Source organism: Georgenia muralis (assembly GCF_003814705.1).
Classification (GTDB): Bacteria; Actinomycetota; Actinomycetes; order Actinomycetales; family Actinomycetaceae; genus Georgenia; species Georgenia muralis.
Genome location: NZ_RKRA01000001.1, coordinates 1,541,216 through 1,767,955, shown reverse-complemented (window position 1 = coordinate 1,767,955; position 226,740 = coordinate 1,541,216). Strand labels below are relative to the sequence as shown.

Below are 226,740 nucleotides of genomic sequence, written 5' to 3'. Positions count from 1 at the left end.
CGGTGGGATTTGAACCCACGGAGGCTGTTAACCTCACACGCTTTCGAGGCGTGCTCCTTAGGCCGCTCGGACACGCTACCTCGCCGGGCGATGCTACCGGCAGTGACGGCGAGCGGCCAAAACGGCGCCGGTGGTCACCGGCCGAGCACGTGGGTCGTCACCGGGGCGAGGCCGTCGAGCCGGGCGAGGGAGAAGGCCGCCACGTCCGCGTCCGGCGACCGGCCCTCCGCGAGGTCGGCGAGGACCAGGCCCATGAGGGCGGAGAACTTGAAGCCCTCGCCGCTGTCGCCGCAGGCCACCACCACGCCCCCGGGGAGGGTATCGACGACGAACCGGCCGTCCGGGGAGGTCGTCCAGGAGCAGGCCTGCGCGTCGCGCGCGACCGGCGTCAGGACCGGCAGGTCGCGACGCACCCGCTCGAGGATCTCGGCGGTGAGGGCCGCGTCGGGGGTGCGGTCGTCGTCGCCGGGCCCGAGGTCGCGGACGGCGCGGTCGAGCCCGATCTTGTAGCCGCGTCCGGGCGTGGGCATCGCGTACAGCGCCGGCTCGCCCTCCCGCGGGCCCTCGAAGAGGCAGGGCAGGTGGTCGGTGTCGTCACCGGGGCCGCCGACGTGGACGACCTGCTCGAGGGAGGGACGCAGCGCAACCTCCACGCCGAGCGTGGCCAGCAGCGCGGCCGCGCCGGGGCCCGGGGCCAGGACGACGACGTCGCCCGCGAACCGCCGCCCGTCCGCGCACACGACCACCGGCCCGGTCGTCGTGGTGAGGACCTCGACGACGTCGGCGCCGATCTCGACCCGGCCGCCGGCCGCGCGGAGCAGCCGCTCCTGCGTCGCCATCGACCCTGCCGCGAGCACCGGGCCGGCGTCGGCCTGCCAGACGGCGGCGCGGCCGTCGGGCCGCAGCCCCGGGAAGAACCGGCCGACGTCGCCGGGCTCGACCACCTCGTGCGGGACGTCCTCGGCGGCGAGCGCGTCCACGACGGCGTCGAGGGTGGCGTCGTCGCGCCAGAGCAGGCCCCGGCGCAGGACGATCTCGGACCCGCCGGCGCGGGCCAGCCGCTCCATCGCCTCGACCGAGCGGCGCGCCAGGCGGACGCGGGGGCGGTCCGGGTGGGTCAGGCGCCACAGCCTCGTGGGCCCGGAGGAGGAGGACAGCGGGCCGGCCACCCCGTGGCGGTCGAGGAGGAGGACCTCGTGGCCGCGGCCGGCGAGCTCGGCCGCCGCCGGCAGGCCCCAGGCACCTGCCCCCACCACCACGCACCGCATGGGCCGAAGGGTACCGACCGGACAATCCCGGGCACACCGCCCGGGATGCGGGTGAGGCGGGGTGAACCGGGACCTCGTTCCCCCCTGAGCAGGACCTGTGGGCCCTTGACACGGGGGGCCGGTCCGGTTCGATGGTGCTGGCGGGGGGCCCGCTCGACCCGAGGAGGGGTCAGGATGACCCACGACCGTCGCCCGCCCCTTACCGACGGGCTCGGGCCCAGCCGGCGCACCGTCCTGCGAGCCGGCGGCGCCGGGTTCGGGCTGTTCCTGCTCGGCTCCGTCGCCGGCCGGCCCGTGGCGTGGGAGGTGCCCGCGAGCGCGGCGATCCCCGGCGGGACGCTCGACCCGACGTCGATCCCGAAGTACGTCACCCCGCTCCTCGTGCCGCCCGCGATGCCGCGCGCGGGCCGGGTCACGCTCCGGGGCGGACCGAACGCCGACTACTACGAGATCTCCATGCGTCAGCTCGCGCAGCAGATGCTCCCCGCAGGCCTGCCGCCCACGACCGTGTGGGGCTACGGGGCGGTCGCCGCCACCGCCCCGCACGGCCTGCTGCTCCACAACGCCCCATCCCTGACGATCGAGGCACGCGCCGGGCGGCCGGTCCGGGTGAAGTGGGTCAACGACCTCGTGGACGAGCACGGCCACCACCTGCCCCACCTGCTGCCGGTGGACCCCACCCTGCACTGGGCCAACCCGCCCGGGGGGGACATGGGCCGCGACACACGCCCGACGACGTTCGACGCGCACCCGGAGCCCTACACCGGCCCGGTGCCGATGGTCACCCACGTGCACGGCGCCGTCGGTGTCGGCGACGAGAGCGACGGGTACGCCGAGGCCTGGTACCTGCCCGATGCCGACGACGTCCCGGCCGGGTACGCCGAGACCGGCACCTGGTACGACTTCTTCGCGGGCAAGGCCGAGAGCGGCTTGGGCGTGACATGGGGCCGGGGGTACGCGACGTTCCAGTACCCGAACCTCGACCGGGCGTCGACGAACTGGTACCACGACCACACGCTGGGGATGACCCGGCTCAACGTCTACGCCGGCCCGGCCGGCTTCTACATCATCCGCGGCGGCCCGCACGGCGACGACGCCGTCGTCGACACCCGCACCGGGCGCCGGGCCGTCCTTCCGGGCCCCGCCCCCCGCGAGAACGACGCCTTCCCGCCCAACAAGACCTACTACGAGATCCCGCTCGCCATCCAGGACCGCTCGTTCAACGCCGACGGCTCGCTCTTCTACCCCGACACCCGCGAGTTCTTCGACGGCCTGGTCGCGCCGTACGTCCCCGACGGGGAGTTCTCCCCGATGTGGAACCCGGAGTTCTTCGGCAACACCCTCATCGTCAACGGCAGCACGTGGCCCTATCTCGAGGTCGAGCGGCGCCGGTATCGCCTGCGGTTCCTCAACGGCTGCCAGTCCCGGTTCCTCATCCTCGACTTCGGGGGGATCCCGGGCGCCGAGGCGTGGGTCGTCGGCAACGAGGGCGGCTTCCTCGACGCGCCGGTCGACCTCACGGCCGCCGCGGACAACCGGTTACTCCTGGGCCTGGCGGAGCGGGCCGACGTCATCCTCGACCTCACCGGGGTGCTCGAGGGCGAGTACGTGCTGCGCAACGTCGGCCCGGACGAGCCGTTCGGCGGCGGCACCCCCCACGAGGCGGAGCACGACGGCGACTTCGAGCGTGCGGACCCGGACACCACCGGCCAGGTGATGCAGCTGCGCGTCGTGACGGCCCGCGGGCCGGACCCGACGACGCCGCCGCGGTACCTGGGCCTGCCGGCCGCCGTGCCGCTGCCGGACGCCGACCGCACGCGCGGCCTCGCGCTCATCGAGGAGATGGGCGAGGGCACGGACGCCGCCGGGGAGATGGTCGAGGGCCCGGTCGAGGCGCTGCTGGGCACGGTCGGGCCCTCCGATGCCGAGGGCCCCCCGGTTGCGGCCGGGGTGTGGGTCGCCCGGAAGTGGGTGGAGCGCGTCAGCGAGAACCCCGCCGTCGGGGCGGTCGAGGTGTGGGAGTTCTACAACACCACGGGGGACTCCCATCCCATGCACGTCCACGAGGTCGCCTTCGCGGTCGTCGACCGTGAGGGCCTGGTCCCTGGACGAGGAGGGCGAGGTCGTCAGCCCGGTCGAGCTCGACGGCAACGTCACCGGACCCGAGCCGTGGGAGACCGGCGTGAAGGACACGGTCATCGCCTACCCGGGCCAGGTCACCCGGGTGAAGATGCGCTTCGACCGGCCGGGCCAGTACGTCTGGCACTGCCACATCGTCGAGCACGAGGACAACGAGATGATGCGTCCGTTCCGCGTCGGTCCGGAGCAGCCCGGCCAGCCGCTGCCGCCCCCGCACGGGGCGCACTGACGACGGCCGAGGTCACTGCGTGAGGTCGAGCTCGCCCCAGCGGTGGGCGAGGGCCCGGACGTCGTCGTCGGTCAGGACGATGCGTCCGCCCTCGTCCACCGCCGGGCCCGGGGCCCCGTCCTCGTCCCGGTCGGCGCCGGCGTCACCGCCGCTGTCGCCGTCCGCCTCGAGGACGTAGAGCCGCTCACGCACCTCGGACTCGGCCGCGAGGTAGATCTCGTGACCGTCGTCGCGCAGGCGCACGAACGCCCACCACCCGTCCGGCCCGCGGCGGTGGCGCGGCCGCGCATCGGACCACGGCACCTCCCACCACGGACCGTCGGTGACGCACACCCGGATCCGCCGGTGCCCGCCGGAGGGGGTGAGGGTCTCCAGGACGTCGTCGTCGAGCTCCCACGCGCCGGCGGCGCCGGTGAGGTAGGACAGGACGACGTCGCGGCCGCGGGCGTACAGCCGGTCGTCCACCTGACCGCTGTCCGTGCTCATGACGACACGCTAGGCCCGCGCCTCCCCCGCCCGCTTGCGGACGCGCGGGGACGCCGGCCGCCGGCGGACGCGCGGGGACCGCGCCCGCGTGCCTACCCTGCTCGCGTGACCGGTGACCTCGAGCGCACCCTCGCCCTCCTGGCGGGACGGCGGCTGGCCGTCCTCACCGGCGCCGGGGTCTCGACCGACTCCGGCATCCCGGACTACCGCGGCCCGGGCTCCCCGCCGCGCACCCCCATGACCTTCCAGCAGTTCGCCGGCGACGAGGCGTTCCGCCGCCACTACTGGGCCCGCAACCACGTGGGCTGGCGGCACCTGCGCCGGGCCGAGCCCAACGACGGCCACCTGGCGCTCGCCCGGCTGGAGGCGCGCGGCGTCGTCGTGGGGGTCGTCACGCAGAACGTCGACCTCCTCCACCGGGCCGCGGGGTCGCGCCGCGTGATCGACCTGCACGGCCACTACGAGGAGGTGGTCTGCCTCGGCTGCGGTGCCGTCGTCACCCGCGCCGCGGTGCACGAGCGGCTCACCGCCCTCAACCCGACCTTCGACCGCCGTGTCGAGGACGTCGAGATCGCGCCCGACGCCGACGCCGTCATCTCCTCCACCGCCGACTTCGTGGTGGCCCCGTGCGAGCGCTGCGGCGGCATCCTCAAGCCGAACATCGTCTACTTCGGGGAGAACGTGCCCCGCGACCGGGTGGCGGACGCCTTCGCGCTCGTCGACGAGGCCGACGCGCTGGTCGTGGCGGGCTCGTCCCTGACCGTCATGAGCGGCCTGCGCTTCGTCCGGCACGCCGCGCGGCACGGCCGGCCGGTCGTCATCGTCAACCGCGGCGCCACCCGCGGCGACCCGCTCGCCACGGTCAAGCTCGACGCCGGCACGTCCGAGACCCTCACCGCCCTCGCCGACCGGCTGCCCTGACCGGACCGCCGGCCGCGCCGCGGCAGTCAGAACGTGTCGAAACCGGCGAGGCCCTCCGGCTCCTCCTCGTGCACGTCCACCCCGGTGACCTCGGCGTAGCGCGGGCCGCGCCCGCACCACCGGACCATCGCCGCGACGGCGTCCGGTTCCCCCTCGAACACCGCCTCGACCGTGCCGTCCGGGCGGTTCGCGGCCCAGCCCCGCACGCCGGCGCGCTGCGCGGCGTCGGCGCACGAGAACCGGAAGCCCACCCCCTGGACGAGGCCGCGGATCACCACGCGCCGGCGGATCACGGCTCCGCCCGGCGGGTGCGGAAGAAGGTGGTGAGCAGGCCGGCGGACTCCTCCGCCCGCACCCCGCCGACCACCTCGACGCGGTGGTTGAGGCGGGCGTCGCGCACGACGTCGCGCACCGACCCCGCGGCGCCGGCCTTGGGGTCCCAGGCCCCCAGGACGAGCCGGTCGACCCGGGCCAGGACGAGGGCGCCGGCGCACATCGTGCACGGCTCGAGGGTGACGACGAGGGTGCACCCCGTCAGCCGCCAGGTGCCCAGCGTCCGGGCCGCCTCGCGCAGGGCGAGGACCTCGGCGTGCGCGGTGGGGTCGCCGTCGGCCTCGCGACGGTTGCGCCCGCGCCCCAGGACGCGCCCGTCGGGGCCCAGGACGACGGCACCCACCGGCACGTCGTCGCTGGTGAGGGCCTCCCGGGCGAGGCCGAGCGCCTCCTCCATCGCGGCGGTCACCCCGGTGGCCACCGGGACGGCGTGCGGTCTCATGTGACCATCATGGCGCGGACGGTAGTTTGAGCCCATGCGCCTGCACGTCGCGGACCACCCGCTGATCGCCCACAAGCTCACCGTCCTGCGCGACCAGCGCACCGAGTCCCCGACGTTCCGCCTCCTCGTCGACGAGCTCGTCACCCTCCTGGCCTACGAGGCCACCCGGGACGTGCGGGTGGACAAGGTCCAGATCACCACCCCCGTCGCGTCCGCCGTCGGGACCCACCTCGCCGCGCCCCGCCCGATCGTCGTGCCGATCCTGCGCGCGGGCCTGGGCATGCTCGAGGGCATGACCCGGCTGCTGCCGACGGCGGAGGTCGGTTTCCTGGGCATGCAGCGCGACGAGACCACGTACGAGGCGATCACCTACGCCAACCGCCTGCCCGACGACCTCTCGGGCCGGCAGTGCTTCGTGCTCGACCCCATGCTCGCCACCGGCCACACCCTCGTGGCGGCGATCAACTACCTCCTCGAGCGGGGCGCCCGCGACGTCACGGCCATCTGCCTGCTCGCCGCCCCCGAGGGCCTGCGCGAGCTCGACGAGGCCGTGGGCACCCGTGGGGACGTCACCATCGTCACGGCCGCGGTGGACGAGCGGCTCAACGAGCGCAGGTACATCGTCCCCGGCCTCGGTGACGCCGGTGACCGCCTCTACGGCGTCGTCGGCTGACGATGACGGCGGAACCCGGTCCCGACCCCGTCCTGGGTGAGCCCTGGCTCGCCCGCACCCTGGCGCTGCGCACCTCCGACGGCGGCGAGGACCCCGCCGCCCCGGACGTGGCCACGCTCGTCCACCGCGACGACGCCGGCGCGCAGGACCGGGCGGTGCTCTACCTCCACGGGTTCACCGACTACTTCTTCCAGGCCCACCACGCCGAGGCGTGGACGGCGGCGGGGTACGACTTCTACGCCCTGGACCTGCGGCGCTCCGGCCGGTCCGCGGGCACCCACCCCCGCCCCGCCGACGTGCGGGACCTGCGGGTCCACCACGAGGAGATCGACCTCGCCCTCGCCGCGATCCGCGCGTCGGGCGCCCGCCACGTCGTGCTCCTGGGCCACTCCACCGGCGGGCTCCTGTCGGTGCTGTGGGCCCACGACCACCCCGGCGGCGTCGACGCCCTCGTGCTCAACTCGCCCTGGCTCGACCTCAACGCCGGGTGGGTCACCCGCGGCCCGGTCACCGCCGTGCTCGACCGGGTCGGCGCACGCCTGCCCGGTCTGCGGGTCGGGGCCCTCGGCCAGGCCTACGGACGCCACCTGCACGCCGGCACCGGCGGCGAGTGGGACTTCGACCTCGCCCTCAAGCCCCACGAGGGGTTCCCGGTGCGGGCCGGCTTCATCCGGTCGGTGCGCCGCGCCCACGCCGAGGTCGCGGCCGGGCTCGACGTCGACGTCCCGGTCCTGCTCGCGTGCTCCACGCGCAGCGGGGACCGCAAGGCGCCGGGGCCGGCGGACCTGTCCTCCTCCGACGTCGTGCTGAACGTGCGCCAGATGATCGCCCGGGCGCCGATGATCGGGCCGGACGTGACGATCCTGCAGGTCCCCGGCGGACTGCACGACCTCGCGCTCTCCCCCGCGCCGGCCCGGGAGTACTTCACCCGGGCGGCGATCGAGTGGGTGGACGCCCGGCTCGAGGACCTCTCGCCGCGCGGCTGACCCGCCCGGCCGGCCCAGGACAGACGCGCGACCGCGCCACCGACGCCGTGCCCGACCGCGCCACCGACGCCGTGCCCGACCGCGCCACCGACGCCGCGCACGACCGATGCCCCCGGGTGACGCAGGGGGGGGAATTGCCACCCGGGGGCAGTCTGTCGGGGCACGAGGCCCACGGGGAGGGAACCCCGATGGGCACAGGCAACCACAGCCCCGTTCACACCGGTGCCGTACCCGGTTACTCCATTCCACCCACGGCGCTACTCAGCCTGGCTAGTCTCCGGACATGGTGTGGCCCGTCAGCGGTCGTCGGGACGAGGTGAGCGCCCTCGAGCGGCAGCTGCGCGCCGGCGGTTCGGCCGTCGTGCACGGACTCTCCGGCGCGGGGCGCACCGGGATCGCCCGGGAGATCAGGCGCCGGTGGGAGGCCGCCGGCGGCCTGGTCCACTGGTGCCCGGCGACCCCGGGGTCGGCCACCCTCCCGCTCGGGCTCCTCGTCCAGCTCGGGCTCCCCGGGGCCGGCACGGCCGACCTCGCCGCGGCCCGCTCGTTGCTGCGGTCCGAGGCGCGCCAGCGTCCGGTGCTCCTGGTCGTCGACGACGCCCACCTGCTCGACGAGGGCTCGCTGCTCGTGGTGCGCCAGCTCGCGTCCGTGCCGGGCGTCTCGAGCCTGCTCACCGTGCGCGCCGACGCCCCGGTCCCCGCCGCACTGACGCTGCTGTGGAAGGACGACGGCGCGCTGCGCCTGGAGCTCGGTCCGCTGGACCGGGCGGCGAGCACCGACGTCCTCGCGGCCGCCCTGGGAGGACCGCTCGACCCGGAGTCCGCGGGGCGGCTCTGCGACCTCGCCGACGGCAGGCCGCTGCTGCTGCGCGAGCTCGTGGAGGCCGCCCGGTCCCAGGACCTGCTCGACCTGGTGGACGGCCGCTGGCACCTGCGCGCGGTCCCGGCCGTCACGCCGCGCCTGGCCGAGCTCGCGGGCCAGGACCTGGTGCAGGTGGGCGAGGTGCCCCGCCGGGCGGTCGAGGCCCTGGCGCTGACCGGGGGGCTGCCCCTCGAGGTCCTCGCCCACCTCACCGACCTCGAGACCCTCCAGGCCCTGGAGGAGGCCGGGGCGGTCCGCGTCGAGGCCGACCACGGACGCCGGGTCACGCTCGTGCACCCGCTGGCTGCGGCCATGGTCCGCTCGGTCGCCTCCCAGACCCGGCTCGTGCGTCTGGCCCGCGAGCTGCTGGACCTCGACGGGACCGCGCAGATCACCGATCCCGTCGCCGTCGCCGAGCTGTGGCAGCGCTCGGGGCGCGAGGGGCCTCCTGCGGTGTTCCTCACGGCCGCCCGCGAGGTGCTCGCCGCGGGTGACCTCGCGCGGGCGGCGGCGCTCGCGGAGGAGGCGGTCCGGCGGGGCGGCAGCACACCCGCGCTGCTCCTGCGGGGCGACACCCTCCTGCGGCTGGGGCACGGCGCGGAGGCCGAGGCGGCGCTCGCGGCCGCGTGCGCGGGGGCCGCCGACGACGACGAGCTCACGGAGGCGACCCTGCTGCGATTCACGAACGACATGTTCGTGCGCGGCGAGCCCCACCTGGCGATGTCGGCGGTGGAGAGCGCCCGCGCGGTGGTCACCGATGCGGACGCCCAGGACCGGCTCGACGCGGCCATGGCGCTCGCCGCCATCTTCCGCGGCGACATGACGGCTGCCCTGGCGGCCTGCGAGCAGGTGCTCGCCCGACCGGACCCGCGGCCGGTGACGCTCCTCGACGTCCTCATCGCGTCGGTCATCGCCCGCACGCTCCTGGGCGACCTCACGACCGCCACCGCCGAGTCCGGGCGGGCCGTGGCCCTCGCCGAGGAGCTGCACCGCGAGCGGCCCCAGGCGCGGGACCAGGCGGGCCTCAACCACGTCATGGTGCTCATGGAGGCGGCCCGCCTGGACGAGGCCGCCGCCGTGGCGCGACGGGGCTTCGCCACCGCCACGGCCGGGGGGGTGCCGGCATCCATCGGCACCTGGACGAACGGCCTCGCCTGGGCCCTGTGCGAGCAGGGCCACCTCACCGAGTCCGAGGCGCTGGCCCAGGAGGCGGCCCGCCGGCTGGAGGCCCTGGACCCGCTCGGGGTCCGGGGCGTCGCCCTGGCCGTCGCCGCCCGCAGCGCGGCGCAGCTCGGCGCCCCCGACCGGGCTCAGGGGTATCTCGACCAGCTCGGAGCCGTGCCGCCCACCGACCTGCGCACCCGCACCCTCGTCCACCACGCGGAGATCTGGGTCGCAGCCGCCCGGGGCGAGGTGACCAGGGCGACCGAGCTCGCCCTGGGCCACGCGGCCGAGGCGGCCGACTCCCACCTCGTCTGGGCGGGTGCACAGCTCCACGTCGCCGTACGGATCGGCGACGCCCGGACCGTCCTCGCCCCGCTCGAACGCCTCGCCCAGGGCCGGGACGCCCCGCTGCTGCGGCTGCGGGTGCGCCACGCGCGAGCGCTCGCCGCGGAGGACCGGGCGGCCCTCGAGGGTGTCGCCGCCGAACTCGCCCGGGCGGGCCTGCCGCTCTGGGCCGCGGAGGCGCTGGCGCAGGCTGCGGAGCTCGCCCGGCGAGCCGGCAACCCACGCGACGCCGGCCGGGCCAACGCCCTCGCGGCGGCCCACCTCGAGCGCACCGGCTACGCCGCGACGCCGGCCCTGGTCCGCACCCGCGACCCCCTGACGAGCCGCGAGCGGGAGGTCGCGCTCATGGCGAGGGCGGGGGCGTCGTCACGGGACATCGCCGAACGGCTCGTGCTGTCGGTGCGCACCGTGGACAACTACCTGGCGTCGGTCTACCGCAAGACCGGCGCCCACGGGCGTCAGGACCTCGCGGCGGTCCTCATGGACGCCCGGGCGGCAGAGGGTCGCTGACAGTGCGCCGCTCCGCCGCGGCCGACGGCCCCGCGGTCGCCCAGGTGCTGCGCAACGTCGACCCCCGCATGAGGAGCGTCGCGACGAACGCCAGCAGGCTCACGAGCCCGGCGACGGCGAAGACCGAGCCGATGGCGTCGCCGTATGCCCCGCGGACGAGGTCCGCCATCGCGGCGGGCAGCGCCCCGAGGTCCAGCGAGGCGGTCGCGGCGTCGGTGCCGGCGGCGTCGACCCCTGCGTCGGCCGCGCCGTCGAGGGTCAGCGCCGTCACCCGCTGGGCGTAGACGGCGCCGAGCACCTGGATGCCGACCGCGCCGCCGAGCGTGCGGAAGAAGGTCACGACCGCCGTCGCCGCCCCGACGTCGCCCAGTTCGACGGTGTTCTGCACGGCCAGGACGAGGTTCTGCATGGAGGCGCCGAGGCCGACGCCCGCGACGAGGAGGTAGAGGGCGACCAGGGGGACCGGGGTGGTCGAGCCGACGGTGGCCATGAGGCCGATGCCGACGGTGAGCAGCCCGACTCCCCCGACCACCGCGGGCCTCCAGCGCCCGGTGCGGGTGACGAGGTTGCCGGCGACCGTGGAGGAGACCAGCAGCCCGAGCATGAGCGGCAGGCCCAGCCAGCCGGCGACCGTCGGGGAGTACCCGCGGCCGATCTGGAAGTACTGGCCGAGGAAGACGTTGGAGCCGAACATCACCGTGCCGACCGCGAGGCTCGCGACCACCGCGAGCGCCGTCGTGCGGGCGGTGAGGATCGACAGCGGCACCACCGGCTCGGGGGCGCGGCGCTCGACCAGGACGAAGGCGACGGCGGTCAGGAGGGCCGCCCCGAGGAGGGCGCCGGTCTGCCAGGAGATCCAGTCGAACTCGTGGTCGGCGAAGGAGACCCAGAGCAGCACCAGGGTGGCGGAGAGGGAGATCAGCGCCGCCCCCAGCCAGTCCACGCGGGCACCGGGGCGCCCGCCGCCGGGCACGTGGAGGGACCGGGTGAGGACGGCCAGGGCGATGAGGACGAAGGGCACCGCCACCCAGAAGGTCCACCGCCAGCCCAGCCAGGGGGTGTCGACGATGATGCCGCCGACGAGCGGGCCGGAGACGGTCGCCGCGGCGATCACCGCGCCCAGGTAGCCGTTGTACCGGCCGCGCTGCCGCGGCGGGATGAGGGAGGCGATGATGATCTGGGTGAGGACCATGTTGGCCCCCATCCCCACGCCCTGGACGACCCGGACGGCGATGAGCATGCCCGCCGAGGTCGACAGGCCCGCGAGCACCGAGCCGGCGAGGAAGACCACCATCGAGGCGAGGAGCAGCCTCTTCTTGTCGTAGAGGTCCGCGAGCTTGCCCGCGATCGGGGTCACGGCCGTCGAGGCGAGGATCGTCGAGGTGACGATCCAGGTGTACTGCTGCTGGGTGCCGCCGATCTCCCCGACGATGACCGGCAGCGCGTTGCCGACGATGGTCGCGGACATGTTGCCCACGAACATCGCCAGGAGCAGCCCGGTGAGGACCTTGAGGATGTCGCGGTGGGCCTCGTGCGCGGCGAGAGCCTCGGCGGGCGCCATCCCGGCGTAGGCCCGCCGCTCGGTCAGCGCCCGGCTCACGCGCCCACCCCCGCGGTCGGTGCGTCGACCTCGGCCTGGACGCGGGCGTCCGGGCCCGTCACCGGCGCCCGGGCCGCACTTCCGTCTGCCTGCCCGTCGGCGAGACGGGCGTAGACCTCGCCCGAGACGGCCACGAGGTCCGCGAGGTCGCCCGCGAGGCGCTCGATCCGCTCGACCGGCCAGGTGCTCAGCGCCTCGCCGACCGCCCGGACGTGCAGGGCACGCAGCTCGGCAACCCGGGCCCGCCCGGCGTCGGTGAGGGAGACGAGCGACGCACGGCCGTCCTCGGGGTCGGGGCGGCGGGCGATGAGACCCGCCTTCTCCAGCACGGCCGCCTGCCGGCTCGCCACGGAGGGGTCGACCATCTGGACCTCGGCGAGGCTGGCGACCCGGCACTCGGAGGCGCGGTGGAGGGCGAAGAGGAGCTGGACCTGGGTGGCGTGCAGCCCGAAGAGCTGGGCGACCAGCACCGAGCTCGTGCGGCTGCGCCGGCCGAGCGCAGCGATCTGGTCGAGGACGCGGGCGGAGGCCTCAGGGCGACGAGATTCGGACACCCTTCTGACGTTACAGGTACATGCAGCATGCATCTAGTCGTGCGAGGGTGGCGCTCGTCGCACCCGGGGGTGCCACGGTGACGGCGCCCACACCACCCAGTGATCCCTCCGTAGCCGCGCGAGCGATCCCTTCGTCGCCGAGCGATCCCTTCGTCGCCCAACGATCCCGGTACACCACGCTCACTTGGCGACGAAGGGATCTCTCGAGATCGGGTGGTGCATGCATGAATCGGTGTCCTGCAGCCACCGACGAATCACTCGCGGTGTCCCGGGGGCGTCACCACCGGCGCCGGTCCGGGGGCCGGGCGGACCTGGGGCCCGGCCCACCCACGGCGTGCCGCCTACAGTGAGGCCATGCGCCTGTCCCCCCTCGTCGACCCGGGGCCGCCGCTGACCCGCGAGCAGGTCCAGCGCTACTCGCGCCACCTCCTGCTCGGCGCGATCGGCGACGACGGGCAGCGCCGCCTCCTGGCCGCCCGGGTGCTCGTCATGGGTGCCGGGGGCCTCGGCTCGCCGGCCCTGCTGTACCTCGCGGCGGCGGGGGTGGGGCACCTCGGGGTGGTCGACGACGACGTCGTCGACGTCTCGAACCTCCAGCGCCAGGTCCTCCACGCCGCCGCCGACGTCGGCCGGGCGAAGGTGGACTCAGCGGCCGAGCACCTGCGCGAGCTCAACCCCGACGTCACGGTCGAGCGGCACCACGTGCGTCTCGACGCGACCAACGCACGCGAGATCATCGCCGGCTACGACCTCGTGCTCGACGGGACGGACAACTTCCCCACGCGCTACCTCGTCAACGACGTGTGCGCTGAGCTCGGCGTGCCGCTGGTGTGGGGGTCGATCCTGCGCTTCGACGCCCAGGTCTCCGTCTTCTGGTCCCGGCCGCGCGCCGCGGCGGCTGCGTCGGCCCGCACCGCCTCCGGCCCCGCCACCGGCGAGACGCCCGCCGGTCCCACGCTGCGCGACCTCTTCCCCGCTCCGCCCCCGCCGGGGTCGACACCCTCGTGCGGGGAGGCGGGGGTGCTCGGCGCCATGTGCGGCCAGGTGGGCTCGGTCATGGCGGCCGAGGCCGTCAAGCTCGTCACCGGCAGCGGTGAGACCCTGCTCGGCCGGGTCCTCGTCCTCGACGTCCTCACCGCACGGTGGGCCGAGCTCCCGCTGCGCCCGCGGCCCTCCGGGACCGCGCCGCGCACCCGCGCCGAGATCGGGTACGACCCCAACGGCAGCCCCGAGGGCAGCACCGGGGCCGCCTGGTGCGCCCTGCCCGCCGGCGCTGCCCGGCCGGCCACCGACGACGCCGCCGACCGCCCGGAGATCACCGCCACCGCCCTCGCCCGTCGCCTCGCCGCCCGCGAGCGGGGGGACGACGACTTCGTCCTCCTCGACGTCCGCGAGGCCGCGGAGCGGACCGTCGTCGCGATCCCCGGCGCCGTGGGCATCCCGCTCGGCGAGGTGCTGGCCGACCCCGAGGGTGCGCTGCACCGCCTCGACCTCGCCCACCCGGGCGGGGTCTCGCGCGAGCTCCTCGTGCACTGCCGCAGCGGGGTGCGCTCCGCCCAGGCCGCCCGGGCGCTGACCGACGCCGGCGCGCGGGCCCTCAACGTCCGGGGCGGGGTCCTGGCCTGGGTCGCGGACGTCGACCCCACCCTGCCCACCTACTGACCGGAGGACCGAGCGATGATCAGCGTGGAGCAGCACCTCGACCGGGTGCTCGCCGCCGTCGGCCCGGCGGCACCGCGGCGCACCCCGCTCGCCGGGGCGCACGGGTGCGTCCTGGCCGAGGACGTGCGCGCCGTCGTCCCGGTGCCACCGTTCGACAACTCCGCCATGGACGGCTTCGCGGTCCGGGCCGCCGACGTCCGTGCCGCCACCACCGGCACCCCGGTCCGCCTGGCGGTCGTCGCCGACCTCCCAGCCGGGTCCGGCGAGCGCCCCGAGGTCCGGCCGGGCACCGCCGTGCGGATCATGACCGGCGCACCGGTGCCCCCCGGCGCGGATGCCGTCGTGCCGGTCGAGGACACCGACGTTCCCCCAGGTCCCCACCCCCTCCCGGCGACCGTGGAGGTCCGCCGGGCGGTCCCCCCGGGGACGCACGTCCGCCGGGCCGGCGACGACGTCGCCCGCGGCGCGGTCGTCCTGCGCGCCGGCACGCCGCTGCGAGCCCGGGACCTGTCCACCGCCGCCTCGGCCGGTCACGGCGAGCTCCTCGTCCACCCGCCCGTGCGGGTCGGCGTGCTCTCCACGGGGTCGGAGCTGGTGGCCCCCGGCACGCCGCTCGCCCACGGTCAGATCCCCGACTCGAACGCCGTCCTCGTCGCGGGCATGGTGCACGAGTCCGGCGGCGTCCCGGTGCTCCTCGGCTCGGTCGACGACGACCCCGACGCCCTGCGCGGCCTCCTCGCCGCCCGGCTCGGCGAGGTCGACGCGGTCGTCACCACCGGTGGCGTCAGCGCCGGCGCCTACGACGTCGTCAAGGAGGTCCTGGCTCCCCTCGGCGACGTCGCCTTCGACAAGGTCGCGATGCAGCCGGGCAAGCCCCAGGGCTTCGGCACCCTGCGCGACGGCGGGCGCCCGGTGCCGTTGTTCGCGCTGCCCGGGAACCCCGTGAGCGTGTTCGTCAGCTTCCAGGTGTTCGTCCACCCGGCCCTGACACGCATGCGCGCGCTCGTGGCCGGCGGCGCGCGCCCCACGGTCGCCGCCGTCGCCGCGCAGGGGTGGCGGTGCCCGGCCGGGCGCCGCCAGTACATCCCCGTCGTCGTGGAGACGTCGGACGCGCCCGACGGGTCGTCCGGGACCGTGCGCGTCCGGCCCGCCGCCGCGGGCGGCTCCGGCTCGCACCTCGTGGCCAGCCTGGCGCTCGCGGACGCCCTCGCGGTCGTCGGCGACGACGTCGAGGAGGTCCACGAGGGGGACGCGGTCCGCGTCATGATGGTGCCGTGACCACCACCCCGCCCAAGCTCACCCACCTCGACGACGCCGGCCACGCCCGGATGGTCGACGTCACCGGCAAGCAGCCCACCGTGCGCGAGGCGGTGGCCGTCGGCGAGGTGCGCTGCTCCCCCACGGTCATGGCCGCCCTACGTGAGGGCACCGTGCCCAAGGGCGACGTCCTGGCCGTCGCCCGCATCGCGGGCATCGCGGCCGCCAAGCGCACGCCCGAGCTCCTGCCTCTCGCGCACACCATCGGCGTGCACGGCGCGAGCGTCGACCTCGAGCTCGCTCCCGACCGGGTCCGCATCACCGCCACGGTCCGCACTGCCGACCGGACCGGCGTCGAGATGGAGGCGATGACCGCCGTCTCCGTCGCGGCGCTGGCGGTGGTGGACATGGTCAAGGGCGTGGACCGCTCCGCGGAGATCACCGGGATCAAGGTGGTCGCGAAGTCCGGCGGCAGGTCCGGGGACTGGCGCCGGCCCGAGGCCTGAGGATGACCCGCGACGCCCGGACCAGCCCCGCCGGCGACGACGCTGCCGGTCACCACACCGCCGGGACCACCGAGCCGTTCGACGCGGTGGTGCTCGCGGGCGGTACCGGGCGCCGGCTCGGCGGGGCCTCCAAGCCCGGGGTGGAGCTCGCCGGGCGCCGCCTCCTCGACCACGTCCTGGACGCCGTCGCGGGCGCCCGCCGCGTGGTCGTCGTGGCGCCCGACGACGTCGCCGTCCCGCCGGGGGTCGTGCGCACCCTCGAGGACCCGCCGCTCGGCGGCCCCGCGGCCGGCCTCGCCGCAGGCCTCGCGGCCCTGACGGACGGCGCCGCGCCCTGGACGGCGGTGCTCGCGTGCGACGCGCCCCGGGCGGGCACGGCGCTCGGGCGGCTCCGCGCCGCGGCCGCCGCCGTCCCGACGGACGCGCCCGGACGGCCCGGTCCCGACGGCGCGTGCCTGGTCGACGCGGCAGGATCGGTCCAGTGGCTCACCGGCATGTACCGCACGGCGTCGCTCCGGGCGGCGGTGGCCGGACCGGCCGGCGCGCGGGGCCGCTCCGTGCGCAGCCTCCTCGGCGACCTCGACATCGTCCTGGTCGGCGCCGTGGGTGAGGAGGCCGCCGACGTCGACACGTGGGCCGACCTCGACCGGCTCGAGGGGCGGACCGGGACCGGCCGCGCCGAGCCACCACCCGGCACGCGGACCTGACTCAGCCCTGGGGCGGGCGGGGGTGGTCGCCGCCCCCGAGCTGGTCCACGACGTGGTGGACCAGCGGGGCGAGCACCGCGACCACGTCGCGCACCCCCCCGGGGGAGCCCGGGGCGTTGACCACGAGGGCCTCCCCCGCGGCCCCCTCGGCGATGCCGGCGATCCCTCGGGTGAGCACGGCGGCCGGGACGGTCTGCGCACCACGGGCACGGATGGCCTCGGCGATGCCCGGCAGCTCGCGCACGAGCACCTGGCGGGTCCCCTCCGGGGTGCGGTCCCGGGGCGCCACCCCGGTGCCCCCGGTGGTGAGCACCACGCGCGCGCCCGCCGCCAGGGCCGCGGTGAGCGCGGCGGCGACGCTCTCGGCGCCGTCGGGGACCACCGTGACCTCGGCCAGCACGCCCGTCTCGGCCAGCAGCCGCGCGGCCAGCGGTCCGGAGGTGTCCTCGGCCTCGCCTCGTGCGCACCGGTCCGAGACGGTGACGACCGCACCGCGCACGGTCGACGGCGGCGGGCCGGCGGCCGCTGCCGCCCCGGCCGCTGCCACCCCGGCGGTCCGGCCTGCCGGCCGAGAGCCCGGCCGCTCGCCGTCGTGATGGTCCACCGGGACACCGTAGCGGGACGTGGGGCCGGGTGAGCGTCTCCGCCGACGTCGCTCCGACCTCGTCCCGGACCGCCCGAGGCGCTGTAAGAATTCCGGGAAAAATGGCCTGGTTGAATGATTTAGAAAAGGCGCCCGTCACATAAAACAGGACACGCCCTCGCCGGTTTCACAACCGGTCGGGTCCGTGCATAATCACTGCCAGGCGTCTGCAAAACCGCACGTCGGCGCCCCGTCCGACCAGGCCGCGGAGGATCCGGAGGTGCCCCGTGCGAGGGTTCCGTCATTCCGCGCAGCGTGTCGGCGCACAGCCAGGACGCCTATGGCTCTCCGCCCTCCGCGCCGCTAGCGTGTGGCGGGAACCGCATGAGCCGACCATCCGGAGGTCTCTGTGACGGCACCCAGCTCACCCGATCCCGCCCGCACGGCGGGCGCCAGGCCGGCGGGTGACCCAGGCCGGGCCAACCTCATGCTGTTCATGGCGACGCTGGGCTTCATGCTCAACTTCTGGGCCTGGGCGCTCATCGGCCCGCTCGGCTCCACCTACGGCGACGAGCTGCAGCTGAGCGCCGTGCAGGTCTCCGCCGCCGTCGCCGTCCCCGTCATCGTGGGCTCCCTCGGGCGGATCCCGGTCGGCGCCCTCACCGACCGGTTCGGCGCCCGGACGATGTTCCCCGTGGTCACCCTGCTGACCGTGCTGCCCACGCTCTTCACCGGCCTGGTGGCGCGCAGCTTCGTCACGCTCCTCATCGGCGGGTTCTTCCTGGGTCTGGGCGGCACCACGTTCGCCATCGGCATCCCGTTCGTCAACCGCTGGTTCCCGCCGGAGCGGCGCGGGATGGCGCTGGGCATCTTCGGCATGGGCACCGTCGGCACCGCCGTCGCCTCGTTCACCACCGTGGGCATCGCCGACGCGTTCGGTCTCCCGGCGCCGTTCATCCTCGTGTCGGTCCTGCTCGTCGCCTACGCCGTGGCGGCGCGCGCCCTCATCCGGGACGCACCGGGGCTGAGCCGGCCGGCCGGCTCGCTCGTCGCCCGCACGTGGGCGACGCTGAGGCTGCCCTCCACGCTCGAGCTCTCGCTGATCTACGCGATGGGCTTCGGCGGATTCGTCGCCTTCAGCGTCTACCTGCCCACCTACCTCGTCAACGCCTACGGCCTCGAGCGGGCCGACGCCGCGCTGCGCACCGCCGGGTTCGTGGTCCTCGCCGTCCTCGCGAGGCCCGTCGGCGGCTGGCTCTCGGACAGGTTCCACCCCATCCCGGTGCTGGTGGTCAACTTCGTCATCACCGGTGTGATGGCCCTCGTGGCGGCCGCCGAGCTCGCCCTCATGCCGCTCGGCAGCATCGCGTTCCTCACCATGGGCATCATGCTCGGCTCGGCCGCGGGCGCCTGTTTCGCGCTCGTGGCCAGGGTCGCTCCCCCGGAGAAGGTCGGGTCGGTCACCGGTGTCGTGGGGGCCGCCGGCGGCCTGGGCGGGTTCTTCCCGCCGCTGGTCATGGGCGCCTTCTACAGCACCACCGGCGACTACACCGGCGGCCTGCTCCTGCTCGCGGCGACGGCGTTCGGCGTCGCCGCCTTCACCTGGTGGCCGGTGCGCCGCAACGCGCACGGCTGACGACGACGAGACCCACCGACAGACACACCGACGAGACCCACCGCGAGACCGACACCGGCGCGACCCCCACCGCAGCCCTGGAAGGACGCCAGACATGACGGCAACGACGCCCCGAGGACCCGCCACCGACCGGGAGACCAACCCGCTGCTCAGGCTCGGCACGTTCCTGCGGCGGGGGGAGGCCTCGGAGGACCTGCGCCAGCTCTTCCTCACCGGCGGGCGCGAGGGCGACGCGTTCTACCGCGACCGGTGGTCCCACGACAAGGTGGTCCGCTCCACGCACGGGGTCAACTGCACCGGGTCGTGCTCGTGGAAGGTGTACGTCAAGGACGGGATCATCACCTGGGAGTCCCAGCAGACCGACTACCCCACGGTCGGGCCGAACTCACCCGAGTACGAGCCCCGCGGCTGCCCGCGCGGCGCCGCCTTCTCCTGGTACACCTACTCCCCCACCCGGATCCGCTACCCGTACGTCCGCTCGACGCTGCTGACGATGTACCGCGAGGCCCGGGCCCGCCTGGGCGACCCGGTGCTCGCGTGGGGCGACATCGTCGAGGACCCGGAGCGGTCCCGGCAGTACAAGGCGGCCCGCGGCAAGGGCGGACTCGTGCGGGCGACGTGGCAGGAGGTCGAGGAGCTCGTCGCCGCCGCCCACGTCTACACCACCAAGGCCTACGGCCCGGACCGGATGGCCGGCTTCACCGTCATCCCCGCGATGTCGATGGTCTCCTACGGCGCCGGGTCCCGGTTCTACTCCCTCATGGGCGGCTCGATGCTGTCCTTCTACGACTGGTACGCCGACCTGCCCGTGGCGTCCCCCCAGGTCTTCGGTGACCAGACGGACGTGCCGGAGTCCGCGGACTGGTTCAACGCCGGCTACCTCATCATGTGGGGCTCGAACCTCCCGGTCACCCGCACCCCCGACGCCCACTTCATGGTCGAGGCCCGCTACCGCGGTCAGAAGGTGGTCGCGGTCTCCCCCGACTACGCCGACAACACCAAGTTCGCCGACGAGTGGCTCGCCGTGCACCCGGGCACCGACGGCGCCCTGGCCATGGCGATGGGCCACGTCATCCTCAGCGAGTTCCACGTCCGCGACCGCACCCCGCGCTTCGTGGAGTACATGAAGCGCTACACCGACTCCCCCTTCCTCGTCAGCCTCGACGAACGCGACGGCGCCTACGTGCCGGGCAAGTTCCTCACCGCCGCCGACCTCGCCGGCGACGCCGAGCACGGCCACCTCGCCGACGGCGCCCACCCGGACTTCCGCACCGTCCTCCTCGACGCCGCCGGCACCCCCGTCGTCCCCAACGGCACGCTCGGGGACCGCTTCGGCCCCGAGGGAGCCGGTCGGTGGAACCTCGACCTCGGGGAGACCGACCCGCTGCTGTCGCTGGCCGACATCGCCGGCTCCGAGCCGGTCGCCGTCGACCTGCCCCGCTTCGACCTCACCCCCGAGCCCGGCTCGGAGACCGGCGCCCACCTCGGCGGGGCGGGCGTCCTGCGCCGCGGCGTCCCCGCCCGGCGGGTCGGCGGGCGGCTCGTCACCACCGTCTACGACCTGCTCCTGGCCCAGTACGGCGTCGCCCGGCCGGGTCTGCCGGGGCAGTGGCCCACCGGCTACGACGACGCCTCCACCCCGGGCACCCCGGCCTGGCAGGAGGAGATCACCGGCGTCCCGGCGGTGGCCGCGACCCGCATCGGGCGGGAGTTCGCCGACAACGCCGTGCGCTCCCAGGGCCGGTCCATGATCGTCATGGGCGCCGGGACCAACCACTGGTTCCACTCCGACACGATCTACCGCACCTTCCTCGCCCTGGTGACGATGACCGGCTGCCAGGGCGTCAACGGCGGTGGCTGGGCGCACTACGTCGGCCAGGAGAAGGTCCGGCCGATCACGGGCTGGTCGCAGTACGCGTTCTCGCTGGACTGGCAGCGCCCGGCCCGGCAGATGATCGCGACGGCGTTCTGGTACCTGGCCACCGACCAGTGGCGATACGACGGCCTGCCCGCCGACTCCCTCGCCTCGCCGCTCGCGACGGGCGCGTTCGCCGGCCGGACGACGGCGGACACGCTCGTCGAGGCCAGCAGGCGCGGCTGGATGCCCTCCTACCCGACGTTCGACCGCAACCCGCTCGATCTCACGGACGAGGCCGCCGCGGCCGGCAAGGAGGTCCCCGCCCACATCGTCGACGAGCTCGCGGCCGGCCGGCTGCACTACGCCGTCGAGGACCCCGACGCCCCGGAGAACTTCCCCCGCGTCCTGACCGTGTGGCGCTCGAACCTCCTCGGCTCCTCGTCCAAGGGCAACGAGTACTTCCTCAAGCACCTCCTCGGCACGGAGGCCTCCGTCCGCGCCGCCGAGTCCACCCCCGACCGGCGCCCGCGTGACATGGTCTGGCGCGAGGACGCCCCCGAGGGCAAGGTCGACCTGCTCACCACCATCGACTTCCGCAACACCTCGACGACGCTGTTCTCCGACGTCGTGCTGCCGGCGGCGACCTGGTACGAGAAGTACGACCTCAACTCCACCGACATGCACCCCTTCGTGCACGCGTTCACCCCGGCGATCAACCCGCCCTGGCAGACCCGCACGGACTACGCCATCTTCCAGTCGCTCGCGCGGCGGGTGGGCGAGCTCAGCCACGGCCACCTCGGCGTGCGCAGGGACGTGATCGCCGCGCCGCTGGCCCACGACACCCCCGACGAGCTCGCCACCCCGCACGGCGCGGTCGCCGCGATGGACCAGCTCCCGCCCACGCCCGGGGTGACGATGCCCAAGCTCGTCGTCGTCGAGCGCGACTACCCCAACATCCTGGAGAAGTTCAACGCCCTGGGGCCGCTCACCGACACGATCGGCATGGCCACCAAGGGCGTCTCGTTCGACCCCACCGAGGAGGTGCAGGCCCTCGGGGACAAGAACGGGCGCGCGACGTCGGGCGTCGCCGCCGGGCGGCCCCTGCTCGACAAGGACACCAAGGCCTGCGAGATGATCCTCGCCTTCTCCGGCACCACCAACGGGCGCCTGGCCACCCAGGGGTTCGAGTTCATGGAGAAACGCACCGGCACCCGGCTCGCGGACCTCTCCAGCGACCACGCGGGCACCCGGATCACCTTCGCCGACGTCCAGTCCCGGCCCCAGTCGGTCGTGACCTCGCCGGAGTGGTCCGGCTCCGAGCACGGCGGACGGCGGTACTCCGCGTTCGTCGTCAACGTCGAACGGCTCAAGCCCTGGCACACCCTGACCGGACGGCAGCACTACTACCTCGACCACGACTGGATGAGCGAGATCGGGGAGAACCTGCCGGTGTTCCGGCCGCCGCTGGACATGCACCGGCTCTTCGGTGACGCCGTCCCGGGCGCGATGACCACCGGGGGCGCCGACGCGACCGACGGCTCGGCCGGTCTCGCCGAGGTCGCGGTGCGCTACCTGACCCCGCACTCGAAGTGGTCGATCCACTCCGAGTACCAGGACAACCTCTTCATGCTCTCCCTCTCCCGGGGCGGGCCGAACATCTGGATGTCCCCGCAGGACGCCGCCAAGGTCGGCGTCAAGGACAACGAGTGGATCGAGGCGTACAACCGCAACGGCGTCGTGGTCGCCCGCGCGGTGGTCTCCCACCGCATGCCCGAGGGCACGGTGTACATGCACCACGCCACCGACCGGACCATCGACGTGCCCCGCACGGAGACCTCCGGGCGGCGCGGCGGCATCCACAACTCCCTCACGAGGGTCCTGCTCAAGCCCAGCCACCTCATCGGGGGCTACGCCCAGCTGTCCTACGCGTTCAACTACACCGGCCCGACGGGCAACCAGCGCGACGAGGTGACGGTCATCCGCCGTCGCAGCCAGGAGGTCGAGTACTGATGAAGGTCATGGCGCAGGTGTCGATGGTGATGAACCTCGACAAGTGCATCGGGTGCCACACGTGCTCGGTGACGTGCAAGCAGGCCTGGACCAACCGCACCGGCACCGAGTACGTGTGGTTCAACAACGTCGAGACCCGGCCCGGCCTGGGCTACCCCCGCACCTACCAGGACCAGGAGCGCTGGGGGGGCGGCTGGGTCCGGACGAAGCGGGGCAAGCTCAAGCTGCGCGCCGGCGGGCGGCTGAAGAAGCTCGCGACGATCTTCTCCAACCCCAAGATGCCCACGATCTACGACTACTACGAGCCGTGGACGTACGACTACGACATGCTCCTGTCCGCCCCGGCGAACCAGCGCACCACCCCGGTGGCCCGGCCCAAGTCGCTCCTCACCGGCGAGGACACGGCCATCACCTGGTCGGCCAACTGGGACGACGACCTCGGCGGCTCGCAGGAGATCGCCGTGATGGACCCGATCCTCAAGAAGATGAACGAGCAGGTCCACATGGAGTTCGAGAAGACCTTCATGTTCTACCTGCCGCGGATCTGCGAGCACTGCCTCAACCCGTCCTGCGTGGCGTCGTGCCCCTCGGGGGCAATGTACAAGCGGGCCGAGGACGGCATCGTCCTGGTCGACCAGGACCAGTGCCGCGGGTGGCGCATGTGCGTGACCGGCTGCCCGTACAAGAAGGTCTACTTCAACCACAAGACCGGCAAGGCCGAGAAGTGCACGATGTGCTACCCACGCATCGAGGTGGGCCTGCCGACGGTGTGCTCGGAGACCTGCGTGGGGCGGCTGCGCTACATCGGCCTGGTCCTCTACGACGCGGACCGGGTGGGCGAGGCGGCCGCCGTCGAGGACGAGCACGACCTCCTGGCCGCGCAGCGCTCGGTCTTCCTCGACCCGTTCGACCCCGCGGTCATCGACGCGGCCGAGCGCGAGGGGATCCCCCGCGACTGGGTGGACGCCGCCCAGGCCAGCCCGATCTGGAAGCTCATCTCCGAGTACGAGGTGGCCCTGCCCCTGCACCCGGAGTACCGGACCCTGCCGATGGTCTGGTACATCCCGCCGCTCAGCCCGGTCGTCGACGTCGTCACCGGCTCGGGCAACGACGGCGAGGACGCGCGGACCCTGCTCACCGCCATCTCGACCATGCGCATCCCCATGGAGTACCTCGCCGAGCTGTTCACCGCCGGGGACACCGCACCGGTGGAGCGGGTGCTGCGGCGCCTGGCGGCGATGCGCTCCTACATGCGCGACATCAACATGGGCGACCCGGGCGACGAGGAGATCGCCGCGGCCGTCGGCATGACCGGCGCCCAGGTCGAGGAGATGTACCGGCTCCTCGCGATCGCCAAGTACGAGGACCGCTACGTCATCCCCACCACGCACGCGGAGATCGCCCGCGGGCTGGAGGAGATGGCCTGCTCGCTGGACTTCGACGGCGGGCCGGGCATGGGCGGCCAGGGGCCGTTCGGCACCTCCTCGGGTCACCCGACACCAGTGAGCGTGGAGACCTTCCACGCCCTCAAGGAGCGGCAGACCGCGGACTCCCCGAACGTGCCCACCGGCGGCTCGAGGGTCAACCTCCTCAACTGGGACGGCCGCGGCGGCACCGACGGGCTCTTCCCGCCGGACGTCCAGACCGGCCGGGACCCGCGCAGCCTCGAGGTCACCGACCCGGAGGCCGCGCCCGGCTCCGGGCCCGACGCCCCGCACGCCGGCGGCGACCCGCTCCACGAGGCGGGTGGCACCCGCGCCACCGACGCCCGGCCCGAGGAGCCCGAGGTGGGCCCCGACCAGCCGGAGGACCGGCGATGAGCGGCCCCGCGCGCGTCCCGGCGCTCCCGCGGCTGCCGACAGTGGCGGTCAGTCCCGAGCAGCGGGCGGTGACGTTCATGGCCGCGTCGGTCCTGCTGGACTATCCCGGCGCGGACCAGCCGAGCCGTGTCGCGGCGGTCCGCGACGGCGTCGCCGACCTGCCGCCGCAGGTGCGCGAGCGCCTCCTGACCGTCGCCGAGCACCTCCTGGGCAGCGAGGGCGACGCCGCGGCCCGGCACTACGTGGCCACGTTCGACCTCAGGCGGAAGTGCTCGATGTACCTGTCCTACTTCCACACCGGCGACACCCGCCGCCGCGGCAGCGCGCTCGTGCGCTTCGTCGAGGCCTACCGGGCCGGCGGCTGGGAGGTCGACCGCGACGAGCTGCCCGACTTCCTCCCGATCACGCTGGAGTTCGCCGCCGTGGGCGACGCCGAGATCGGCACGTCGCTGCTCGCCGCGCACCGCGAGGGGCTGGAGGTGCTGCGCTCGGCCCTGACGTCGCTGGCGAGCCCGTACGCCGCCGCCGTCGAGGCGGTGTGCATGGTGCTGCCCCGGCCGACGCCCGACGTGGAGGACCGCTTCCTCCAGCTCATCACCGCCGGGCCGCCGACCGAGATGGTCGGGCTCAGCGCGCTCGGACCGTTGGAGCCGTTCGCCCCGGGCGGGGCGAGTCACGAAGGGGTGAGGGCATGAGTGCCACCGAGATCCTCCTGTGGGTGGTCTTCCCGTACGTCTCCATGGCGGTCTTCGTCGTGGGCATGATCTGGCGGTACCGCTACGACAAGTACGGCTGGACCACGCGCTCCTCCGAGCTCTACGAGCACACGATCCTGCGGCTGGGCTCACCGCTGTTCCACTTCGGGATCATCTTCGTCGGGCTCGGGCACTTCATGGGCCTCCTCATCCCCAAGGACGTCACCGAGGCCGTCGGCTTCAACGAGACGTGGTACCACTGGATCGCCACCTACATGGGGTCCGTGGCCGCGGTGATGACCATCGTCGGACTGGCGATCCTCATCTACCGCCGCCGCCGCACCGGCCCGGTGTTCCTCGCGACGACGCGGGTGGACAAGACCATGTACGTCCTCCTGGCCCTGCCGATCCTTCTCGGCACCTGGGCGACCGTGCAGCTGCAGCTCCTCGGCGACGGGTACGGCTACGACTACCGGGAGACCATCTCCCCCTGGCTGCGCTCGCTGCTGTACTTCCAGCCGCAGCCCGAGCTCATGGCGGACGTGCCGCTGCCGTTCAAGATGCACATCACGGCCGCGTTCCTGCTGTTCCTCGTGTGGCCGTTCACCCGGCTGGTGCATGCCTTCTCGGCGCCGGTGCAGTACTCGACGCGGCCGTACATCGTCTACCGCTCCCGCGAGGCCGGGAACACCACCCGGGACCCGCGCCGTGGCTGGGAGCCCTCGACCCGTCCCGGCGGCCGGAACCGCCCGACGAGCACGCGGAACTAGCGCCCACACCCCCGCCGGCGCGGAGCCGAGTCCGCACACCCCCGCACCAGCACCCGCGCACACCTCCGCGCCGGCGGCAAGGAACCGCCAGTGGTACCGCATCTGCGGCAGTACTCTCCTCTTTGTGCCGCACTACCGGATCTCTGACGCTGCCCGGCTGCTCGGGGTCAGCGACGACACCGTCCGCCGCTGGGTCGACGACGGTCGGCTGACGGCGCGTGCGGACACCGCGGGCCGGAAGACCGTCGACGGTGCCGAGCTCGCGCGGCATGCCCAGCAGCTGGCCGCCCAGCCCGCCGGGGACGCGGGGGTGAGCCGCTCGGCGCGCAACAGCTTCACCGGCCTCGTCACGCGCGTCGTCGCCGACACGGTGATGGCCCAGGTGGAGTTGCAGTGCGGGCCGTTCCGGGTGGTCTCGCTCATGAGCGCGGAGGCCGCCGCCGAGCTCGGCCTCGAGCCCGGCTCCACCGCGACGGCCGTGGTCAAGGCCACCAACGTCATCGTCGAGACCGTGCCGGGGCACGCGTGAGGAAGCACCGCCGGGCGCCCCGCGTGAGGCTGCACCACCGCGCCGGTGCCCTGCTCGTCGCGGTGCTGGCCGCGCTGGCGGGCTGCACGGGCGGCGGGAGCGACGGCGCCGGCGCGGGCGGGCCATCCGCCGGCACTGCGCGCAGCAGCGGTGAGGCGGGCGGAGAGCTCGTCGTCCTCGCGGCCGCCTCACTGAGCGAGGTCGTGGAGGAGCTGGCCGCGGCCGTCGAGGCGGCCCACCCGTCGGTCGAGGTCACGCTCTCCTTCGGCGGGTCGGCCGACCTCGTGGCCCAGGTTCTCGCCGGCGCCCCGGCCGACGTGCTCATGACCGCCGACGAGACGACGATGACCCGGGCCGAGGACGACGGCGCCGTCACCGCCCCCGTGGTGGTGGCCGAGAACTCCCCCGTGCTCGTGGTGCCGACCGGCAACCCGGCGGGGGTCACCGGCCTCGACGACCTCGACGGTGCCGCGCTCGTCGTCTGCGCACCCCTGGTGCCGTGCGGGACCGCCGCGGCCGAGCTGGCCCGGCGCAACGGCGTCACCCTGGCTCCGGTGAGCGAGGAGTCCGCCGTCACCGACGTCCTCGGCAAGGTCACCTCCGGGCAGGCGGATGCCGGGGTCGTCTACGCCACGGACGCCCGCCGGGCCGGCGGGGCCGTCGACGTGGTCGACGTCCCCGGCTCGACGGACGTGCTCAACCGCTACCCGGCCGCGGCGGTGATCGGCGGCGACGCCGAGCTCGCCGCGCTGTGGCTCGACGCCGTCACCGGGGAGCCCGGCCGGACCGTCCTGGCCGACGCCGGCTTCACGCTGCCGTGAGAGGCTCCGTCCCTCGCGGCGCCGGCGGCCGGCGGCCCGGCGCACGGACCGCCGGGCTGCCACCGTGGGTGTTCGTGCCCGCCGCGGTCGCTGCGACGCTCGTCGCCCTGCCGGTCCTCGGCATGCTCGCCCGGGTGCCGTGGGACCGTCTGCCCGGGCTGCTGACCACCGACTCCGCGCTGGCCGCCCTCGGCCTCAGCCTGCGCACCTCCGTGGCCGCCACCGCGATCGTGGTCGTCCTGGGCGCCCCGCTCGCGCTCGTCCTGGCCCGCACCCGGCTGCCGGGCCTGCGGGTGGTGCGCACCCTGGTCCTTCTCCCCCTCGTCCTGCCGCCGGTCGTCTCGGGCCTCGCCCTCCTGGCGACCCTGGGCCGGCGGGGACTGCTCGGCGCCCGGCTCGAGGCGCTCGGCGTCGACATCGCCTTCTCGACCGCCGCCGTCGTCCTCGCCCAGGCGTTCGTCTCGCTGCCCTTCCTCGTCCTGTCCCTCGAGGGGGCCGTGCGCACCGCCGGCGGGCGATACGAGCAGGTGGCGGCCACCTTGGGCGCCCGGCCGACCACCGTCCTGCGGCGGGTGAGCCTGCCGCTGCTGCTGCCCGCCCTCGGCTCGGGCACGGCACTGGCGTTCGCCCGCTCCCTCGGCGAGTTCGGCGCGACCCTCACGTTCGCCGGCTCCCTCGAGGGCGTCACCCGGACCCTGCCGCTGGAGATCTACCTCCAGCGCGAGACCGACCCCGAGGCGGCCCTGGCGCTGTCGGTCCTGCTCGTCGCGGTCGCCGTCGTGGTCGTCCTGGCGACCCACCGGACGCGGCGGTGAACGGCGCACGGGCCGGCGCGTCCGCGGGGGACGTCCGCACGGCGGCCGGGGGCGAACCCGCGGCCGTGGCGGTGCACGCGGAGGTGGCCGCCCGGGGTTTGCGGCTCGACGTCGAGGCCCGGCCGGGCCGCGTGCTCGGTGTGCTCGGCCCGAACGGCGCGGGCAAGTCCACCCTCCTGGCGCTCGTCGCCGGGCTGGCGGCGCCGTCCTCCGGCACCGTCCACGTCGCGGGACGCCTCGTCGCGGGCCCGCGCACCTGGGTCCCGCCCCACGACCGCCGCGTCACTCTGCTCGCCCAGGACCCCCTGCTCTTCCCCCACCTCACGGCTCTGGACAACGTCGCCTTCGGTCCCCGCGCGGCGGGCACCGGGCGCCGGGACGCCGACCGCCTGGCCCTCGAGCTGCTCGGCCAGGTGGGGTGCGCGGACCTGGCCGAGCGGCGACCGGCGGCCCTGTCCGGCGGCCAGTCGCAGCGGGTGGCCCTGGCGCGGGCACTGGCACCCGACCCCGAGGTGGTTCTCCTGGACGAGCCGCTCTCCGCGCTCGACGTCGGCTCCGCAGCCGAGATGCGCCACCTGCTGCGCGGCGTGCTGCGTGGCTCCGGCCGGACGGCGGTCCTGGTCACCCACGACCTGCTCGACGTCCTCGCGGTCGCCGACGACGTCGTCGTGCTCGACGGCGGGACGGTCGTGGAGGCCGGGCCGGTCGGGGAGGTCCTCACCCGTCCGCGGTCCCGCTTCGCCGCCGAGCTCGCCGGCGTCAACCTCGTCCTGGGTCACCTCGCCGCCGACGAGGACGCCGTCATCGCCCCGGCCGTGAACCGCGGTGCCGAGGCGGACAAGACGAGCCCGCCACCGCTCGTGGTCCACGGGCTCGTCGACGCCGGGTGCGTCCCGGGGGAGGCGGTCGCCGCGACGTTCGGGCCGCGCGCCGTCTCGGTGCACCGGACGCCGCCCGGGGGCAGCCCGCGCAACGCCGTGCCCGTGCGGGTGGGCGCGCTCGAGCGCCAGGGCGACCTCGTCCGCGTCCGGGGCACCGCCGCCACCGGGCACGCCCTCGCGGCGGACATCACGCCCGCCTCCGTGACCGCGCTCGACCTCGCCCCGGGCACCGAGGTCCTCTTCAGCGTCAAGACGGCCGAGGTGACCATCTTCCAGGCGTGAGCGGCCCTAGACCTCGTCCTTGAGGGTGCGGCGCGTCTCGTCCCACAGCTCCGGGCTGTCCTCGTGCCCGTGGACGGAGATGGCGTGCTCGACGGCGGCCCGCACCACCTCCTCCTCCTCACCCGAGATGGTGAGGGTGCACCCCATGACGCTCGGGGTGTCCCGGCAGTCGGCGACCTTCCTGACCATGTCGGCCTCCTCCGCGGGGCCGGAACGTCGCCCGGCCGCCCGCTACCGTCGATGGTCCACCCCCTTCGTCCACCGGTCAACGGTGATTTCCCACCATCCGGGACGGATCACGCCGGGCGTCCCGACCGGCGGTCGGCGCTGGACCGGACCGGGCGCCCGCCCGCTACGGTCACGCCCATCCACCGGCCGGCAGGGCCGGTGCCGGACCCGACGGGAAGGAGCACTGCGATGACCGGGACGACCGTCCGCCCGCCCCTCCCGACGACGCCGCCGCCGGCCGGGACCCGAATGCACGGCCGCGCGTCCGGGGGACGGGTCATCCGGTGACCCCTCCCGCGTCGGACCGCCCCGGGGCGGTCCCAGGCCGGGCGCGCGGCGACGACGCATCCCCCCCCCCCCCCCCCCCCCCCCCCCCCGCCACAGGAGAAGACCATGACCACCACCGTCAGCACCGCCAGCGAGAGCCCCACCGCCGTCAGCCCCGTCCGCGCCTACGACCCCACGCCGCGGCTCGCCGACTTCAGCGCCGCCGGGCGCTGGAAGGGCCGGCTCTCCACCACCGTCGAGGCCCGCCGCTTCGGCTTCACCGTCGCCGAGCCGACCTCGCTCGGCGGCACCGACGAGGCCGCCAACCCCATCGAGTACCTGCTGGGCTCGCTCGCCGGGTGCGTCTCCGTCGTCGTCGAGACCGTCGCCGGTGAGCTCGACGTCCCCGTGGCGGCGTTCGAGAGCCATGCGACCGGAACCCTCGACATCCGCGGGTTCCTCGGCACCGCCGACGTCTCGCCGCACTTCCAGCAGCTCACCCTGACGCTCACGCTCACCACCTCGGTGCCGGAGGCCGAGCTGGCCGAGCTCAAGGACCAGGTGCGGCGCCGCTGCCCCCTGCTGAACCTCCTCACCGACGCCGGCGTCGACCTGCGTGAGGTGTGGGTGGTCCGCCGCCCCTGACCGGCGGACAGCGAGGAGGGGCCGGGCGGGTGCGCACCCCGCCCGGCCCTTCGTGCGGCAGGGGGCGCCGTGGTCAGGGCAGGACGAACCCGAGCAGCAGGCCGGCCGCGACCAGGACGGCGCCTGCCGCGGCCAGTGCCCGGGCGCCGCGGTAGGGCGCCGTGAGCGACCACCGTTGCGGGTCGCCCGAGTGATACCAGAGAGACACGACCTCACCCTTGGCCGGGACCGGGCGCGGAGGCTCGGCCTCGTGCAGGCGCGTCCGGCTGTGCCAGCGCAGGCGGTGGGACCCGTCCTCCAGGACGACGTGGACCGCCTCCGTCCGGCGCCACCGGACGTACAGCCCGCGCACCACGAGGGCCGCCAGGATGAGCGCCAGCCCGGCGTTGCCGGCGGCAGCAGCGATCGACTCCGTCACTGCAACGCCGTCCGGCCCGGTCACCGGCTGAGCGTAACCCGGCGCGACCGTCGCCCGGGGACCGGCGTCAGCGCCCGACCACCGCGCTGCGCCGCTCGAGGAGCACCGTGTCCCGCCACCGCCCGGCGAGCTCCCCGTGGCTCATCCGCCGTCGGGCGGGCGGACCGGCCCTTCCTCGTGCGCACCTCCGTGGACGGCCGGGTCGAGCTCCTCACCTCGGCGAGCGTCGCCGCGCTCGACGTGGCGCCGGGGGGCTGTCAGGTCGACGTCACGCTCACCCGCGCCGTCGGTGACCGACGCGCCTGCGGGTGGACGCGGTGGCGGGCGCGACGGGCTTCCGACCGGACCTGGACATGCTGCGCGAGCTGCGGCTCGACCTCGACCCCGGGCTGGAGGCGCCCAGCGCCCTGGCGCCCGCTGATCGACCCGGAGCACCACTCGTGCGGCACCGTCCCGGCCCACGGCGCGACCACGCTCGCCCACCCCGAGCCGGGCTTCTTCGTCGTAGGGATGAAGTCCTACGGACGGGCCCCGACCTTCCTGCTCGCGACCGGGTACGAGCAGGTCCGCTCGGTCGCTGCGCACCTGGCCGGGGACGTCGAGGCGGCCGGTCGGCTCGAGCTCGAGCTGCCCGAGACGGGCGTGTGCTCGACGAGCCGGGCGGTCATCAGCGTCCCGACCGGCCTGCGCCACGGCCGCTCGGCGTCGGTCGGCGCCTCGGATCCACGTCCCTGAGGAGCGACCGGGTAGGCGTCCACGCGTCCTACGCGGTCACGTGCCGGAGCAGGGCGTCGAGCGGCTCGGGCACACGGTCCAGGTCGAGGTGCTCGACGAACAGCCCGGCAGGGCCTTGCGCCCGGCGGTGGTGCCGAGAAACCGGTGCAGCTGGTGCGCGACCGGACGGACCCGCTGGGCCGGCTGGCGCTGGAACCGGCGGAACAGCTCGAGGTCACCGTTCGCCGCCAGCACGTCCTCCGTGGCGGAGACACCGAGGCCGCGGGTCAGCTCGTCCTCCAGATCGGCGATGCAGAAGAAGAACCCCGCGTGCCTCAGGTCCGATCCCGTGACCGGCCCGCGGGCCCCGGCCGAGACGAGCCCGCGCCGGACGAACCGCTCCTCCCCGATGTCGAGCAGCCCTGATGCCGGGACCCCCAGGTGGCCCAGGGCCCTAAGGTGGCGGCCCACGTTGGTCGCGCCACCCATCGGCAGCACGAGGACACCCTCGCCGGGCAGGTCCCGACCGCGCCGGACGGCGAGCCGCTCGACGGCCACCTGGTCGCTGACCCCCTCGACCAGGGCGACGACCCGCGCGCCCCGGACGCCGGAGGGCACCGGCGCCACCTCGCGGCCGTCCCGAGCGGGGTCCTCGCGCACCATCACACCTCACCACCCGAGGCCCGCCGCGGCCAGCCGTCCGACGGCCGGACGACAACCCGCCGGCCCGGCCCGCGCCGCCGTCGCCCGCTGGGCCCGAGGGGCCCGCGGACCGGACGGCGCCGGTGGGGGTCGACTCCCCACCGGCGCCGTGCGGTCCGGAAGTTCCGGTCAGGCGTCCCGACGACGAAGCAGGACGGCCCCGGCGGCCAGGGTCACCACCGCGTAGGCGGCGATGACGCCGACGCCCTCCCAAGGAGTGAGCAGCTCGTTGCCGCCCATGGCGCCGCTGACGCCGAGGAAGGCGAAGGAGGCGGGCAGCGGCAGCATGCTGGTGACGTCCTGGACCCAGTCGATGCTGATGAGCTGCAGCACGCCCGGGAGGAGCAGGAGCAGTCCGAGGACCGCCGTGATCGAGCCGGCGGTGTGCCGCAGCACCGTCGCGATGCCGAGGGCCAGGAGCGCCGTCGCGACGAAGAAGTAGATCGTCCCGCCGAAGACCTGCCAGGTCTGGGCGTCGTCGAGGGCGGGAACCAGGCCGTGGTCGTCGAGGAACGGCCGGGCGGAGAGGTAGGACGCGGCGATGCTGACGATCGCGACCGCGACCGTGACGACGGTCAGCACGATGCCCTTGGCGGCGAGCACCGGGAACCGGGAGGGCACCGCGGCGAGGGTGGACCGGACCATGCCGGTGGAGTACTCCCCGGTCATGAGCAGGGCGCCGAGCACGGCGACCGTGACGATCCCGAGCTGGGACCCGGTGGTGACGAACTCGGCGCCGTGCGGGAGCGGGGCGCCGACGGGCCCATCACCGACGATCTCGGCCAGGGACGCCGAGGCGGCGAGCGCGATGAGCGCCATGAGGGCGACGGTGGTGGCCAGCGTCCACCAGGTCGAGCGCAGCGAGAGGAGCTTGATCCACTCCCCGCGCACGACGCCGGCGAAGCTGAGCTCGGCGTGCACGTCGCTCGTGTGGTGCGGATCGACGGTGGCGCGCCGCGGGCGGTCGGTTCCCGTGGTGGGCACGGTGGTGGTGGTCATCTCGCGGCCTCCATGGCGGCTGGGGCGGTCTCGGAGCGGTACTCGACCGCGTCCTGGGTCAGGTGCATGTAGGCCTCCTCAAGGCTCGCGCGCCGAGGCGTGAGCTCGTGGAGGACGATCCCGTGGCGGGCGGCGGTCTCGCCGACCTGCTCGGCGCTGATGCCGCGGAGCTCGACCACCCCGGTCTCGGGGATCGTGACGGCGGCGCCGTCGGCCTGGGCGAGGGCGGCGAGGTCGGCGGCCTGCGGGGAGCGGACCCTGACGGCGGAGCCGGTGGCGCCGTCGATGACGTCCTGGACGGGCCCGGCGGTGATGATCCTGCCGCGGCCGATGACGAGGAGCTGGTCGGCGGTCTGCGCCATCTCGCTCATGAGGTGGGAGGAGAGGAAGACCGTGCGGCCCTCGGCGGCGAGCCGGCGGACGAGGGTCCGGACCCACACGACCCCCTCGGGGTCGAGCCCGTTGACCGGCTCGTCCAGGATGAGGGTCCGAGGGTCGCCGAGCATCGCGGAGGCGATGCCGAGCCGCTGGCCCATGCCCAGGGAGAACCCGCCCACGCGCTTCCCGGCGACGCCGGCCAGGCCGGTCATCTCGATGACGTCGTCCACCCGCCGCGTGGAGATGCCGTGTGTGGCGGCCATCGTGCGCAGGTGGGAACGGGCGGACCGTCCGGTGTGCACCGCCTTGGCGTCGAGGAGGGCACCGACCTCGTTCAGCGGGGAGCGGTGCGCGGCGTAGGGCTTGCCGTTGACGGTCACGGTCCCGGCGGTCGGCCGGTCGAGCCCGACGATCATCCGCATCGTCGTGGACTTGCCCGCCCCGTTGGGGCCGAGGAACCCGGTGACGGTGCCGGGCTCGATGGTGAAGCTGATCTGGTCGACGGCGACCTTGTCGCCGTACCGCTTGGTGAGGTTTCGTGCCTCGATCATGGCCTGACTCTCGTGTCGTCTTGCCCGGGCGGGGACCTCCTGGCCTGGTGCCGGGAGGTCCTCGCGTTCGTGTCGCTCTCGAGTCAACCGCTCGGCAGGGGCGCGGGGGAATGAGGGACAGCCCTGATCGGACCCCGGTATCTCGGGTCCCGGCGTCGGGGTCGCACCCTGGTGGCACACCGGAGGACGACGAAGGCCCTGACCCGCGTTGGCGGGTCAGGGCCTCACTGTGCGCCCGAAGGGACTCGAACCCCCAACCTTCTGATCCGTAGTCAGATGCTCTATCCATTGAGCTACGGGCGCATGGCCACTCGGGCCAAAGGAGACTTTAGCGTGCCCCGCCCGACGGTCCAAACGGTGACCGGGTGAGGCTCCTCACCGGGCCGGGCGCGCACGGCCGCCGTCGTGGTGGCCCGGCACGTCCGGCTCCCGGCGTCCCGGGAGCCCCACCGTGCACCAGCGCCTACATTCCTCTCGTGCCCGACCTCATCATCACCGTGGAGGATCCCCGCTCCCCCGAGGTGCTCCGGATCCTCGACCGGCACCACGCCTTCGCCCACAGCCAGAGCCCGCCGGAGGACGTCCACGCCCTCGACGTCGAGGGCCTCGCGGAGCCGGGCGTGAAGCTCTTCGGTGCCCGGCGGGGCGGGCGGCTGCTGGCGATCGGGGCACTGAAGCGGCTCGGTGCCGACCACGCCGAGCTCAAGTCGGTCCACACGGCCGAGGAGGCCCGCGGGCAGGGGCTCGGCAGCGCCGTCGTCGCACACCTCCTCGACGTCGCCCGCGCGCAGGGGTACACCCGTGTGAGCCTCGAGACGGGCCCGATGGAGGCGTTCGAGCCCGCGCGGCGCGTCTACGCCCGAGCCGGGTTCCGCCCGTGCGGGCCCTTCGGCGACTACCGCCCCAGCCCGCACAGCGCGTTCATGACGATCGAGCTGGGCTGATCCGCGAGCGGCCGCCGACAGGTCGCCGACGGCCGCCGCGGCTCAGGCCAGCCGTAGGGTGTCCCCGTCCCGGACGACGGGCAGCGGGTCGGCGATCTCCCCGACGAACGCGCCGTCCTCCTTGTCCCGGAAGCCCAGCAGCACCCAGTCGCCCGGCGTCCGCTCGACCAGCCGCGCGGCGTAGAGGCTCGGGTGGTCGAACGTCGTCGCCCGCGTGAGGTCCCAGGGACCGAGGAGTGACGCCCCCGGCACCACCCACATCCCGCCCGAGGGGGCCGAGGCGCGGCGCTCCTCGGACATCCGGTCGGGCCAGCAGCAGAAGACCAGCACCGGCAGGCCGTCGACGACGGCGACCTGCGGGACCTCCATCTGCCCGAACCCCGCCGGCGTCGTCAGGGGCGGCTGGACCTGCCACGTCTCGAGGTCGGCGCTGCGGGCGTGGCCGATGACGCTGCGGCCGTCCGGGTCGCCGTCGGGGACGCGCGCGGTGACGAGCATGTGCCAGCCGTCGCCGTCGGGATCGGCGAGGACCCAGGGGTCGCGCCAGGCCTCGTCGATCCACGCCTCGAGGTCGAGCTTCTCGTACCAGCGCGGGTCCGCCTCGGTGACCGGCCCCGGCCGGCGGTGCCAGGTGATGAGGTCCTCGGAGACGGCGACCCCCACCCGCTGGACCAGCCCGCGGCCCTCGCGGTCGACGCCGGTGTAGAACATGCGCCAGGTGCCGTCCGGCGCCTGGACCACCGAGCCGGTCCAGGTCGCCTGGTCGTCCCAGGCGGGCGGGTCTGCGGGCACGAGCGCGTCCGGGAGGAGCTCCCAGGTGCGCAGGTCCGTCGACCGGGCATGCCCGACGGACGCGCGCAGGTGCCGCCGGTCGGGGTCGTGCAGCGCGCGCGAGGCCCGCAGGAAGAACAGGTGGTGGTGGTTGCCGTCGAAGGCGGGCCAGCTGTCCCACACCCAGTGGTCGGGAAGTCGCAGGCTCATCCCTTCACCCCGCTGGAGGCGATGGAGCTGACGAAGGCCCGCTGGAAGGCCAGGAACATCACCAGCACCGGCAGCGTGATGAGCGAGGTGTACGCCATGATCTCGCCCCACGCGGGGTTGATCTGGAAGAAGTACTGCATGCCGACCATGACCGGTCGGAGGTCCTCCTGCTGGACCACCATGAGCGGCCAGAGGTACTGGTTCCAGGCGGGGAGGAAGGTGAGGATGGCGACCGTGGCGAACGCCGGCCCCGCCAGCGGCACGATGATCCGTCGGTAGATGGTGAACCAGCCCGCGCCGTCGATCCGGGCCGCCTCGTCCAGCGACTTCGGGATCGTGGAGAAGTACTGGGTGAACAGGAAGATCGAGAACGCGTTGGCGATGAACGGCACGATCTGCACGTGGTAGGAGTTCAGCCAGCCGATGTCGTACATCGGCACCGCCCCCTCGAACACCAGGGTCGGCAGCTTCGACACCCAGTAGACCATCGGGATGGCAATCGTCTCGAAGGGCACGATGAGGGTGGCGATGATGACCGTGAGGAGCACCTTCCGGCCGGACCACTCCAGCCGGGACAGCGCGAAGCCTGCCATGCTGTTGACGATGAGCCCCAGGCCGACGATGAGCGTCGTGACGAGCACCGAGTTGAGGATGAACCGGGCGACGGGGACCCGGTCGAAGACGTCGACGTAGTTCTGGGTGGAGATGTCCCCCACCGGCAGGAACGCCTGCGGGGAGTCGATGTCGGAGAGGATCTGTGCGTCCGGCTTGAGGCTGGAGACGAACATGAACACCAGCGGGAAGAGGAAGAACAGCGCGAGCAGCACCATCGGGATGTAGCCGATGACGAGGCGACGGCGATTCCGTCGATGTGCGGCGTCGGCGTCGGCGCCGGACCGCGGCCGTGCGGTCTGGGTGGCGGGTGCGGTCATGGTCAGTCCTTCTCTCGGGTGAGGTACCGCTGCACCAGCGCGATGATCAGCACGATGACGAAGAAGATGAGGGAGATGGCGGCGCCGTAGCCGGTCTCCTGCCGGCGGTAGCCCTGCTGGACGGCGTGGTAGACCAGGGTCGTCGTGGCGTCGCGGGGGCCACCCTGGGTCATGACGTCGATCTGGACGAACAGCCCCAGCGCGGCGATGGTGATGGTGACGAGGATGAAGACCATCGTCGAACGCAGCCCCGGCCACGTCACGGACTTGAACTGCTGCCAGGCGTTGGCGCCGTCCATCCGGGCCGCCTCGTAGAGCTCGCCGGGGATCGTCTGGAGGCCGGAGAGCCAGATGATCATGTGGAAGCCCACGGCCTGCCAGATCGAGAGCACGATGATCGCCCCGAGCGCGGTGTCGGTGTTGCCCAGCCAGTCGGTGCCCTGGAAGGCGCCGAAGGTGAGGGTGTCGATCATCGAGTTCACGAGGCCGTTCTCCTGGTACATGAACTCCCAGAGGATGGAGATGACCACGATGGAGGTGACCACGGGGACGAAGAAGATGACGCGGAACCACGTGACGCCGCGCAGCTTCTGGTTCACGAGGATCGCCATCACCAGGCCCAGACCGGCCTGGACCGGCACGACGACGGCGGCGAAGAGGAACGTGTTGAGGAGGGACCTCATGAAGGTCGGGTCGCTCGTGAACGCCCGGACGAAGTTGTCCAGACCGACGAACCTCGGCGGGTTGGGCGAGATGAGCCGGGCGTTGGTGAAGGACAGGCCGAAGGCCAGGAGCACCGGGACGATGAGGAAGAGGACCAGGAGGATGGTGGCCGGTGCCACCATCGCGTAGGCGGAGCGGCTGCCCTCGCGCGAGGCACGAGCGTTGCGGCGCACCTTCCTGGACGCCTTCGTGCCGGGCTCCGCGTGCGGTGAGACCTGCTGGGTGGGGACGGTCATGGTGCACATCCGTTCCGGCGGGCGGGGGCGGCGCACCTGTGGGTTGCGTCGTCGCAGCAGGCTGCGCCGCCCCGACCGCCGTTCAGGACGGTCGGCTCAGAAGCCGTACCCGTCGTTGGACTCGATGTTGGCGTCGATCTCCTGGACCGCCTGGTCGAGCGTGGACTGGACGTCGGCGCCGTTCATGATGTCCTTCGCGGCGCGCTCGAAGACGCTGGAGATCACCGGGTACGCCGGTGTCGGGGGGCGCTCGAGCGCGTAGCGCTGCGAGAGCTCGACGAACGGCTGGAGCGGGTCACCCTCACCGAAGTTCTCGGACAGCTCCTCGGCCTCGGCGATGGCCGGGATGACGACCTGCTTGTCGGCGAACTCGGCGACGTACTCGGGCTTGAAGCTGAACTCCAGGTACTCCCGGGCGCCGTCGGCGGCGTCGCACTCGGCCGAGATCCCCCACTGCCAGGAGGCACCGCCGATGACCGGGCCGTTGCCGAGGTCCGGCGGGGGCAGGATGAGCAGGTCGTCGCCGACCGCGTCCAGGGAGTCCATCGCGTTCCAGACACCGGTGTAGCTCAGCGCCACCTCGTCGTTGTTGAACTCCTCGTTGCCGATCTCGCCCGAGTCCGAGGCGAGGCCCTGGTCGAACAGACCCTGGAACCAGGTGAAGAACTCCACGGCCTCCGGCCCGTTGAGCGCCCCGTCGGCGGTGAGCATGGTGTCGCGGTCGATGAGGTCGCCACCGGCGCTCTGGAGCATGGGCGAGTAGGCGTAGGACCACCACTCGCCGGTGTCCTCGGCACCGATGTCCAGCGGGGTCTCGTAACCAGCGCCCTGGAGCGTGGTCAGCGCCTCGTCGAACTCCTCCTGCGTCCAGGGCTCCTCGAAGGTGGGGACCCGGATGCCGTTCTCGTCGAGCACGGACTGCCGGGCGAAGACGGCGAGCGCGGCGTCCCAGTATCCCGCGGAGTAGATCTCGTCCTGGTAGCGCCCGACCGCCGTCGGCAGGAGGTCGTCGGTGACCGCCGGGTCGAGGCCGAGCGGCTGGATGTAGCCCGCCCACGCCCAGTTCGGGACGATCGGGCCGTCCATGTCGAGCAGGCAGGGCAGGTCGCCCGACGCCGCCGCCGCGACGATCGCGTCGTTGTAGGCGCCCTGCGGGAAGGACTCCATGACGACCTCGTACCCGTCCTGGGAGTCGTTGAAGTCGGCGACGATCTTCTCGTAGACCTCCAGCTCGGCCGGGTTCCCGGCGGAGTGGGTCCACATGGTCAGCTCGGTGGTCTCGCCGTCGGCGCCGCCACCGCCACCGCCGTCGGACTCACCGGCCCGTCCGCACGCGGTCAGCACGATCCCGAGGGCCGCGGTGGTGGCTACGATCGCCGTGAAGGACTTGCGTCGCATCGTGATTCCTTTCCTGGGGGCCCGACGGGCAAGGTCGGACCTCCGGCTCGGTGACCGTCGGTCGACGGCCACAGGGTGTTTCACGTCCGTCGTCGGCCAGGCTCCTTCTGCTCGGCCGGCGGCGGACCTACCGACTCCCTCGTGATGAGAGGGCACGGCATCAACATCACGCCCTGGTCGGGCGGCGCCTCGCGCGACCCGAGCAGCACCTCCACCGCCCACCGCCCCATGTCGTAGTGCGGCAGGGCGACGGTGGTCAGCGGCGGGTCGAGCTCGGCGGCGATGAGCTGCTGGTCGTCGTAGCCGACGACCGACAGGTCGGTGGGGATCTCCAGGCCGTGACGCCGGGCCGCGGAGTACGCGCCCATCGCCATGCGGTCGTTGAAGCAGAACAGGGCGGTGGGCCGGCGGCCGGGCGGCAGCTCGAGCAGCCGGCCGGCCGCGTCCCGGGCGCCGACGGCGTCCGCCGAGCCCTTGACGTGGAGTGCGGGGTCGGGGTCGATCCCGGCCGCCGCCAGGACGGCGAGGTAGCCCTCGTGGCGCAGGCCCGAGGCCAGTGGCGAGGGGTCCTCGTCGATGTCGACGTACGCAATCCGCCGGTGCCCGGCGTCGACGAGCGCCTGGACGGCGACCTCGGCGCCCCGCCGGTCGTCCGGCACGACGGCGGGGTAGCCCGCCCGGTCCGGGCGCCCGTCCAGGACGACCGACCCCGGCGGCATCCCCTGCGGCACCTCGACGTCGCGGTGCCACATGCACGCGTAGATGAGCCCGTCGACCTGCTGGTCGCGCAGGGCGGCCACCGCATCACGCTCGAGGGACCGCTCCGCGGCGGTGCTCACGAGGAACACGAGGTGCCCGTGGGCCCGGGCGCCGTCCTGGACCGCCTCGATCATCCGGACGGCGTAGGGGGTCGTGGCGATCTCGTCGGAGATGAGCCCGATGGTCCGCGTGGTGCGGGTGCGCAGGCTCCGGGCGACCGAGTTCGGCGAGTACCCGATGTCCGCCGCCGCCCGACGCACCCGCTCCTGGGTGCTGGCCGGGATCCTCGTCGCGGCGCGGTCGTTGAGCACGAGCGAGACGGTGGCCGGAGAGACGCCCGCCTCCCGGGCGACGTCCCGGATCCCGGCTCGCTTGGTCATGATCAGCCTCCCCGTCGAGGTGGTCCTGCCGTGGTGTTAAATCGTTTGAGCAGTGGTTGGAGTCTTGCGCTCCGGCAGCGACCGTGTCAAGAGTCGTTGTGAACTCGTGACCTGGCGAGATGTGGACCAGAACGCCCGGAAAACCGGCTCTCGTGCCGCTCCCTCCCCATTCGCCGTCAGCGCGGGAGCGAGCCGATCAGCCGCCGGCACGCCGCCCCGCCGAGGGCCGCCCCCGAGCGGCCCGAGCGGCCCGAGCGGCAGGCTGGCGCCGAAACGCCTATTCTCACGATCGTGCCGACGTACCCGACGCCCCGCGCGTCCTCCGCCGCCCGACCCGCCGCCGTGCGCGCACCCGGGAGCACCCGGTGAGCGGCGGCCTCGTCGCCCTGCTCGACGACGTGGCCGCCCTGGCCAGGATCGCGGCAGCATCCGTCGACGACATCGGGGCCGCCGCCGGTCGCGCGAGCATGAAGGCGGCCGGCGTCGTCATCGACGACACAGCGGTGACGCCGCGGTACGTGCACGGCTTCGCAGCCAAGCGCGAGCTGCCGATGATCAAGAAGATCGCCATCGGCTCGATCCGCAACAAGCTCCTGTTCATCCTCCCGGCCATCCTGCTGCTGAGCCAGTTCCTCCCGTGGCTGCTCACGCCGATCCTCATGCTCGGCGGTCTGTACCTCTCCTACGAGGGCGCGGAGAAGATCTACGAGCTCCTCACCGGCAAGCACAAGGAGGAGAAGGAGGCCGCGCCGGCTGCCGAGGTCGGGCCCGAGGAGGAGAAGTCGATGGTCAGCGGGGCGATCCGCACCGACTTCATCCTCTCCGCCGAGATCATGGTCATCTCGCTCAACGAGGTCGCGGACGAGCCGTTCCTCACCCGCGCGCTCATCCTCGTCGTCGTCGCGCTCGGCATCACCGCGCTGGTCTACGGCGTCGTCGCGCTCATCGTGAAGATGGACGACATCGGGCTGCACCTGGCCGAGCGGGAGGCCGCGTTCTCCCAGCGCCTGGGTCGCTTCCTCGTCAAGGCGATGCCGAAGCTCCTCGCGATCCTCTCCACCGTGGGCCTCGTCGCCATGCTCTGGGTGGGCGGGCACATCCTCCTCGTGGGTACGGACGAGCTGGGCTGGCACGGCCCCTACGCGCTGGTCCGCCAGCTCGAGGAGGCCGCTGCCCACGCCCTGCCTGCGGTCGGCGCGTTCGTCGGCTGGCTCGTCAACACGCTCGGCTCGGCCATCTTCGGCCTCGCCGCCGGTGCGGTCGTCGTCGCGGTCATGCACGTCATCCCGCGGAAGAAGAAGGCCGGGGCGCACCACTGACACCGTCAACCCCGGCGGGCGGCCCTGCCACCACCAGCCTTACGCTCGGTGCGTCGTCCTACGAGGAAGGGGTCCGGTGAGCGAGCCGCAGCCTCTCATCGCCGGTCGCTATCGCCCCGTCAGGGTGATCGCCACCGGCGGGATGGGCGTGGTCTGGGAGGCGTGGGACGAGCGCCTCGAGCGGACGGTCGCGATCAAACAGCTGCACACCGCGCCCGGCCTCCCCGAGGCCGAGGCCGAGCTCGCGAAGAGCCGGGCGATGCGAGAGGCGCGGATCACCGCGCGCCTCCACCACCCGCACGCAGTACCCGTCTTCGACGCCGTCGAGCACGAGGGCCGGCCTTGTCTCATCATGCCGTTCCTGCCCTCGACGCCGCTCTCGGCCGTCCTCCGTGAGCGCGGACCCCTGCCGGTCGCCGACGTCGCACGGCTCGGCGCACAGGTCGCCTCCGCCCTCGCCGCCGCCCACGGGCTCGGGATCGTCCACCGCGACGTCAAGCCCGGGAACATCCTCATCACCGACGACGGTGCCGCGCACATCAGCGACTTCGGGATCTCGCACGCCATGGGCGACCCCACTCTCACCGCGACCGGCATGGTCCACGGAACCCCCGCGTTCCTCGCGCCCGAGGTGGCACGCGGCGGGGACGCCACCTTTGCGTCCGACGTCTTCTCCCTCGGCGCCACGCTCTACGCGGCCCTCGAGGGACGGCCGCCGTTCGGCGCCGAGCCGAACTCCATCGCCCTGCTGCACAAGGTCGCGGCCGCAGAGGTCGAGCCGCCGACCCGCGCCGGGCCGCTCACCCCCTTCCTGCTCCGGATGCTCTCGGCGGAGACGGCGGAGCGGCCCACGATGGAAGCCGTCGCCGCCCACCTCGCGGCGACCGCGGCCGTGCCCACCGAGGAGCGGGCGGCGCGGGAGGAGCGGGCTGCGCCGGAGGAGCCGGCACCGGTGGTCGTCCCGGTGCCCGCGGACGTCCCGGCGGTGCACCCGTCGACGCCCGAGGAGCCGTTGACGGACGAGGTGCCCCCGGCGGCGCCGGCCGCCGAGCCGCCCGCACCGCCCGCCGGTCGTCCGGACCAGCACCGTCCCGCCACCAGGCCTCCCGCACACGCGCGGACCCCCTCCGTCTCGGCGGCCCCCAGCGCCCCCGCCGGTGGTGCACCGCGGCGGCGCCTGCTCGGCGTGCTGGCCGCCGCCGCCCTCCTGGTCGCCGTCGTGTGGGTCGTCGCGGCGATGCTGACGGGGCCCGACCCGGGCACCACCGCCGAGCCAGGTCCGACGCCGTCCAGCGCGCCGTCCGCCGAGCCGACCGGCGACGCGACGGCGGCTCCGGAGGAGTCACCCACCCCGACCGCCCCCGCCACGACACCTCCGCCCACCCCCGCGCCGACGACGCAGGAGCCCGAGCCCGAACCGGCGCCGGCCGAGGAGGACCCGGCCCCGGCCGAGGAGCCTGCGCCGGACCGGGCGACGCAGCTGGCCTCCGCGGTGGTCGACTACTACGCGTTCATGCCTGATGACACCGACGCCGCCTGGCCGCGCATGACCACCGCCTACCAGTCGGGCCACGCCGGGGGACGCGAGAGCTACGAGGCCTTCTGGGCCGACATCGAGGACGTCGCGGTGACGGACGTCCAGGGTCTACCCCCGGACCAGGTGGAGGCCACGCTTACCTACCGGTTCGACGACGGCCGCGTCGTCGTGGAGCGGACCGCCTACCGCCTGGCGGAGGAGGACGGGCTGCTCAAGATCGCCGCCTCGACCGTGCTGAGCAGCACCGGGGCCTGACCGGCCCCCCGTCTCACCCTCCCTGCCCGGCACGCCGATACCCAGGCTTGAGGGCGTTCGATGACCTGAACCAGCGGAAACCTTGACATTTCACCGGGTGGAGACCTAGATTTGACCATGTAAGCGCTTCCACCGGCGGAAGCCAGGTCAGCAGGTCCTCCGTACAGCGTCGTATCTCGCGAGGCTGGCCGCTGGCCGACGGGACGCACCCGGGAGTCGACACCTATGCCAACCGCACTCAGACACCTCCGCTCGGCGATCGCGGCCCTGGCCGTCGCAGCGCTGGCGCTCGTCGGACTGACGAGCACCGCCACGGCGGACCAGCACGTGCTCAACGCGTCGGACCTCGAGGCCCGCGTCTACGACGCAGACTTCCAGGTCGGGCAGTTCATCGTGAACGCAACCGGCGACACGACCGTCGAGGTCGACGCCAACAACAACACCGGCGGTGGGATGCAGTTCACCCAGCGCCTGAAGATGGGCGGCGCCGGCGACGCCGAGAGCCGCTCGGTGCAGTTCACCACCACCGGCGAGGCGGTGCTCTCCGTCTACGTCATGAGCTCCAGCTCCAGCGCTGACCGAGACCTTGCCCTCTACACGCTCGACGGCACCGAGGTCGCCCGGGTACCCGCACTCGGAGCACCCTCCGGCGGTGACATCCCCGTCGGCACCCTGGTCGTCCCCGACGCCGGCACCTACTACATCGCCTCGCCGTCCTCGGGCGTGAACATCTACTACGTCGAGCTCACCGAGGGCCCGGCGCCCGAGCGCCCCGCCTGGGACGCCGTCGCGGTCCCCACCATCACCGACGTGACCGTCGACGGCGGGGACATCGTCGTGAGCTACGACGGCGTCATCGGGTTCGAGGGCGCCGACCTCGCCACCGCCACCCTCTACGACGGCGAGACGGAGGTCGCGTCCGGCGTCTCCGGAACCCCTGGAGACGCGGGCAGCATCACCCTCACCCCGGACGCCTCCGGCGACTACGAGGTCCAGGTGGCGCTGACGCGCAACGACCAGGAGACGGCCCTGCTGTCCGAGCGGGTCGCCGCGCCCTCGTTCACGCTGCCGCTCGCGACGCCGGAGATCACCTCCGCCCTGACCTCCGCGGTCGAGGGCGACCAGGCCACCGTCACCGTCGAGTGGGGCGCGGTCCCCGAGGCCGAGACCTACGACCTCGCCTACCGCGAGACCGGCGCGACCGACTGGACGGCCGGACCCTCGACCGCCGGGACGAGCGCCGACATCACCGGCCTGACCCCCGGCACCTCGTACGAGCTCCAGGTCACGGCTTTGCGCGGGGTGGACACCGCCACGTCCGAACCGTACGCGGTGACCGTCTCCGGGGAGGTCGAGCGCTGGCTGTCCGCCCACGCCGGAATCTCGAGCAACGGCGAGCTGATCGAGAACGCGGACGGCTCTCTGACCTTCTCCCTCCTCGACAACAACGGCAAGATCGCCGACTCCGAGGACGGATTCATGTACTACTACACCGAGATCGACCCGGCCACGGAGAACTTCACCCTCTCCGCGACGTTCACGGTGAACGACGCGTCACTGAAGGACAACCAGTCCGGGTTCGGCATCGTCGCCGTCGACACGTTCGAGCCGAACAACCGCGCCGCGCGATACTTCAACAACGCCGGCGTCATGTCGGCGAAGTACACCCGTGACGTGGACGGCTCCCTCGAGGTGGCGTACGGCACCCCCGGCGGGAAGTTCGTCGACGGCTACACCGACGCCCCGACCGTCGCCTCCGCGGACCGCGACATGAGCCGGTCGCAGCCGTTCGACTGGGACTTCCGGGCGGGCTACACCGAGGGCTCGAACACGAACCCGCCGCGGTTCACCGAGGGTGACGTCTACGAGTACACCCTGCGCAAGTCCAACACGGGTTTCCACGCCATCTGGACCGACCAGGACGGCGAGGTCCACGAGATCATCGACTACGAGCCGGACCTGCTCCTGCAGCAGGACCCCGACAAGTACTACGTGGGCATCTTCGCCGCCCGGAAGATCGTCGTGACCGCCAGCGACATCGAGTTCACGACGATCCACCCGGACGACGACGAGGCGCCGCTCCCGCGGCCCATCACCTACGTCGACCCCACCCTGAGCGCCGACGTCACGCGGACCACCCCGCACGACAGTCTGGACGTCCCGCTCGTGTCCAACGTCCACGGTGAGGCGGTCGTCCGCGACGGCGACGGCGACGTCGTCGGTGAGGTCACGCTCGCACCGGGCGAGAGCCGGGAGATCACCGTCCCGCTCGAGGACGGGACGAACGAGCTGACCGCCGAGCTCACGCCCGCTCCCAAGGAGGAGCAGACCCAGCTCGGCGAGTACGAGGACCTGTCCTCCTACGACCCGGTCTCGATCCCGATCACCATCGAGGTCGACCGCTTCGGCGAGCCGGGCGAGTCGATCCACGTCGCCCCCGACGGAACCGCGAACGGCGACGGGACGCCCGAGAACCCGCTGGACCTGCACACGGCCGTGGCGTTCGTCCAGCCCGGCCAGCAGATCGTCCTCGCGCCGGGCACGTACCGGCCCACCGAGGCCGTCGTGGTCGGCCGCGGGAACGACGGCACCGCGGAGGCCCCGATCACCCTGATGTCCCACCCCGACGGGCGAGCCACCCTCGACCTCTCGGACTCGACGTCGGGCGGGATCAAGCTGCGAGGCGACTACTGGCACCTGTACGACCTGGAGATCACCGGGTCGCAGGGCTACCAGAAGCCCCTGCTCATCCAGGGCGACCACAACGTGGTGGAGCGCATCGAGTCCCACCACAACCAGGACACCGGGGTGCAGATCTCCGGTGAGGCCTCCGAGCCCTACGAGATGTGGCCGTCGGACAACCTGGTGGTCTCCAGCGTGTCGCACAACAACGTCGACCCCCAGGGCAACGACGCCGACGGCTTCGCCGCGAAGCTGACGGTCGGGGACGGCAACGTCTTCCGGTACAACATCGCCCACCACAACATCGACGACGGTTGGGACCTGTACGCCAAGTCCACCACCGGGCCGATCGGCGACGTCGTGGTCGAGGACTCCGTCGCCTACCGCAACGGTCAGCTCGAGGACGACCCCGAGCGCACCGGTGAGGGCAACGGCTTCAAGCTCGGCGGGGAGTCGATGCCGGGCAAGCACCTGCTGCGCAACTCCGTCTCGTTCGGCAACCTCGGCCGCGGCGTCACGTCCAACTCCGGACCGGACGTGCGGGTGCACGACGTCACGTCGTACGACAACGCCTCGGGTAACCTCCAGCTCGCGACGAGCGCGTCCACGACCGACTACGAGGTCAGCGGCATGCTGTCCTACGTGGCGGGGGCTGCGGACCGGATCGACCTGCGCGAGCAGGAGGACACGCTCACCACCGAGCCGTCGAACTACCTCACCGTGGCGGGCGACTTCGTCCGTGACGCCAGCGTCAACAGCGAGGGCGACCTGGTCTCGGACGACTGGTTCGGCAGTCTCGACACCGATCTCGTCCCGGAGATCGCCGCGGACGGCAGCATCGAGATGCACGGCCTGCTCGAGCTCAGCGACCAGGCACCGGCGGAGACGGGGGCGCGCCTCGGCGCCAACCCGGAGCCGACGGTGATCACGCTCCTTCCGCCGGTCGGCACGGCCGGCGGGGACGAGGACCGTCCGGGCAACCGTCCGCCGCACGTCGGCGAGCCCGGCCGACCGCCGTTCGCGGGCGAGCAGGGACCGCCGGAGCACGCACGGAACCGGTGACGCCCGTTGCCTGACGGCGTCAGGCAGCGGCACCCAGGACGGCCCGGTGAGCACCCGCTCACCGGGCCGTCCTGCCGTTCGACGGGCCGTCGGGCTCCTTCCTCTGCTCACTCGGCAGCTCGGGCGAGGTGGTCGTCCGCGGGACCGACGAGCACCACCGACCGCGGACCCGCCAGCAGCTCCGGCGTCGGCGGAACGAGCTCGCGGTCCTGGCGGAACACCGACCCGTGGTAGGCCGAGACCGCCGCGGTCGCGACGAGCACCCCGAGCGCGTAGCGCATGTCGCGCGCAGTGTCGCCGGAGAGCTCGCCGGCCAGCAGGTCCTCGGGCAGGAGGTAGGCCGCCACCACGAGGGCCACGACGGCGGCCACGCCGGCGGCGTCGACCACGAGGACGACGGTAGCGGGGGCACATCCGGGCGTCGAGTGTCGGGTGTCGGGAGCGCGGGCGGCCGAGCCCGTGCTGCAACTACGCGTGCCGCCAGGTGCCGCCGCTCCGCGCCCCCCGGTCCGACGGTGAGGCCGTAGCCCTGACCAGGGTGACCAGCGCGACGACCGCGGCGATGACGCTGCCGCCGATCGCCAGGCCCAGGAGGATGCGGGCGACGAGGCCCCAGTCGAAGGCGCTGCCCGCGAAGTCGAACGGGAAGACCTGCCAGATCCGCACCGTCACGACGATCGAGACCGTGGTGGTGATCAGGTCACCGAGGGCCCTCAGCCATCGCGGGTCGCTGACGATGTACACGAGGTTCACGGCCAGGGTGAGCAGGATCGAGGCGTTCACCAGGCCCAGGACCTGCCGGGTGTCGGCGGTGAGGAAGGGCAGCACCTCCCAGCCCGGCCATCCGTTCACGGCCACGAGCAGGGCCGCGTTGACCACCACCGAGACGACGTACCCGACGCGGCGAGCCCCTCGTGCCGGACGGTCTCGGGTTGAAGCTGCCATGGTGACCTCCGAGCTCCAGGAGCCGACCTCCACGCTAGGTGGGCGGCCCCCGGAGAACCAGGTCCGAAGGTCCGCAACCAGCGCGGCGACGCCTTCATCGGGCCATCGCGGACCCACCAGACGCCGGACCGCGGACCTGCGGCGACCGCCAGTGCCCACGTTCCGCGCGATGTGGAGCGTCTTGTCGGGTACCCGGAGCGGTCCGTTCCCCACGCCGCGGAGACCGAAGGGGCCGCGAACCGAGGTTCGCGGCCCCCTTCGGGACGCTGGCGGAGACGGTGGGATTTGAACCCACGGACGGGTTACCCCGTCACATCCTTAGCAGGGATGCGCACTAGACCTGACTATGCGACGTCTCCAAGTCCCTCCCACAGGTTACCCGGACCGGTGCGCCGGTCAAAAACGCACGGCTCACCCGGCGGGGGGCCGGCGGGCCGTCCTGGCGGGGGTTCAAGCGTCCTTCGATGCGCACGACCGGGCGCGTCAGCCCGACGTGGACGAGGTCGAGGTCGAGGTCGACCGTCAGAGCACGTGCCGCAGCAGCTGCGCAGCAGTGTCGCGGACGTCCCGGCCCTCGCTGAGCGCCGAGACGGCCGCGCCGTCGACGACGGCGATGACGAGCTCGGGTGGGCACTCGCTGCGGACCTGGCGCAGCACGCGAACGAGCGCACCGTTGAGACGGTCTCGCCCGGTGCGGTACGCGCGCGTGACCGGGATCGCCCGCGCGGCGGCGATCAGCTGCAAGTAGTGGCCGAGCAGCTCGTCCCCGGCGGGCAGGCAGGCACGCAGGACGAGCGCGGTCACAGCGTCCGGGCCGGTCGGTGGCGGTTCGCTCTCGGCCGCCTCGGCGACCGCCTCGGCGCGAGACGCCCACAGGCCGATGTTGATGCGGCCGGCCTCGGCCAGCATCTCGTCGAGGCTCTCGTAGTAGTAGGTCGTCAGCGACAGCGAGCAGCCCACCCGGCGGGCGACCGTGCGGTGCGAGACGCCGGCAGGCCCCTCCTCGCGCAGGATCGCGGCGGCCGCCTCGGCGATCTCGGCGCGCCGTCGGCCGCCCTTGTCCGACACGCCCTGCCGGGCAGGTGACCGACGGTCGACCGTCGTGCGTGGCTGTCCGTTCATCCCGTTCATCCCAACCGTCCCTCCGTCGCCGCGCCGCGGGCCACGCTCCGCAGATAGCGTGCCACCACCTGCGCGGACAACGGCGATCGTGTCCTCGCCACCACGGCGGCCTCACCCGCGACCGTACCGACGATGGGGGCGATCTGGGCACGGTCGATGGCCGCGGCGGCTAGCGCACCCCCGCCGGGGACGGTCGTGACGAGCACCAGGTCCTCCGCCTGGGTCACGTCGCGGACGAGGCCCTCGAGCACCCGCAGGGTGGGCGATCCGGCAGCACCACAGCGCCCCTCGGACAGCTCCGGCACCGGCCAGAGCTGCTGGGCCACGGCACTCATGCCACACCGTCCGGCAGCACCATCGTCCCCATGTCCTCCTCGGTGAAGATCTCCACGAGCATCGAGTGGGCGTGCCGGCCGTCGATGACGTGGGCCTGGGGCACCCCCTCACGCACCGCGCGCAAGCAGGCGGCCATCTTCGGGGCCATCCCGGACTGCAGAGCGGGCAGCAGTGCCTCCAGCTGGGAGACCGAGACCCGCCGCAGCAGCGAGGACCGGTCGGGCCACCGAGGGTAGAGGCCCTCCACGTCGGTGAGGATGACGAGCTTGCGCGCACCCAAGGCGACGGCGAGCGCGGCCGCGGCGGTGTCAGCATTGACGTTGAGCACGCGGCCGGGGTCGTCGACGTCAGGGGCGATCGTGGAGATCACCGGGATCCGGTCGCCGGCGAGGAGGTCCTCCACGGCTTGGGGGTTCACCACGACGACGTCACCCACCAGACCCACGTCAAACGTCTCGCCGTCGACCACCGCCCCGGTGCGCCGGGCCCGGAAGAGCCCACCGTCCTCGCCGGAGATCCCGACGGCGTGGGCGACCTGGGCGTTCAGCAGCCCGACCAGCTGGCGCTGGACCTGCCCGGTGAGGACCATGCGCACGACGTCCATGACCTCGGGGGTGGTCACCCGCAAGCCGCCGCGGAACTCCGTGGTCATCCCGAGCCGGTCGAGCATCCGGGAGATCTGCGGGCCGCCGCCGTGGACCACGACGGGCCGCATGCCCACCCGGTGGAGGAACAGCACGTCCTCGGCGAACGCCCGGTGGAGCCGCTCGTCCACCATGGCGTGCCCGCCGTACTTGATGACGACCCGGCCGCCGGCGAAGCGCTCGAGCCAGGGCAGCGCCTGGATGAGCACCTCGGCCTTCTGCTCGGGCGTCAGGCCATCGGGACAGGTCGGGCTCGTCCACCGCTCGGCCGGGGCGAGGTGGGTGGCGCTCATGACGTCTCCGCGAGGTGAGGTGCGTCGGGCACGCCGGCGGCCGGCGTTCGCACCGTCGGCCGGACAGCGACGGGGGCGGCAGGAGCACGCAACGACGGGTCGCGGCGCACGAGCAGGTAGTAGACGGCGCCCGAGCTCAGGGCGGCGGCCAACCAGGACAGGTCCAGCCCGCGCAGCGCGTTGGAGACCGGGCCCTGCAGTGCGGGCACCATGCCCTGCATGAACAGCCACGCGCTGGTGAGCCCGACGCCGAACGCGGTCAGCGCCCGCCAGTCGACGTCCCTGAGCCTGCTGGTGCCCACCGGGTCGAAGCAGTGTGTGAAGTCTGTGGAGCGGCGGTCGAGGAGGTAGTACCGCACCGCCACGATCGAGCCCCAGGTGGAGGTCCAGCCCACGGAGGCGGAGAGCCATGCGTCGAGCGAGTGCGCGATGTTGGTGGAGAACACGAACACGGTGACCGCGCCCATGGCCGCCGCGCCCACCCCGATGTTCAGGGCCCTTCTGCCGATGCGGAGATCGAGGCTCTGGACCGTCACGGTGAAGGTGTAGATATTGAGGATGTTCGTGGCGATGGGCCCGTGCAGCACGAGCAGCAGGACCGGGATGGCCAGCGTGCCGAAGTTGGTGACGATGAGCTGGCCGGGGTCGATCGAGCCGTTGGTGGTGGCCAGGGTCGCCCCGAGGAGCCCGAGCCACAGCACCGGGAGGATCTGGCCCCCGGCGGAGGCGAGGTAGAGCTTCCGCCGGGGGACGGCCCTGCTGACGAAGCGGGAGTAGTCGGAGGCGTAGGTGAGCCATGTCAGGCCCCAGCCGACGCCGATGGCCGTCATCACGGTCGACATCGCGCCGATCCGGTCCCAGCCGGCCAGCGCTCCCCCGGGAGGGCCGGAGTAGGACCAGTCGATGTCCATGAAGAACCAGGCCGCGATCGACATCGCGATGAGGATCGCGATCGTCGGGGGGACGGTCCACCGTTCGAAGGCGGCGATCGCCCGGTAGCCGAACAGCGCGATCGTCACCTGGACGAGCATGACGGCGGCGGCCACCCCGAACTTCCAGCCGTAGTTGTCCAGGCTGGGGTCAACCAGGCCGATCTCGCCGAAGAGAGCGAGCACCAGGTCAAGGACGATCCAGGTGTTGACGGCGCACCAGCCGATCACCACGACCGCCTGGATGACCGCCGGCACATAGTTGCCGCGGCGCCCGAAGACCGCGCGTCCGAGGACCATGCCGGTCACTCCCGTGCGCTGGCCCAGCAGCACGAAGAAGCCGAAGACGACCATGCCCATCAGGTTGCCGACGGCCAGGACGGCGAAGGTGTCCCACAGGCCTAGTCCCATGTTGATGCCGAGCGCGCCGAGGACCCAGTTGATCGGAGCGATGTTCGCTCCGGCCCAGATCCAGAACTGGCCCCCGACCCGTGTGGTCCGCTGCGCCTCCGGGATGGGGTGGAGCGTCTCCTCCACGTCTCTTCGGACGTTGTCGACCTGCGCGTCCCCGGGGTCTGCACTCTCACCGACGGGGCGCGCTACCAGCCCGTCCGGGGAGACGGCGGCCGAGAATCTGCGGAGCACGGCGATCAGACCCCGAACTCGTGACGGAGGGCTGCGACCATGCCCGCTGCCGCGCCGTCGAGGAGCAGCCTGCCCTTCTCCGCGGTCCCGGCGGCACCGGACGACAGGCACCCGGACTCGGGTGTGATCTCCGGCCGGGCCGGGAGGACGTCGTAGTTGGGCAGCTGCGCCGGCGCGATGTCGGCCACCCGGGTCATGTCGACGCGGTCGGGGTGGAGCAGGAGCATGAGAGAGGTCTCCAGAACCCCGCCGTGCTCGAGGTCCCAGCCGGGGAAGCCGTCGGGGTAGAGCTCCGCGATGACGTCGTCACCGACGAAGTCCCAGTACGACAGGAGCACGACCGTCAGGTCGGTGACGCCGTCGAGCCGGAGCTCGCGCAGCGCCAGGTCGGCCCCCTCGTAGAGGAACTGGTAGTTCTCGTAGTGCCCGTTGACGAAGGCGACCTTGCGGACCCCGTGGCGGGCGAGCTCGAGCACCAGCGTCTTGGCGACGGACACCACCGTGGCGGCGTCGAGACTGGTCGTCCCGGTGAGGTGGTTGCCCCCGCCCGAACGCTGCTGGGACTTGTACCCGAAGACCATGGCCGGCGCGACGAGCGACCCGGTCTTTCCGGCGACGGCGCCGGCCATCGCCCGCGAGAGCAGCACGTCGGTGTTCAGCGGCATGTGGGGGCCGTGCTGCTCGATCGACCCCACGGGGATGAGGACCGGGGCACCGGCCGCGATGCGCTCGCGGTAGGTGAAGGCGTCGAGGTCCTCCATGTAGACGGTCTCGGTCGTCATTTCGTCTCGGCTCCTACGTTGTTCGGGACGACGAGTTCGGGCCGGACGACGCCCGGGGCGTCGGGATCGCTCCCGACCGTGGTGGCTGCGCCGTCGTCGTGCCTGCCGCCGGCCACCCCGCCCTGGGTGAAGGCCTCGGTGAGCTCCGGTGCCTTCTTGGTGGAGAAGAGGATCTGCGAGAGGCCACCGACGATGATGAGCACGCCACCGAGGATCTGCATCAACGACAGCGGTTCGCTGAACAGGGCGACGCCGAGGATCGTCGCCATGATCGTCTCCTGGTAGGAGATTGTCGCCAGCTCGCCGGCGAGCAGGATCTTCGAGGCGACGGTGAGGAAGTAGAACGCACCGGCGCCGGTGACGAAGGCGGCGACGGCGAGGACCAGCCAGCCGCGGGCGGTCATCCCGCCCAGGTCCGGGACCTTCACGACGTTGATGACCGCGAGGGTGATGACGGCGAAGGTGAAGTTGGTGTAGGCCCGCACGTCGGACTCGACGTCGGTGCGGTATCGGCTCACGAAGAGGAAGAGGCCGTACGCCACGCCCGACGCGAGGGCGACCATGTTGCCCGCGAAGTACTTGGGATCGAGGTCGAGCGACACGGTGAACCCGGCGCCGGCGGAATAGTTGATGATCCCGATGATGAGGAGGCACCCGACGAACACCGAGGAGAGCGAGATCGCCGTCGCCCTCGTGAACGGCTCCTTGAGGAAGATGCTCGCGAGGATGGTGGAGTAGATCGGCCCGGTGTAGATGAGGAACGCCGCGTTGGCGAGGGTCGTCATCTGGGTGGACATCACGTACAGGCCGGAGAGCAGGCCGAGGAAGACCCCGGAGGCGACGAGCGCGGGGGTGAGGCGGAACCCGCGGAACCTCACGTACTTGCGCCCGACCGTGAAGATGAGGGTCATGAGGACCAGACCCGCCAGGTTGCGGGCGAACGAGATGAAGAGTCCCGGAGCCTCGATGTACCGGGCGAAGGCACCGATGCCGCCCATGAGGCTGGAGGACAGGAACATGATGGCGAAGCCGGTGAGCTTGGTGCGGCTTGACGACTGCATGGCGATTCCGCTCCTTCGCGGGTCCTGCCCGGTAAGACGGGAGGTCGGTTCTGCTGGGGTCGAGGGCGGCTGGCCCCCGGGAGGGGGTGCACCCTGGTGCACCCCCTCGTTCGTGCTGGCTCAGACGAGGGTGGGGTCCTCGACCTGGTTGGGGAAGTAGTCCTCCATGCCGCCCTCGCGGTAGACGTCCGCGGTGGCGCAGTGCAGGCCGCCACCGAAGGGGTAGGCGTCGCGGAAGGGCACGGGGATGACGTTCATGCCGAGCTTGTCCATCTGCTCAGCCTGGTAGACCTCGGACTCCTCGACCACGACGGTCTTGTGGTCCAGGACCAGGCAGTTCATCGACAGCCACACCGAGGAGTAGCACAGCGGCGGCGGGCCGTCGTGAGCGGGCTTGGCGGCCTCGACGATCTGCCAGTCGTTGGCCTCGAAGATGGCCCGCTGCTCCACGGGAAGGGGACGGTGGGGGTTGTTGATGATCAGGCCCGGGCGCAGCGGCACGAACGTGGCGTCGATGTGGATCGGGTACGGGTCGCCGGGGAAGTTCACCGAGTGCACCCGCAGGTCGGGGTAGTACCGCTTGAACCACTCCATCGCCTTGCGGTTGGTGGTCAGGCCGTGCTGGATGAACAGGTCCTTACCCACCCGCATGACGTCCGCGGCGTCCCACATCGGCTCGACCTCGGTGGTGACGAAGTCCTTGTTCGCGGTCCGGATGAGCCGGTCCTCGAGGGAGATCTTCTCGTCGTAGTAGTTGTGCTTGTACGACTTGTCCGTCAGCCGCGGGCGCGGGGCCTGCGACCACTTGAACTCCGGGTCGTTCTCGAAGTACTCGTTCATCAGCGGCCAGTAGGCCAGGTACTCGAAGTACCGGCACCGGAACGAGTTCGCCGAGGCCATGATCTCGTTGCCGATGGTCAGCAGGATGTCCCGCGGCGGCATCGCCGTCATCATCGAGTCGTTGCGGAAGTCCGGCGTCTGGATGTGCTGGTTCCACTGCAGCGGCGTGGGCCGGTCGACCTTGACCCCGTGCTTCTCGAGCACCGCGACGTAGTTGTCCAGCTGCTCGTTGGCCTTCTCCACCGTCTCGGTCGGGCGCGGGCCCCACATCCCCCGCATCTCCGAGTCCACCGGCACCTTCTCCGAGGTGGCCGGCTCCTCCGGGGGAATCATGCTGAAGTCGGCCCGGCCCACGATCGCGTGCTTGAGCGGGTCGAAGTCGTTCCACGAGTTGACGATCTTTGGCATCTCGAAACTCACTCCTCGATATCCGTGCGCGTCGTCGCGCACCTCTTGGTCGGTGCACGTCGCCGTGCACCTCTCCCGCCCACCACAGGACGGGCTGGTCTGCTGCGGGCGCCTGCCCGACAACCAAGTGAAGCAACTCCTGGACGCTCGTCCAGGGGACCGAGGTCCTGGTCACAAGATCTTGGCCGAGTGCTGCCGTTTCGGGGCTGCGCACGCGTCCTGTTGCGCACAGGCCCTCGCACCAGGCGCCCAGCGTCGGGTTGGCTCGGCGTGGTCCGGCGGGACCACCTCTGCCGGCGTGGGCGGCCGGTCGCTCGGCACGGCCGCCCACGCGGATCAGGTCAGACGAGGGTGGGGTCCTCGACCTGGTTGGGGAAGTAGTCCTCCATGCCGCCCTCGCGGTAGACGTCCGCGGTGGCGCAGTGCAGGCCGCCACCGAAGGGGTAGGCGTCGCGGAAGGGTACGGGGATGACGTTCATGCCGAGCTTGTCCATCTGCTCAGCCTGGTAGACCTCGGACTCCTCGACCACGACGGTCTTGTGGTCCAGGACCAGGCAGTTCATCGACAGCCACACCGAGGAGTAGCACAGCGGCGGCGGGCCGTCGTGGGCGGGCTTGGCGGCCTCGACGATCTGCCAGTCGTTGGCCTCGAAGATGGCCCGCTGCTCCACGGGAAGGGGACGGTGGGGGTTGTTGATGATCAGGCCCGGGCGCAGCGGCACGAACGTGGCGTCGATGTGGATCGGGTACGGGTCGCCGGGGAAGTTCACCGAGTGCACCCGCAGGTCGGGGTAGTACCGCTTGAACCACTCCATCGCCTTGCGGTTGGTGGTCAGGCCGTGCTGGATGAACAGGTCCTTACCCACCCGCATGACGTCCGCGGCGTCCCACATCGGCTCGACCTCGGTGGTGACGAAGTCCTTGTTCGCGGTCCGGATGAGCCGGTCCTCGAGGGAGATCTTCTCGTCGTAGTAGTTGTGCTTGTACGACTTGTCCGTCAGCCGCGGGCGCGGGGCCTGCGACCACTTGAACTCCGGGTCGTTCTCGAAGTACTCGTTCATCAGCGGCCAGTAGGCCAGGTACTCGAAGTACCGGCACCGGAACGAGTTCGCCGAGGCCATGATCTCGTTGCCGATGGTCAGCAGGATGTCCCGCGGCGGCATCGCCGTCATCATCGAGTCGTTGCGGAAGTCCGGCGTCTGGATGTGCTGGTTCCACTGCAGCGGCGTGGGCCGGTCGACCTTGACCCCGTGCTTCTCGAGCACCGCGACGTAGTTGTCCAGCTGCTCGTTGGCCTTCTCCACCGTCTCGGTCGGGCGCGGGCCCCACATCCCCCGCATCTCCGAGTCCACCGGCACCTTCTCCGAGGTGGCCGGCTCCTCCGGGGGAATCATGCTGAAGTCGGCCCGGCCCACGATCGCGTGCTTGAGCGGGTCGAAGTCGTTCCACGAGTTGACGATCTTTGGCATCTCGAAACTCACTCCTCGATATCCGTGCACGTCGCCGTGCACCTCTCCCGCCCACCACAGGACGGGCTGGTCTGCTGCGCCGCGGGTCCGCGGCGGGGTGGTGCTGGACGGGCCGCTCAGGCGCGGCGGATGAAGGCGGTCTCGACGGGCTCGGGTAGCGGGGGACGGATGTCGTCCGGCCCGCCGTAGTTCCCGCCGGGCGTGATGATGGTTCCGGCCTCGCCGGAGATGATCTTCTCGGCGTCCTCGAGCCGGCCGATGGCGGCTGACTCGCCCGTGAGCTCGACGAACCGGCAGGCTGCCTCCACCTTGGGCCCCATCGAGCCGGCAGCGAATCCCTTCTTGCGCATGAACGACGGGGTCGCGCGGGGAATCTCGATCTGCTCCGGCGTCCCGTAGTTGTCGAGCACCGCGGGGACGTCGGTGAGAATCATGAGGAAGTCGGCCTCGATCGCCTCGGCGAGCACGGCGGCCGTGAGGTCCTTGTCGATGACCGCCTCCACGCCCTTGCGCAGGCCCCGCTCGTCGCGGATGACGGGGATCCCGCCGCCACCGGCGCAGACCACGACAGCACCGGACTCGATGAGGGTCCGAATGATCCGGGTCTCGACGATCCGCTGCGGCTTCGGTGAGCCGACGACGCGACGGAAGTACTCGCCGTCCGGCTTCATCACCCAGCCGCGCTCCGCCGCGACCCGCTCGGCCCCCACCTCGTCGTACACCTGACCGACGAACTTGGTGGGGTTGTCGAAGGCAGGGTCACCGGCGAGGACGAGGGTCTGGTTCACGATCGACGCGACGTGCCGTCCGGGGAGGTTGTTCTGCAGCGACTGCAACATCCAGTAGCCGATCATCCCCTGTGTCATGGCACCGAGGGTGTCGAACGGGTAGGGCCCGGTCAGGGTGGTGTCGTTCGCCGACTGGAGGGCGAGGACGCCCACCTGGGGGCCGTTGCCGTGGGTGAGGACGAGCTCGTGGTTCTCGGCGAGCGGCGCCAGGGCCTTGACGGCGCGTTCGACGTTGGCCTGCTGTGCGCGGGCGTCGGCGATCTGACCGCGCTCGAGGAGGGCGTTCCCGCCGAGTGCTACGACGATGCGCATGCTCAGCTCCCCAACGTGGCGACCATGACGGCCTTGATCGTGTGCATGCGGTTCTCGGCCTGGTCGAAGACGACGGAGGCCGAGGACTCGAACACGTCGTCGGTGACCTCGAGCGCCGTCATGCCGGTCTTCTGGAAGATGTCCTCCCCGACCTTGGTGCCGCGGTCGTGGAAGGCCGGCAGGCAGTGGAGGAACTTCACGTCCGGGTTGCCGGTGGCGGCCATGAGCTCGGCGTTGACCTGGTAGTCCTTGAGCAGGCCGATGCGCTCGTCCCAGACCTCCTTCGGCTCGCCCATGGAGACCCAGACGTCGGTGTAGATGAAGTCGGCACCCTTGACGCCCGCTGCCACGTCGTCGGTGACCGTGATGCGCGCACCGGTGGCGGCGGCGATCTCCTGCGCCTTGGCGACGATCTCCGGGGTGTTCTGCAAGGACGTGGGCGCGACCATGCGCACGTCCATGCCCAGCATGGCGCCGGCGATCAGGAGCGAGTTGCCCACGTTGTTGCGGGCGTCACCGAGATAGGCGAAGGCGATGTCGCCGTCGGCCTTGCCGCAGTGCTCGCGCATGGTGAGCTGGTCGGCGAGCATCTGGGTGGGGTGCCACTCGTCGGTGAGGCCGTTCCACACCGGCACTCCCGACTTCTCGGCGAGGACCTCGACGGCCTCCTGGCTCTTGCCGCGGTACTCGATGCCGTCGTAGAAGCGGCCGAGCACCCGGGCGGTGTCAGCCACGGACTCCTTGTGCCCCATCTGCGAGCCGGCTGGGTCCAGGTAGGTCACGTGAGCGCCCTGGTCGAACGCGGCGACCTCGAAGGAGCACCGGGTGCGGGTCGACGTCTTCTCGAAGATGAGCGCGATGTTCTTGCCGACGAGACGGGGGACCTCGGTGCCGGACTTCTTCGCGGCCTTGAGCTCGGCGGAGAGGTCGAGCAGCGAGCGCCACTCGTCGGGGGTGAAGTCGAGCTCCTTGAGGAAGCTGCGGCCGTGCAGCGCGTGGGGCGGCGATCCGACGCCTACCGGGTCGGCGACTGCCTCGTAGGTCAGCTGGTCCTGGGACATTGCTCAGATCTCCTCTCGGATGGTGGGGCAGCTCATGCAACGCGGACCTCCGCGTCCGCGCCCGAGCTCGGTGCCGGGGACCTCGAGGACCTCGACGCCGTTGGCCCGCAGGTAGGCGTTGGTGGTGGTGTTCCGCTCGTACCCGACGACGACGCCGGGTGCGATGGCGAGGGTGTTGCAGGCGTCGTCCCACTGCTCACGCTCGGCGGCGTGGGCGTCCTGCGGGGTGGTGAGGATGCGGATGTCGTCCAGGCCGATGGCCCCGGCGATCACCTTGTGCATGTCCTCCTCGGCGTGCGTGGTGACAGAGAGCTCTTTGGGCGTGGCCCCGGGCCGGATGGTCAGGGACGGCAGCATGCCCAGCCCGGCGTACTTGGTGAACGACTCCTGGTCGACCATCGTCATGACGGTGTCCAGGTGCATGAAGGCGCGTGCCTCGGGCATCCGCAGCGCGATGACGCGCTCAGCGGACCCCTCGGCGAAGAGCTTGGCGGCGAGCCGTTCGACGCCCTGCGGGGAGGTGCGCTCGCTCAGCCCGATCAGGACAGAGCCGTTGCCGATCACGAGGACGTCGCCGCCCTCGACGGTGGCGACACCGCCGGCCGTCCCGGGGGACCAGACGTGGTGCGCGGAGGTGGCGAACCGCGGGTGCCAGCGGTAGATCGCCTCGTAGTTGACCGTCTCCCGCATCCGGGCGGTCTTGCGCATGGAGTTCACGGCGACGCCGTCGTAGACCCAGCAGGAGGTGTCCCGGGTGAACAGGTGGTTCGGCAGCGGCGCGAGCACGAAGTCGTCCGGGGCCATGATCTGCAGGGCGATGGAGTCGGGCTCGACGATCTCCTCGAGGAGCTCGCGCTTGGTGACGCCGGCGATCAGGTGGCTGGCCAGCGTGGCACTGTCGAGGTTGTCCGCGTGGTTGCGGATGGAGTCGATGGCACCGAGACCGTAGACCCGCTCGTCGACGACGTGGTCGAGGACGTACCTGCGGGCATCGACGTTCTCCAGGGACTCCGCGAGGAGCTGCTCGAGGTACAGGACCTCGATCCCCCTCTCGGTGAGGACCTGGGCGAACCGGTCGTGCTCGGCCTGCGCCCTGGCGACCCACAGCACGTCGTCGAAGAGCAGCTCGTCCTTGTTGGACGGCGTGAGCCTGGACATCTCTCGTCCTGGTCGGTGCAGGATCACCTGGCGGAGGTTGCCTACCTCCGACGCGACGCGGTACTCCTGCGTCACGGTGGTGTTCAACGTCATCCTCGTCGCCCTTCGCCTCGTCCTCGAGAACCGGATGACATGAGTCAACCCGAAACTGCACAGGCGTACAGGGGACCGAGGTCCCGGTTCGCCAAGAGGTTGCCGTCGTCATGGTTTTTGCTTAGTACGTTCGTCCAGGTCACGCATGAGGCCGGCCCATGGTCGTGACGATCAGACGGACGTGCGCTCGGGGCACCGGTTGCCAAACAGTGACGGACGTCACATGATCGGTGCACCACGTGGCCCGCATCGCCGTCCGTGTGCGGCGAGCGTGCCCGTCTATCCGACCCGGGAGGAGAGCGACATGACGATCGACCCGCAACTGGGTGACATCGGCGAGGAGGAGGAGGAGATCGAGCTCGAGCCCCTGCCGAGGGAGACCCCGGTTCCGGAGCCGTCTCCCACTCCCGAGGAGATCCCGGCCTGACGATGGAGGCTGAGGAGTTCGGCGGTCCCGCTCTCGTGCTCGGTTCGGTCCGGGGCCGGCGCTCGTTCGGGGCGACGACCGAGGGCCACCTCACCGGTGTCTTCCACAACCAGGTCTGGGAGCCGGGCGAGAACCGCGCGCAGTGCCGCCACGACGGGGGCGTTGTCGAGCAGCGGCCCGACGGACGGATCGTCGTACGGACGTCGTCCGTGCGTGAGATCAGCACGACGCACGGCCTTGCGGGATGCACCTGCGGGTTCTACGCGTACTACCGGCAGGACCCGTACACGAAGCCGGGCCGGCTCTCGGGCATCGTGGAGGGGTACGGGCGGGTCGTCCTGGGGACGGCGGGCTTCCGCTGCGAGAAGGCACGGATCCTCGGGCTGCTGCTGCCCGGGCCTGCCGGGCTCGGTCTCGCCACGATCGACGTCATCCGCGTGCGCGAGACCTACCCCGACGTCCCGTTCTTCTCCCGCGAGGAGGACATGCTGGCTGGATGTCCCCCCACCCCGGACGGTCCGCGTCTCTGACGTGCACCACGCACCGATGGCGCGGAGGTCACCGCAACGGTGTCGAGGTCACTGGTGTCAGGAGCCGGTGAGGCGGCGGTACCCGGCCCCTCGCTCGCCGCCGACCCGTTCCCACCTCGAGGTCATCGCCGGCTCCGGGCCGAGCTCGACCCGCGCGCGCCACCGGTAGGTGGTGGGCCAGCGCCGGAACACCGGGGCGACGGTGGTGACCACCCGCATGAGCAGGGGCAGCCGGCGGGGCCGCCACCGCTCGTCCACGTCCAGCCGCAGGTCGATGAGGCCGCCGATGCGCCGCACCCACCACCGGCCGCCGGTGAGGCGGGCCCCGTCGACGGTGACGTGCCAGCGCCCGGTCGTCCTGGCCCCCTCCGCGAGCGTGGTGAGGTCGGGCAGTGCCGGGTCGAGCACGACCCGGGCGCGGTGCCCGTCGGCGTCGGCAACGAGGACGGCGGTGCCGGCGTCGCCGGGCACGTGAGTGCTCTGCGTGGGGGCGCCGTCGGTCGCGTCGCCGGCCAGCGGGCCGTCCTGGCTGCGGTTGAGCGTCACCGCGCAGAGCGAGCCCGCGTACTTGATGAGGTGACGGCGGTGCAGCCCGTCCCCCGGGAGCCGTCCGATGACCGCGTCCTGCCCATCGATGCGCACGACCGGCGGCGTCGGCCCGACATGGACGAGGTCGAAGTCGGTCAGCCACACCAGGAGCATCGACTCGGGGCGCTCGACGGCGGCGCTCACCGGGGCGAGCAGCGTCGCCCGGTGGCGCCGACGGCCGTCGCGGTCGAGGACGCGTACCTCGACGGCGCGGCCGTCGACGTCGGTGAACCGCACGTGCGCGTCGACGCCGTCGTCGGCGACCTCGAGCCGGGCCACGGCGAACTCGGTCTCGTTCCACGACCGCGTGCCGCCCCCGATCCGGTAGCCGGCGGGGTCGAGGCGCAGCCCCGGCTGGGCGTAGTAGTCCACCGCGCGGCCGGCGCGGCGCGAGAGGAAGGCGAGCATGCCGGTGCCGTGCACGTCGTCGTCGAACCACTGCAGCTCGAGGCCGTCGTAGACCGGGTGGTCGGCGAGCTCGAGGTTGAGCATGTGGGCGACCGGCTCGGCCGTGAGCGAGAACGGGCAGCGCACGGAGGGCGCGGTGGCGGCGGGCCGTGCGGGTTCGACGTCCATGGCTTCTTCCGTAGGGGGCTGGTGCCCCCCATACAACCGGACCGGCGCAGCACGTGCCGGGCCGAAGGTCCGCGCGCGGGTCAGCGGTCCGGCGCCGACCGGTGCCGGCGCCACGCGGGGCAGGCGCTACCCGGCGCCGTCGCCGTAGCGCTGGGGACGGATCAGCCGGCCCGCCTCGCAGTCGGTCACGAGCTCGGCCATCCGCCGGTCGCGGGTGCTCTCCCGCTTGGCCGACATGACCCACTGCGTCGCGATCTTGCGGTACGACGGCCGCTGCGCCTCGAAGAACTCCTGCGCCCGAGGTGAGGCGGCGAGCTGCTCGGCGTACGCGGGGGACAGCTCCACCGCGTCGTTCCCGTAGGTGTACGTCCGCGCCTCGAACGCGGCACGGCCCGCCGGCGTCATGAGGCCCTGCTCCTCGAGCGCGGAGACCTTGGCGACGTTGATCCGGCTCCAGCTGCTCCTGGTGCGCCGCGGGGTGAACCGCTGCCTGCTCCGATCGTCGTCGACGCTCTGGCGCACGCCGTCGATCCAGCCGAAGCAGAGGGCCTGGTCGACCGCCTCGCTCCACGTCAGGACGGCCCGGCCGCTGCTCTTCTTCCAGTAGCCGACCCAGACCTCCCGCGCGGTGGCGTGGTTCTCCTCCAGCCAGGACCGCCACGCCGCGGGGCCGTCGAAGTAGATCGCCTCACGGTCCTCGCCCATGCCGCGAACCTGCCCGGCGAGCACCGCCCCGTCAAGGGCCGGGCCATGTCGGGACGTGCCGGTCCACCGACCGTCGGGCCTGGCCCGCACGGCGGAGGGCAAGGGATTCGAACCCTTGGTGCGGGGTTAGCGCACAACGGTTTTCAAGACCGTCACATTCGGCCGCTCTGTCAGCCCTCCTCGCCGCCCCCGGAGCCCGACGGCGACGCCGCCCAAGTCTAGGGGCCGCACGCCGGTGCCGTTCCCGGCAGGATGGCCCGCATGCGCGCCATCACCGTGACCGACGACCAGGCCCTGACGGTCAGTGACCTGCCCGACCCGTCGCCCGGACCGGGCGAGGTGGTCGTGCGGGTCGCGGCGGCCGGGGTCAACCGGGCCGACCTCCTCCAGCGCGCCGGCCACTACCCGCCCCCGGCGGGGTCGAGCGACGTCCTGGGGCTGGAGGCCGCCGGCACCGTGGCCGCCGTGGGCGAGGGCGTCACGGACTGGGCGGTCGGCGACGAGGTGGCCGCCCTCCTCGCCGGCGGCGGCTACGCCGAGCTCGTGGCGGTGCCCGCCGGCCAGCTCCTCCCGGTCCCCGCGGGGGTGGACCTGGTCGACGCCGCGGCGCTGCCCGAGGCCGTGTGCACGGCCTGGTCGAACCTCGTCATGACCGGCGGGCTGCACGCGGGCGAGACGGTGCTGGTCCATGGCGGCTCCGGTGGCGTCGGTTCGGCGGCGATCCAGATCGCCGCGGCGCTGGGCGCCAGGGTCCTCACCACGGCGGGCGGCCCGGACCGGACGGCGCGGTGCCGCGAGCTCGGCGCCGACGTCGCCGTCGACCACCGCAGGGAGGACGTCACGGCGGCCGTGCGGGAGGCCACCCACGGCCGCGGCGTCGACGTCGTCCTCGACGTCCTCGGAGCCGGCGCGCTGGCCGCCAACGTCGAGATGCTCGCGACCGGCGGCCGCCTCGTGGTCATCGGCACGCAGCAGGGCCGGCGCGGCGAGCTGGACCTCGGCGCCCTCATGACCCGGCGGGCGAGCATCCACGCCACCACCCTGCGGGCCCGGCCGGTCGAGGAGAAGGCCGCGGTCGTCGCCGAGGTGCGCGAGCACGTCTGGCCGATGGTCCAGGACGGGCGTGTGCGGCCGCTCGTCCAGGAGCGGGTGCCGCTGGCCGAGGCCGAGCGCGCCCACGCGCTCCTGCGCGACGGCGCGGTGTTCGGCAAGGTCCTGCTCGTCCCCTGACGTGCGGGGACGGCACCGCGAGGGCTGCGAGCTCACTCGTCGAGGAAGTCCAGCACCATCGTCGGCACGCGGCGGCTGCTCGTCGCGGCGGCGTGGCCGTAGCGCGGGTGGAGGCGCAGGCGGGCGCCCGGGATCCGCGCCGCGGTGCGGCGCAGGAGGTCGGCACCGTAGTTGCGGTCGCGGGCCCCGGCGACCAGCAGCGTGGGCGCGGCGACCTCGCCGAGCCGGGCCGTGACGTCGTAGGAGTCCTCGGCCTCGACCGTGCGCAGCAGGTCGGCGGGCTCGTCCGGGACCACGAGCGGGGCGCCGAGCCACAGCGCCGCCCGCCAGAACGCGACGCCTCCCGCGCTTCCGCCCATGAGCTCGGCCTGGCCGGCCGCCGCCTGCCGACGACGGCCGGCCCGGACCCGTTCGGCCCAGCGTCGCTGGGTGGCGCGGGCGTCGTCGGAGAGCCGCGCGGCCGCGGAGACCAGCACCAGCCGGCGCACCACCTGGGGGTGGTCGACGGCGAGCTGCAGGGCGAGCGACCCGCCCGTGGAGACGCCCATGACGTCCACGGGTGCGCCGAGGTCCGCGGTGATCGCGGCGGCGAGGGAGCCGGCGAGGTCGGCCATGGTCGTGCCCGGTGCGATACCGACCGGACGGCGCACCACGTGCACGGTCCGCGACCGCGCGTACGCCGCGTAGCGGGCCTCCTCCATCCGGCGGGCCAGGCCGGCCGGGTTGCCGCCTGCGGCCTCGAGGCCGGGCAGGACGACGAGGTCCGGACCGCGGCCGAACGTCAGCACCGGGAGGGTGCCACCGAGCAGGTCGGCGTGACCCATCTGAGACCTCCACCCGTCGGGCACGGCGTCCGACGGCCGCCTGACGTACCGAGGCCGCCGGCCTCCACCTCCAGGGTGGGGCACGACGGCCTCGGTGCGCGCGGGACCTTCCGCCCGGCGGATCAGCCCTTGACGGAGCCGGCCAGGAGGCCGCGCACGAAGTACCGCTGCAGCGCGAAGAACACGATGAGCGGGACGATCATGGAGACGAACGCGCCGGAGGTGAGCAGGTGCCAGTCCTGCCCGCGCGAGCCGGCCATCTCGGACAGGCGCGCGGTGAGCGGCTGGATCTGGTTGTTGCCGCCGGAGAAGGTCAGCCCGACGAGCAGGTCGTTCCACACCCACAAGAACTGGAAGATCGCGAAGCTCGCGATGGCGGGGACCATGAGGGGCATCATCACCCGGAAGAACACCGTGACGTGCCCGGCGCCGTCGACGCGGGCCGCCTCGATGAGCTCCTTGGGCACCTCGGACATGAAGTTGTGCAGCAGGAAGATCGCCAGCGGCAGACCGAACGAGGCGTGTGCCACCCAGATCGGCAGGAACGGGAAGTTGTCCGCCAGCTCCGTGCCCGAGAAGATCCGCAGCAGCGGGATGAGCGCCATCTGGAGCGGCACGATCTGGAGGGCGAAGACGATGACGAAGACGGTGTCCCGGCCCTTCCACTGCATCACCGAGAACGCGTAGGCCGCCATGGTCGCGATGACCAGAGGGATGACCGTCGCGGGCACGGTGATGGTGAGGGAGTTCATGAAGAAGTTCGCCAGGGCGCCGGAGGACGCGCGCCCGAAGAGGACCTCCTGGTAGTTCTCCATCGTGAAGGTGGGGTCGGTGAAGAAGCTCCACCAGCCCGTCGTGCGGATCTGCCCCTCGGGGCGCACCGAGCTGACGAGCAGGCCCACCGTCGGCACCGTCCACACGAACGCGATGATGATCGCGACCGCGGAGGCGATCTTGGAGGTCAGCATCGTCTTGGTGCGGGAGGCGGCGGAGACGCGCGGGGCCTGACGGGCCGTCTCGGCCGACGCGGGCGTCGCGAGCGCGGTCGGGTTGCTGGTCATCCCCGGACCTCCTTGTTCTTCAGCATCTGGCGGACGTTGTAGACGATGATCGGGATCACCAGGACGAAGATGATCACCGCCGTCGCCGAGCCGACGCCGTTGTTGCCGAAGGTGAACGACTGGTCGTACATCTGGTTCGCGAGCACCTGGGTGCCGAACCGTGCGCCGGTGACGGTGCGGGTGATGTCGAAGATCTTCAGCGTGGCGATCGAGATCGTCGTGAGGACCACCACGAGGGTGGGCCGGATGGACGGCACCGTGATCGAGCGGAACATCTGCCACGGGTTGACCCCGTCCAGACGGGCGGCCTCGACGATGTCGTTCGGGATCGCCTTGATCGACGCCGAGAGCAGCACCATGGCGAAACCGGCCTGGATCCAGATCATGATGAGGATGAGGAAGAACGTGTTCCACGGGCCGTCCTGGAGGAACCGGACCGGCTCGATACCCAGGCCCACGAGGATCGCGTTGAGCAGGCCGATCTGGGTCTGCTCCGCCCCGCGGTACTCGTACACGAACTTCCAGATGATGCCGGCGCCCACGAACGAGATCGCCATCGGCATGAACAGCAGCGACTTGGCCTGCTTCTCGAACCGCTTGCCGTCCACGAGGATCGCGTAGAGCAGCCCGACCGACGTCGAGACGATCGGGACGAGGAAGACCCACCAGAACGTGTTGACGAACGACTGGATGGAGTCGGGGTTGTTGAAGACGTAGTCGTAGTTGGCCAGGCCGACCCAGTTCTCCGACCGGTTGTCCATGAACGACATCGTCGTCGTGCGGATCGCGGGGTAGATGAGGCCGACGCCCAGCAGCAGCGCCGCGGGACCGGCGAAGACGAGCAGCGCCCAGGCGGTCCGGGAGCGCCCGGCGTACTTGTCCGCGAGCCGCGCGACCACCATGAGGAGGGCGACGACGGCCGCGAAGACGAGGACGGCCAGGATCATCTGGCCGATCTTGGAAAACAGGAAGAAGTCCATCTCATCCCTCCTCGGCGACGGACGGGGCACCGACGGGAGAGGGGAGCGGCCCGACGGACCGCTCCCCTACCGCGTCGATGGTCAGCTGGCGGGCCAGGAGGCCTCGATCTGGTCGAGCACCGTCTGGGTCTCCTCACCGTCGATCCACTGCGTCATGCCGGTCCAGAAGGAGCCGGCGCCGACGGCGGAGGGCATGAGGTCGGAGCCGTCGAAGCGAGCGACCGCGTCCTCCTGCTGGAGCAGCTCGATCGCCAGGCGCAGCACGTCGGACGAGGCGAGCTCGGGGTCGACCGCCCTGTTGGCGGAGGTCACGCCACCGATCTCGACGCGGGTGTTGGCCCACTCGCCGGAGGACATGTAGGCCTGGACGGCCTGCGTGGCCTCGTTGTCGTTGAACGCGCCGACGAACTCACCGGCGACGAGGAGCGGGGACTCGTCCTCGCTCACGCCGGGGAGGTAGAAGGCGAAGACGTCACCCTCGGGGCTGACGTCGGTGCCCTCGGGCCACTGCGCCTCGTAGAAGGAGGCCTGGCGGTGCATGTAGCACTCGCCGTCGAGGATCGGCAGGCCGCCGTCGTTGAACGACGTCGTCGCGATGGACCGGGAGTCGCCGATGCCGCCGTTGACGTAGTCGTCGTTCTTGAGGATGGCGCCGGCCATGTCGGTCGCCTCGACGATCGCCGGGTCGTTGAACGGGATCTCGTGGGTGACCCACTGGTCGTAGACGTCGCCGCCGCCGGAGCGCAGGACCATGTCCTCGATCCAGTCGGTGGCGGGCCAGCCGGTGGCGCCACCGGACTCGATGCCGGCGCACCAGGGCTTGGTGCCGGTCGCGGCGATCTCCTCGGTCAGGGCCATGAGGTCGTCCCACGTGGTGGGGACCTCGTAGCCGCCCTCCTCGAAGGCGCTCGGGGAGTACCAGACGAACGACTTCACGCTCGCCATGAGGGGCGCGGCGTAGAACTCGCCGTCGACCGTGCCGTAGGCCTTCCAGTCCTCGGACCAGCCCTCGTCGGCGTTGGCCTCGACGGCCTCGGAGGCCGGGACCAGGTAGCCGTCGCCCACCATGCGCGAGAGCAGGCCGGGCTGCGGGAAGATCGCGAGATCGGGGGCGTTGCCACCCTCGGCCTGGACGACGATCTGCTGCTCGAACTCACCCGAGCCGTTGTGCTCGACCGTGATACCGGTGCACTCGGTGAACTGGGTGAAGGTGTCCTGGAGCTGGTCCGCCTCGGTCTCGCGGATGGAGGAGAACAGCGAGACGGTCTCACCGTCGAACGAGCCGTACTCCTCGAACGCGGCGCAGTCGGCGTCGCCGCCGGTGGCCTCGTCGTCGCCGCCACCACCGCCACCGCCGCCGAGGTCGTCGGCGCCGCCGCAGGCGCTCAGGACGAGGGTCAGCGCAGCACCTCCCGCCAGCATGGAAAGGCCGCGCTTCTTCGCAGTGATCTTCACGTGCGTCCTCCTCGTTACATCTTCGTCACGAGCGCTCATCGCTCCCACTGACACCCAACCCGTCCACGAAGTGAGATTCAACTCACTTGGCCCTCTTTTCCGTAACGATCGTGCAACGGTGCAGGTCGGGTGCCCCCAGGTCGTGGCACGAAAGAGCGGACCGCCACATTTCCGGCGCTGATTCTTCATATCGCGGACCGAAATGCGGGCCACGCCCAGAGAAACGCCGGTCCCGACCCCGCGCCCTCGTCTCGCCGCCACCGCCCCCCGGCCTCACCGGCCGGCGGCACCCGCCTCCGCGGCTTGACCCTCACGCGACGTGAGGCGTCACAGTGGTAGTCATGACGACGACGGGTTCGGACGGGGACGGTCGGCCAGGTGGCCGAGCTCCACGGCGTCCGGTACGCACGCTGCACCGTGACGACGAGATCGGGCTCCTGAGTCCCGGCGGGCGCACCGCCGCCGGGTACCGCCTCTACACCGCGGCGGACCTCATCCGGCTGCAGCACGTGGTGGTCTACCGGCGCCTGGGCTTCCGGCTGGAGGAGATCCATCACCTGCTCGACGGTGGCGGCGACGTCGGCGAGCACGACGGCAGCGGGCCGCCGTGGCCGACCGGCTGGAGGAGCTGCGCGGCCTCGTCGTCGCCACCGACCGAGCGATCGAGCAAGGAGAAGACCGGGACGGACCTCATCAGGGACGAGCAGCGCGAGCTCTTCGGGGACGCGTTCGACGAGAGCCACGCCGTCGAGGCGCAGCGGCGCTGGGGCGACACCGACGCCTGGCACCAGTCGCACGAGCGCGCCGCCCGGTACACGAAGGAGGGCATCCGTCCCGGCCTGGCGGCCGACGTCCGCGACGCGATCCACGCCAACGCCGACCGCGCGGATCGAGCCGACCGCGCGGACCGAGCGGAGCGGTAGGGCCGCGGACCCGCGCGGACCGCCTCAGCGCGCGGCGAGCAGGGCCCGCAGCACGACGGCGGCGCCGTGGTCACCCACCGGGTCGGTCACGGCGTCCGCCGCGGCGACGACGTCGGGCCCGGCGTTGCCCATCGCGACGCCGTGCGCGGCCCAGCCGAGCATCTCCAGGTCGTTCGAGCCGTCGCCCACCGCGACCGTGGCGCCGTCGGCGACGTCGAGCCGCCCCCGCAGGGTCTCCAGCGCGCTGGCCTTGGACACCCCGTCCGGGGAGATGTCCAGCCACGCCGTCCAGCCGACGGCGTAGCTCACCCCGTGCAGGCCCACCCGCTGGACCAGGGCGTGGAAGTCGGCGGAGTCGAGGTGCGGGGCCCGCAGGGTCACGCGGGTGGCGGGGGCGTGGAGCAGGTCCTCGAATTCGACGACCTCGACGTCACCGGTGAGCTCCCCCATGGGGAACGGGGCGGTGACCTTGAACCCGCGGCCGAGGTCCTCGACGGCGAAGAGCCCGTCGGGAAGCTCCTCGCGCAGGAGGCGCAGCGTGGGCCCGGGGTCGAACGTGACGACGTCGGTGATCTCGTGGCCGTCCTCGAGGTCGGGGTCGAGCCGGATCACGACCGCCCCGTTGGAGCACACGGCCCAGCCCGACGTCAGTCCGAGCTGCGCCGCGACCGGGGTGACGGCCTGGAGCGACCGGCCGGTGGAGAGCACCACGCGGGCGCCGCTGAGGTCGAGCTCGGCGACGGCGGAGGCCACCTCCTCGGCGAGCTCGCCGTCGTGGGTGAGCAGCGTGCCGTCGATGTCGAGCGCGACGAGGAGCCCCGGCCCGGCCGCGGGCAGCCCGGCGGGGAGCCGCCGGCGCCAGCGGGCGACCCGCTCGGCCAGCGGGGCGGCCGTACCGGGGACGTCGTCGGTGCCGCTCAGCTGACCGCTCATACGGGCTCGATGACCTCCAGCCCACCGAGGTAGGGCCGCAGCCCCGCCGGTACCCGCATCGAGCCGTCGGCCTGCTGGTGGTTCTCCAGGATCGCGACGAGCCAGCGGGTGGTGGCGAGCGTGCCGTTGAGGGTGGCGACCGGCCGGGTGCCGGACTCCGCCCGCTCGCGCGTGCCGAGGCGGCGCGCCTGGAACGTGGTGCAGTTCGAGGTCGAGGTGACCTCCATGTACCGCGACTGGGTGGGCAGCCAGGCCTCGCAGTCGAGCTTGCGCGCGGCGGAGGTGCCGAGGTCCCCCGCCGCGGTGTCGATGACCCGGTACGGCAGCTCGACCTTGGCGAGCATCTCCTCCTCCCACGCCAGGAGGCGGGCGTGCTCGGCCTCGGCCTCCTCGACCGGGACGTAGGAGAACATCTCCACCTTGTTGAACTGGTGGACCCGGATGATCCCGCGGGTGTCCTTGCCGTACGAGCCGGCCTCGCGCCGGTAGCAGGTGGACCAGCCGGCGTAGCGCAGCGGCCCGTCGGAGAGGTCGAGGATCTCGTCGCCGTGGTAGCCCGCCAGGGCCACCTCGGACGTCCCGGTGAGGTAGAGGTCGTCGCCGGGCAGGTGGTAGACCTCGTCCGCGTGCGACCCGAGGAACCCGGTGCCGGACATCGTCTGCGGCGTGACGAGCGTCGGGGTGATCATCGGGGTGAAGCCGTTGGCCACGGCCTGGTCGACGGCGGCGTTGAGCAGGGCCAGCTCGAGCCGGGCGCCGATGCCCGTGAGGTAGTAGAACCGGGCGCCGGCGACCTTCGTGCCGCGCTTGGTGTCGATGGCGCGCAGGCCCTCGCCGAGGTCGAGGTGGTCCCGGGGCTCGAAGCCCTCGGCCGCGAAGTCGCGGGGCGTCCCCACGTGCCGCAGGACGACGAAGTCGTCCTCCCCGCCGACCGGTACGCCGTCGAGGACGACGTTGGGGATGCGGTAGAGCAGCGCGTCGACCTCGGCGCCGGCCTCCCCCGCGGCCGCCTCGGCGGCCTTGACCTGCTCGGCGAGCTCCTTCGCCCGGGCGAGGACGGCGGGCCGCTCCTCCGGGGAGGCCTTCCCGACTCCCCTGGAGACCTGCTTCTGCTCCGCGCGCAGGGACTCGAACCGGGCGAGGGTCTCGCGCCGACGACCGTCCGCGGCGAGGAGGGTGTCGACGAGGCCGGGGTCCTCGCCGCGGGCGCGCTGGCTGGCCCGGACCCGCTCGGGGTCCTCGCGCAGTGCTCGAAGGTCGATCATGGCTCCGAGCCTAACGGCCGCGGTCGGCGCGCCCGCCGCCCGGTGTGTGGTGGGGGGCACGCCGGATCGCCGCGCCGAGGCGGGCGGGCGCCGTTACGTTTGCGCCATGGGATGGGAACAGTGGGTCGCGCTCGTCGCGCTGGTGCTTGCCGTCGTCGGCGTCGTCCTCGCGGCTCTGGCGTGGCGGGCAGTGCGCCGGCGCACGCCGTCGTTCTCCGCCGAGGGTGAGGAGCGTCCCGACCGGGACGACGACGAGAGCGCGTCCCCGGTGGGTCCGCCCGCCGTCGTCTTCAACCCCTCGAAGTCCGCCGACGGCGAGGCGCTGCGGCGCCTGGTGACCCAGACGGCGACCGACGCCGGCCTGCCCGAGCCGCTGTGGTTCGAGACCACCGTCGAGGACCCGGGCCTGGGTCAGGCCCGCGAGGCCGTCGAGCAGGGCGCCTCCGTCGTGATCTCCGCCGGCGGGGACGGCACCGTGCGCGCCGTCGCCGAGGCCCTGGCCGGCACAGGGGTGCCGATGGGTCTGATCCCGTTGGGCACCGGCAACCTCCTGGCTCGCAACCTCGACCTGCCGCTGGGCAGCGAGCGCGAGCTGGTCTCCACCGCCCTGACCGGGCGGGACCGCCCCATGGACCTGGGCTGGCTGCGCACCGAGCCGCTCTCCCCCGAGGACGAGCGCAAGGTCCGCGGCCGGGACGACGCCTCCACCGCCCGCTCGGCGGAGCGGACCGACAGCGGTGAGGCCGCCGAGGGCCGCTACCTCGACAGCGCCCTGCCGGAGGACACCACCGAGCTCGAGGAGAAGGCGGCCGAGGTCGGTCAGATCCCGACCGAGGACCCGGACAAGGAGCACGTCTTCCTCGTCATCGGCGGGCTCGGGTTCGACGCGGCGATGGTGGCCGGCGCCGACGACGAGCTCAAGGCCAAGCTCGGCTGGATCGCGTACTTCTTCGCCGGGGTCAAGCACCTCACCGGCCGCAAGATCCACGCGACGGCGGAGCTGGGCGAGTCCGGCCAGGGCGACCCGTTCACCGCCCGCACCATCCTCTTCGCCAACGTCGGAAGGCTGCCCGGCGGGGTGGTCCTCTTCCCCGACGCCCAGCTCGACGACGGCTGGCTCGACATCGCCGCGATCGACACCAAGGGCGGGATCATCGGGTGGGCGGACCTCCTGCGCAAGGTCACCCTCCAGGGGCTGGGCGTGCGCAAGGACGTCATGCCCTACTCCACCGGGTTCATCGAGTTCCGCCGAGCACGGGCGGTGGTGGTGCGGACCGAGGAGCCCGAGCACGTGCAGGTCGACGGTGACCTCATCGGCTACGCCACGGTCGTCCACGCCCGGGTCGAGCAGGGCGGCCTCGTGGTCCGCACGGCCGCCCCCCGGAGCTGACGGCCCCGGCGTCTCGGTGGGGCTCAGTCCCCCGGCGCCGCCACCGGCCGCCCGTCGGCCCCGATCCCGCCGTGCTCGAGGAGGCCGGCCACCCACTCCCTCGCGGCACGGAAGTCGGCGTCGTGGGTCCCGGGACGCAGGTGGGCGCCCTGCCCGTCCGCGCGCGGGTAGGACCCGAGGAACCGCACGGTGGGGCACACCCGGTGCAGGCCGATGAGGGTCGCCTGGACGCGCTCCTCCGCGACGTGCCCCTCGGCGTCGATGGAGAAGGAGTACCGGCCGAGGGAGTCGCCGATCGGTCGCGACTCGATGCGCGACAGGTTGACCCCACGCGTCGCGAACTGCTCGAGCATGTTGAGCAGCGCCCCGGCCTCGTTGTCGGGCAGGTGGACCATGAGGGTCGTCTTGTCCGCCCCGGTGGGCTCGGGCAGCAGCCCGGGCCGGGCCGCGAGGACAAACCGGGTCACGGCGTGCGGGTTGTCCGCGACGCCCGCGGCGAGGACCTGCAGACCGTACTTCTCCACCGACAGCGCCGACGAGAGGGACGCGTCGAACGCCGTCTCCCCACCCGCGAGGAGCGCCGCCGCGGCCGCCGTCGAGGTCGCCGGGACGTGGATCGCGCCGGGCAGGTGCCGGGCGGCCCACCCGCGGCACTGCGCCCACGCGTGGGGGTGGGTGCCGACGCGGCGGACCGTGTCGAGCGTCATCCCGGGCCGGGCGGCAAGGGTGAAGGTCACCGGCACGAGCATCTCGCCGACGATGACGAGCGGCTCGCCCGCGGCCAGGGTGTCCAGCGTGGCGTTGACCCCACCCTCGACGGAGTTCTCGATGGGGACGACGGCGTAGTCGGCCTCGTCGCGGCGGACCATGTCGAGCGCGGTGACGACGTCGGTGCAGGGCAGCAGGTCCGACTCCGCCTGGGTCGTCACCTGCCGCAGGGCCTCCTCGGTGAAGGTGCCCTCGGGGCCGAGGTAGGCGTAGCGGGCGCGGGGCGCGTCCTGCTGCATGTGTCCTCCCAGGAACGGTCGTCGGGTGGGAGCCTATCGGCGGCACGTACGCTTCCCTGCGTGGGCAGCAGGAGGAGGATGCGCAACCGGCGGGTGGCCGTCGTCATCGCGGCGGTCGTCGCGCTGGTGATGATCCTGCCGTTCCTCCTGCCGCTCGTCAGCGCCGCGGCCGCCGATCAGGTCGGTGGGGGCCCGGCTGCCGAGCAGCGCCCCGCCGGCGGCGACGTCACCGTGCGCGCCGCGGTCGCCGACGTCGACGCCCCCCTGGTCGTGATCGGCACGTCGGGCCTGCGCTGGGAGGACCTCGGCGCCCTTTCCACCCCGAACCTCTGGGAGCTCGCCGGGTCCGGCGGCGCGGCCACCATGGTCGTGCGGTCGGTGCGCTCGAGCGCCTGCCCGGCCGACGGGTGGCTCGCCCTGTCAGCAGGACGCCGTGCGGCGGACCTGCCCACCGACACGTTCGGCACCTGCCGTCTCCTGCGCGAGCCGACCTCGAACGGGCAGGTTCGCGGCTGGTCCGACTACGTCGAGGCCGCCGGTGCCGCCTCCTACGACGCCGAGCCGGGCCTGCTCGGCGACCTCCTCACCGAGGAGGACGTGCCGGCCGTGGCCGTCGGGCCGGGGGCCGCCGTCGCACTGGCCGGCTCCGACGGCACGGTCGCGGCGGACCACACCTTCGCCCCCACCTCCGCCGACCGCCTCGGCGAGCAGGTGGCGCAGGCGTTGCCCGGGCACGCCCTCGCCGTCGTCGACGTCGGCTCCGTCCGGGACCGCAACCGACCCCTCGTCGACGTCCCGGAGGGCCTGGCCGGGCGCAACGACGACCCCACCGAGGAGCCGGACCCCTCCCAGACCCAGGAGCCCACCACCAGCGAGGCCTGGCTCCTCACGGCCCCGGAGCGCAGCGCGCAGGTGGCCCGCGTCGACGCCCGCGTCGGGGCGGTCCTCGACGCCGTGCGGGAGCAGGCGCCCGACGCCACCGTCGTCGTCGCGTCCCTCGCCGACTCCGGCACCGCGCCGCTCATGCAGCTGCTCGCCACCGTGGGACCGGCCACCGTGACCGCCACCGAGGGCGGCTCCCTCCTCGACACCCGGTCGACCCGCCAGCCGGGCATGGTCCAGTCCACCGACCTCACGCCCACCGTGCTGGCCGCCCTGGGGATCGACGCCCCCCCGGGCCTCGCGGGCGCCCCGGTCACTGCCGCACCCGACGGGCGCGCCGGCCCCGAGCGGGTCGCGCACCTCGTCGACGTCGGCCGGCACGCCGTCGCGATCCGCCCTCTCGTCGGACCGTTCTACTCCGCCCTCGTCCTGGGGAACCTCCTGCTCTACGGGGTCGTCACCCTCGGTCTCAACCGCCGGGTCCTCGATCGCGCCGCCGACTGGCTCGACCGCCGCCGCACCGGTGACCGGCTCGCCGGGGCCCTGCGCTCACGCCGCCCGGCCACGGCCCTGCGGGCCCTGCGCGCCGCCGCGGTCGTCGTCGGGGCGGTGCCGGTGGCCTCCTACCTCGCCAACCTCCTCCCCTGGTGGCGGGCGGACAGCCCCGGCGCGGTGCTGTACGGGACCACCGCGGCGCTGGCGGTCGTCGTCGCCGTCGTCGCCCTCGCCGGGCCGTGGCGCCGGCAGCTGCTGGGCCCGGTCGCCGTCGTCGCCGGGCTCACCGCCCTCGTCCTCGCCGTCGACGCCCTCACCGGCGCCCGGCTGCAGGTCTCCGCCCTCATGGGGATCCAGCCGCAGGTGGGCGGGCGGTTCTACGGGTTCAACAACTCCTCGTTCTCCCTCTTCGCCGCCGCGACGATCCTCGTGGCGATGTGCGTCGCCGAGCCGCTCGTGCGCACCGGTCGCCGTCGCCTCGCGGCGGGCGCCGTCGCGGTCATCGGGGCCACGGCGACGGCCCTGGACGGCCTGCCCTCGATCGGCGCCGACTTCGGCGGCCCGCCCGCCCTCGTGCCCGGCTTCCTCGTCCTGGCCCTCCTGGCGCTCGGCGTGCGCCTGACCGTGCGCCGGGTCCTGGCCGTGCTCGCCGTGACGGCGCTCGTCGCGGTGAGCTTCTCCGTGGTCGACTGGCTGCGCCCGCCGAGCGAGCGCTCCCACCTGGGCCGGTTCGTCGAGACGGTCCTCGACGGCGGGCTGTGGTCGGTCGTGGCCCGCAAGGCCGGGCAGAACCTCGCCAACCTCTTCGGCTCGACCCTGACCTTCCTGGCGATCGGCGGCATCGTCCTGGTCGTGCTGTTGCTGAGCCGCCCGCTGAGGTCGGCCCGGCGCGGCACGGGCGGCGGGCCCTACGACTGGCTGGTGGGCACGACGCCGCCGGCCCGGATCGACCGCGCCGTCGTCATGCTCGTCCCGGGTCTGACCGCGCTGGCGACGACGTTCGCCATCGGGTTCGCCGTCAACGACTCCGGGATCGTCATCCCCGCGATCGGGATCTCCCTCGCCGTGCCGCTCCTGGTGTCCGTGCTCGCCGGGTGGCTGGTTCAGGCCTCGCCGGAGTCGGCCGGTCCGCGGCGTTCCGCGCCGGCGCCCGCCGAGCCGGCCGGGCCCGGGGAACCGGGGGAACGGGTCGACCCGGCAGCAGGTCCCGGTGGCGCGACGCCTGCCGAGCCCGCGGAGGGCGCCACGCCGGACTCCCGTACGGTTGAGACGTCCTCGGGCGGGGCCCAGGCCCGGTAGGGCCGGCCGGGCCGCTGGCGCACCGGGTTGTCACCCCGGCGCGAGCTGGGCACCCGGACGCCGCGCAGCCGTCGGGCGTTGACCGCCAGGGCGACGTCGCGGTACTGCGCACCGCGGTGCAGCTGCCCGGCGAGGTCGTTGCTCGAGGCCCGGTGGCGAAGGTCGCAGGGGACCTCCTGCACGGTGAGCCCGGCGACGAGGAGGTCGATCGTCATGCCGGTCTCCACCCCCCAGCCGCGGGAGAGCGGGCTGGCCGCCTCGAACGCCTCACGCGTCATGCACCGCTGGCCCGAGAGCGGCTGCGCAGGGGTCCAGCCCGTGGCGCGGGCGATGGCGCGCCGCGCCAGACCGGTGACGATGCCGTGCCCGCCCGCACCGGCCTGGGGGGGCAGGACCGCGATGGTGCAGTCCGCCAGGCCGGCGAGGACCGGGGGGACCAGCGGGGCCGTGGCCACCGCGGTGTCGCCGAGGTCCGCGTCGATGAAGAGCAGCAGACGCGGCGGGGCGTCCTCGACGTCGCGCATCGCGGCCACCGAGGCACCGGTCTCCATCGCCGAGGCCTTGCCCCGGTTGACGGAGTGGCGCACCACGACGGCGCCGGCGGCTCGGGCCGCGTGCTGGGTGTCGTCCTCCGAGCCGTCGTCGACGACGAGGACCAGGTCGACGTGCGGGATCGCGCGGGCGGCGCGCACGGTCGCCGCGATGCGGTCCACCTCGTCCTTGGCGGGGATGATGACCGCAACACGCTGCGACCTGGCTGCCTGCCTCACCCGGCAAGCCTATCCACGAACTGCACCAATGGCGCATCTCGTCCATGCGCGCCCTTGACCACCTCATGACGACCGGCGTGACGCACGTCTCGAGGCGGGCTACCGCAGGGCGACCTGGCGCGACACGATGCCGGCGCGGGCGCGCCGCTCTTCGGCGGTGAGCGGCTCCGTGGATGCGAGCGCCTCGTCGAAGGTCGTCCCGAAGGCCGCCATCGGACCGGGGAGCTCGTCGGCCTCCGTGCCGGGCGCGAGCTCCCAGACGGGGATGAGGATCCCGCACGAGCGGAACGCGCCGACGAACTTCGCCCCGTCGGCGATGGCCGAGGCACGAGCGGCGTGCAGGCGGGCGAGCGCGTCGAGGACCCGCTCCTGATCCTCCGGCCGCGCCCAGCGGACGAACTCACGGCCCATGCGCACCCAGTAGGCGTGGTCCACGCCGTCGACCTTCGCGGTCGGGACGATCTCCTCGTTGGCGTGCTCGAGGGCGTGGCCGACCCCCTCCTCCTGCTTCCCCTCCTCGGTGAGCCAGTAGTCGAAGGTGTCGTGGACGGCGATCTCGAACGGCGCGTCGAGGTCGAGGACGTCCTGCAGCCGCGGACCCGGCTCGGGCAGCTCCGCCGTCGTCAGCGGGGTGCCGGGCTCGAGCTCGAGGGCGTCGAGGAGGGCGGCGGCGACGTCGCGGGAGGCGTCGCCGGTGTGCATGCGGGTCTGCAGCGCGACCAGCACCGCGCCGTCCTCGCGGTGCAGGGCCGGGAGCATGTCCGGCAGGAGGGTGACGAGCAGGACCTCGCGGGCGCCGTACTCCTCGGTGGTGCGCACCGGCATCGTGGCGGCGGGGATGACCTCGCGCATGGCGACGAGGTCCGGCTCGGCGGGGATGCCCTCGAACGGCCGCTCGACGTAGGGGACCTCCGCCCGCCTCACCTTCGGGGCCGACTCCACGGACTGGCGCTGCTTGCGGCTCTTCTTACCCATGGCGCCCAAGCGTAGAGGTCACCGGACCCGGCGCCGCCGCGCACCGCGAACGATCCCTCCGTCGCCGAGCGAGAGTGGTCCGCCGGGATCATTCGGCACCAGAGGGATCGTTCGGCAACAGAGGGATCAGCCGGTGCCGGGGCCCGTCACAGCACCTGGGGCGGCGCGCCCTTCTCGCTGACGACCGGCAGCCCCGCCTGCTCCCACTCCTTCATCCCGCCGTCGACGTTGTACGCGTCGAAGCCGGCCTGGTTGAGCCAGGCGACGGACCGGCCCGAGCGTCCGCCGGTACGGCACACCACGAGCAGGTCCCCCTCAGGGATGTCGTCGAGCCGTGTGGGCAGCTCGCCCATGGGGATGTGGACCGCGCCCGGGGCGTGCCCGGCGTCCCACTCCTCACGCTCGCGGACGTCGAGGAGCACGTAGCCCTCGGGGACGGGTTGCCCGGGGTCGAGGTCGCTGGCGCGCACCGCCTCGCCGGGGACGTCAGGAAGAGCCATGCCACCAGCCTACGAACCGGACGCGCCGGCGCATCCGCAGCCACCCGCAACCCCACGTGCCCCACAGCCCGCCATCCGCACGCGCCCGCCCCCGCGCATCCCCACGGCGCCACAAGCCCCCGCGCATCCGCGCGCGCCCCACCACCACCGCGCATCCCAAGGCCGCAGATGCACCGGGCGCGGGAGTCCGCGGCCGAGGGGCTGCCAGGACGGACCCGCGGTGGCAGGATCACCACCATGCACGAGCGCGCCGGAACCCCCGCCCTGCCCGAGGACCTCATCGACGTCGACGAGGTCGTCTCCGCCTACTACGACCGGGTGCCCGACGTCGCCGACCCCGCCCAGCAGGTGGCGTTCGGGACCTCCGGCCACCGGGGCTCGAGCCTGGACTCCGCCTTCAACGAGGCCCACATCGTCGCGACGACGGCGGCCATCGTCGAGTACCGGCGGGCCCAGGGCATCGATGGGCCGCTGTTCATCGGCCGGGACACCCACGCCCTCTCCGAGCCGGCGTGGCGCACGGCCCTGGAGGTCCTCGCCGCGGCGGGCGTCCACACCAGCGTCGACGCCCGCGACTCCTACACCCCCACCCCGGCGGTCTCCCACGCGATCCTGCGGGCCAACGGCGCCGGCACGAGCGGCGGCGTGCGCACCGAGGGGCCGGGCCGGGCCGACGGAATCGTCGTCACGCCGTCGCACAACCCCCCGCGCGACGGTGGGTTCAAGTACAACCCCCCGCACGGCGGCCCCGCCGACTCCGACGCCACCTCCGTCATCGCCGCCCGCGCGAACGAGATCCTGCGCACCGGCTGGGAGCAGGTGGAGCGGATGCCCTTCGAGCGGGCCGTCGCCTCCGAGCACGTCTCGCGCCACGACTACCTCACCGCCTACGTCGACGACCTCGTCAACGTCATCGACGTCGAGGCCATCCGCAAGGCCGGGGTCCGCATCGGCGCCGACCCGCTCGGCGGGGCGTCGGTGGAGTACTGGGCAGCCGTCGGCGAGCGGCACGGGCTCGACCTCACCGTGGTCAACCCCCGCGTCGACCCCCGCTGGTCGTTCATGACCCTGGACTGGGACGGCAAGATCCGCATGGACTGCTCCTCGCCGTACGCGATGGCGTCACTGCGGGAGAAGATGCGCGCTGACGGCGGCCCCGCGCCGTTCGACGTCGCCACGGGCAACGACGCCGACTCCGACCGGCACGGCATCGTCACCCCCGACGGCGGGCTCATGAACCCCAACCACTACCTCGCCGTCGCCATCGAGTACCTCTTCTCCCACCGGCCCGACTGGCCCGCCGGGGCGGCGATCGGCAAGACCCTGGTCTCCTCCGCCCTCATCGACCGGGTCGCCACCGGGCTCGGCCGGCGCCTCATCGAGGTGCCCGTCGGCTTCAAGTACTTCGTACCCGGCCTCATCGACGGGTCGGTCGGCTTCGGCGGCGAGGAGTCGGCCGGCGCCTCGTTCCTGCGCAAGGACGGCACCGTCTGGACGACCGACAAGGACGGCATCCTCCTCGCCCTCCTCGCCGCGGAGGTCATCGCGGTGACCGGCCGCAGCCCCAGCGAGCTGCACGCCGACCTCGTCGAGAGGTACGGGGCCAGCTCGTACGCCCGCATCGACGCCGCGGCCACCAAGGAGCAGAAGGCCAAGCTCGGCAGGCTCCAGCCGGCCGACGTCGCCGCCACCGAGCTCGCGGGAGAGCCGATCACCGACCGCCTCGTCGCCGCGCCGGGCAACGGCGCCGCCATCGGCGGGCTCAAGGTGACCACCGAGAACGCCTGGTTCGCGGCCCGGCCCTCCGGGACGGAGGACGTGTACAAGATCTACGCCGAGTCCTTCCGCGGCCCCGAGCACCTCGCCCTCGTGCAGGAGGAGGCGAAGAAGGTCGTCGACGCCGCCCTCGGCGGCTGACCTCCCGCCACGGGCCGGTGTCCGATCTCACCGGCCCGGGCAGCCGTGCGCCCGCACGAGGGTGGGAGAATCAGGCAGTGGCCGGCCCCTATCAGCAGATCCTCGCCCTCCCGGGGGCGCTGGCCTTCTCCTCGGCCGGTCTGCTCGCCCGCTTCCCTGTGGCGATGGTCGGGATCAGCATCGTCCTGATGATCTCGGGGCTCGGCGGCTCCTACGGTCTCGCGGGCTCGGTCTCGGCCACGTTCGTCGTCTCCGTGGCGATCGCGGCCCCGCAGCTCGCCCGGCTCGTGGACCGCCACGGCCAGGCCCGGATCATGCTCCCGGCCCTGGCCGTCAGCGCGACCGGGCTGCTCGCCCTCGTCCTCACCGCGGCACTGCGGGCGCCGTCGTGGACGCTCTTCGTCTCAGCCGCGGTGGCCGGGGCGACCGCCGGCTCGATGGGCGCCCTCGTGCGCGCCCGCTGGACGCAGGTGGTGCGCACCCCCAAGGAGCTCCACCGCGCGTACTCGCTCGAGTCCGCCCTCGACGAGCTGACGTTCGTGCTCGGCCCGGTCACCGCGACCACGCTGGCGACCGGGGTGACGCCGTGGGCGGGGGTGGCGACGGCGCTGGTGCTGCTGGTCCTCGGCGGCCTGGCGTTCCTCGGCCAGCGCTCCACCGAACCCCCGCCGGCCCCGGCGACGTCCACGCACGGCCCGAGCGTCATGCGTTCCACGGCGATGGTGGGACTGGTCGTCGTGTTCGTCTTCGTCGGCGGCATCTTCGGCGCCACCGACGTCACGGTGGTCGCCTTCACCGCCGAGCGCGGCCGACCCGGCGCCGCCGGCATCATGCTGGGGATCTTCGCCGCCGGCTCCATGGTCGCCGGCCTGCTCTACGGGGCGCGGGTGTGGACCGGGCCGGCCTGGCGCCGGTTCGTCAGCGGGGTCGTCGTCCTGGCCGCCGGCGCGGCGCTGTTCCTCGTGGTGACGAACGTCGTCGTCATGGCGGCGGTGATGTTCGTGAGCGGCTTCGCGATCTCCCCGACGATCATCAACGGCAACACGATGGTCCAGCACATCGTCCCGCGCCGGCGCCTCACCGAGGGCCTGACGTGGCTGAGCACCGCGATCAACGTGGGCGTCTCCGTGGGCGCCTCCACCGCCGGCGCGGTCATCGACGCGGCCGGCTCGCACGGCGGGTTCGTCGTCGTCGCCGGCAGCGGCGCCGTCGCGGTCGTCGCCGGCCTCGCGGCTGTGCCCGCGCTGCGCGCCCAAGACCGCGGCGACGAGGCCCACCTGCCCACCGACACCCCACCCGAGGAGAGCCCCTGATGGCCACCGACCGCACCGACACCCCGACCGCCGTCATCCTCGACCTGGACGGCACCATCACCGACTCCGCCCCCGTCATCACCCGCTCGCTCGCCGAGACCCTGGACGCCAACGGGTACGGCCACCACGAGCCGGCGACCCTCGTGCGGTTCGTCGGACCCCCGATCCGCGAGACGTTCCACGTGCTCACCGGTCTGCCGGAGGAGGAGACGACGCCCCTCGTGGACGACTACCGCGGCCGCTACGCCGCGCGGATGCTCGAGGCGAGCGTCTACCCCGGCATCGAGGACCTCCTGGAGCGCCTCCACGCCGCGGGAGTCCCGCTCGCCCTGGCGACGTCGAAGGTCCGCCTCCTCGCCCGCGAGATCCTCGCCGGGGCGGGGCTCGACCGGTACTTCACCGTCATCGAGGGCGCCTCGCCGGACGAGCGGGTCAGCTCCAAGGCGGACGTCGTCGCCGAGGCGCTCGCCGGGCTACGCCTCGCCGGGGCCGACCTGTCCGGAGTGGTCATGGTCGGTGACCGTCACCACGACGTCGACGGCGCCGCCCACCACGGCGTCGGGACGATCCTCGTGCGCTGGGGCTACGGCAAGCCCGAGGAGGCTGGCGGCGCCCGGGCGGTCGCCGCCGACGTCGACGAGCTCGCCCACCTGCTGGGCCTGTCGGCCGCCGACGCCCGCTAGTATCGGCGGGTCACGAGGGGGCGACGTGGACCGACAGGTGCTGTGCGTCGGCGAGACGATGGCTCTCGTCGTACCCGAGGACGGCCGCCCCCTGCGCAGCACCCGGAACGTGCTTCTCACGCACGCCGGGGCGGAGTCGAACGTGGCCCGGTACCTCGCCGACCTGGGCCTCCCGGTCGCCTGGGTCAGCGCCCTGGGCCAGGATGCGCTCGGTGACCGCATCGTCGACGACCTGGCCGGGGCCGGCGTGGACGTCCGTTGGGTCACACGGTCAACTGAGGCCCCGACCGGCGTGTTCTTCAAGGACCCGTCCGCGGCGGGCACGCGCGTCCTGTACTTCCGATCCGGATCCGCCGCGAGCCGCCTCGGGCCGGCCGACGTCGCGGGGTGGCCCGTCGCGACCGCCCGCTGGCTGCACCTGAGCGGCATCACCCCCGCCCTGTCGGTCGGTGCCGCCGCCATGACCCAGGAGCTCGTGCGCCGTGCCGGCGCGGCCGGCGTGCCGTGGTCTTTCGACGTCAACCACCGTCCGGCCCTGTGGTCGGGGCGGGACGCGGCTGCCGAGCTGGCCGACCTGGCGCGCCGCGCCACCGTCGTCCTCGTCGGTCTCGACGAGGCGGCGGGGTTGTGGGGCACCCAGACGGCCGAAGAGGTCGGCGCCCTGCTGGCCGGCCCCGACGTCGTCGTCGTCAAGGACGGCGCGCACGAGGCCGTGGAGCTGGACCGGCGCACCGGCCAGATCACCCGCGTCCCGGCCCGGCGGGTCCGGGTCACGGAGCCGGTCGGAGCCGGCGACGCCTTCGCCGCCGGCTACCTCGCAGGCCACCTGCGAGGCGAGGACGCACCCGGGCGGCTGACGCTCGCCCACTCGCTCGCGGCCTGGACGCTCGGCACCCCCTCGGACCACCGCCCCGGCCACGGGCCGGTGCCGCGCCCCGTCGATGAGGAGATCCTGTGACCGCGCACGCACCGAGCTGGTTCGACACCGCCTTCGAGGGGCAGCGGGTCATGGTCATCCTGCGCGGGCGGCCGCCGGCGCAGACGGTCGAGCTGTGCCATCGGGCGTGGGACCTCGGCATCACCCAGGTGGAGGTGCCCGTGCAGTCGCCCGACGCGGTCCCCAGCCTCGTCGCGGCGGTCGCCGCCGGGGCCGAACGCGGTCACGGCGTCGGCGCCGGAACCGTCACCACGCTGGACCAGCTCAACGAGGTCGCCGAGATCGGAGTGTCCTTCACCGTCGCGCCGGGCCTGGACGACGACGTGGTCCGCTGGAGCCAGGAGCACGGGCTGCCACACCTGCCCGGGGTGAGTACGCCGAGCGAGATCCAGCGGGCCGTGCGCCACGGCCTCGGCTGGGTCAAGGCCTTCCCGGCGAGCGTGCTCGGCACCGGGTGGTTCACGGCGATGCGCGGCCCCTTCCCGACGTTGCGCACCGTCGCCACCGGCGGTATGACGGTGGCGACGGTCGTCGAGTACCGGGACGCCGGCGCCCGGGTGGTCTCGTTGGGCTCCGCGCTGGACGACCCGGCGCAGGTCGAGGAGCTAGCCCGCCTGCTCGGCTGAGGGTGCGGTGGCGCCCGGTTCCCGGGCGCCACCCGACCGATCAGCCCTTGGTGGCGCCGGCGGTCAGGCCGGAGACGATGTACTTCTGCGTGAACAGCGCCATGATCATCACCGGCAGGGTGATGATCACCGAGGCCGCCATGAGACCGCCCCAGTCGATGCTCGAGTACGCGATGAAGTTGAAGATCGCGACCGGCAGGGTCCTCGTCGCCTCACCGGAGAGCACCAGCGCGAAGAGGAAGTTGTTCCACGAGAAGATGAACGCGAGGATCGACGCCGTCGCGATCCCGGGCACCGCCAGCGGCAGGGCGATGCGCGCGAACACGCCGATGTTCGTCAGCCCGTCCACTCGCCCGGCCTCTTCGAGCTCGGCCGGGATGCCCTCGAAGAACGAGAGCATGATCCAGGCGATGAGCGGCAGGGTGACGAACATGTGCGAGATGACCAGAGGCGTGTATCCCCCGACCAGTCCCATCCTGGAGAACACGAAGTACCAGGGCACCAGGAGCGAGACCCCGGGGATGATGCGTGCGACGAGCAGCATCCCGCTCGACCGGTTCATGTGGAACCGAGTCATCGCGTACGCCGCGGGCACGCCGACGACCAGGGCGATCCCCGTCGAGACGACGCCGACGACGAGCGAGTTCCAGATGAAGGGCAGGAAGTTCTCCCGCCCCAGGACGTTCTCGAAGTTCCGCAGGGTCGGCTCGAACGTGAACATCGCACCCGGGTCGGTGATGTCGAGGCTGGTCTTGAACGCCGAGATGAGCATCCACATGAGCGGGAACAGGAAGACCAGGCTCACCACCACGATGGCGATCCAGCGCCAGACCTCGGCACGGGTCTTCGCCCGCCGCCTGCTGCTCCGGATGACCTCGCGCGGTGCGCGGACGATCTGCTCCGCCGCCGTCGTCGTCATTGCTGGGAACCTACCTTCGAGATCCGGAAAAGCAGCCACGAGAACAGCACGATGATGAGGAAGAAGACGACCAGAACCGCGGAGGCCATGCCGTAGTCGTTGTACTCGAACGACAGCGAGTAGGCGAGGATGTTCAGCGTCTCGGCTTCGTGGAGCGAGCCGCCGCCACGCCCCTTGGTGGCGTAGAGCAGGTCGAACGTCTTCAGCGCGTCGATGCTGCGCAGCAGCACGGCTGCGACGATCGCCGGCAGGAGCATGGGAAGGGTGACGTGGATCAACCGCTGCCACGCGTTGGCCCCGTCGACGACCGCCGCCTCCTCCGGCTCCTCCGGGAGGGTGGAGAGCCCGGCGAGGAGGATGAGGGCGACCATGGGGGTCCATTGCCAGATGTCGACGAACATCAGGGTGGGCAGCGCCTGGCCCGGGTCGGAGATCCAGCCCAGGCCGGAGATGCCGAACCAGCCGAGGAACTCGTTGGCGAACCCGATGGTCGGCTCGAAGATGAGCAGCCACATCATCGCCACCGCCACCGGGGTGGCCACCAGGGGCATGAGGATGACGACGCGCACCGCTCCCTGCCCTCGGAAGGGCTTGCGCAGCAGGAGGGCGATACCAAGGCCGAGGACCAGCTCGACGAGCACGGCGCCGCCGGTGAACAGGAAGGTCCGGCCCACCGCCGGCCAGAACCGGGGGAAGTCGGTGAACATCTCGACGAAGTTGCCCGCTCCGATGAACGAGAAGTCCCGCTGGATGGAGCCGCGGGCGTCCGTCACCGAGAGCACCACCGTGTAGATCACGGGGAAGAGCACCATGACGGCGGTGAAGGCGAGCGCCGGGACGGTGAAGACCCACTTGATGTGGCGGTTCGCCCACGCGCTGAGGGGACCGGGGGGTCCCGCACCGCGAGTGCGGGACCCCTCTGTCGTCATCACTGACATGGATCAGACCATCACTGCTCGTCGTCCAGAAGCGCCTGGTACTCGCTCTGCGCCTGCTCCAGCGCGGAGTCGAGGTCCTGACCCTCGAGGACGGCGATGATCGGCGCGCCCACGATGTCGCGGGCCCGGCCCACCTCGACTACCACCGGGCGGTCGTGGTCGACCCCGGCCTCGGCGGAGGAGATGAGCACGTCGGCGAGCTGCTCGGGGAAGGCGGAGGTCCCCTCCGGGTCCTCCCAGACCGAGTTGCGCGCTCCGGCGACACCCTCGAGCTGGATCTCCTTGGTCATCTCCGGGCTCGTCGCCCACTCGATGAACGCCCACGCGTTCTCGACGTTCTCCGAGCCGTTGTTGATGCCCAGCCCCCACGAGGGGATCGAGTAGGGCTTCGAGCCGGCGTCACCGCCGGGCATCTGGGCGTACCCCACCATGTCCCCCACCCGCGACTGCTCGGGGTCGATCATGTTGTTGTAGAAGACGCTGGCGTCGGTGTAGAAGGCGGCCTGACCCTGCTGGAAGATCGCACTGGCCTCCTTCCAGCTCATGTTCGTCACACCGGGAGGGCCGAAGTCGCGCAGCAGACCGCCGTAGCTCTCGTAGGCGGCCTTCGCCTCGGGTGTGTCGATGGTGGCGGTGTCGCCGTCGTTCCAGTCCCCGCCCTCGCCGTAGAGGAAGCTGGAGAACTGGGTGACCGCGGCGGCACGCTGGCCACGGGCCACGAAGCCGTAGACATCCTCGTTCTCGTTCTGGATCGTCTCAGCGGCGGCGCGCAGCTCCTCGAACGTGGTGGGCACCTCAAGGCCGGCGGCATCGAGCAGGTCCGTGCGGTAGTACAGGATCTCCTGCTCCACGACGATCGGCACCGCGACGATGCCCTCCTCGGTCGTCACGGCGTTCTGGGCCTGGAAGTCGTCCCAGTTGAACTCCTCAGACGCGCCCTCGATCTGGTCGTCGAGGGGCAGCAGCCAGCCGTTGCTCGAGAAGAGCTTCGCCTCCTGCAGCGGCCGCAGCATCATGACGTCGACGTCGGTGGCACCGGCGTTGAGCTTGACGTTGTACTGGTCGGAGAGCTGGTCCTCGCCGAGCACCGTCACCTGGACGTCGATGCCCGTCTGCTCCTCGAAGTCGGGAATCTTCTCCTCGATGACGTTGGTCCAGGGGTGGTTCGAGAGCGTGACGAAGACCTCGCCACCACCGCCCGAGCTGTCTCCGCCTGCGGCGTCCCCGCTGCCGCTGTCTCCGCCACCGCATGCGCCGAGAACGAGGGTGCTCGTGAGCACCGCGGCGGTGACGATCTTCCGTGAAACCTTCATGTCAGTCCAGCTCCCTTGCTAGATCGCTTGCGCAACAAGTATGACCTTTGCCAAGGGTGACCTCGGCCACATCGGGTCACAAATCGGTCACAAATATGACCAATGCATCACCACTCGGCGAGGCTCCCGTCGGGTCGGTACCAGCCAGGGGTGCGCCACCGGTGCCCGACCTCGCCGGCTCGGCGGACGGCCGCCTCGTCGATCTCCACGCCGAGGCCCGGCCCGGTGGGGCGGTGGATGAATCCGTCGGTGAAGGAGAAGACGGAACGGTCGAGCACGTAGTCGAGCAGCTCGTTCGACCCGGCGTTGTAGTGGATACCGATGGACTGCTCCTGGATGAGGACGTTCGGGGCGGCGAAGTCGACCTGGAGCGAGGCAGCCAGCGCGAGCGGCCCGAGCGGGCAGTGCGGTGCGACGGCGGCGTCGAACGCTTCGGCCATAGCAGCGATCCGGCGCACCTCGGAGATGCCGCCGGCGTGGGCTAGGTCGGGCTGGAGCACCGCAACGCCGGCCTGGAGGGCGGGCAGGACGTCCCAACGCGAGTAGAGCCGCTCACCGGTCGCGATCGGTACGGACGTGCCACGCACGATCCGGTCGAGGGTCTGGTTCCCGTTCTCCGGAGCGACGGGCTCCTCGACGAAGAGGGGATGGAACGGTTCGAGCAGCGGCAGGAGTCGGCGGGCGTACGAGGCGGAGATGCGGCCGTGGAAGTCGAGCGCGAAGTCACCGTCGTCCCCGAGCGTCTCCCGGGCGGCGGCCGCACGGCCGAGGATGCCGGCCGTGTCCTCCCGCGTGCCCAGGTACCCCATCGCGCCACTGGCGTTCATCTTCACCGCGGTGAGGCCCGCGGCGAGCTGCGCCTCGATGGCCTCGGCCACACCCGCGGGGTCGTCGCCGCCGATCCATCCGTACACGCGCACCTTGTCGCGCACGGGCCCGCCCAGAAGGTCGTAGACCGGCACACCGAGGGCCTTGCCCTTGATGTCCCAGAGTGCCTGGTCGATACCGGCGACCGCAGAGCCGAACACCGGACCGCCGCGATAGAAACCACTCTTCGTCATCCGCTGCCACAGGTGCTCGATCTTGCCGGCGTCCTCGCCGAGCAGGATGTCCTCGAAGGCGTGCACGGCGGCCCGCACCGCCTCGCCGTGACCCTCGAGGCTGGCCTCACCCCACCCCACGACACCGTCGTCGGTCTCGATCCGCAGGAAGAGCCAGCGTGGCGGCACGAGGAAGCTCTCGATCGTTCGTATGCGCATCTCATCTCCATCGACGACACCACAGCGATCCATTGATACTACGTTTCGGCGACGGCAGCCGGCGACTCCCGTCAGGTAGAGCGGGGTCCGGCGTCGACGGGGCCGTCGGACGGGTCCGCCTGCACCGGTGGATCGGGGTGGCCGAGCCCGGAGGACTCGAGGAAACCCCAGACCTCGGCCACCACGGCACGTGCGAACCGCTCCGCGGCGTCGTGGTCGCCGTCGGCGACCGCCCGGGCGACCTCCTCGTGGTTGTGTGTGGCACCAGGGACCGGGACCGCGGGGCTCAGCCCGAGCCGGGTGCGGCCGGTCAACACCTCCACCACCACGTCCGTGAGGGCCGCGAGGAGCTCGTTGCCCGACGCGTGGAGCAGCAGCGTGTGGAACTCGATGTCGGCCTCGAGGTAGTCGGCAGAGTCCCCTCGACCGGCTGAACCGAGTGCGGCGAGGCGCTCAGCGAGCTCCGTGAGCCTGGACCGCGCCTGCGCGCTGGCCCGCCGGGCGGCCAGGCGCGCGGCGACCGGCTCCACGGCGATGCGCAGCTCGGTGAGGTCCCGGAGCGCCTCCTCCCGCGCGACACCCCCGAGGCGCCAGCCGATGACCTGCGGGTCGAGGACGCTCCAGTCCTCGCGCGGGCGGACCGTCAGGCCGACACGGCGCTGGGAGCGCACCATGCACAGCGACTCCAGCACCCGCACGGCCTCGCGCACCACGGTCCGGGAGACGGCGAACTCCTCCTCGAGGTCGGCGAGCGTGAGCACGGACCCGGGAGCGCGGACCCCGTCCACGAGCTCCTGGCCCAACCGGTCGAGCACCTGATCGAACAGCACTGTGGCCGGCCGGACGGATTCCGTCATGTTCTCTCCCTCGCGAAGACCTGACCGACCTCGTCGTCGGCCGTTCGGCCCCTGATCGACAATGGTATGACCTATCGACAGGATCGTTGGTACTGCTACGCCCGCCTCCGGGACGGCGTGTCCAGGACCCGAGGCGTCGAACCGACGCCGAGGCCAGGCGGGTCGGATCACAGAAGCAGATAGGCGGCCGAGCCGGCGGTGAGGAGCACGACCAGCCGGTCGAACAGGGTCTGGTTCATGTGCCGCACGAGCCTGCGGCCCAGCAGCGCGCCGACGACGACCGCCGGGGCGAGCACCGCGTCAAGCACCAGCGACTCGCCCGTGATGAGACCCAGGGAGATCGAGAAGGGCGTCTTGGCGAGGTTGACCGCGAAGAAGAACCACGCGGCGGTGCCCAGGAAGGTCCGCATCGGGAACCGCGAGGCGAGGAAGTACATCGACATCACCGGGCCGCCGGCGTTCGCGACCATCGTCGTGAAGCCGGCGAGCACCCCGTAGACGCCGGACCGCAGACCCCGCCCCGCACGCCCGGTCCGCGGTCCCGGACCGATCACGTCCGCCGGCCGGGGCTCGCTGCCGGTCCCAGGCTCGCCGCCGGCACGCGACCGGCCTGCGCCGTCGGTCCGTGCGGCGCCGCCGGGCCGGCCCTCCCGCGCGCGGCGCCACAGCGTCACCGCCAGCAGGAGCAGCAGGATGACGCCGATGACCCGCCGGACCACGCCGTCACCGGCGAGCTGGAGGAAGGCGGTCCCGGCGACGACCCCGAGCAGCACCGTCGGGACGAGCCGGCGCAGGGCCCCGAGGTCGGCATGGGCGCGGTAGGCGTACAGCGCGAAGAGGTCGCCGACCATGAGCAGCACGAGCAGCACGCCGGTGGACGCCTTCGCGGGCAGCACCGCGGCGAAGAGCGCCACGGAGATGGTCCCCGCGCCGGGCACCGCGGTCTTGGCGAGCCCGACGAGCAGGGCGCCGACGGCCAGGGCGGTCCAGGCGCCGGCGGAGATGGTGAGCACCGGCCCAGGATGTCATCGGCCGCGCGCGGGGACGACGCGGGCTCCTGCCGCCCACATTCCGAGCGCCCGCGCGGGGTCCGGGTGCGGCACGTAGTATGCGCTGCGCGTCGCGGCCCCCGCGCGGGACGGTCACGCCGAAACGTCCGAGCAACACCAGCGTGGTTCCATGGGCGCCAGCCCGAAGGATCGACCGGGAGGTATCCCCCATGTCCGCACGTCAGCTCCGCAACGGTCTCGCCGCCCTCGCCGCCGCGACCCTTCTCGCCGCCTGTGGCGGCGGCGAGGCGGACACGCCCGCCGCGGAGGGCGAGGCCAGCGGCTTCGACCTCGTCTCGGACGGCACCCTCACCGCCTGCTCGGACGTGCCCTACCCGCCCTTCGAGGTCGAGGACACCTCCGCCCCCAGCGGCTACAGCGGCTTCGACATCGACCTCCTGCAGGCCATCGCCGACGACCTGGGCCTCGAGCTCGCCGTCGAGGACGTCAGCTTCGACGCCCTGCAGTCCGGCACGGTCCTCGCCGCGGGGCAGTGCGACCTCGGTGCCTCGGCCATCACCATCACCGAGGAGCGGCAGGCGAACCTCGACTTCGCCGAGCCTTACTACGACTCCCTGCAGTCCCTCCTCGTCCCGGCGGACTCGGGCATCGAGTCGATCGAGGACCTCGAGGGGATGACGGTGGGCGTCCAGCAGGGCACCACGGGGAAGAGCTACACCGAGGAGAACGCCCCCGAGGGCACCGAGATCGTCGAGTACCCCTCCGACGGCGAGCTGTGGCCGGCGCTGCAGGCCGGCCAGATCGACGCGATCCTCCAGGACCTGCCCGTCAACGTCGTCCACACCCAGGACGACGAGGGCTTCGTCATCGTCGAGGAGTACGCCACCGACGAGAGCTACGGCTTCGCGCTGAGCAAGGACGGCAACCCCGAGCTCCTCGACGCGATCAACGAGTCCCTCGCCGGCCTCCGGGAGGACGGCACGTACCAGGAGATCTACGACTCCTACTTCGCCACCGACGCGTCCTAACCATGGCCATGCGCAGGACGACCCGCCGCCGCCTGACCCGCGGCGTCATGTACGCGGTGTTCCTCGCCGTGGTGGTGGCGGTCGTGCTCGCCACGGACTGGGCACGGGTCCAGAACCAGTTCCTGCGGGTGGACATCGCTCGGGAGCAGTTCCCGCAGATCATCACCATCGCGCTGAAGAACACCATCGTCTTCACGGTGGTCTCGTTCGTCGGCGGGGTGGTGCTCGGCGTCGTCATGGCGCTGATGAAGCTCTCCTCCGTCCCGCCGTACCGCTGGTTCGCGACGGCGTACATCGAGCTCTTCCGCGGCCTGCCCGCCCTGCTGACGATCTTCGCGATGGCGTACGTCATCCCCATCGCGCTCGGCGTGCAGGTCCCCGGCGGCCAGGTCGGCGCGGGCCTCGTCGGGCTCATCCTCGTGGCGTCGGCCTACATGGCCGAGGTGATCCGGGCGGGCATCGAGGCGGTCCCGAAGGGCCAGGCGGAGGCCGCACGGTCCCTCGGCATGTCGCCCGCCCGCACCATGCTCTCGGTGGTCCTACCCCAGGGCTTCCGGATCATCATCCCGCCGATGACCAACGAGTTCGTGCTCCTGCTCAAGGACACCTCCCTGCTGTTCATCGCCGGCTCGACCGTGTTCACCAAGGAGCTGACCACGTTCGCGCGCGACGGCCTCTCGGTGAACTCCAACGGCACCACCCTGGTGATGGCCGCGATGCTCTACCTGCTCATCACGATCCCGCTCACCCGGCTGGTCGCGGTGCTCGAGAGGAAGCTGGCGAAGACCCGATGAGCCCGACCACCGACGTCCCGGCCATCGAGATCCGGGACCTGCACAAGAGCTTCGGCGACCACGAGGTGCTCAAGGGCATCGACCTCACGATCGAGACCGGCGAGGTGGTCTGCGTCGTCGGGCCGTCCGGGTCGGGGAAGTCCACCCTGCTGCGCACGGTGAACCTCCTCGAGGAGCCCACCAGCGGGTCCATCCGCATCGAGGGGGTCGACCTCCTCGACCCCGAGGTCGACGTCGACGAGGTCCGCACCCGGATCGGGATGGTCTTCCAGCAGTTCAACCTCTTCCCCCACATGACGGTCCTGCGCAACCTCACCATCGCCCAGGAGAAGGTCCTGCGCCGCAGCCGGTCCGAGGCCGACCGCGTCGCCCGGGAGATGCTCGAGCGGGTCGGCCTGGCCGACCGCGCCGACGCCCACCCCGCCCACCTGTCCGGCGGGCAGCAGCAGCGGGTCGCCATCGCCCGGTCGCTGTCGATGAACCCCGACATGATGCTCTTCGACGAGCCCACCTCCGCGCTCGACCCGGAGCTCGTCGGCGAGGTCCTCGAGGTCATGCGCGGCCTGGCCCGCGAGGGCATGACGATGATGGTCGTCACGCACGAGATGGGCTTTGCCCGCGAGGTCGGCAGCCGCCTGATCTTCATGGACGACGGCGCCATCGTCGAGGAGGGTGACCCCACCGAGGTCCTGGCCAACCCCCGCCACGAGCGCACCCAGGCGTTCCTGTCCAAGGTCCTCTGAGGCTCGAGGCTCAGCCGGCCGGCGGGTGTCGCCCCAAGATCTGGGCGGCGACGACGCCGGCGGCCGCGGACCAGGCCTGCGGCACCCCGGCGCGGGCGTAGACCAGCGGTGCCGGGAAGTCAGCGGCGGTGTTGCCGCCGAACAGCTCCGGCAGGTGCCCGCCGACGTGCCGGGCGGCGTCGAGCGTGCCGCGCGCGAGCCGCCGCGCCTGGTCGTGGAGCCCGTACGCGGCGAGCCCGGCGGCGGCGAGCATCGTGTCGTGCGGCCACACGGACCCGCGGTGGTAGGACAGCGCCGAGAAGACCGCCTGACCGGCCTCGACCGTCCGGAGGCCCCAGCCGGTGAAGAAGCCCGGCCCGAGCAGCCGGTCGCCGACGACCCGCGCCTCGTCCGACGTGAGCATCCCGGACCACAGCAGATGACCGGCGTTCGAGGCCGGCGTTGTGACGGGGCGTCCCGTGCCGTCGAGCGCCAGGGCTGGGAAGTCCGACCCGGCGGGCCAGAACGCGGCCCGGAACCGCTCGCGCAGGGCGGCTGCCGCGGTCTCGAGGTCCTCGGCCCAGAACGCGTCCCCCCACACCGTCCGCGCCAGCCGGGCCGTGTCCGCCAGGGCCCGCCAGGTGTACCCCTGGACCTCGCACAGGGCGATCGCGCCGTCAGCCGGTGTCGCGTCCGGGTGGGCGATCGCACCCGAGGAGTCCTTCCAGCCCTGGTTCCGGAGGCCGCGCGGGTCGGGAACGTACCGGACGAAACCGGTCTCGTCCAGGCCGCCGGGCCCGCGCAGCCACGCCACGGCCGAGCGGGCGCTGCCCTCCAGGTGCCGGACGAGCCCCTCCTGCGCCGCGCCGAGGCGACCGAGCCCCATGAGGTACAGCGCCGTCGAGTCCACGCTGCCGTAGTAGCGCCCGTAGGGCACCTGCCCCAGGGTGGCGAGCTCGGAGATCCTCACCTCGTGAGGGATCTTTCCCGGTTGCTCGACGCGGGCGGGGTCCTCCTGGGACCCCTGGTGCAGGGCGAGCGCCTCGACGACGGCGGGGAGCATCGCGGGCCGCTCGGCCTGGACCATCATGGCGGTGAGGAGGGAGTCGCGGGCGAAGAGGGTGAGGAACCACGGCACTCCGGCGGCGGGGATGAGCAGGTGGGCGGCGCCCGGGGCGGGCATGAGGAGGCAGTCGAGGTCCGCCAGGCTGGTCCGGCGCAGCCACTCGATGTCCGTCGTCGCGTCCCGCTCACCCGGAGCGGCCGCGGGGCCGTGCGCCGGCTCCGGCGGCCCGTCCCCCCGGTCCGCCCGGTGCTTGTGCGCCGCACCGGCGGGGCCGTCGGCCGGGTCCCCGGCGTCGACGTCCACCTGCAGCGTCGCCGTGCCCCCGGCCGGCAGCTCGACGACCCAGGTGAGCCTGGCCCCCACCACCTGGGCCCCGTCGGAGGTCAGGTCGACGGCGACCGCACCGCCAGGGCCGGCCTCCGCACGGATCAGCACGAGCCTGGCGAACGCCCGGCCCGCGCGCGAACGCGCGAAGGTGAGCTCCGCGCTGCCGTCGACGGTGGCGGCTCCGGCCCGGGCTCCCTCGTGGTCGTAGGTGCGCCCGTCCGAACGCAGCTCGAACGGGTCCGCGAAGTCCGTCCGGGCGTCGAGGACCACGACCGCGCGCGTCTCCCCCTCCGCCCTCACCGTCAGCACCTCGCCCAGCCCGCCGGCCCGGGCGGTCTGCTCGCGCACAAGCAGGAACCCGGGCGGGACGTTACGCAGCGTGCGGGGCACGAGGGCGACCGTGCGCCGGTCGGGCGTGCGGACGGTGCCCGCCAGGTCCAGTGGCTCGCCGTCGGCCCGGAGGACCCATCGGGAGAGGCACCTGGTGTCGGCGACGTAGAGCCCCTCCAGGGGCACCGGGGCTGCCGGGGCTGCGCCCGTCTCCTCCCCGACCGAGCCGTCCGGGCCGCCGAGCAGCATCGTCCCGGCCCGGACGAGGACCTCGCTTCCGCTCACCGGTCCGCCCTCGCGCCGGCGCCGCCACCCGCCGCGAGGTCGAGGGTGAGGGCGGCCGTCCAGCTGAAGTGGCGGGTGCCGTGCGGCTCGCCGTCCACGGGATCGACGTACTCGGGGAACCCGCCCCGCACCGCGAGGTCGACGAACGGCCCGGTGAGGTGCGCGGCGAGCGCCGTCTCGCCGTGCCGACGGAGGCCGTCGATCACCAGCCAGGTCATGTTGAACCAGGCGGGACCCCGCCAGTAGAGGGCGCGGTCGGCGTCCGGGGCCCGCAGGTCGTAGCTCGGCACGAGGACCGCGCCCGCGCCGAGGAACCCCGGCCCGCGCAGGGTCTCCACCAGGGTCCGGGCGCGGGGCAGGTCGGGCAGCACCAGCGGGACGAGCCCGTTGACCGTGGCCCGTCGCGCGGGGCGGTCGGCGACGACGTCGTGGGCGACGTACAGCCCCAGCTCCTCGTCCCAGAGCCGTTCGAGCGAGCCGCCGATCTCACCGGCCCGGTCCAGGTGCGGCCGCGGGTCTGCGCGCAGCTCCCCGGCCATCTCCGCGAGCGCCAGCTCGGACCGGGCCCACAGGGCGTTGAACGCCGGGTCCTCCAGGACGAACGGGTGCCCCTGGTCCCGATCGTCGCAGCGGTGGTCGCGGTACCGCTCCGCCAGCCAGTAGTAGCGCGCGTACTCCTTGGCACCGGGCCGTTCCCCGGGCCCGGCGTGCGCCAGGTCCGGGCGCCGGATCGCCGTCCGCGGGGTGTCCGGCACACGAGCCAGCGCCTCGTCCCACAGCGGCGAGTTGTCCGTCCCGGACTCCCACGGGTGGACGACGGCGGCCAGCCCGGCCCCGCCACGGTCGCGGCGTGTCCTGAGGTACTCGTGCCAGGCGACCAGCCGGGGGTAGGCCCCCGCGAGGAAGCCTCGGGCGCGGGAGAGCTCCGGGGCCGCCCGGTGCACGAGCAGCGCGGCCCAGGCGTGCACGGGCGGCTGCACGAACCCGGCGGTCGCCGCCGCCGGGGAGCCGGGGAGGTCGCGCGAGCGCCAGAACTGCGCACCGGGCGAGTAGTCGTCGTCGCGCGCGAGGTCGTAGACGATCTGCGGCACGCGGCCGTCGGCCCACTGCGCCGCGAGGAGCGTCTCCAGCTCGGTCATCGCCCGGTCCGGCGCGACGTGGCGCAGCCCGACGGCGATGAAGGCCGAGTCCCAGCTCCACTGGTGCGGGTACAGCCCGGCGGCGGGCACCGTGTGGGTGCCCGTCCAGCTCCCCGACAGCTGGCGTGCGGCCAGCGCCGCGGCGCCGCCGGGTCCCGGCGCCGCGCCGCTCACCACAGCTCCCGCACCAGCGCCGCCGCGCGGGGCAGCACCTCGGCGGCGGCACCGCTGAGCCGGGACTCCACGGCCAGGTCCCCCGCGTACCCGTCCGCCCGCAGCACCGCCAGCAGGGGGGCGAGGTCGAGGTGTCCCGCCCCGGGCTCGAGCCGGTTGCTGTCCGAGAGCTGCACATGACCGAGGTAGGGAGCGGCACGGTGGAGCGCGTCGACCATGTCCGTCTCCTCGATGTTCATGTGGTACGTGTCGGCGGTCAGCCGCAGGGCGCGCGAGCCGACGGCGTCGACGACGGCCACGCCCTGGTCGAGGCGGTTGACCATGTGGTCCTCGTACCGGTTGAGCGGCTCCAGCAGCAGGGTCGTCCCGACCCGCTCGGCGTGGGCGGCGACCCGGCCGAGCGTGTCCACCAGCACGGCCCGGTCCTCCTCGGGGGTTCGTGGCGGGACGAACGGAGGCAGCCGGGTGGAGAACATGCCCCAGGAGGCCGGCGTCGTCACCCCCGTCCCGCCGAGCTCGGCCATGACGTCGAGCTGGGAGCACAGCTGGACGACGGCGTCCTCACGCCGGCCGGCGTCGAAGTCACCGACGAAGTGGTCCATCTCCACGCACACGGTCGGCATGACGACCCCGGCGTCCCGAGCCCGGCGCAGCTCCGGCAGCCGGGCCGCGAGGGCGTGGTCGCCCTTCCCGCGCAGCTCGATGCCGGTGAAGCCCCACCCGCTCGCCACGGCCCACTTCTCCGCCATGCCCGTCCCCGGCAGGTGCTGCTCCTGCACGCACAACCGCATCACGTCTCCAGCACCACCTGCAGCACCTGGTCCCCGCCGGTGTCCAGCAGCTCGTAGGCCTCCTGGGCACGCGCGAGGGGGAACCGGTGGGTGACCAGCGGGAGGACGTCGACCCGGCCGGAGACCACGGCCTCCATGGCCGCACGGTGGAGCCGGGCCGGGTCCCAGCGGGCCGCGAGCCGCTGCGGCACGGAACCGATCTGGGAGGCGAGCAGCTGAACACGGTTGTGATGGAACTCCTCCCCCAGCCGCAGCCCTGCCACCTCGCCCTGGTAGAAACCGGCGGCGACGACCCGTCCGTCGGGCCCGACCGCACGAACCGCCTCGGCGAGTCCGGGGTGCGTGCCGGACAGCTCGATGGCGGCGTCGGCCCCGCCGGGCCCGGTCAGGTCGCGCAACCGGCGGGCGAGGTCCGGCGTCGGGTGGAGAACCTCGGCCGCGCCGTAGGCCCGCGCGTGCTCCAACCGGGCGTCGATGCCGTCCACCGCGATCACCCGGGCACCGGACAGCACCGCGAACCGCGTGGCCAGCAGCCCGATGACGCCCTGCCCGACCACCACCACCGTCGAGCCGACCCCGGCGTCCGCGGCGAGCACCGCGTTGAGGCCGATCGCCGCGACCCGGGCGAAGCAGCCCACGACGGGGTCCGTGCCCGCCGGCAGCCGACGCCCCCGCAGGCTGGAGGCCGGCAGGACCGCCTCGGCGCGGTGCCCCCAGATCCCCCACACCACGTCACCCGGTGTCAGGTCGTCCGCCTCGCCGGGCGCCTCGACGACACGCCCCACCTCGGAGTATCCCCAACCCTGAACCGGGTACGCCGGCGCCTGCGCCCCGTGGTCGAAGAGCCGCAGGTGAGGGTCCCACGTCGCGGTGAGGTACGGGTTGGTCCCCCGGAACGCGGTCAGCTCGGTGCCGGCCGAGATGCCCGAGGCGATCGTGGCGACGCGCACCTCCCCCGGTGCCGGCGCGGGCGACGCCAGGTCGACCAGGTCGACGTGGTAGGGGGCGGCGAACCGGAGGACGTCAGGCACCTCGCACCTCTCCGTGCGACTCGACAGCCGGTTCCGGGAGGGAGGCCGACCGACTTGAGCATAACACTTCGACATCTTTAGATTGCCATCTTTTCATAAGTGGGTACGATCATGCGCAACCGCTCAGAGAGGAGCAGCCATGTCGCCATACCGGCGGCGCGGGGCCGTGCCCGTGGCCCTGATCGCCTCAGCAGCACTGGTTCTCACCGCATGTTCCGGAGGTGGTGACGGCGACGACCGCGCCACCGACGACGGCGGTGGCGGCGCCGGTGAGGGCCTGACCGTGTGGTCCCTGGAGAACCTTCCCGACCGCATGCAGGTCACGCAGGGCATCGTCGACGCCTTCACCGAGGAGACCGGCATCGAGGTCGAGCTCGTCGGCATCGACGAGGGCCAGGCGCCCCAGCTCGTCCAGTCCGGCGCCATCGGCGGCGAGCTGCCCGACGTCATGGGTGCCCTCTCCCTTGCGTACGTGCGTCAGTTCGACGACCAGGAGCTCATCGACGTCGACGCGAACGCCGCCGTCGTGGAGGCGCTCGGGGCGGACACCTGGGAGGAGTCGGCCCTCGAGCTCACCCGGGACGGCGACCGCCAGCTCTCCGTTCCCTCCGACGCCTGGACGCAGATCCTCGTCTACCGGACGGACCTCTTCGAGGCCGAGGGGCTGGAGCCCCCGGACACGTACGAGTCCCTCGAGGCCGCGGCCGAGGCGTTGACCAAGGACGGGATGTTCGGCATCACCCTCGCCACCGACCCGGCCGACGTCTTCACCTCCCAGACCTTCGAGTCGCTCGCCCTGGGCAACAACTGCCAGCTCGTCGACGACGGCGGCAACGCCACGCTCGACTCCCCGGAGTGCCTGGCCACGTGGGAGCTCTACCAGGCGCTCGCACAGGACTACTCCCCCAGCGGCACCCAGACCGTCGACTCGACCCGCGCCACGTACTTCGCCGGCCAGGCGGCCATGACGATGTGGTCGACGTTCCTGCTCGACGAGCTCGCGGGTCTGCGCAACGACGCCCTGCCCGCGTGCCCGGAGTGCGCGGACGACCCGGGCTTCCTCGCCGAGAACACCGGCATCGTCAGCTCGGTCGCCGGTCCCGACGGCGAGGGCGCCTCCTACGGCGAGGTCACCTCGTGGACGGTCATGGACGGCGCCGCCACCGAGGAGGCGCAGCAGTTCATCGAGTACATGCTCTCGACGGGCTACCTCGACTGGCTCGACATGGCCCCCGAGGGCAAGTTCCCGGTCCGGGTGGGCAACGAGGAGGACCCGACCGCCTACACCGACGGCTGGGCTGAGCTCGAGGCCGGGGTGGACACCTTCGCGCCGCTGAGCGAGATCTACGACGAGGCCACCATGGAGCAGATCACCTCCGTGGCCGAGCGGGTCGACCGGTGGGCGATCCCGCAGGGCCAGGGCGCCATCCTCGGCCCGACGATCACCGAGCTGCCGATCTCCCAGGCGGTCGCCGAGATGGGCGCCGGTTCCCTGGACGCCGCCGGTGCCGCCGAGCGGGCGCAGGCCGCCGTGGAAGAGATCGCCGCCGGGGTCGGCTGATGGTCGCCACCACCGCGGCACCGCCGGGGACGCGTCCGACGCGTCCCCGGCGGTCGGTCGCCACGCGGCGCGACACCCGCGACGCGTGGATCCTCGTCTCGCCGGCGACGGTCATCATCATCGCCGTCATCCTCGTGCCGGTGCTGTGGAACGCGATCCTCGCCTTCCAGGACCTGGGCTTCCGGGACCTGGCCGACGGAAGGCTCTTCGGCACCTTCACCCTGGAGAACTTCACCGACACGCTCACCTCGGCCGGGTTCTGGAGGTCCCTGTGGACGACGGTCGTCTACTCCGTCTCCACCACGGCCGGGTCGATCGCCGTCGGGCTGATCGCCGCACTCGCCTTCCGCAACTCCTTCCGGGGCCGCGGGGCGCTCCGGTCGTTCATGCTCCTGCCCTACGTCGCGCCGGTCGTCGCCGTGACGTTCGTGTGGGAGGTCATGCTCAACCCGCAGTACGGGATCATCAACCACTACGGCACCCGGTTCCTCGGCTGGGACCAGCCGATCGACTTCCTCGGCCGGGCGCCGTTCGCGTTCCTCACCGTGGTCGGGTTCGAGATCTGGCGGTACTTCCCCTTCGCCTTCATGTTCCTCACCGCGCGCCTCTCCGCGCTGCCGCGCGAGATCGAGGAGGCGGCGCTGGTCGACGGCGTCACGCCGTCGCAGAACTTCCGCCACATCGTGCTGCCCCAGCTCATGCCGACCATCGCGCTGCTGTCGGTCCTCCGTCTGATCATGACCTTCAACAAGTTCGACGACGTCTTCCTCCTCACCGGCGGCACCGCCGGCACCGAGGTCTCCGCCGTGCGCGTCTACAACCAGCTCATCGGCAGCTTCGACGTCGGCGGCGCCGCAGCCACGGCCCTGGTCCTGGCCGTGATCATGGCTGTGTTCCTGGTCTTCTACATGCGCATCGTCGCCCGGCGGGAGGAGCTGACATGAGCCGGCTGTCGGTGGAGCGGCGCACCTTCGGTGTCCTGCGCTGGGTGACGATCGTCGTCCTGACGCTGGCCTCCGTCTTCCCGTTCTACTACATGGCCATGATGAGCTTCGTGCCGATCGAGCAGCTGCTGCTCCACCCCGGCCGGGTCTTCGTCCCCGTCGAAGAGCTCACCACCCAGACCTACTCCTCCGTCCTGGCACCGACGAGCGAGGGCGGCCAGGGCTTCGCCCGGTTCATGCGCAACTCGGCGTTCGTCTCGTTCGTGACGACGCTGCTCACGCTGGTCGTCGTCGTGCCGGCGGCCTACGCGGTCTCCCGGATGACCTTCAGGGGGCGCAACCAGGTCAACTCGACGTACTTCGCGGTCTACCTCTTCCCCGCGATCATCCTGGCGATCCCGCTCTTCGTCGGCCTGTCGGCGCTGGGGATCCGCCAGTCCCACGTCGGCCTGGTGCTGGTGTACGTCGCGCTGACCATCCCGGTGTCCATCCACATGCTCCGCAACTACTTCAACACGATCCCCGTGACGATCGAGGAGGCGGCGCGGGTCGACGGGGCGAACCGGTTCCAGATCATGTGGCTGATCACCCTGCCGCTCGCCCGCCCGACGATCATGTCGACCGCGCTGTACATCTTCATGATCGCGTGGAACGAGTTCCTGTTCGCGCTGCTGTTCCTCACCGCCGAGCCGCCGCTGTGGACGGTCTCGCTCGGCCTGTCCCAGCTCGCCAGCGGCATCGAGGTGCCCAAGACGATCCTCATGGCCGGCTCCGTCCTCCTGACCGTGCCGATCATCATCCTGTACTCCATCGCGGAGCGTGCCCTGACCGAGGGCCTCACCAGTGGCGCAGACAAGGGCTAGGCCTCCCGGGCGGACGTCGGAGGCAGTGCCGCCCGTGGCCGGCGGCGGCCACCGCCGCCCCCCCGGCTCGCGGGTCGGGGACGTCTTCGAGCTCGTCCGCCTCGGTCTCGCCCAGACACGGGGCGACATCCAGGACCTCACCGGCCTGTCCCGGGTGACCGTGGCGCAGCGGGTCAACGCGCTGCTCGACGGCGGATTCCTGGTGGAGGGCGGGTCCCGCGGGTCGACCGGCGGTCGGCGGCCGGTGGAGCTGCGGGTCAACGTCGACCACGCCAGGGTGCTCTCCGCCGTGGTCGACACCACCCACACCCGGGTCGCGCTGACCAACCTGGTCGGCGACCTCCAGGACGACGAGCAGCTCGACATCGCCGTCGACGGCGGTCCCGACCCGGTGCTCCAGGCGATCGAGGAGTCGATGAGGACCATCCTGCGGCGCCGTGGACTGACGACGTCCGACCTGGCGGGTGTGGGAATCTCGGTCCCGGGGCCCGTGGACCCCCGCACCAACCGGCCGAGCGAGCCGCCCATCATGCCCGGCTGGGACGCCTACCCCGTGGCCGAGCACCTCCACGACACCTTCCCGGTGCCGGTCGTCGTGGAGAACGACGCGAACGCGATGGCGCTGGGCGAGCACGCCGCCCACTACCCCGACTGCCCGTCCGTCGTCCTGGTCAAGGTCTCCACCGGGATCGGCACCGGCATCGTGCTCGACGGGGAGGTGTACCGCGGCGTGGACGGCGGCGCGGGCGACATCGGGCACGTGCGCCTGGTCGAGCACATGGACGCGGTGTGCCGGTGCGGGTCCCACGGCTGCCTGGCGGCGGTGGCGAGCGGGCACGCGGTGGCGGAGTCGCTGCGGGCGGCGGGCCGCGAGGCCCGCTCCGGCCGGGACGTGCGCCGGCTCCTCGACGCCGGCGACCTCGTCGCGGCCCATGGCGTCCGCACCGCGGGCCGGCTCGTGGGCCAGGTGATGGCCACCGTCGTCACCATGCTCAACCCGGCGGTGCTGGTCCTCGGTGGCGACCTCGCGACCGCGCCGCTCCTGGCGGGGGTGCGTGAGTCTCTCTACCCGCTCACCCTCCCGCGGGCCACCCGCAACCTCGACGTCCGGCTCAGCGGGCTCGGGACCGACTCCGCGGTGATCGGCATGGCCCACGCCGTCGCCGGACGCGTCTACTCCCCGGCGGCCATCGAGGCGAGCCTGTCGTGACGGCCGAGCCCGAGCCCGTCCGCGTCGGGCTGGTGGGCAGCGGCCGGTGGGCCTGCCTGGTCCACGGCCCGATGCACGTCGCGCCCGGCCCGACCCGCCTGACCGGGGTCTGGGCTCGCCGGCCGGAGGCCGCTGCCGCGCTGGCCCGAGACCTGGGCGTGCCATCCGTGCCGCGGTTCGAGGACCTCCTCGCCGGGTGCGAGGCGGTCGACTTCGCCGTGCCGCCCTCCGTCCAGTCGGCGATGGCGCCGGTGGCCGCCCGGGCGGGACGGGCACTGCTGCTGGAGAAGCCCCTGGCCGAGTCCCTCACCGCGGCGCGCCGTGTCGCCGACGCCGTGCGGGAGGCGGGGGTGCCCACGATCGTGGCGCTGACGCGCCGGTACCACCCGCGCACGCGGGACTTCCTCGACGCCGCCGCCGATCTCCGTGACCGCGGGCCGCTGTCCGGCGGGCAGGCGGCCTACCTGCACGGCGGGCTGCTGCCGGGCGGCTTCCTCGGCTCCGGCACCTGGCGGACCGAGCCGGACGGGATGCTGCTCGACATCGGACCGCACCTCCTCGACGTCGTCCAGGCCGCGGCCGGGCCGGTCGTGGCCGTGAGGACGGAGGGTGAGCCGACTCGCTACCTGTCCCTCACCACCCGACACCTGGACGGCGCTGTCGTCCAGTCGGTCCTCTCCGCTGCGGTGGCGGTCGACCCGCCGGTCACGCGGGTGGAGCTGCTCTCCGCCCACGGCACGGTGCGCTGGGACACCGCGGGCATGGATCAGGACAGGTGCTGGACGCGGTTGCGTACCGAACTCGCCTCCGCCGTGCGCCACGGGACGCCGGTGACCGTCGACGCCGCCGACGCGGTGCTCCTGCAAGCGGTGCTCGAGGCCGCCCGGACCTCGCTCGGGGGGTGGGTGGAGGTGTCCCGGGGTCACCAGCCCCAGGTGCCGGGCCCACCCTTGAACGGGCCGACGACGCCCGAGGTGATCCAGCCGCCGTAGAACCCGCCCGGCTGCGGGCGGGCGACCTCGCCGTCGACGCGGCACTCGTCCATGGCACCGGGGTAGAGCGCGACATGCTCGCGCAGCACCGCGAACGCCGGCGTCGGGTCGGGGTAGTGCCATGCGGCGCGCGCCGCGACCCGCCCGCCGCCCCGGACGTCGAGGTACGCCGCCCGTCCCTTCCACTCGCACACCGAGGAGCCCTCCGCGGGGACGAGGGCGCCGGCCGCGAAGTCGGCGGCGGGGAGGTAGTACGTGGGCGGGTGGCTGGTCTCGAGCACCCGCAGCGCCGAGGTGGTCCGGGCGACCAGCTCGCCGCCGAGGACGACCTCGACCAGCGCGGACGTCGCCTCCACGCGCGGTGGGCGCGGGTAGTCCCACACGGACTCCTCGCCGGGGCCGGGCGGGATGCGCTGCGTCGTCTCGGTCATGCGGCAAGCATCGCAGCAGGTCGCTCCGGGTGCGGCGCGCGTCGCCGAGCGAGCTCTCCGGGTGCGGTGGCGGGTCGGCAGCGCAACACTGGGGTATCGACCCGCGCCGTCGGGTCCGGGCGACCCGCGCCGTCGGGTCCAGACGAAAGGAACGACGCATGGGCATCGGAGGCAGCATCTTCCTCATCGCGCTCGGCGCGATCCTGTCCTTCGCGATCGCGGACATGATCTCCGGCGTGGACCTGACGATGGTGGGCTACATCCTCATGGTCGCCGGTGTGATCTGGCTGATCGCGTCGCTGATCATGCACCAGCAGCGCACCAACACCCGGCACACCGAGTACGTCGAGCGGCACGACGACCGCCGCGTGCGAGGCCCCAACGACCCGGTCTGACAGCTCCGGACCGCGGGCGGCACCGCCCGGACGGACCGCGTCGCCCTTCGGCATGCCCGGGCGGCGCGGTCCGTCTACGTTGGGGTTCCATGGGCCTCTCCCGCATCGCCGGCACGATCGACGACGCCGTCAACCGCAGCTCCGTCCGGTACCTCCGCAGCAAGGGCTGGCGCCCGCGCACCATCGGCCTGACGGGCTACGGCTCCGTCCAGAGCCTGCACGTGCTCGGCCGGGTGGTGATGTCGGACCCGGGTGAGGCCGGCGACGAGGGCGAGGAGATCGCCCCGGTCGGGCCGATCAACGTCGCCGCCGAGGCCCAGCGCGGCTGGCGCTCGTTCTTCACGGCGCAGCCGGGCTTCCTGCCCGTCGTCGTGCGGGCGGGCGGGCAGGTGATCCGCACGACCACGGACCGCGGGGGCTACATCGACGTCATGGTCCGCGACCACGGCCTCGAGCCCGGCTGGCACGAGGTGGTCCTCGAGGCGCGGGCCGCCGAGCCCGTCACCGCGAAGGTGCTCGTGGTGGACCCCGAGGTGCGTGCGGGCATCGTCTCCGACATCGACGACACGATCATGGTCACGATGCTCCCGCGCGCGTTCATCGCCGCGTGGAACACGTTCGTTCGCCACACGACCACCCGCAAGCCGGTGCCGGGGATGGCCGAGCTCTACCGCACTGTCCTGGAGGAGAACCCCACGGCGCCGGTCTTCTACCTCTCGACCGGAGCGTGGAACACCGTGCCGAACCTGCGCCGGTTCATGCGGACCCACGGCTACCCCGAGGGTCCGATGCTCATGACCGACTGGGGGCCGACACCGACCGGCCTGTTCCGCTCGGGCGTGGAGCACAAGCGCACCCAGCTGCGGAACCTCATGATCACCTACCCCGACATCCGGTGGCTGCTCGTCGGCGACGACGGCCAGCACGACCCGATGGTCTACGACGAGGTCGCCCGCGAGCACCCCCGCCACGTGGCGGCCATCGCGATCCGCGAGCTGACCCCGGCGGAGCAGGTCCTCTCGCACGGCACGGCCGAGCCCATCGAGGAGCCGAACCCGCTGCGCAACGCCAACGCCGAGCACGGCGTCCCCACCGTCAAGGGCCGCGACGGGGACGCCCTGGCTCGGAATCTCCCGGACGTGCTCGTCGCCCGGCGCGAGCAGCGCCTCGCCGAGGAGGCGGCGGAGGCCCAGGCGGCCGAGGAGGCGGCGGAGGCGCGGGCGGCGGAGGCGCGCGCGACCGGGCGCCACTCGGCGCGTTGACGCTCTGGGCCCGCGGCCGGAACCTACCCGCCCGCCGGCGGCCGGCGGCCCCACCTACACGTTCCGCCGGTAGCGGCCCCCCACGTCGAACAGCGCCTGCGTGATCTCCCCCAGCGAGCACACCCGCACGGCGTCCATGAGGACGTCGAAGACGTTGTCCCCGGCCAGCGCGGCCCGGCGGAGCCGCTCGAGAGCAGCGGACCGCTCCGCGGAGTGCCGGGACCGGAAGTCCCGGAGCCGGGCGATCTGGCCCCGCTTCTCCTCCTCCGTGGAGCGCGAGAGCGGGCGCGGTCCGTGCGCGGTGTCCGGCTCGCCGGCGGGCCGGTCGGGCGCGACGAAGGTGTTGACGCCGACAACGGGCAGCGACCCGTCGTGCTTGCGCCGCTCGTAGAGCATCGACTCGTCCTGGATCCGGCCACGCTGGTAGCCGGTCTCCATGGCGCCGAGGACGCCGCCGCGTGCCGAGATCCGCTCCAGCTCGGCCAGCACCGCCTCCTCCACCAGCTCGGTGAGCTCGGTGAGGAGGAACGAGCCCTGGTTGGGGTTCTCGTTCATCGACGGGCCCCACTCCTTGCCGATGACGAGCTGGATGGCCAGGGCCCGGCGCACCGACTCCTCCGTGGGGGTGGTGACGGCCTCGTCGTAGGCGTTGGTGTGCAGGGAGTTGGCGGCGTCGTTCAGCGCGATGAGGGCCTGCAGCGTGGTGCGGATGTCGTTGAAGGCCATCTCCTGGGCGTGCAGGGACCGCCCCGAGGTCTGGACGTGGTACTTCAGCCGCTGGCTGCGCTCGTTCGCCCCGTACCGCTCCCGCAGGACGATCGCCCAGACCCGGCGCGCCACCCGGCCCAGGACCGCGTACTCGGGGTCCATGCCGTTGGAGAAGAAGAACGACAGGTTCGGGGCGACGTCGTCCACGGCCATGCCGCGGGCCAGGTAGGCCTCGAGGTAGGTCAGGCCGTTGGCGAGGGTGAAGGCGAGCTGGGTGATGGGGTTCGCCCCGGCCTCCGCGATGTGGTAGCCGCTGATGGAGACGGAGTAGAAGCGGCGCACCTGGTGGGCGATGAACCACTCCTGGACGTCGGCCATGCACCGCAGGGAGAACTCGGTGGAGAAGATGCAGGTGTTCTGGCCCTGGTCCTCCTTGAGGATGTCGGCCTGGACCGTGCCCCGCACGTCGCGAAGCGCCGCGGCTCGGACCTCCGCCGCCTCCTCCGCCCCGGGCGCGCGGCCGTGCTCGCGCTCGAACGCCGCCAGGCGCTGGTCGATCGCGGTGTTGAGGAACATCGCCAGGACCGCCGGGGCAGGTCCGTTGATCGTCATGGACACCGAGGTGTCCGGTGCGCACAGGTCGAACCCGTCGTAGAGGGCCTTCATGTCGTCGAGGGTCGCGACCGAGACCCCGGAGTTGCCGACCTTGCCGTAGACGTCGGGGCGCTCGTCGGGGTCGAACCCGTAGAGGGTGACCGAGTCGAAGGCGGTCGACAGCCTGGTCGCGGGCTGGCCCTCGGCGAGGAGGTGGAAGCGCCGGTTGGTGCGGGCGGGGTCACCCTCGCCGGCGAACATCCGGGCCGGGTGCTCGTCGACGCGCCGTCGGGCGAAGACGCCGGCCGTGTACGGGAAGTGCCCGGGCAGGTGCTCCGCCCGTAGCCACTCCAGGAGGTCGCCGTCGTCGTGCAGCCGGGGCAGCGCCAGCCGGGGGACGGGGGTGCCGGCGAGCGAGCGAGCCGGCTCGATGCCCTGCGCCGCCGCGGCGACGTCCGGCCACCCGGCGAGAAGGGCGGTGGCGTCGTCGTCCACGGCGGCCCGCGCACCGGCGAGGAGCGCGTCGATGTCGGAGGTGTCGGCCTGGTCCGCGGCGAGCTGGACACGGACGTCCTCCAGGCGCTGGAGCCGGCGGGCAGCCGTCGCCTGCCGCCGGGTGTCGTCGTGGTAACGGCGGACCGCCTCGGCCGCCTCGGCGAGGTGGCGCTCCCGGTGGGCGGGGACGATCGGGGCGACGCGGGTGGACACCCGGCCGCGGACCGGTTCGAGCCGACCGGGTCCGAGGCGGGCGCCGGCTGCGACGAGGCGGTCGCGGAGGTGCAGGTACAGGGCGGTGACGCCGTCGTCGTTGAACCGCGAGGCGATGGTGCCGAAGACCGGCAGCTCCGCGGACGGGTCCCAGATCTCCCGGTTGCGGGCGACCTGTCGGCGCACGTCGCGCAGCGCGTCCTCGGCGCCGCGCCGCTCGAACTTGTTGATGACGACGACGTCGGCCAGGTCGAGCATGTCGATCTTCTCGAGCTGGCTGGCGGCCCCGAACTCCGGCGTCATGACGTAGACGGGCACGTCCACGTGGCCGACGATGCCCGCGTCACCCTGGCCGATCCCCGGCGTCTCGACGACGACGACGTCGGCGCCCCACGCCCGGCAGGCCAGGACGACGTCGTCCAGCGCCGGGGGCAGCTCGGCCCCCCTGGTGGCCATGGAGCGGAAGTAGGTGCCCTCGTCGAGGGCGTTCATGCGGATGCGGTCGCCGAGCAGGGCGCCGCCGCCACGACGCCGGGTGGGGTCGACGGCGAGGACGGCGACCCGCGGGTCGCCGCCCTGGTCCAGGCGCAGGCGCCGGACGAGCTCGTCGGTGAGGGAGGACTTGCCCGACCCGCCGGTCCCGGTGATGCCGAGGACCGCGGCCGGCCGGGCGGACCCGGCGGCGCGCAGGGCGGTCAGCGCCGCGTCGTCGAGCCGGCCCAGCTCGAGGGCGGTGATCGTGCGGGCGAGCGCGCGTCGGTCGTCCCGCGCGGGGGGACTGCCCTCGGCGGCCTCCAGGGGGTCGACGTCGGCGGCCGCGACGATCGTGTTGACCATGCCGGGCAGGCCCAGGCGCTGCCCGTCCGCCGGGGAGAAGATCCGCACGCCGCGCTCGGCGAGGACGGCGATCTCCTCCGGGACGATGACGCCCCCGCCGCCGCCGAACACCCGCACGTGGCCACAGCCCACCTCGCCGAGCCGGTCGACGAGGTAGGCGAAGTACTCCAGGTGCCCGCCCTGGTAGGACGAGACCGCGACCGCCTGGGCATCCTCCTGGACGACGGCGTCGACCACCTCGGCCACGGACCGGTTGTGCCCCAGGTGGATGACCTCACAGCCCTGCGACTGCAGGATGCGCCGGATGATGTTGATGGCGGCGTCGTGGCCGTCGAAGAGGCTCGCGGCCGTGACGACCCGGACGGGGTGGACCGGCACGTGCAGCTCGGGGGCGGACAGGGACGCGGTAGGGGCGGAGGCGCCGTGTGCCGGGCTGGGCGGGTTCTCGCCGGTGCCGGCCGGGACCTCAGGGGCGGGACGTCGGGGGGGCGCGTCCACGCCCGCCGTCGTCACGCCGGTGTGCCCTTCGTTGGACATGTCCCGAGGTTACGACAGGGCGTCAAGGCGTCCCACGACGAGATCCTCGGGGGTTGCTGCACCACCGCCCTTGCCACCGCCACAGACCGGGGCGAGGGCTGTCGACGGCAAGGGCGAGGTCTCCGACCTGATCCATGTGTGAGCACTGTTGGCCAAACGGACGTTCCGTTCGGCCCGGCGTCTTCCGTGTCCGGTTCATGCGCACCCGTCGGCAAATCGAACGCGTGCAACAGCTACGAACACCTACAGCTGGAACGAACGCCTGCAACAGGAACGAGCACTGCGATCACCGGGCCGAGCACGATTCCCGATCGGCCAACAGGCGCCTAAGCAACACCCCGGTCCCGGCGCGCCGGCGCGGCCCGGACGTCCCCAGACGCGGCCCGAACGTCCAGCGCCAGCAGAAAGGTCCGCGGCGCGGCACGAACGTCCCCGGCGTCGGAGGGACGTGCCGCACCGCCCTACACGGCCAGCCCGACGCCGAGCTGCCCCATGAAGGGGATCGGGTCGACCGGGATGCCGTTGACGCGGACCTCGAAGTGCAGGTGCGGGCCGGTGGAGTTGCCGGAGGACCCCACGCGGGCGATCTGCTGACCGGCGGTCACCTGGTCCCCCACACGCACGAGGATGCCGGACGGCCAGGGGTGGACGTACCTCGTCTGCACCCCGCCGCCGTGGTCGACCGCCACCATGTAACCGGTGTTTCCCCCTGTCGAGGGTCCCGCGATCGTGACGACCCCCGGGCCGACGGCGTAGATCGGGGTGCCGTCCGGGGCGGCGAGGTCGGCGCCGGAGTGGAGCTGGCGCACCCCGGTGACCGGGTTCACCCGCATCCCGAACGCCGACGTGTAGCGCACGGTGCCCAGCAGGGGGACGGTCCAGCCGTCGGCGGTCAGCCCGGCCGCGGAGATGGCGCTGCAGGGGGAGGGTCCGGCGAGGGTGGCGATCGCATCGAGGTCCTGACCGGCCAGGCCGGTGACCACCGCGACGGCGGCCGGCCAGTACCGCTCGTAGTGGTAGGGGTCGGCGTTGATCTGCACGCGGTGGGCGACGATCGTCGGGGGCAGCGACCACCGGTCCGGCAGTCGCGACAGCGCCTGGAAGAACATGGTCGCGGACGCGGTGGGGTCCATCCGCTGCTCGTAGGTGCCCCAGGCGCCGTTGTCGCGCTGCTGGAACAGCCCGCGGGAGTCGGGGCCGACGGCGTCGCCGTGGTCGAGCACCTGCAGGCCGGACTCCCCCATCGCGGTCATGACGCCGATGGTCTGGTCCCGGGCGCCGAGGCCGAGGTCAGCGCCCGCGTTCACGATCGCCGCGGCGTTGGCGAGCTGGACGCCGCTGTACCCGGAGATCTCGGCGGTCTCGACCCCGGCGGCGTCGACGATCCGCACCGACCCTCCGGTGACGTTGCAGTCCGCCAGCGGGGAGCGGTCGGCGTCCATGTACAGCACGAGCCCGACGAGCCCCACGAGCGAGGCGACGAGGAACCCGACGAGGAGCGTGACGACCGTCCTGGCACCGAGGCGCATCACACCACCCCCTCGGGCGGCTCGACGCGCTCGACGAGCCACGGCGTGGGCCCGTCCTGGCGGCTGAGGAGCACCCGGTACGTCCCGGCGTCGGTGGGCACCTCGACCCGGGCGAGGTAGACGCTGGACTCGTCGACGAGGGCGGCCGGCCCCGGCCCGACCGACGTGGCGGCGATCGAGGCGGGCTGGACCCACTGGTAGTCCTGCTGGGCGGCGGGGCTGAGGAAGCGCGAGAACTCTCCCCACCACGTGTCCGGGTCGAGGGCGGGCCGGGCGTAGGCGGTCATCACCTCGGTCGCGGTGGCGACGGCGGCGGCCCGTGACTCCTCGTCCCAGACCGGGGCGGGCGCCCCCGTCGCCGAGCCGAGCTCACCCTCCATGGGCTCGCCGGTCGCGGTCGGAACCGCCGGCAGCGGCGCGGGAGCGGCGGTGCCGGTGCCAGGCGCCGACGGCGCCGGGGGCAAGGGCTCGTCCGAGCACGCACCGAGGAGCGCGCCCGCGAGCAGCAGCGACACCGCCGCCCTGCCCGCACGCACCGAGCCCATCGCTCGCACGCTCCCTCATTTTGGGGGCCAGATCGGGACCACTTACCTCTGTGCTCGCATCCCGTTCTACGACACGATGATCCCAGAAGGACGCATGATGGGTGTCCGTACTGGTGCACCGGGCAGGTGTCGGCGCGATTGGGGTTGGTATGGGCAGGCACCCGGAAGGGACAAGGGCACGCTCGACCGCGGCCGGCGACTACTTCCCGCTGCCCACCGGCCCCGCCACGCCCCAGCGCGGCGTCCGCGCCCCCGCCGAGGGCCTGGCCGCCCGCGAGCGCCACGAGCGCGCCGCCCCGTGGTGGCTCGGCACCCACGGCGGCGCCGGGGAGACCACCCTGGCCGGCGCGGTCGCGGGCTCGGCCGCAGCCGGGCACGCCTGGCCCGTGCCCTCGGACCTCTCCCGCCCGCAGGACGTCGTCCTCGTCGCCCGTACCCACCTCACCGGCCTGCGCGCCACCCAGCTCGCCGCCACCCAGTGGGCCTCGGGCTCGGTGCCCGGCGTGACGCTCGTCGGGCTCGTCCTGCTCGCCGACGCCCCCGGCCGTCTCCCCCGGGCGCTGCGCGAGCTCGCCGACCTCGTCAGCGGCGGGGTGCCGCGGGTGTGGCACCTGCCGTGGGTCGAGGCCTGGCGCCTCGGCGACGAGCCGCGGCCCGTCCCGCGCGAGCTCACCCGGCTGATCCACGACCTCGACTCGCTCCTTCCGGGCCGGGGGGTCTGAGCACATGGTGCTGCCCTCCGCCGTCCTGTCCATCCTCGCCAACGTGCCCAACCCCGGCGAGGGCGAGGCGCCGCCCGGGACCGAGGGGTTCCTCGAGGTCCTGGCGTGGACCAAGTGGATCGCCCTGGGCATCTGCGTCCTCGGCCTCATCGTCGCCGGCGCGATGATGGGCATCAGCTCCCGCCGCGGTGAGGGCGGGGAGCACCTCGGCCGCATCGGCATGGCCCTGGCCGGGGTCATCGTCATCTCGGCGTCGTACTTCCTCGTCGGAGCCCTCGCCTGAGCAGGCGCCCCATGGCCGACGACCTCGACGACCGCAGCGTGTGGGCTCGGCCGGCCTTCCTCGTCTCCGCGGTCCTCGTCGTGGCCGTCGTCGTCCTCGGCGTGTGGCTCGCCGTCGCGAACGAGCGGCGCGACGACGGCGCCCCGCCGGCCGCATCGGCGTCGGCGACCGCCGGGCCGGACGGGACCGCCGCCACCGGCGATCCCACCGGCGAGCCCGGCGGCCCCACCACCGGCGATCCCACCGGCGAGCCGACCGCAGGCACGGACGGTGCGACGGACGGACCCGCCGACGACGGCGAGACCGGCGACGGCGCCACCGGCGCCGCGCCGCCGGCCGGCACCGACGGCACCGCCGACCCCGCCGACCCCGCCGCCGCGGGCGAGCCGAGCTTCTGCGGCATGGGCCCGGCGCAGACGGACGGCACGGTCACCCGGGCGCCCGAGGGCGTGGCCTGGGAGCTGGTGGGCACGGTGGCCGCCCCGGCCCTGCCGGGGACCGGCCCCGGCGTGAAGGAGCCGGACGGCTTCCGGTCCTGCTACGCCCAGAGCCCCACCGGCGCGCTGCTCGCCGCGGCGAACATCGTCGCGATGGGGTCGGTCGACGCCCTCCTCCCGCGCACGACGGCGGAGCTCACCGCGACCGGGCCCGGCCGTGACGCCGCCCTGGCACGCCTCGACGCCGAGGCCGCGGACGCGGCCGCGTCCGCAGCGGACTCAGCCGCCGAAGCCGCAACAACCGCGACGCCCACCGCCGCCGCCACGGACGCCACGGGCGCCGCCGCCACGACAGCCCCGCCGGCCCCCGCGCCCGTCCCGCTGCCGGCGACCGTCGCCCGGTACCAGATCCGCGGCTTCCACGTCATCGCCTACGACGGCGCCTCGGCGAGCGTCGACATCGCCCTGGGCCTGGACAACGGCGCCCTGGGCAGCTTCGTCGTCGACCTCCTCTGGCAGGGCGGGGACTGGAAGGTCCGCCTCACCGACATCGGCACGCTGCCCACACCGCCCGCGCAGATCCCCAACCTCGCGGGCTACACCGTCTGGTCGGGGGCCTGATGAGCACCCGGACCGGCTGCGACCCCCTCGACGTCGCCTGCACCACCTCGAGCTGGACCACCGACGGCGGCACGGGAGCGCTCGAGCAGCTCGCCGGCGCCGTGCGCGAGGCGCTCGACACCACGCTCGGCTCGCTGGGGACGATGTGGACGTCGATCGTCACGCCGTCGCTCACCGACGGCGACGCCCCGGTGGTCGCCCCGGGCGAGGTGGCGCCCGGGAGCGTGGAGACGGTCAACACCGTCCTCTCCTGGGTGCTGTGGGTCTCGCTCGGCGTCGCGGTGATGTCGATCATCGCCCTCGGCGCGACGATGGCCCTCAAGGGCCGGCGCGGGGAGGCCGAGGGTCAGCTGGGGCGCCTCGGCGTCGTCCTCGGCGCCGTCATCCTCGTCTCGTCCGCCTCGGCCATCGTCAGCGCGCTCGTCCCGCCCGAGCGGTTCGTGGCCTCCGGCGGCGGGCCGGCGGCGGCGACGCAGAACGCGCTGTGGTGGTTCACCGCGGCGATGGCCGTGCTCTCGGTGATGGTGGCCGGGGCGAAGATGGCCTGGGAGCAGCGCGCCGCCCCCGGCCGGGACCTCGTGCGCTCGCTCCTCACGCTCGTCGTCGTCGCCGGGGCGGGCCTGACGGTGATCGGGCTCGCCGTCGTCGCCGCGGACTCCTTCGCGGCCTGGCTGCTCGAGCGGGTGACGGGCGGGGCGGACTTCGGCACGCAGGTCGAGGCGATGCTCACCTTCTCCGACGACCTCGGCGTCCTGCTCGTCATCGTCCTGGGGCTCGCGGCGCTGGTGGTCTCCTTCGCCCAGATCATGCTCATGGTCCTGCGCGCGGCGATGCTCGTCATCCTCGCAGGGATCTTCCCGCTCTCGGCCTCCTTCACCAACACCGCGATCGGTCGCACCTGGTTCCACCGGGTGGTCGCCTGGATCATCGCGTTCGTCCTGTACAAGCCGGCCGTCGCGATCGTCTACGCCACCGCCTTCCAGCTGCGCGACCAGAACGTCTTCGCCGACGATGGCTCCGGTCTCGTGCCGGTCCTGACCGGCATCATCCTCATGACGCTGGCCCTGCTCGCGCTGCCGGCGCTCATCAGCGTCGCCGCCCCGCTGGTGGGCACCGTGACCGGCACGGCCGGGCCCGCGACGACGACCACCTCGATGTCGACCTCCGCCGCACTGCCCACCGGCGCCGTCCCGGTCCCCCGGGTACGCGCCGGCGGCGCCGGACCCGCCGGTGCGGTGGGCACCGCCGGCCGTGTGACGCAGCTCGGTCCGTCCGGCGCCCGCGCCGAGATCGGCGCCGCACCGGTGCCCGGCGCAGCCGCGGCCGGCGCGGCCACCCAGGGGGCACCCGTGCTGCCCGTCCCGGCCGGCGCGCGCGACGCCATCTCCCCGGACGGCCGGGTCCCCGCCGGCGGCCCCGGTGAGGACGGCGAGAGCGCCGAGGCGGACGACAGCGGTGCGACGGCGGCCCCCGAGAGGCAGGATGGTCCCGACGTGAACGGGCACGGCAACGGGCACGGCACGAACGGGACGGGCGGCCCACCCCGCCTGACCAGCAAGGGAGATGGTCGACGTGGCAGCAGCCGCTGACCCCGCCGGGCACGCGCCCCGGACCTACGGCAACTGGCGTCGCCCGACGTCACCGGGCCTGCTCGGCCTGGGGACCGTCGGCACGATGATCCTGCTCGGCGGGCTCATCGTCGTCGTCCTGGTCGTCATGCTCGCCGACCTCATCACCGCGCTGCTCGTGGCCGCGGCCCTCGGCGTCGTCCTGCTCTCCATCGCGGTGCGCGACAAGCACGGGATGAACGCCGTCGACAAGGGCACCGCCCGCGTGGGGTGGTGGCGCCAGCGCACGGCCGGCGAGCACCTCTACCGCTCGGGACCCCTGGGCCGGACCCCGTGGGGCACCCACCAGCTGCCCGGCCTCGCGGCGGCGTCGCGCCTGACCGAGCACCACGACTCCTACGGCCGGCCGTTCGCCCTGGTCTACGTCCCGGCGACGACGTCGTACACCGTCGTCATCGGCACCGAGCCGGACGGCGCGGCCCTCGTCGACGAGGAGCAGGTGGACGCCTGGGTCTCGGACTGGGGACTGTGGCTGGCGAACCTCGGGGATGAGCCCGGCATCATCGCCGCGTCCGTGACGGTCGAGACCGCGCCCGACACGGGCACGCGCCTGCGCCGCGAGGTCACGACCCACCTCGACCCCGACGCGCCCGAGTTCGCCCGGCGCCTGCTCGCCGAGACCGTGCGGGACTACCCCGCGGGCTCCTCCACGGTCCGCGCGTACGTGGCCCTGACCTTCACCGCCGCCCGCGGCGGCGGCAAGCGGCGCAAGCCCGCGGAGTTCGCCCGCGAGCTCGGCGCCCGACTGCCCGCGCTCACCGCGGAGCTCCAGGCCACCGGCGCCGGCCCGGCCCACCCGGTGGACGCCCTCGAGCTGTGCGAGATCGTGCGGGTCGCCTACGACCCCGCCGCGGCGACCGCCATCGACGAGGCCCACGCGACCGGGGAGGTCCCGCCGCTCACGTGGTCCGACGTCGGCCCCAGCGCGCACGAGACCTCGTGGGACGCCTACCGCCACGACTCGGGGCTGTCCGTCACCTGGGCGATGACCGGTGCGCCGCGCGGCAACGTCCAGTCCTCGATCCTCGCCCGGCTCCTCGCCCCGCACCGCGACATCGCCCGCAAGCGCGTCACCCTCCTCTACCGGCCCATCGACGCCGCCTCCGCCGCGGCGATCGTCGAGGCGGACCTGCGCGCCGCCCAGTTCCGCCAGACCGCCACGGACAAGCCCACCGCGCGTGACGTCCTGGCCACCCGGGCCGCCGCCCTGACCGCCCAGGAGGAGGCCGCCGGGGCCGGCCTGGTCAACTTCGGCATGCTCGTCACCGCCACCGTCATGGACACCGGCCGGGAGATGGACGCCCGCGCCGCGGTGGAGAACCTCGCCGCCACCGCGCGCCTGCGGCTGCGGCCGGTGTACGGCTCCCAGGACTCCGCGTTCGCCGCCGCCCTGCCCCTCGGGCTCGTGCTCCCCCGGCACGTCTCGCTTCCCAGCGAAGTGCGGGACCGGCTGTGAGGGGGCGCGCAACGTGAGCACCAGGGCGAAGGACGACGCCGGCGGACCTCGCCGGGCGGGCCCCCGCGGCTGGGCCGGCCTGGGCCGCGGGGCGGCGAAGGTCGTCCAGCCGGTCCCGGAGTGGCGCGGCTCCACGCGACAGGTGTGCGGGCTGTGGCCCTACGCGATCGGCACCGGCACACCCATGGTCGGGGTGCCGCTGGGCCGGAACATGATCTCCGGCGCCACGGTGTGCTGCGACCCGGTCTCGTGGTTCCAGCGCGCCAACCTCATCTCCAACCCGTCCGCGTTCGTGCTGGGGCTGCCGGGCCTGGGCAAGTCCACGCTCGTGCGCCGGATGGCCGCCGGGCTGGCCGGGTACGGGGTCATGCCGCTCGTCCTGGGCGACCTCAAGCCCGACTACGTCGACCTCATCGAGGCCCTCGGCGGGCAGGTCATCTCCCTCGGCGGGTCACGCGGGTACATCAACGTGCTCGACCCCGGCGAGGCCACCTCCGCGGCGGAGCGCCTGACCGGCTCGGCCCGGCAGATGGTCCTCGCCGACGCCCACGACCGCCGTCTGGCGATGGTCTCCTCGCTGCTGACCATCCTGCGCGCCGCGCCGCCCGGGGACCGCGAGGAGACGATCCTCGACCGGGCCCTGACGGTGCTGGACGAGCGGCACGACGGGGTCCCGGTCCTCCCGGACCTGCTCCGCATCATCCGGGAGGCGCCGGACCCGGTGCGCCAGGTGGCGCTCGACCGCGGCTCGATCGACCGGTACCAGTCGCTGACGGAGAACCTCGAGGCCTCACTGATCGGCCTGGTCGACGGCGGCCGGCTGGGCCGGACGTTCTCCCGGCCGACATCGAGCCCGATGCGTCGCGACCGGCCCGTCGTCTACGACGTCTCGCACATCGACGACGCCCAGACGGACCTCCAGGCGGCCGTCATGCTCGCGTGCTGGTCGGCCGGCTTCGGCATGGTCAACGTCGCCAACGCCCTCGCCGACGCCGGGGTGGAGCCGCGCCGGCACTACTTCGTCGTCCTCGACGAGCTGTGGCGGGTGCTGCGCGCCGGCCGGGGCCTCGTGGACCGGGTGGACGCCCTCACCCGCCTCAACCGCACCCGCGGCGTGGGGACGGCGATGATCTCGCACACGATGTCGGACCTCCTGGCGCTGCCCGCCGAGCAGGACCGCATGAAGGCCCGCGGTTTCGTCGAGCGCTCGGGGATGGTCATCGCCGGCGGACTCCCGGGGGCGGAGATGTCCATGCTCACCCAGGCCGTGCCGCTGTCGCGGGCCGAGCAGGAGATGCTCATCGGCTGGCAGGACCCGCCGGCGTGGGACCCCATCCACAACCGCGAGACCGCGCCGCCCGGCCGCGGGAAGTTCCTCATCAAGGTCGGCGGCCGGCCCGGCATCCCCGTGCAGGTCCAGCTCACCAGCGTCGAGATGGGCATCCACGACACCAACAAGCGCTGGGAGGAGGTCTCCCGCGTCGGGCCGGTGGTCCGCCCGGAGGACCGCCCTGGGGACCGCCCCGAGCACCGCCCCGACGACGACGCCGAGCTGCGCGGGGTTCACCCCGTGCGCTGACGACCCCTCGGTCGCCGAGCGGCGTCAGTCGTCCTCGTCAGTCGTCCTCGTCAGTCGTCCTCGTCCTCGATCTCAGCCGGCTGCGTCGTCCCGGCGACGTCGCCCCATGTCGCCCGGGCCCCGCTCTCCCCCACGCGGTAGACCTGGACCCCCACCAGGAGCGCCGTGACGACGGCGAGGGCGGCGACCACCGCGGTGAGCGGGCCGGGGCCGCCTCGGCGCAGCAGCGTGAGGAGCCACAGCACGACGGCCAGGGCGATCCCGATCACCACGAGCTGCTCGCCGAGCTCGGCGTGGACACCGGGCTCGCCCACCCGTTCCTCCAGGGCTTCGCCCGACTCGGACGCGACCGGCAGCAGCACCGCCGCGGTCGTCGCCACGAGCGCCACCAGCAGGGTGAAGGGACGCAGCCGGGGCACCGCCACGACGGCGAGCGTGCCCAGGACCGCCAGGGGCAGGAGCACGACGACGGCGTGGACGACGAGGGGGTGCAGCGGCAGTCCGTCGACGAGGTCGAGCATCGCGGTTCCTCCGGTCCATGACCCGGCGAGGTGCGAGCGGCCGGTGGGCCGACGCTACCGGCCGCCGTCCGCCGGTGGACCCGTTTCCCCGGCGGCTGCGGCGCACCCGTCACAGACTCGGCCGCGGCGACGTCGCGAGCCCGGCGGGCGGGGCGCCGGAACCTTGGCATGATGTCGGTGCAGCAGGTGGCGGCGAGAAGAGGGGGCAGCGGGTGGCAACGCAACGCGACCTCGTCGTCGCCGAGCTGGTCGCCGTCATCACCGCGGTCCAGGACGGGGAACCGCTCGTCCTGACGACGGCGGACGGCCGGCGCCTGCCCTCGGGCCCGCTCGAACCCGGCCACCGCTCCATGCAGGCCGGGATGCGCTCGTGGGTCGAGCAGCAGACCGGCTACGACCTCGGCTACGTCGAGCAGCTCTACACCTTCGCCGACCGCGACCGGGGGGACCGGCCCGTCCTGGAGGTCTCCTACCTCGGGCTGACGACCGTCCCCGCCCGGACGGCGCAGTGGCGCGGCTGGTACGAGTACTTCCCGTGGGAGGACCGCCGCGACGGCGACGACACCGTCGCCCGCACGATCGCCCCCGCGCTGGCCCGCTGGGCGGAGGCCGCCCGGGGCGAGGACCGCGAGCGCCGGCGGCTGCGCGCCGCGGTGACCTTCGCCCTCGACGGCCGGCCCTGGCTGCCGGGCCTGACGCTGCAGCGCTACGAGCTGCTGTACGAGGCCGGGCTCGTGCCCGAGGCGCACGGGGACGGCCGGCGACCCGGCGGGGACGGCCGAGCGCCTGGCGACGGCGTGCCGGGCGCCGACATGGACAGCCACCACCGACGCATCCTCGCCACCGGCGTGGCCCGGCTGCGGGCCAAGATCCAGTACCGCCCGGTCGTCTTCGAGCTCATGGCCGAGGCGTTCACCCTCGGCGGCCTCCAGACGACGGTCGAGGCCCTCGCCGGTCAGCACCTGCACAAGCAGAACTTCCGCCGCCTCGTCGAGCAGCAGGAGCTCGTCGAGGAGACCGGCGACGTCGACACCGACACCGGCGGGCGGCCGGCCAAGCTGTTCCGGTTCCGCCGCCAGGTGCTCGACGAGCGTGAGGCCGCCGGCACGAAGCTCCCGATCCCGCGCACGCGCTGAACCGCTGACCTGGGCCGTCGGACGGCAATAACGGGAAACCTGGACCCCTGGGTGCAAGGGGTCTACGTTGAGCCCTGCACCTGGGACCTTCGTCCCGGGTCGCCGGAGACGGTCACCGCCATGAGCCCGCGCCCGCCTCCTTCCATAGGTCGATCGATCCGCCCAACGGAGGGCGTGAAAGGGGTACACCTATGCGACTACGTCGCACACTGGTCGCGGGAACCGCGGCCGGAGCACTCGCAGTGGCCGGACTCGCCGCACCCGCGATGGCCGCCCACCCGGACACACCACCAGCCGACTACGGAACAGCCGGCGACGACACGATCATCGTGCCCGTCAACGACAGCGCGGCCGGCGGCACCTACTACCAGCCGTTCGAGCGGGCCTACGCCGGCGCGACGGAGGACGGCACGCCGGTCTACGTCTACGTGCCCGTCGGCGCGCTGGAGGGCGTCGACGGCGTCCACAGCCTCGACCCGGCCTTCGACCACAACCCGGACGACGAGTTCGTCCCGTGCGCGGAGAACTCCGCCGACGACTACGTCCTCACCCAGGGTCAGGTCGACTACATCGGCGACGCCCTGGCCGACCAGATCCTCGCCGTCAACGAGGAGCACTTCGGTGACCTCGGTGCCGCGGCGTCCGGCAGCGACGCCCTCGTCACCCTCGTCTACAACGTCCAGGACGACTCCTACTACGACTGCACCGTCAGCTCCTACACCGCCGGCTACTTCGCCCCCGAGTACCTCAGCGCCGAGAGCCTCGGGATGAACGTCATGGTGCTGGACGCCTTCGACTGGGCCAACCGCGTCGGCGAGGACCCTGACGCCGCTCCCTGGAGCGACGGCGACCCGGCGAACGACCGGCCCGAGCTCTACGAGGGCGTCGTCGCCCACGAGCTCGAGCACATGCTCATGAACTACTCCGACGCCGGGGAGCTGTCGTGGGTGGACGAGGGCCTCGCCGACATGGCGGCGTTCCTCAACGGGTACGACATGACCGGCAGCCACCTCACCTACCAGCAGGTGTTCCACCGCGAGACCTCGCTGACCCGGTGGGGCGGCGGCCTGGAGAACTACGGCGCGTCGTTCAGCTACTTCCTCTACCTGTGGGAGCAGGCGGGCGGCAACGGCGACGGCAGCCTCGAGCCCGACCTCGTCTACGACGACACGGCCGGCGACCTTCTCATCAAGCTGATCTTCGCCGAGCAGGCAGACGGCATGGTGGGTGTCCAGAACGCCATCGACGCGTACAACGCCGAGACCGGTGACGACCTCGCCTCGGCCGAGGAGCTCTTCAAGGACTGGGCCGTCGCGATGAAGCTCGACGACGAGGGCTCCTCCCGGTGGGACCTGGAGAACTTCGACCTCGGCGCCGACTCGGGCGGCTGGACCATCGACCTGGCCAACGACGTGTTCTGGGACGACCGCGGCAGCTACCGCGGCGCGCAGCCCGACGCGAAGTGGGACCGGCTCAAGAACCGGCCGGGCACCACGGCCCTGCCCTTCGGCGTCTCCTACGAGACGTTCCGGAACCCGGGCCCGCAGGTCAGCCTCGAGTTCGACGGCGAGGCAACCACCACCATCGAGGACCACTCCGGGGATGGTCAGCACTGGTGGGCCGGCTACGAGAGCCAGACCGACCACGTCCTCGGACTCGACGCCGAGATCACCGGCGGTGAGACGGTCACCTTCTGGAACTGGCACTTCATCGAGGAGGGCTGGGACTACGGCTTCGTCGAGGCTCTCGTCGGCGGCGACTGGGTGACTCTCGAGGTCACCCTCGCGGGCAGCGACCCCGAGGTAGTCGTCTCGACGGACGAGGACCCGCACGGCAACAACACAGAGGGCAACGGCATCACCGGTACCTCAGGCGGGGTGTACTTCGTCGACGAGCCGGCCTACGTGCAGTACGAGGTGACCGTTCCCGACGGCGCCACGGACGTGCAGTTCCGGTACTCCACCGACGCCGCCTACCTCGACACCGGCTGGTTCATCGACGAGATCGCCGTCGACGGCATGTCGGCCAGGGTCACACCGGAGATCGACCCGGTGTCCGAGGAGCCCGACTGGGTCCTCATCGAGGGGAAGCAGATCAACCAGTGGGTCGTCCAGGTCATCTCCACGTGCGACCTCACCCCCGGCGTCGACAGCGCCTTCGAGATCACGGACGACGCGGACAACTACGTCTACCGCTTCGAGGGCGACACCAACGGCGACATCAGCACCGGCGCCCTCGACACGAGGTGCGCCAACGGCAACACCGCGGACTTCTTCGCGGTGATCTCCAACCTCGCCACCGGCGAGCTCACGGTTCTCGACGCCGACTACGACTTCGACGTCGTCAACCTCGGTGCGAAGGGTCGCCGCTGACGACCTGACGGGACAGAGCGCCTGACCGCACCATCCCGAGGGGGTCGAGCCACCGGCTCGGCCCCCTCGGCTGTGCCCACCCTTGCCAGACGGTCAAGCCGGGTGCACGCTTCTCCCAGGGGAAGTACGTCGGAAGGCAACGAAGCCGACCGGCGGGGTTCTTCCCCGCCAACGGCCCGGCGGGAAGGGCGCCGGGGTTCGGTGTTGTCCTGCAAGCCACACGCGGCGTAGCGTCTCCTTCCGGTGCCCTTTCCGGGCGGACCAGGCCGCGAACTCCGTGGCGCCACGCACGGCGAGAAGGACGGCCATCATCAGCACGAACCCCACGACGCCCGGCGGTCACGGCGTCCCGGTCCGCAAGACCCTCGCCGACCTCACCGACGCAGGCTCCGTCGACCTCGTCGTCCACGAGGACCGGGTGCTGATGGTCCTCAGCGGCGCCGTCGACGTCGTCCTCACCCGCGAGCTCACCGACGCCGCCCACGCCGCGGTCGAGGCCGGCAAGCCGGTCGAGGTCGACACCCGCGGGGTGACGTTCATCGACTCCTCCACCGTCGCCACGCTCGCCTGGCTCGCGAGCCGTACCGACGGCCAGCTGCGCATGATCGACCCGCCGGACGTCGTGAAGTTCGTCCTCGAGGTCACGCGCGTGGGCGAGATCGTCGACCTCGTCGACGACCAGGGCAACCCCCTCCCGGCCGAGTAGTCACCCCGGGCACTCCCCACGACGCCGGCCGGCTGAGCCGGCGTCGGAGCGACGACGCCGGTCCACGGGCGCCGGTCCACGGACGCTTGCTCACGGCCTCAAGGCCTCACCGGCTCACCGGCTCACGGGCTCACGGGCTCACCGGCTCACGGGCTCACGGGCTCACCGGCTCACGGGCTCACGGGCTCACGGGCTCACGGGCTGATGTTCTCGATATGAGAAGAAGGTGACAGGCAGCCCCACATCCGCTTATGCTCACACTCAGCACTAACAATGCTCAGTTGCAGCATAAGTAGAGAGGGGCCGGCCGATGAGCGCCGTCACCATCAGCACCGACGCCCTGTACGAGCGCGTCCAGAACGTCATCCCCCGCGTCGAGTGGGCCACGATGGCCGACGACGTCGAGGCGATCCTGCGACTGAAGCGGGAACGCAACGCAGTCATCCTCGGCCACAACTACCAGACCCCGGAGATCTTCCACGGCGTCTCGGACATCGTCGGGGACTCCCTCGCCCTGGCCCGTGAGGCGCAGACGGTAGAGGCGGACGTCATCGTGCTCGCCGGCGTCCACTTCATGGCCGAGACGGCCAAGCTGCTCAACCCGGCCAAGACGGTCCTCATCCCGGACCTGCGTGCCGGGTGCTCGCTCGCCGAGTCCATCACCGCGGCCGACGTGCGCGCCCTCAAGGCCGCCCACCCCGGCGTCCCGGTGGTCACGTACGTCAACACGAGCGCGGACGTGAAGGCTGAGTCGGACATCTGCTGCACCTCGGGCAACGCCGTCAGGGTCATCGAGTCGCTCGGTGTGGACCGGGTCATCATGATCCCGGACGAGTATCTGGCCCGGAACATCGCCGCGCAGACCGGCGTCGAGGTGATCACCTGGCCCGGGCACTGCGAGGTGCACGAGCGCTTCACGCCGTTCGACATCGAGCAGATCCGCCAGGACCACCCGGGCGTCGTCGTGCTCGCCCACCCCGAGTGCCCGCCCGAGGTGGTCGCCGCCGCCGACATGGCCGGCTCGACGGCGCAGATGCAGGACTTCGTCACGGTGGAGCAGCCCGCCCGGGTCGCGCTCATCACCGAGTGCTCGATGAGCGACAACGTCTCCGCCGTCAACCCCGGGGTGGAGTTCGTCCGCCCGTGCAACCTCTGCCCGCACATGAAGCGCAACACCCTCGCCGCCATCCGGGCGGCACTGGAGCACATGCGCCACGAGGTCACGATCGACCCGGAGGTGGCCGACCGCGCCCGCGCGGCCGTCGAGCGCATGCTGGCCGTGCGATGAGGACGGCCGCGCACGACGCGCCTGTCGTCGTCGTCGGCGGCGGGCTCGCGGGGCTGCTCACGGCGCTGCACCTCGCCCCGCTCCCGTGCATGGTGCTCACCACCGGGGAGCTGGGCGAGCACACCTCCTCCGACCTCGCCCAGGGCGGGATCGCGGCCGCGCTGGACGACGGCGACGCCCCCGCCCTGCACGCGCTCGACACGGTCCACGCGGGAGCGGGGCTGTGCGACGTCGGGGTCGTGGAGGCCGTCACCGGCGCCGCACCCGAGACCGTGGCCCACCTGGCCCGCCTCGGCGCCCGGTTCGACCGCGCGCCCGACGGCGCGGTCGCGCTCGGCCTCGAGGGCGCGCACTCGCGCCACCGGGTCGCCCACGCCGGTGGTGACGCCACCGGCCGCGAGCTCCTGCGCGCCGCCGCCGCCGCGGTGCGAGCCACCCCCTCGGTCGCGGTCCTCGCGCACACCCGGGCCGGCCGGCTCGTCCTCGACGGCTGCCGGGTCACCGGCGTCGTCGTCGAGCGTGACGGCGAGCGCTCCGTCCTGGCCGCGACCGCCGTGGTCCTGGCCACCGGCGGGCTCGGCGGGCTCTTCCGGGACACCACCAACCCGACGGCGTCACGCGGGCAGGGCGTCGCCCTGGCCGCCCGCGCCGGCGCCGTCCTGCGGGACCTGGAGATGGTGCAGTTCCACCCCACCGCGCTCGACGTCGGCCTGGACCCCATGCCGCTGGTGAGCGAGGCGGTGCGCGGCGAGGGCGCCCACCTCGTCACCGCGGACGGCGCGCGCCTGCTGTCCGACGATCTCGCCCCCCGCGACGTCGTCTCCCGTGCCGTGTTCGCCGAGCAGCGCCGGGGCGGGCGGGTCCTCCTCGACGCGCGCGGGGTGCCGGGCTTCGCGGCCCACTTCCCCACCGTGACGGCGGCGTGCCGGGCCGCCGGCATCGATCCCTCGCGTGACCTGGTGCCCGTGCGGCCTGCGGCCCACTACGCGATGGGCGGGGTGGCCGTGGACAGCCGCGGCCGGACCTCGGTCGCGGGCCTGTGGGCGGTGGGCGAGGTCGCGAGCACCGGGCTGCACGGCGCCAACCGGCTGGCGTCGAACTCCCTGCTCGAAGCTGCGGTCTGCGCGGGGTGGGTCGCGGCGGACGTGCGCGCCGCCCGCTCTGCCGCGGGCGCGACCACGGCGCAGCGTCGCCTCCCGCTGCCGCTCCCGCGTGCCGTCCCGCCCGCCGTCGCGCCTGCCCTCCCGCCCGCCGTCCCGCCTGCCCTCCCGCCCGCCGTCCCGCCTGCCCTCCCGCCCGCCGTCCCCAGCGACGGCACCGCGAGCCTGCGCGCCCTCATGAGCGCCTGCGTCGGCGTCCTACGTGACGGCCCGGGGCTCGCGGCCGCGGCCGAGGAGCTCGGCGAGCGGGTGAGGACGGCGGGTCCCGACGCGGTCGACGACGCCACCCTGACCGCGTTCCTCGTCGCCACCTCCGCGCAGCTCCGGGAGGAGAGCCGCGGCGCGCACACCCGGACCGACTTCCCCGCGCCGGCCGCGCCGGTCCACACCACCCTCACCCTCGCCGAGGCCCTCGAGCCGGCCCGCAACCGGCCCGCCGATCGCCTCGCGCACGAACGGAGCAGCCTGTGAGAGCCCTGTCCCCCCTCCTCGTCGAGCCGCTCGTGCGCGCCGCTCTGCTCGAGGACCTGGGCCGCGCCGGCGACGTCACCTCCGACACCGTCGTCCCGGCCGACCGCCGCGCCACCGTGGCCCTCGTCGCCCGGGAGGCGGGCGTCGTCGCGGGCACCGACCTCGCCGTCGCCGCGTTCGGGCTCGTCGACAGGCGCACCGAGGTGGCGGTCCTGCACCCGGACGGCACCCGGGTCTCGGCCGGTGACGTCGTCGCCCGGGTCACCGGCCCCGCCCGCGGGATCCTCACCGCCGAGCGGGTGGCGCTGAACTTCCTGGGACACCTCTCGGGCGTCGCGACGGCCACGGCCCAGATCGCCGACGCCGTCGCCGGCACCGGCACGCGGGTGACGTGCACCCGCAAGACGACGCCCGGCCTGCGGGCGGTGGAGAAGCACGCCGTCCTCGCCGGCGGCGGGGTCAACCACCGCTTCGGGCTCGACGACGCCGTGCTCATCAAGGACAACCACATCGCCCTGGCCGGCGGGGTGCGGGCGGCCGTCGCCGCCGCGCGGGCGGGCGTGGGTCACCTCGTGAAGATCGAGATCGAGGTGGACACCCTCGACCAGCTCCGCGAGGTCCTCACCGACCCCGTCGACGCGGTGCTGCTCGACAACATGACCCCCGAGCAGCTGCGCGAGGCGGTGGCCCTCGTCGGCGGGCGCATGGTGACCGAGGCGTCGGGACGGCTGACGGCGGCCACCGCGCCGGCAGTCGCCGCGAGCGGGGTGGACCTCATGTCCGCCGGGCGGATCACCCACTCGGCGCCGGTGCTCGACATCGGGCTGGACGTCCTCGACCTCGTCTGAGCCGCGCCCCGCCGCGGCGGGACGGGGCCGGAGGTCCCGGAACCGGACGGGTCCGGTGCTGGAAGGTGGTGACGATCACACCCGACCTCCCGGAGGAGACACCATGAAGGCCTGGCACTTCACCACCACGAACGAGCCGCTCGTCGAGGCGGACATCCCCGAGCCCACGCCGGGCCCGGGGGAGGTGGTCCTGGACATCAAGGCCGCGGGCCTGTGCCACTCCGACGTCGGCGCCATGACCGACCCCGGCTGGCTCGCCCTCATCCCCCACCGACCCATCGTCATCGGGCACGAGATCGCCGGTGTCGTGGCCCGGGTCGGCGAGGGCGTGACCGAGGTCGCCGTCGGCGACCGGGTGGGGGTCTGCCCCACGGCGAGCGAGGGCGCACCCGGCTACGCGCGCGACGGCGGGTTCACCTACCAGCACCGCGTCCTGGCCGGCGACCTCGTGCCGATGCCGGAGGGCCTGACCTTCGAGCTGGCCGCCCTCGGCACCGACGCCGGGATGACCTCCTACCACGCGGTCATGGTCCAGGGCGGGCTGAGGAAGGGCGACAAGGTCGGCATCATCGGGTTCGGCGGGCTCGGCCAGGTGGGCGCCCGCGTCGCCGTCGTCAACGGTGCCGAGGTCCACGTCGCCGAGGTCAACGAGGCGGTGTGGGACCGGGCGCGTCAGGCGGGCGCCGTCTCGGTCGTCAAGGACGTGGCCGAGTGGGCCGGCCAGGACTTCGACGTCATCGTCGACTACGCGGGCTTCGGCACCACGACGGCGGACGCCGTCGCCGCGATCCGGCGGGACGGGCGCATCGTCATCGTGGGGATGGGCAGGCTCGAGGCCACCATCAGCACGCGCGACGTCATCCTCAAGCAGGCGACCCTCATCGGATCGAACGGCGGGACCAAGGAGGACGTGGCCGCGGTCTACGAGCTGCTCGCGCGCGGGGACATCTCCCCCGAGGTGACGGTGATCGGGTTCGACGACATCCCGCGTGGGCTCGACGACCTCAGGAACCACCGGGTCACGGGCCGCGTCGTCGCGCACATCGCGGACTGACGCGGCGCACCGGGCCGGTCAGGTCCTGACCGGCCCGGTCCAGGGGGTGGCCGGGACGACGACGCCCGGTGACGGCAGGGGCCGTCACCGGGCGTCGGTGGGACGTGCCGGCTCGCCGGTCCGCCCTCGGTCTGCGTCAGGCGTTGGCGCCGACGGCGGCGAAGTCGCCCGCCCGGACGGCCTCCATGGCCTTGGTCCAGGGCAGGAGCTGGTCGAGCATCGGGTCGACCGAGGCGACGGCCTGCTCGGTGGGGGTGAACGCCGAGAAGTTCTCGAAGTCGGTGAACAGGGACATCATCACGGTGTTGCGCACGTGGGCCATCTCCATCTCCGCGACGATCCCGCGCAGGTGCTCCACCGCGCGGGCGCCGCCGGCGGCGCCGTAGGAGACGAACGCCGCGGCCTTGTTGGCCACCTCGGGCTTGAGGTAGTCCAGGGCGTTCTTGAGGGCGCCGGTCACGGAGTGGTTGTACTCGGGGACGACGAAGACGTAGCCGTCGAACTCGGCCATCCTCGCCGACCACGCCCGGCCCTCGGCGGACTCCGCGGGGCCCCACGACGGGGACATGGGCTCCTGCCACAGCGGGAGGTTGAAGTCGGCGATGTCGACGACCTCGAACGTGGCGTCGTCGCGCCGGTCGGCGATGGACTTGACCCAGGTGGCGACGTTCAGGCTCTGCCGGCCGGGACGGACGCTGCCGGTGATGATGGCGATCTTCGTCATGGTGCTCCTCGAGGTGGGACGGGTTGTGTCCGGTACCTCCACCTCAATGCGTGAACATTCAACTTCATTCCGGACGGACGTCGTGGCATGCGCCACAGGCGGAGCGGTCGCGCATGTGCTGCGGCAGCGCCAGCCGGTGCTCGGACGCGTCGAGGTCCTCGGACGCGGCGTGGACCTCGGCGGTGCGCCGGACCGGCGCACGTCGGCGACGGTCCGGCCCAGCCGGGTCACGCGGCCCGCACCGGCCGCCTCACGCGTCGTCTACAGGGCCGACCACCCGCCGTCGGAGGGCAGGATCGCGCCGGTGACGTTGGCGGAGTCGTCGCTCAGCAGCCAGGTGATGGCCGCGGCGAGGTGCTCCGGCTCGGCGATCGGCGGGATGACCACCTGCATGAGCGGTCCCAGGCGCTCGGCGGCGAACTGCGAGGCCATCGGGGCCTCGATGTTCGTCCGCACGGCGCCCGGGGCGACGAGGTTCACCCGGATCCCCTTGGGGGCGTAGAGCACGGAGCAGCTCTTGGTGAAGCCGACGACGGCGTGCTTCGACGTCGTGTAGGCGACGCCGGCGGAGGAGCCGCGCAGTCCGGCCTCGGAGCCGACCGTGACGATGGAGCCCGCGCCGGCGCCCAGCATGAGCGGCAGGACCGCCCGGGTCAGGCGCATGACCGCGGTGACGTTGACCGCCATGACGCGCTCCCAGGTGGCGTCGTCGATCTCGTGGGCGGTGAGGAACTTGTCCATGATCCCGGCCACGTTGGCCAGGCAGTCCACGCGCCCGCCGGCCGCATCGACGACCGCGGCGACGCCGTCCTCGTCCGAGACGTCGGCCACGACGGTGGTGACGTCGGCGTCGGCGAGCTCGGCCGCGAGGCTGTCCAGCCTCTCCGCGACGACGTCGGTGGCGACGACGCGAGCGCCCTCCTGGGCGAGCCGGACGGCGGTGGCCCGCCCGATGCCCGACCCGGCGCCGGTGACGACGGCGGTCTTGCCGGTGAAGCGGCCGGGAGTGATCTGCGACATTGCGGTTCTCCTTCGGTGTGCGTGGGTACCAACGTGCCCATCGTCGTCCCGGGTGCGGCGCCGACATCGGGACCAAAGGGGGTGGACCGGCACGGATCGGGTGGTGTCCTACCAGGTGGCAAGGGTCGCGTCGCCCCGCGCGAGGGCCTTCGGTCCCATTCGCACGCCCGACCCACCGATACCTTCGGGGGTGTCCGGGTTCGACGGCACGCAGGGGCGGCCGCCGCACCCCCGCGGCCGGGCCCGTCACGGGCCCGGCCGCTGCCATGTCCGAGGCACGCTCCCGACCCGAGGCCCCTGGCTCCGTCGCCGTCGTGCGGCCGGTGGGGTCAGCCGGTCGCGTCCCGGCCGACGACGTCGCGCAGGCGGGCCCGTCGCCCGGTGACGAGCAGCGCCCTGTAGACGCGCGAGGCGAACGCGGCCAGCAGCGCCGCCGTCGCCGCGCTCAGCACCATGGCGAGGGCGAGCTGGTAGGCCGGCACCTCTCCCACGCTCCAGCGGATCGGCATGACCAGCGGCGCGCTGAGCGGGAAGATCGACGCGGCGACGCTCGCGGCGCCCTCGCTGTCGGTCGTCGCGACCGTCACGCCCACCATGTACCCCGCGACGAGGACGATGGTGATCTGGGTGATGCTCGCGCTGAGGTCGCTGAGCTTGTCCACGAGCGAGCCGGCCGCGGCGAAGAGGAACGCGTAGGTGGCGAAGCCGAGCACGAACCAGACCACGCCGAGCGCGATGTCCGTGGTGGCGACCGGCGGCAGCCCGACCGCGTCGGTGACCCGCACGGCCACGGCGAGCGGGGTGGCGAGCAGGAGGAGCTGGCCGAACGTCACCGCCCCGACCGCCAGCACGGTCCCGACCATCACCTGGCTGGGCCGCAGGACGGCGAGGAGCACCTCGGAGATGCGCGTCGACTTCTCCGTCGCCACCGCCGTGGCGATGGCGCTCCCGGCGAAGGTGACCGCCAGGTAGAGGACGATCCCGACGATGAACCCCACCCCGGCCCGGTCGGCGTCCTCCACGCCGCCGACCCCCACCTGCTCGGGCGGGACGACCGACTGCACGCCGGCGATCTCCTCAGGGTCCAGCCCGGCGGCGCCGAGCCGGTCGGCGAGCTCGACGGCGACCACCGCCTGGCCCACCAGGGCCGGGAAGAGCCCGCCGGGCTGGGCGGTGTAGAGGACGTCGCCGGCGAGCCCGGCGTCGGCGTCGCCCTCCTCGACGGCGAGGCGCACGGCGTCGTCGTCCGCCGCGGCGAGGTAGTCCACCTCGAGCTCCGCGGCCCGCGCCGAGGCGTCGAGGGTGGCGGCGAGACCGGTCGGGACCTCCCCGGCGGTGGCGAGGGTGAAGTCGCGCTCGTCCTGGCCGAGGAGCTGGGGCAGGAGGACGGCGGCCACGGAGAGCAGGAGGAGGAAGGCCGTGACGATCTTGAAGGTCCGCGAGCGCAGGTTCTCCCGGATCGCCCGACCGGTGACCAGCCGCGTGCCCGTCCACCACGTCATGACGCCTCCCGGCCGGCCGCGCGCAGGAACAGGTGGGACAGGGTGGGCAGGTCCAGGCCGAAGTCCTCGACCCGGCCCGCGGCGCGGGCTGCGTCGAGGACGGCGAGCGCGTCGGTGCCCGGCGACAGGGCCAGCCGCAGGCCGTCGGCGTCGTCGCTGACGACCACCGCCCCCGGGACACGGCCGAGCCAGGAGCGGTCCTCGGTGCGCACGAGGACGCGCAGCTGTCGCTCGCCGGTGGCGGTGCGGAGGGTGGCGACGTCACCCTCGAGCACGGTCCGGCCGTGGTCGACCATGACGATGTCCTCGCACAGGTCCTGGACGAGGTCGAGCTGGTGGCTGGAGAACAGCACGACGCACCCCTGCGCGGCGCGGCGGCGCAGCGTGTGGGAGAGGTTCTCCACCGCCACCGGGTCGAGTCCGGCGAACGGCTCGTCCAGGACGATGACGTCGGGTCCGTGCACGAGGGCGGTGGCGAGCTGGAGCCGCTGCTGCATGCCGCCGGAGAGCTTGTCGGTGCGGTCGGACCAGCGCTCGCCCAGGCCGAGCTCGTCGAGGAGCGTCCGCGCGCGGTCGACGGCGTCGCGGCGGCCCAGGCCGTGGAGGCGGCCGAAGTGGACCACCTGCTCGCCGGCGGGCATGGCCGGGTAGAGCCCGCGCTCCTGCGGCATGTAGCCCCAGCTGCGCCGGTCCTCGGTGTCGACGGCGCGCCCGTCGTGGGTGACGGTGCCGCGGTCCGGGGTCAGGACGCCCAGGAGAACCCGCAGCAGGGTCGTCTTGCCGGCGCCGTTGGGTCCGAGCAGTCCGGTGATGACGCCCGGGACCACGCTGAAGGAGACCCCGGCCAGCGCGGTGCGCGCGCCGAACGCGTGCGCGACGTCGTGCACGCCGAGCCCGGTCGCGCTGCCGGTGGGGCGGGAGCCCATGATGCCCATCGCCCCCGACCCTACTCACGACGGGTGGCCGCGGAGGGGCGATGGCCCGGGCGGGCGTGAGCGCGCTCCGGCGGTCCGCTACGCCGGGCGGCTGACCGCGAGGACGCACACGTCGTCCTCGGGCGCCCGGTCCCCCAGGCACCGGGCGAGGGCGGCGTCGAGGACCTCCTGCGCACCGGCGGGAGCGCGGCCGACGGCGTCCAGGAGCCGGTCGAGGCCGGTGGAGAGCACCTCCCCGCGGCGCTCGACCAGACCGTCGGTGAACAGCAGCAGGGCGCCGCCGGGGGCCAGGTGCGCGGTGCCGGAGCGGTACGCCCGCCCGCCGCCGAAGCCCAGCAGGGGCCCCTGGGCGCCGCGCAGCAGGCGCGGCGCCTCGCCGGGGGTGCACAGGACGGGGTAGGGGTGGCCGGCGCCGGCGTACTCCAGCTCACCGGTGACCGGGTCCAGGAGGACCACGACGGCGCTGGCCGCCCCCTCGGAGTCGGGGCTGCGCAGGAGGCCGTCGAGGTGGGCGAGGACCTGCGCCGGTCCGTGCCCCTGCCACGCGTACGCCCGGACCGCCGCGCTGACCCGGGCCATCAGCCCCACCGCCTCCACCCCGTGGCCGACCGCGTCCCCGGCGGAGAGGACGAGCCGGCCGTCGGCGGCGTAGACGACGTCGAACCAGTCACCGCCGAGGCGGACCTCCTCCGCCGCCGAGAGGTACCGCGCCGCGAAGCCGAGCGCGGGGTGCTCGGGCAGCCGGCCGGGCATGAGGTCGGCCTGGAGCCGCTCGAGGGCGCTGCGCTGCCGGGCGAGGGTCGCGGTCAGCTCGCGGCGCAGCCGGTGGACCTCCGTCTCGTCGCGGGCGACGGCCGCCACCCCCATCACCGGCCCGTCCGGGACCCGCACCGGGAAGAACGACTCGCGCCACACCCGCACCTCGCCCGGCACGGCGGGCGTCTCCCCGACGATCTCCACGTCGCGCAGGCCCTCGCCCGTCTCGAGGACGCGGCGCAGCACGGGCTCGGCGGTCTCACGCAGCTCGGGCAGCAGGTCGAACACGGCGGCACCCTCGTGCTCGGCCACGCTGAAGCCGTTCATCGTCGCCATCTCGCGGTTGACACGGAGGAAACGCAGGTCGGGGCTGATGAAGGTGAAGCCGATCGGGGCGTCGTCGAGGAGGGTCGCGACGATCGCCGCCTCCGCCGTCGCCAGGGTGCGCAGCCGCTCGTCGCGGCTGAGGTCGACGACGACGGCGATCCACCGCAGCCCCGGGCCGGCCGTCGTGACGATGGACACCAGCGCGGGGACCGACGTGCCGTCGCGGCGCTCGAGGTCCCTCATGTAGCTGGTGGCGCCGTCGCGGTCGAGGTCGGCCAGGGACGCGGCCGCACGCTCGACGTCCCGCGCGGTGGTGAGGCCGCGTCCGGAGATCCCCTCGGCCAGCTCCTCCCGGTCGCGCCCGATGATCCGCAGCAGCTCGTCGTTGGCGTCGACGAGCACCCCGTCCACGCCCCGGCCGATGCCGAGCGCGCGGGAGCGGAAGAGGGCGTCGAGCTCGGTGGCCCCGTTCCGATCGTCGCGGTTGATCACCGCTGAAAAGTACAGCGCCGCCGGGGAAATCTCGCGGGGAGCGGGTGCGGCTTCACATCCTGGATCTCGCCGAGGAGATCGAGGTGAGGTCCTCACCCACGAGGACTCGTCCGTACTCCCTGCGCGCGGCTGCGGGCGGGCTGGCGGATCGCCACCGTCGTCAGGGTTGCGGTCACTCCGAGCGCCGTCCACACCGCGACGCTGTTGAATCCGCGGACGAAGACGCCCGGGACCAGAAGGAAGTGCCACCCTTCCGCAGCGGCGGCGTTGAGCGGCATCCCACCTGCCTCGAGGAGGCCTAGGAGCAACCCGAGGATGAGCCCGGCGACCACGGCGGCCCGGAAGTGGCCCGTCCGGCCGGCGAGGAGCCAGACCGCTACGCCGGAGACCGCAAGTGAGCCGAGGAGGGCACCCCAGTGCGGGCCCGGCCCCTCCGGGACCACGATCCCCAGCGTGCGGACGGCGTCGAGGTACCCGAGAGTGACGAACCAGAGGAGGCCGGTGACGATGCCTGCGATGATCTGACGGACCATGGTGATCCCCCTGGGGCCGCGCGGAGACCGGCCGACGTACGACGGCCGCTGGGCACGACGCTAGGGCACGCCGTCACCGGCGGTCCACGCTCCGCCCTGCCGGCTGCTCAGCCGGCGACCCCAGCCTTCACACGCCGTCCCTCGGACGAGGGCCGCGCGACGCCGCTGGTGGTCCACGGAGCACCTCCCTGGCGCCTTGGAGCGGGTCCTCACCGGATGGTCACGGTGCTGTCCATCCACGTCAGGACCCGCTCCTGACCGAACGGCCACAGCCCCGCCAGGGTGCGTGCCGGGTCCTTGCCGAACGTGGGGGTTCCCGGGAGGGTGAACCCGTTCCCGGCCGCGCGCACCGGCGCATCGTCCGGCAGCCCGGCGAGGCGGCGGGCCGCGGCCACGCCCGCGTCGAGGTCGCCGAGCTCGTCCACCAGGCCCAGCTCGACGGCGTCGGCGCCGCTCCAGATCCGGCCCCGGCCGATCTCGTCCACCCGCTCGCGGGTGAGCCCCCGGCCGGTGGCGACCCGGTCGACGAACCGGTCGTACACCTCGCGCATCATCCGCTCGGCCCACGCGCGCCCGGCGTCGGAGAAGGGCCGGTTGGGGCTGTCGAAGAGGGCCTCCTCGCGCCCGACGACCTCGGGGTTGAGACCGTGCCGCTCGTTGAGCTGGGTGAGGACGGGCTTGCCCACCACCACCCCGATGCTGCCGGTGAGGGTGAAGGGGCTGGCCACGACGTGGTCGGCCCGGGCGAGGACGTAGTAGCCGCCCGAGCCCGCGACCTCGCCCATGACCGCGACGACCGGCTTGGTGCACCGCTCCACCGCCCGGCAGACGAGGTCGGAGGCGAGGGCGGACCCGCCCGGTGAGTCCACGTAGAGCACGATCGCCCTCGTCCGCTCGTCCCGGTCGGCCTTGCGCAGGGCGGCGACGACCGTGTCCGCGCCGGCGGTCGGGCCGGGCAGGAACGGCACGGGCGGGGTGGGTCTGCTGCGGCCCGAGACGATGGGGCCGATGACGGGGACGACCGTGACGCCGTCGGCCTTCCTGGCCGCCCTCCTCTCGCCGAGCTCGCCGAGCACGAGCTCCAGGGCGCGGCCCCAGTGCTGCTCGACCGGCGTGACGATCTCGTCGTCGTAGGCGACACGCGTGAGCAGTCCGGTCTCGAGGAGCTGCGTGGCGTTCGTGAGCTCCTCGGCGAACCAGGTCCGGGGAAGGTCCTCGTCGGGGTCGAACCACCGCCGGGCGACGTCGCCGTCGACCTGCCGGGCGCCGTGGAGGGTGGTCAGCCACGTCCGCTCGGCGGAGTCGAGGTAGGCGGTGAGCTGCTCACGGTCGTGGCTGTCCATGTGGTCCTCGGAGAACCGGGTGAGCGCCGACTTGTACTCGCGGATGCGCAGGTTCTCGAAGGCGATCCCGTGCCGGGAGAGGAAGGAGCCGTAGAAGGTCCGCTCGGCGGCGAACCCCGGCACCATGACCTCAGCGGACTCCGGCGCCACGACCTCCCTCACCCGCGCCCCCACGAGGAGGGTGCGCATCGACACGTGCGGGAGGTAGACGACGACCCGCTTGCCGGCGTCGAGGCGGCCCAGCGCGCGGCCGATCGCGTCGGAGGTGGCCAGCCCCGCGGTGAGGCCGGTGACGCGGACGAGGACCCCGGTGACCCAGTCGGCGTCGGCGATCCGCTCGAGCCGGGCCGTGAGCCCCTCGAGGGACTCCGAGCGGTGGAGGACGGCCTGGACCGGGTCGGCGGAGCGGTGCGCGGGGTAGCTGCCGTGGAGGTCGAGCACCACCCAGTCCGGCGCGGGGGCCGCGCTGTCGCGGCCGACGGCGAGGCGGAGGACGGCGGGCAGGTGCGGCATGTCCTGACACTACCCACCGGGCGGGCGCCCCGGTTCTGGACGGAGGAGGTCCGCCGCGTGCCGCCGTCCTACGATCACGTCGGTGACGTCCTTTCCCAGCGCCCGCGTCAGGGACGCGCTGCCGTGGCTGGTGGTGGTCGGCATCGTGCTGGTGGCGTTCAACCTGCGCGGACCGATCGTGGCCCCGGCGCTGGTCGTCGGGCAGATCCAGGACGAGGTGGGACTCTCGACCACGGTCGCCGGTCTCATCACCGGGCTGCCCGTGCTGTTCTTCGCCCTCGCCACGCCGCTGGCCACGTCGCTCATCCGGCGCGTGGGTCCCGAGCTCGCCGTCGTCACCGGCCTGCTCGGCGTCCTGCTCGGGACCGTGGTGCGCTCCGCCGGGGGCGCGGCGACCGTCCTCATCGGCACCGCGATCATCGGCGTCGCCATCACCGTGGGCAACATCGTCGTCCCCGTGATCATCCGGCGTGACGTGCCGTGGCGGCACGCGTCCGCGGTCACGGGGACGTACACGGCGGCACTGAACGTCGGCTCGATGATCACCTCCCTGGGCACCGCACCGCTCGCCGCGGCGGTGGGCTGGCGCTGGGCGCTCCTGACGTGGGGCGGCTTCGCCGTCGTCGGGACGGCGTTCTGGCTGCTGCTCGCCCGGCGCCGCCGCGCCGCGGCGGGGACGGCGTCGGCGGAGGAGCCGGCCCAGCCGGCGCCGGGCACCGTCAGCCGCATCGGCTGGTGGCTGGTGCTCGCCTTCGCCGGCCAGGCCTTCTCCTACTACGCGGTCACCGCGTGGCTGCCGACGCTGCTCGCGGACGGCCCCGGTCTCGACCCGGCCGCGGCGGGCGCGATCTCCGCGATCTTCCAGGTCGCCGCGGTGGTGGGGGCCTTCGGGGTGCCGGTCCTCGCCGCGCGGGCGCGGCCATGGGTGCCCGTGGCCGCCGTCGGGCTGCTGTGGTCCGCCCTGCCGGTCGGGCTGCTCGCGGCGCCCGAGGCGTACGTCCTGTGGTCCTTCGTGGGCGGCGTCGCGCAGGGGGGCGGGTTCACCGCGATCTTCTCGATCATCGCCCGGGTCACCCGGACCGACCGGGAGACGGCGTCGATCTCCGCCCGCGTGCAGACCGGCGGGTACCTGGCCGCGACGCTCGGCCCACCGGTCGCCGGGGCGCTCTACTCGGCGACCGGTGGGTGGACGGCGTCGCTGCTCGTGGTCCTCGCCGCGACGATCCTCTACAGCGCGGGCGGGATCCTCGCCGCGCGACTCGTGCCGAGGCGGCCGGGCGGCGGGCTCGGCGAGGTCCCTGGCTGACGGGCGCGGCCGTCAGCGGCGCTTCTTCCTGCCGCCGATCTTCGCCACCAGCTCCCGGGCCTTGCGCTGGTTCTGCGGCTTCGAGGCCTCGCGCTTGATGACCTGTGCGGCCTTGAGCGCGAGCCCGGTCTTGGCGAGCCTGCCGAGGAATGCCATGGTGCCTCCTGATCGGTGGGGCCGGGACGCTGGCGTACCGGCGGTGCGGTGACGGTATGTCAGACCGCGGGAACCCGCACCATCTCCGCGGAGCGCTCCCACAGGCCGCGCGCCAGGTCGGCGTCGTCAGCCTGCGGGTTGGTCCGGGCGACCTTCTTCTTCTCGTAGTACTCCCCCGACTGCCACCGCGAGCCGCGCGCGAGGAGCCAGAGCAGGGTCCGGGCCCCGCGGTCGGGACTCATGAGGAACACGTGCCGGAGCGGCGTCCGGTAGACGAGCCGCATGGCGCTCGTGCTGCCGTCGGCGAAGTTCGTCGCCACGCCACCGGGGTGGAACGCGGCGGCGGTCAGCCCGCGGGCGTGGAAGCGACGGTGCAGCTCCCGGGTGAAGAGGACGTTGGCGAGCTTGGCGTCGCCGTAGGCCTTCTCCGGGGTGTAGCGGCGGTGGTTGTCGAGGTCGTCGAGGTCCATCCGGCCGAAGAGACGTGCCGCGACGCTGGAGGTGTTGACGACCGTGGCCCGGCTCGTCAGGAGCCGGTCCATGAGCAGGTTGGTGAGGAGGAACGGCGCGAGGTGGTTGACCTGGAGGGTCTTCTCGAAGCCGTCCTCGGTGAGCTCCCGCTCGCCCATGATGCCGCCGGCGTTGTTGACGAGGACGTCGATGCGGGCGTGGTCGGCGGCGAGACGCTCGGCCAGGCTGCGCACCTCGGCCAGGCGGGCGAAGTCCGCCACGTGGAAGGGGGCGCCGAGCTCGGCGGCCACGGCCGCCGTCTTGTCCGGCGAGCGGCCGACGACCACGACCTGCTCGCCGTCGGCAGCGAGCCGGCGGGCCGCGGCGGCGCCGATGCCGTCGCTGGCGCCGGTGATGACGATGGTGCGCACGGGTTCTCCTCGGGTCGGGACTGCTCCGACCCTACGCACGCGTCGGCGCGTCGGCCCGCGGGAACGGCGGGGACGGCCCGGGAGCCCGCCGGAGCGGGGACGCCCGGGCCGCCCTGGTCTCAGGCCTTGCCCTGGCCGGGTGCCGTACCGGCCACCGGCGCCGTCGTCTCGAACTCGGGGTTCCCCAGCGAGGTCACCCACTCCAGGACCTGCGCCGGGTCCTCCGGGGCGAAGGCGAGGCTGAGGAGGAGCAGCAGCCGGGCCTTCTGCGGGATCAGGTCGTCACCGGCGATGACGCCCTCACCTCCGCCGTACACCGAGCCCGATCCGGTCCGCGTGGTGCTCACGAACGTCACGCCGTCCGCGACGGCCGCCGCGCGTGCGGCCCGCTGGGCCGAGCTGATCCCGCCGGCCCCCGTGCCCGCGGTGACGATGCCCTCGACCCCGGCCTCGGCGAAGGCGGTGATGGCCTCGCCGCCGGCCTCCTGGTAGCCCCAGACGACCTCGGTGCGCGGGAGGTCGCTCGCCTCGACCGTGCTCAGGTCGAACGGGGTCGCCCAGCGCTCGGGGTTGTCGCACGTCTCGACCCGCGCCGGGGCGCGCCCGACCTTGATGTTGTCGCCGTCGATCCAGCCGAGGACGCCGAACTCGCGGGACTGGAAGGTGTCCGCGCGGTACGAGCTGGTCTTGGTGACGTCGCGGGCGGCGTGGAACTCCTCGTTGAGCATGAGGACCGTGCCGTAGCAGTAGGTGGCCTGGCTCGCCGCGAGGGTGATCGCGTTGTAGAGGTTCGCCGGCCCGTCGGTGCCGAAGACCTGCACCTGCTCGCCGTTCTCGTCGAGCGCGCCCCACGGACGCATGGCACCGGTGGTGACGACCGGCTTGCGGCTCTGGACGGTGAGGTCGAGCCAGTAGGCGAACTCCTCCATCGTGTCCGTGCCGCTCGTGACGACGACGCCGTCGGAGGTCTCCAGCGCCTCCTCCACCACGGCGGTGAGCTCGTGGAACTGGGCGATCGTGTAGCCGCTGGAGCCGCTGTTGCCGAACTGGATCGTCTCGACGTCGGCCACCTCGCCGATCTCCGGGCTGATCTGCGCCACGAGGTCCTCGATGGCGATCCGGCCGGACCGGTAGCTGGTGAAGCTGCTCCGCGAGTCCGCGATCGCCGAGATCGTGCCGCCGGTCCCGATGACGGTGACCGTGGGCGTCGTCGACCTCGCGGCGCTCACGGCCGTGGTGTAGGCCGCGCTCTGGACCGACGCCGGCTCCACAACTCCCGAGGCCGCCGTTGCGGGGACGGCCGCCGGGACGGCCGCGGGGGACGCGCCGATCGCCCCGGCCACAACCGCCGCCGTCACTCCGGCGGCGAGGACCGGCGCGAGCGCGCGGGTCAGCACGGTGGTGCGCCGGTCCATCGATGTCTCTGTCACGTCTGTCTCCCCAGGTCGGTGTGGTGCTGATGAGGAGAGGTGTAAAGATCCGGGGATACCGAGGGGTTACTCGCCTATTTCGCTCTGTTGCCCGTCGGTAACCGGTTCGTGACGTCGCAGGTGGGCCGGTCGAGGCGGCGGAGCGCGCATCGGGGCTGCCCGGCGCGCGTCCCGTCGAGACCGTCCGAGCTCGCCGCCGGGGCGCTCATGAACGTTCGGTCAAGATCCGGCGCGGAAGGGGACAGCGTCCGGGCGACGCACCTACGGTGGTCAGCACACCCGGAGCGACGACGGTCGCGCCGCCGGGCGCCCCGACCACGATGCGCCGCCAGGCGCCCCGCCAAGGTGACGGAGAACAGTGAGCACCAGCAAGGAGCGGCACGAGGAGCGCACCGCCCGGATGGCGGCCGTGCGCGCCGAGCACGGCCGCCGGGAACGACGTCGCCGCATCATCACGGTGGGCGCGGTCGGGGTGACCGTGCTCGCCCTCGCCGGCGCGACCACCGCGGTCATCCTGGACGCACGGAGCGAGCAGGCCAGGGTGGTCGCGGCCGCCGCGCAGCCGATCCCGGAGGTCGAGGAGACGACCGGTCTGTCAGCCGAGCACGTCGAGGCCACGATCGCACCGTCGGCCCTGCCCCCGCTCGGTGGCGACCACGCCCCGGTGTGGCAGAACTGCGGCATCTACGACTCCCCCGTCCCCGCGGAGAACGCCGTGCACTCGCTCGAGCACGGCGCCGTCTGGGTGGCCTACCGGCCGGACCTGCCGGCCGACCAGGTCGCCGAGCTCCGGGACCAGGCCGAGGGCGAGGCCTACGCGCTCGTGAGCCCCTACCCCGACCTCGCCGCGCCGGTGGTGCTCACCGCCTGGGGGGTGCAGCTCGAGCTCGACGACGCCGAGGACGACCGCATCCCCGCCTTCCTCACCAGGTACCTCCAGGGCGAGCAGACCCCCGAGCCCGGCGCCTCCTGCTCCGGCGGCAACGGCACACCGGTCGGCTGAGCGGGCTGAGCGGGCCGGCTCAGCGGGCCGCGGCCCGCTGGTACTGCCGCACCGTCAGCGGCACGAAGATCAGCAGGAGGACCGCGCCCCACAGGAACGTGTACAGCACGGGGTTCTGCAGGGGCCAGGCGTCCGGCGGCGGGGTGCCGGGCACGACGTTGCCGAACAGCTCGCGGGCAGCCTGCGTCACGGACGAGACCGGGTTCCACTCGGCGAAGGTCTGCAGCGCGCCGGGAAGGTTCTCCGACGGGACGAACGTGTTGGCGAGGAACGTCAGCGGGAAGATCACGACGAAGACCGCGTTGTTGAACACCTCAGGGGTGCGCACGAGCAGCCCGACGTAGGCCATGAGCCAGCTGATGCAGTACGCGAACCAGAGCATGAGCAGGTAGCCCAGGGCCGCCTCGGCCACCGACGTGCTGATCCGCCAGCCCACCACGAGACCGGTCAGACTCATGATCACCACGGTGAGGACGTTGTTGACGACGTCGGCGTTGGTCCGCCCCACCAGGACCGCCGACGGTGCCATCGGCAGGGACCGGAACCGGTCGATGATGCCCGTCTTGAGGTCCTGCGCCATGCCCGAACCGGTGATCGTGGCACCGAAGATCACCGTCTGGGCGAAGATGCCGGCGATGAGGAACTCCCGGTAGGTGGCGGGGTCGACGTCGGCGCCACCGGGGAAGGAGATGGAGCCGCCGAAGACGTACGCGAAGAGCAGGACGAACATGATCGGGGCGATCAGGGAACCGACGAGGAGGTCGGGGACCCGCTTGATCTTGATGAGGTTGCGCCGGGTGACGGTCCAGCCGTCGACGAACGCGTGGGTGAGGGAGGTCATGACCGTCCTCCCTCGGCGGTCACGTCGGCGGGGCCGGACGTCGCCGTCAGCGGCGGGTTGTTCGCGGTGGCGGACCCGGGCCGCGCCGCAGCCGTCTCGCTGGGGTGCCCGGTGAGGGTGAGGAAGACGTCGTCGAGCGTGGGCCGGCGCATGCCGACGTCCTGCACCTCGATGCCCGCCTCGTCCAGCGCCCGCACGGCGGCGACGAGGGTCGCGGCGCCGCCGTCGGACGCCGCGGTGAGCGACCGGGTGTGCTCCTCGGTGGCGACCTCACCCAGGGCGACGCCCGCGAGGGCCGACCGGGCGGCGGGCAGGTCGGTCTCGTGCGCGACCGTGACCTCGATGCGCTCGCCGCCGACCTGGGCCTTGAGCTCGTCGGAGGTGCCCTCGGCGATGACCCGCCCCTGGTCGATGACGGCGATGCGGTCCGCGAGCCGGTCGGCCTCCTCCAGGTACTGGGTGGTGAGCAGCAGCGTGGTGCCGCCGGAGACGAGCTCGGCGATGATCTCCCACATGCCCAGGCGGCTGCGCGGGTCCAGCCCGGTCGTCGGCTCGTCGAGGAAGAGGACCTCCGGCTCGGCGACGAGCGCCCCGGCGAGGTCGAGCCGGCGTCGCATGCCGCCGGAGTAGCCCTTGACGGGGCGCCTGGCGGCGTCGGTGAGGTCGAAGCGCTCGAGCAGCTCCCACGCCCGTGCGCGGGAGCGGCGGATGCCGAGGTGGTAGAGCCGCCCCACCATGTCGAGGTTCTCGAACCCGGTGAGGTTCTCGTCCACGGCCGCGTACTGGCCCGAGACGCCGATCCGTTCGCGCAGCGCCCGGGCGTCGCTCACGACGTCGAGCCCGCCCACGCTCGCCGTGCCGGCGTCGGGGCGCAGGAGCGTGGTCAGGACGCGCACGGCGGTGGTCTTCCCGGCGCCGTTGGGCCCGAGCAGGCCAAGGACGGTGCCGCGCTCGACCGTGAGGTCCAGGCCGTCGAGGGCCTTGACCTTGCCGTAGTGCTTGACCAGGCCCTGGGCGGTGATGATCGACACCGGACCAGTGTGGGGGTGGGCACTGACATCAGGACAGCGAATTCGCCCGAAGCGTGACGATCCGGGCGCTGAGGCGCCGTGAACGCGGAGACGGGCCACCCCGTTCACTCGTTCCTGGTGCGCGGGCCTTGACGGCGGGGCGCACACTGAGGGGTCAAGGCATCCGGTTCAGGGCAGCTCCCGCTGCCCCACCCGGCTCAGGAGGCCGGCGATGACCGAGTACGGGTTCCTCAGCACGTTCCCCCCCACCCAGTGCGGCCTGGCGACGTTCACCACCGCGCTCATGGCGTCTCTCGTCCGGCCGGGGGTCGACACCGCCCGTGTGGTCCAGGCGGTGGAGGAGCTCCGCACCGTCGCGGACCCCGTCGTCGGGAACCTCGTCGCCGGGGACGAGGTCAGCGCGCGCCGCACGGCAGAGCTCCTCGGCAGGTGCGACGTCGCCGTCGTCCAGCACGAGTACGGCATCTACGGCGGGCCGGACGGGGACGAGGTTCTCGGCGTCCTCCAGGCACTGCACGTGCCGACCATCCTCGTTCTCCACACCGTGCTCTCCGACCCGTCCCCGCACCAGCGCGAGGTCCTCGAGGCCGCGGCCGCGGCGTCGGACGCCGTCGTGACGATGGCCCGGACACCGCGGCAGCGGCTCGCACGCGGGTACGAGATCGACATGGCCAAGGTCCACGTCATCCCGCACGGGGCGCCCCCGCTGCCCGCGGTGGCCGCTCGGGACGAGACGAGCCGTCGCCCGACCGTCCTGACGTGGGGCCTCATCGGTCCGGGCAAGGGGATCGAGTGGGGCATCGAGGCCATGGCGCACCTGCGCGACCTGGACCCTCAGCCGCACTACGTCGTCGTCGGAGAGACCCACCCCAAGGTGCGGATCCACCAGGGTGAGGCCTACCGCACGGCCCTGGGGGAGCGGGCCCGCGAGCTCGACGTCGAGCCGATGGTCACCCTCGACGCCCGCTACCTCACGAGCGAGGACCTGGCGGAGCTGGTCGCCGGCGCCGACCTGGTGCTGCTGCCCTACGAGTCCACCGACCAGGTCACCTCGGGCGTCCTCGTCGAGGCCGTCGCCGCCGGGATCCCGGTCGTCGCCACCCGCTTCCCGCACGCGGTCGAGCTGCTCGAGACCGGCGCGGGACGCGTGGTGCCCCACCGTGACCCCGCGGCCATGGCCGCGGCGATCCGGGACGTCCTCACCCGGCCCGACCTCGCGGCCGCCATGCGGCGGGAGGCTGCGACCATCGCGCCGACCCTGCTGTGGTCGGCCGTCGGCGAGCGGTACCGACGGCTCGCCGCCGCGATCCGCACACCCGGCGCGGCGGTGCGCCGGTGGGACGCCTGAGCGCAGCCGCGCGGATGCTCGCGCCGGCCGAGCCGCTCCTCGACCACCTGGCACGCCTGACCGACGCCCGGGGGCTGTTCGAGCACGCGCTCGGCGACGTGCCCCGGCCCGAGCACGGCTACTGCGTCGACGACGCCGCACGGGCCCTCGTGGTCGTCTGCCGGGAGCCGGCGCCCGGCCCGGCGGTGCTGCGGCTGGGCGAGCAGTACCTCGCCCTGTGCGTCGCGGCGACCGTCCCCGACGGACGCGCCCGCAACCGCATGGACACCGCAGGCCGCTGGACCGACCAGCCCGCCCTCGGTGACTGGTGGGGGCGTGTGCTGTGGGGGCTGGGCACCGCGGCCGCCCACGGGCCGCCGCAGTACCGCGAGCGCGCCCTGACCGCCTTCGCCACCGGGGCCGGACGGCGGTCCCCGGACCTGCGGGCGACGGCGTTCTCCGTGCTCGGGGCCGGCGCGATCGTCGGCCGGGCGAGCCCCGACGCCGCGACGGCACGTGCCACGGCCCTGCTCGACGACGCCGCCCGTACCCTCCACGCGCTCGTCCTCGACGCCCCCGGCGACGGCGGGCCCGGCGACGTCGGGCCGGGCGAAGGCGGGCCGGGTGACGGCGGACCGGGCGGCGCCTGGCCGTGGCCGGAGCCGCGTCTGACCTACGCCAACGCCACCGTGCCCGAGGCGATGCTCGTCGCCGGCTCGGCGCCGGGCCACGAGGCCCTGATCACCCGCGGCACCAGGCTGCTCGCCTGGCTGCTCGAGGTCCAGACCCACCAGGGGCACCTCTCCGTGGTCCCGGTCGGCGGCCGCGGCCCCGCCGAGCCGCCCCCCGGCTTCGACCAGCAGCCCAGCGAGGTCGCCGCGACCGCCGACGCGTGCGCCCGTGCCCACGACCTCACGGGCGAGGTGCGCTGGCTCGACGGCGTCGCCCTCGCCCGGGACTGGTTCCTCGGCGACAACGACGTCGGCGTTCCCATGCTCGACCCGCGCACCGGCGCGGGCTACGACGGTCTGACCCCGCTCGGCCGCAACGACAACCGCGGCGCCGAGTCGACGCTCGCCGCGATCTCCACCCTCCAGCAGGCGCGCCGTCTGGGGTTGACCTGATGCCGGCGGTCACGCGCCACCCCGGTCAGACGCTCCGGGCGGACCCCGCCCGCGTCATCGCGCGTCTCTTCCTGCCCGCGGTGGACCTGCCGCCGCACGTGGGCATGCAGGCCGTGGTGGAGAACGTCCTCGACCTCGACGAGGCGGAGGTCGAGACCGCCGCCGCCGCGATCGCCGACGACTTCGGCGCCCGGCACACCGACCTCCCGGCCATCCTTCGGGAGCACGCCTCGACGGTCGCCTCCCGCGCCGGCGGGACGCCCCCGCTGTCGCCGGCCCGGCAGGTGCTCCTCGGTGCGGTCTTCACCGCCGAGCACGCCGTCGAGGGCGCGGCGCTGTGCAACCCGAGCGTCGTGGCGCACCCCGACCAGGACGACCTCGCGCCGGGCGCGCTCCGGGTGGCGGTGAGCCTGCGCGGGATCAGCGAGGGCCACGTCTCGGCGATCGAGTTCGCCACCGCCGTCGTCGGGTCCGGTCCGAGCTGGACGTTCGAGCCGCGCGAGCACCCCCTGGTACCCGGGCACAGCGCCCCGGACCCGGTTCCCCGGTCCCACCTGCGCTCGATGCTCGAGGACGCCGACGGGCTCGACCTCCTCGCCCGCGCGGTCCTCGAGCAGCTCCCGGGACGGTGCACGAGCCAGGACCTGGAGACCGTGCTCGAGCGCCAGCCCACCGACCTGCTCATCCACCCCGACGCCGCCGCCACCGCCCAGCTCCTGCGCCGGCTCGTCTCCTCGTCCTACTCGGTGGGCTTCCCGGCCGGTGCGGGCCTGAGCCGGCGGGTCCTCCTGCCCTCCGACCCCCAGGAGGTCCAGGGCATGGAGGACGCGCGCTTCGTGCGGTTCGACGACGACGGCACCGTGGAGTACCGCGCGACGTACACCGCCTACGACGGCCGAGGTGTCGCCTCGCGGCTGCTGACGACGACGGACCTCACCACGTTCCGCTCCGCCCGCCTCGCCGGCCAGGAGGCGCACAACAAGGGCATGGCCCTGTTCCCGCGGACCGTCGGCGGGCGGCACCTCGCGCTGAGCCGCTCCGACGGCGCCCGCACCTCGCTGGCGACCTCCGACGACGGGCTGACGTGGGACCGTTCGGCGCTCGTCGAGGAGCCGCGCTCGGTCTGGCAGCTCATGCGGGTGGGCAACAGCGGGTCGCCGCTGGAGACGCCGGAGGGCTGGCTGGTCCTCACCCACGGCGTCGGCCCGATGCGCCGCTACGCCGTCAGCGCCCTGCTCCTCGACCTCGACGACCCCACCCGCGTGCTGCGCAAGCTGGAGCGGCCGTTCCTCGTGCCGGAGGACGACGAGCGCGAGGGCTACGTCCCGAACGTCGTCTTCACGTGCGGGGCGATCATCCACGACGCCACCCTGTGGGTGCCCTATGGGATCGGCGACGCCCGGGTCTCCGTCGCCTCCGTGCCGCTCGGCGAGCTCCTCGAGGAGATGCGGCCGGTGGCCTGACCGCGTTCAGCGGGTCCCGGCCAGCACCTTCTCGTAGACCTGGAGGTACTGCGTGACCATCCGGTCCACACCGAAGCGCTGCTCCGCCCGGGCACGCACCGCGGCCCGGTCCAGCGCGAGCGCCCCGGCCAGGGCGGCGACGGCGGAGGGCACGTCGCTCGCGAGGTAGCCGGTGACGCCGTCGTCGACCACCTCGGCCATCGAGCCCAGCCGGTACGCCACGACCGGGGTCCCGCACGCCATCGCCTCGACCACCGAGAGGCCGAACGGCTCGGGGAAGGCGATCGGGTGCAGCAGGGCCGCCGCGGCGCCGAGGACCTCCGCCCGCCGCTCGGGTCCCACGGACCCCAGGTAGACGACGCGGTCGCCGTCCACGTGCGGCTCCACCTGCTCGCGGAAGTACCGCTCGTCCTGCACGATGCCGCAGATCACCAGCCGGCGTCCGGCCGCCCGCGCGATGTCGATCGCCTCCGCGGTGCCCTTGTCCGGGTGGATGCGCCCGAAGGCGACGAGGGCGTCCCCGCCCGGTCCCGCCGGCAGCTCGGTGAGGTCGACGCCGTGGTGCACCGTGGCGACGTAGTCCAGGTCGGGCGAGCGGTCGGCGTCCGAGATCGCCACGAAGGCCGAGCGCCCACGGGTGTACGCCGGCAGGATCCCTGGCCCCGAGAAGCCGTGGATCGTGGTGACCATGGGGGCACGGGAGTGCGCGGAGAACGCCAGCGGCATCCAGTCGAGGTGGTTGTGCACGAGGTCGAAGCCGCCCGAGAGCGCCAGGGCGCGCGAGACGTGCAGCGCCTCCCAGACCCGCCCGTCCATCGACGGGTCCTCGGTGTACCCGTGGGGGCACACGCCCTCGAGGATCGCGCCGGTCACGGAGTCGAGGGTGGCGAAGAGGGTCACGTCGACGCCGCGTGCGACGAGCCCCTCGGTGAGCAGGCTCGTCACCCGTTCCCACGGCCCGTAGTGCCGCGGCGGCGTCCGCCAGGCCACGGGGGCGAGCATCGCGATCCGCACGGTCACCGTCCCGGGTCCGGTCGAGGGCACCCCATGGTGCTCGCCGCGGTGCCCGGGGGCAACCCCCTACAGCCGTCCGCGCACCGGCGTCCGCTCGACCGGGTCCCCGCCGTCGGGCATGACCATCTCCGCGCGCACCCCGAGGAGGCGGACCTCGCGGTCGTGGTCGAGCCCCTCGGCGAGCTCCAGGGCCGCGGCGACGACGTCGCCCCGTACCGACGTCGGGGCCGCCAGCTTGTGGCTGCGGGTGCGGGTCTCGAACGGGGCGTAGCGGATCTTGAGCGTGACCCGGGTGACGGGCCGGCCCTCGGCGGCGGCGTCGTCGGCGGCCTGCCCGGCGAGCTCACGCACGGCGGAGGTGACCTCCTCCGGCGTCGTGAGGTTGTGCTGGAACGTCGTCTCGCGGCTGTGGCCGCGGGCCACCCAGGGCGAGTCGTCGACCACCGCGGGCCCGACCCCCCGGCCGAGCTCGGAGTACCACACGCCCATCCGGGGCCCGAACTCGCCGGTGAGCACCTCCACCGGTGCGGCGGCGAGCTGGTCCACGGTGACGATGCCGAGCCCGGCGAGGCGGCGGGAGACCTTGGACCCCACGCCCCACAGGTCGATGGTGGGCCGCTCCCCCATGACCTCGGCCCAGCTCTCGGCGGTCAGCCGGAAGATCCCGGCCGGCTTGCCGAACGTCGTCGCGATCTTCGCGCGGACCTTGTTGTCGCCGATCCCGACCGAGCAGTGCAGACCCGTCGCCTCGAGCACCACCTCCTGGGCACGCCGGGCCAGGGCCTCGGGGTCGTCGGTCCTGGCGCCGAGGAAGGCCTCGTCCCAGCCGAGGACCTCCACGACGGCGCCGAGCCCACGCAGAGCGGTCATCACCCGCTCCGACACCTCCTCGTAGGCGGGCGCGTCCACCGGCAGGACGATCGCGTCGGGGACCTTGCGGACCGCGACCTTGAGCGGCATGCCCGACCCGACGCCGAACGCACGAGCCTCGTAGGAGGCGGTGGACACGACGGCCCGCTCGGTGGGGTCCCCGCGGCCGCCGACGATGACCGGCAGTCCGGCGAGCTCGGGGCGGCGCAGCACCTCGACCGCGGCGATGAACTGGTCGAGGTCGACGTGCAGCACCCAGGCCTCGTCGTTCATGGGACGAGTCTCGCCGCCGTCGCCGCCGCCCGCTAGGTTGGGACGCAGCTTCCCGTCCGCGCAGCGGTGACGATCCGGGCCTCGAGCAGAACCCGGGACAGGGACGACCGCCCCACGAGGGCGACGCTCGCCCGGAGGCCCGCCATGGTCGAGACCGTCATCCACGACGCCCACGTGGTCGTCGACGAGGGCTGGGAGATCCCCGGCGGGTGGGTCGCGCTCGACGGCGGGCGCGTGCACGCCGTCGGCGGGCCGGGCGACCCCCAGCCGACGGCGACGCACCGCGTCGACGCCGGCGGCCGCCTCCTCACGCCGGGGCTGGTCAACACCCACCACCACATGTACCAGAACCTCACCCGCGCCTACGCCCCGGCGATCAACGGCTCCCTCTTCCAGTGGCTGACCACCCTGTACCCGCTGTGGGCGCGGCTCGACGAGGAGGCGGTGCACCTGTCCACCTACGTGGGGATCGCCGAGCTGCTCCTCGGCGGGTGCACGACGTCGTCGGACCACCTGTACGTCCACCCGCGACCGAACCTCATCGACGCCCAGGTGGCTGCCGCACGCGAGATCGGCTTCCGGTTCATGGCCACCCGCGGCTCGATGACGCGCTCGGTCGACGACGGCGGGCTGCCGCCGCGCGAGGTCGTCCAGGACGAGGAGACGATCCTCGCCGACAGCGAGCGGCTCGTCGCCCGCTACCACGACCCCTCGCCCGGCGCCCTCACCCGGGTGGCGCTGGCGCCGTGCTCGATGTTCTCGGTCTCCGAGAGCATCATGCGCTCCACGGCCGAGCTCGCCGAGCAGCACGACGTGCGGCTGCACACCCACCTCGCGGAGGACCGCGACGAGGACGTCTACAGCCAGGAGGTCTACGGCTGCCGGCCGGTGGAGTACTTCGAGCGGGTCGGGTGGGCGTCGTCGCGGTCGTGGGTCGCGCACTACGTCTACGGCTCCGAGACGGAGAACCGGCGCCTGGCCGACGCCGGGGTCTCGGCCACGCAGTGCCCGAGCTCGAACATGATCCTCGCCGGGGACACCGCCGACGCGATGGCGCTGCGCGGGCTCGGCATGGCGGTCGGGCTCGGCTGCGACGGCTCCGCCTCGAACGACGCGGCGTCGATGTGGCTGGAGACCCGCGGGGCCCTGCTGCTGGGCCGGTACCGGCACGGTCCGGGATCGATGACCGCCCGCGACGCGCTGTCGATGGCCACCCGCGGCGGTGCCCGGAACCTCGGCTGGGACGACGAGATCGGGCACCTGCGACCGGGCGCCTGCGCCGACGTCGTCGTGTGGGAGTCCTTGCCGCTCACCCTCGCGGGAGCACTCACGGACCCGGTGGAGGCCTGGCTGCGGACGGGACCGTCGCGCGCCTGGTCCTCCTTCGTCGGCGGCCGGGAGCTGGTGCGGCAGGGCGAGCTGCTCCTCGGCGGGCTCGAGGACGTCCTGCGCCGGCACCGGGCGGTGGCGACGGCGATCCAGGGTCTGGGGTAGCGGACCGGGGCGCCGCGTGTCCACGCCAGGGCGCCCGGTCCGGTCAGCACCTCCGCGTCGAGGTCGAGGGGTCCGGGGCGAGGTCGACGTTCCGCGCTGCTGGCTCACCCCGCCCGGTACTGAGTCACGGGCTGACCGGGCAGAGCCCCGCACGCGATGAGCCCCCGGACGCGGAGCTCCCGGCCACGGCGGACGCCGGAGCCCCCGGCCACGGCGGAGCCCCGCACGTGGCGGAGCCCCCGACCCCACGCCGGGTGGCGGGGGCCGGGGGCTCCGGCAGGTCGTGCGGGTGGTGCCGGTGGAGCGTCGTGCGGGTGGAGCGTGGTGCGTCTCAGACGGTGACCGGGGCGCGGTCCTGGGAGACCACCGGCGCGACCGGCGCGGTGCGCAGGCTGGTCAGCGCCCACCCGACGAGGATCCACAGCACACCCAGACCCATCACCAGGGCGGCCACACCGAAGGAGACCACCGAGGTGAACAGCGACGCCCGCAGGAACGAGGCGTTCATGACCGTGGTGCGCTGGCCCTGCAGCTCCTCCGCGAGCGCGGTGTCCCCCGCCGCCTCCGCGGCGCCGACCTCACCACCGAGCTCGGCGTAGGTCTTGCCACCGGTGGAGTCCATCGCGTGGCGGTTGATGATCTGCGCCTCGGCGAACGCCGAGAACGGACCGTTGACGTCGTCACCGGGCAGCATCTCGGAGTCATCGGCGACCGTGATGTTCTGCTCGGCCAGGTTCGAGGTGATCAGACCCCACGTCACCGCACCGGCGACGATGAAGACGATCCCGGCGATGATCGAGACGATCCCGGCGATCTTGGTAGCGGACTTGCTCATGATTTCTTCTCCAGGGTTTCGGTGCGGCCCACCGCCTGGCGGTCCGCTCATCTGCTGCCTCACCGGCATCGACCGGATCGGAACTTGCTACGTGAACAACGTAGAAGCGACAAACCCGGACATAGCAGGACGGAGGTCCCGTACCGCGCGGCCTGCCCGCCCGGGCCGGTGTGTCCTCGATCACTCGACCGCCGGCGCTGCCCGCGATCCCTGGGGCCAACGATCTGACCGCTGGGGCGACGGACCCGTTCGGGTTGCCACCCCGGCCCGCTGCCGTGACCATGAATCGTCACTAGCCAAACCAAGGAGTCTCGTGAACCCCGGACTGCCGACCGAGTCGTACCCGCCTGAGGCCTACGACCTCGTCGCGCACTGGCTCCTGGACCGCCCCGCGCACCTGTCGTCGTTCCGGGCGGACCTGACCCAGGCCCTGCGCGACCACGGCGCGTCCTACGCGGGCGGCCTGACCGGGACAGCCGACCAGATGGTCCTCGTCGCCTCCGAGCTCGCGACCAACGCGATCGTCCACGCCCTGCCGCCCACCCGGGTGCGCCTGCTCGTGGGTGCGGAGGAGTTCGTCCTCGACGTCATCGACCACGCACCGGACATGCCGCCGCAGATCGCCCAGAACCGCGAGATCGGCGAGGGCGGGGCCGGCCTCAAGATCGCCCAGCGCATCGCCCTGGAGGTCGCGTGGTACCCCGACGGCACCGCCAAGCACGTCTGGGCCAGGTTCCCGCGCCGGTAGTGCGACGCGACCGGTGACCTGCCGCGCCGGCGGGCGGATACTGGTCCCATGACGGGTTGCTGCGACCCGCGCGGCTATGACGCGACCTTCACCCCGCGGTTCGCGCACCGGTTGGCGCGGCGGTACCGGCGGCGCGGCCTGGACCGGCTCTCGGCGCAGGTGGTCCAGCGCTGCGTCGACCACGGCATCGAGGGCGCCACCGTCCTCGAGATCGGCGGCGGGGTCGGGTCGCTGCACCTGGAGCTGCTCCGCCGGGGCGCCGCCACCGCGACCAACCTCGAGCTGGCGGGGACCTACGAGCACGACGCCGCCGAGCTCCTCGCCGAGGCGGGCCTGACCGACCGCGTGCAGTGCCGGCTCCTCGACCTCGCCACCGACCCCGACGGCGTCGAGTCCGCCGACGTCGTCGTGCTGAACCGCGTGGTCTGCTGCTACCCCGACCTTGCCGGACTCCTCGGCGCGGCAGCCGGGCATGCACGGCGGCTCGTGGTCCTGACCTACCCGCGACCCAGCGTCGTCACGCGCGCCATCCTCGTCGCGGAGAACGCCGTCGAGGCCCTGTTCGGGCGGACCTACCGGGCGTTCGCGCACCCACCGGAGGAGATCCTCGCCGTCCTGCGGGCGCACGGCCTCGAGCCGGCGCCGGACCGGCGCGGCGGTCTCTGGTGCCTGGTCAGCGCGACCCGGGCGCCGGTGCCGGGCACCTCCGCGGCATGACCTGCCGCCGGGCCTGCTCCCCGCCGCCCGACCGCCTCACAGCTCCAGCCGCACCGCCGTCTCCAGCGCCGCCTCGATGCTCGCGGCCCAGCCGTCCTTGAGGCGCGTGTTCTTCTCGTCGTAGACGCTGGTGCCGTCGACGAGGTTCGACGAGCACGCGCAGATCATCCCCGCCCGCATCCCGCGCAGCCGCGCGACGACGAACAGCGCCGCGCTCTCCATCTCCACGTTGAGGACGCCCTGGCGGTGGAGCTCGGCGATCCACTCCGGGCCCTCGGCGTAGAAGGCGTCGTCGCTGGCGTTGATGCCGGTGTGGACGGCGAACCCGCCCCGCGTCCGCGCCAGGCGCCGGGCGGCGGCGGCGAGCTCGGTGGTGATGGCGAGGTCCGGCACCGCGGGGTAGCCGGGGTGCACGTAGGCCTGGGTGGTGCCGTCGTTGCGGAGCGTGCCCTCGCTGACGAGCAGGTCCCCGGGCTCGACGCCGGGCTGGAGCCCGGCCGAGCTGCCCACCCGGATCACCGAGGTCACGCCGACGCGGGCGAGCTCCTCGACGGCGATCGCGGTGGACGGGCAGCCCATCCCGGTGGAGGTGGCCGTGATGCGGCGGCCCTTGTAGTACCCGGTCATCGTGCGGTGCTCGCGGCGGTGGGCGACCTCCCGCACGTCGGTGAGGAACTCGGCGACGAGCGGCACCCGGAAGGGGTCGCCGGGCAGCAGGGCGACGGTGCCGACCTCACCCGGCGCGATGCCGATGTGGTACTGCCGCACACCGGTGCCGACGGCGGACTTGTCGACGGCCGACCTCTCGACGGCGGACTTGTCGACGGCGGCCTGGTCGGTGGACATGGTGGTGCCTCTCGGTTCGGGTCCTGCGCGAGGGTGCGGCGCAGGGCTGGGGGAGCGGTGAGGTGTTCGGGTGAGCGCGCCGGTGGCGGTCAGACCCCGGGCGAGCCGGGCAGGCCCGCACCGGTCAGGACGAGCCGCTCGAGCAGGGAGACCAGTCCGTAGAGCAGCACCGAGGCGAGGGTGACCAGGACGACGAGGCTCCAGACCTGGGCCATCTGCGCCTGCCCGATGGCGAACACGATGCCGTGCCCGACGCCCTCCCCGGTGGCGAGCCACTCCGCGATGACGGCGCCGGTGACGGCGCCGGGGACCGAGATCTTCACCGCGGCGAGGAAGGAGGGCAGCGACGCCGGCAGAGCCACCTTGCGCAGTGCGGCTAGGCGGCCCCCGCCGTAGACGGCCACGACGTCGAGCATCGGCGGCGAGGCCGAGCGCAGCCCGAACACCATGTTCACCAGGGCGGGGAAGAGCACGACGATGCCGCCCATGACGGCGACCGTGGCCGCATCCCGCCCGAAGACCAGCACGATGATGGGGGCCATCGCGATGAGCGGCACGGTGCGCAGCAGCATCGCGAGCGGCATGAGCGCCTGCTCGACGGCGGTGAAGAGGGTGAACAGCAGCGCCAGGACGCTCGCGGCGGCGAGTCCGGCGACGAACCCGATCGCCGCGTCCGCGAGGGTGCGGCCCACCAGCGCCGTCGCGACCGCGCGGTTCTCGGCGGCGCCGTCGTCCGTGACGAGGTGCCCCCAGACGTCGAGCGGGCCCTTGCCGATGAACGGTGAGACGTCGAGGAGGCGCAGCGTCGCCTCCCAGAGGGCGACGACGACGAGCAGCGAGAGCCCGCCCTGGGCCAACCCGCGACCGGTGGCACGCAGCAGGGCCGCGCTCACGAGGTCCTCCCGTCCCGCGCCCACGGCGTGACCAGGGCGCCCAGTCGTCCGACGAGCACGAACCCCGCCCCGGCGACGAGCCCGGAGAGCAGGGCGACGCCCCACAGGCGGGCCACCTCCAGGCTCTGCTGGGCGTTGACCATCACCGGGCCGAGACCGCGGTCCACCTGACCGACGTACTCGCCGATGATCGCCCCGAGGAACGCCGCGGGGACGGCGATCCGCAGCGCGGTCATGATGCTCGGCAGCGCGGCGACCGCCTGGACCTTGACCAGCCGGTGCCACCGGGTGCCGCCGTAGACGGTGACGAGGTCGAGACTGGCCCGGTCGGCCGCGCGCATGCCTGCCAGCGCCCCGGTGAGCGTGGTGAAGAAGACCGACATCGCGGCGAGGAACACCGCCGTCCCCGACGGCTCCCCCGTGGCCGGCGCGCCCACGACGAGCGCGACCACGGGCCCGATCGCCACCGTGGGGACGGAGTAGCTGACCACGGCCACCTGGGTGACGACGCCCTCCGCCCGTGGCGCCAGGAGCACGAGGGCGGCGAGGAGCAGGGCGACGCCGTTGCCCCACAGGTAGCCCTGCCCGGCCTCGGCGAGGGTGAGGGAGAGGTTGCGCCAGTGGAAGGCGGCGCCGTCCTCGACGAGCTTCGCCACGATCTGCCCCGGGGTCGGGAACGTGCCGACCTCCCCGCCGGGGGCCCGGCCGACGGGGGCCAGGACGGTCGCCGTCGCCAGCCACCACAGGCTCACGAAGGCGACGACGGCGAGTGCGCCGCTCGCGCGGCCGGCACCGGCCGACCACCTCCGGATGGCGCCCACGATCACTCCCCCGGCCCGGCGGCGCCGAAGAGCAGCTCGGAGGCGCGGTCGTGCAGGGCGTGGAACTCGGGGCTGCGCATGATCTCCGGCGTGCGCGGCCTGGGCAGGTCGACGTCGATGACCTCCTGCACCCGCCCCGGCCGGGCGCTCATCACCGCGACGTGGTCCGAGAGGAAGATCGCCTCGGAGATGCCGTGGGTGACCATGAGCGTCGTCGTCGGCTTCTGGGTCCAGATGCGCAGCAGCTCGACGTTCAGGCGCTGGCGCGTCATGTCGTCCAGGGCACCGAAGGGCTCGTCGAGGAGCAGGACCGAGGGCCGCACCACGAGCGAGCGGGCGATCGAGACCCGCTGGCGCATGCCACCGGACAGGTGCGCCGGGCGGGCCTTCTCGAAGCCCGTGAGCGCGACGAGGTCGATGAGCTCGGCGATGTACGCCTCGTCCGCCGGCAGGCCGGCGACCTCGAGCGGCAGGCGGATGTTGGCCGCCACCGAGCGCCAGGGCAGGAGCGCGGAGTCCTGGAACGCGATGCCCAGCTCGTGCCCTGCGCGCAGCTCGGCAGGGGTCTTCCCGTCGATGGTGGCCGTGCCCGACGTCGCCGTCTCCAGGCCCGCGAGGATCCGCAGGATCGTGGACTTCCCGCACCCCGACGGGCCGAGGAGGGAGAGGAAGGCGCCGCGTTCGGAGGTGAGGTTGACGTCCGCCAGGGCGGTAACACTGCGGCGGCCGAGGGTGAAGGTCTTGCCCAGCCCGGCGATGTCGATGCCGCTGGCCGCCCCGCCCGCGGACGAGCCGGCCACGTCCCCGCCCGCGGACGAGCCGACCATGTCCCCGCCCGCGAGGCCGGCCGGCTGGCCGGCCGCGCGGGTGGTCGGCTCACTCAAGGAGCTCGGGGTGCTCGTCATAGACTTCCTCCAGGAGCGACAGGTCGAACAGCTCCTCCGCCGTGATGTCGAAGCCGGCGACGGCGAGTGTCTCGATGTTGGCCTCGACCAGCTCGTCGGAGATGGTGAGCAGCCCGTTGGCGTCGGTCTCCTCGGTGCTGATGAGGTCGACCTGCTCCTCCGCCTGGCGGACCTCCTTGTCCATCTCGAGCTCGAGGTCGGCGCCGTACTCCTCCACCGCGAGCCGGGCGGACTCCTCGGGGTCGGCGATGGCGTCGCGCCAGCCGAGGATCTCGGCGTGGAGGAAGGCCTTGAGGGCCTCGCGCTCGTTCTCGATGGAGTCCTCGGTGACGATGAAGCTCTCCGTCATGAAGGGCAGCCCGTTGTCGGCCAGGGGCAGGTTGACGGTGTCGAACCCGGCGAGCTCGACGGTGATCGCCTCGTTGGTGAGGAAGGCGAAGAAGCCGTCGACGTTGCCGTTGGTCAGCTCGGAGGGGTCGTAGCCGACCGGCACGATGTCGACGTCGGCCGGGTCGATCCCGTTGACCTCGAGCAGGGCCGCGAAGAGGGTGTCGTTGCCGCCGGTCTGGACGCCGATCGTCTTGCCGACGAGGTCCTCGGGCGTCTCGATGGCGTTCTCCGCCAGGGACAGGATCGTGAAGGGGTTCTTCTGGTACGTCGTACCGATGATCCGCAGGCCGGCGTCCTGCTCGATGTTGACCGGCGCGGCGGCGACCGGCGAGGACAGGCCGACCAGCGCCTCGCCGGAGGCGACGATCGTCTCGGTCGCGGCCGGGCCCGGGGTGAGGGTGACCTCGCCGAAGCCGGCGTCGGCGAAGTAGCCGTTCTCGATGGCGAAGTACTCCCCGGCGAACTCGGCGTTCTTCACCCAGGAGAGCTGGACGGTGAGGTCGCCCAGGTTGGGGGCGCCGCTCGCCTCCCCCTCGGCGGGCTCGGCGGTGCCGGGGGAGCACGCGGCGAGCAGGGCCAGGCTGGTGAGGATCGCGGCGGGGCCGGCGAGGCTGCGGGCTGAGCGGGGCATCGGGGTCTCCGGAGGTCAGAGGGGTCGGGAGCCGCGGGGCCACGCAGGGGCCGGTCCCGCGGCACCCTCCTGACGCTAGGGACCGCGCGTTTCGACGGCGTTTCCTCCGGTTTCACGCTCTTTTCCGGTTGGCGTCGAAATGGGTGGCGCCCGGGCTGAACACGTGTTTACAATCATCAACGTGCGTTCACCTCATGGCTCGCGCGGGCCCGACCCGGATGCGGACCTCCACGCCCGGGCACGGATCCGCAACGCCGCGCTCCACCGGTTCGGCGCGGAGGGCTTCGGCGTGGGGCTGCGGGCCATCGCCGAGGACGCCGGGGTGAGCCCGGCGCTGATCATCCGGCACTACGGCTCCAAGGCCGGCCTCCGCGAGGCCTGCGACGAGCACGTGCTCGCCCTCATCCGCGAGACCAAGACCGAGTCCCTGGCGACGGCGGACCCGCGCGCCGTCCTGGACAACCTCGCCCGGCTCGACGAGTACGGCTCGATCGCGATGTACGTCGTCGCGAGCCTGACCGCCGGCGGCGCGCTCGCCACGCACCTGTTCGAGCAGATGGTCACCGACGCGACCGCCTACCTCGAGGAGGGCGTCGCCGCGGGGGTCATCCGCCCCAGCCGCGACCCGGAGGCGCGCGCCCGCCAGCTCACCCTCGGCGGGCTCGGCGGGCTGCTGCTGCAGCTGCGGCTGGACGAGGCGCAGGGCCGCCGGCCCGACGTGGCGACCTTCATGCGCGAGCTCGAGCACACCACCATGCTGCCGACCCTGGAGCTCTACACCTACGGCCTGTTCACGACCTCGTCGATCTACGACGCGGTCCTGGCGGCGGAGGGCGTGGACGGCCGCGCCGCCCACGCCGCGCCGCACGACGTCGCTCCCGACCCGCCGTCGCCCGCGCAGCCCTGAGACCTCGCGATCACGACACCGGCACGGCCGGCACCCGGCAAGCACAGGCAGCACCACCCCGGCGGCGACGCAGCCGCCCCTCAGGAGACCGACATGGACGACGTCATCCGCATCGACAGCCTCGTCAAGACCTTCGGCACCACCCGCGCGCTCGACGGTCTCGACCTCACCATCCGCCGCGGCGAGGTCCACGGCTTCCTCGGCCCCAACGGCGCCGGGAAGACCACGACCATCCGCATCCTCCTGGGCCTGCTCCGGCCCGACGCCGGCACCGCCGAGCTCCTCGGCGCCGACCCGGTCCGCGACGCCGTCGCGCTGCACCGGCGCCTGGCGTACGTGCCCGGCGACGTCGAGCTGTGGCCCAACCTCACCGGCGGGGAGGCGATCGACGTCTTCACGCGCCTGCGCGGCGGCGCCGACCGCGCCCGCGTCGACGAGCTCGCCGCCCGCTTCGACCTGGACCTGACCAAGAAGGGCCGCACCTACTCCAAGGGCAACCGGCAGAAGGTCGCCCTCGTCGCCGCCCTCGCGGCCGACGTCGAGCTCCTCCTCCTCGACGAGCCGACGGCGGGCCTGGACCCGCTCATGGAGGCGGTCTTCCAGGAGGAGATCGCCCGCGCGAAGGAGCACGGCACCACCGTCCTGCTCTCCAGCCACATCCTCGCCCAGGTCGAGGTCCTGGCCGACCGCGTCTCGATCGTCCGGCAGGGCCGCGTCGTCGAGAGCGGCACCCTGGCCGAGCTGCGGCACCTCACCCGCACCACCGTCACGGCCACCACCGACCGGCCGGCCGACACCCTCGCCGCCCTGCCCGGCGTGCACGACCTGCGCCCGGTCGACGGCGCCGCCCGGTTCGAGGTCGACGGCGAGCGCGTGCCCGAGGTCATGCGCGCCCTGGCCGAGCTCGGGGTGCGCCAGATCGTGGCCCACCCGCCCACGCTGGAGCAGCTGCTCCTGCGCCACTACGGCAACGGCGCCACCGACGCCGACGCCGCCCCGGCCCCCGCCGACGGGCGCGGCGGTCCCGACGGGCGGAGCGGGCGCCGCCTGGGCCGCCGGCACGACCGCCGGTCGCGCAACCACGACGACGCCGAGGCCGTCGCCGCGACGGGCGGTGCCCGGTGAGCGCCGCCGTCGCCACGCCTCCGGTGGCCCCCACCGCCCCCGCCCGCGACGCCGCCCGCGGCGCGCTCGCCGGGACCGGTGCGCTCGTGCGCCTCATGCTGCGTCGCGACCGGGTCCGGCTCCCCCTGTGGGTGGGCGGGATCGCCCTGTTCGTGCCGTACTTCTTCACCGCGTTCGGCGCCCTGTTCCCCACGACGGCGGACCTGCAGCAGGCGGCGTCGTTCACACAGGGCCCGGTCATCTCCCTGCTCGGCGGGCCCGGCTACGGCCTGGGCGAGGGCATCACCTACCAGAGCTTCTTCGCCGCGGTGTACTGGCTGTACTTCCTCCTCGCCGCCGCGCTGATGAACATCCTGCTCGTCTCCCGGCACACCCGGGTCGAGGAGCAGACCGGGCGGTCCGAGCTCGTCCGGGCCAACGTCGTCGGCGCGCACGCCCCGCTCACCGCGGCGCTGGTCGTGGCGGTCATCGCCAACGCCGCTCTCGCCGTCGTCCTCACCGCGGCGCTCGTGGGCTTCGACGCCCCGCTCGGCGGCGCCGCACTGGTCGGGGCCGGGACCGCGGCCGTGGGCCTGGTCTTCGCCGGCGTCACCGCGGTGACGGTCCAGCTGACCGAGTACTCCCGGGCCGCCTCGAGCGCGGCCGGCGCCGTGCTGGGCGCCGGGTTCGTCCTGCGCGCCATCGGGGACTCCCTCGGCGAGCACGGCACCGCACTGTCCTGGCTCTCGCCGTTCGCCTGGTCGCAGCAGACCCGCCCGTTCGTGGACGAGCGGTGGTGGCCGCTGGCGATCTCGCTCGTCGTGGCCGCCGGGGCGGCCGCGCTCGGGTACGCCCTGTCGCTGCGCCGTGACGTGGGGGCGGGCCTGCGCCCGGCCCGGCGCGGACGGGCCGAGGCCGCCGACTGGTTGCGCGGACCCACCACGCTGTCCTGGCGGCTCCAGCGCTCGGGCGTGCGCGGCTGGGCGATCGGCCTGACGATCGCCGGTCTCGTCTACGGCGGGGTGGCCGACACGCTCGTCGAGAACTTCGTCGACGTCACCCCCGAGCTCACGGCGGTGCTCGGCAACGCCGAGGACAGCGTCGCCGGGTACCTCGCGCTCATGGTCTCGATGATGTCGGTGGCCACGGCCGTGTTCGCGGTCCTCGCCGTCCAGCGGGCCCGGTCCGAGGAGGTCGAGGGCCGCGCCGAGCCGGTCCTGGCGACGGCGACCAGCCGCACGGCCTGGCTCGGCGGGCACGTCGCCGTCGTGGCGCTGGCCTCGGTCTTCCTGGTCGTCCTGTCCAGCACGGCCGTCGGGCTCGGGGCCGCGGCCTCCACCGGCCAGTGGCACCACGTGGGTGACCTCGCCCTCGCCGGGCTCGTCAGTGCGCCCGCGGTGCTGCTGGTCCTCGGCGTCGCCGCGCTGCTCTACGGCATCGCGCCGCGGGCCCTCACCCTGGCGTGGGTGGTGGTCGTCGTCGGCTTCGTCATGGAGTTCTTCGGGCCGTTGCTCGAGCCGCCGGGCTGGCTGACCGCGCTCTCGCCCTGGGACCACGTGCCGGCGCTGCCGGTCGAGGACCTCACTCTTGGCCCGGTCCTGGTGCTGGCCGCGCTGGCCGTCGCCGGGGTGGCGGCTGGGCTGGCGGCGTTCCACCGGCGGGACGTGGTGACCACCTAGTGTCCTGCGCCGGTAGTCCGTTGAAGAAGTCGTTTCAGTGATTCGAGGATCTGTTCGGCGGTCTTGGTCCAGATGAACGGCTTGGGGTCATCGTTCCAGGCTTTGACCCAGTTGCGGATGTCGGCCTCGAGGGCCTGGACGCTGCGGTGGTCCGAGCGCTGGAGCAGGTCGGCGGTGACGTAGGCGAAGAACCGCTCGACCTGGTTGATCCAGGACGAGTACGTCGGGGTGAAGTGCATGTGGAAGCGCGGGTGCGCCTGAAGCCAGCGGTTGACCGTGGGGTGCTTGTGGGTGGAGTAGTTGTCGCAGATCAGGTGGACGTCGAGGTGGTCGGGAACCTCGGTATCGATCTTGGTCAGGAACTTCTTGAACTCCACCGCCCGGTGCTTACGGTGCAGGGAGGAGATCACGGTGCCGTCGGCGGTGTTGAACGCGGCGAACAGGCTGGTGGTGCCGTGCCGGACGTAGTCGTGGGTGCGCCGCTCGGGCATCCCGGGCATCATCGGCAACGCCGGCTGGGACCTGGCCAGTGCCTGGACCTGGCTCTTCTCGTCCACGCACAGCACCACCGCGGACTCCGGCGGGTCGAGGTAGAGCCCGACGACGTCGTAGACCTTCTCCACGAACAGCGGGTCGTTGGAGAGCTTGAACCCCTCCTCGCGGTGCGGCTTGAGCTCGAACGCCTTCCAGATCCGCCCGATGGTGGACCTGCTCAACCCGGTGCGCTCGGCCATCTTCGCCCGCGACCAGTGCGTGGCGTTCTTCGGTGTCGACTCCAGCGTGGCGACCACGACGTCCTCGACCTGCTCGGCGCTGATCGAGGCCGGCCGCCCCGGGCGCGGCTCGTCCGCCAGCCCGTCCAGCCGCAGCTCGACGAACCGGGCGCGCCACTTGCCCACCGTCGCCGCCGCGCACCCCAGACGGGCGGCCACCGACTTGTTGTCCAGCCCCTCCGCGCAGGCCAGGACGATCCGCGAGCGCAGCGCCAACGCCTGGGCGGACTTCGCCCTGCGCGACCAGCGCATCAGCTGCTCACGCTCCTCAGCAGTGAGGACCAACTCGGCCTTCGGGCGCCCAGATCGCGACATACCCCATTCTACGACTTATCCCGTGAATTTATGGTGTACGACACTAGGTCGCATGCGTCACGCACGAGCCGAAGAGAGCGTCAGGCCATGCCTGACGTTCTCTTCGGCTACAGGTGGTGCGTCGCCGGACGGCGTCGGGCGGGCAGCGCCATCCCGGCCGGCGTGCCCAGCGACACTCTCACCCGTTCAGCGCGCCCGGCCCCTCCAGGTATCCCAGCGCGCCGCTCAGCGCGATGACGGCCGCCACCACCGCGAGCACGCCGGCGGCGAACCACCGGTCCGCGCGTGTGACCACCACCGGCCGCCACGTCGTCCGCGGCTCGAGCCCGAGCCCGCGCGACTCCAGCGCCTGCGCCATCCGCTCGCCCTTGCGGACCGAGACCACGAGCAGGGCGAACGCGACCCCGGCGAGGTGCCGGGGGCCGCGCGGCGGCCGGCCGCCGTCGAACGTGGCCCGGACGGCGTGGGCGTGGCGGATGGTCGCCCACTCGCGTGGCATCTCCTGGAGCATCCGGTACCCGGCGAGGACGGCGTAAGTCACCCGGGCGCCGAGCCGGGCGTTGTGGTGCAGGCTCGTCATGAGGGCGACGCCGTCGGTGGAGGCCAGGAACCCGATGGCCAGCACCCCGATGAGCAGGGTGCGCCCCGCCAGCGCGCCGCCGACGCTCAGCCCCTCGACCGTCACGCGCAGCGCCCCGGCCTGCCACAGCACCTCACCGGGCCGGGTGAGGGCGTTGACCGTGAGCACCCCGACGGCGAACAGGACGAACGGCACGTGCGCGAGGGCCAGTGAGCGTGGCGTGAGCCGGGCCGATGCCACGACACCCCCGAGCGCAAGCACGTACAGCACCGCCGGGGTCACCGGGTCGAGGACGAACATCACCACGAGCGAGACGATGGTCAGGAGCGCCAGCTTGACGGTCGGGTTCCGCCGGGCGAGCGCGGAGTCCACCGGCGGAGCCGCGGAGAAGGCGCTCATCGGCCGGCCCCGACCGCGGCGTCGAGCTCGCGCAGGACGTGCGCCACCGCGTGAGGAGACACGTGCTCGAGCAGCCAGGCCACCAGCGGCGGGACCCGCACACCGGCACGGGCGAGCAGCGCGGCGTCGCCGAGGACCGCCGCGGTCGGGCCGTCGGCGAGCACCCCGCCGTCGCCGAGCAGGACCACGCGGTCCGCGAGCGCAGCGACGGCGCGCAGGTCGTGACTGGCCAGGACGACGGCGGAGCCCGCGGCGGCCGCGTCGCGCAGGGTGGCCAGGGTCGCGACGGCGTCGCGGCGGTCCAGGCCGAGGGTCGGCTCGTCGGCGAGGAGGGCCGGCCGGTCGTGGGCGAGCATGGCGGCGAGGCTGAGGCGACGCTTCTCGCCGCCCGAGAGCCGGAACGGGTTCTGCTCGGCCAGGTGATCGAGCCGGTGCCGACGCAGCCGGCGGGCCACCACCGCGTCAGAGCCGGCGGGCAGGCCGTGGGCGATCTCCTCCCGCACGGTGTGGGCGAGGAACTGGTGCTCGGCGTTCTGGAAGACCAGTCCCGGCCGCGCCCCGGTGACCTCGCCGGCGAGCGGCTCGAGCAACCCGGCGAGCGTGAGCAGCAGGGTGGACTTGCCGACGCCGTTGGCGCCGAGGATCGCGACCACCTCCCCCGCGCCGACCTCGAGGTCCACCCCGGCGAGAACCGGAGCCGGTTCCAGGACAGGCCGGCGGCTCCGACCCCGCCGCCTGGGGGTCCCGTCCCCGCGCCCGACGGCAAGGGACCGGGCCGCCAGCACCGGCCCGGCACCTCCGGCGGTGTCTCCGGCGGTATCTCCGACGGCGTCGCCGGCATCGGCACCGGCTGCGGCTCCGGGGCCGCCGCCCTCCACACCGGCCTCCCCGACCCCGTCCGCCTGCTCGGCCAGCGCCGTCAGCAGGGCGGTGTTGGCGGCCGCGCCGAGCCCGCCGGGGGCGCCGGTGAGCGCCTGGAGCTCGGTCTCGAGCGGCAGCCAGCACCCCGCGGCGTGCAGCGCTGACGCGTGGTCCCCCAGCACCGCGGCGGTGGGGCCGTCGGCGAGGACGGTGCCGTCGTCAGCCAGGGCCAGCGCCCGGCCCGGGAGTCCGGCGACGCCCTCGGCGCCCGCCCACTCGTCGAGCCGGTGCTCGACGAGCACGACCGCCGGCCGGTACCGCTGCGTGGCCGCGTCCAGCGCCTCGCGGACGGCGGCGATCCCGGCCGGGTCGAGCATCGACGTCGGCTCGTCGAGGAGCAGTACCTCCGGCTCGGTGACGAGCGCCGCGGCGAGTGCGACCCGCTGCGACTCCCCGCCGGACAGCGTCGCCGTGGCCCGCCCGCGCAGCCCGGTCGCCCCGACCGCGTCGAGTGCCGCTGCGATGCACGGGCCGATCGTCGCCGGATCGGCGCCGTGGTTCTCCAGCGGCAGGGCGAGCTCCTGCTCCACGTGCGGCAGACAGACGGCGGCCGCGGGGTCCTGCGCGAGCACGCCCAGGTGGCGGGACCGCTCGACGACGGTGGCCTCCGCCGTCGCCGTCCCGCCGCCCGACCTCGAGCCCGATCCCACGGCGACCCGCCCGGCCACCGCCGCGGCGACCGAGTGCGGCACGACGCCGGTGATGAGCTGCAGCACGGTCGACTTCCCCGACCCGGACGCGCCGAGCACGATCACGTGCTCACCCGGCGCGAGTCGCAGGGAGACCCCGCGCAGCACCGGGTCCGGCCGGCGCGGGAAGGAGACGGAGACGTCGTCGAGCGCGACGGCCGCGCCACCGGGCGCGAGCGCCTCCGCCGGATCGGGCGGCCCGGCGGACGTGCGACCGACGCCCTCCAGGGCTGTGCGGTCACTCAGGGGCTTCGTCACGCCCGGACCGTCTCGCGGTCGATCGCGAAGTTGTCCACGACGCCGGTGCGGGCGAGGGCGTCGACGACCACCTTGGCCAGCAGACCGCCCAGGACGATGCCCGAGAGGCACTGCACGACCAGGCGCAGCGCGAAGATGTCCTGGCCGTACCAGCCGGAGCGGAACGCGGAGAAGAAGAACACCAGGCCCGCGCCGAGCAGCCCGGAGAGGGCGAAGACGCCCCAGGTGTACCTCTTGTAGCGGGTGAGCGCGAAGGGCAGCTCGGAGCCGATGCCCTGGATGGCGGCGGCCACCACGAGCATGGGGCCGACCGGTGAGCCGAGGAAGACGACCTCGACCACCGAGGCGAGGATCTCGGCGGCGATCCCGGCGCCGGGCCGGCGGATGATGGCGATCGCGATGGGCGCGACGAGGAGCCAGCCCCCGAGGAGGACGTGCTGGGCGAGGTCCCCGGCAGGGCCCATGAGGATGCTCAGGCCGTTCCAGGCCTGGACGAGCGCCCAGTAGACGAAGCCGAAGACGACGCCGAGGACCACCATGAGGACGAGGTCCTTCATGGCCCAGCGGCGGGTGGTCGCGGTGGCGGCGGTGACATTCATCGTCGGCCCCCTCACGCCTGCGCCGGGCTCGGCGAGCCCACGGAGATCGTCAGGTGGGTGACGACGTGCGGCACCTCGGTGCCCACCTGCGCCCAGGCGTCGACGGCGGTCGCGACGACGTCGGCGACGTCGCCGGTGAGCCTCGTGGCGTAGTGCGCCGGGCTCGCGGCGACGCCGCGGCGCTGGGCGGCGGCGATCGCGCCCTCGATGTGGGCCATGTGGTCGCCGCCGTCGGACCCGCCGTCCAGGAGCGGGTACAGGGACCACTGGGCCGCCGCGCGGATGCCGGTGGGCTCGACCTCGACGGGCTCGGCGTCCGGCAGGCCGGTGACGGCGAGGTCGCAGCTCACCTCGCCCGGGCAGCCCCGGGAGAGCAGGACGTGGGCGACCACGTGCCCGCCGCCCGAGCGTCGCGACGCCGCGGCGACCAGCGCCGTCAGGTACGCGGCCAGCCGCTGCTCGGCCGGTGCGGTGCGGGCGCCGACGTAGGTGCTCACCTCATCGGTCTCGGTGACCAGGCCCGCGGTGAGGCCGGCGGCCTCGACGTCGGCGAGCGCGCCGAGGATGACCCCGACGAAGTCGTCGGTGTGCGGGTGGAGGCTCAGGCGCATCCCGACGCCGAGCGCGTCGGGCGTGGCCGCCGGTGCGGGTGCATCGGCCGGTGCGGGCGCGTCGGCCGGTGCCGGTGCGGTGGTGGTGCGGTCGGTCTGGGTGCTCATCACGGTCCCTTCTCGGGCCCGCGGGTACGTCGAGACCCGCCCACGTATACACGTGGGGCAGGTGCCCTGCTCCCTACGCCGGTACGAACCGGATCAGGTAAACGGGTCTGCGGACTCTCCGCACTCTCAGCGCCGTTCGGCGCTCCCCGGGGGTTGCCCTCACGCTAGCCCGGGCCGGTGACCGGCGCCAACGCCCGCCCGCAGAGCGAGACCCATCGCAACCCGGCGTGAGAACAACAGGCGGAAGACAATGTCAGGGTGAATTCTCGTGGTGGTTGCAACACTGCTGGTCAGGTGGCCTCGGTGAGGAACTTGTCCATGGCTTCGGCCGGTGTTCGCCACTGTAGGCGTTTGCGTGGTGGGCGTTGAGCTTGGCGGCGATGTAGTCGAGGTAGTCGGGCGGGAAGACCGAGAGGTCGCCGCCCTTGGGGAAGTACTGGCGCAGCAGGCCGTTGGTGTTCTCGTTCGTCCCGCGCTGCCACGGCGAGTGGGGGTCGCAGAAGTAGATCTGCAGCCCCGTCTCGGCGGTGACGAGCTCGTGCTTGGACATCTCGATGCCCTGGTCCCAGGTCAGGGAGGCCCGCAGCGCCTTGGGCAGGGTCTGGATCTTGGCCGCCAGGGCGCTGGCAACGGTCGGTGCCGCGTGGTTCACGGGTAGGTGCAGCAGCATGGTGAACCCGGTCGTGCGCTCGACGAGCGTGCCGATCGCGGAGCCGTTGTCGTGGCCGACGATCAGGTCGCCCTCCCAGTGCCCGGGCACGGCCCGGTCCGCCGCCTCGGGCGGTCGGGCGCTGATGTGGATGTCCTCGGTGATGAAGGACCGGTTGGTGCGCCCGTCGAGGCGCTTGCGTGGTTGACGCAGGTACCGGCCGGTGCGCAGGTGTTTGGTCAGCTCACGGGTCAGCGCGCCGTGGGTCTGGAGATAGAGCGAGCGGTAGACCGCCTCGTGGCCGATGCGCATGGACTCATCCTCAGGGAAGTCCACGCGCAGGCGGTGACTGATCTGCTCCGGGGAGAAGTCCTCGGCCAGCTTGGCCTGGACGTAGGCGCGCAGCGCCTCGTTCGTCTCGACCTTCGACGGCTTGGGCCGCCGGGCCCGCTCCGCGGCCTTGGCGTGGGCGCGAGAGGCGCGGTAGCCGGTCTGCCGGGCGCCGACGTTACGAGCCAGCTCGCGGGTGATCGTCGAGGGGGAACGGCCCAGGAGCAGACCGATCCCTCGGGCCGAGACACCGCCGGCGTGCTCGAGGGAGATGACCTCCCGCTCCTCGAAGGAGAGGTAGCGGCCCGTGGGGTCTGCCAGCGACATCGGTGCCATTCCGCCAGCATCACGGAACCACCGGTGCGCCAACGTCAGGCTCGCCCCGACCGCCTCCCCGGCCGCCGCCGTCGAGACACCCCCGGCCACCAAACGCCAGAACTCCCGCTGCACCTCACGACGGACCGGAGGACGACAACCCATACGACACCTCGATTCTCAAGGTGTTGCATCCACCACGAGAACCCACCCAGGACATTCCTGACGTTGTCTTCGGCGAGCGGATGGGGCCCGGTCCGATCGAGGCGCCGGGACTCACCGCCGCGCCAACCTGTCGGCGCGGCGTCGTCAGATGCTCACGAGCCCCCGGCTACGACCCGCCGAGCAGCGCCCCGAGCCGGCGTCGTGCCGCCTCGAGCTCCCCGTCCCCCGTGTCGACCCCGGGGAAGCCGGCCGGGAGGACGGCGAGGACCTCCCGGACGACCTCGATCTTGCGAGCGCTCCGGCGGCCGACCGGAAGGGCGCCCACCATCTCGACGAGCGCGTCGTGGAGATCCTCGGTGAAGACGGCGTCCCAGCGCTCACGGGCGCGTCCACGCCCCGAGCCGGTGCTCGGGCGCTCCTCGCGAAGGCGAGCGGTCTCGGTCTCGTCGAGAGTGAGGCCATCGGTCACGGCGACCCCGTAGTCTGCGCGCGCGCGCTCAGGTGTCACGAGCCCCCGGCGGACGTCGTCGAGCACGGCGGCGACGTCACGCTCGAACGGATCGCCGTACCCGCCACCACCGGGGGTCCGGATGGTCACGACATCGCCGGGGTCGAGCGGCAGCACGTCGACCGTGCGGACCCGCACGGCTCGGTCGGTCCCCTCGTTGATGACGATCTCCGCCGTCAGCCCCGGGGACCCGCCCATCGCCCCCCAGGGCGCGAAGACCTGCCGCTCCAGGCCACGGGCCAGGAGGGAGCTGGTCCCGTCCACCCGGAACACGAGCTCGAGCCCCATGCCGCCGCGCCAGGTGCCAGGGCCACCGGAGTCGGGCCGCAGCCCGTACCGCAGGATCCGGGCGCCGAGCTCGGCCTCGACAGTCTCGACGGGGTTGTTCGAGAGGTTGGAGATCCCGGCGTCGCGGCCGTCGACCCCATCGCCGCCGTAGCGTCCCCCGGTGCCACCGACCATGGGCTCGACCACCTGGACGTTCTGCCCCGCGCCCGTCTCCTCGGCCAGGACCACCGGGATGACGACGCCGCTGCTGGCCGCCGGAACGATGCGCGGAGCCGCCTGGATGAGCGCCCCGGACAGGGCGTCGTTGACCCGGGAGGCGGTGGCGTGCCGGACCCCGACGGCGGCCGGCTCGACGGCGTTGACCACGCTCCCGGGCGGCGCGGTGATGCTGATGAGGTCCATGAGCCCGCCATTGAGAGCGAGGTCGGGGTCGATGGTGCCGATGAGCGCGAGCACGCGCGTGGTCAGCCAGGCGTGCGGCCGGCCGAAGGAGGCGATGTTGAACGCCGCTGCCACCTGCGGGTCGGTGCCGGTGAAGTCGATGTGGATGCGCCCGTCGTCCACGGTGACCGTCACCGAGATCCGCACCGGCACCGGTGAGACGGCGTCGTTGTCGAGGAGGTCGACGAACCGGTAGGTGCCGTCGGTCAGCGACCGCAGCGCCTCGCGGGCGCGCTCGCGGGTCCTCGCCACGGCGCTCTCCCCGCCCTCCAGCACGGCGGCGCGGCCGTGCTGTGCGGCGACCTCGCCGACCCGGCGTCGCCCCGTGGCCAGGGCGCTGACCATGGCCTGGAGGTCTCCGCGGTTCGCCTCGGGCGTACGCGTGTTGGCAAGGAGGAGCGCCTCGACGTCCGGCACAGTCGTCCCGCCGCGCACCAGGCGAACCGGCGGGATGCGCAGCCCCTCGGCGAAGATCGAGTCGTTGAACGGAGAGACCGACGACGGCACGCGGCCGCCGATGTCGGAGCAGTGGATGAACGCCCACCCGTAGGCGACCACCTCGCCGTCGAGGAAGTAGGGCGCGACCATCTGGATGTCCGGCAGGTGGGTGGCGAGACCGCCCGTGCGGTACGGGTCGTTGGCGACGACGACGTCTCCCGGTTCGAGCGGTCCGGCCACCTCGGCGGCCCGGACGGTCTCGAGGACGTCGAGCCCGACGAAGCCGGACACGCCGATGGCCTTGGGGTAGGCGACGAACCGTCCGTCCGGGCCGGCGACGGCGCAGCAGAAGTCGGCGGTCTCCTTGACGTAGAGGGACCGGCTGGTCCGCTGCAGCGTCAGGCACATCTCCTCCGAGACGGCAGCGAGCTTGGCCGCGACGATGCCGAGGTCGACGTTCGTGAGCGTCATGGCGTGTCCTTCCGCAGGCGCAGGTTTCCCGCCTCGTCCGCTGCCGCGGCCCACCCGGGTGGGACCACGACGGTGGTGTCGCCCTGCTCGACGAGCGCCGGGCCGGCGACGGCCGCTCCGCCCACCCCGATCACGGAGCGCTCCACCACCGCGGTCTCGTGCCAGCGTCCGTACCACCTCAGGGGCCGTCGCTCGGCGGCGGCGCCGGTGCCGTCGGCCGCGCCCCGCCGCCGTTCCGGGAGCACCGGCTCCGGCCCGACGACGGCGAGCCGCACGGTGGCGACCTCGATGGTCGCCGTCGGGTCGGAGAAGTCGTAGAGCCGCTCGTGCTCGGCCCCGAACGCTGCGACGACCTGCGCCGTCGTCAGCTCGACCGCATCCTCGAGCGGGCCCTCCGTCAGCGGGACGGTGATCTCGTAGGCCTGCCCGAGGTACCGCATGTCGGCCGTGACCCGGGCGACGGACGCCTCGACGGGTGCCCCGTTGTCCACGATCCACGCTCGGGCCCGCACGAGCAGGTCGTCCAGGACCTGACGGACGTCGCGGAACGTGGCCTCCGTCAGCGGCCGCCGCAGGCTCCGGGCGAAGTCGCTCCGCAGCGGCGCCACGGCGGCGCCGAGGGCGCAGTACGTCGCCGCCGCGCCCGGGACGAGGATCTCGGTGACCCCGACCTCCTCCGCCAGGAGCGCGGCGTGCGTGGGACCGGCCCCACCGAAGGGCACGAGGGTGAGGTCCGCCGCCTCGTGACCGCGTTCGGCCAGGCGCTTGCGCAGCTCGGTGGCCATCTGCGCCGTCGCGACGCGCAGCACGGCGTCGGCGGCCGCCACCGCCCGCTCGTCCTCGTCGGCGCGGCCCGGCAGACCCAGGTCGTCGGCGACGCCGGCGAGCGCCTCGACCGCCCGGTGCCGGAAGAGCGGGACCTCGCCGTGGAGGAAGTGCTCCGGGGCGATGAACCCCGAGACGAGATACGCGTCGGTGATCGTGGCGTCGACACCGCCGAGCCCGTAGCACGCCGGCCCGGGGACGGCGCCGGCGCTGCGGGGGCCCACCCGCAGCGCGGCCGACCCCCCGGCGGTGTCGATCCAGGCGATGGAGCCGCCGCCGGCGCCGATGGCGTTGACGTCGACGACGGGCAGGATCAGCGGGAGACCACCGACGTGGGACCCCGTCGTCAGCGCACCGCGGCCCTGGAGGACGACGGCGATGTCGCTGCTCGTGCCGCCCATGTCGAAGGTGACCGCCCGGCCGCCGGCCCCGAGCGTCCGGGCGGCGGCGGTGACGCCGGAGGCCGGGCCGGACAGCACGGTCTCCAGGGGCCGTCTCAGCGCGGCCGCCACCGAGAGCGTGCCGCCGTTCGAGCCGGTGATGTACAGGGGGGCGGTCAGCCCGAGGCGCGACAGCCGCTCCTGGAGGTCGGTGAGGTACCCGGTCATGAGCGGGTGGATGTAGGCCTCGAGAACGGCGACCAGACCGCGCTCGTACTCCCGGATCTCGGGCCAGGTGGCCGCGGCCGCCACGACCTCCAGGCCGTCCAGCCGGGCTCGGAGCCCCCGGGCCACCTCGCGCTCGAACGCCGGGTCGACGAAGCCGCCGACCAGGACGAGGGCGACGACGTCCGGCTCGGTGGCGCGTACGTCCCGGGCCACCCGGTCGAGCTCGTCGCGGTCCGGTGCCGCCACCGGTACACCGTCGAACCCCAGGCGGGCGGCGATCTCGACCACCCGGTCGCGGGGGACGGGCGAGACCTCCGGCGTCGCGTGCAGGTCGAAGGAGCGCGGCATCCGCGCCCGACCGATCTCGAGCAGGTCGCGGTGCCCCGCGGACACCACGAGCGTCACGCGGGCACCCGAGCGCTGGATGATCGCGTTCAGGCCGATGGTCGTCCCGTGGGCGACCGCCCGGACCTGCGCGAGGTCGATGCCCTGCGCGACCAGCTCCTCCAGCCCGGTGACCACCGCACGGGCGGGCTCGTCGGGCGTGCTGGGGGTCTTGTGCTCGAGCACGCCCGTCGTGCCGTCGGCGCGTTGGCCCACGACCGCGAAGTCGGTGAACGTGCCACCGACGTCGATCCCGATCCGGATGTCTCGCACCAGCACTCCCCCTTCGCCGCCGGGTCACCCTACCCGCGCCCCGGTGGCGGGCCTCCTGCCTGTCGAGATGCCGTCTCGCGATCCGGGAACGACCCCCGTCGCGGTGGCGCGGGATCGGGCCGTCGGGGTGGGATGGGTCGACGTACCCCGACCGGAGCCTCGTCTCCGCCATCCGCAAGGAGCCCCCATGAAGCACGTGCGCACCCTCGCTCTGGCCGGAACGGCGCTCGCCCTCGCCCTGGCCGGCTGCGCGGCACCCACCACGGACGGGGGCGCCGACGGCGGGTCCGAGCCGGCCGAGGAGACGACCACGGGCGACGCGCCGCAGGCGGGCGGCGACGTCACGGTCACCCTGTACGGCGACCCGTGGGCGGCCGCGGTCCAGGCCGGCGCGGTCGCCGCGTTCGAGGAGGAGACGGGCGGAGCCGTCGAGGTCGCGCTCGGCGACAACGCGACGTGGTTCGCCCAGCTCCGTGCCTCCCAGGGCGGGGACGCACCCTTCGACGTCATGATCCTGCTGCCCGAGCAGCAGATCCAGGCGGTCGAGGAGGGGCTCGTGGAGCCGATCGACACCTCGCGCCTGAGCAACTGGGACGACGTCGCACCCTCCCTCGCCGAGGCGTTCGAGCAGGACGGCGAGCAGTACGGCGTGCCGTTCTCCGCCGGTGGGCTGGGGATCGCCTACCGCAAGGACCTCGTCGAGACCCCGCCCACCGCCTGGTCGGACATGTGGGACCCGGAGTACGCCGGCCACGTCGCGGCCCTCCCGCTGACCTTCCAGGCCGGCGCCCAGTGGTTCGCGGGCCTGGTGCACGAGGAGGGCGGCACGCTGGACGACCCGGCGGCCGTCGACGCCGCGTTCGGCCGCCTGGAGGAGCTGGCCCCGGCCGTCTCGGTGACCCCCAACAACGCGGTCGGCGTCCAGACGGCACTGCAGCAGGGGTCCGCCTGGCTCGCCCCCTGGTGGGACGGGCGCGCCGCAGCGCTCGCCCAGGAGGACCCGAACATCGCGTTCGCGTACCCCGAGTCCGGCGCGACCGCGGCCGTGACCACCTTCTACGTCCCGGCCAACGCCCCGGACAAGGACGCCAGCTACGCCTTCCTCGACAGCCTCCTCGACCCGGGGGCACAGGCCGAGTTCGCCGAGGCGATGTGGTACCCGACGTCGAACGTCACGACCGAGTTCCCGGCGGCGTTCGAGGGTGCGGTGAGCGCGGACCTGGAGACCTTCGACAGCTACGTCTTCGTCGACTACGCCACGCTCACGCCGAACCTCACCGACTGGCAGAACCGCTGGAACGAGATCTTCGGTGGCTGAGGGGGCCAAGACCCCCGAACCGTTCCTCCGGGTCGACGGGCTGACCGTCGGCTACGGGGACACCCCGGTGCTGAAGGACGTCTCCCTCGAGGTCGCCGAGGGTGAGTTCGTCAGCATCCTCGGGCCGAGCGGCTGCGGGAAGACCACGCTGCTCAAGACGATCGCCGGTTTCGTGCCCGCCGGTGCGGGTCGGATCGAGATGGGCGGCCGCGACCTCGTCCGGGTCCCGCCGGCCCGGCGGGACCTCGGCTTCGTCTTCCAGAACTACGCGCTCTTCCCGCACCTGAGCGTGACCGACAACGTGGCCTACGGCCTCGCCAGCCGAGGGGTGCGGAAGCCCGAGCGAGACGAGCGGGCGCGGGAGATGCTCGCCCTGGTCGGTCTCGAGAGCCTCGGCGCCCGCCGTCCGGCCGAGCTCTCCGGCGGCCAGCAGCAGCGGGTGGCGATCGCCCGCGCGCTCGCCGTCAGCCCGAGCGTCCTGCTGATGGACGAGCCGCTGTCCAACCTCGACGCCAAGCTCCGCCTCGAGATGCGCGAGGAGCTCCACAACCTCCAGCGGCGGGTGGGGGTGACCACCCTCTTCGTCACCCACGACCAGGAGGAGGCCATGACGATCTCCGACCGGTTGATCCTGCTCAACGCCGGTGTCGTCGAGCAGGTCGGCTCCCCGGCGGCGCTGTACCACCGCCCACGCACGCCCTTCGTCGCCGACTTCCTCGGCGGCGGCAACGTCGTCGACGGCCGGGCCGTTCACGGCGACGGCGGCACGACCGTCCTCGAGGCGCCTGACCTCACCTTCCCGATCCCAGGGGAGGACCTCCCCGAGGGGCCGGTGACGGTGGTCCTGCGCACCGACCGCGTCCGGGTGGGCACGGTCGAGGCAGGCGGCCTCGCAGGCACCGTCGAGCAGTCCGCGTTCCTCGGCTCCGCGTGGCGCTACCGGGTCCGGCTGGACGGCGGACGTGTGGTGCACGCCTCCGGTCCGCCGCGGCTGGACGGGGCCGCCGACGAGGGGGAGCGCGTCGGCCTGAGCTGGCACCCCGACGACGTCATCGTGGTCGGCAGCCGGTGAGCGCCGCACCGGCCGGGGTGCGCGGTCCGGCCGAGGCCAACGTCCGCGCCAGGGCGCGGAAGCGGCTGGCGCTGGTCGCCGCGGTGCCGCCCGCGCTCTTCCTGCTCGTCGCGTTCGTCGGGCCCCTCGTCCGGCTGGTCGCGGCGAGCGTCCAGGACGACGACGGCCGGCTCACACTTGCCCACTACCGCACGGTCTGGACGAGCGGGTACTACGTCGACGCCATCTGGGAGACCCTGGTGCTGGCCCTGCTCGTCATGGTCACCGCCGTCGTCGGCGGTTATCTCATGGCCGTCCCGCTCGCCCGGGCCCGCTCTCGCTGGACCCGCGCGGTCGTCCTCATCGCGGTGCTCTCCCCGCTGCTGACGAGCGTCATCGTGCGCAGCTACGGCTGGCTGGTGCTCCTGGCCCCCAACGGGGCGGTGGCGTCGCTGTGGGAGACGATCGCCGGTTCGGCGGCGCCGCAGATGCTCTACAACACCCCGGCGGCGTTCGTGGCCACCACGCACGTGCTCCTGCCCTTCGCGGCGCTGACGATCGCCCCAGGCGTCGCCGCCGTGCCGCGTGACCTCGAGACGGCGTCGACCAGCCTGGGGGCCGGGGCCGCCCGGACCTTCTTCCGGGTCACCCTGCCCCTGTCGCTGCCCTCCGTGACGGTCGCGGCCACGCTCGTGTTCGTGCTCGCCATGGGCATCTACGTCACCCCGCTCGTGGTCGGCGGCGACACGGTGCCCTTCCTGGGCATCCGCGTCTACCAGACGATCTTCCAGCTCGGTGACTACCCGACGGCGTCGGCACTGGGGTTCACGCTGGCCGTGGTCACGGCGGCTGGGACCGCCGTCCTGCTGGCCCTGTTCGCCTGGCTTCGACGGCTGGGAGGCGTCGGTGCGCGATAGGGCCTTCGTCGTTCTCACCCGCGCGGCCGGGATCCTCGTCCTCGTCTTCCTCCTCACCCCCCTGGTGGTCGTGGCCGGCGCCTCGGTGAACCCCGGCAGCTTCCTCACCTTCCCGCCCACGGGGATCTCCCTGCGGTGGTACGAGGCGATCCTGTCCGACCGGGCCTGGCTCAGCTCCTTCCAGCTCAGCCTCTGGCTCACGGCGGTCGCCACCCCGGTCGCCACCGTCCTCGGGACGTTCGCCGGCTACGCCATCACCCGGTGGGAGTACCCCGGACGGGGCGCGCTCGCCCTCTTCATGCTCTCGCCGCTCATGGTCGCCGAGGTCCTCATGGGACTGGCGTTCCTCTACTACCTCACCGCCTTCCGGCTCGTCGGCTCGGTCACGGGCCTGCTGGCGGCGTACGTGCTGGTGGGCGTGCCGTACGTGGCCCGCACCGTCGCGGCCTCGCTGGAGACCCTCGACCCCGATCTCGAGGTGGCGGCGGAGAGCCTCGGGGCGAGCCGGTGGCGACGGCTGCGGACGGTCGTCCTGCCGCACGTTCTGCCCGGTGTCCTCGCCGGTGCCACCTTCACCGCAGTCCTGGCGTTCGGCGAGCTCGCCATCACCCTGTTCATCGCCGGTCCGAGCACCACCACGCTCGCCATGCGGATCTACACCAACGTCCAGTTCGCCGCGAACCCCTCCGTCGCCGCGGCGGCCACGGTGGTCATCGTGCTCGCCGTCGTCGCCGTGCTGGCGCTCGAACGCTCGGGCCTGGCCACGCGCGGCCAGCAGATCGGGCGGACGCGCACGTGAGCGTCACCGGCCGGGAACGCGTGCTCGCCGCGCTGGCGGGCGAGGTGACGGACCGCCCGCCCATGACCCTGTGGCGGCACTGGCCGGTGGACGACCAGGACGCCGCCGCCCACGCCCGGTCCGCGGTCGCCCACCACGACTCGCTCGGCCTCGACCTTCTCAAGATCACCCCGTCCGCCTCTTTCATGAGCGAGGCGTGGGGCGCGCGCACCGAGTACCGCGGGGACGTCATGGGGGTGCGCGACTACTCCTTCCGACCGGTCGCCGGGCCCGAGGACTGGCTCCGCCTGGAGGCGATCGACGTCACCGACGCCCCCTCGCTCAGCCGGGAGGTCGAGGTCGTCCGGCTCCTGCGGGACAGGCTGGGCCCCGACGTCCCGCTCCTGCCCACCGTCTTCACGCCGCTGAGCGTGATCCGCTACCTGGCGGGCGAGCGGTTCGTCGCAGATCTGCGGATGCACCGGTCGGCAGTCGACCGCGCGCTCGACGCGGTCACCCGCACGACGGTCGACCTGGTCCGGGCGCTCCTGGGTGCGGGCGCTGACGGGATCTACTTCTCCCTCTTCCCTGCCTCCGCCGCCGTGCTCTCGCTTACGGAGTACCGCGAGGCCGTCCTGCCGTGGGACCAGGCGGTCATGGCGGCGGCCGAGCCGGCGCAGATGCGGGTGGCCCACTTCCACCTGCCGTTCCCGCTGCTGCCCCTCGCGCGGGAGCTGCCGGTGAACGTGGTGAGCTGGGAGCACACGTCAGAGGGCGGTCCCGGTCTCGCCGAGGGCAGGGAGCTGACCGGGAAGGCGGTCATCGGCGGGCTCGACCAGCACGGCGCCCTGGCACGTGGAGGCCCGGCGGAGGTGGCCGCCGGCGTGCGTGCAGCGTGGGCGGCCGGCGGCGCAGGGCTGACCCTGGCCACGTCCTGCTCGTACCCGCTCACCGCGCCGGTGGGAAACCTGCACACGTTCGCGGACACGGTCCGGTCCCTGCCGTCGGCCTGACGGCCCGCAGGGCGGGACCATCCTGGCTCGCCGAAGAGACCGTGCGGACCTGCCTGACGTCCTCCTCGGCAAGACGCGCTGGTGCGGCACGGCGCCATCACCGCAGCAACGGGCGCGACGCGGCGGTATCACCGCGGCCGCGGGCACCTCCTCAGGGTCAGCAGGTCCCCTGACCCCGGAGCAGCCATCATGAGTCCCAGCTTCGCCTTCCTCGTCCACCCGCGCACCTCCCTCGCCGAGGACCTCGGCCGGGTGTGGTCCCCGCTCGCCGCGGTGCCCGAGCGGTTCTACGACACTGCCCTGCGCCGTCTCGACCCCCCACCGGTGCGCATGGCGGGCGTGCGCATCGGCGGCCACGACGTCGGCCACGTGCTCCTCGTGCCCTACGGCGCCCGGCACCTCCTGGCGGACCCGGTCGAGGGCCGGCGCCGGGTGGTCCGCGCCGTGGACCGCGCCGTCCGGCTCGGCGCCGACGTCGTCGGGCTCGGCGCGCTGACCGCGACCGTGACCGGCGGCGGCCTCGCCCTGCGCGCCCGGGACGACATCGGCGTGACCAACGGCAACGCGTTCACCGCCGCCACCGTCGACGCCCAGGTCCGGGACCTGCTCGACCTGGCCACCCGCGGCGGCCGGCACGTGGCCGTGGTCGGGGCGACCGGCAGCGTCGGCTCGGCTGTCACGCGCCTGCTCGCCCGCGACGGTGCCGCGCACCGGCTCACCCTCGTGGCGCGCTCCACCGCCCGCCTGACGGCGCTGGCCGACGCCGTCCGGCCCACCGTTCCGACCGTCACGGCCACCGACCTCGCGGTCGTCGCCGAGGCGGACCTCGTCGTCCTGCTCACCGCGTCCACCGACGCGCTGCTCCAGCCTCACCACCTGGCTCCGGGCGCCGTCGTCCTGGACGCCACCCAGCCGCGGAACACCGCTCCCGGACTGGCCGAGGCCCGGCCCGACGTCCTCGTCGTCGACGGCGGCATCGTGGAGATCCCCACGCTGCGCCTGGTCGGCGGGGACATCGGGCTGCCCGACGGTCGCGCCTACGCCTGCTTCGCCGAGACGGCGCTGCTGGCCCTGACCGGGCACGCCGGTCACTTCGCGATCGGGACCCCCACGCTCGAGCAGGTGGACCACATCCGCGACGTCGCGGCCGACCAGGGGCACCTCGGCTTCCGGCCCGCGGCGCCGACCTCGTTCGGGGCGCCCCTGGTGCCCGCCCGGGCGACGGCGGTGACGGCATGATGCGGGTGGTGCTCCTGGGCGGCGGGTACGTCACGGTGCACGCCTACCGCTCGCTCGTGCGGCGGCTGGGCCGCGAGGTGCGGGAGGGCCGGGTGGAGATCGTCGTCGTCAGCGCCGACGACGCCCACAGCTTCCACGGCTTCACCGGCGAGGTGCTGGCCGGGCTCCTGCCCTACGAGCGCACCCGGACGCCACTGCAGGAGGCGTGTCCTCTGGCCCGGTTCGTCCACGCCAGGGTGCTCGCCGTCGACCCGGTGGCACGGTCCGTCACGTACGAGCACATCGCCGACGGCGTCGTGGAGCTGCTCTGGTTCGACCACCTCGTCGTCGGGACCGGTGCGCAGGAGCCGGTCGACGGCGTCCCGGGGCTGCGCGAGCACGGGTACACGCTGCGCGCACCGGGCGGCATCGCGGCGCTCACCCAGGCCGTGCACGCCCTCGCCCGCACCGCGCGCGACGACCGGAGCACCGGTTCGACGGCGGACCCGGCCGCCACCTCGGTGGTCGTCGCGGGCGGCGGGCTCGCGGGCGCGGAGATGGCCGCCGCCGTCGCCGACCTCGGCGGGGGCACCCTCGCCGTCACCCTCGTGCACGCCGGTGAGCGGATCGTGCCGGAGCTGCGGGCCGACCAGCCGGCCCTGGCCGCCCGGACCGAGCGCGAGCTCGCCCGGGCCGGCGTGGTGGTACGCACCGGGACCCGGCTCACCGCCGTCACCCCCGACGGCGCCCACCTCGACGACGGCACGTTCCTGCCCGCCGCGGTCGTGCTCGGCACGGTCGGGCAGGCGCCCGTCCCGCTGCCCGGGCTCGGGTCGACCCAGGACGAGCGGGGCCGGCTGGTGACCGCCCCCGACCTGTCGGTGACCGGCGACGTCTGGGCCGGCGGCGACGCAGCACGCGTCGTCCGTCCGGGCACCGACGCGCCGGTCCCGGCGAACGCCCTGTGGGCGATCAAGACGGGAGCCCACGTCGGTGACAACGTCGCCCGGGCCATCGCCGGCCGCGCCACGCGGCCGTTCACCTACCGCGGGCTCGGCCGTGCGGCGTCCTTCGGGCTCGGCCGCTCGGTGGCCGAGCTGTACGGCGTGGGGTTCACCGGCGCGGTCGCCTGGGTGCTCCGGCTCGTGTTCTTCCTGCGGTTCATGCCCTCCAGGCGCCGGGCGCTGGCCGTGCTCGGTGACCTCACCTCCCGTCGCGGGACCTCGGCCTCACGCGAAGCCGACCCCCTGCGGGCGAAGGTGGAAGTGAGCCTCTCGTAGACCGACAGGAGGGCACCATGACCGAGACGACGGACGGCCGCGCCGCGGACGCGTACGTCGCGGAGGAGATCCGGAGCCACCACGCGCTCATGCGGGCCGACCTCGACCGGCTCAGCGCCGCGCTCGTCGATGCGGCCGAGTCAGGGACCGACCCTGCGCCGGCGCGGGCCGAGCTGACGGAGTGGATCCGCACCACGCTCGTCCCCCATGCCGAGCAGGAGGAGGCGACCACCTACCCGGCGGCCGCGAACCTGCCGGAGGGACGGCTGCTCATCGCGGCCATGCTCGCCGAGCACGTCCTGATCCGGCGGTTCGCCGACCTGGCCGCACGCACGCAGGACCCCGCCGCCGCGGGCGCCTACGGGCGGGCGGTGTTCGAAACATTCTCCAGCCACCAGGCCAAGGAGAACGAGCACATCCTGCCCCTGCTGGTCGAGGAGCCCACGATCTCGCTGGCCGAGCTGATGGCCCACGGGCACGGGAGCCACCACGGCCACGGCCACGGCCATTGAGCAACCACCACTGAACAGCCGCCCGGACCCGCGGAGCGGATCCGGGCGACTGCGCGGTCACGTGGACGTGCTCGCGTCGCCGACGTGCAGGACCACGGTCGAGCCCATCGGCGCCGCCTGCACCAGCCGCAGCTGCGCCAGCGCCGGGTGGGCGTCGAGCAGCGCGGCCCCGTTCGCCATGGACCGCAGCGCGGCGGTCTCAGCGCGCGCCTGCTCCAGGACCGCCTGCCCACGCTGTCGAGCCGTGGCCAGCTCGGTCGCCGCGGCCCGCAGCTCGGCAGGAAGGATCACGTCCTTGACCACGACCTCAGCGACGGCGATCCCCACCGTGCGTGCGACAGCGTCCGTCGCGGCGGTGAGCTCGGCGACCGGCAGCGACGCACCCCGCCGCACGAGGTCCTCGACGGCGAGTCCGCCGAGCACCTCGCGGATCCCGACCTGGGCGGCGAGGTAGACCTGGCCGACCGGGTCGGCAGCGCGCTCGACGAAGACCACCGCGTCGGCCACCGCCCACCGCACGACGGCGCTGACCTTGACGGTGATGCCGTCGGCGGTGGGCACCTCCTGCGGCGAGAGGGGCAGGAGGTGGTCGCGCAGGTCGACGAGCAACCGGCGCGTGGCCCAGCCACGCGGGTGCCGCCCGCTCTCGAGCACGCGGTCGAGCCGGCCGTGCCGGTAGACGACCGCGCAGTGCCGCGCGGGCACCGTGACGGTGAACAGCGACATCTTCCTTCCTCCTCTCGTGTGCGTGGTGAACGCCGCCGGCCGGCACGGCCGGGTACGGGGACCGGCGCTCCGCGTTGGCAGTGCAGGCCCGCTGGCACCCGGCCGTGATGGCCCGGACGGCGGCGTCCTTCGGGGAGTTGAACCCCAGGTGCTCATCGCACCGTGCCGGATCTGTTCCGCAGACAGATGGCCCCGGTCGCCGACACGCAGGACCGGTGCCCGGCAAGCCGGACCGGCTGCTTGCTGACCGGGATGGTCATCGTGGCAGCACGAGCGACGGCGGCGCCAGGGAATTCCAGCCCGCATCACCTTAAGGAGCGGGGCTAATCACTACGGCGCGCCAGCGCGCCTGGTGGCGACATCTCTCTCAAACGTCCCGCATGCCAGCATGCATCCAGCGCGCCGCCCCGCGGACAAGTCCATCCGTCATCGACCTCGCAGACATTCTCGTTGCCCACAGCGGCTTCCCAGGCGAGGACCACGGGCGCCGGATGTGAACTGGGCGACACAGGTGGGTGGGAGTGGTCGACAGCCGAGCCCGGTGTCGAACGGCGCTGGATAGCAGCCGCTCTGGGCTGAAATCTGGGTGGCCAGACCTACACTTACCGAAACAGCCACTGACCTCCCGAGAGAACTCCCAATGACCCTCATCGAGCAGTTGCGTCCAGCAGAGTGGTGTACCGGTAGCTCGGTGAGCGTGTCGTCGTAGACGAGTGCGGTCACCGCGTGATCCTTCGAGTGAACCTTCCACAGCACTCTCGAAAAGGACCGACTGCGATGACCGCTCCTTCCAGTATCGACCCTGCCCGGATTCTCCAGGACCACCTTGCCCAGGCGTCCCCGGACCTGCTGCGCCAGCTGCTCACCACGTTCATCAACGCCCTGCTCTCCGCCGACGCCGACGCCGTGTGTGGTGCAGCGTGGGGGCAGGTCTCGGACGAGCGCACCAACCGGCGCAACGGCTACCGCCACCGCGACTTCGACACCCGCGCCGGGACCATCGACGTCGCGATCCCGAAGCTGCGCACCGGGTCCTACTTCCCCGACTGGCTCCTCGAGCGGCGCCGCCGCGCCGAGGCGGCCCTGACCAGCGTGGTGGCGACCTGCTACCTCCTGGGCGTCTCCACCCGGCGGATGGACAAGCTCGTCCAGACCCTGGGGATCACCGGGCTGAGCAGGTCCCAGGTCTCACAGATGGCCAAGGACCTCGACGCCCAGGTCGAGGACTTCCGCACCCGGCCGCTGGACGCCGGCCCGTACACGTTCCTCGCCGCGGACGCGCTCACGATGCGGGTCCGCGAGGGTGGCCGGGTGGTCAAGGTCGCCGTCCTGGTCGCCACCGGCGTCAACGCCGACGGCCACCGCGAGGTCCTCGGTGTCCAGGTCGCCACGGCCGAGTCCGGGGCGGGGTGGCTGGCGTTCTTCCGTGACCTCGTCGCCCGGGGCCTGACCGGGGTCAAGCTCGTGACGTCCGACGCCCACGCCGGCCTGGTCGAGGCCATCGGGGCGACCCTGCCCGGGGCGGCGTGGCAGCGGTGCCGCACGCACTACGCGGCGAACCTCATGGCCAAGTGCCCCAAGGCGTCCTGGCCGGCCGTGAAGGCCATGCTGCACTCGGTCTACGACCAGGTCGACGCCCCCGCCGTCCAGGCCCAGTTCGACAAGCTCCTCGACGCCGTCGAGACCCAGCTGCCCGACGTCCACGCCCACCTCGACGACGCCCGCGGCGACATCCTGGCCTTCACCGGCTTCCCCAAGGCCCTGTGGCGCCAGATCTGGTCCAACAACCCCAACGAGCGCCTCAACCGCGAGATCCGCCGCCGCACCGACGTCGTCGGCATCTTCCCCGACCGCACCAGCATCATCCGCCTCGTCGGGGCCGTGCTCGCCGAGCAGCACGACGAATGGGCCGAAGGCCGCCGCTACTTCGGCCTCGACGCCCTCGCCAAAGCCCGCCTGAGCCTCATCACCACCACCGAGACCGAACAGGAGGACCCCGCCATCGCCGGCGCCATCAGCGCCTAACACCCCACGAAGGAATCACGCCGAACCCGTACACCACCCCAGAGGACTTGACCCATCGAGCGCACTGACGCGCACCCAGAACTTCAGCACGAGCAGGACTACTTCGACGAAGCTCTGCGGTTGCGGGAGGAAAAGCGGCACTCACGGCAGTCAGCATTCATGCAGGCCGCTGACGCCAAGGCACGGGCGGCTCTGAAGAAGAATGCTGACTCCGACTCCACCCTCGGGAAGCCGACGGACGCGGTCGCCTTCACCAAGCTCATCCAGGATGACGGCACCGAGTACTACGTCGGGCAACACGCAATTACCGATTCCAAGCGACAGGTCAAGGTCTTCGCCTGGAAAGCTCCACTCATCATGCGGATGCGTGAGGCGACCGCCGAGAATCCGAGCAATGTCCGTAGCCGGCGTGACTTCACCACAGCCATCAACGAGAACCGGATCATCAACATTGATGACGTGGTCTTCGCGGAGCTCGCGAGCAGGATCGCCAGCCTTGACGACCCGGCGCTTGCGGTCATCGAGGGAGACGAACTCCTCCAAGAGGCACTCGGTCGTGGTCGGACGCCCGAGCTTCAGCAGATTGTCCAGACGATCCAGGCCGCCCAGAGCAAGCTCATACGGACGCCGCTCGAGCGTCTCCTCGTAATCCAGGGCGGACCTGGCACAGGCAAGACGGCTGTGGCCCTCCATCGCGTCTCCTACCTGCTGTTTACCTACAGCGACCAGTTGGACCCCAGGGACGTCCTAGTGGTAGGCCCCAACCCGACCTTCACGCGCTACATCAGGCAGGTGCTCCCCGAACTCGGCGACGAGAACGTCAATCAGACCGATCTCCAGGGGATGCTCTCGGTCACCGTCAGCGTCACTCGAAAAGAGGAGCCCGCCGTCGCGAAGCTCAAGGGGGACGGACGTATGGACGAGCTCATCCTCAACGGCCTGCGAAACCGGGTCCGGCGTCCCGCGGACGACACACGGTTTACCGTCACGGGACGCACGTGGGCGGTATCGATCTCGCCGGAGGACGTCGACGATCTTGTCGAAAATCTGCTGCCGTTGAACTACAACAACGGTCGCGCTCGGTTCCGCACCGCCCTGATGAGCCGCCTCGGCGTGCTCGTCCGTCGTGGATTCGACAACGACGGCACCCGGCTCGGCCGCGACCCGCAAGAGCTCCTCCGAGCGGCCGACATCGAGAACTTTGTCGAGCGGGTCTGGCCGCGCCTAACACCACCGCAGTTCCTGTCCGAGCTCTTCGGCAGCCTCGAACGCCTCGTCGCTGCCGCTCCCCGTGCCTTCGGAAGCGAAGAGATCCAACTCCTGAGGCGCCAGTCCGCCTCGCGGATCTCAGAGGAGTCGTGGTCGAAGGAGGACCTCGTCCTACTCGACGCCGTTCAGAGCGAAATGTCCGGTGCGACGGAGACGTACCACCACATCGTGGTCGACGAAGCTCAGGACCTCACTCCGATGCAACTCAAGGCGATCGCGAATCGTTCTTCGGGGGGCTCGATGACTGTCGTCGGTGACATCGCACAGTCGACGGGGAACTGGGCCCGCAACTCCTGGGACGACGTCGTCGACGAATTGGAGCGGAAATATGAGGCGGAAATCGTTGAGCTCTCGCACGGTTATCGCGTCCCTCGATCCGTCATGGACCTCGCTGCAGACGTCCTTACCCAAGCTGCCCCGGGAATCACTCCCCCGGTGGTCGTCCGGGACGTAGCGCCCGGCCCGCAGTTCCGTTCGGTCGACCTCGAAGAGGACTTTGACGCGGCAGTCCTTGAAGTCGTCAAGGCGCACAGCGGTGTGGGTCGATTCGTCGGCGTCATCTGCCCCGACTCCCGCCGCCAAGACCTCGAAGAGCTCTTAGATCGCGAGGGTGTGAAGTGGAACGACGCGGACCGCGGCGGGCTCAGCCAGTCCATCAACGTCGTCAGTCCGGTCGCGGCGAAGGGCCTGGAGTTCGACGCGATTGTGATCGCCGACCCCGAGCGGATCATCGAGGCGGGGCCCGAGGGATTCCGAATGCTCTACATCGCGGTGACCCGGACCACTCACTACCTCAACATCGTCCACCCTGCTGGGCACCTGCCCGAGGTACTCGGCGGTACCTCGCAGCCCGTGACGGAGAGTGTCGCGGTTCCGATCACGGGGGAACTGGATCTCGACGACGACGGCCCGTCGGCCGAGCGGAGCATTAACGGCAACGGCTCAATCGATGATGTCTCGATCTCCTCGCCAGAGCACTCGCTGCCGGTGACCGCCGACGACACCCGGCCTGCGCCAACAGATTCCTTCAGCGATGTGGCCGCCGGCGACCGGGCCAGCCGGCGTGCGCGCACCATCGACCGCCACGCCGAGGATGTACTAGACGACCTGAAGGACACGGTCGCGCCGCACCTGTGGCGTGCGGTGCTCGAAAGGGCACTTGAGCAGATGAGATCGGAGCCGTGACCACCTCCAGGGGCCGCACGCGCTACGTCCGGGGAGGTACGCCGAACTGACCCCACATCACTAGCGTGTTGGTCAGACCTCGAATGTCCTGTACGCGCGACGAGGGCGCCTTGCTGGACTCCGTTGGAAAGTGCCCGGTGCTAAACCAGAGCTTCTCGATCGGGAATCCCAGCCGCCTGTCGAGAGATCCGAGAAGCCGACGGAAGACGGCAACGCCCTCAGGGTCCACTTGCGGACGGTCACGTTCGACTTCCGAGACCGCAAGCTCCCTGAACGCTCCCGCCAAACACCTCAAGATCGTTGGCGAGGCGATGAGGCTCCGCGCCCGGATCTCCGATGGCGTGACGTCGCCGGCTGCGAGCCGCCGAACGTCGCCGATCTCCGCCTCGAGCACCTCAAGGAACTGAACACTCACGACACTGACGTCGGCCGCCCGCATTCGCTCCTCGCGTCGTTGAGTGGCGCGGGACTCTGGTCCGATCGCGGCGGCGCGGATGACATCACCCAAGTTCTTGGCCGAGATGAACGACTCACTCTTGACGGTCATCCGGTCCTTCTCGAAGTCCACGAGGCCCTTCAGGAGGGGTTGGCTCTCGGCAAGGTCGGACGCGACTCGGTTGACGATGTCGCGCTGGTCGAGGCTTGCCAGAACCGACTTGTTGATGCCCTTGGCGTTGATGGCGATGTCCGAGAAGAACTGACCGTGCTCTACCTCGTCGATTTTCTCGTAGATCTCGACCGTCACGTGCTCATGCCGCAGCCGGTTCCGAGCCTGCTCGGCCCGCTCCAACCGAGTCTCGGCTTCGCGAATCCTCCGGGCCTCCCCTGCACGAAGCGCCTGATCGGCCAACCGCCGGGCCGTGGAGTACTCGGCCTCAATCTGCTCCACCGCGATGCTCCACCCAAGGATACGGTGCTGACCGTCAAGGATCTTGATCGCATCGACCGACGTGTCCGGCACCGTCAGCACTCCATGCGCAACACCGCCCGTGGTGTGGTTAACCGCGAACCACTTGCGCAGACTGACTCGGGAATCGAGCAGAAGCGGCGGAGCCGCCCACCGCTCATTCTGCTTCCAGTACTGGGCAAAACCCTCAGCGTGCGCACCGTCCACCCTTCGGTTTCCCTGAAACGGTTCCGTCGGATCCGGAATAGGGAGGTGCAGGGACACCGCACGAATGGGCATGGCGACGACGTAGACACTTACGCCACCTCGGTCAAAGCGGTAGGCGGGATACTGGCTCGTACCATGTTGCGGCTCGTTCACGTGATCGCCTCTGTCGTTTCTCTCGGGTGCCACTGATCATCGCAGAACTCGCCGCGACGGCGCTGTTCCGTACGCTGACCGTCACGGTCTTCTCTTGCTACCGGGTTAACTATCCGTCCCGGGCAACCTCCGCGGGACCACCAAGATGGTGATAGCCTCGTCGCCGAGCCCTGCGAGCATGGGTTGAGGGTCACAAGGCTTCCATCAGAGGTATGAGAAGCCTATTTCGGCGTCAGGTCGCGACCTTCCGCCATTTCGGATTCGGGAAAGCGGAAGTGCGCGGACTCAATCGGCACTCCACGTGCGTCACAGACTCCCCGCTGGCTCTTTGGACGTCTCCTGGACATTCTAATGTTAAAGGGTTATACCGGCGCAGTTCGAAATTGCTGGTACCGGGCTTCCAGCCGAACCTCATCAGGCCTCTCCCTCCGCGACCGGGGGACCATCATGAGCTTTTCGCCGTGGAGTGCCTGAATGCCATGCTTCAGCATCGGGCCATCTATCTCTTCGAGAATGTCCGGGCGCACCTCGATGACCAGGTCCGGACGGATACCCATGATGTTGGCATCGTAGGCCCCGTGGTGAATCTTGCAGAGGGCCAAACCGTTGGATGTCGCCGGAACTCCATCCTCGGTCGAATCAGGAGTGATGTGAGCCGCGTCGAGTAGGTTTCCGTGGCGGAACGCACAAATAGCACATCTTGTCTCATACGCATGCATAACACCCGCCCGAAAGAGCGGCTGGTGCAATCGGCGTTTCGTCATGGTTTCGACATAACGCTTGCGCCGCGAATTGACCTCCCCTCCGACATCGAGGACCAACTGATCCTCTCCGAGCGCCACAACAAACTGCTGCCGCTCAGGCTCCTCAGCCAGCAAGTAGACCGGTGCAATGGCCGTATAGAGGGCGGGAGCAAAGCCTTCGAACCAGATAATCGGAACCTGACGTTCCATCGCCTTCCGGAGAGCGCGGTTCTCTGGGTGGTTCGGGTCGCTGCCTCGCCATCTGTATCGCAATAGCCCGTCCGCGCCCATCCCGTCCTCGTAGGGGCGCATGGCCCCCTCAGGTCGAAATACGGTTCGTATGGCGAGTGCCGCATCAAAGCCCGCTGGCTTTCGTATCCCCCGCTGGCGGTCCATCAATGGAATCCGCGTACCGTCAAATGTGAAGAGTGAGAGATCCGCGTGCGTCCAATATTCGACGCCTGCAGCACGCTGGCGCGTTAACCAGTCGATGGCCGCGAGACGTGCGGCAAGTTCGCGTTCGATCACTGATTCCGACATGCCAGCCTCCTGAGGGGAAGCTTAGCCGGAGCAGCCGTAGAATTTTCCTGAGCCGAGAGGCCAATTGCCCGACGCTCGCGGACAAGGTCCTCTCACCTCCGTAGTCGATCACTGCCTCGCAGCGCCTACGTTGATACCAGGTTGCGACAGTGGACCTGCCAGCTCAGAAGCCTCACCGGCAGCCGACGTCCGCAAGCGCCTGCGCGATCAGCGGCACACAGTTCTCGACGCTGAAGCCATGGCATTCCCGCGGCTTCGTTGGGGGTGCGAACGGCCGATTCACGCCGGTCGGCTCCCGCGTCTCCCCGGGCCAGCGGATCTGCCGGTAGCCGATCGCGTAGTCCGTGGAGTCGAACGCTTCGTGAAGTACTACGCAGCCTCTCCCCGGACGACCTTCGGACCGTGTTGGCCCCCCCCAAGGCGGCTGTGATGCCGATGAACTGGCGAATGGAGCCCTGACATCCGTGCGGCGTACCCTGGAACCGGGCACCCGTCGTCATCGTGCCGGGGCCCGCCGGAGCCTCGATGACTGTGGAAGAGCTCGCCGATCTCGGCAGGCAGGCCCTCGCGCGCAAGGAGTGGGCGGCCGGCTACGCGGACCTGCACGCGGCACGCCTGCGCGGCGACATCGGCGCCGAGGACCTGCGCGAGCTGGCCCGAGCAGCCTTCCTGCTCGGCCGGGACGATGAGGGCTGCCAGCTCTTCGACGAGGCGTACCACGCGTTCGAGGCCGCCGGCGATCCTGAGCAGGCAGGTCGGTGCGCGTTCTGGGTCGGGTTCAGCCTCCTCAACCGCGGGCACCACGCGGAGGCCGGAGGGTGGTTGGCCCGCGCGCAGCGCATCGCGGAGGAGCAGCCCGGCTCCGGGGCGCTGGGCGGTTACGTCGCCATCCCCCACGCCATGCGCGCGCTCTACACCGGCACACCCGACGCTGCGTTCGAGGCCTTCGCCGGCGCACTCTCGACCGGCGAGCAATGTGGCGACAAGGACCTCATCGCCCTCGCCACCGTCGGCATGGGCGAGGCCATGGCACGGCAGGGCCGGGTCGCGGCCGGCATCGCCCTGCTCGACGAGCTCATGCTCTCGATGGGCGACGGCACGGTGTCCGAGATCCCCACGGGCATCGTCTACTGCGTGGTCGTGGGCCTGTGCGAGGAGCGGTTCGACGTCGGCCGGGCAGCGGAGTGGACCGCCGCGCTCGACCGCTGGCGAAGGCAGCAGCCGGACCTCGTCGCCTTCCGCGCCGAGTGCCAGGTCCACCGGTCGCAGGTGCTGCAGCGCCGGGGCAGCTGGGAGGAGGCGGTCACCGAGGCCGAGCGGGCCCTGGCCAGGCTGACCGGGGCAGACGACGCCGCGACCGGGATGGCCTGGTACCAGCTGGCCGAGCTGCACCGGGTCCGCGGCGATCTGCTCGCGGCGGAGGAGGCCTACCGGCGCGCGCACGAGAGTGGGCTGGAACCTCAACCGGGTCTCGCCCTGCTGCGGCTCGCGCAGGGTCGTCCCGACGTGGCGGCGACCGCCATGCGGAGGGCAATGGCCGAGGCCCCTGACGCCGTCTCGCGGTGCCGGCTGCTGCCCGCCGCGGTGGAGGTCCTCCTCGCCGCGGGTGACATCGACGCCGCCCGGCGGGTGGCTGAGGAGCTCACCCAGCACGCCGCGGACCAGGCGGCGACCCCCTACCTCGTGGCCGTGGCCGCCACGGCGCGCGGCTCCGTGCTGCTGGCTGACGGCAGGGCGACGGCGGCAGCCGGTGAGCTGCGGCTCGCCCTGGAAACCTGCCTGACCCTCGGCCTCGCGCACGAGGCCGGTCGGGTGGAGCTCAAGCTCGCCAGGGCCCGCATGGCGGCCGGGGACGTGGAGGCCGCACAGCTCGACCTCGACCGTGCCCGGCGGACCTTCGAGCGCCTGGGAGCGGAAACCGACCTGGCCGTCGCCGACGAGCTCTCGGTCCGCCTCGACGCAGCCGACGGGGAGCCGGGCGGACTCACCGCCCGGGAGGTCGAGGTGCTCCGCCTCGTCGCGACGGGCCGAACGAACCGGGCGGTCGCCGGGGAGCTGCACCTGAGCGAGAAGACCGTCGCGCGCCACCTCAGCAACATCTTCACCAAGCTGGACCTGCCCTCGCGGGCCGCCGCCACCGCGTATGCCTACGAGCACCGTCTGGTCTAGGCGCCCGCGAGCACCGCTGCGCCCAGCGGCGGACGGCGGGATCGGGCTTCGTCGTCGTCATCTCGGGGATGAGCATTTCTACCCATATCGTCCGGGCAAGGTGTGGTCATCCGCCCGACGTCGCCAGCGCCCCGAGTTCCTAGCGTTGAGGAATGGACATCCCCCTGCTGGCCGGCACCATCTCGACGGTGATCTTCGCCGGGAGCATGCTGCCGATGCTCGCCAAGGCGGCGCGGACCAAGGACCTCGGCTCCTACAGCCTGGGCAACATCGCGCTCATCAACGCGGGCAACGTCGTCCACACGCTGTACGTGGTCACGCTGCCGGTCGGGCCGGTGTGGGTGCTGCACGGCTTCTACGTGGTCAGCTCCGCCCTGATGCTCGCCTGGTGCCTGCGCTACCGGTCCTCGACACACGCGACGGAGCCGACGACGGAGCCCGCCACCCGCGTCGCCGACGCCGACCTGCCGGTCCGGCTGGGGGTCTGACCCACCGGGCCCACCCGGGTCCCGGTCCGCTCGTCACACATCGGAGGACGCCATGAGCACCGTCATCGTCGGAGCCGGTCAGGCCGGCCTCGTCACGGCCTACCACCTCGGCCGGCTGGGGCAGCCCGCCGTCGTGCTGGATGCGCGAGACCGGGTCGGGGACTCCTGGCGGGAGCGCTACGACTCCCTCCGGCTCTTCTCGCCGGGCATGGCCGACGGCCTGCCCGGGCTGCCGTTCCCCGGCCCACGACACGAGTTCCCGACGGCGCGGCTCATGGGCGACTACCTCGAGCAGTACGCGGCCACGATGGAGCTGCCCGTCCGCACGGGGGTCCGCGTGGAGCGGGTCAGCCGCCGAGGGGGTGGGTTCACCGTGGAGACGAGCCAGGGAGCGCTCGACGCTGACGACGTCGTGATCGCCACCGGCGGCCACACCCGCCCGTACGTACCCGAGCTTGCCCGCGACCTCGACCCCGGGATCCTCCAGCTCCACTCCACCGGCTACCGGAACCCGGGCCAGCTGCAGGCGGGTCCGGTCCTCGTGGTGGGCGCGTCCCACTCGGGCGCGGACCTCTCCCTCGAGTCCGCGGCGGACCACGAGACGTACCTGGTCGGCAAGATCCACGGCCAGATCCCGGTCGGGAACGGCGGCCCGCTGACCGCGGTGGCCGGCCACCTCATCATGTTCGCCGCCAGGCACGTGCTCACGCTCCGCACACCGGTCGGACGGCGGCTGGCGCCGCGGTTCCGCCACCACGGCGCCCCGCTCGAACGGCCCAAGAAGGCCGACCTCGAACGGGCCGGCGTCGTGCTGCTCCCCCACCGGGTCACCGGGACCCGCGACGGCCTACCGGTGCTCGACGACGGACGGGTGCTCGACGTCCGCAACGTGCTGTGGTGCACCGGGTTCCGGGAGGACTGGAACTGGATCGAGGGCCTGCCCCTGGCCGAGGACGGCTACCCCCGCCAGCGCCGGGGCGTGGTCGACGACGTCGAAGGGCTGTACTTCATGGGCCTGCCGTTCCAGTACGCCGCTGCCTCGGGTCTCGTCCTCGGCGCCAGCAGGGACGGGCGCTACGTCGCGGAGCACATCGCCGCCCGTCGGCGTGCCCAGGTCTCCGCTGGAGCCGCGGCCGCGTGATCCGCCGGGCACTCCTGTGCGGACGTCAGCTCACGTTGCCCTTGAGCAGACGGTGCCAGTAGATCTGCGGCTCGAGGTATCGGTCGAAGACGAAGGTGCTGCGCCGCGGCCGCACGAGGTCGGGGGTGCTGATCGTCGGCTGCGGACGCCCGTCTCGGTCGAACTCGGCGAGCAGGAGCTCCCGGCGGCTGGTGGTCACCGGTGCGACCGAGTAGCCGTCGTAGTGCCGCAACGTCCGCCCGGCACGGTTGGCGGCGATGTTGTGGGCCACCACCGGCACCTGCTTGCGCAGCGCCCCGCCGGACGGGAGCGTGTCGACGGTCGCGACGTCGCCGAGGCCCCACACCCGCGGGTGGACGCGGTGCTGGAGCGTGCCGGGGTCGACCGCGACGAACCCGTCGCTCTCGGCGGTGGCGAGACCGCTCTCGGCGACCCACTCCGGCGCGCGGTGCGGCGGGGCGACGTAGAGGGCGTCGTAACCCAGCTCGTCGCTGCCGCCGGCCGTCCGCACCCGCAGGTTCCGCGCCGCGGCGTCGACGGCCTCGACCCGCGCCCCGGTCCGCACGCGGACGCCGTAGTCGGCGGCCGCCGCGCGCAGCTCCCGGTCGGCGTCGTCGTGGTTGACGAGCCGCTCGGCCTCGACGAGCAGGTCGATCTCGATGGCGTCGAGCACGCCGGCGTCGCGCCAGTGGTCGGCGGCCATGAACAGCGGCTTGAGGCCCACCGGTGCGCAGGGCACGTGCCGGTCGGAGATGACGAAGACCGCCCGGCCCGCCGTGAGCGAGGACAGCATCGTCCAGGTCTTCTCGGCCATCTCGGGCAGGTAGTTGGTCGCGGCCGCCGTCGTCCCCACCGCCTCCCACGCCCCCGGGACGGCGTCCCAGTCGACCCGCGAGCCCGGGCACACCGCCACGTCGTTGTAGTGCAGCTCCTCGCCGGTCGACAGGCGCACGACCGCGCGGTCGGCGTCGATCGCCATGGCCTCGTCGGTGTACCAGGTGCACCCCTCGGGGATGCACCTGGACTGCTCGCGGGTGAGGTCGTCCATGGCGGCCAGCCCGCCGGCGACGTAGCTGAGCAGCGGCCGGTAGTGGTGGACCTGCTTGGGCTCGACGATCGCGACGTCGCGGCAGCCCATCCGGCGCAGCTTGGCGGCCAGTGAGATGCCGGCGTTGCCGCCGCCGACGATGACGACGTCGTGGTGACTGCTCATGACCGGATCACGCTCCGGGCGGTAGAGGACCAGGAACCTGCCACGGTAGGACGCCCGGCGCCGACGCGCGCGCGGGCGGCGGTCGTAGGGTCGGGGCCATGCACAGCGACGCGCAGGGCCGGCTCCAGGTGGTGTGCGGACCGATGTTCGCCGGGAAGTCCGAGGAGCTCCTGCGCCGGGTGCGCCGCGCCCAGCTCGCCGGGCTCGCCGTCGAGGTCGTCAACCACGCCCTCGACGAGCGCCACGGCGTGGGCCGGGTCGCCTCCCACTCGGGGCTGAGCGTGCCCTCGCACTCGGTGCCGGACGTCGCCGGTCTCATCACCGTCGTCGCGGGCCGCCGGCTCGACCTCCTGGCGATCGACGAGGCCCAGTTCTTCGGGCCGGACCTCGTGGGGGCGGTCGGTGAGCTCGCGCTCACCGGCACGACGGTCGTCGTCGCCGGGCTGTGCGTGACCTTCGACGGCCGCCCGTTCGAGCCGCTGAGCTCGCTCATGGCGCTCGCCGAGGACGTCACCAAGCTCACTGCGGTGTGCGCGGTCTGCGGGCGCGACGCCGCGTTCCACCAGCGCACGGTGGCGGGCGACGTCGGAGACGCCCGGGTGCCGACCGCGGCGCACGTCGGCGGCACGGAGGCCTACCAGGCGCGGTGCCGGCGCCACTTCGATCCGCGCAGCTGACCAGGACCTGGCCGGGGTCGGCGGTCGGCGGTCGGCGGCCGGCGAGGGTCAGCCAGGCGCCGGTCCGGTCGTCGCCCGGTCGAGGAACGGGGCCGGTACGCGCACCGCCTGCGGGTCCGTCGCCTGCCCCTCGATCTTCGCGAGCAGCAGCTCGACGGCGAGGCGGCCGGCCTCCATGCTCGGTCCGTGGACCGTGCTCAGCGGTGGGACGGTCCGCACGGCCAGGATGTCGTCGCAGCCGACGAGCGAGACGTCCGCGGGCACCCGGGCCCCGGCCTCCACGAGACCGGCGAGGAGACCCTGGGCGAGCACGTCGTCGAACGCCAGGACGCCGGTCACCCCCGCCGTCAGCACCGCCGCGGCGGCCCGGCGGCCCTCCTCGTGCTCGGGCCTGTGCGGCCCGAGCGAGATGACCTCGATGCCGAGCCGACCGGCACAGTCGGACACGGCTGCAGCCCGCTCGCCGTTGGACCACGACGACTCCGGACCCCCGAGGTAGGCGATCCGGCGGTGGCCCAGTCGCGCGAGGTGCTCGACCGCCTGCCGCATGCCCAGGGTCGTCTCGATGAGCACCCGGTCGACGCCCTCGACGTCGCGGTTGACCAGCACCAGCGGGTGACCGGCGGCCATCTTCTGGATGCGCGGCTCCGGCATCCGTGAGGAGACCAGCACGACGCCGTCGGTCCGCTGCTGCAGGGCGAGGAGCACGCTCTCCTCCTTGACCGGGTCCTCGTCGGTGTCACCGAGCAGCGTCCCGACACCGACCTCACCGGCCCGGGCCTGGACCGCGCGGATCACCGGCGGGAAGAACGGGTTGGCGATGTCGGGCACGACGACGCCGATGGTCGACAGCCGCCCGGTGATGAGCGCCCGCGCGGTGAAGTGCGGGACGTAGCCGAGGTCGTCGGCCACCTTCCGCACCCGCTCGACGGTGTCCGCCCGGAGGAGGTGGGGGTGGGAGTAGACGCGCGAGACGGTCGACGCCGAGACGCCGGCCGCGGCGGCGACCATCTTCAGCGTGGGCGCTGCCGGCCGCACCGCTCGTCGTGCCACGGACGACACTCTACGAGCAGACCTGGGCGCTCACCGACGTCCCCCGTACGCGCCAGGTGCCGCGGGACGCAATGCGCAACTTCTTGACCGGTTTGCCGGGAACTCTTGACGTGCAAACGATTGCACGCAACCATCGCTCCCCAACGAGGACTCCGACCGCGGCGTCCTTCGAGGCAGGAGGAACACATGGGCGTGCTCGACTGGCTGGTTCTCGGCGGCTACTTCTTCGTCATGGTGGCGATCGGGCTGTGGGCGAAGTCCCGCATCCACGACTCCAGCGACTTCTTCGTGGCCGGCGGCAAGATGCCGTGGTGGCTCTCCGGAATCTCCCACCACATGTCCGGCTACAGCGCCGCCGTCTTCGTCGGCTACGCGGCGATCGCCTACGACCAGGGGTTCGTCCTGTACGTCTGGTGGGCGTTCGGCATCACCTTCGCCATGCTCGTCGGCGCGTTCGTCTTCGTGCCCAGGTGGCCCCGGCTGCGGCAGCGGCTGGGCATCATCTCGCCGCTGGAGTACCTCAAGATCCGCTACAACCTGCCCACCCAGCAGCTCCTCGCCTGGAGCGGCACCGCGCTGAAGGTGTTCGACGTGGGCGCCAAGTGGGTCGCCACCGCCATCCTCCTCAACGTCTTCGCCGGGGTCTCCCTGCCGGTCGGCATCCTGCTCACCGGCGGCATCACCCTCGTGTACTCCACGATCGGTGGCCTGTGGGCGGACGCCCTGACCGACTTCGGCCAGTTCGTCATCCAGCTCATCGCCGGGATCGTCATGTTCGTCAGCGTCCTGGCCACGCTCGGTGGCGTGTCGAGCATCTGGACGATGTGGGACGACCTGCCGGAGGGCAACGCCAGCTTCTTCAACGGCCAGTACACGGTCCTGTTCGTCATGGTGTACCTGCTCATCAACACCATGTCCTACAACGGCGGCACGTGGAACCTGGCGCAGCGCTTCATCGCCTCCCCGACGGGCAGCACCGCACGTCGCGCGGCCCTGCTCTCGGCCGGCCTCTACCTCTTCTGGCCACTGGTGATGTTCTTCCCCATGTGGGCCGCCCCGATCATCCTCCCCGGGCTGGAGGACACCTCCCAGGCCTACGCCCTCATCACCCAGGAGCTGCTCCCGGCGGGTCTCGTCGGCCTCGTCCTGGCCGGCATCTTCTCCCACACGATGGCGATGACCGGCTCGGACGCCAACGCCATCTCGGCCGTCGTCACCCGCGACATCATCCCGGCCATCTGGCGGCGCGAGAAGCCCATCGACACCCGCACCGAGCTGACCATCGGCCGGATCTCGGTGTTCAGCTTCATCGCCCTGAGCATGGTCATCGCGCTGAGCGCGGACAGCTTCGGCGGGGTGCTCGGCCTGATCATCCTGTGGTTCGGCGGCCTGGTGGGACCCATCGCCATCCCCATGCTCCTGGGCCTGCTGCCCACGTTCCGCCGGTGCGGCCCGATCGCGGCCATCACCTCGTGGGCGGCCGGCCTGCTCGTGTTCGTCCTGACCCGCTACGTCTTCGTCGGGCAGATCGAGCAGCTCGCCCCCGACCAGGTGACGGCCGTCCAGGTCGGCGGCCCCGTGGTCGTGTCGATCATCGTGTTCGTCCTGCTCGGCAAGGTCTTCCCCTGGCACGACGCAGCCTCCGACGAGCTCATCGACGCGATCTCCGCCGACCGCGAGGTCCCCGCCGACTCCATCGACGCGCGGACCACGTGACCCGGTACCGCAACCACCTCGTCGACGACGTCCTGCGGTGGTGGATGGCGAACGGGCCGGACGAGCAGCACGGCGGGGTCCTGACGTGCTGGGACAACGCCGGACGCCGTCTGCTCTCGCACGACAAGTACACGTGGTCGCAGGGGCGGTGGGCGTGGCTGATGGCTGAGGTCGCGCTCGCCGCCCCCGGCCTCGGCATCGACGCCGGCCCGTACGCCGAGCAGGCCAGGCGCACGGCGGTGTTCCTGCGGGACCACGCCGTCCTGCCCGACGGGACGACGGCCTTCGTCACCGACCGGGCGGGGATGCCGCACGAGAGCGCACCCGGCGCCGGTCTGCACACGAGCGTCTTCTCGGACCTCTTCGCCTCCCTGGGCTGGGCGGGCGTGGCACGGCTCGAGCGCGACGGCGACTGGGGCGCCCTGGCCCTTCGGATGCTGCTCGACGCCGCGGCGCGGATCCGTACCGGGTCGTTCCGGTCCGAGCCCTACCCGGTGGCGGCGGGACACCGCTCGTTCGGTCTGCCGATGATCCTCCTCGGGGTGGGCGAGCAGGTGTACCGCGCCACCGGGGACCCCCGGGCAGCCGCCGTCGTGCGCGCGGCCGGCGACGAGATCGCGGAGTACCACCTCGACGGTGACGACGTCGCGGAGATGCCCCGGCTCGACGCCGCGGACGACGGCTCGCTCCTCACCCGGCACCGCACGCCGGGGCACGTCCTGGAGTCGCTGTGGTTCGCGCATCACGCGCGCGACCTCCTCGACGGCCCGCTCGCCGAGACGGCCACTCTCGGGCGTATCGCCGTCCATGCCCTACGGCTCGGCTGGGACGAGGACCAGGGCGGGCTGCTCCGGTACGCCGACCGCGACGGCGGTGTACCCACGGGCACGCGCACGGCCGACCGGTACGAGCAGCTCGTCGTCGACACCTGGGACACGAAGCTCTGGTGGCCCCACGCCGAGGCGCTGTACACGACCCACCTGCTCGCAGGCGCCGCCGACGACACGGACCTGGCCGCCTGGTCCCAGCGGGTGGCCGACTACACCATGCGCACGTTCCCCGACGGGCCCGGTCAGGAGTGGACGCAGATCCGCACCCGGGACGGCTCGCCCCTGGACGCCACCGTCGCGCTCCCCGTCAAGGACCCCTTCCACGTGGCTCGCGCCCTGCTGCTGCTCGCACAGCTCGAGCGCGACCACCTCCCCCACCACCTGCAGGAGGCACGATGAGTCCACGCCTACGCGTGTTCCCCGACCGCACGAGCATGGGCGCGGCGGCCGCGGCCGACGTCGCCGCGGAGCTGAGGGAGCGTCTCGCGCGTCAGGAGAAGGTCCGCATGGTCTTCGCCGCCGCCCCCAGCCAGAGCGACGTCCTGGCGAGCCTGCGCCGCGCCGAGGGCATCGACTGGTCCCGCGTGACCGCGTTCCACATGGACGAGTACCTCGACCTGCCCGCGGATGCGCCCGAGCGGTTCGCCACGTGGCTGCGGGAGGCGATCTTCGACCACCTCCCCTTCGCCGCGGTCCATCTCATCGAGCCGGGCGACGACCCGGCCGCGACCGCGGAGCGCTACGCCGAGCTCCTCGCCGCCGGGCCGATCGACATCGTCTGCCTGGGGATCGGCCAGAACGGCCACATCGCGTTCAACGACCCCCCGGTCGCCGACCTGGACGACCCGCTCGACGTCAAGGTGGTCGAGCTCGACGAGGCGTGCCGCCGCCAGCAGGTGGACGACGACTGCTTCGCCACCCTCGCGGACGTCCCGCGTCGGGCGATCACCCTCACGGTCCCGCGACTGCTCGCGGCGGACCGCCTGTTCTGCGTGGTGCCGGGCGCGGCGAAGCGCGACGCCGTCGAGAAGGCCCTGCACGAGCCGGTCTCCGCGGCGCACCCCGCCACCGCCCTGCGCACCCACCCCGACGTCACGCTGTACGTCGACGCCGAGGCGGCCCCGCGGACCGCCGACGCCCAGACCGCCCCGCGGGCGGCAGGCACGGGGACGGAGGTGGCGCGATGACCGCCGACCCCACGTTCGCCGGGTACCTCGCCCAGGTGGACGGGCTCCTGGGCCGGATCCTCACCGAGGAGAGCGCGGCCATCCGCCGGGCGGCCGAGCTCCTGGCCGACCAGGTCGCCGCCGACCGGCTGGTCCACATCTACGGCCCCGGGGGCCACTCCAACCTCGCCGCGCAGGAGGTCTTCTTCCGGGCCGGGGGGCTCATGCACTTCGCGGCGATCCTCGACGAGGGCACCCTGCTGTCCAACGGCGCCCTGCGGTCCATGGCGATCGAACGCACGCCCGGCTACGGTCGCGTCGTCATCGAGGACCGGGAGCTCGGCGAGGGGGACCTGCTCGTGCTGGTGAACGCCTACGGCATCAACGCCGCGCTCATCGACGCCGCTCTCACCGCCCGTGAGCGCGGGGTGGCCCTCGTGGGCGTCAGCTCGCGCAGCCACGCGGAGAACACGGCGGGGGACCACCCCGCCCGCCACCCGTCCCGGCAGAACCTCCACGACCTGGTCGACGTCGCCATCGACTCCAAGGTCCCCATCGGAGACGCCGTGGTCGAGCTCGACGGCGTCGCGGAGAAGGTCGCCGCCGTGTCCACGTTCGCCAACGCCTTCGTCCTCAACTGCCTCACCCTCGCCACCGTCGAGGCGCTGACCGACCGCGGGGTCGAGCCGCCGGTGTGGCGCAGCGGAAACGCCCCCGGCGGTGACGCCGCCAACGCCCGGTTCCTCGGCCGGTTCCGCAGCCGGGTGCGCGCCCTGTGACCACCTACGTCGGGCGCGACCCGCGCACGGGCCGGCGGACCGAGGTGGCGGTCGAGGGGGAGGTCGTCACGCACGTCCGGACCACCGGCGACGCCGACCCCGACCTTCCGCTCATCGCCCCGGGGCTGGTGGACCTCCAGGTCAACGGGTTCGGCGGGCACGACGTCAACGGTCCGGACGTCACCGCCGCCGAGGTCGCCTACCTCACCGCCGCGCTCACCCGGGCCGGGACGACGACGTACGTGCCGACCGTCATCACGGGCAGCGAGGCCGACATCGTCCGCTCTCTCCGCGCGGTCGTCGACGCCCGGCACGAGGACCCCGCGACCGAACACGCCGTCCCGTTCATCCATGTCGAGGGTCCCCACCTCAGCGACCAGGACGGGCCCCGTGGTGTCCATGCCCGGGAGCAGGTCCGTCCCCCGGACCTCGAGGAGTTCCGCCGCTGGCAGGACGCCGCGGATGGCCTCGTGCGGATGGTGACGATCTCCCCGCACCACCAGGGATCGGTGGCCTACACCGAGGCGCTCACCAGCGACGGCGTCATGGTGGCGGTGGGTCACACGCACGCCACGGCCGACGAGATCCGGGCAGTGGTCGACGCCGGCGCCAGCCTGTCCACCCACCTGGGCAACGGCGCGCACGCCGTCATCGCGCGCCACCCGAACTACATCTGGGCCCAGCTCGCGGAGGACCGGCTGGTGGCCGGGTTCATCGCCGACGGGCACCACCTGCCCGGGGACACCCTCATCGCGATGCTGCGGGCCAAGGGGCTCGACCGCTCCGTCCTCGTCTCGGACTCGGTGGCTCTCGCCGGGATGCCCGCCGGCCGGTACGCCACCCCGGTGGGCGGTTCGGTCGACCTCTCCGAGGACGGCCGGCTGTCCGAGGCGGGGACGCCGTACCTGGCGGGAGCCGCGCGCTCGCTCGCCGAGTGCGTGGCGACCGCGTGCCGGTTGACCGGTCTGGCCCTGGCCGACGCCCTGCTCCTGGCGACCGTCAACCCCGGTCGCCTGGCCGGGGGGCGCGGCCGCCTCGTCCCGGGTGCCGCGGCCGACCTGCTCCTGTTCGACCCCGGGACGGACGGCACCTCGCTCGAGCTCCGTCAGGTGGTCGTGGCCGGGCAGCCGGTCGGATGAGGGCGGGGGTCGCCGTCGCCGAGGTGACCCCCCGGTCGCCGGTGGCGATGTCGGGGTTCGCCGCGCGGACGGCGCCGTCGTCGGGTGTCCACGACCCGCTGCTGGTCCAGGCGCTCTGCGTCGGCGACACCGCCCTGGTGACGGTGGACGTCGTCGGGCTCGACGAGGCGGCGTGCGCGGAGATCAGGAGGCGCTGCCCGGTCCCGGCCGACCGAGTCGTCGTTCACGCCACGCACACCCACGGCGGCCCGGTGAGCATGCCGGGGCGGCTCGGCCCCGGGCTCGACCCGACCTGGCTCGAGGAGGTCGTCGGCACGTGTGTCGACGCGGTCGGCCGAGCGGCGGCGGCACAGGTGCCGGTCACCGTCCGCGCCGCGGCGGGCGAGCGGACCGGGGTGGCTCGCAACCGGCGTCGCCCCGACGGCCCCGTCGACGACGTCGTGCCCGTGGTCCAGCTCGTCCGCACCGACGGCACCGTCCTGGCCACCGTGGTCTCCTACGCCTGCCACCCGGTGGTGCTCGGGGCGGACAACACCCTGCTCACCGCCGACTACCCCGCTGTCGTGCGCCGCCGCGTCAGCGCCGCGACATCGGCGCCGACCCTCTTCGTCACCGGCTGCGCCGGGGACGCGAACACCGGCCACTCGGCGCAGTCGTCGATCTCCACCGCCGCGGCGCCCGGCCGGACCTTCGAGACCTGCGAGGAGGTGGGCGCACGGATCGCCGACGCGGTCCTCGCCGCCAGGCCCGTGGACGCCCCGGGGCCGGTCACGGCCGCCGGCACCGAGGTACGGCTGGCGTACGACCTCCCACCGCTCGACGACGTGGCGGCCGACCGCCGCCGGTGGGCCCGGGAGAGGGCCGCCGCCCCGCCCGCCGAGCGCGCCCTCGTCGATGCCTGGATCGCGTGGGCCGACCGGTGGCTCGCCGGGGCGCCGCGGTCCTCACACCACCTGGCCACGGTGAGCGTCCTGCGGTGGGGCGGGGCACTCCTCGTCGCCCTGCCAGGTGAGCCGTCCGCCGTCGCCGCCCGAGCGGTCCGGGAGTCCGTGCGGGCGGTGCGGAGGTCAGCGGGACGGACGGGCGACGGCGTCGTCCCGGTGGTCGCCGGCTACAGCAACGGCTGCCCCGGGTACCTCCCGTCCGCCGACGAGTACGCCGTCGGTGGCTACGAGGTCGAGGACGCGCACCGGTACTACGGCGCTCCGGGACCGTTCGCCGCCGGATCGCTCGAGGGGCTCCTCGACGCGACCACCGAGCTCGTCGGGCGGGTGCTGGAGCGCCCCTGACCGCACCGGTCACGGGCGGGTGACGCTCGGGTCCATCCGCCGGGCGGGGAGCCGGGTCCACGTCCGCGCGGTCTCGAGCACCCAGAAGATCGCGAACAGCGCCACCTCCAGCCACTCGACGGCGATGACCCGGTACTCCCCCGCCACCAGCGCCAGCACACCGGCGCCCGCCCCCATGAGGAGCAGGATCACGGCATAGGCCGACCGGTACGTCAGGCCCCGGATCGCGGTGGACCGGTAGCTCGGGTGGTCCTCGGCGCCGAAGAAGCCCGGTCACAGGTGGCTCGCGACGGCGATGGCCAGGCTCACGATGAGCAGGGCCGCCGCCCCGGAGTGCACCCAGTCGAAGGCCGCGCCCTCGACGACGCGCCAGGCGACCAGGCCCGCGAACGCGACTCCGAGGGCGTTGACGACCCAGAACGCGGCGTGCGCCCGCGGCTCCGCCGCCACCTCGGGGGCGGGGAACCTGCGGGTGCGTCGCAGCACGTAGACGAACAGCACGGCCACGGCCAGGGCCGCACCGGCGGAGATCCTCAGCGGGTCCACCGTCAGCTCCTGGACCGTGCCGGCCGTGACGTCGAGCGAGCCCAGCGACGGCTCCTCCTGCAGGGCGTCGCTCACCGGCGTCTCGGAGCCGAGCTCCTCGATCGTCTTGCCGAGGTCGGCCGGGACGAGGGCCACGAAGACGGCGTAGAAACCGGCGACGTTGAGGATGTGGTCCTCGAAGGCCGATGCGCCCTGGTACGCGACGAGGCAGACGGCGATGCCCACCATCGCGCCGACGAAGATGTCCCGGATCGGCCCGAAGTAGTAGGCGCTGATGGAGGTCTCGATCTCACCGGTGGTGAAGAAGATCAGCAGGGAACCGACCAGCAGCAGGACCGGCAGCGTGACCAGCATGAGCCGCAGGGTCCGGTAGGTCTCGCGGGCCACGCCGTCGGTCGCCTCTGCTCGCTGCTGCCCCATGCACGAATGCTCCGACCACGGGGGGCGCCGCGTCCAGTGGCGCGCCCGACGACGTGAGGCGGGCCCGCCGACGGCGCGAGGGGTCGACCGGCCCGGCGAGGAGTCAGAACAGGTGCTCGTACCCCAGGGCCACGAGGTTCTCGCGAGAGGTCCGCAGGCAGTCGTACGGGTCGCGGCCGTACTGCTGGTCCTGCTCGATGAGGAGGTACTGGGCACCGGAGGCCAGCGCCTGGTCGATGATCTCGGTCCACTCGAGGTTACCCTCGCCGACCTCGCCGAACTCGACGACACCGGCGAACGCCTGCATGAAGGCGGCGTAGTCCCCCCGCTCCAGGGCGCCGAACGCCGAGGGGTCCATCGCCCCGATGCGGTAGTCCTTGAGGTGGACGAGGTCCACCAGCCCGGCGTACCTCTCCAGGGTGCGCACGGGGTCCTTGCCGCCGCGCTGGACCCAGTGCACGTCGATCTCCAGGCGCATGGCCGGCGCCTCGGCGCGGATGACGTCGAGGAGGGTGGTGGCCCCGACCTTGGCGAACTCGACGTGGTGGTTGTGGTAGTAGAGCGTGAGGCCCTCGTCGGCGAGCCGGGTGGAGACCTCCTGGGCCTGGTGGCAGAAGTCCAGCAGCGCCTCGTGCGAGGCCATCGCGGAGAACGGCATCATGCCGATGCGCAGCCGGGACGCCCCCAGGGTGCGTGCGTCGTCGACGACCTTGTCGAAGTCGGTGAGCAGCGAGTCGTTCGGACCGGCGCCGAGCCCGGCGGACAGGGCACCGAAGTCGGTGCCGAGCTCGTCCTTGGCGCGGCGCATCTCGGCCACGTTCTCCGCGGTCATGGCGATCTGCGAGACCTCGACGGCGGTGAAGCCGGAGTCCTTGAGGCGCCGCAGCACCTCGTAGGGACCGGTCTGGTCGACCTTGTCCTTGAGCATCATCATCTGCACGCCGATCTTCGGCATGGGGAACTCCTTCGTCCGTTCGGGGCCGGCCGTCGCGCGGCCGGAGGGTGGGTGCGACGGCTCAGCGCGCGAGGGCGACCTCGCGGTCGAGGCCGAGGCCGCTCTGGGCGTAGACGTCCTTGAGGATGCGCAGCGACTTCATCGCCTCGCGCGGGCCGATCCAGAACGGGTCGGGCTCGCCGAGCCGGGCGTAGAAGTCCCGCACGAGGACCTCGTGCGAGACGCCCCAGTAGGTCCGCCCGCCCGACGGCGCACGCCGCTCCGTCACCGTCTCCACCCGTCCGTCGGCGTGGGTGACGGTGAGGTCGCCCCGGATGGCAAGGGTCCCCCGCTCGGCGGTGATCTCGATGGTGACGGGGGCGTGGACGACGTTCGTGAGCGCGCCGAAGACGACGCTGCGCGCCCCGCTGTCGTGGGTCAGGAGCATCTCGGCGGTGTCCTCGACCTCGATGACGTCGCCGTACAGCCGGGTGCTCGCCCGGCCGCTGACCTCGACGACGTCGCCGACGAGCCACTGCACGAGGTCCAGGGTGTGGATCGCCTGGTTGATGAGGAGGCCGCCGCCGGCCCGCTCCCACCGCCCGCGCCACGGCTTGGCGAGGTAGTAGTCGGGGGTCCGGGTCCACATGACCGTGGCGGTCGCACCGAGGACGGCGCCGAGCTCGCCGGAGTCGAGGACCGCCCGGGCGGCCTGCGAGGTCGCGTTGTACCGGTTCTGGAAGCACACCCCGAGGCGGGCGTCGGAGCGCTCCGCGGCCCCGGCGAGACGCTCGGCGTCGGCGAGGGTGTGCGCGACCGGCTTCTCGGTGAGCACGTGGACCCCGGCGTCGAGGAGGTCCAGCGCCACGGGCACGTGCTGGTCGTGGGGGGTGCAGACGTGCGCGACGTCGGGCCGCACGTGCGCCAGGAGGGCGCGGTGGTCGGCGAACCCCGGCACGCCGTACCGCTCGACGGCGGCCGCGAGCGCGACCGGGTCGGTGTCGCAGACGGCGACGAGCTCGATGTCCTCCACCGCGTCGATGGCCTCGAAGTGGATCGTGGCGACGTCACCGCACCCGATGACAGCTGCTGTGGTCATGATGCTTCCTTCACGTGAGGGCGGCGGCGAGGTGGGCGGCAGCCCACTCGTGGGCCTGGACGTAGGAGTGGTACACGGAGTCGGTGCTGGGGCGCTCGATCTCGACCATGAGGTCGCCGTCGAAGCGCGGCGGCAGGGCCGCCAGGACGGCGTCGAGGTCGACGACGCCGGTCCCCGGCTCGGCCCAGACCCGCCGGGTGGCGACGAGCTCGGCGTAGCTCTTGCCGCGGCCGCGGCGGGTGGGGCGGGCGTAGTCGGCGAAGACGTCGGAGAGCTGCACGGCGCCGACCCGGTCGGCGTAGCGGGCCACCAGGGCGGCCGGGTCCATGCCGGCCCAGCGCAGGTGCCCGGTGTCGGGGCCGAAGCCGAGGAGCGCGGCGTCCAGGGTGTCGAGGACCCCCAGGACCTCCGCCTCGGTCTCGACGAGCCCGCCCACCTTGGGGTGCAGCAGGGGCCGCAGGCCCTCGGCCACCAGGACGCCGGCGGCCGCCGCGATCTGGGCGACGGCGCGCGCGAAGGTGCCGGGGTCCGCGCCGGCCCCCACGGCCGGCCGGGCGAGCCGGTACGGCACCGGGTCGGGGATGAGCATGACCCGGTCCAGCCCGAGGGCCGTGTGCTGGGCGGCCGTGCGCCGGGCCCGCTCGAGGATGTCGGGCAGCGCCTCGGTGCCGTCGAAGGTGGCCGCGAAGATGCCGGTCGCGGGCGTGAGGTCGTAGATCCGGAGCCAGTGGGCGTAGTCGTCCACGGGCAGGTCGTCCGGGACGTCGACGCGCACGGCGGTGAAGCCGATGTCGTGCAGGTCCGCGTACGCCTGGGCCATCTGCTCCAGCGGGGTCGCGTCGACCGTGCCCCAGAGGTAGCCCAGCGGGCTCACGGCGATCCGGGCCTGCCCGGGTGCGGCCGAGCTCATCGGTACTCGATGCCCTCGGCCCGCAGGAGGTCGGTGAACGCCTGCCACGCCTCGGTGAACAGGTCCGGCCCGGAGAACCCGCCGAGGCTGTGCGCGGCGGACAGGTGCGGCTCGAGGGAGAAGAAGCCGTCGAAGCCGTCCTCGCGCAGCGCGCGGATCGTCTCCACGACCTCGCCGTCGCCGCGGCCGGCGGCCACCACCTCGCCGTCGGCGAGGTGGGCGTCCTTGATCTGGACGTACTCCAGGTAGGGACGGATGGCGGCGAAGCCCTCGGTGAACGGGCGGACCCCCACCTGCACGAAGTTGGCCGCGTCCCAGGCGGCGCGCAGGTTCGGCGAGCCGACCGACTCGAGGATGTCGACGCAGCGGCGCGGGACGTCGCCGTAGATCTCCTTCTCGTTCTCGTGGAGCAGGACGACGTCGCCCTGCTCGGCCACGTCGGCCAGGGCGCGCATGCGGCGCAGCACCTCGTCGCGGTGGTCGTCGGGGTCGTCGCCCGGACGGATGAAGAAGGAGAAGATCCGGATGTACGGGGCACCGAAGTGGTGGGCGACGTCGACGGCGTGGCGGGCCCGGTCGAGGTGGGGCCCGAAGTCCTCGTCGATGAAGATCTTGCCCAGGGGCGAGCCGATGCTCGAGACCCTCAGCCCGTGCTCGTCGAGGATCCGCCGGGCCCGGGCGAGCTGGTCGGCGTCGAGGTCCAGGACGTTGGTGCCCCACGCGCTGCGGAGCTCCAGGTGGGTCATCCCGAGCGTCGTCACGAGGGCGGCCTGCTCCTCGAGGTCGGGCGAGATCTCGTCGGAGAATCCGGAGAGTGTCCACATGGGGCGTGCTCCTCACTGAGCGTGGGTCGAAGGGGTCGCACAGCCACCATGGGGTGGCCGGCACCACACCTCCTACCGGTTGCCACCTGTTGCCGCGCAGTCGCCGGGAGCGATGGCAACTCGTGGCAACAGATAGGAGGTCGCGGCGGGTCCACCCACAGTGGTGAACGCAACGGAGCCGCAGCGCGACCAGCGCTCGAGACCAAGGGACCTGATCCAATGACTGCATCAACCGCCCCGACGACGACGGTCGGCGCACCGACCAAGAAGCTCAGGCTGAGCGCCTACCTCGGCTACGCCACCGGGGACGCCGGCAACAACCTCGCCTTCACCATGGCGTCGATGTTCCTCCTGCTGTACTACACCGACGTCGTCGGCATCCCGCCCGCCTACGCCGCGCCGATCTTCCTCATCGTGCGCATCTGGGACGGCATCGGCGACGTCATCGTCGGCCGCTGGGTCGACCGGACGAACACACGCTGGGGCAAGTTCCGCCCGTGGATCCTGTGGTCCTCGCTGCCGCTGCTGCTCTCGAGCGTCTGGGTCTTCTCCATCCCGCAGGCCGACAGCCTGACCATGAAGCTGTTCTGGGCGTACCTCTCCTACGGCGTCCTGGCGATGTTCTACTCGATGGTCAACATCCCCTACGGCTCCCTGGCCGCGGCGATGACCCAGGTGCCCACCGAGCGCGCCAAGCTCGCGACCTTCCGCTCGGTCGGCGCGGCGGCCACCGGCCTCATGCTCGCGCTCGTCGTCGCCCCGCAGGTCAAGCGGTGGAGCTCGGCCAGCCTGTACCAGTAGAAGGTCGCCGAGCTCGGCGGGGAGGCCGCGGCCAGCCCGGCCCAGCTCGCCGCCGCCCAGGCGGCGGCCCAGGCCGAGGCCGCCACCGGCCTCCAGGGCTCGCTCACCACGCTGACCCTGATCTTCGTCTTCGTCGGTATGGCGCTGTACCTCACCACCTTCTTCACCGCTCGCGAGCAGGTCGTCCGGCCCGCGCAGGACCGGGCCACCCTCCGCGAGGCGACGGACACGCTGCGGCAGAACAAGCCGCTGCTGTGGCTGTGCGTGGGCTCGCTGCTTTTCCTCACCTCGTTCATCACGTTCAGCACCATGGGCATCTACTACGCCCGCGACGTCCTCGGCAACGCCGGCCTCTTCGGGATCCTCTCGATCGTGCAGACCGGTGCGATCTTCGTGCTCGCCCCCTTCATCGCCAAGATCGTGGCGCGGTTCGGCAAGCGCACCGGCTACCTCGCCGGCACGGTCGCGTTCATCGTCGGTGCGCTCCTGCTCTTCGTCACCCCGGCGTCCGCGCCCTGGATGGCGATCGTGGCCTACTTCCTCGTCGGCACCGGCCTCGGCCTGGTCAACACCCTCATGTGGGCGATGGAGGCCGACACCATCGAGTTCGGCGAGTGGAAGACCGGCCGCCGGACCGAGGGCACCACCTACGCGGTGTTCTCCTTCATCCGCAAGCTCGGCCAGGCCTTCGGCGGCTTCGCCGCCGCCGGCATCATCGGCCTGACCGGCTACGTCGGCACCGCCGCCGTCCAGTCCGACGGCGCCCTGCAGGGCATCCGGGTGGCCACCGGGCTCGTCCCGGCCGTCCTCGCCCTGCTGACCCTGCTGGTCATGGCCAAGTACCCGCTGACCGACAAGCGCTTCAAGGAGATCACGGCCGAGACCGAGGCCCGCAAGGCCGCCGCGCTCGCCGCGGCCGACTGACCACCGCCACCCTGGGAACGCACTGACCACTGCCACACCCTCAGAACGAACGGAGAACCACCATGGCCGACAAGGTCAGGCTCGGGATCATCGGGCTCGGCGCCCAGGGATCCATGTACGCCCGATTCATCCGGGACGGCCTCGTCCCCAACATGGTCATCGGCGCGATCGCGGACACCGACCCGGCCAAGCGGGAGCTCGCCGCCCGGGAGTACGGCGTGCCGGTCTACGAGGACCACACGGCCCTGCTCGCCGGCGGCGACGTCGACGCTGTCGTGACCTGCGTGCCGCACTACCTCCACCCGGAGATGGGCATCGCTGCGCTCGAGGCCGGCGTCCACGCCCTGGTGGAGAAGCCGGCGGGGGTCTACACCCGCCAGGTCGCCGAGCTCAACGAGTACGCCGCCCAGCACCCCGAGCTGACGTTCGGGATCATGTTCAACCAGCGCAACAACCCCTTGTACCAGCGGATCAAGGAGATCGTCGACGCCGGCGAGATCGGGAAGATCCGGCGGACCAGCTGGATCATCACCACCTGGTGGCGCCCGCAGGGCTACTACGAGCAGTCCGACTGGCGCGCCACCTGGGGTGGTGAGGGCGGCGGCGTCCTGGTCAACCAGGCCCCGCACCAGCTCGACCTGTGGCAGTGGATCTGCGGCGTGCCGCAGTCCGTCTACGCCAAGGTCGCCTACGGGTTCCGCCGGGACATCGCCGTGGAGGACGAGGTCACCGCCGTCGTCGACTACGGCGACGGCGCCACCGGAACGTTCGTCACCGCGGTCCACGACCTGGTGGGCACCGACCGGTTCGAGATCCTGGGCGACCGGGGCAAGATCGTCGTCGACGGCTCGAAGACGGCGACCGTCACCCGCCTCGTCAAGGACGAGCGCGAGCTCTCGGACGCCATGGGCATGGACGACGTGCGCAAGCTGTTCATGGGCGAGATGGACCCGGCGGAGTACTACTCCCAGGAGACCATCGAGTTCGAGTCCGCCTGGGGTGCCCAGCACTCCGGCGTGCTGGAGAACTTCGCGGCGAACATCCTCGACGGCACCCCGCTGCTCGCCCCGGGCAGCGACGGCATCAACGGCGTGCGCCTGGCCAACGCCATCCACCTGTCCAGCTGGCTCGGCCAGGAGGTGCCGCTCGACTTCGACGAGGACCTCTACCTCACCGAGCTCAACCGGCGCATCCGCGAGGAGGGCACGTTCCCCGAGCGTGAGACGGCGGCGGTCAGCGCCCGCTGACCGTCCCGGGTCAGCCGCTGAGCCGTCCGCCCGGCGTCGCCTCCGGCGGCGCCGGGCGCCGGTCTGCCGCCGCGGGCCCGGACAGCCGCAGCTCGGTGACGAGCGAGGCCAACGAGGCACGGGAGTGAATCCCGAGCCGGGCGTAGACGTGGTCGAGGTGGCTGGTCACCGTGCGGACGCTCAGGCCCAGACGGCGAGCGATGGCTCCGTTGGCCAGGCCGCCGGCCACGAGCTCGGCCACCACCTGCTCCCGCGGGGTGAGGAGTCGGAGCGCCGGGAGATTGGCGCCCGCAATGTCGGGTCCGTCACCGGCCGGGAGGCGGAACCGGAGGACGACGACCATCTCGCCGTCGTCCTCGCGCACCTCGAAGCCGGTGACCTCGAAGCGGGGAAGACCCGGCGGCGCGTCGGGGCCCAGCGCGAGCGCCAGCAGCGCGGACGACGGGACACCCCTCGTGGACCCCATGTGGTTTGTACGGTTTACGTAGTCCTACGGATGGCGGGGCGCGGCGCCGGGCGAACAATGGGCGCAGCCGGCGCTCGCCGGCGGACTCGAGGAGACGTCATGAAGCGCACCGTCCTCACCCTGCTCGGCACAGCGGCCCTCGTCGGCCTGGCGGTCCAGCCCGCGACGGCGACCGTGCACGAGATCACGGGCATGTTCTGCTCCGAGCACGGCAACCCGTTCCCGGCGGGCCTGTCGGACCCCACCCGCGGCAACTTCGCCCAGCCACTCGTCAAGACCGGGTTCATCGAGTCGATCACCCCGTACGACGACGGCGTGAACGGCCCCGGGATGCTCGTCAACTTCGACTTCGAGCACCCGGCGTCCAAGGTCGTCGGGGCGGGCGGGATCATCTTCGTCGGCGACGGGACCTACCTCGAGGGCTTCGTGCTCGACCCGGACGCCGGGTTCACGAACTGCAAGCTCCTGCGGGGCTGAGCCGCTCGGCGTCGTCCACTCACCGGCGGTCTGCCGGCTCGCGCGCGGTCGTCCTAGCTCCCGCGGGGCTACCCGTCCGCGGCCGGACCGCCCGGCGCCCGGACGACCACGACCGCGATGTCGTCCTCCGGCTCCGGCGGGAGCAGGCGGAGCAGCAGCGCGTCGCACAGGTCCTCGACCCCGCGGTCGGCCAGGTCCGTCAGCGCGGCGCGCAGGTGGTCCAGCCCGGCGCGCAGGCCGCGGTCGCGCCGTTCGGCCAGGCCGTCGGTGTAGAGCACCACGGCGGCGCCGGGCTCGAGGGTGATCTCCTGCTCGCCGCGCCGGGCCTCGGTGTCCATGCCGAGCACGAGGCTGCGGGCGTCGAGGGATCTCACCGCTCCGTCGGCACCGATGACCATGGGCGGCGGGTGCCCGGCGTTGGACCACCGCGCGACGACGCTACCGTCCGCCGTCGGCCGCAGGGTCATGACGACGGCGGTGGCGACCGTGTCCTGCCCGAGGACGCCGAGCGCGCGGTCGACGAGGGTGAGGATGTGGGCGGGGCCCGGCTCGGTGCTCACGGCGATCCCGCGCAGGAGCGACCGGAGCTGGCCCATCGCGGCGGCCGCCTGGAGGTCGTGCCCGGCGACGTCGCCGATGACGACGACCGTCTCGCCGTCGGGGTGGGGGAAGACGTCGTACCAGTCCCCGCCCACCCGGGCCGCCTCGGAGGCCGGCACGTACCGCACGGCGACCTCGAGCTTCTCGAGGACGGGCGGGTCGGTGAGGAAGGAGCGCTGGAGCTCCTCGGCGACGCGCCGCTGCCGCGCGTAGAGGTAGGCGTTGTCGAGCGCCATGCCGGCCCGGCCGGCGATGTCCCGGGCGGTGGCGAGCTCCTCGACGTCGAGCTCGGGGCGCCCGCGGCCGTTGAACAGCGTGATGGCACCCATGGTCCGGCCCCGCCCGCGCAGCGGCAGCACCGCCGCGGAATCCGGCGCGAGCTCGGTGATGAGCTCGTGGGCCCGTCCCGGCCGCAGCACCGACTGGATCCGGGCGGTGGCGTCGGTCGGGATGGGGATGACGTCGGTCGTGCGCAGCGCCTCGTAAAGGAACGAGTGGTCGGTGAGCGAGGCGAGGCGGTGGAACGCGTACTCGCGCACGAGCGGCAGGGCCTCGGTGTCCCGGTGCCACCAGCCGATGTCGCGCAGGACCTGCCGGCCCGCGTCGTCGACGTCGGCGAGCGTGACGACGCACCAGTCCGCCAGGACCGGGACCAGTGTGCGGGCCAGGGCAGCGACCGCCTCCTCGGCGTCGAGGGTCCGGGAGAGGTCGCTGGTGACCGAGGCGGTCAGCGCCGCCCGCCGGGCGATCCGCTCGGTCTCCTCCTGGAGCCGCCGACGGACGGTGACGTCGATGAAGTACACCGACAGTCCCTCCGGCGTGGGCCAGGCCCGGACCTCGAACCACGTGTCCAGCGGGGCGGGGTAGAACTCGTCGAAGCTCGCGGGTTCCCCGGTGGACATGGCGGCCCGGTAGTGGCGCTCGAAGTCGGTGCCGACGGCGGCGGGGAAGAGCTCCCACACCACGCCACCGAGCAGCTCGGGGCGGGGGCGGCCGAGGAGCCGCTCGGCCTCGGCGTTGACGTAGGTGAACCGCCAGTCAGGGCTCAGCGCGAAGAACGCCGTCGGGATCGAGTCGAGGATGCGCTCGGCGCTGGTGAGCGCGTCGACGCGAGCGGGACCTGGTCCCTGCGCCGTGCCCATCGCGTGCCCGTCAACCACGGCGCCGTCCCTCCCCGGGCTACGGTCTGTCCCCGCGCCGGTGTGTCAGCCTACTGAGCCGCACGGGAAACGTCCTGCGGGGACCGTTCCGGTCCGAGGACCGGTCGCCCCGAGCCGCCCCCGTGGTCCCGGGGTGCGCGACGGCCGGGAACGGCGCAGGGTAGGGGCGACGGGCGGAACGAGGGGAGCGACGATGGTCCGACCGGGGCGCCCGTGGACCAACTGGTCGGGAAGCCTGAGCTTCACGCCGGCCCAGGTCGCCCGGCCCCGCTCGCACGAGGAGGTGGTCGAGCTCGTCGGCGCGGTCGCGCGCGACGGGAGGAAGCTCCGGCCCGTAGGCACGGGCCACTCCTCCAGCCCGCTCGTCGCCACGACGGACGTCCTCGTCTCGCTCGAGCACCTCGCCGGACTGGTCGCGCACGACACGGCCGCGGGGCTGGTGACGGTCCTGCCCGGGACCGGCCTGTCCGACCTGTGCAACGGCCTCGCCGACGTCGGGCTGGCGCTGGAGAACCTGGGGGACGTCGACTACCAGTCGATCGCCGGCGCCGTCGCCACCGGGACCCACGGCACGGGTGAGAGGTTGGGAAACCTCTCCTCCGCCCTCGCCGGTGGCACGCTCGTCACCGGTGCAGGCCGGACGCTCGCGTTCGGCACAGCCGGCGACGGCGACACCGAGCTCCTCCGGGCCACCCAGGTCTCGCTGGGCGCGCTGGGCGTGATGACGTCGATGACCCTGCGGGTCCGCCGCGCCTACCAGCTGCACCGGCGCAACTGGTGCACGCACGTCGACTGGGTGCTCGAGCACCTCGACGAGCTCGCCGCCCGTCACCGCCACGTCGACTTCTACTGGTACCCGCGCAGCGACCTCGCCCAGCTGCGGGTCATGGACGAACCTGGTGACGAGGGCGACCTGGACGCCCCCGGACACCTGCGTGCGGACGAGACCGGGCCGGCCCACACGATCATCCCCAACGAGCGGGACCTCCGCTTCGACGAGATGGAGTACCTCCTCCCTCGCGAGAACGGGCTCGAGACCTTTCGAGAGGTGCGGGAACGGGTCAAGGAACGACATCGGTCATCCGTCGGCTGGCGGCTGCTGGTGCGGACCGTGGCGCCGGACGAGGCGATGCTGAGCACCGCCCACCGGCGGCCGACCATGACGATCGCGCTGCTGCAGAACGCCGACCTCGACCACGAGGCGTACTTCCGCGACATGGAGCCGCTCCTGCTCGAGCACGGCGGACGCCCCCACTGGGGCAAGAAGCACACGCGGACGGCGCCGGACCTCCGGGCGATGTACCCCGACCTCGGCGCCTTCACCGACATCCGCCGCCGGCTGGACCCCGGCGACGTGCTGCTCACCGAGTACCTGCGCACACTCCTGGAGGACGAGTCATGACCGACCGCGAGCTCGGACGCCGCACCTGGGTCTTCGCCGCCGGCCACGTGCCGGAGCGCACCACCGGACACGAGCCGGAGCTCACGAGCCGAGACGAGCTGTGCCTGCTCAACAGCGCCGGCGCCGACGCCCGCGTCGAGCTCACCGTCTACCACCCCGACCGCGACCCGGTCGGGCCCTACCGGCTGACGGTGCCCGCCCGTCGGGTGCGTCACGTCCGCATCAACGACCTCATCGACCCCCAGGCCGTGCCGCTGGGCGTCGCGTACGGGCTCGTCCTGGACAGCGACGTGCCGGTCGTCGCGCAGCTGCGCCACCTCGACACCAGCCAGGCCGCCCTCGGCGTCGCCATCACCTCGGGCCTGCCCGTGGACGGGTGAGCTCGAGCCGTGCACCGCAGCGTCGCAGCCGCCCTGCACCGGACCGGGACCGTCGCCACCACGGCCGCGCGCCGGCTACGCGTGCACGGCCCGTCGTTGCTGCTGGGGGCGACGGCGGCCGGGCTCGCCTATCTCGTCGCCGGGGCGCTGTTCGGGCTGCAGAACGCGGTGTTCGCACCCGTCGCCGCGGTGGTCGCCACGGGTCTGTCGGCCGGGCAGCGGGTCCGCCGCGCGACGGAGATCTCCGTCGGCGTGGTTCTCGGGGTCCTCGCGGCGGACCTGCTCACCCGCTGGCTGGGGACCGGGCCGTGGCAGCTCGCCGTCGCGGTGCTCGTCGCCATGGCCGCGGCGGTGGTCGTCCGTCCGAGCGGGCTCCTCGCCAACCAGGCGGCGGTGGCGGCCGTCGTCGTCGTCGCCCTGGTGCCCTACCTCGACACCGGCCCGTGGATCCGGTTCGGTGATGCGCTGGTGGGCGGCGTGGTGGCGGTGGTGCTCAACGCCGTCGCAGCACCGGACCCCCACCGGGCGGCCCTGGCGGTGACCGGGGACGTCGTCGGACGCCTCGCGGCGGTCGTGGGGCGGGTGGGTGCGGCGCTCAGGACCAGCTCGCTCGCCAAGGCGGAGGCAGCCCTGGAGGACGCGGCAGCGCTGGACGGCGTCCGCGGTGAGATCGCCGACGCGCTCGCCGCCACCCGGGAGCGGGTCGCCTGGCGCCCGTCCGAGCGGCGCGGACGACGAGCGGGCCTCGAGGCCGCCGAGGGCGTCGCGACGCGGGTGGCGGTCATGGTGTCCACCACGCGCGGGCTGTGCCGGGCGGCGGCCAACGTCGTGCGCCACGCCGAGCTCGACCCTGAGCCACGAGCAGGGCTCGCCCACGCCACCGAGGAGCTCGTAGGGGCGCTGGACGAGCTGCGCCGCTGGGTGGAGGGAGCGGGCCGGGCCGAGGTTGCGCGCCGGCTGGCCCTCGACGCCGCCACCACGGCGTCCGCCCAGCTGCCTGGGCCCCAGGCACGAACGGTGTTCGTCGGACAGCTGCGCAGCGCCGCTGTCGACGTCCTGCGCGCTACCGGCGTTCCGCAGACAGAGGCCGTCGCGGCGCTCGAGGCGGCCGCGGGGCGGGCCGACGACCTCGGACACTGACGGTCCGCTCAGGGCCCGAGGTGCTCCTGGGGCCGCACCGCGTCCGATCCGGTCGTCGGTCCGGCGACGGCGTCCGGCGCCATGGTCGGTCCGGCGACGGCGTCCGGCGCCATGGTGGGCGCGTCGGAGAACCCGTCACGGGTTGCGCCGAGAAGCCTCGAGGGTCCGTCGTCGGTGCCGGAGCCAGGTGGGGCGGCGGCCGCAGCGAGCGCTGCGAGGACCTCGGCGGTCTCCGTGGCGGAGGGACGGCGGTCCGGGTCCTTGGCGAGGAGCTCGGCGACCAGCTGGTCGAGCCCGGCCGGGACGCCCTCGAGGAGGCTGCTCAGGCGTGGCGGCTCGATGTAGACGTGGTGGTGCAGCACCGAGCCGGCCCGGCTCGCCACGAAGGGTGGCCGGCCGGTCGCCATCGCGGTGAGCAGGCACCCGAAGGCGTACATGTCGGTGTTGCGCGTGGCGGTGGCCTCCGCGCGAGCCTGCTCGGGCGCCATGTACTCGGCGGTGCCGAGCGTGGTGCCCGGGGCCGCGAGGGAGGCCGCGGTCTGGTACTCGAACGCCGCGATGCCGAAGTCGACCACGGTGACCTTCTCGCCGTCGACGAGGATGTTGGCGGGCTTGACGTCCCGGTGGACGATCCCGACCTCGTGCGCGGCCGCGAGGGCCCCGGCCACGCGGCTGCCGACCCGCAGGGCCTCGCCCAGGGGCAGGGGGCCGCTGCGCAGGGTGGCGGCGAGGTCCTGGCCGCGCAGCCGCTCCATGACGATGTAGGCGGTGTCGCCGTCGACGCCCGCGTCGTGCACGGTGACGATGTCCGGGTGCTCCAGGGCCGCCGTCGCCACCGCCTCGCGGCGTAGCCGCTCCTCCAGAGTGGGGTCGGTCGCGTCGGCGAGGCTGACCGTCTTGACGGCGACCCGCCTGCCCAGGACGCGGTCGATCCCGCGCCACACCTCGGCCATGCCGCCGCGGCCCAGCCTCTGGTCGAGCTGGTAGCGCCCGGCGATCACTCTGGTTGACATCCCCTCGATTGTTCCCCAGGTCGCCGCGCGGGGCATCGCGGCGGGGTGTGGCGGCGGACCTGCCGGGCGGAGCGGGGCGGATCGGCCAGGAGAGTCGGGTCAGGCCGGGCGGTAGGTGAACTCCTCGAACCCGAGCGCCTCGATTTCCTCAGCGAGCAGTGCGGCGCGGTCGTCCCACCCCGGCGCGCGGGCAGGGAAGGGCCGCGCGCCGGTCTCACGTGCCTGCTGGAGCGCAAACGCGCGGACGCCGAGGTCGCGGCACCGGCGCGCGATCTCCACGGCGTGGGTGGTCGCGGGCGAGCCCGGGTGGATGGTGGTGCGGACCTCGTGGTCGACACCGGCCGCGAGCACCAGGTCGAGGGACTCCCAGGCGGTTGCTCCCGAGCCGGCCCGGCGCACGAGAGCCGGGTAGTCCTCCGGCAGCGCCTTGACGTCCAGGCCGACCCAGTCCACCAGCGGCAGGACGTCGGCGAGACGGCGCGGGTAGGCCCCCGCGGTGTGCAGGCCGACACCGAGGCCGAGCGCGCGCACCTCGGTGACGGCGGAGACCAGCCCCGGCTGGCGGGTGGCCTCCCCGCCGGAGAGGACGACGGCGTCGAGCAGCCCGCGGCGCCGGGCCAGGAACCTCATCACCTCCGCCCAGGGGATGCTGCCGGGGGTGCGCGGGGCGATGAGGTCGGCGTTGTGGCAGTAGACGCAGTCCCACGGGCAGCCCTGGAGGAACACCGTCGCGGCGAGCCGGCCGGGCCAGTCCACGGTGGAGAGCCGCGACAGGCCCGCCACCTGCAGGTCGTCCGCGCGCGTCGGCCCCGAGGGGCGGGCCACGGCCGCGGACCCGCCCCTCCTGGTCCCGGTCAGCGTCGCGGTCACGCAGCCGGCTCCGGTGCGCGAAGGTCGGCGACGCTCGACCTCGTGCCGGTGGCGGCCTCGGTGAACATCTCCCGCTCGGCGTACTCGCCCTTCTTGCCGATGTTGAAGGAGGAGACGGGGCGGAAGTAGCCCATCACCCGCGTCCACACCTCGCACGCGGCCCCGCACCGCTCGCACCGGGTGTGCTCCCCGGCGAGGTAGCCGTGGGCCGGGCAGATCGAGAACGTCGGTGTGATGGTGATGTACGGCAGGCGGAACGTGCTCAGCGAGCGTCGCACGATCTCCTTGCACGCCTGTGCCGTGGAGATCTGCTCGGACATGTAGAGGTGCAGCACCGTGCCGCCGGTGTACTTGGCCTGCAGCTCTTCCTGCCGCTCGAGCGCCTCGAACGGGTCGTCGGTGAACCCCACCGGCAGCTGCGAGGAGTTCGTGTAGTAGGGGTTCTCCTCGGTGCCGGCCTGGACGATGCCGGGGAACCGCTTGTGGTCCTCCTTGGCGAAGCGGTACGTGGTGCCCTCGGCCGGCGTCGCCTCGAGGTTGTAGAGGTGCCCGGTCCCCTCCTGGAAGTCGACCATCCGCGTCCGGACGTGGTCGAGCACGCGCACGCACAGGGCGTGCCCGCGAGGGTCGGTGATGTCGTACGCGTCGAGGGAGAAGTTGCGGACCATCTCGTTCATGCCGTTGACGCCGATCGTGGAGAAGTGGTTCTCCAGCGTCCCGAGGTAGCGCCGCGTGTAGGGGAACAGCCCGCCGTCGATGTGCTCCTGGATGACCGTGCGCTTGAGCTCGAGGGTGTCGCGGGCGATCTCCATGAGCTCGTCGAGCCGGGCGAGCAGGCCGGCCTCGTCGGCGGCATGGAGGTATCCGAGCCGGGCCATGTTGACCGTCACGACGCCGAGCGAGCCGGTCTGCTCCGCCGAGCCGAACAGCCCGTTGCCCCGCTTGAGCAGCTCGCGCAGGTCCAGCTGGAGGCGGCAGCACATCGAACGGATCATGCCGGGGTCGAGCTCGGAGTTGACGAAGTTCTGGAAGTAGGGCAGCCCGTACCTCGCGGTCATCGCGAAGAGCCGGTCGGCGTTGGGGGTGTCCCAGTCGAAGTCCTTGGTGATGTTGTACGTCGGGATCGGGAACGTGAACGCCCGCCCGTCGTCGTCGCCGTCGGACATGACCTCGATGAAGGCCCGGTTGAGCAGGTCCATCTCGGCCTGCAGCTCGCCGTAGGTGAAGTCCACCGGCTCCCCGCCGATGAGCGGGGTCTGGTCGGCGAGGTCCGCCGGGCAGGTCCAGTCCATCGTGAGGTTGGTGAACGGGGTCTGCGTGCCCCACCGCGAGGGGATGTTGAGGTTGAAGACGAACTCCTGGACGAGCTGGTGGACCTGGTCGTAGGTCAGGGACTCCAGGCGGACGAAGGGGGCGAGGTAGGTGTCGAAGGAGGAGAACGCCTGCGCGCCCGCCCACTCGTTCTGCAGCGTGCCGAGGAAGTTGACCATCTGGCCCAGGGCGGAGGACAGGTGGCGGGCGGGGCCCGAGGAGATCTGGCCCGGGATGCCGTTGAAGCCCTGCTCGAGGAGGTTGCGCAGCGACCAGCCGGCGCAGTAGCCGGCGAACATGTCGAGGTCGTGGATGTGGAGGTCGCCCTCGCGGTGCGCGGCGCCGGCGTCGGGCGCGTAGACCTCCGAGAGCCAGTAGTTGGCGATGACCTTGCCCGAGGTGTTGAGCATCATCCCGCCGAGGGAGTAGCCCTGGTTGGCGTTGGCGTTGACCCGCCAGTCGGACCGGTCCAGGTACTCCTCGATCGTGGCGACGGCGTCGACGTCGACGCGGTGGGCGGGTCCGGGACGGGACATGCGGCGCTCCTCGGTGTGGTGGGAACGCCGACGCTACGGCCACCGCCGGGCACGGACACACCATGTTGTGGCGTGTCGCGGCGCCGACCACAACATCTAGTGCTCGAATTGTCCGGAGTTCGGCTCCCGTGCAGGACGATGGTCCCGGCGGGCGCCTATGGTTCTGCCATGCCCGACGCGACCCCCCTCACGGCCACCACACTGCGGATCGGCGCCCACGTGCGCCACGACGACCCGGTCGCCGCCGCCCGCGAGCGCGGTGCGACGCTCAGCCAGTTCTTCGTCGGCGACCCCCAGGGGTGGAAGAAGCCGGTCCTGACCTACGCCGGCGGCGCCGCGGCGCTGCGGGCCGACGCCGAGGCCGCCGGGGTCGACCTCTACGTCCACGCCCCGTACGTCGTCAACGTCGCGACCCTGAACAACCGCATCCGGATCCCCAGCCGCAAGATCCTCCAGCAGCAGATGGACGTCGCGGCCGAGGTCGGCGCCAAGGGGCTCATCGTCCACGGCGGCCACGTGGGCTCGGACGCCGAGCTGGAGAAGGGGTTCGACAACTGGCGCAAGGCCGTCGAGCAGACCGACCTCAAGGTGCCCCTGCTCATCGAGAACACCGCCGGCGGCAACCACGCGATGGCGCGCCGGCTCGAGCGCCTGGAGCGCCTGTGGGAGGCGATCTCGGGCGCCGAGGGCTTCGGCTCGGTGGGCTTCTGCCTCGACACCTGCCACGCCCACGCCGGCGGCGCCGACCTCGCCGCCGTCGTCGGGCAGGTCCGGGCCATCACCGGCCGGATCGACCTGGTCCACCTCAACGACAGCCGCGACGCCGCGGACTCCGGCGCGGACCGGCACACGAGCCTCGGCCAGGGCCAGATCGATCCCGACCTGCTCGCCGCCGTCGTCCGGGACGCGGGCGCGCCGGTGGTGTGCGAGACCCCGGGCGGGGCCGAGGAGCACCGGGCCGACTTCGACTGGATCCGCTCGCGCCTGTGAGAAGGGCGCTCGCACCGGTGCCGGCCGGCGCCGGACGAGGCCCATCTGCGGCGCGGACAGCACGGAGGAGCACGAACGACGGCGCGGACGTCGCCCTGCGACACCCGCGCCGTCGTCGGCCGGCCTCAGGTGACCGGCGTCAGGTCACTCCTCGTCGTCGCCCCACAGCGAGACGACGACCTTGCCGGAGCGCTCGGAGTCCTTGGCCGCGGCGAAGGCCTCGAGCGCCCGCCCCGCGGGCAGCGTGTGCGTGATCACCTGGTCGATCGACGGGGTCGCGTCGAGGATCGCCACGGCCTCGTCGATCTCGTCGTCGAAGCGGAACGTCCCGCGGAGCTGGAGCTCCTTGGAGACCAGCGGGGCCAGGTTCACGGGCCTGGCCTCGTTGGGCACCATGCCGACCTGGACGACGATGCCCGCTCGGCGGGCACCGACCAGGGCCGGGCTGATGGCGGCGGGGACGCCGGAGCACTCCAGGACGACGTCGAACGCCGCGGCGGGGATCTCCTCGACCCCGACCTGGACGGTGCCGTGCACGCCGAGGGCCCGGGCCCGCTCGAGCGGGCCGGTGAGGACGTCGGTGGCGACGACCTCGGCCGCGCCCTTCGCCAGCGCGGCGGCCGCTGCGAGCAGACCGATGGGCCCGGACCCGGAGACGAGCACCCGCTTCCCCGCCACCCCGCCGGCCACCACGATGGCGTGCAGGGCGACGGCGAGCGGCTCGGCGAGGGCCGCGCGCCGCAGCGGCAGGGAGCCGGGCAGGACGCGGACCATGTCCTTCTCGACGACGAGGTACTCGCTCATGCCGCCCTGGGTGTGCGGCCAGGTCGAGGCGCTGCCAAGGTAGGAGCCGCCGGGCCACAGGTGCCTGCGGTCCTCGATGCCGTGCTCGGGGGTGCCGAACCGCGCGGGGTGGACGGTGACCGGCGTGCCCGGGGCGAGCTCGCCGGACGGGTCGAGGTCGACCGTGCCGGAGACCTCGTGCCCGGGCACGAGGGGCTCCCGGACGACGTACTCGCCGTTGGCGCCCTCGTTGTAGTAGTGCAGGTCCGACCCGCAGATCCCGCCGAAGGCCATGCGCAGGCGCACCTGCTCCGCCCCGGGCTCGGGGGTGGGGACCTCGGCCTCGGTGAGGTCCAGCCTGCCGTTGATGACGATCGCTCTCATGGTGATCCTTTCCTCAGACCACGGAGGTCATGCCGCCGTCGACGAAGATGTTCTGGCCCGAGACGAAGCTCGAGGCGTCGGACGCGAGGTAGAGCAGGGTGCCGACGAGCTCGTCGAACCGGCCCCAGCGCTGGGCCGGGGTGCGGCCCACCACCCAGGCGTTGAACGCCTCGTCCTCGACCAGCGCCTTGTTCATCTCGGTGGCGAAGTAGCCCGGCGAGATGGCGTTGACCTGGATGTTGAACCGGGCGAGGTCGGCGGCCATGCCCTTGGTGAGCATGGCGACGCCGCCCTTGGTCGCCGAGTACGGGGCGATGGTCTGGCGGGCGAGCATCGCCTGGACCGACCCGATGTTGACGACCTTGCCCGACCCGCGCTCGGCCATGCCCCGCGTCACCTGCTGGGAGACGTAGAAGACGCTGGAGAGGTTGGCCGCGACGAGGTCGTCCCAGTCGGCGGGCGCGAACTCGTTGAACGGCGCCCGCCGCTGGATGCCGGCGTTGTTGACGAGGATGTCCGGGACGCCGTGCTCGGCGACCAGCCCCGCCACCCCCTCGCGGACCGCGACCTGGTCGGTCACGTCGAAGGAGACGGCGGGGGTGGCGGTCCCGGTCAGGGCCGTGAGCCGCTCCTGCGCCTGCGCCAGCGCTGCGCCGTCGCGCCCGTGCAGGACCACCCGCGCCCCGGCCTCGGCGAGGCCGGTCGCGAGGGCGTTGCCCAGGCCCCGGGAGGAGCCGGTGACGAGCGCCAGCTTCCCGGTGATGTCGAAGACGCCGGCCACCACGTCAGCCGATCCAGAAGATGACGAGCGTCAGGAGGAAGCCGAGGACCGACTCGATGGTCTGCTGGACGGTCCAGGTCTTCAGGGTGGTCTTGACGTCCATGCCCATGAGGCGGCCCACGAGCCAGAACCCGGAGTCGTTGACGTGGCTGGCGAAGACCGAGCCGGCGGCCGTGGCGAGCGTGATCGCCGCGATCTGGATCGCGCTGTAGTCGCCGGCCGCGACGGCCGGGGCCATGAGCCCGGCCGCGGTGACGAGGGCGACGGTGGCCGAGCCCTGCGCCAGGCGCAGGACGACGGCGATGACGTAGGCGGCGAAGATCACCGGCAGGCCGATGTTCTCCAGCGTGCCCGACAGGGCGTCGCCGATGCCGGATGCGCGCAGGACGCCACCGAACATGCCACCGGCGCCGGTGATGAGGATGACCGAGGCCACCGGGCCGAGCGCGGAGTCCACGACCTTCTCCAGCGCCGTGCCGTGCTCGCCGCGGCGGGTGCCGAGCACCCAGACGGCCACGAGGACCGAGATGAGCAGCGCGACCGCGGAGGATCCGATGACCGTGAGGACCTGGGCCCAGGTGGCCTCGCCGTCGACGACGCCGGCGGCGTCGAGGAAGTCGATCCCGGTGTTCATGAAGATGAGGACCAGAGGGACGAGCATGACCCCGATGACGGTGCCGGCCTTGGGCGGGTTGGTGGGCTGGTCGGCGTCGAGGGAGCCGAACAGCGCGGGGATCGGGTAGATCCACTTCCGGCCGACGTACTTGCCCCAGAGGTAACCGGAGACGTACCACAGCGGGAAGACGATGATGAGGCCGATGAGCAGCACCATGCCGACGTTGGCGCCGTAGAGCTCGGACGCGGCGACCGGGCCGGGGTGCGGCGGCACGAAGACGTGCATGACCGAGAAGGCCGCGGCGGCGGGGAAGCCGTAGAGCAGGACGTTGCCGCCCATGCGGCGGGCGACGGCGAAGATCACGGGCAGCATGACGACGAGCCCGGCGTCGAAGAAGATCGGGAAGCCCATGATGAGCGAGGCGATGCCGAGGGCGAACGGCGCCCGCTTCTCGCCGAAGATGTCGACCATCTTGTCGGCGAGCACCTTCGCGCCGCCGGAGTGCTCAACCATCTTGCCGAGCATGGCGCCGAGGCCCACGAGCAGGGCGACGGAGCCGAGGGTGCCGCCGAAGCCCGTCACCAGTGTGCTGACGATCTGGCCGACCGGGATGCCGGTGGCGAAGGCGGTGGCCAGCGAGACCAGGATGAGCGTGAGGAACGCGTGCATCTTGAACTTGATGACCAGGATCAGGATGAGCGCGATGGCGCCCGCCGCGATCCCGAGGAGCGGGGCCGCTCCCAAGGTCTGTGTCCAGTCTTCCATGAAGGATCTCCGTTGATTTCAGGGGGCTCGTGCGGCGGCGCAGCGGCCCGGCAAGCAGTTGCCATCAGTTGCACCCGCGAGGCGTGCGGCGACACCCTCACACAAAGATCACACCTTTGTCAAAGGTCACATCTTTTGGTTGGATGGGCGCCACACAGGGCGGTGGACCTCACGGCCGACGGCGACGAAGAGGACGCATGACAGACCGAAGCGCGCGGGACACCGCACCCGTGCTGCACACCGACGTCCTGGACGACCTCGGGCGCGCGATCACCCACGGCTCGCTGCCCGCGGGGAGCGTGCTGACCCTCGCCACCCTCGCCGAGGACCACGGGGTCTCGCGCACCGTGATCCGTGAGGCCGTCCGCGTCCTGGAGTCGCTCGGCATGGTCGAGTCACGCCGGCGCGTGGGGGTGCGGGTGCTGCCGGCGACGCACTGGCAGGTGCTCGACCCGCGCCTGATCCGGTGGCGGCTCTCAGGACCCCAGCGCGACGAGCAGCTGCGCCGGCTCACCGAGCTGCGGCTCGCCGTCGAGCCGACGGCCGCGCGCCTGGCCGCGCTCCGGGCGACGCCCGCGGCGGCGGCCCGGCTGGTCGAGCTCGCCGCGACGCTCCGGCGGCTGGGCGAGGAGGGGCGCGGCACCGACCCGGGCTACCTCACGGCCGACATCGACTTCCACGCCCTGCTCATCGAGGCCAGCGGCAACGACATGCTCGGCGCGCTCGCCGACGTCATCGCCGAGGTGCTCGCCGGTCGCACGCAGCTGCACCTGTCGCCCGAGCTCCCGGTCGCCGAGGCCCTCGACCACCACGAGCGGCTGGCCCGCGCGGTGGCGACCGGTGACGTCGACGCCGCCGAGGACCACGCACGCGGCATCGTCATGGAGGTCTGGCACGAGCTGCGGGACGTCACCTTCACGGCCGACTGAGAAGCCCGCACGCCGAGGACCGCTACCGTGCGGCCATGACCGCTCGCACCGCGCCCGGCCCGCTCGACCTCGCCGCGGCCGAGATGATGTGGGCCGCGTATGCCGCCGCCCACCCCGCCGTCGTCCGCGCCTGCCCCGAGCACGTGGTGGACCGCTTCGGCGACTCCGCCGAGCTGGCCGACGAGCTGCTCGGCCTCGTCCTGGCCGGCCCGAAGCGGGCGACGGCGGAGCTGGTCGGGGAGTTCGCCGCGCGCGGCGAGCCGCTCCCGCGGGTGGGCTCGCACTGGATCGCCTGCGACGGGGCCGGGACCCCGAGGGTCGTGCTGCGCAGCACGGAGCTGCGGATCGCGACGATCGCCGATGTCGACGAGGCCTTCGCCCGCGACGAGGGCGAGGACGACCGCACCCTCGCATCGTGGGCGCGGGAGCACCGCCGGTACTGGGAGCGCACCTGCGCCGCCCGGGGGGCCGTCTTCCGGGACGACGACGAGATCGTCCTCGAGCGATTCGCCGTCGTGTGGCCGGCGGAGCTCGCGGACTGACCCACGTCCTACATCGGCTCCGCGGACGTCAGCCGCCGTCGGACCCCTTCGCCGCCGACGCTCTCGACGAGGTCGCGCGGCCCCACGAGCACGAGCAGCGACGTCGCGCGGGACATCCCGGTGTAGAGCCGCTCGCGGGCGCGGTCGCCGGTCAGCCCGTTGACGCACAGGACCACCACCCGGCGCTCGAGGCCCTTGAACCCGAGGACGTGCCCGTAGAAGACCTCCTCGCCGTCGAAGTACTCGTCCCAGTAGGCGTCCCAGCCACGCCCCTCGACGAGCTCCTTCTGCACGGGGTGCCGGTGCGCCGTCGTGATGAGCGCGACGTCGCCGGGCTCCCAGCCCTGGTCGAGGAGCTCAGCGACGATGCCGTCCGCGGCGTCGAGGGCGTTCTCCGCCGGGACGTCCGCGACGCGGACCGGCGGGCCGGGGAGGCCTCGGGGGATCATCGCCACCGCTGACATCGAGCCGATGAGCTGCCCGATCTGCTTGGTGTTGCGCAGGTTCTTCGACAGCTGGAACGGGTCGAGGCTGATCGGGTCCTGGCCCTGGCGCGGGAAGACCTTCTGCCCGTCGTCGAGGAACACGAACAGGCCCCCGCGCTCGTCGTCCCGCAGGCAGGCGAGCAGGGCCGGCCACCACGCGTCGGAGAAGTCCTGCGCCTCGTCGACGACGATCGCGTCGAACTTCTCGGCAGGGGGCATTTCGGCGGCGAGCTCGCGCAGCCGGCGCGGCAGCCGGGTCTCGTAGTAGTCGGAGTCGTCGTCGCCGCCGGGCTCGGCGCCCCAGCGCACGGGCAGGTCGTGGAAGAGGCCGACGTAGGCGGGCCGCTCGGACCTGCGCCAGGTCCTGGTCCGCCGTTCCAGGTAGCGGGCGAGGCCCCGGCTGTAGCAGACGAGCGCGACCCGCTCGCCGCGACCGGCCAGCCGCCGGGCCTGCTCCATGGCGAGCCACGTCTTGCCGGTGCCGGCGCCGCCGATGATCCGGGCGCGCCGCCAGTGCTGGATCGCCTCGAGGATCATGCCCTGGTCGGCGGTGAGCTGGTCCGCGACGGTCTCCTGCTCGCGCGCGCGGGTGCGCGGGTCCTGCCGGTCGGCGAGGACGGCGGCGAGGGCCTCGGCGACGGCACGGACGTCGTCACCGTCGGGCGGGGCGTGGCCCGTGCCGTGGAGGTTGATGGCGGCCCTGATGCGCTCGGCGACGTGGTCGAGGTCGACCTGGTCGATGACGATGCCGCGCGGGCAGCCGGGCATCTCCCACGACGGCGGCACGGTCATGGCCGGGAAGGCGACCACGTGGACCCACCGGGCTGCCACCGCGCGCTGCGCCGCGACGCCGTGCTCACGCAACCGGTTGGTGAGGTGGTGGCGGGCGTCCTGGACCTGGGCCACCGGGTCCTCGATCCGGTGGGACCCGCCCGCGCCCGAGGAGTACCAGCCCTCCTCGGTCCGGCCGACCCGCCCACCCTTGACCTCGATGGCCGCGAACCCCACGCCGGGCCAGCCCACGAGGAGGTCGATCTCCCGCTCGCGGGCGCCGTCAAGGACCCGCACCGAGTACCAGACCACGACCTCGTCGGGAAGCTGGTCGCGCAGCGCCTCCCACACCGTCCGCTCGCCGTGCCGGCCGGCGGGGAAGTCGACGTCGGTGGGGAACATGGTGGCCACCGGTCATTCCTATCCCACCCGCAGGCGCCACGGGCCCGGGATGGACCGGTCGCGGGTGTGCGAGCGGTGACGGCTCAGGCGGCGCGGGCACCAGCGACGAGCCCGCGGACGACCTCGGCGAGCGCCGTCGGCCTGATCCCGTAGGCCTGGGCCAGCGGGGCCGTGTCGAGCAGGGAGTCGTACGTCTCGAGCGCTGCGAGGAGCGGTTGGACGACCTCGGGAACCCCGGAGACCGGCTCTCCGGGGGCCACCGTCTCCACCGGCACCTCGCGGCCCAGCTCGTGGGCGAAGGTCGCGACCACGTCCCGCCACGAGAGCGGCTCGGGTCCACCGACGACCAGGGTCCGTCCCACAGCCGCGGGATCGGCGAGCGCGGCGACGGCGTAGGCCGCGACGTCCGCGGTCGCGACGAGCGAGTGGCGGCGTCGTCCCTCACCCACGAGCACCACCGGCCGGCCCGTGAGCGCGGGGAGCCCGACGACGAGCATCGGCAACCGGTCCATGAAGAGGTCGGACTGCAACACGGTCCAGGCCATGGGGCTGCGGCGCAGGCGTTCCTCCACGGCACCCTTCGCTCGCATGAACGGGTCCGGGTGGTCCGGCGCCGCGCCCAGCGGCGAGACGAAGACGAATCGCCCGACCCCGCCGGCCTCAGCAGCGTCGACGAGGTCGAGGTTTCCCCGGAGGTCCACGGCCGCCACGGCCTCGGGCGACCCCTCGGCCGCCGACGTCGCCGTCGTGATGACGGCGTCGACGTCGCGGCACGCGGCGATGAGACCCTCGGGATCACGGAGGTCGCCGAGGACGGGCTCGGCGCCCATGGCGCGCACGACGTCCAGCGCCTCCCGGCGGCGGACCAGCGCCCGGACGACCTCGCCGCGGTCGAGCAGTGCCCGGGCGATCCGGCCGCCCAGCTCCCCGGTGGCG

General features: G+C 73.0%; 200 protein-coding genes, 4 tRNA genes, 5 pseudogenes and 1 riboswitch (2 of these 210 only partly in view). Of the genes and pseudogenes, 99 read left to right on the top strand and 110 right to left on the bottom strand.

What is annotated here, in order from left to right:
* Positions 1 to 80: transfer RNA gene (locus tag EDD32_RS07815), tRNA-Ser, on the bottom strand; it reaches 9 nt to the left of the window's first position.
* Positions 81 to 134: 54 nt separating this feature from the next.
* A complete protein-coding gene (locus EDD32_RS07810; protein WP_123916410.1) occupies positions 135 to 1,268 on the bottom strand; it encodes an NAD(P)/FAD-dependent oxidoreductase in 1,134 nt (377 codons plus the stop codon).
* Positions 1,269 to 1,313: 45 nt separating this feature from the next.
* On the opposite strand from EDD32_RS07810, the pseudogene EDD32_RS20005 reads away from it, so the two are divergent.
* A pseudogene (locus EDD32_RS20005) lies at positions 1,314 to 3,320 on the top strand (hypothetical protein); the annotation flags it as partial.
* A gap of 178 nt (positions 3,321 to 3,498) precedes the next feature.
* On the top strand, positions 3,499 to 3,636 hold the full coding sequence (locus EDD32_RS20000) for a multicopper oxidase domain-containing protein (RefSeq protein WP_281274911.1): 138 nt from the start codon (positions 3,499 to 3,501) through the stop codon (positions 3,634 to 3,636).
* Positions 3,637 to 3,648: 12 nt separating this feature from the next.
* Here the strand turns inward: EDD32_RS20000 and EDD32_RS07800 are convergent, their stop codons facing one another.
* Entirely contained in the window at positions 3,649 to 4,122 is a 474-nt protein-coding gene (locus EDD32_RS07800) for a hypothetical protein (RefSeq protein WP_123916408.1), read from the bottom strand.
* Positions 4,123 to 4,227: 105 nt separating this feature from the next.
* Between EDD32_RS07800 and EDD32_RS07795 the strand changes: the two genes are divergently transcribed.
* A complete protein-coding gene (locus EDD32_RS07795; RefSeq protein WP_123916406.1) occupies positions 4,228 to 5,043 on the top strand; it encodes an NAD-dependent protein deacetylase in 816 nt (271 codons plus the stop codon).
* Positions 5,044 to 5,069: 26 nt separating this feature from the next.
* Here the strand turns inward: EDD32_RS07795 and EDD32_RS07790 are convergent, their stop codons facing one another.
* The gene (locus EDD32_RS07790) at positions 5,070 to 5,336 is read right to left on the bottom strand and encodes an acylphosphatase (RefSeq protein WP_123916404.1); all 267 of its coding nucleotides are present in this window, start codon (positions 5,334 to 5,336) and stop codon (positions 5,070 to 5,072) included.
* Complete coding sequence (gene tadA / locus EDD32_RS07785; RefSeq protein WP_123916402.1) at positions 5,333 to 5,818, bottom strand: tRNA adenosine(34) deaminase TadA; 486 nt, start codon at positions 5,816 to 5,818, stop codon at positions 5,333 to 5,335. The genes EDD32_RS07790 and tadA overlap by 4 nt, the downstream gene beginning before the upstream one ends.
* Before the next feature lie 34 nt (positions 5,819 to 5,852).
* Between tadA and upp the strand changes: the two genes are divergently transcribed.
* The 3 genes from upp (at position 5,853) to EDD32_RS07770 (ending at position 10,358) form a co-directional block, all read left to right on the top strand.
* Entirely contained in the window at positions 5,853 to 6,491 is a 639-nt protein-coding gene (gene upp / locus EDD32_RS07780; protein ID WP_123916400.1) for a uracil phosphoribosyltransferase, read from the top strand.
* 2 nt (positions 6,492 to 6,493) lie between these two features.
* Positions 6,494 to 7,477: an alpha/beta hydrolase gene (locus EDD32_RS07775; RefSeq protein WP_123916398.1), complete on the top strand. Its 984-nt coding sequence runs from the start codon at positions 6,494 to 6,496 to the stop codon at positions 7,475 to 7,477.
* A gap of 283 nt (positions 7,478 to 7,760) precedes the next feature.
* Complete coding sequence (locus EDD32_RS07770; RefSeq protein WP_123916396.1) at positions 7,761 to 10,358, top strand: helix-turn-helix transcriptional regulator; 2,598 nt, start codon at positions 7,761 to 7,763, stop codon at positions 10,356 to 10,358.
* Here EDD32_RS07770 and EDD32_RS07765 read toward each other — a convergent pair.
* On the bottom strand, positions 10,327 to 11,919 hold the full coding sequence (locus tag EDD32_RS07765) for an MFS transporter (RefSeq protein ID WP_123920338.1): 1,593 nt from the start codon (positions 11,917 to 11,919) through the stop codon (positions 10,327 to 10,329). The genes EDD32_RS07770 and EDD32_RS07765 overlap by 32 nt on opposite strands.
* A gap of 35 nt (positions 11,920 to 11,954) precedes the next feature.
* The gene (locus EDD32_RS07760) at positions 11,955 to 12,512 is read right to left on the bottom strand and encodes a MarR family winged helix-turn-helix transcriptional regulator (RefSeq protein WP_170175245.1); all 558 of its coding nucleotides are present in this window, start codon (positions 12,510 to 12,512) and stop codon (positions 11,955 to 11,957) included.
* Positions 12,513 to 12,866: 354 nt separating this feature from the next.
* Here EDD32_RS07760 and moeB point away from each other — a divergent pair, with 354 nt between their 5' ends.
* From moeB to mobA, 4 genes are read left to right on the top strand one after another with little or no spacing between them, the layout of a single operon-like run.
* Positions 12,867 to 14,174 carry a molybdopterin-synthase adenylyltransferase MoeB gene (gene moeB / locus EDD32_RS07755; RefSeq protein WP_123916392.1) on the top strand — a complete coding sequence of 436 codons (1,308 nt, stop codon included), beginning with the start codon at positions 12,867 to 12,869 and terminating at the stop codon, positions 14,172 to 14,174.
* A gap of 15 nt (positions 14,175 to 14,189) precedes the next feature.
* Positions 14,190 to 15,452, top strand: a complete 1,263-nt coding sequence (locus tag EDD32_RS07750; protein ID WP_123916390.1) for a molybdopterin molybdotransferase MoeA — start codon at positions 14,190 to 14,192, stop codon at positions 15,450 to 15,452.
* Positions 15,449 to 15,937, top strand: a complete 489-nt coding sequence (moaC, locus tag EDD32_RS07745) for a cyclic pyranopterin monophosphate synthase MoaC (RefSeq protein WP_281274865.1) — start codon at positions 15,449 to 15,451, stop codon at positions 15,935 to 15,937. Before EDD32_RS07750 ends, moaC begins: the two co-directional genes overlap by 4 nt.
* Before the next feature lie 2 nt (positions 15,938 to 15,939).
* Positions 15,940 to 16,644: a molybdenum cofactor guanylyltransferase gene (gene mobA / locus EDD32_RS07740; protein WP_123916388.1), complete on the top strand. Its 705-nt coding sequence runs from the start codon at positions 15,940 to 15,942 to the stop codon at positions 16,642 to 16,644.
* Position 16,645: 1 nt separating this feature from the next.
* Here the strand turns inward: mobA and EDD32_RS07735 are convergent, their stop codons facing one another.
* Positions 16,646 to 17,191, bottom strand: coding sequence for a MogA/MoaB family molybdenum cofactor biosynthesis protein (locus tag EDD32_RS07735; protein ID WP_123920334.1), 546 nt, complete (start codon positions 17,189 to 17,191; stop codon positions 16,646 to 16,648).
* 445 nt (positions 17,192 to 17,636) lie between these two features.
* Between EDD32_RS07735 and EDD32_RS07730 the strand changes: the two genes are divergently transcribed.
* From EDD32_RS07730 to EDD32_RS07690, 9 genes are all read left to right on the top strand, one after another.
* Entirely contained in the window at positions 17,637 to 18,863 is a 1,227-nt protein-coding gene (locus tag EDD32_RS07730; protein ID WP_246006040.1) for an MFS transporter, read from the top strand.
* A 94-nt stretch (positions 18,864 to 18,957) separates the two neighbouring features.
* The gene (locus tag EDD32_RS07725) at positions 18,958 to 22,731 is read left to right on the top strand and encodes a nitrate reductase subunit alpha (protein ID WP_123916386.1); all 3,774 of its coding nucleotides are present in this window, start codon (positions 18,958 to 18,960) and stop codon (positions 22,729 to 22,731) included.
* Positions 22,731 to 24,551 (top strand): nitrate reductase subunit beta, encoded by a 1,821-nt coding sequence (gene narH / locus EDD32_RS07720; RefSeq protein WP_123916384.1) that lies wholly within the window; start codon positions 22,731 to 22,733, stop codon positions 24,549 to 24,551. Before EDD32_RS07725 ends, narH begins: the two co-directional genes overlap by 1 nt.
* Complete coding sequence (gene narJ, locus EDD32_RS07715; protein WP_123916382.1) at positions 24,548 to 25,246, top strand: nitrate reductase molybdenum cofactor assembly chaperone; 699 nt, start codon at positions 24,548 to 24,550, stop codon at positions 25,244 to 25,246. The genes narH and narJ overlap by 4 nt, the downstream gene beginning before the upstream one ends.
* Positions 25,243 to 26,016 (top strand): respiratory nitrate reductase subunit gamma, encoded by a 774-nt coding sequence (gene narI / locus EDD32_RS07710; RefSeq protein ID WP_123916380.1) that lies wholly within the window; start codon positions 25,243 to 25,245, stop codon positions 26,014 to 26,016. Before narJ ends, narI begins: the two co-directional genes overlap by 4 nt.
* A 124-nt stretch (positions 26,017 to 26,140) precedes the next feature.
* Positions 26,141 to 26,545, top strand: coding sequence for a TOBE domain-containing protein (locus EDD32_RS07705; protein ID WP_123916378.1), 405 nt, complete (start codon positions 26,141 to 26,143; stop codon positions 26,543 to 26,545).
* A 23-nt stretch (positions 26,546 to 26,568) separates the two neighbouring features.
* Positions 26,569 to 27,366: a molybdate ABC transporter substrate-binding protein gene (gene modA / locus EDD32_RS07700; protein WP_246006039.1), complete on the top strand. Its 798-nt coding sequence runs from the start codon at positions 26,569 to 26,571 to the stop codon at positions 27,364 to 27,366.
* A 74-nt stretch (positions 27,367 to 27,440) separates the two neighbouring features.
* Positions 27,441 to 28,181, top strand: coding sequence for an ABC transporter permease (locus EDD32_RS07695; protein WP_425459476.1), 741 nt, complete (start codon positions 27,441 to 27,443; stop codon positions 28,179 to 28,181).
* Positions 28,178 to 29,344: an ABC transporter ATP-binding protein gene (locus EDD32_RS07690; protein ID WP_246006037.1), complete on the top strand. Its 1,167-nt coding sequence runs from the start codon at positions 28,178 to 28,180 to the stop codon at positions 29,342 to 29,344. Before EDD32_RS07695 ends, EDD32_RS07690 begins: the two co-directional genes overlap by 4 nt.
* Before the next feature lie 6 nt (positions 29,345 to 29,350).
* Here EDD32_RS07690 and EDD32_RS07685 read toward each other — a convergent pair whose 3' ends face one another.
* A complete protein-coding gene (locus tag EDD32_RS07685) occupies positions 29,351 to 29,533 on the bottom strand; it encodes a DUF1059 domain-containing protein (RefSeq protein WP_123916376.1) in 183 nt (60 codons plus the stop codon).
* 432 nt (positions 29,534 to 29,965) lie between these two features.
* Between EDD32_RS07685 and EDD32_RS19770 the strand changes: the two genes are divergently transcribed.
* A complete protein-coding gene (locus EDD32_RS19770; RefSeq protein ID WP_123916374.1) occupies positions 29,966 to 30,484 on the top strand; it encodes an OsmC family protein in 519 nt (172 codons plus the stop codon).
* Positions 30,485 to 30,557: 73 nt separating this feature from the next.
* Here EDD32_RS19770 and EDD32_RS07675 read toward each other — a convergent pair whose 3' ends face one another.
* Positions 30,558 to 30,926, bottom strand: a complete 369-nt coding sequence (locus tag EDD32_RS07675) for a hypothetical protein (RefSeq protein ID WP_123916372.1) — start codon at positions 30,924 to 30,926, stop codon at positions 30,558 to 30,560.
* Positions 30,927 to 31,210: 284 nt separating this feature from the next.
* On the opposite strand from EDD32_RS07675, the pseudogene EDD32_RS07665 reads away from it, so the two are divergent.
* A pseudogene (locus EDD32_RS07665) lies at positions 31,211 to 31,637 on the top strand (flavoprotein); the annotation flags it as partial.
* A 36-nt stretch (positions 31,638 to 31,673) separates the two neighbouring features.
* Here EDD32_RS07665 and EDD32_RS07660 read toward each other — a convergent pair.
* From EDD32_RS07660 to EDD32_RS07645, 4 genes are all read right to left on the bottom strand, one after another.
* A complete protein-coding gene (locus tag EDD32_RS07660; protein WP_123916370.1) occupies positions 31,674 to 32,276 on the bottom strand; it encodes a TOPRIM nucleotidyl transferase/hydrolase domain-containing protein in 603 nt (200 codons plus the stop codon).
* A gap of 171 nt (positions 32,277 to 32,447) precedes the next feature.
* Positions 32,448 to 33,317 (bottom strand): ABC transporter permease subunit, encoded by an 870-nt coding sequence (locus EDD32_RS07655; RefSeq protein ID WP_123916368.1) that lies wholly within the window; start codon positions 33,315 to 33,317, stop codon positions 32,448 to 32,450.
* A complete protein-coding gene (locus EDD32_RS07650) occupies positions 33,314 to 34,246 on the bottom strand; it encodes an ABC transporter ATP-binding protein (protein ID WP_123916366.1) in 933 nt (310 codons plus the stop codon). The genes EDD32_RS07655 and EDD32_RS07650 overlap by 4 nt, the downstream gene beginning before the upstream one ends.
* 230 nt (positions 34,247 to 34,476) lie before the next feature.
* Positions 34,477 to 34,549 (bottom strand) — tRNA-Arg (locus tag EDD32_RS07645).
* Positions 34,550 to 34,722: 173 nt separating this feature from the next.
* Here EDD32_RS07645 and EDD32_RS07640 point away from each other — a divergent pair.
* Entirely contained in the window at positions 34,723 to 35,190 is a 468-nt protein-coding gene (locus EDD32_RS07640; RefSeq protein ID WP_246006036.1) for a GNAT family N-acetyltransferase, read from the top strand.
* 42 nt (positions 35,191 to 35,232) lie between these two features.
* Here EDD32_RS07640 and EDD32_RS07635 read toward each other — a convergent pair whose 3' ends face one another.
* The 5 genes from EDD32_RS07635 to EDD32_RS07615 all read right to left on the bottom strand — a co-directional run bounded on the left by EDD32_RS07635 (position 35,233) and on the right by EDD32_RS07615 (position 40,599).
* Positions 35,233 to 36,171, bottom strand: coding sequence for a glycoside hydrolase family protein (locus EDD32_RS07635; protein WP_123916364.1), 939 nt, complete (start codon positions 36,169 to 36,171; stop codon positions 35,233 to 35,235).
* On the bottom strand, positions 36,168 to 37,103 hold the full coding sequence (locus EDD32_RS07630; RefSeq protein ID WP_123916362.1) for a carbohydrate ABC transporter permease: 936 nt from the start codon (positions 37,101 to 37,103) through the stop codon (positions 36,168 to 36,170). The genes EDD32_RS07635 and EDD32_RS07630 overlap by 4 nt, the downstream gene beginning before the upstream one ends.
* A 2-nt stretch (positions 37,104 to 37,105) precedes the next feature.
* A complete protein-coding gene (locus tag EDD32_RS07625; RefSeq protein WP_123916360.1) occupies positions 37,106 to 38,062 on the bottom strand; it encodes a carbohydrate ABC transporter permease in 957 nt (318 codons plus the stop codon).
* A gap of 96 nt (positions 38,063 to 38,158) precedes the next feature.
* The gene (locus EDD32_RS07620; protein ID WP_123916358.1) at positions 38,159 to 39,460 is read right to left on the bottom strand and encodes a sugar ABC transporter substrate-binding protein; all 1,302 of its coding nucleotides are present in this window, start codon (positions 39,458 to 39,460) and stop codon (positions 38,159 to 38,161) included.
* Between the two features lie 80 nt (positions 39,461 to 39,540).
* Positions 39,541 to 40,599, bottom strand: a complete 1,059-nt coding sequence (locus tag EDD32_RS07615) for a LacI family DNA-binding transcriptional regulator (RefSeq protein WP_123916356.1) — start codon at positions 40,597 to 40,599, stop codon at positions 39,541 to 39,543.
* 365 nt (positions 40,600 to 40,964) lie between these two features.
* Between EDD32_RS07615 and EDD32_RS07610 the strand changes: the two genes are divergently transcribed.
* The 3 genes from EDD32_RS07610 to EDD32_RS07600 all read left to right on the top strand — a co-directional run bounded on the left by EDD32_RS07610 (position 40,965) and on the right by EDD32_RS07600 (position 47,454).
* Positions 40,965 to 41,918 (top strand): DUF808 domain-containing protein, encoded by a 954-nt coding sequence (locus EDD32_RS07610; protein WP_123916354.1) that lies wholly within the window; start codon positions 40,965 to 40,967, stop codon positions 41,916 to 41,918.
* 76 nt (positions 41,919 to 41,994) lie between these two features.
* Positions 41,995 to 43,710: a serine/threonine-protein kinase gene (locus EDD32_RS07605; RefSeq protein WP_123916352.1), complete on the top strand. Its 1,716-nt coding sequence runs from the start codon at positions 41,995 to 41,997 to the stop codon at positions 43,708 to 43,710.
* Positions 43,711 to 43,935: 225 nt separating this feature from the next.
* Positions 43,936 to 47,454 (top strand): fibronectin type III domain-containing protein, encoded by a 3,519-nt coding sequence (locus EDD32_RS07600; RefSeq protein ID WP_123916350.1) that lies wholly within the window; start codon positions 43,936 to 43,938, stop codon positions 47,452 to 47,454.
* Positions 47,455 to 47,561: 107 nt separating this feature from the next.
* Here the strand turns inward: EDD32_RS07600 and EDD32_RS07595 are convergent, their stop codons facing one another.
* From EDD32_RS07595 to EDD32_RS07530, 14 genes are all read right to left on the bottom strand, one after another.
* Positions 47,562 to 47,843, bottom strand: a complete 282-nt coding sequence (locus EDD32_RS07595; RefSeq protein WP_123916348.1) for a hypothetical protein — start codon at positions 47,841 to 47,843, stop codon at positions 47,562 to 47,564.
* Between the two features lie 79 nt (positions 47,844 to 47,922).
* Positions 47,923 to 48,399: a hypothetical protein gene (locus EDD32_RS07590; RefSeq protein ID WP_123916346.1), complete on the bottom strand. Its 477-nt coding sequence runs from the start codon at positions 48,397 to 48,399 to the stop codon at positions 47,923 to 47,925.
* A gap of 267 nt (positions 48,400 to 48,666) precedes the next feature.
* Positions 48,667 to 48,758: transfer RNA gene (locus EDD32_RS07585), tRNA-Ser, on the bottom strand.
* 163 nt (positions 48,759 to 48,921) lie between these two features.
* Positions 48,922 to 49,521 carry a TetR/AcrR family transcriptional regulator gene (locus EDD32_RS07580; RefSeq protein ID WP_123916344.1) on the bottom strand — a complete coding sequence of 200 codons (600 nt, stop codon included), beginning with the start codon at positions 49,519 to 49,521 and terminating at the stop codon, positions 48,922 to 48,924.
* A gap of 5 nt (positions 49,522 to 49,526) precedes the next feature.
* On the bottom strand, positions 49,527 to 49,856 hold the full coding sequence (locus EDD32_RS07575; RefSeq protein WP_123916342.1) for an arginine repressor: 330 nt from the start codon (positions 49,854 to 49,856) through the stop codon (positions 49,527 to 49,529).
* On the bottom strand, positions 49,853 to 50,794 hold the full coding sequence (gene argB, locus EDD32_RS07570; protein ID WP_123916340.1) for an acetylglutamate kinase: 942 nt from the start codon (positions 50,792 to 50,794) through the stop codon (positions 49,853 to 49,855). The genes EDD32_RS07575 and argB overlap by 4 nt, the downstream gene beginning before the upstream one ends.
* Positions 50,791 to 52,260, bottom strand: a complete 1,470-nt coding sequence (locus EDD32_RS07565; protein ID WP_246006035.1) for a purine-cytosine permease family protein — start codon at positions 52,258 to 52,260, stop codon at positions 50,791 to 50,793. The genes argB and EDD32_RS07565 overlap by 4 nt, the downstream gene beginning before the upstream one ends.
* A 113-nt stretch (positions 52,261 to 52,373) precedes the next feature.
* A complete protein-coding gene (locus EDD32_RS07560; protein WP_123916338.1) occupies positions 52,374 to 53,150 on the bottom strand; it encodes a creatininase in 777 nt (258 codons plus the stop codon).
* Positions 53,147 to 54,211, bottom strand: a complete 1,065-nt coding sequence (locus tag EDD32_RS07555; protein WP_211338768.1) for a DMT family transporter — start codon at positions 54,209 to 54,211, stop codon at positions 53,147 to 53,149. The genes EDD32_RS07560 and EDD32_RS07555 overlap by 4 nt, the downstream gene beginning before the upstream one ends.
* A gap of 120 nt (positions 54,212 to 54,331) precedes the next feature.
* Positions 54,332 to 55,459: a serine/threonine protein kinase gene (locus tag EDD32_RS07550; RefSeq protein WP_123916337.1), complete on the bottom strand. Its 1,128-nt coding sequence runs from the start codon at positions 55,457 to 55,459 to the stop codon at positions 54,332 to 54,334.
* A 341-nt stretch (positions 55,460 to 55,800) separates the two neighbouring features.
* Positions 55,801 to 56,928 (bottom strand): serine/threonine protein kinase, encoded by a 1,128-nt coding sequence (locus EDD32_RS07545; protein WP_123916337.1) that lies wholly within the window; start codon positions 56,926 to 56,928, stop codon positions 55,801 to 55,803.
* 116 nt (positions 56,929 to 57,044) lie between these two features.
* The gene (arcC, locus tag EDD32_RS07540) at positions 57,045 to 58,028 is read right to left on the bottom strand and encodes a carbamate kinase (protein ID WP_123916335.1); all 984 of its coding nucleotides are present in this window, start codon (positions 58,026 to 58,028) and stop codon (positions 57,045 to 57,047) included.
* A 2-nt stretch (positions 58,029 to 58,030) separates the two neighbouring features.
* Positions 58,031 to 59,089, bottom strand: a complete 1,059-nt coding sequence (argF, locus tag EDD32_RS07535) for an ornithine carbamoyltransferase (protein ID WP_123916333.1) — start codon at positions 59,087 to 59,089, stop codon at positions 58,031 to 58,033.
* A gap of 3 nt (positions 59,090 to 59,092) precedes the next feature.
* Positions 59,093 to 60,274, bottom strand: coding sequence for an arginine deiminase (locus EDD32_RS07530; protein ID WP_342771427.1), 1,182 nt, complete (start codon positions 60,272 to 60,274; stop codon positions 59,093 to 59,095).
* Positions 60,275 to 60,644: 370 nt separating this feature from the next.
* On the opposite strand from EDD32_RS07530, the gene EDD32_RS19765 reads away from it, so the two are divergent.
* Entirely contained in the window at positions 60,645 to 60,767 is a 123-nt protein-coding gene (locus tag EDD32_RS19765) for a hypothetical protein (protein WP_281274864.1), read from the top strand.
* 2 nt (positions 60,768 to 60,769) lie between these two features.
* Positions 60,770 to 61,297 carry a hypothetical protein gene (locus tag EDD32_RS07525; RefSeq protein ID WP_123916329.1) on the top strand — a complete coding sequence of 176 codons (528 nt, stop codon included), beginning with the start codon at positions 60,770 to 60,772 and terminating at the stop codon, positions 61,295 to 61,297.
* A gap of 57 nt (positions 61,298 to 61,354) precedes the next feature.
* Here EDD32_RS07525 and EDD32_RS07520 read toward each other — a convergent pair whose 3' ends face one another.
* The 3 genes from EDD32_RS07520 to EDD32_RS07510 all read right to left on the bottom strand — a co-directional run bounded on the left by EDD32_RS07520 (position 61,355) and on the right by EDD32_RS07510 (position 63,346).
* Positions 61,355 to 62,461 (bottom strand): hypothetical protein, encoded by a 1,107-nt coding sequence (locus tag EDD32_RS07520; RefSeq protein WP_123916327.1) that lies wholly within the window; start codon positions 62,459 to 62,461, stop codon positions 61,355 to 61,357.
* 126 nt (positions 62,462 to 62,587) lie between these two features.
* Positions 62,588 to 63,166, bottom strand: coding sequence for a YdeI/OmpD-associated family protein (locus EDD32_RS07515; RefSeq protein ID WP_123916325.1), 579 nt, complete (start codon positions 63,164 to 63,166; stop codon positions 62,588 to 62,590).
* Positions 63,167 to 63,258: 92 nt separating this feature from the next.
* Positions 63,259 to 63,346 (bottom strand) — tRNA-Ser (locus EDD32_RS07510).
* Positions 63,347 to 63,427: 81 nt separating this feature from the next.
* On the opposite strand from EDD32_RS07510, the gene EDD32_RS07505 reads away from it, so the two are divergent.
* Positions 63,428 to 64,396 (top strand): NAD(P)H-quinone oxidoreductase, encoded by a 969-nt coding sequence (locus tag EDD32_RS07505; RefSeq protein WP_123916323.1) that lies wholly within the window; start codon positions 63,428 to 63,430, stop codon positions 64,394 to 64,396.
* A 32-nt stretch (positions 64,397 to 64,428) separates the two neighbouring features.
* On the opposite strand, the gene EDD32_RS07500 is transcribed toward EDD32_RS07505, so the two are convergent.
* The 4 genes from EDD32_RS07500 to EDD32_RS07485 all read right to left on the bottom strand — a co-directional run bounded on the left by EDD32_RS07500 (position 64,429) and on the right by EDD32_RS07485 (position 68,716).
* Positions 64,429 to 65,220 carry an alpha/beta fold hydrolase gene (locus EDD32_RS07500; protein ID WP_123916321.1) on the bottom strand — a complete coding sequence of 264 codons (792 nt, stop codon included), beginning with the start codon at positions 65,218 to 65,220 and terminating at the stop codon, positions 64,429 to 64,431.
* 122 nt (positions 65,221 to 65,342) lie between these two features.
* A complete protein-coding gene (locus EDD32_RS07495) occupies positions 65,343 to 66,281 on the bottom strand; it encodes a carbohydrate ABC transporter permease (protein ID WP_123916319.1) in 939 nt (312 codons plus the stop codon).
* Positions 66,278 to 67,261: a carbohydrate ABC transporter permease gene (locus EDD32_RS07490; RefSeq protein WP_123916317.1), complete on the bottom strand. Its 984-nt coding sequence runs from the start codon at positions 67,259 to 67,261 to the stop codon at positions 66,278 to 66,280. Before EDD32_RS07490 ends, EDD32_RS07495 begins: the two co-directional genes overlap by 4 nt.
* Positions 67,262 to 67,342: 81 nt before the next feature.
* Positions 67,343 to 68,716, bottom strand: coding sequence for an ABC transporter substrate-binding protein (locus EDD32_RS07485; protein WP_246006034.1), 1,374 nt, complete (start codon positions 68,714 to 68,716; stop codon positions 67,343 to 67,345).
* A 341-nt stretch (positions 68,717 to 69,057) separates the two neighbouring features.
* On the opposite strand from EDD32_RS07485, the gene EDD32_RS07480 reads away from it, so the two are divergent.
* The gene (locus EDD32_RS07480) at positions 69,058 to 69,639 is read left to right on the top strand and encodes a MerR family transcriptional regulator (protein WP_246006033.1); all 582 of its coding nucleotides are present in this window, start codon (positions 69,058 to 69,060) and stop codon (positions 69,637 to 69,639) included.
* Positions 69,640 to 69,663: 24 nt separating this feature from the next.
* Here the strand turns inward: EDD32_RS07480 and EDD32_RS07475 are convergent, their stop codons facing one another.
* Positions 69,664 to 70,572, bottom strand: coding sequence for an HAD family hydrolase (locus EDD32_RS07475; RefSeq protein WP_123916315.1), 909 nt, complete (start codon positions 70,570 to 70,572; stop codon positions 69,664 to 69,666).
* Positions 70,569 to 71,837 (bottom strand): serine--tRNA ligase, encoded by a 1,269-nt coding sequence (gene serS / locus EDD32_RS07470; RefSeq protein WP_123916313.1) that lies wholly within the window; start codon positions 71,835 to 71,837, stop codon positions 70,569 to 70,571. Before serS ends, EDD32_RS07475 begins: the two co-directional genes overlap by 4 nt.
* Before the next feature lie 106 nt (positions 71,838 to 71,943).
* Here serS and EDD32_RS07465 point away from each other — a divergent pair, with 106 nt between their 5' ends.
* Positions 71,944 to 73,227: a diacylglycerol/lipid kinase family protein gene (locus tag EDD32_RS07465; RefSeq protein WP_123916311.1), complete on the top strand. Its 1,284-nt coding sequence runs from the start codon at positions 71,944 to 71,946 to the stop codon at positions 73,225 to 73,227.
* A gap of 23 nt (positions 73,228 to 73,250) precedes the next feature.
* Here the strand turns inward: EDD32_RS07465 and pheA are convergent, their stop codons facing one another.
* Positions 73,251 to 74,234: a prephenate dehydratase gene (gene pheA / locus EDD32_RS07460; protein ID WP_123916309.1), complete on the bottom strand. Its 984-nt coding sequence runs from the start codon at positions 74,232 to 74,234 to the stop codon at positions 73,251 to 73,253.
* A 60-nt stretch (positions 74,235 to 74,294) separates the two neighbouring features.
* Here pheA and EDD32_RS07455 point away from each other — a divergent pair, with 60 nt between their 5' ends.
* On the top strand, positions 74,295 to 76,910 hold the full coding sequence (locus tag EDD32_RS07455) for an alkaline phosphatase family protein (protein WP_123916307.1): 2,616 nt from the start codon (positions 74,295 to 74,297) through the stop codon (positions 76,908 to 76,910).
* Positions 76,911 to 76,969: 59 nt separating this feature from the next.
* Here the strand turns inward: EDD32_RS07455 and EDD32_RS07450 are convergent.
* From EDD32_RS07450 to EDD32_RS07440, 3 genes and pseudogenes are all read right to left on the bottom strand, one after another.
* A pseudogene (locus tag EDD32_RS07450) lies at positions 76,970 to 77,680 on the bottom strand (glycosyltransferase); the annotation flags it as partial.
* 99 nt (positions 77,681 to 77,779) lie between these two features.
* The gene (locus tag EDD32_RS07445; RefSeq protein ID WP_123916305.1) at positions 77,780 to 78,655 is read right to left on the bottom strand and encodes a DUF5926 family protein; all 876 of its coding nucleotides are present in this window, start codon (positions 78,653 to 78,655) and stop codon (positions 77,780 to 77,782) included.
* Between the two features lie 146 nt (positions 78,656 to 78,801).
* Complete coding sequence (locus EDD32_RS07440) at positions 78,802 to 79,155, bottom strand: rhodanese-like domain-containing protein (protein ID WP_123916303.1); 354 nt, start codon at positions 79,153 to 79,155, stop codon at positions 78,802 to 78,804.
* 237 nt (positions 79,156 to 79,392) lie between these two features.
* Here EDD32_RS07440 and pgm point away from each other — a divergent pair, with 237 nt between their 5' ends.
* The 5 genes from pgm to EDD32_RS07415 all read left to right on the top strand — a co-directional run bounded on the left by pgm (position 79,393) and on the right by EDD32_RS07415 (position 84,631).
* Positions 79,393 to 81,072, top strand: coding sequence for a phosphoglucomutase (alpha-D-glucose-1,6-bisphosphate-dependent) (pgm, locus tag EDD32_RS07435; RefSeq protein ID WP_123916301.1), 1,680 nt, complete (start codon positions 79,393 to 79,395; stop codon positions 81,070 to 81,072).
* Positions 81,073 to 81,149: 77 nt separating this feature from the next.
* The gene (locus EDD32_RS07430; protein WP_246006032.1) at positions 81,150 to 82,385 is read left to right on the top strand and encodes an MFS transporter; all 1,236 of its coding nucleotides are present in this window, start codon (positions 81,150 to 81,152) and stop codon (positions 82,383 to 82,385) included.
* Positions 82,385 to 83,068, top strand: coding sequence for an HAD hydrolase-like protein (locus tag EDD32_RS07425; RefSeq protein ID WP_123916299.1), 684 nt, complete (start codon positions 82,385 to 82,387; stop codon positions 83,066 to 83,068). The genes EDD32_RS07430 and EDD32_RS07425 overlap by 1 nt, the downstream gene beginning before the upstream one ends.
* Positions 83,069 to 83,093: 25 nt before the next feature.
* Positions 83,094 to 84,026 carry a sugar kinase gene (locus tag EDD32_RS07420; protein WP_211338766.1) on the top strand — a complete coding sequence of 311 codons (933 nt, stop codon included), beginning with the start codon at positions 83,094 to 83,096 and terminating at the stop codon, positions 84,024 to 84,026.
* A gap of 50 nt (positions 84,027 to 84,076) precedes the next feature.
* Positions 84,077 to 84,631, top strand: a complete 555-nt coding sequence (locus EDD32_RS07415) for a bifunctional 4-hydroxy-2-oxoglutarate aldolase/2-dehydro-3-deoxy-phosphogluconate aldolase (RefSeq protein WP_123920312.1) — start codon at positions 84,077 to 84,079, stop codon at positions 84,629 to 84,631.
* 40 nt (positions 84,632 to 84,671) lie between these two features.
* Here EDD32_RS07415 and EDD32_RS07410 read toward each other — a convergent pair whose 3' ends face one another.
* The 6 genes from EDD32_RS07410 to EDD32_RS07385 form a co-directional block, all read right to left on the bottom strand.
* A complete protein-coding gene (locus EDD32_RS07410; protein WP_123916297.1) occupies positions 84,672 to 85,550 on the bottom strand; it encodes a carbohydrate ABC transporter permease in 879 nt (292 codons plus the stop codon).
* Entirely contained in the window at positions 85,547 to 86,488 is a 942-nt protein-coding gene (locus EDD32_RS07405) for a carbohydrate ABC transporter permease (RefSeq protein WP_211338765.1), read from the bottom strand. Before EDD32_RS07405 ends, EDD32_RS07410 begins: the two co-directional genes overlap by 4 nt.
* Positions 86,489 to 86,499: 11 nt before the next feature.
* Entirely contained in the window at positions 86,500 to 87,801 is a 1,302-nt protein-coding gene (locus EDD32_RS07400; RefSeq protein WP_123916295.1) for an ABC transporter substrate-binding protein, read from the bottom strand.
* A 107-nt stretch (positions 87,802 to 87,908) separates the two neighbouring features.
* Positions 87,909 to 89,060 carry a galactonate dehydratase gene (gene dgoD / locus EDD32_RS07395; protein WP_123916293.1) on the bottom strand — a complete coding sequence of 384 codons (1,152 nt, stop codon included), beginning with the start codon at positions 89,058 to 89,060 and terminating at the stop codon, positions 87,909 to 87,911.
* A 71-nt stretch (positions 89,061 to 89,131) separates the two neighbouring features.
* On the bottom strand, positions 89,132 to 89,917 hold the full coding sequence (locus EDD32_RS07390) for a FadR/GntR family transcriptional regulator (RefSeq protein ID WP_123916291.1): 786 nt from the start codon (positions 89,915 to 89,917) through the stop codon (positions 89,132 to 89,134).
* A gap of 167 nt (positions 89,918 to 90,084) precedes the next feature.
* Complete coding sequence (locus EDD32_RS07385; protein WP_123916289.1) at positions 90,085 to 90,930, bottom strand: sulfite exporter TauE/SafE family protein; 846 nt, start codon at positions 90,928 to 90,930, stop codon at positions 90,085 to 90,087.
* Between the two features lie 206 nt (positions 90,931 to 91,136).
* Between EDD32_RS07385 and EDD32_RS07380 the strand changes: the two genes are divergently transcribed.
* From EDD32_RS07380 to EDD32_RS07370, 3 genes are read left to right on the top strand one after another with little or no spacing between them, the layout of a single operon-like run.
* Entirely contained in the window at positions 91,137 to 91,955 is an 819-nt protein-coding gene (locus tag EDD32_RS07380) for a transporter substrate-binding domain-containing protein (RefSeq protein ID WP_123916288.1), read from the top strand.
* Positions 91,956 to 91,957: 2 nt separating this feature from the next.
* Positions 91,958 to 92,749 (top strand): amino acid ABC transporter permease, encoded by a 792-nt coding sequence (locus tag EDD32_RS07375; protein ID WP_123916286.1) that lies wholly within the window; start codon positions 91,958 to 91,960, stop codon positions 92,747 to 92,749.
* On the top strand, positions 92,746 to 93,492 hold the full coding sequence (locus tag EDD32_RS07370; RefSeq protein ID WP_123916284.1) for an amino acid ABC transporter ATP-binding protein: 747 nt from the start codon (positions 92,746 to 92,748) through the stop codon (positions 93,490 to 93,492). The genes EDD32_RS07375 and EDD32_RS07370 overlap by 4 nt, the downstream gene beginning before the upstream one ends.
* A 10-nt stretch (positions 93,493 to 93,502) precedes the next feature.
* Here the strand turns inward: EDD32_RS07370 and EDD32_RS07365 are convergent, their stop codons facing one another.
* From EDD32_RS07365 to EDD32_RS07350, 4 genes are read right to left on the bottom strand one after another with little or no spacing between them, the layout of a single operon-like run.
* Positions 93,503 to 95,479: a glycogen debranching N-terminal domain-containing protein gene (locus tag EDD32_RS07365; protein ID WP_123916282.1), complete on the bottom strand. Its 1,977-nt coding sequence runs from the start codon at positions 95,477 to 95,479 to the stop codon at positions 93,503 to 93,505.
* Complete coding sequence (locus tag EDD32_RS07360) at positions 95,476 to 96,792, bottom strand: MGH1-like glycoside hydrolase domain-containing protein (protein WP_123916280.1); 1,317 nt, start codon at positions 96,790 to 96,792, stop codon at positions 95,476 to 95,478. The genes EDD32_RS07365 and EDD32_RS07360 overlap by 4 nt, the downstream gene beginning before the upstream one ends.
* Positions 96,789 to 97,583, bottom strand: coding sequence for a sugar phosphate isomerase/epimerase family protein (locus EDD32_RS07355; RefSeq protein ID WP_123916278.1), 795 nt, complete (start codon positions 97,581 to 97,583; stop codon positions 96,789 to 96,791). The genes EDD32_RS07360 and EDD32_RS07355 overlap by 4 nt, the downstream gene beginning before the upstream one ends.
* Positions 97,583 to 98,614, bottom strand: a complete 1,032-nt coding sequence (locus EDD32_RS07350) for a zinc-binding dehydrogenase (RefSeq protein ID WP_123916276.1) — start codon at positions 98,612 to 98,614, stop codon at positions 97,583 to 97,585. The genes EDD32_RS07355 and EDD32_RS07350 overlap by 1 nt, the downstream gene beginning before the upstream one ends.
* Positions 98,615 to 98,753: 139 nt before the next feature.
* Here EDD32_RS07350 and EDD32_RS07345 point away from each other — a divergent pair, with 139 nt between their 5' ends.
* From EDD32_RS07345 to EDD32_RS07325, 5 genes are read left to right on the top strand one after another with little or no spacing between them, the layout of a single operon-like run.
* Positions 98,754 to 100,175: an ABC transporter substrate-binding protein gene (locus EDD32_RS07345; RefSeq protein ID WP_123916274.1), complete on the top strand. Its 1,422-nt coding sequence runs from the start codon at positions 98,754 to 98,756 to the stop codon at positions 100,173 to 100,175.
* Entirely contained in the window at positions 100,175 to 101,119 is a 945-nt protein-coding gene (locus EDD32_RS07340; protein ID WP_123916272.1) for a carbohydrate ABC transporter permease, read from the top strand. The genes EDD32_RS07345 and EDD32_RS07340 overlap by 1 nt, the downstream gene beginning before the upstream one ends.
* A complete protein-coding gene (locus EDD32_RS07335; RefSeq protein WP_123916270.1) occupies positions 101,116 to 101,982 on the top strand; it encodes a carbohydrate ABC transporter permease in 867 nt (288 codons plus the stop codon). Before EDD32_RS07340 ends, EDD32_RS07335 begins: the two co-directional genes overlap by 4 nt.
* Positions 101,983 to 102,016: 34 nt before the next feature.
* The gene (locus EDD32_RS07330) at positions 102,017 to 103,192 is read left to right on the top strand and encodes an ROK family protein (protein ID WP_123920308.1); all 1,176 of its coding nucleotides are present in this window, start codon (positions 102,017 to 102,019) and stop codon (positions 103,190 to 103,192) included.
* Entirely contained in the window at positions 103,189 to 104,184 is a 996-nt protein-coding gene (locus EDD32_RS07325) for a Gfo/Idh/MocA family protein (RefSeq protein WP_123916268.1), read from the top strand. Before EDD32_RS07330 ends, EDD32_RS07325 begins: the two co-directional genes overlap by 4 nt.
* Here the strand turns inward: EDD32_RS07325 and EDD32_RS07320 are convergent.
* On the bottom strand, positions 104,115 to 104,615 hold the full coding sequence (locus EDD32_RS07320) for a DUF427 domain-containing protein (protein WP_123916266.1): 501 nt from the start codon (positions 104,613 to 104,615) through the stop codon (positions 104,115 to 104,117). The two genes, EDD32_RS07325 and EDD32_RS07320, sit on opposite strands and share 70 nt — an antisense overlap.
* Positions 104,616 to 104,773: 158 nt before the next feature.
* Here EDD32_RS07320 and EDD32_RS07315 point away from each other — a divergent pair, with 158 nt between their 5' ends.
* On the top strand, positions 104,774 to 105,010 hold the full coding sequence (locus tag EDD32_RS07315; RefSeq protein ID WP_123916264.1) for a DUF6458 family protein: 237 nt from the start codon (positions 104,774 to 104,776) through the stop codon (positions 105,008 to 105,010).
* An 89-nt stretch (positions 105,011 to 105,099) separates the two neighbouring features.
* Positions 105,100 to 106,272 carry an App1 family protein phosphatidate phosphatase gene (locus tag EDD32_RS07310; protein ID WP_123916262.1) on the top strand — a complete coding sequence of 391 codons (1,173 nt, stop codon included), beginning with the start codon at positions 105,100 to 105,102 and terminating at the stop codon, positions 106,270 to 106,272.
* 54 nt (positions 106,273 to 106,326) lie between these two features.
* On the opposite strand, the gene icmF is transcribed toward EDD32_RS07310, so the two are convergent.
* From icmF to EDD32_RS07295, 3 genes are all read right to left on the bottom strand, one after another.
* Positions 106,327 to 109,656, bottom strand: a complete 3,330-nt coding sequence (gene icmF / locus EDD32_RS07305; RefSeq protein WP_123916260.1) for a fused isobutyryl-CoA mutase/GTPase IcmF — start codon at positions 109,654 to 109,656, stop codon at positions 106,327 to 106,329.
* A gap of 461 nt (positions 109,657 to 110,117) precedes the next feature.
* Entirely contained in the window at positions 110,118 to 111,185 is a 1,068-nt protein-coding gene (locus EDD32_RS07300) for a M23 family metallopeptidase (protein WP_246006030.1), read from the bottom strand.
* Positions 111,185 to 111,739 (bottom strand): hypothetical protein, encoded by a 555-nt coding sequence (locus EDD32_RS07295; RefSeq protein ID WP_123916258.1) that lies wholly within the window; start codon positions 111,737 to 111,739, stop codon positions 111,185 to 111,187. Before EDD32_RS07295 ends, EDD32_RS07300 begins: the two co-directional genes overlap by 1 nt.
* Positions 111,740 to 111,879: 140 nt before the next feature.
* On the opposite strand from EDD32_RS07295, the gene EDD32_RS07290 reads away from it, so the two are divergent.
* From EDD32_RS07290 to EDD32_RS07265, 6 genes are read left to right on the top strand one after another with little or no spacing between them, the layout of a single operon-like run.
* The gene (locus EDD32_RS07290; RefSeq protein ID WP_123916256.1) at positions 111,880 to 112,452 is read left to right on the top strand and encodes a DUF6668 family protein; all 573 of its coding nucleotides are present in this window, start codon (positions 111,880 to 111,882) and stop codon (positions 112,450 to 112,452) included.
* A 4-nt stretch (positions 112,453 to 112,456) separates the two neighbouring features.
* A complete protein-coding gene (locus EDD32_RS07285; protein WP_123916254.1) occupies positions 112,457 to 112,735 on the top strand; it encodes a hypothetical protein in 279 nt (92 codons plus the stop codon).
* Positions 112,736 to 112,746: 11 nt separating this feature from the next.
* Positions 112,747 to 113,793, top strand: a complete 1,047-nt coding sequence (locus EDD32_RS07280) for a DUF8175 domain-containg protein (RefSeq protein ID WP_123916252.1) — start codon at positions 112,747 to 112,749, stop codon at positions 113,791 to 113,793.
* Positions 113,793 to 115,382: a TrbL/VirB6 family protein gene (locus tag EDD32_RS07275; protein WP_123916250.1), complete on the top strand. Its 1,590-nt coding sequence runs from the start codon at positions 113,793 to 113,795 to the stop codon at positions 115,380 to 115,382. The genes EDD32_RS07280 and EDD32_RS07275 overlap by 1 nt, the downstream gene beginning before the upstream one ends.
* Positions 115,366 to 116,877, top strand: coding sequence for an SCO6880 family protein (locus EDD32_RS07270; RefSeq protein ID WP_342771397.1), 1,512 nt, complete (start codon positions 115,366 to 115,368; stop codon positions 116,875 to 116,877). The genes EDD32_RS07275 and EDD32_RS07270 overlap by 17 nt, the downstream gene beginning before the upstream one ends.
* Before the next feature lie 13 nt (positions 116,878 to 116,890).
* Positions 116,891 to 118,456 (top strand): ATP/GTP-binding protein, encoded by a 1,566-nt coding sequence (locus EDD32_RS07265; protein ID WP_211338762.1) that lies wholly within the window; start codon positions 116,891 to 116,893, stop codon positions 118,454 to 118,456.
* A 50-nt stretch (positions 118,457 to 118,506) separates the two neighbouring features.
* Here EDD32_RS07265 and EDD32_RS07260 read toward each other — a convergent pair whose 3' ends face one another.
* Positions 118,507 to 118,977 carry a DUF2231 domain-containing protein gene (locus EDD32_RS07260; protein WP_123916248.1) on the bottom strand — a complete coding sequence of 157 codons (471 nt, stop codon included), beginning with the start codon at positions 118,975 to 118,977 and terminating at the stop codon, positions 118,507 to 118,509.
* Positions 118,978 to 119,189: 212 nt separating this feature from the next.
* On the opposite strand from EDD32_RS07260, the gene EDD32_RS07255 reads away from it, so the two are divergent.
* From EDD32_RS07255 to EDD32_RS07225, 7 genes are all read left to right on the top strand, one after another.
* Positions 119,190 to 120,113, top strand: a complete 924-nt coding sequence (locus EDD32_RS07255) for an NUDIX hydrolase (protein ID WP_123916246.1) — start codon at positions 119,190 to 119,192, stop codon at positions 120,111 to 120,113.
* Positions 120,114 to 120,355: 242 nt separating this feature from the next.
* Positions 120,356 to 122,485 (top strand): hypothetical protein, encoded by a 2,130-nt coding sequence (locus EDD32_RS07250; RefSeq protein WP_123916244.1) that lies wholly within the window; start codon positions 120,356 to 120,358, stop codon positions 122,483 to 122,485.
* Positions 122,486 to 122,762: 277 nt separating this feature from the next.
* Entirely contained in the window at positions 122,763 to 123,191 is a 429-nt protein-coding gene (locus EDD32_RS07245) for an STAS domain-containing protein (RefSeq protein ID WP_246006029.1), read from the top strand.
* A 310-nt stretch (positions 123,192 to 123,501) separates the two neighbouring features.
* Positions 123,502 to 124,479, top strand: coding sequence for a quinolinate synthase NadA (gene nadA, locus EDD32_RS07240; RefSeq protein ID WP_123916242.1), 978 nt, complete (start codon positions 123,502 to 123,504; stop codon positions 124,477 to 124,479).
* A complete protein-coding gene (locus EDD32_RS07235) occupies positions 124,476 to 126,110 on the top strand; it encodes an L-aspartate oxidase (protein WP_123916239.1) in 1,635 nt (544 codons plus the stop codon). The genes nadA and EDD32_RS07235 overlap by 4 nt, the downstream gene beginning before the upstream one ends.
* Complete coding sequence (gene nadC / locus EDD32_RS07230; RefSeq protein ID WP_123916237.1) at positions 126,107 to 126,958, top strand: carboxylating nicotinate-nucleotide diphosphorylase; 852 nt, start codon at positions 126,107 to 126,109, stop codon at positions 126,956 to 126,958. The genes EDD32_RS07235 and nadC overlap by 4 nt, the downstream gene beginning before the upstream one ends.
* Before the next feature lie 103 nt (positions 126,959 to 127,061).
* Positions 127,062 to 128,012 (top strand): zinc-binding dehydrogenase, encoded by a 951-nt coding sequence (locus tag EDD32_RS07225; protein WP_123916235.1) that lies wholly within the window; start codon positions 127,062 to 127,064, stop codon positions 128,010 to 128,012.
* Positions 128,013 to 128,148: 136 nt separating this feature from the next.
* Here the strand turns inward: EDD32_RS07225 and EDD32_RS07220 are convergent, their stop codons facing one another.
* The 7 genes from EDD32_RS07220 to EDD32_RS07190 form a co-directional block, all read right to left on the bottom strand.
* Positions 128,149 to 128,736 (bottom strand): NADPH-dependent FMN reductase, encoded by a 588-nt coding sequence (locus EDD32_RS07220; protein ID WP_123916233.1) that lies wholly within the window; start codon positions 128,734 to 128,736, stop codon positions 128,149 to 128,151.
* Between the two features lie 261 nt (positions 128,737 to 128,997).
* Positions 128,998 to 129,756 (bottom strand): SDR family NAD(P)-dependent oxidoreductase, encoded by a 759-nt coding sequence (locus EDD32_RS07215; protein ID WP_123916231.1) that lies wholly within the window; start codon positions 129,754 to 129,756, stop codon positions 128,998 to 129,000.
* A gap of 329 nt (positions 129,757 to 130,085) precedes the next feature.
* Complete coding sequence (locus EDD32_RS07210; RefSeq protein WP_123916229.1) at positions 130,086 to 131,258, bottom strand: ABC transporter permease; 1,173 nt, start codon at positions 131,256 to 131,258, stop codon at positions 130,086 to 130,088.
* Positions 131,255 to 132,193: an ABC transporter ATP-binding protein gene (locus tag EDD32_RS07205; protein ID WP_211338761.1), complete on the bottom strand. Its 939-nt coding sequence runs from the start codon at positions 132,191 to 132,193 to the stop codon at positions 131,255 to 131,257. Before EDD32_RS07205 ends, EDD32_RS07210 begins: the two co-directional genes overlap by 4 nt.
* Positions 132,194 to 132,271: 78 nt before the next feature.
* Positions 132,272 to 133,768 carry a PP2C family protein-serine/threonine phosphatase gene (locus tag EDD32_RS07200; RefSeq protein WP_123916227.1) on the bottom strand — a complete coding sequence of 499 codons (1,497 nt, stop codon included), beginning with the start codon at positions 133,766 to 133,768 and terminating at the stop codon, positions 132,272 to 132,274.
* A 92-nt stretch (positions 133,769 to 133,860) separates the two neighbouring features.
* Positions 133,861 to 134,301, bottom strand: a complete 441-nt coding sequence (locus tag EDD32_RS07195) for a hypothetical protein (RefSeq protein WP_123916225.1) — start codon at positions 134,299 to 134,301, stop codon at positions 133,861 to 133,863.
* A gap of 209 nt (positions 134,302 to 134,510) precedes the next feature.
* On the bottom strand, positions 134,511 to 136,157 hold the full coding sequence (locus EDD32_RS07190; RefSeq protein WP_123916223.1) for a S49 family peptidase: 1,647 nt from the start codon (positions 136,155 to 136,157) through the stop codon (positions 134,511 to 134,513).
* An 82-nt stretch (positions 136,158 to 136,239) separates the two neighbouring features.
* On the opposite strand from EDD32_RS07190, the gene EDD32_RS07185 reads away from it, so the two are divergent.
* On the top strand, positions 136,240 to 137,463 hold the full coding sequence (locus EDD32_RS07185) for an MFS transporter (RefSeq protein WP_246006028.1): 1,224 nt from the start codon (positions 136,240 to 136,242) through the stop codon (positions 137,461 to 137,463).
* A 12-nt stretch (positions 137,464 to 137,475) separates the two neighbouring features.
* Here the strand turns inward: EDD32_RS07185 and EDD32_RS18790 are convergent, their stop codons facing one another.
* From EDD32_RS18790 to EDD32_RS07175, 3 genes are all read right to left on the bottom strand, one after another.
* Complete coding sequence (locus tag EDD32_RS18790; RefSeq protein ID WP_170175244.1) at positions 137,476 to 137,619, bottom strand: hypothetical protein; 144 nt, start codon at positions 137,617 to 137,619, stop codon at positions 137,476 to 137,478.
* Between the two features lie 59 nt (positions 137,620 to 137,678).
* Positions 137,679 to 138,500 (bottom strand): SDR family NAD(P)-dependent oxidoreductase, encoded by an 822-nt coding sequence (locus EDD32_RS07180; RefSeq protein WP_123916221.1) that lies wholly within the window; start codon positions 138,498 to 138,500, stop codon positions 137,679 to 137,681.
* Between the two features lie 119 nt (positions 138,501 to 138,619).
* Positions 138,620 to 139,930: an asparaginase gene (locus EDD32_RS07175; RefSeq protein ID WP_246006027.1), complete on the bottom strand. Its 1,311-nt coding sequence runs from the start codon at positions 139,928 to 139,930 to the stop codon at positions 138,620 to 138,622.
* 358 nt (positions 139,931 to 140,288) lie between these two features.
* On the opposite strand from EDD32_RS07175, the gene EDD32_RS07170 reads away from it, so the two are divergent.
* Positions 140,289 to 140,933 carry a thioredoxin-like domain-containing protein gene (locus EDD32_RS07170; protein ID WP_123916219.1) on the top strand — a complete coding sequence of 215 codons (645 nt, stop codon included), beginning with the start codon at positions 140,289 to 140,291 and terminating at the stop codon, positions 140,931 to 140,933.
* A 19-nt stretch (positions 140,934 to 140,952) separates the two neighbouring features.
* Here EDD32_RS07170 and EDD32_RS07165 read toward each other — a convergent pair whose 3' ends face one another.
* Together EDD32_RS07165 and EDD32_RS07160 are read right to left on the bottom strand one after the other, a co-directional pair.
* Complete coding sequence (locus EDD32_RS07165) at positions 140,953 to 141,774, bottom strand: ABC transporter permease (RefSeq protein ID WP_123916217.1); 822 nt, start codon at positions 141,772 to 141,774, stop codon at positions 140,953 to 140,955.
* Complete coding sequence (locus tag EDD32_RS07160) at positions 141,771 to 142,805, bottom strand: ATP-binding cassette domain-containing protein (RefSeq protein WP_123916215.1); 1,035 nt, start codon at positions 142,803 to 142,805, stop codon at positions 141,771 to 141,773. Before EDD32_RS07160 ends, EDD32_RS07165 begins: the two co-directional genes overlap by 4 nt.
* A gap of 211 nt (positions 142,806 to 143,016) precedes the next feature.
* Here EDD32_RS07160 and EDD32_RS07155 point away from each other — a divergent pair, with 211 nt between their 5' ends.
* From EDD32_RS07155 to EDD32_RS07145, 3 genes are read left to right on the top strand one after another with little or no spacing between them, the layout of a single operon-like run.
* The gene (locus EDD32_RS07155; protein ID WP_123916213.1) at positions 143,017 to 144,153 is read left to right on the top strand and encodes a glycosyltransferase; all 1,137 of its coding nucleotides are present in this window, start codon (positions 143,017 to 143,019) and stop codon (positions 144,151 to 144,153) included.
* The gene (locus EDD32_RS07150) at positions 144,141 to 145,256 is read left to right on the top strand and encodes a glycosyltransferase (RefSeq protein WP_246006026.1); all 1,116 of its coding nucleotides are present in this window, start codon (positions 144,141 to 144,143) and stop codon (positions 145,254 to 145,256) included. Before EDD32_RS07155 ends, EDD32_RS07150 begins: the two co-directional genes overlap by 13 nt.
* Positions 145,256 to 146,719: a glycoside hydrolase family 130 protein gene (locus tag EDD32_RS07145; RefSeq protein ID WP_123916211.1), complete on the top strand. Its 1,464-nt coding sequence runs from the start codon at positions 145,256 to 145,258 to the stop codon at positions 146,717 to 146,719. Before EDD32_RS07150 ends, EDD32_RS07145 begins: the two co-directional genes overlap by 1 nt.
* Before the next feature lie 6 nt (positions 146,720 to 146,725).
* Here EDD32_RS07145 and EDD32_RS07140 read toward each other — a convergent pair whose 3' ends face one another.
* On the bottom strand, positions 146,726 to 147,721 hold the full coding sequence (locus EDD32_RS07140; RefSeq protein WP_123920292.1) for a glycosyltransferase family 4 protein: 996 nt from the start codon (positions 147,719 to 147,721) through the stop codon (positions 146,726 to 146,728).
* A gap of 78 nt (positions 147,722 to 147,799) precedes the next feature.
* Positions 147,800 to 148,876 (bottom strand): DNA polymerase IV, encoded by a 1,077-nt coding sequence (locus EDD32_RS07135; protein WP_123916209.1) that lies wholly within the window; start codon positions 148,874 to 148,876, stop codon positions 147,800 to 147,802.
* Between the two features lie 144 nt (positions 148,877 to 149,020).
* Between EDD32_RS07135 and EDD32_RS07130 the strand changes: the two genes are divergently transcribed.
* Positions 149,021 to 150,370 carry an 8-oxoguanine deaminase gene (locus EDD32_RS07130; RefSeq protein WP_123916207.1) on the top strand — a complete coding sequence of 450 codons (1,350 nt, stop codon included), beginning with the start codon at positions 149,021 to 149,023 and terminating at the stop codon, positions 150,368 to 150,370.
* Positions 150,371 to 150,701: 331 nt separating this feature from the next.
* Here the strand turns inward: EDD32_RS07130 and EDD32_RS07125 are convergent, their stop codons facing one another.
* Positions 150,702 to 151,205, bottom strand: coding sequence for an aromatic ring-opening dioxygenase LigA (locus EDD32_RS07125; RefSeq protein WP_123916205.1), 504 nt, complete (start codon positions 151,203 to 151,205; stop codon positions 150,702 to 150,704).
* Positions 151,206 to 151,518: 313 nt separating this feature from the next.
* On the opposite strand from EDD32_RS07125, the gene EDD32_RS19120 reads away from it, so the two are divergent.
* Both EDD32_RS19120 and EDD32_RS07115 read left to right on the top strand, forming a co-directional pair.
* Entirely contained in the window at positions 151,519 to 151,953 is a 435-nt protein-coding gene (locus EDD32_RS19120; RefSeq protein WP_211338760.1) for an ATP-binding protein, read from the top strand.
* A gap of 48 nt (positions 151,954 to 152,001) precedes the next feature.
* Positions 152,002 to 152,670 (top strand): class I SAM-dependent methyltransferase, encoded by a 669-nt coding sequence (locus EDD32_RS07115; protein ID WP_123916201.1) that lies wholly within the window; start codon positions 152,002 to 152,004, stop codon positions 152,668 to 152,670.
* Positions 152,671 to 152,706: 36 nt separating this feature from the next.
* Here EDD32_RS07115 and EDD32_RS07110 read toward each other — a convergent pair whose 3' ends face one another.
* The 5 genes from EDD32_RS07110 to EDD32_RS07090 form a co-directional block, all read right to left on the bottom strand.
* The gene (locus EDD32_RS07110) at positions 152,707 to 153,516 is read right to left on the bottom strand and encodes a nucleoside phosphorylase (RefSeq protein ID WP_123916199.1); all 810 of its coding nucleotides are present in this window, start codon (positions 153,514 to 153,516) and stop codon (positions 152,707 to 152,709) included.
* A gap of 89 nt (positions 153,517 to 153,605) precedes the next feature.
* Positions 153,606 to 154,409, bottom strand: a complete 804-nt coding sequence (locus EDD32_RS07105; RefSeq protein WP_246006024.1) for an ABC transporter permease — start codon at positions 154,407 to 154,409, stop codon at positions 153,606 to 153,608.
* Positions 154,406 to 155,230, bottom strand: coding sequence for an ABC transporter permease (locus EDD32_RS07100; RefSeq protein WP_246006023.1), 825 nt, complete (start codon positions 155,228 to 155,230; stop codon positions 154,406 to 154,408). The genes EDD32_RS07105 and EDD32_RS07100 overlap by 4 nt, the downstream gene beginning before the upstream one ends.
* Before the next feature lie 2 nt (positions 155,231 to 155,232).
* Positions 155,233 to 156,057 carry an ABC transporter ATP-binding protein gene (locus EDD32_RS07095; RefSeq protein ID WP_123920288.1) on the bottom strand — a complete coding sequence of 275 codons (825 nt, stop codon included), beginning with the start codon at positions 156,055 to 156,057 and terminating at the stop codon, positions 155,233 to 155,235.
* A 49-nt stretch (positions 156,058 to 156,106) separates the two neighbouring features.
* The gene (locus tag EDD32_RS07090) at positions 156,107 to 157,156 is read right to left on the bottom strand and encodes an ABC transporter substrate-binding protein (protein WP_123916195.1); all 1,050 of its coding nucleotides are present in this window, start codon (positions 157,154 to 157,156) and stop codon (positions 156,107 to 156,109) included.
* Positions 157,157 to 157,337: 181 nt separating this feature from the next.
* Between EDD32_RS07090 and EDD32_RS07085 the strand changes: the two genes are divergently transcribed.
* The 3 genes from EDD32_RS07085 to EDD32_RS07075 all read left to right on the top strand — a co-directional run bounded on the left by EDD32_RS07085 (position 157,338) and on the right by EDD32_RS07075 (position 160,846).
* Positions 157,338 to 158,063, top strand: a complete 726-nt coding sequence (locus EDD32_RS07085; protein WP_246006022.1) for a TetR/AcrR family transcriptional regulator — start codon at positions 157,338 to 157,340, stop codon at positions 158,061 to 158,063.
* A gap of 93 nt (positions 158,064 to 158,156) precedes the next feature.
* Complete coding sequence (locus tag EDD32_RS07080) at positions 158,157 to 159,188, top strand: ABC transporter ATP-binding protein (protein ID WP_123916191.1); 1,032 nt, start codon at positions 158,157 to 158,159, stop codon at positions 159,186 to 159,188.
* Complete coding sequence (locus EDD32_RS07075; RefSeq protein ID WP_211338759.1) at positions 159,185 to 160,846, top strand: ABC transporter permease; 1,662 nt, start codon at positions 159,185 to 159,187, stop codon at positions 160,844 to 160,846. The genes EDD32_RS07080 and EDD32_RS07075 overlap by 4 nt, the downstream gene beginning before the upstream one ends.
* On the opposite strand, the gene EDD32_RS07070 is transcribed toward EDD32_RS07075, so the two are convergent.
* The 8 genes and pseudogenes from EDD32_RS07070 to EDD32_RS07035 form a co-directional block, all read right to left on the bottom strand.
* Positions 160,843 to 161,934, bottom strand: coding sequence for an IS630 family transposase (locus EDD32_RS07070; RefSeq protein WP_123916189.1), 1,092 nt, complete (start codon positions 161,932 to 161,934; stop codon positions 160,843 to 160,845). The two genes, EDD32_RS07075 and EDD32_RS07070, sit on opposite strands and share 4 nt — an antisense overlap.
* A gap of 178 nt (positions 161,935 to 162,112) precedes the next feature.
* Positions 162,113 to 162,913 carry an energy-coupling factor transporter transmembrane component T family protein gene (locus tag EDD32_RS07065; RefSeq protein WP_123916187.1) on the bottom strand — a complete coding sequence of 267 codons (801 nt, stop codon included), beginning with the start codon at positions 162,911 to 162,913 and terminating at the stop codon, positions 162,113 to 162,115.
* Entirely contained in the window at positions 162,910 to 164,781 is a 1,872-nt protein-coding gene (locus tag EDD32_RS07060) for an ABC transporter ATP-binding protein (RefSeq protein ID WP_170175243.1), read from the bottom strand. The genes EDD32_RS07065 and EDD32_RS07060 overlap by 4 nt, the downstream gene beginning before the upstream one ends.
* Complete coding sequence (locus EDD32_RS07055; RefSeq protein ID WP_123916183.1) at positions 164,778 to 165,380, bottom strand: ECF transporter S component; 603 nt, start codon at positions 165,378 to 165,380, stop codon at positions 164,778 to 164,780. The genes EDD32_RS07060 and EDD32_RS07055 overlap by 4 nt, the downstream gene beginning before the upstream one ends.
* Positions 165,381 to 165,391: 11 nt before the next feature.
* On the bottom strand, positions 165,392 to 166,099 hold the full coding sequence (locus tag EDD32_RS07050; RefSeq protein ID WP_123916181.1) for a YkoF family thiamine/hydroxymethylpyrimidine-binding protein: 708 nt from the start codon (positions 166,097 to 166,099) through the stop codon (positions 165,392 to 165,394).
* 51 nt (positions 166,100 to 166,150) lie between these two features.
* Positions 166,151 to 166,258: riboswitch (TPP riboswitch) on the bottom strand.
* Between the two features lie 131 nt (positions 166,259 to 166,389).
* A pseudogene (locus EDD32_RS07045) lies at positions 166,390 to 167,558 on the bottom strand (IS30 family transposase).
* A gap of 166 nt (positions 167,559 to 167,724) precedes the next feature.
* A complete protein-coding gene (locus tag EDD32_RS07040; protein WP_123916179.1) occupies positions 167,725 to 169,704 on the bottom strand; it encodes a hydantoinase B/oxoprolinase family protein in 1,980 nt (659 codons plus the stop codon).
* Positions 169,701 to 171,794, bottom strand: coding sequence for a hydantoinase/oxoprolinase family protein (locus tag EDD32_RS07035; protein WP_211338758.1), 2,094 nt, complete (start codon positions 171,792 to 171,794; stop codon positions 169,701 to 169,703). The genes EDD32_RS07040 and EDD32_RS07035 overlap by 4 nt, the downstream gene beginning before the upstream one ends.
* A gap of 187 nt (positions 171,795 to 171,981) precedes the next feature.
* Here EDD32_RS07035 and EDD32_RS07030 point away from each other — a divergent pair, with 187 nt between their 5' ends.
* From EDD32_RS07030 to EDD32_RS06995, 8 genes are all read left to right on the top strand, one after another.
* Positions 171,982 to 173,112: an ABC transporter substrate-binding protein gene (locus EDD32_RS07030; RefSeq protein WP_170175242.1), complete on the top strand. Its 1,131-nt coding sequence runs from the start codon at positions 171,982 to 171,984 to the stop codon at positions 173,110 to 173,112.
* Positions 173,105 to 174,184 carry an ABC transporter ATP-binding protein gene (locus EDD32_RS07025; RefSeq protein WP_123916173.1) on the top strand — a complete coding sequence of 360 codons (1,080 nt, stop codon included), beginning with the start codon at positions 173,105 to 173,107 and terminating at the stop codon, positions 174,182 to 174,184. Before EDD32_RS07030 ends, EDD32_RS07025 begins: the two co-directional genes overlap by 8 nt.
* On the top strand, positions 174,181 to 175,080 hold the full coding sequence (locus EDD32_RS07020; protein WP_123916171.1) for an ABC transporter permease: 900 nt from the start codon (positions 174,181 to 174,183) through the stop codon (positions 175,078 to 175,080). Before EDD32_RS07025 ends, EDD32_RS07020 begins: the two co-directional genes overlap by 4 nt.
* Entirely contained in the window at positions 175,070 to 175,879 is an 810-nt protein-coding gene (locus EDD32_RS07015) for an ABC transporter permease (RefSeq protein ID WP_211338757.1), read from the top strand. The genes EDD32_RS07020 and EDD32_RS07015 overlap by 11 nt, the downstream gene beginning before the upstream one ends.
* On the top strand, positions 175,876 to 176,871 hold the full coding sequence (locus EDD32_RS07010; RefSeq protein WP_123916169.1) for a uroporphyrinogen decarboxylase family protein: 996 nt from the start codon (positions 175,876 to 175,878) through the stop codon (positions 176,869 to 176,871). The genes EDD32_RS07015 and EDD32_RS07010 overlap by 4 nt, the downstream gene beginning before the upstream one ends.
* 189 nt (positions 176,872 to 177,060) lie before the next feature.
* Entirely contained in the window at positions 177,061 to 178,110 is a 1,050-nt protein-coding gene (locus tag EDD32_RS07005; RefSeq protein ID WP_123916167.1) for a saccharopine dehydrogenase NADP-binding domain-containing protein, read from the top strand.
* On the top strand, positions 178,107 to 179,369 hold the full coding sequence (locus EDD32_RS07000; protein ID WP_123916165.1) for an NAD(P)/FAD-dependent oxidoreductase: 1,263 nt from the start codon (positions 178,107 to 178,109) through the stop codon (positions 179,367 to 179,369). The genes EDD32_RS07005 and EDD32_RS07000 overlap by 4 nt, the downstream gene beginning before the upstream one ends.
* 17 nt (positions 179,370 to 179,386) lie before the next feature.
* Positions 179,387 to 179,881 carry a hemerythrin domain-containing protein gene (locus EDD32_RS06995; RefSeq protein ID WP_123916163.1) on the top strand — a complete coding sequence of 165 codons (495 nt, stop codon included), beginning with the start codon at positions 179,387 to 179,389 and terminating at the stop codon, positions 179,879 to 179,881.
* 57 nt (positions 179,882 to 179,938) lie between these two features.
* On the opposite strand, the gene EDD32_RS06990 is transcribed toward EDD32_RS06995, so the two are convergent.
* A complete protein-coding gene (locus EDD32_RS06990; protein ID WP_123916162.1) occupies positions 179,939 to 180,607 on the bottom strand; it encodes a slipin family protein in 669 nt (222 codons plus the stop codon).
* 777 nt (positions 180,608 to 181,384) lie between these two features.
* On the opposite strand from EDD32_RS06990, the gene EDD32_RS06985 reads away from it, so the two are divergent.
* Entirely contained in the window at positions 181,385 to 182,632 is a 1,248-nt protein-coding gene (locus EDD32_RS06985; RefSeq protein WP_123916160.1) for an IS256 family transposase, read from the top strand.
* 120 nt (positions 182,633 to 182,752) lie between these two features.
* Positions 182,753 to 185,086 (top strand): HelD family protein, encoded by a 2,334-nt coding sequence (locus EDD32_RS06980; RefSeq protein ID WP_123916158.1) that lies wholly within the window; start codon positions 182,753 to 182,755, stop codon positions 185,084 to 185,086.
* Positions 185,087 to 185,108: 22 nt separating this feature from the next.
* Here the strand turns inward: EDD32_RS06980 and EDD32_RS06975 are convergent, their stop codons facing one another.
* Both EDD32_RS06975 and EDD32_RS06970 read right to left on the bottom strand, forming a co-directional pair.
* Positions 185,109 to 186,353: a DNA sulfur modification protein DndB gene (locus EDD32_RS06975; RefSeq protein ID WP_170175241.1), complete on the bottom strand. Its 1,245-nt coding sequence runs from the start codon at positions 186,351 to 186,353 to the stop codon at positions 185,109 to 185,111.
* Between the two features lie 362 nt (positions 186,354 to 186,715).
* On the bottom strand, positions 186,716 to 187,636 hold the full coding sequence (locus EDD32_RS06970; RefSeq protein WP_123916154.1) for an HNH endonuclease: 921 nt from the start codon (positions 187,634 to 187,636) through the stop codon (positions 186,716 to 186,718).
* Positions 187,637 to 188,161: 525 nt separating this feature from the next.
* Here EDD32_RS06970 and EDD32_RS06965 point away from each other — a divergent pair.
* The 3 genes from EDD32_RS06965 (at position 188,162) to EDD32_RS06955 (ending at position 191,434) form a co-directional block, all read left to right on the top strand.
* Positions 188,162 to 189,805 carry a LuxR family transcriptional regulator gene (locus EDD32_RS06965; protein ID WP_123916152.1) on the top strand — a complete coding sequence of 548 codons (1,644 nt, stop codon included), beginning with the start codon at positions 188,162 to 188,164 and terminating at the stop codon, positions 189,803 to 189,805.
* 152 nt (positions 189,806 to 189,957) lie between these two features.
* Entirely contained in the window at positions 189,958 to 190,293 is a 336-nt protein-coding gene (locus tag EDD32_RS06960) for a hypothetical protein (protein ID WP_246006021.1), read from the top strand.
* A 52-nt stretch (positions 190,294 to 190,345) separates the two neighbouring features.
* A complete protein-coding gene (locus EDD32_RS06955; RefSeq protein WP_123916150.1) occupies positions 190,346 to 191,434 on the top strand; it encodes a flavin-containing monooxygenase in 1,089 nt (362 codons plus the stop codon).
* A gap of 25 nt (positions 191,435 to 191,459) precedes the next feature.
* Here EDD32_RS06955 and EDD32_RS06950 read toward each other — a convergent pair whose 3' ends face one another.
* On the bottom strand, positions 191,460 to 192,647 hold the full coding sequence (locus EDD32_RS06950) for an NAD(P)/FAD-dependent oxidoreductase (protein WP_123916148.1): 1,188 nt from the start codon (positions 192,645 to 192,647) through the stop codon (positions 191,460 to 191,462).
* A gap of 98 nt (positions 192,648 to 192,745) precedes the next feature.
* Between EDD32_RS06950 and EDD32_RS06945 the strand changes: the two genes are divergently transcribed.
* A complete protein-coding gene (locus tag EDD32_RS06945) occupies positions 192,746 to 193,324 on the top strand; it encodes a thymidine kinase (RefSeq protein ID WP_123916146.1) in 579 nt (192 codons plus the stop codon).
* Between the two features lie 48 nt (positions 193,325 to 193,372).
* Here EDD32_RS06945 and EDD32_RS06940 read toward each other — a convergent pair whose 3' ends face one another.
* Positions 193,373 to 194,377 carry a LacI family DNA-binding transcriptional regulator gene (locus EDD32_RS06940; protein WP_246006020.1) on the bottom strand — a complete coding sequence of 335 codons (1,005 nt, stop codon included), beginning with the start codon at positions 194,375 to 194,377 and terminating at the stop codon, positions 193,373 to 193,375.
* 186 nt (positions 194,378 to 194,563) lie between these two features.
* Here EDD32_RS06940 and EDD32_RS06935 point away from each other — a divergent pair, with 186 nt between their 5' ends.
* The 6 genes from EDD32_RS06935 to EDD32_RS06910 are packed head-to-tail and all read left to right on the top strand — an operon-like array spanning position 194,564 to position 201,296.
* Entirely contained in the window at positions 194,564 to 196,093 is a 1,530-nt protein-coding gene (locus tag EDD32_RS06935) for a sodium:solute symporter family protein (protein ID WP_123916144.1), read from the top strand.
* Positions 196,090 to 197,322: an AGE family epimerase/isomerase gene (locus tag EDD32_RS06930; protein WP_246006019.1), complete on the top strand. Its 1,233-nt coding sequence runs from the start codon at positions 196,090 to 196,092 to the stop codon at positions 197,320 to 197,322. Before EDD32_RS06935 ends, EDD32_RS06930 begins: the two co-directional genes overlap by 4 nt.
* A complete protein-coding gene (locus EDD32_RS06925) occupies positions 197,319 to 198,110 on the top strand; it encodes a glucosamine-6-phosphate deaminase (protein ID WP_211338756.1) in 792 nt (263 codons plus the stop codon). Before EDD32_RS06930 ends, EDD32_RS06925 begins: the two co-directional genes overlap by 4 nt.
* Positions 198,107 to 198,868 (top strand): sugar isomerase domain-containing protein, encoded by a 762-nt coding sequence (locus tag EDD32_RS06920; protein WP_123916142.1) that lies wholly within the window; start codon positions 198,107 to 198,109, stop codon positions 198,866 to 198,868. Before EDD32_RS06925 ends, EDD32_RS06920 begins: the two co-directional genes overlap by 4 nt.
* Positions 198,865 to 200,007 (top strand): N-acetylglucosamine-6-phosphate deacetylase, encoded by a 1,143-nt coding sequence (locus tag EDD32_RS06915; protein ID WP_123916140.1) that lies wholly within the window; start codon positions 198,865 to 198,867, stop codon positions 200,005 to 200,007. The genes EDD32_RS06920 and EDD32_RS06915 overlap by 4 nt, the downstream gene beginning before the upstream one ends.
* Positions 200,004 to 201,296, top strand: coding sequence for an alkaline ceramidase (locus tag EDD32_RS06910; protein WP_123916138.1), 1,293 nt, complete (start codon positions 200,004 to 200,006; stop codon positions 201,294 to 201,296). The genes EDD32_RS06915 and EDD32_RS06910 overlap by 4 nt, the downstream gene beginning before the upstream one ends.
* Positions 201,297 to 201,305: 9 nt before the next feature.
* Here EDD32_RS06910 and EDD32_RS06905 read toward each other — a convergent pair whose 3' ends face one another.
* The 6 genes from EDD32_RS06905 to EDD32_RS06880 all read right to left on the bottom strand — a co-directional run bounded on the left by EDD32_RS06905 (position 201,306) and on the right by EDD32_RS06880 (position 206,029).
* Positions 201,306 to 201,488 (bottom strand): hypothetical protein, encoded by a 183-nt coding sequence (locus EDD32_RS06905; RefSeq protein WP_123916136.1) that lies wholly within the window; start codon positions 201,486 to 201,488, stop codon positions 201,306 to 201,308.
* An 81-nt stretch (positions 201,489 to 201,569) separates the two neighbouring features.
* Positions 201,570 to 202,262 (bottom strand): hypothetical protein, encoded by a 693-nt coding sequence (locus EDD32_RS06900; protein ID WP_123916134.1) that lies wholly within the window; start codon positions 202,260 to 202,262, stop codon positions 201,570 to 201,572.
* 103 nt (positions 202,263 to 202,365) lie between these two features.
* Complete coding sequence (locus EDD32_RS06895; protein WP_123916132.1) at positions 202,366 to 203,217, bottom strand: sugar phosphate isomerase/epimerase family protein; 852 nt, start codon at positions 203,215 to 203,217, stop codon at positions 202,366 to 202,368.
* A gap of 61 nt (positions 203,218 to 203,278) precedes the next feature.
* On the bottom strand, positions 203,279 to 204,295 hold the full coding sequence (locus EDD32_RS06890) for a Gfo/Idh/MocA family protein (RefSeq protein WP_123916130.1): 1,017 nt from the start codon (positions 204,293 to 204,295) through the stop codon (positions 203,279 to 203,281).
* A gap of 10 nt (positions 204,296 to 204,305) precedes the next feature.
* The gene (locus EDD32_RS06885) at positions 204,306 to 205,205 is read right to left on the bottom strand and encodes a sugar phosphate isomerase/epimerase family protein (protein ID WP_123916128.1); all 900 of its coding nucleotides are present in this window, start codon (positions 205,203 to 205,205) and stop codon (positions 204,306 to 204,308) included.
* Positions 205,202 to 206,029 carry a sugar phosphate isomerase/epimerase family protein gene (locus EDD32_RS06880; protein ID WP_123916126.1) on the bottom strand — a complete coding sequence of 276 codons (828 nt, stop codon included), beginning with the start codon at positions 206,027 to 206,029 and terminating at the stop codon, positions 205,202 to 205,204. The genes EDD32_RS06885 and EDD32_RS06880 overlap by 4 nt, the downstream gene beginning before the upstream one ends.
* Positions 206,030 to 206,077: 48 nt before the next feature.
* Here EDD32_RS06880 and EDD32_RS19430 point away from each other — a divergent pair.
* Positions 206,078 to 207,754, top strand: a pseudogene (locus tag EDD32_RS19430) (glycoside-pentoside-hexuronide (GPH):cation symporter).
* A gap of 62 nt (positions 207,755 to 207,816) precedes the next feature.
* Complete coding sequence (locus tag EDD32_RS06865) at positions 207,817 to 209,001, top strand: Gfo/Idh/MocA family protein (RefSeq protein ID WP_123916120.1); 1,185 nt, start codon at positions 207,817 to 207,819, stop codon at positions 208,999 to 209,001.
* A 10-nt stretch (positions 209,002 to 209,011) separates the two neighbouring features.
* Here the strand turns inward: EDD32_RS06865 and EDD32_RS06860 are convergent, their stop codons facing one another.
* Positions 209,012 to 209,467, bottom strand: coding sequence for a response regulator transcription factor (locus EDD32_RS06860; protein WP_123916118.1), 456 nt, complete (start codon positions 209,465 to 209,467; stop codon positions 209,012 to 209,014).
* Positions 209,468 to 209,566: 99 nt separating this feature from the next.
* Between EDD32_RS06860 and EDD32_RS06855 the strand changes: the two genes are divergently transcribed.
* A complete protein-coding gene (locus EDD32_RS06855) occupies positions 209,567 to 209,944 on the top strand; it encodes a hypothetical protein (protein ID WP_123916116.1) in 378 nt (125 codons plus the stop codon).
* A gap of 68 nt (positions 209,945 to 210,012) precedes the next feature.
* On the opposite strand, the gene EDD32_RS06850 is transcribed toward EDD32_RS06855, so the two are convergent.
* A complete protein-coding gene (locus EDD32_RS06850) occupies positions 210,013 to 211,704 on the bottom strand; it encodes a SpoIIE family protein phosphatase (RefSeq protein ID WP_123916114.1) in 1,692 nt (563 codons plus the stop codon).
* A 193-nt stretch (positions 211,705 to 211,897) separates the two neighbouring features.
* On the opposite strand from EDD32_RS06850, the gene EDD32_RS06845 reads away from it, so the two are divergent.
* From EDD32_RS06845 to EDD32_RS06835, 3 genes are read left to right on the top strand one after another with little or no spacing between them, the layout of a single operon-like run.
* A complete protein-coding gene (locus EDD32_RS06845) occupies positions 211,898 to 213,106 on the top strand; it encodes a D-arabinono-1,4-lactone oxidase (RefSeq protein ID WP_123916112.1) in 1,209 nt (402 codons plus the stop codon).
* Entirely contained in the window at positions 213,103 to 213,486 is a 384-nt protein-coding gene (locus EDD32_RS06840; protein WP_123916110.1) for a sensory rhodopsin transducer, read from the top strand. The genes EDD32_RS06845 and EDD32_RS06840 overlap by 4 nt, the downstream gene beginning before the upstream one ends.
* Before the next feature lie 9 nt (positions 213,487 to 213,495).
* Positions 213,496 to 214,626 (top strand): FUSC family protein, encoded by a 1,131-nt coding sequence (locus EDD32_RS06835; protein WP_123916108.1) that lies wholly within the window; start codon positions 213,496 to 213,498, stop codon positions 214,624 to 214,626.
* 8 nt (positions 214,627 to 214,634) lie between these two features.
* Here EDD32_RS06835 and EDD32_RS06830 read toward each other — a convergent pair whose 3' ends face one another.
* The 3 genes from EDD32_RS06830 to EDD32_RS06820 form a co-directional block, all read right to left on the bottom strand.
* Positions 214,635 to 215,639, bottom strand: coding sequence for a serine/threonine-protein kinase (locus EDD32_RS06830; RefSeq protein WP_170175239.1), 1,005 nt, complete (start codon positions 215,637 to 215,639; stop codon positions 214,635 to 214,637).
* Between the two features lie 99 nt (positions 215,640 to 215,738).
* Complete coding sequence (locus tag EDD32_RS06825; protein ID WP_211338755.1) at positions 215,739 to 216,509, bottom strand: anaerobic ribonucleoside-triphosphate reductase activating protein; 771 nt, start codon at positions 216,507 to 216,509, stop codon at positions 215,739 to 215,741.
* Positions 216,506 to 218,356, bottom strand: coding sequence for a ribonucleoside triphosphate reductase (locus EDD32_RS06820; protein WP_123916104.1), 1,851 nt, complete (start codon positions 218,354 to 218,356; stop codon positions 216,506 to 216,508). The genes EDD32_RS06825 and EDD32_RS06820 overlap by 4 nt, the downstream gene beginning before the upstream one ends.
* Positions 218,357 to 218,524: 168 nt before the next feature.
* Between EDD32_RS06820 and EDD32_RS06815 the strand changes: the two genes are divergently transcribed.
* A complete protein-coding gene (locus EDD32_RS06815) occupies positions 218,525 to 219,346 on the top strand; it encodes a deoxyribonuclease IV (protein WP_123916102.1) in 822 nt (273 codons plus the stop codon).
* A 144-nt stretch (positions 219,347 to 219,490) separates the two neighbouring features.
* On the opposite strand, the gene EDD32_RS06810 is transcribed toward EDD32_RS06815, so the two are convergent.
* The 3 genes from EDD32_RS06810 to EDD32_RS06800 are packed head-to-tail and all read right to left on the bottom strand — an operon-like array spanning position 219,491 to position 222,675.
* The gene (locus EDD32_RS06810) at positions 219,491 to 220,513 is read right to left on the bottom strand and encodes an L-idonate 5-dehydrogenase (protein WP_123916100.1); all 1,023 of its coding nucleotides are present in this window, start codon (positions 220,511 to 220,513) and stop codon (positions 219,491 to 219,493) included.
* Between the two features lie 13 nt (positions 220,514 to 220,526).
* Entirely contained in the window at positions 220,527 to 221,294 is a 768-nt protein-coding gene (locus tag EDD32_RS06805; protein WP_123916098.1) for an SDR family oxidoreductase, read from the bottom strand.
* A 4-nt stretch (positions 221,295 to 221,298) separates the two neighbouring features.
* On the bottom strand, positions 221,299 to 222,675 hold the full coding sequence (locus tag EDD32_RS06800; RefSeq protein WP_123916096.1) for a GntP family permease: 1,377 nt from the start codon (positions 222,673 to 222,675) through the stop codon (positions 221,299 to 221,301).
* 197 nt (positions 222,676 to 222,872) lie between these two features.
* On the opposite strand from EDD32_RS06800, the gene EDD32_RS06795 reads away from it, so the two are divergent.
* On the top strand, positions 222,873 to 223,604 hold the full coding sequence (locus EDD32_RS06795) for a FadR/GntR family transcriptional regulator (RefSeq protein WP_123916094.1): 732 nt from the start codon (positions 222,873 to 222,875) through the stop codon (positions 223,602 to 223,604).
* Between the two features lie 35 nt (positions 223,605 to 223,639).
* Positions 223,640 to 224,146, top strand: coding sequence for an ASCH domain-containing protein (locus tag EDD32_RS06790; RefSeq protein WP_123916092.1), 507 nt, complete (start codon positions 223,640 to 223,642; stop codon positions 224,144 to 224,146).
* Between the two features lie 8 nt (positions 224,147 to 224,154).
* Here the strand turns inward: EDD32_RS06790 and EDD32_RS06785 are convergent, their stop codons facing one another.
* Together EDD32_RS06785 and EDD32_RS06780 are read right to left on the bottom strand one after the other, a co-directional pair.
* Positions 224,155 to 225,804, bottom strand: coding sequence for a nuclease-related domain-containing DEAD/DEAH box helicase (locus EDD32_RS06785; RefSeq protein WP_123920272.1), 1,650 nt, complete (start codon positions 225,802 to 225,804; stop codon positions 224,155 to 224,157).
* Positions 225,805 to 225,887: 83 nt separating this feature from the next.
* Positions 225,888 to 226,740: the 3' portion of an SDR family oxidoreductase gene (locus EDD32_RS06780; RefSeq protein ID WP_123916090.1), read on the bottom strand. It continues 17 nt past the right edge of the window; the window shows 853 of its 870 coding nt (coding positions 18–870); the start codon falls outside the window, past its right edge; the stop codon is at positions 225,888 to 225,890.

Bases quoted from the DNA above. Each gene is read 5' to 3' on its own strand.
- EDD32_RS07810 (WP_123916410.1), bottom strand. From the start codon at position 1,268: ATGCGGTGCGTGGTGGTGGGGGCAGGTGCCTGGGGCCTGCCGGCGGCG.
- EDD32_RS20000 (WP_281274911.1), top strand. From the start codon at position 3,499: ATGCGCTTCGACCGGCCGGGCCAGTACGTCTGGCACTGCCACATCGTC.
- EDD32_RS07800 (WP_123916408.1), bottom strand. From the start codon at position 4,122: ATGAGCACGGACAGCGGTCAGGTGGACGACCGGCTGTACGCCCGCGGC.
- tadA (WP_123916402.1), bottom strand. From the start codon at position 5,818: ATGAGACCGCACGCCGTCCCGGTGGCCACCGGGGTGACCGCCGCGATG.
- upp (WP_123916400.1), top strand. From the start codon at position 5,853: ATGCGCCTGCACGTCGCGGACCACCCGCTGATCGCCCACAAGCTCACC.
- EDD32_RS07775 (WP_123916398.1), top strand. From the start codon at position 6,494: ATGACGGCGGAACCCGGTCCCGACCCCGTCCTGGGTGAGCCCTGGCTC.
- EDD32_RS07770 (WP_123916396.1), top strand. From the start codon at position 7,761: ATGGTGTGGCCCGTCAGCGGTCGTCGGGACGAGGTGAGCGCCCTCGAG.
- EDD32_RS07765 (WP_123920338.1), bottom strand. From the start codon at position 11,919: ATGGCGCCCGCCGAGGCTCTCGCCGCGCACGAGGCCCACCGCGACATC.
- moeB (WP_123916392.1), top strand. From the start codon at position 12,867: ATGCGCCTGTCCCCCCTCGTCGACCCGGGGCCGCCGCTGACCCGCGAG.
- EDD32_RS07750 (WP_123916390.1), top strand. From the start codon at position 14,190: ATGATCAGCGTGGAGCAGCACCTCGACCGGGTGCTCGCCGCCGTCGGC.
- mobA (WP_123916388.1), top strand. From the start codon at position 15,940: ATGACCCGCGACGCCCGGACCAGCCCCGCCGGCGACGACGCTGCCGGT.
- EDD32_RS07725 (WP_123916386.1), top strand. From the start codon at position 18,958: ATGACGGCAACGACGCCCCGAGGACCCGCCACCGACCGGGAGACCAAC.
- narH (WP_123916384.1), top strand. From the start codon at position 22,731: ATGAAGGTCATGGCGCAGGTGTCGATGGTGATGAACCTCGACAAGTGC.
- narJ (WP_123916382.1), top strand. From the start codon at position 24,548: ATGAGCGGCCCCGCGCGCGTCCCGGCGCTCCCGCGGCTGCCGACAGTG.
- narI (WP_123916380.1), top strand. From the start codon at position 25,243: ATGAGTGCCACCGAGATCCTCCTGTGGGTGGTCTTCCCGTACGTCTCC.
- EDD32_RS07685 (WP_123916376.1), bottom strand. From the start codon at position 29,533: ATGGTCAGGAAGGTCGCCGACTGCCGGGACACCCCGAGCGTCATGGGG.
- EDD32_RS19770 (WP_123916374.1), top strand. From the start codon at position 29,966: ATGACCACCACCGTCAGCACCGCCAGCGAGAGCCCCACCGCCGTCAGC.
- EDD32_RS07655 (WP_123916368.1), bottom strand. From the start codon at position 33,317: ATGACCACCACCACCGTGCCCACCACGGGAACCGACCGCCCGCGGCGC.
- EDD32_RS07650 (WP_123916366.1), bottom strand. From the start codon at position 34,246: ATGATCGAGGCACGAAACCTCACCAAGCGGTACGGCGACAAGGTCGCC.
- EDD32_RS07635 (WP_123916364.1), bottom strand. From the start codon at position 36,171: ATGAGCCTGCGACTTCCCGACCACTGGGTGTGGGACAGCTGGCCCGCC.
- EDD32_RS07630 (WP_123916362.1), bottom strand. From the start codon at position 37,103: ATGACCGCACCCGCCACCCAGACCGCACGGCCGCGGTCCGGCGCCGAC.
- EDD32_RS07625 (WP_123916360.1), bottom strand. From the start codon at position 38,062: ATGACCGTCCCCACCCAGCAGGTCTCACCGCACGCGGAGCCCGGCACG.
- EDD32_RS07620 (WP_123916358.1), bottom strand. From the start codon at position 39,460: ATGCGACGCAAGTCCTTCACGGCGATCGTAGCCACCACCGCGGCCCTC.
- EDD32_RS07615 (WP_123916356.1), bottom strand. From the start codon at position 40,599: ATGACCAAGCGAGCCGGGATCCGGGACGTCGCCCGGGAGGCGGGCGTC.
- EDD32_RS07600 (WP_123916350.1), top strand. From the start codon at position 43,936: ATGCCAACCGCACTCAGACACCTCCGCTCGGCGATCGCGGCCCTGGCC.
- EDD32_RS07590 (WP_123916346.1), bottom strand. From the start codon at position 48,399: ATGGCAGCTTCAACCCGAGACCGTCCGGCACGAGGGGCTCGCCGCGTC.
- EDD32_RS07580 (WP_123916344.1), bottom strand. From the start codon at position 49,521: ATGAACGGACAGCCACGCACGACGGTCGACCGTCGGTCACCTGCCCGG.
- EDD32_RS07575 (WP_123916342.1), bottom strand. From the start codon at position 49,856: ATGAGTGCCGTGGCCCAGCAGCTCTGGCCGGTGCCGGAGCTGTCCGAG.
- argB (WP_123916340.1), bottom strand. From the start codon at position 50,794: ATGAGCGCCACCCACCTCGCCCCGGCCGAGCGGTGGACGAGCCCGACC.
- EDD32_RS07560 (WP_123916338.1), bottom strand. From the start codon at position 53,150: ATGACGACCGAGACCGTCTACATGGAGGACCTCGACGCCTTCACCTAC.
- EDD32_RS07555 (WP_211338768.1), bottom strand. From the start codon at position 54,211: ATGCAGTCGTCAAGCCGCACCAAGCTCACCGGCTTCGCCATCATGTTC.
- EDD32_RS07550 (WP_123916337.1), bottom strand. From the start codon at position 55,459: ATGCCAAAGATCGTCAACTCGTGGAACGACTTCGACCCGCTCAAGCAC.
- EDD32_RS07545 (WP_123916337.1), bottom strand. From the start codon at position 56,928: ATGCCAAAGATCGTCAACTCGTGGAACGACTTCGACCCGCTCAAGCAC.
- arcC (WP_123916335.1), bottom strand. From the start codon at position 58,028: ATGCGCATCGTCGTAGCACTCGGCGGGAACGCCCTCCTCGAGCGCGGT.
- argF (WP_123916333.1), bottom strand. From the start codon at position 59,089: ATGTCCCAGGACCAGCTGACCTACGAGGCAGTCGCCGACCCGGTAGGC.
- EDD32_RS19765 (WP_281274864.1), top strand. From the start codon at position 60,645: ATGACGATCGACCCGCAACTGGGTGACATCGGCGAGGAGGAGGAGGAG.
- EDD32_RS07525 (WP_123916329.1), top strand. From the start codon at position 60,770: ATGGAGGCTGAGGAGTTCGGCGGTCCCGCTCTCGTGCTCGGTTCGGTC.
- EDD32_RS07520 (WP_123916327.1), bottom strand. From the start codon at position 62,461: ATGGACGTCGAACCCGCACGGCCCGCCGCCACCGCGCCCTCCGTGCGC.
- EDD32_RS07515 (WP_123916325.1), bottom strand. From the start codon at position 63,166: ATGGGCGAGGACCGTGAGGCGATCTACTTCGACGGCCCCGCGGCGTGG.
- EDD32_RS07505 (WP_123916323.1), top strand. From the start codon at position 63,428: ATGCGCGCCATCACCGTGACCGACGACCAGGCCCTGACGGTCAGTGAC.
- EDD32_RS07500 (WP_123916321.1), bottom strand. From the start codon at position 65,220: ATGGGTCACGCCGACCTGCTCGGTGGCACCCTCCCGGTGCTGACGTTC.
- EDD32_RS07495 (WP_123916319.1), bottom strand. From the start codon at position 66,281: ATGACCAGCAACCCGACCGCGCTCGCGACGCCCGCGTCGGCCGAGACG.
- EDD32_RS07490 (WP_123916317.1), bottom strand. From the start codon at position 67,261: ATGGACTTCTTCCTGTTTTCCAAGATCGGCCAGATGATCCTGGCCGTC.
- EDD32_RS07480 (WP_246006033.1), top strand. From the start codon at position 69,058: ATGACGACGACGGGTTCGGACGGGGACGGTCGGCCAGGTGGCCGAGCT.
- EDD32_RS07475 (WP_123916315.1), bottom strand. From the start codon at position 70,572: ATGAGCGGTCAGCTGAGCGGCACCGACGACGTCCCCGGTACGGCCGCC.
- serS (WP_123916313.1), bottom strand. From the start codon at position 71,837: ATGATCGACCTTCGAGCACTGCGCGAGGACCCCGAGCGGGTCCGGGCC.
- EDD32_RS07465 (WP_123916311.1), top strand. From the start codon at position 71,944: ATGGGATGGGAACAGTGGGTCGCGCTCGTCGCGCTGGTGCTTGCCGTC.
- pheA (WP_123916309.1), bottom strand. From the start codon at position 74,234: ATGCAGCAGGACGCGCCCCGCGCCCGCTACGCCTACCTCGGCCCCGAG.
- EDD32_RS07445 (WP_123916305.1), bottom strand. From the start codon at position 78,655: ATGGGTAAGAAGAGCCGCAAGCAGCGCCAGTCCGTGGAGTCGGCCCCG.
- EDD32_RS07440 (WP_123916303.1), bottom strand. From the start codon at position 79,155: ATGGCTCTTCCTGACGTCCCCGGCGAGGCGGTGCGCGCCAGCGACCTC.
- pgm (WP_123916301.1), top strand. From the start codon at position 79,393: ATGCACGAGCGCGCCGGAACCCCCGCCCTGCCCGAGGACCTCATCGAC.
- EDD32_RS07425 (WP_123916299.1), top strand. From the start codon at position 82,385: ATGGCCACCGACCGCACCGACACCCCGACCGCCGTCATCCTCGACCTG.
- EDD32_RS07415 (WP_123920312.1), top strand. From the start codon at position 84,077: ATGGTCATCCTGCGCGGGCGGCCGCCGGCGCAGACGGTCGAGCTGTGC.
- EDD32_RS07410 (WP_123916297.1), bottom strand. From the start codon at position 85,550: ATGACGACGACGGCGGCGGAGCAGATCGTCCGCGCACCGCGCGAGGTC.
- EDD32_RS07405 (WP_211338765.1), bottom strand. From the start codon at position 86,488: ATGTCAGTGATGACGACAGAGGGGTCCCGCACTCGCGGTGCGGGACCC.
- EDD32_RS07400 (WP_123916295.1), bottom strand. From the start codon at position 87,801: ATGAAGGTTTCACGGAAGATCGTCACCGCCGCGGTGCTCACGAGCACC.
- dgoD (WP_123916293.1), bottom strand. From the start codon at position 89,060: ATGCGCATACGAACGATCGAGAGCTTCCTCGTGCCGCCACGCTGGCTC.
- EDD32_RS07390 (WP_123916291.1), bottom strand. From the start codon at position 89,917: ATGACGGAATCCGTCCGGCCGGCCACAGTGCTGTTCGATCAGGTGCTC.
- EDD32_RS07380 (WP_123916288.1), top strand. From the start codon at position 91,137: ATGTCCGCACGTCAGCTCCGCAACGGTCTCGCCGCCCTCGCCGCCGCG.
- EDD32_RS07375 (WP_123916286.1), top strand. From the start codon at position 91,958: ATGGCCATGCGCAGGACGACCCGCCGCCGCCTGACCCGCGGCGTCATG.
- EDD32_RS07370 (WP_123916284.1), top strand. From the start codon at position 92,746: ATGAGCCCGACCACCGACGTCCCGGCCATCGAGATCCGGGACCTGCAC.
- EDD32_RS07355 (WP_123916278.1), bottom strand. From the start codon at position 97,583: ATGCGGTTGTGCGTGCAGGAGCAGCACCTGCCGGGGACGGGCATGGCG.
- EDD32_RS07345 (WP_123916274.1), top strand. From the start codon at position 98,754: ATGTCGCCATACCGGCGGCGCGGGGCCGTGCCCGTGGCCCTGATCGCC.
- EDD32_RS07340 (WP_123916272.1), top strand. From the start codon at position 100,175: ATGGTCGCCACCACCGCGGCACCGCCGGGGACGCGTCCGACGCGTCCC.
- EDD32_RS07335 (WP_123916270.1), top strand. From the start codon at position 101,116: ATGAGCCGGCTGTCGGTGGAGCGGCGCACCTTCGGTGTCCTGCGCTGG.
- EDD32_RS07320 (WP_123916266.1), bottom strand. From the start codon at position 104,615: ATGACCGAGACGACGCAGCGCATCCCGCCCGGCCCCGGCGAGGAGTCC.
- EDD32_RS07315 (WP_123916264.1), top strand. From the start codon at position 104,774: ATGGGCATCGGAGGCAGCATCTTCCTCATCGCGCTCGGCGCGATCCTG.
- EDD32_RS07310 (WP_123916262.1), top strand. From the start codon at position 105,100: ATGGGCCTCTCCCGCATCGCCGGCACGATCGACGACGCCGTCAACCGC.
- icmF (WP_123916260.1), bottom strand. From the start codon at position 109,656: ATGTCCAACGAAGGGCACACCGGCGTGACGACGGCGGGCGTGGACGCG.
- EDD32_RS07300 (WP_246006030.1), bottom strand. From the start codon at position 111,185: ATGCGCCTCGGTGCCAGGACGGTCGTCACGCTCCTCGTCGGGTTCCTC.
- EDD32_RS07290 (WP_123916256.1), top strand. From the start codon at position 111,880: ATGGGCAGGCACCCGGAAGGGACAAGGGCACGCTCGACCGCGGCCGGC.
- EDD32_RS07285 (WP_123916254.1), top strand. From the start codon at position 112,457: ATGGTGCTGCCCTCCGCCGTCCTGTCCATCCTCGCCAACGTGCCCAAC.
- EDD32_RS07280 (WP_123916252.1), top strand. From the start codon at position 112,747: ATGGCCGACGACCTCGACGACCGCAGCGTGTGGGCTCGGCCGGCCTTC.
- EDD32_RS07275 (WP_123916250.1), top strand. From the start codon at position 113,793: ATGAGCACCCGGACCGGCTGCGACCCCCTCGACGTCGCCTGCACCACC.
- EDD32_RS07260 (WP_123916248.1), bottom strand. From the start codon at position 118,977: ATGCTCGACCTCGTCGACGGACTGCCGCTGCACCCCCTCGTCGTCCAC.
- nadA (WP_123916242.1), top strand. From the start codon at position 123,502: ATGAGCGCCGTCACCATCAGCACCGACGCCCTGTACGAGCGCGTCCAG.
- EDD32_RS07235 (WP_123916239.1), top strand. From the start codon at position 124,476: ATGAGGACGGCCGCGCACGACGCGCCTGTCGTCGTCGTCGGCGGCGGG.
- EDD32_RS07225 (WP_123916235.1), top strand. From the start codon at position 127,062: ATGAAGGCCTGGCACTTCACCACCACGAACGAGCCGCTCGTCGAGGCG.
- EDD32_RS07220 (WP_123916233.1), bottom strand. From the start codon at position 128,736: ATGACGAAGATCGCCATCATCACCGGCAGCGTCCGTCCCGGCCGGCAG.
- EDD32_RS07215 (WP_123916231.1), bottom strand. From the start codon at position 129,756: ATGTCGCAGATCACTCCCGGCCGCTTCACCGGCAAGACCGCCGTCGTC.
- EDD32_RS07210 (WP_123916229.1), bottom strand. From the start codon at position 131,258: ATGACGTGGTGGACGGGCACGCGGCTGGTCACCGGTCGGGCGATCCGG.
- EDD32_RS07205 (WP_211338761.1), bottom strand. From the start codon at position 132,193: ATGGGCATCATGGGCTCCCGCCCCACCGGCAGCGCGACCGGGCTCGGC.
- EDD32_RS07195 (WP_123916225.1), bottom strand. From the start codon at position 134,301: ATGGTCCGTCAGATCATCGCAGGCATCGTCACCGGCCTCCTCTGGTTC.
- EDD32_RS07190 (WP_123916223.1), bottom strand. From the start codon at position 136,157: ATGCCGCACCTGCCCGCCGTCCTCCGCCTCGCCGTCGGCCGCGACAGC.
- EDD32_RS18790 (WP_170175244.1), bottom strand. From the start codon at position 137,619: ATGGCATTCCTCGGCAGGCTCGCCAAGACCGGGCTCGCGCTCAAGGCC.
- EDD32_RS07165 (WP_123916217.1), bottom strand. From the start codon at position 141,774: ATGACCTCCCTCACCCACGCGTTCGTCGACGGCTGGACCGTCACCCGG.
- EDD32_RS07155 (WP_123916213.1), top strand. From the start codon at position 143,017: ATGACCGAGTACGGGTTCCTCAGCACGTTCCCCCCCACCCAGTGCGGC.
- EDD32_RS07145 (WP_123916211.1), top strand. From the start codon at position 145,256: ATGCCGGCGGTCACGCGCCACCCCGGTCAGACGCTCCGGGCGGACCCC.
- EDD32_RS07140 (WP_123920292.1), bottom strand. From the start codon at position 147,721: ATGCTCGCCCCCGTGGCCTGGCGGACGCCGCCGCGGCACTACGGGCCG.
- EDD32_RS07135 (WP_123916209.1), bottom strand. From the start codon at position 148,876: ATGAACGACGAGGCCTGGGTGCTGCACGTCGACCTCGACCAGTTCATC.
- EDD32_RS07130 (WP_123916207.1), top strand. From the start codon at position 149,021: ATGGTCGAGACCGTCATCCACGACGCCCACGTGGTCGTCGACGAGGGC.
- EDD32_RS07125 (WP_123916205.1), bottom strand. From the start codon at position 151,205: ATGAGCAAGTCCGCTACCAAGATCGCCGGGATCGTCTCGATCATCGCC.
- EDD32_RS07115 (WP_123916201.1), top strand. From the start codon at position 152,002: ATGACGGGTTGCTGCGACCCGCGCGGCTATGACGCGACCTTCACCCCG.
- EDD32_RS07110 (WP_123916199.1), bottom strand. From the start codon at position 153,516: ATGTCCACCGACCAGGCCGCCGTCGACAAGTCCGCCGTCGAGAGGTCG.
- EDD32_RS07095 (WP_123920288.1), bottom strand. From the start codon at position 156,057: ATGGTCGGCTCGTCCGCGGGCGGGGACGTGGCCGGCTCGTCCGCGGGC.
- EDD32_RS07090 (WP_123916195.1), bottom strand. From the start codon at position 157,156: ATGCCCCGCTCAGCCCGCAGCCTCGCCGGCCCCGCCGCGATCCTCACC.
- EDD32_RS07080 (WP_123916191.1), top strand. From the start codon at position 158,157: ATGGACGACGTCATCCGCATCGACAGCCTCGTCAAGACCTTCGGCACC.
- EDD32_RS07070 (WP_123916189.1), bottom strand. From the start codon at position 161,934: ATGTCGCGATCTGGGCGCCCGAAGGCCGAGTTGGTCCTCACTGCTGAG.
- EDD32_RS07065 (WP_123916187.1), bottom strand. From the start codon at position 162,913: ATGAGCGCCTTCTCCGCGGCTCCGCCGGTGGACTCCGCGCTCGCCCGG.
- EDD32_RS07055 (WP_123916183.1), bottom strand. From the start codon at position 165,380: ATGAATGTCACCGCCGCCACCGCGACCACCCGCCGCTGGGCCATGAAG.
- EDD32_RS07050 (WP_123916181.1), bottom strand. From the start codon at position 166,099: ATGAGCACCCAGACCGACCGCACCACCACCGCACCGGCACCGGCCGAC.
- EDD32_RS07040 (WP_123916179.1), bottom strand. From the start codon at position 169,704: ATGACGCTCACGAACGTCGACCTCGGCATCGTCGCGGCCAAGCTCGCT.
- EDD32_RS07030 (WP_170175242.1), top strand. From the start codon at position 171,982: ATGAAGCACGTGCGCACCCTCGCTCTGGCCGGAACGGCGCTCGCCCTC.
- EDD32_RS07005 (WP_123916167.1), top strand. From the start codon at position 177,061: ATGAGTCCCAGCTTCGCCTTCCTCGTCCACCCGCGCACCTCCCTCGCC.
- EDD32_RS07000 (WP_123916165.1), top strand. From the start codon at position 178,107: ATGATGCGGGTGGTGCTCCTGGGCGGCGGGTACGTCACGGTGCACGCC.
- EDD32_RS06995 (WP_123916163.1), top strand. From the start codon at position 179,387: ATGACCGAGACGACGGACGGCCGCGCCGCGGACGCGTACGTCGCGGAG.
- EDD32_RS06990 (WP_123916162.1), bottom strand. From the start codon at position 180,607: ATGTCGCTGTTCACCGTCACGGTGCCCGCGCGGCACTGCGCGGTCGTC.
- EDD32_RS06985 (WP_123916160.1), top strand. From the start codon at position 181,385: ATGACCGCTCCTTCCAGTATCGACCCTGCCCGGATTCTCCAGGACCAC.
- EDD32_RS06970 (WP_123916154.1), bottom strand. From the start codon at position 187,636: ATGTCGGAATCAGTGATCGAACGCGAACTTGCCGCACGTCTCGCGGCC.
- EDD32_RS06965 (WP_123916152.1), top strand. From the start codon at position 188,162: ATGACTGTGGAAGAGCTCGCCGATCTCGGCAGGCAGGCCCTCGCGCGC.
- EDD32_RS06960 (WP_246006021.1), top strand. From the start codon at position 189,958: ATGGACATCCCCCTGCTGGCCGGCACCATCTCGACGGTGATCTTCGCC.
- EDD32_RS06955 (WP_123916150.1), top strand. From the start codon at position 190,346: ATGAGCACCGTCATCGTCGGAGCCGGTCAGGCCGGCCTCGTCACGGCC.
- EDD32_RS06950 (WP_123916148.1), bottom strand. From the start codon at position 192,647: ATGAGCAGTCACCACGACGTCGTCATCGTCGGCGGCGGCAACGCCGGC.
- EDD32_RS06945 (WP_123916146.1), top strand. From the start codon at position 192,746: ATGCACAGCGACGCGCAGGGCCGGCTCCAGGTGGTGTGCGGACCGATG.
- EDD32_RS06935 (WP_123916144.1), top strand. From the start codon at position 194,564: ATGGGCGTGCTCGACTGGCTGGTTCTCGGCGGCTACTTCTTCGTCATG.
- EDD32_RS06925 (WP_211338756.1), top strand. From the start codon at position 197,319: ATGAGTCCACGCCTACGCGTGTTCCCCGACCGCACGAGCATGGGCGCG.
- EDD32_RS06920 (WP_123916142.1), top strand. From the start codon at position 198,107: ATGACCGCCGACCCCACGTTCGCCGGGTACCTCGCCCAGGTGGACGGG.
- EDD32_RS06910 (WP_123916138.1), top strand. From the start codon at position 200,004: ATGAGGGCGGGGGTCGCCGTCGCCGAGGTGACCCCCCGGTCGCCGGTG.
- EDD32_RS06900 (WP_123916134.1), bottom strand. From the start codon at position 202,262: ATGGGGCAGCAGCGAGCAGAGGCGACCGACGGCGTGGCCCGCGAGACC.
- EDD32_RS06895 (WP_123916132.1), bottom strand. From the start codon at position 203,217: ATGCCGAAGATCGGCGTGCAGATGATGATGCTCAAGGACAAGGTCGAC.
- EDD32_RS06890 (WP_123916130.1), bottom strand. From the start codon at position 204,295: ATGACCACAGCAGCTGTCATCGGGTGCGGTGACGTCGCCACGATCCAC.
- EDD32_RS06885 (WP_123916128.1), bottom strand. From the start codon at position 205,205: ATGAGCTCGGCCGCACCCGGGCAGGCCCGGATCGCCGTGAGCCCGCTG.
- EDD32_RS06880 (WP_123916126.1), bottom strand. From the start codon at position 206,029: ATGTGGACACTCTCCGGATTCTCCGACGAGATCTCGCCCGACCTCGAG.
- EDD32_RS06865 (WP_123916120.1), top strand. From the start codon at position 207,817: ATGGCCGACAAGGTCAGGCTCGGGATCATCGGGCTCGGCGCCCAGGGA.
- EDD32_RS06860 (WP_123916118.1), bottom strand. From the start codon at position 209,467: ATGGGGTCCACGAGGGGTGTCCCGTCGTCCGCGCTGCTGGCGCTCGCG.
- EDD32_RS06855 (WP_123916116.1), top strand. From the start codon at position 209,567: ATGAAGCGCACCGTCCTCACCCTGCTCGGCACAGCGGCCCTCGTCGGC.
- EDD32_RS06845 (WP_123916112.1), top strand. From the start codon at position 211,898: ATGGTCCGACCGGGGCGCCCGTGGACCAACTGGTCGGGAAGCCTGAGC.
- EDD32_RS06840 (WP_123916110.1), top strand. From the start codon at position 213,103: ATGACCGACCGCGAGCTCGGACGCCGCACCTGGGTCTTCGCCGCCGGC.
- EDD32_RS06830 (WP_170175239.1), bottom strand. From the start codon at position 215,639: ATGTCAACCAGAGTGATCGCCGGGCGCTACCAGCTCGACCAGAGGCTG.
- EDD32_RS06820 (WP_123916104.1), bottom strand. From the start codon at position 218,356: ATGTCCCGTCCCGGACCCGCCCACCGCGTCGACGTCGACGCCGTCGCC.
- EDD32_RS06815 (WP_123916102.1), top strand. From the start codon at position 218,525: ATGCCCGACGCGACCCCCCTCACGGCCACCACACTGCGGATCGGCGCC.
- EDD32_RS06810 (WP_123916100.1), bottom strand. From the start codon at position 220,513: ATGAGAGCGATCGTCATCAACGGCAGGCTGGACCTCACCGAGGCCGAG.
- EDD32_RS06800 (WP_123916096.1), bottom strand. From the start codon at position 222,675: ATGGAAGACTGGACACAGACCTTGGGAGCGGCCCCGCTCCTCGGGATC.
- EDD32_RS06795 (WP_123916094.1), top strand. From the start codon at position 222,873: ATGACAGACCGAAGCGCGCGGGACACCGCACCCGTGCTGCACACCGAC.
- EDD32_RS06790 (WP_123916092.1), top strand. From the start codon at position 223,640: ATGACCGCTCGCACCGCGCCCGGCCCGCTCGACCTCGCCGCGGCCGAG.
- EDD32_RS06785 (WP_123920272.1), bottom strand. From the start codon at position 225,804: ATGTTCCCCACCGACGTCGACTTCCCCGCCGGCCGGCACGGCGAGCGG.